We start from the raw sequence: 228,537 nt of genomic DNA on the forward strand, positions 1-228,537 counted from the left end.
TTACAATCTCGTCCAGACATGACGGTTTTTAATACAAGCTGCCCATCTGCCAGCTTAGCAACAACATCTTTCCCAAGCATTTTTAGAGAAATCTGTTCTTTTCCTGGAAGGTGAATCCCAACAATTTCCCCCGGCTTGTAGCGGGGCACCATTGATTCTCCATTCACGCGAAGAAGCTGACCGCCGTATCCAACGAAGGGTAATTCCACTTCGTGATCTTCGACGGGATCACCATCGGCATACATTATAACCCGATCCGCCCCTGAAACGTACCCAGAGACGAGGAAAACGCCTTTTTTTCGATCGGGTGTTTTGGCGGCTTTCATCGCTTCAATTGGCGAACCTAAATCTGGACCGCACAATTCTTCCAGATTGACGCCATATATTGAAGCTAGAGCGGGCAAGCGGTCTAATGAAGGCTTTGACCTCCCTATTTCCCACTGTGCTACCGATGCAGGTGCGATACCTAGTGCGCGTGCGACCTTAGCCTGCGACAAGCGCGTAGCCATGCGAAGGCGTTTAAGCCGGGATGCCCAATCTTCCATGGCCTCATTATGAATTAGGCAATAACTAATATCGCCTAGCATTTGCCTATTGTTTTATTGCTAGGCATTGCCTATCGTACTCCCATGACAACAGAGATTACATTGATGGCGATCCAAGCGGCCGGTGGTGCGACCGCTCTCGCCAGAGAATTGGGTATCAAGCCGCCTTCTGTGTATTCCTGGAGGCAGATTCCACCCAAGCGGGTTCAGGCAGTCTCGCGACTAACCGGCATCCCCCCAGAAAAATTGCGTCCTGATCTATTCGAGGTGGCAGCATGAAAATCGTCCATGCCGTAATCCGTAAATCGCGCCCGTGCGCCTGTCATCCGGATGGTGTCCGGAGATGAGTGTTCTAGCAATCAAGACCGCCACACAAGCCGCAATCCGTGAAGTCGGCAGCCTCGATGCTGCGGCATCTGTGACGCGGGTGGGCCGTTCGCAGCTTTCCGAATACCAGAGCCGCAATTATCCGGCTGTCGTGCCGGTGGATGTGGCGATCGTCCTGGATGAGTTTGCGCAAGCGCCGCTGATCCTGTCGGCCATGGCGCAGGCGGAGGGCTATTCCATCGCCCCGATCCACCTTGGAAAGGGCGACGTTGCCGAAATCATGGAAAGCGTCGCCACCAAATCCGGTTCGACTATGGCGACGACGGTTCGCGTGCTGGCAGACGGTATTGTGACGGTCGATGAGGCGCATGACCTGATCGCAGATCTGATCGACCTGCAACGTGTCGTGACGCACGCACTGTACATCGTCCAGGGACATGCAAAAGGGGGGATGAAGTAATGGCCCGCCCTGCTTTGGACTATGATCGCCTGGCTCCTGCTGTTCGTCGCCTGCATGCGGGTGGCTCTTCAGTGCGTGTGATCGCGGAATACGTAGGGATTTCACCGCGTAGCGTTTCCAGCATGATTGTCCGGCTGGGTCTTCCGCGTCGCCGTAAATCGACATCCGTGCGTCGGCGGGTTTCACGGCTAGCCCTGCCGGTCGGTGCTGGACTGGAGATTGCCCGTGTCTGACCTACTCGATCCCTTCCAGTTTTTTACAGAATTGAAAAAAGATATCGCCGCCGCTGGTAATCAGAGCCGATACGCTGCGAAAATCGGTGTCGCTCATACGACCGTTTCTGCGGTTCTGCATTCTGAGCGCAATCCATCACCGGAATTTCTGGCTGGTGCGGGTTTTGATCGCCTGGTGCGGTATCGCCGCCTGCGTGGTGGCATCCATGCGCCGCTGATCAACGGAATGGATTTTTTTACAGAAGTGAAAAAACAGATCCGCGAAGCCGGGTCTCTGACGTCCTTCTGTGTCCGCCATAAACTGCCGACCAGCAGCGTTTCCAATTATCTGAATGACAGCCGTCGTGCGCCCGACGCCCTTGTTGAGGCGGTCGGATATTCGCGCCTGACGCGGTACCGCAGACGGACTGTCCGGAGTGTCGCAGCGTGAGTGATGCCTTCAATCCCGGCCTTTTCGGCGGTGTGATGCGCTCTGTCCCGCACAATATGCCGTGCGAACATGCCCTTTTGGGCTCTGTCCTCATGCATTCCAAGAAGACTTTGGAATCTGTGGAAGAGATCCTGCGTCCAGAGCATTTCTATGACCGCCTGAATGGCGTTATCTATGAAAAGGCACTGATGATCTACAATGAAGGCCGCACCGTCGATCCCTTCACGATCATCCGTCATTTTGAACACCCGGATCAGGATCTCTGGGGTGACGTCGATCCCAAGGTCTATATCGCCAAACTCGCAACGGCCTATGTCAGTGACCGTGCGGCTTACGACTATGCACGGGAGATCCGCGAAACAGCGATGCGCCGTGATCTGATGGCGCTCTGCCAGCAGACGTCTGATGCCTGCTGCAAGCCGGAAGACCAGAAAGCCGAAGAGATCCTGGAGGGTCATGAAGCCGCCCTGATGCATCTGGCTTCTGGCAGCACGGAAACCCAGCCGAACGTCACGTTTCATGAGGCGATCTGCACTTCGGTAACGAAAGCCCGTGAGGCCGTGGCGCGTGGATCTGCACTGGCCGGTCTGTCCTGGGGATATAAGTCGCTGGATCGCCTGACGAACGGGCTCGTCGGCGGGAACATGTACGTTCTCGGTGCCCGTCCTGCGATGGGCAAGACATCCCTTGGTCTGGGCGTCGGCCTGCGGATCGCGTCCCATGGTGCCCGCGTTCTGTTCTGGTCTGGTGAAATGACGGCCGATCAGCTCGGTGCCCGTGGTGGTGCTGCCAGAAGTGGTCTGAACCTGCGGTCAGTGTTTTCCGGACGTCGTTGGGACGTGCCGGAAGAAGCCATGACAGGTGAACAACCGCCACTGGAAGACTGGCAGTGGATGGCGCTCAATAAAGCCTGTGATGAGGCGTTCCATCTCTCTCTGGAAACGGACACGCGCGGCGGTCTGTCAGTCGCCATGTTGCGGTCTCGTGCGCGGCGCATGAAGCGGTCCAAAAAAGGGTTGGATGCCATCGTTCTGGATTACGTCCAGCTGATGCGTGGATCGCCGCGTGTCCGTGGTCGCATGCGCTATGAAGAAATGACGGAAATCAGTAACGAACTGAAGGTTCTGGCCAAAGAACTGGACGTTCCGGTCATCGTCCTGGCGCAGCTCAACCGTGAGTCGGAAAAGCGGGAGAACAAGCGCCCGCAGATGTCTGATCTGCGTGACACTGGCGCCCTGGAGCAGGATGCCGACGTTATCGCTCTGATCCATCGTGAACATTACTATCTCAAGAAAGAAGCATCGTCCGGCGAGCTGACGCGACGCGATCGTGAGACGGCAGAGCAGTTCAGTCTGCGATGTCAGGAGTTCAACGATCGTCTCGACAAGGCGCGTGGCAAAGGTGACGTGCTTGTCGTCAAAAACCGGCATGGACCTGAAGGCCGGTGCCGGATGTTGTTTGATGATGAGACGACCTGGTTCCGTGATGCCGGTGAAGATCCGCGCAGCCCGGCCTGGGGTCGCGAACTGGCGGCTTCCTGATGAGTAGCCGTCAGCGTCCTGGAAAGCATGCGCGGTCGGTCATGTCTGATCGTCGCTGGCCGCTTCTGTCGCTGGCGGCGCGCGCCTTGTGGCTGGGCTGCACGGATGTCGGGGATGTTGTCCCTGCTGTTCGTGCGCCTGGTCGCACGGGTGTGTCTGTCGAAGACTATGCCCGCTATCTCGCCACAGATCAGGACGTCGTTCGATATGCCGTTGGCGAGCTGGTCCAGTGCGACGTGATGGAGCCTGTGGGCTCCGGTTTCCGTCTCAAATCCTACTGAGTTCTAGGTTTTCAATCCCGCCTCGATGCGGGTTCAGGAGTTTCTGACGTGACAGTCAGCGCAACACAACGCACGCAGCTTTCAGATGCCTTTCTGATGCAGCGGGACAATCTCACGCTTCAGGCTCTTGGCGCTGTCATGGTGCAGGTCTGGGCACAGCTCGTCATGCATCTGATCACCAATACGTCTGACGGTGTTCTTAACGTGTCTTTCCCTGGCACGCTGTCTGCGCTCGCTCGCACGCGGCTTTTCTGCGACGAAAACCTGATTGAAACCTACCTCAAAACCTACGCGGAAACCCAGCTGATAACCTGGGATGCCAAGACGGGTGTGATCGGCCTGCCATCAGAACTGAAGCCGTCACGCCGTGCGGAAGCGTCCCGTGCGAATGGCAGAAAGGGCGGAAGACCGCCGGGAAAGTCCAAAAAAGGAAAAGTGCAAGACAACCGGCAGGGATACATTCCGCTGCCCATTTCCGGAGGCAAAGACGTGACCCGCGAAAACCTAGCCAAAACCCCCCTTACGCGTGCGCCCGCGAAAGCTAAGCTTAGCTCTCTATCTTCTTCAGAAGATAAGCTTAGGCTTGATGCAGCATTCAATCGCATTGGCAAAAAGGCCTATGACGCCGCTGAACTCGATCCAGCGCGAGACATGGGAAATTACGGGCTGGCCCGTCAGTGGTGCGCGGATGGTCTGGCCAAGGGGCTGACGGAGGACGAGATCGAACGCCTGATCCTGTTCGTGGTCCGTGAGGTTTCGGCGCGTGAGAAAGCCAAGGGTAACGGCATCAGTTTCGGTTACTTCCACAAGGCTGTGACACAGGCGATCGCCCGTGGTGACGTCCCCGAAGCGCCAAAGACGCTGGATCAACTCAAGAGCGAACGTGCCTGGGAAGAAGCGATGGCGGACTACAATCAGCGCCGTGCCTGCGGTGAAATGAACCTTCGTCGTCCAGAGCTGTCCGACTTCGTGACGCAGGTGGCGGCATGAAGCGTCGGCATCGCATGGATTTGACGCGTGACGTTCCGAAGCAGGTTGCTGAATGGCTGGATGAGGCTGCGCTGACGTTGGCGGCTCTGCCTGCTCATGGTCTGCGTCCGTCTGGAGCGCGTGGCTTCTGGCCGGACATCGTGCCGGATGAAGAGGATCTGGAATGGGTGCGTGAGAGTGACATCCTTCCACCGCGTCCGACGCCTGACGATGTGTCGCGCATGGATCTCGTATTTTCCTGGCTTACCTTCCTCGGTGAAGGAAATGCGAATCGGGAGTTGCGGCTCGTGGTGCAGCTCTACATGCGCGTCCATCCAATCTCAGGAAAACACCTGCTCTCATGGGAAAAAATTGGCAGAAAACTGGGCATTGGACGCAATACAGCACAGCGGCGCTATCTGACGGCCTGCTGCCTGATTGCAGAAAAAATACGAACCGGACAAATTCCGGTTGACCGTTTGGACCAAAATGCGCAATTTTCAACGTCATGATTGCGAGACGTGCATCCGAAAGGGTTCGCGTCTTTTTTTATGCCTGTTTGAGAGGTCGAAATGCCACGTCTCAAGTGCGTTGGATCAAGCCTTCAGACGGTGGATACCCGCATCGCCAAGCCTCTCCCGAAACGGGCAGAGGCTTTTTATTTGTCCAGGCCGTGGCGCCAACTGATGCACCGGCTTCTGAAAGAACGGGGTCGGATCTGTCAGGAATGCAGTCGATCGGACTGCCGGATCTTCGGTGATCATCGACATGAGCTGAAGGACGGTGGTGCTGCCCTCGATCCAGCCAATATCGTCCTGCTCTGCGGCTCCTGCCACAGCAGGAAGACGGCCAAGGCCAGAGCAGATCGCAATCGGATGCGGTCAGGCTGATCCCGAGAAGGTCAAAAACCTTCGGAAAATGGCTAAAAACCGTCATTTTTCATGAAAATTCAGGTCAAATCATACTGAAACGGTCTGAATTGAAGGGGGGCGGGTCGAAAGTTCGGCCCCCTTGGGCGGCGCAACCGCGCCAGGCTCACGCGCAGATTTTTTGCTCATGTTTGAAAACAATCAAAGAAATCAAAGGGGAAAGGACCATGGCACGCGGTGGAGCACGTCCCGGTGCTGGCCGGAAAAAGAAGACGCAGACCACTGAGGATTGGGCAGGGCCAGTGATTGCTGACAGCAGCACTCTGAAGCCTCTCGATTTCTGGCTGGCCATCCTGCGTGATCCTGATGCGCCGTATGAAATGCGTGCCATGGCAGCCGACAAGGCCGGTCCCTTCATTCATGCCAAGCCTGCTCCGCGTCGTGATGATCAGGGTGATTTTGGCGACATGACATCTGCCGGCGATGACTGGTCTGGTCTCGTACCAAGCGCGCCTATGAGGAACTGAAACTACCATGCTGAACCTGAGCAGGCCTGACTGGGAGCCGCGTATCCGCGCTGGCCAGTCGCTGCTCCCGGACGTTCAGCCCCTGAACCCTGAGCTTGCAGCAAAGGCTGTCAGGATCTTTGACAAGTTCCGGATCCCGGATGTCATCGGCCAACCGACCTTCGGTGAGGCTGCGGGCGAGTGGTTCCGAGACATCGTCTCGCTCCTGCTCGGGTCTCTGGATCCGACCACGAAAGAGCGGCGGATCCGTGAGTTGTTTCTTCTGGTTCCCAAAAAGAACTCGAAGACTACGAACGGCGCAGCCCTGATGATGACGGCGGTCATGCTCAATGAGCGGCCCAATGCCGAGTTCCTGATCGTCGCACCAACCAAGGATATTGCGGACCTCGCCTTCAAACAGGCGTCCGGCATGGTCCGTGCTGACCGTGGGCTCCAGCGTCGGTTTCACATTCAGGATCACATCAAGTGCCTGACGTTCCGGCCTACTGGCGCAACCCTGCGGGTCAAGGCCTTCAGTCCGGACGTCATGACGGGTGTGAAGCCCGCTGGCGTGCTGGTCGATGAAGAGCATATCATTGCCCTGAAGTCGGACGCGGAAAGCGTCATGGGTCAGATCCGGGGTGGCATGATCAGCCAGCCGGAAGCGTTCCTGGCAATCATCACCACGCAAAGCGACAAGCCGCCGCGTGGCGTGTTCCGGGAAGATCTGCTTCAGGCACGGGCCATTCGTGATGGGAAGTCCCATCGTGAGGCAGATGACGGAACGCTGATCCCAGTCGGCAACGGCATCCTGCCGGTTCTCTATGAGCTTCCGGAAAAGATCCAGCAGCCCGCAAAGCTTCCGGGCGAGCGCGCGCCCTGGGAGGATGTTGGTCTCTGGCCAATGGTCCTTCCCAATGCCGGACGCTCCATTACGGTCAAGCGACTTGAAGAAGAATACGAAAACGCCCGGTCAAAAGGCATTCAGGAGCTGGCCCGGTGGGCGTCGCAGCATCTGAATGTCGAAATCGGTCTGGCGCTTCGTAGTGATCGCTGGGTCGGCGCAGACTTCTGGCAGAACGCCGGTGAACCCGACCTGACGCTCGATGCCCTGATCGACAGATCGGACGTGATTGTAGCGGGTATCGATGGCGGCGGTCTGGATGACCTTCTGGCGCTCGCCGTTCTTGGGCGTGACAGCGTGACCCAGCAGTGGCTGCATTGGGGAATGAACTGGGTCTTCGAAGGCATTCTTGAGCTTCGGAAGCGTGAAGCCTCCCAGCTGAAGGACTTCGAAGCCCAGAAAGACCTGGTCATCGTGAGCACGCCTGGGGATGACATCGAGCAGCTGGCGGATGCGCTGGAAACAGTGGATCTGTCCGGCAAGCTTGCCATGGTCGGCCTCGATCCGATGGGTGTGGGCTCCATCGTGGACGCCCTGGCGGTTCGTGAGATTGAAGCACCGCGTGTCGTGGGCGTTTCCCAGGGCTGGACATTGTCCGGCTCGATCAAGACCGCTGAACGCAAACTCGCGGATGGCAGCCTTGTGCATGGGGATCGTCCCATCATGGGGTGGGCCATCAGCAATGCGAAAATCGAGCCGCGCGGCAATGCCCAGATCATTACGAAACAGGCTGCCGGTTATCTGAAAATCGATCCGCTCATGGCGCTTCTGAACGCTGTGACTCTCATGTCCAAAAATCCAAGCCCTCCAGAAGGGGGGCGCATGGATGACTTCCTGAAAGGTGGAATGCTCAGCGCATGAAGTTGCGAACAGCCTTTAATGGTCTGCTGACCAAGGCAGCCAACGCCATGGCGCTGTCTGTCACGGGTGTCAGCCTGACGGATCTGCGGCTGGGCGCGTTTCTGGCGGGTGGTCCAACCAATTCCGGGCAGTTGGTCACGGTGGACACCGCCATCCAGCTGGACACGGTCTGGGCCTGTATCCGGCTTCTGTCGGAAACCATCTCTTCCCTCCCTCTCAAGCTTTACGAGAGACAGACGGAAAATACGTCCAGCGCCGCCCGTTCACATCCCCTGTTTGCGATCCTGTATGACCGACCGAACGCAGATATGACGGGCGTTGAGTTCTGGGGCTGCATGATTGCCTGCCTGATGGCCTGGGGAAACTGCTTTGCCCAGATCCAGCGAAATGGGGTGGGGCAGATCATCGCCCTGAACCCCTTGCGTCCGGATCGCATGACGGTGCGTCGAGATCCAAAGACTGGTGGGCTCGTCTATACCTACGCCTGGCAGCAACAATATCTGACGCTGACGGAAGACGAGATCTTTCATATCAAGGGCTTCTCGTTCGATGGTTTGATGGGTCTATCCCCCATCACCGTAGGACGGCAAAGCCTTGGATCTGCGATGGCAGCCGAAGAAACGGCTGGAAGAACCTTCAAAAACGGCCTTCTAACCCAGAATTACATCAAGGCTCCCGCCTATCTGGATAAGGATCAGCGGATCCTGGCGAAAGCTGCCCTGCAAGATTATGCCGGGGCAATCAATGCTGGGAAAACGCCGCTTCTTGAAGGTGGGTGGACCGTTGAGAGTATTGGTCTGAACCCGGAAGCGGCCCAGCTTCTCCAGACCCGTGCCTTCAATGTCCAGACCATCTGCCGCTGGTTTGGCGTCCAGCCGGTCATGATCGGCAGTATGGAGAAATCGACGGCATGGGGCTCTGGCCTGGAGCAGATGAACCTCTGGTTCCTGCAATATGGCCTCATGCCTTGGCTGAGACGAATTGAACAGGCAATTTCCCGCTGTCTTCTCAGTCCGGCTGATCGCCTGACCTACTTCGCCAAGCACAATGTGGACGCCCTCCTTCGGCCGGATACTGCGGGCCGAACGGCCTTTTACATTGCCGGACGGCAGAATGGTTGGTTTACGGCCAATGAGGTTCGGGAAAAGGAAGAAATGGCCCCACTGCCTGGCGGCGATGTGCTGACAGTTCAGGCGCAGATGATCCCGCTGGCGGATGTTGGAAAAAACGCCGTTCAGCCAACGCTAAAGCCTGTTCCGGGTGGTCAGCCTTCACCAGATCCGGCCTCGTCCGGCATTATAGGAGATCCAGATGTTTGATGGCGATTTCCTCGCCGCTCCCTTCGAGGTCAAATTTGCCTCAAACGGTGAGCCAGGGACATTCGAGGGATATGGCAGCGTCTTCGGGAATGTTGATTCCCATGGCGACGTCGTCATGCCGGGCGCATTCAGTCAGACACTGGCCGAGCGCAAGGCGCAGGGTCGGACGATTGCCATGCACGTCATGCACGGTCTGTTCGGTGGTGACGGCCTGCCTGCCGGTGTCTGGACTGATGCCTCCGAAGACAGCAAAGGCCTGCACCTCAAGGGCAAGCTCTCTGGAATGGACACGGATTACGGCAAGCGTCTGCACGGTCTGGTCAAAGACGGTGCGCTTGGCGGGCTGTCCATCGGCTTCAGCGTTCCGCAAGGTGGTGCCGTCAAAGCGGCGCAGGGCAGCGGGGCTTCTCGCCAGATTAACCGGGTCAACCTTCATGAGGTTAGCCTGGTGGACGACCCATCCAATGCCGCGTCTCGTGTCACAGATATGAAACGCCGCTTTGAACGATGGGGGCTGAAAACGGCCATGATCCCGGACAAGGCGACGGCTTCAGTCGCTGCTGCCATTGGCCTGCATCAGTCCAGCCTGAAAGGTGGTCATCCGCCTACGCAGGAAGAATGCGACGCCATGCTTCAGCATCTTCAGGCCGCGCATGAAGCTCTGACGGGAGCGCCGCTGGCGATCACAAAGAAGTCTTCATATGCGGATGATTTCCGTCGTGTGCTGGATACGCTTTCAGGTCTGGGGCGTCCGTCTTCGCCTCTGGCTGGCTTTTCTCTTCCTGATCTGGCTGGAGCGGCTGGTCTCTGACCGGGACAAACTGATCACACTCCAATGCAAGGCACCTCCGGGTGCCTTTTTTTATGGGCAAAACCGATGAACGAAAACGAATACAAGCAGGCTGTCTCTGATCTCACAAAGGCTACGGATCAGGTCAAGACGTTTGCCGAGACGGCCAAGACCGAACTGAAAAACCTTGGCGAAGTTACCAAGGAAACCAAGGCCAGTGCAGACAAGGCGCTGACGGAAATGAACGTCCTTGCTGCTCGCTTGACGGATCTGGAGCAGAAAGGTGCTCGTGGGCACGGGAATGAGCAGCAGGCCAATCTCTCGATTGGGCAGCGCTTTATCCAGTCTGATGAAGTCAAGTCTGCCATGGAGCGTGGTTCGAACTGGAAGGGTACGCTCCAGATCGAAGTCAAGAATATCACATCTGCCAGTTCAACCGGGGCTTCTGGAACAACCGGTCTGGTTGTTGCGGACCGTCAGCCTCAGATCATTCAGGTTCCCAATCGCCAGCTTGTCATTCGTGATCTTCTGATGCCGGGAACTACTTCGTCCGGCTCGATCGACTATGTTCAGGAAACCGGGTTTACGAATAATGCGGGCTTCGTGGCCGAAAATCCTTCCGCACCGAAACCTCAGTCCGACATCACGTTTGCTCTGCAGAATCTGCCAATCCGGACGGTTGCTCACTGGGTCATGGCCTCCAAGCAGATCCTGGCTGATGCTCCGATGCTTCAGAGCTACATTGATGGGCGTCTGCGGTACGGTCTCGCCTTCAAGGAGGATGACGCGCTCCTGAATGGAGACGGGACAGGCGTTAGCATTAAGGGGCTAATGGCGTCTTCGACTGCATACGCACAGCCCGCTGGCGTCCTGGTCAAGAATGAGACGATGATCGATCGTCTGCGTCTGGCCATGCTTCAGACCACGCTGGCCGAATATCCGGCTACGGGTCACATCCTGAACCCGACGGACTGGGCCAGCATCACGCTGACGAAGGACGCGCAGCTTCGTTATGTGTTCGCCAATCCTCTTGGTCTGAACGGCGCTGTTCTCTGGGGTCTGCCGGTCGCTGAAAGTCTTGCCATGGGTCAGGGCAAGTTCATGACTGGTGCGTTCCGTCTTGCGGCCCAGATCTTCGATCGTGAGGACGCAACAGTGACGATTTCCACGGAAGACCGGGATAACTTCGTCAAGAACATGGTCACGGTTCTGGCCGAAGAGCGTCTTGCGCTGGCCATCTACCGTCCGGAAGCCCTGATTAACGGCAGTTTTTCTGATCTGACCACGACCGCGTCCACAGGTGGCGATGGCGGCTGATCTGGTGACTGGAGACGATCATGACGACACTCCAGACCAGTGGGGCAGCGGATCCGCTGCCCTTCGTGGCGCTGTCTGACTTCAAGGCAGCGCTGTCGATCACAGACAGTGATACCTCTCAGGACGCAGTTCTGACCAATCTGCTCCTGGCCGCTTCCGCTGCGGTTCAGAGTTACATTGGCCGTCAGATCACTGTGGCTGACTGGTCTGATCGCATCCGGATCGCTCACGGTGACAGGCAGTTGTCTCTCATTCTGGGCGTTCATCCTGTGCTGTCCGTGGCAGACGTTTTTCTGGACGGGCAACCGCTGCCAGCCCCTGCTGACGGGTGGGATTTCGATCCGCTGTGTGGGATCCTGTATCCTCCGATCGGTCCGTGGTGGTGGCCTGGTCGTTATTCCGTTTCTTACCGGGCGGGCTGGGCTGTTTCAGGAATGGTAGACGACGACGGCAACGCGCTTGCTGTCACGATGCCAGCAGACATCAGGCAGGCGGTTCTGACAGCCGCACGCTCGTTTTATAGCGCGAAAGACCGTGATCCGCTTTTGAAATCCGAAAGTGAGCAAGGGGTGGGGTCCACGTCCTGGACAACGCCGGACGCGGCTTCGGGCGGCTTACCGGCTGACGCGGCTGCCATGCTTTCTCGGTATCTGCCTTCGGGGTTTTCGTAATGGGGTATCAGACAGAACGCCGGCGTCGTCAGATCCGACGTAAAGGTCGCATGATGGCGCTGTCCCGTGCGAATAATGGCAGCCTTCCTGCTCCCGTTGCCGTGAACCTGATCGCCTATTCCGCGCCGCCTGCTACGGCCGCGCTGGAAGCCGGCGTTTCGGTCATGCCGTTCGTGGCGGAAATCCTGAACGATGAGCTGCAAGCTGCTGGATATGGCCGCCCGCGCAACATGGATCAGCTGCAGGACGGCGAGCGGATTTACACGCTGACAGATGCGACAGCTGTTTATGACGGCGATCAGATCTGCGGCTGGAAACTCTTTGCAGCAGGTGGAACATGACGTCTCCCGTCGTCTGGATGGACGGTTTCCAGCGTGCGTCTGCAGCCATGGCACCTTTTGGCATTCCGGTTCTGGATGCGATGGCGCAGGCTACGGAGGATCAGCAGCACCCTTGGGTTCTGTTCGAAGTGGCTAGCGCGGACGGCGATCGTCTCGGCGTCGGTGAGATCGTTGATGAAGAAACTGGCCAGATCTGGCTGCACCTGTTCGTGCCACGCGGTTACGGAGCCTTGCCGGCGCTCGAACACCGCAAGGCCCTGTCAGTCGCATTCCGTGTCCCGGACGGCGCTGCCCCCGAAGGTCTTTATTACGACGGGAAGTCTTACGATCCGCCCGATAAAGACCAGACAGGTAACTGGGTTCGGTTCAGTCTGGCCGTCACCTATCGGTACCAGGACATCGTCCTGCCTCTGCCATCCCCCTGATTTTCTCTGACACAGCCACCCTCGCGGTGGCTTTATTTATGAGGTGAAACCATGGCCTTCACGGGCTCGACAGCAGGGTATCAGGCCGGTGCCCAGTCCAATGACACGGCCATTGCTTACGGTCTGGAACAGAACTACGGCGTCCAGGCGACCGGGACATTCCAGAGCACGCGGTTTACGGGCGAGAATTTCCGCCCGCAGGCGACAACGCAGCGTCCTGACGAAATCAACGCTGATATTGAAGCGTCTCAGGAAGTCGTCACGCAGACCACGACGTCCGGCACGCTGTCAGGCGCGCTGTCTTACGCGACTTACGACGACATGCTGGCTGCAGTTCTCGGGGCAGACTGGAACAGCAACACGGTCCAGAACGGTGCCGTCGTCAAAACCTGGACGCTGATCGAAAAGCTGGGTGGAAAATGGCTGGTTCGTCCCGGCTCTTTCTGCACTCAGGCACAACTCACCTTTGCCCAAGGCGGATTTTCGGCTGTCGCATTTGACTATACCTGTAAGGGGCAGTCGATTGCCGACGCAGATCCTGCCACGGCCTACACGGCCGCGCCAACTGGCCGGATTTTCGACACGGTCGGCAATTTCGTCGGCGTGACAATCCAGGGAAAAGCGCCAGCAGGCTGTGTCCGTCAGGTCCAGATCACGCTGAACCGGAACGGCTCCGGATCTGACTACGGAATGGGCCATGCGGACGCCTGCGGGATCCGCCCGGGCGAAATTCTGGCAACGGGCCAGCTCCAGTTCTTCTTCAAGACCTGGGATGAGTACCAGCTTTACGCTGCCGGCACGCAGGGGCCGATCGCGATCACGGTCAAAGACGCGGCTGGCAACAGCTACGTGTTCACGTTCCTGAACGCAGCCCTCCGTAACCCGCAGATCAATGCCGGCAGCAAGAACACCACGATCGTGGCCACGTTCGATATCTCCGGCAATCCTCTGGCAGCAGGCGGAACCTTCAAGATTGATCGTATCCCGGCCACGCCACCAGCGTCTGGCGGGAAATAAGGGAGTTTCACGCCATGCCTGACGATATTCAGTGCCCTGGCGTGACGGTGGCGACCGCCCGGACCCTGAGGCTTCTGGCGTCCAGCACGCCCCCGCTCTGGGGTGTCCGGCTTCCCTCGATCCGGCAAAGCTGGGCACCGAAAGCGCCGACTGACGTCCTGGAGTTCGCACTAGATCCGCACCGCTGGCTTGCGGATGCGGGTGACACGCTTATGTCCGTCTCTGCCACGGTTCCGGATCCTGTCACGTCCTCGGATCTGACAGCGCTCTGGTGCGGCAAGGTCAACGGCCTTGCCGTTGTCTGTCTGGCAGGTGGCCAACCAAACACACTGGTGCCGGTGAGCCTGACCCTGCACACCTTGCAGGGGCGTCGTCACACGGAAGCTGTGACTGTCCAGATCAATATGGACAGCGACCCGGACGACGTGCCGGACTGGCCCTCTCTGGACGATGGCACGCCCATTCTGCCGAATGCCCTGACGGATCCGGCTGGCCGGGTTCTCACGCTTGGACCCTCGCAGATCCAGAAAATTTCCGTGGCGCAGCTGCTGTCTCCGGACAGGGCCAGTCACCTCACATCCCCTGCCGGCGTCCCGTTGCTCAATCAGGTTTTCCGATCGGCAACAGACACGCTGCTGCTCGCATAGAGAGACAACATGGCAACAACCAATCAACCGGGGCAGCCGATTTCGGCTCTGCCTCTGGCGGATAGCGTGTCCCCAACGGATACGCTTCTGGGAATCATCACTAAAGCAGGTACCACAAGTGCCAATCAGGTTTCTGTCCAGATTCTGGCACAGGGTATCAGTGCGGAAATTGGTCTGGACGATGCTGTCAAAGCCGCAGAAACGGCCGCTGCAAGTTCTGCGGCCAAGGCTGAAGCCGCGGGGAACGCAGCTTCAGACGCGATATCGTCTCTACGCGGCAAAGCTGCTGGCGTGGCAGCTCTCGATCCTGTGGGGGCACTATTGCTCACAGACGGTAGCACGCTGATCTCGGCTTTGGAGGTCTCTCCGGCAACGCAGACTCAGAGTGCGTCGTTAAAAATGATCTTGCCACTAGACCGGGCGGCCTTGGTCAGAACGGATCAGGGCGACGTCCCAATCTCATCTCTCACAGACCGTATTTCGGCGTCCACAACATATGTGGATGAGACCGGCTTTTTGCGGCTGCTCCCGTCTGTGGTTGGGCCCCTCCCAGGCGACGTAACCACCAACGGGAATATCTACATGGCAGGAGCAACAGCCCTGCCAGAAGGACTGTCGAGCAATGGCGACGTCATCATGACGGACGGCTCTGTTTACTACCCGGGAACTTACAGCCTCAACGGCGTCCTCGCTGTTAATCCCAACGCAACTGGAGCGTAAATCATGTCTACAGCTAACGGTAATCCTGTCTTCGTCACTGTTGGTGGAGACGCCTCCGCAGCAACGGCCACTTATACCCCGTCCGGAGCAAAGGTCTCCCGGACCGACACTCTCGCTACCGTTGCGCTGAACGCGAATACGGCGGCGACAAATGCAGCAGATGCGAATGAGACTGCGAATGCCGCGAAAGACGCAGTATCGTCACTTGCGGCCAACACGTTGACAAGTTCCAGCATTAATGTGGCCAAGGGGGTGGTCGGCATCGCATCAGATGGAAGCGTTACTATTCCGACGCCAGCATCAAGCACGACGGCCAGTCTGAGTATTGGAGATGCTAAGACTGGAATCTCATACCTGTATTTTTTCAATGGGGGAACAAACGACGCTTATCTGTGCAACTGGAATGCCGGGAGTGTCGCGGTGAAGGCGACTGATTTGCATCCTAACGGAGCAGGTATATGCACACTCGGTGACGCCAACAACTCGTGGTCCGGCATCACGTCGCAAACAGCCGTTGACGTTGTTTCCGATCTCAACGACAAAACCATTGTTGGTCAGATTGGCGGAACCCCAGACGCCGTTGAGACCACAAAGCTTCTGGCTGTATGGGACGCCATTGAAGGCTACGTCTATACCCTGAAAGATGGGCAATCAGACGGCGCCAGGCAGCATGTCGGCGTGATCGCACAATATGTGGCCGCTGCCTTTACGGCGCAGGGACTCGATCCCGCGAAATACGCCATCTGGTGCTCTACGCCGAAGGCCGAAATCGTGAAAACGACGGATGCCGCAGGCGTCGTCACGTTTACCGAGCAGCCTGTTTATGAAGCCGACGGTAAGACGCAGGCAACGCAACAGACGATCCGTTATGCGGAGCTCCTTTGCTTCGGTCTGTTCTGCGAGAGGTTGCGCCGTCAGGCGATTGAAGCCCGCGTCACGGCTCTGGAAAATGCAAAGCCTACCGCTGCTACCGGCGCTGCGTGAGGTGAGACATGGCAAATGTTGCTGAAATAGACAATGCAATCTGGGGTCTACGGGCCTCAGAAACTTATATGCCACTGCCATTCCCCGACCGGGTGGTTATCGTGGCGTCGCAGGTGCCTACAGATGCGTCTGGTGCCGTGAACTGCAATTTTGCGCTGATGTCTGGCGACACTGTGCTGTATTCCAACGACAGCGGCAAAAGTACCGTCGGGATTCAGGGGCAGAGCAGCAAACTTTCCAATAAGGCAAACCTGAAAATTAAGGTAAAGAACGACGCAAAAAACAAAGTCTCTCTGCGTTTCGGGACTTGGGACGAAAGCACCTCAATTACGTTCAAAGGTTACGGGGATATACCCGTGTATACCTCGGCATTCGATCGATCTATGGTGCGCGAAGCCATTTCTCTGGAGCTTTGGCGAACAATCCGGCGCGCACATCCTGCGCCGCACAACCGGATTGGCCCATGGTATGCGTGGGATAACAAAACGCTGTCGCTTCTGACAGACGCCCAATTCTCATGCGACTGTCGGGCCGTTAGTATTTATTTCCAGCAGGCCGGAGACACTGTTCCGCAGTTTCACGGGGTGTTTATGATCCGCTCTGACAACACGAACGCGGAGTATCTGATAGACAGTGGGAACACGAAACACTATCTTCTCCAGCCTCAGCACGGCCCCGCTGACCTTTGGACGAATGACACCTACCTGTCATCAGGAACCTGGGAGTTTTCATCACCAGACACACCCGATACGAAAGCCCCGGCGCGGCTGATAAACTGGATCAAGGCTGTCATGGGCGGCAGCGCCAGTTGGAGCGATTATGCGGCGTACATCAATCTTCAGTCGTGGATAGATTACAAAGTATTCTGTGAAGCGACGGGCAGTTTTGATAGCATCACTAACAATCTCATGCTGGTTAGTTATACCGCTTCGGAGGCGCAGGGTATTTGGAGCATCTGCGCTTACGACCTTGATGAAACCTATGGAAGCCTGTCAGGGTACATAGCGGGGTGTCCTCCTGAACAGGCCGGCTATGTCACCGACCAAGAAGCTGTGTGGAAATCTTTTTCAGAATATTTTTCCAGTGAAATTACCGCACGTTATGCTGATCTGAGGCGCTCCGGCATCCTTAGTGTCGAGAAGCTGACCGACATTCTTGCGTTCTACGCATCCGGCTTCCGGCCGGCCGATGTCTTACAGGATCAGGCGCTGTACGGCACAAATCAAATCTCCAACTACCCCTATATCCTCAACTGGTACGGCGGCCGCCTTGCATGGCTCGACCAACAATGGGGCTATTCAGCCTGACGCAAACAGCCGCCCTCTGAGGCGGTTTTTTTATCCCTCAATTCAAACGGAAAAAATTAACATGGCAAAGCTGTCAGCCTTTTCGCGCGATCGTAACCGTGTGTCCCGGGGCGAAGAAATCGAAGTCGGCCCTGAAGGCAACACGTTCTTCATCACGACACGCGGTCTCACGCCCGCCTATCGTGACACGCTGTATGCGCTGCGTCTGGCAGAAGCGCGTGAGCTGAACCGCTCTGTTCGGGCTGGCGCGGGCTTTTACGCGCCTGACACGCTGCCGCCGTCCAACGAAGATCAGTGTCAGGGCAAGGCACTGGCACAGGAATGTGTGCTGGGCGTCAAGGGCCTGGAGGGCGACGACGGACAGGATCTGACGATCGATGCGTTCCGCGACATGCTGTCCAGCGGTGACTATCCGGTCCTTGTCACATTGTCCCTCATGGCGGCTGGCCGTGTCGGTGCCGAGCGGGAAGAACAGGCCAAGGCCTCCGAGGGAAACTGATTGCCTCACTCCAGTGGGAACTGGAGTGGGGCCAGTTCACGGGAGAGAACGAAATTCCAGAGATCCGCGAGGCGGCTCTGGAGCACCGTGTTCTCCCGGATCCCTGGAATGAGGTGCCCTGGCGTGCCTGGCACGATCTCCAGCACGACCGTCTCTGGATTACCGACGGTCTGGGTGCAGGCATGGGGGCGATCCGGATTATCTCCCGTCCCCAACCCATCGGCTGGGTGCCCGTGGATCGGTGGTGTGATGCCAACGGTGTCACGGCGGATGAACGCCCGCTTGTGTTCCGCCTGGTGCGGGCTCTGGACATCGTGTTCCTCACGCATCGGAACACTCAGATCACGCAGGATCTCCAGAACGCTCTGAGGAAATAATCATGGCCCGTCGTGGCGCAGAGTCATTTGTCGAGCAGATGAGCCGTTTCGTGACGGACGATATTTCCGTCGATGCCGCGCGAAACGGTCTGATCACAGATCTGACTACTGAGCGCGATCGTCTCATCTCTACTGGAGAAGCATCCTCTCACTGGTTTCGATCTGTGAACGGGGTTGAAGGTGCTCCCGAAACTGATCTCCAGGTTGGTGGAAGCATCGTCTACAATTTCGGTCTGATCTCTGATGCAGCGTCTTTTGCACTGGACCTTTGCCGGGCCAAATCTCCAGTCGCATCGGGCAGCTATCGCGATGCATGGGTTCTTCTGGTCGGGGATAAGATCTGGACGGGTGACATCGAGGATCTGCCGTTTGATGCAGAAGTCACGATCGTCAATCCCGCGCCTTACGCACGGAAAATCGACGTTGGTGCAATGCCGAAAATGTCTGTTTCCCCAGGTATTGTTGAAGCCGTGCGACAGGCTGTTTATCGCAAATATCCCGGCATCTCAGTTTGGCGAAAATTCATCAATCTGAGCGGATCTGTCGGCGGTTTCAAAGCACCGTACATTCTGAAAGATGGAGCCGCGCGCCGTCTTGCAAAGCACGACATGCGCTCGTCTGCCTTTCGTCGCGGTCAGGCCTATCTGGCAAGGCGAAAAGATCTCGCTCCTGGGCAGCCCATCACGTATCCCGCGCTCGTCATGAGCGATCCCGATTATTCCGGCTAGGATTTGTAAGCCATGGCGACACGCGTCTCGACACTGATTGCGACCCTTGAGAACCGGTATTCTCAGGAAGCCGCCCGGATTGCCCAGAGTTCGCGTGACATGGGGGCTTCGGTCGACAGCGCCTCGAAAAGCGTCGATGCGCAAAACGAGACCCTGCGAACAGTAACACAGACCAATGTTCAGTTCGTCAAAACCACGAATGGGGTTGAGCAGGCAGTCAACCGGACCGAAGCGGCTTTCTCACGTCTTGAGCAAAGGCTTGAAAGCGCTCGCGACAGACTAGAGAAAGGTGCGATCAGCCAGGAACAGTATAACGACATCGTCTCAACGCAGGTTGGGATTTACGAAAGAGTCGAGAAAAGTTCCACCAAGGCAGTCGAGACTATTCGTGAGCGAAGCAAGGCCCTGGCCGAGGATGCCAAGGCCTCGACAGATGCCAATAAAGCCATCGGGGACACGACCGACAAGGTCAAGCTGTCTGGCTATCAGTTCGGCATTGTCGCTGATGAAGCGCATAAATTTTTCGACCAGGTGATGTCTGGCGGCTCTGCCATGAAAGCCGCCTTCTATCAGGTGCCGAATATGGTGCAGGTGATGGGTGGCTTTGGCTCCGCCGTTAAGATCGTCGGCGGCTTCCTTGCTGGTCCGGGCGGTCTTGCTGTCGCCGCAGCTGGTGCTGGCGCGGCCATCTATGAAATGGCATCGTCCGCTGAAGCAGAACAGTCGCGGCTGGCCAAGCTCTCCACGCAGTTGAGGGCAACCCGGGAAGATGCCCTGCATATGGCGGGCGCTATCACCTCGGCTTCAGAAAGCCTGAAGGGAATGCCGGGTTGGGATGAGGCCTCCGCCCGATCAGCTGCCACGGCGATCGGAGGCACCTATAATTTCACCGGCTCCAGCACGGATATTTCTACCCTGTCCGGTATCGCACGAGATGCGGGAAGCATTTTCGGCAGTCTGGAAGATGGCCTCAAGGCTGTACAGACCGCCATGGTCGATCCGACGGCCGAAATCGAGGCGCTTTACAAGCAGCACCTTCCAGGCGTGGACGCTGCCCTGGTCGAACAGGTCAAGAATTTTCAGGCCAGTGGCGAGCAGGGTGAGGCCTATGCGCTTGTGATCGGCAAGATCAGGGATGCGTCCAAGGATGCCTATGATCAGGGCCTGACACCGTTCCAGCGCTCTCTTGAGGATCTGGAAAAAACAACCTCTCCAGTGACGAAAGCGATCAGTGATCTGGTCACGGGCATGGGTGCGCGTCTGCTGGAATGGCTGACGGATCTGATCAAGCTGATCCCAACAACGGGCAAGGTCAGCACTGACGGTCTGGCTGGCAGCACGGTGCTCGATAACTATGCCGGTGGGAATCATCACTACGGCCTTGGTCAGGTCGATCCCCGCTATGCTTCCGGCTACGATATCAGCACGCCACAGGGCAACATTGACGCAGCGATCAAGATTTTCCAGCAGGCCAATGCGCGTGCCGGCGGAAACTGGGACAACACGCTGGCCTACTACAGCGGCAACAAAGTCGGCAGTTTAGGCCAGAAATCCTACAATTCCGCCGTCTATGGCTACGACATCAACACCCTGCCGTCTGACACATCCAGCCTGATCGATACTGAAGCCTCACGGCTTGGGCTATCCTCCCGTCTGATCAATCTCTTCAAGGGCGTGATCGGACATGAAAGCGGTGGCCATCAGTATGTGGATCATACGGGCAGCACTTCCGGATCCGCAGCTGCGATCCAGCACGCAACGTCAGCTGGCGTCATCGACAACACGCGCTCCCTCACAGGTGGGGCTGCAGATGCAGCGGGAGGTTATTCTGCCAGCAGCTGGTCAGAACAGCGGGCCGGGATTGAAGCCTACATTGCGTCTCAGCAGAAACTCCTGGCGACACAGGATATTGGCTCTCAGAAGTGGAAGGAAACGCAGGAAAGCATCACGTCTGCCAGGATTGCGCTAGCCAACACCCTCAGCCCGCAGGAGAAAATCACTCAGGGACTGACGGACAGCCTGGAACCGCTTAAATCCCAGACTGGCTACTGGCGCAGCATGGCAGAAGTTGTGGCGCAGTTCGACCAGACCACGCGCGGAACCGGGACCGACCAGCAGGCTCTAACGGCAGCGATGGCAGCAAAACAGCAGCAGCTGGCGTCCGCCTATGATGACGGCACGGTTTCTGCCGAACGGCAGGCCCGATCACAGCAGGCCATTGCCGATGCAGCAGGTGGATCTGCAGTGGCACTTCAACATGCCACGAATTATCAGCAGGCCTACACAGAAGCACTGAACGATTTCGATGAAGGGTCTCCCAAGTTTCTGGCAGCGGTTCAGAAACGCACGGCGGCACTTGATGAATCGGCGGCTGCCCAACTCAAGGCGCAACAGGTTCAGCAGAATGCAGGGTTGTCTGACAATCTCGAAATGATTGCAGCCCAGACTGCCTCGATTGGTCAAAATGCACAGGCTCGTCAGGTTAACCTGACAGTCATGCAGGCTGAATTGGAGATGCACCGGAAGTATGGTGAAGTTCTTCCGCCGGAAGCTCAGGATTACATCGATCTGACAGGAAAGATGGCTGAAGCAACGGCAGAATATCAGCACCAGCAGGATGCCCTGAATGAGCTAACGTCTGATATTTCGTCCATGGCTGACACACTGTCGAACGACTTCACCCAGGCGTTCGTCAATGCAGCCAATGGGGGGGTGACCTTTAAGTCAGCCATGCAGGGGATAGAAAGCCAGATCGTCTCGATGATCGCCAAGCTGGCACTGATCAACCCATTGCTGAACGCAATTGATGGTCAGAGCCGCAATACACTGAGTGATATCGGTGGGATTCTTTCTGGTGGATCTTCTTCGAGTATCTTCGGAAGCGGCTCTGTTAGTAGCGATCCTTTCGGGGGGGTGGGTACAAGTATCGGAGCCTTCTCTTCTGGTGGAAGTTCAGCTGCCAGTTCACTTGGCGGAACCTCCTGGCTGTCCTCCGGCCTGAAAACCAATCTGTTCGGGACGGCGACAGTCGGCAATCTGCTCGGCGGCGTTGGAGCTGGGTTCGGTCTCGGATCTGCTCTCGGGGGTATCGGCGGTGGAACTAACGGCACACTGGGCAGCGGAATTGGCTCCGGCATTGGTGCGCTGGCCGGCTCGTTTATTCCAGGCGTTGGGACGCTGATCGGTGGCCTGGTGGGGGGTGGCCTGGGTGGTCTTCTTGGAGGCCTCTTCGGGCACAAGAAAAACCCGTACACGATCGACCAGGTGCAGACGATCGATGGCCAGCTGTCTCTGGGCCAGACCTGGAACCAGGCACAGACGGACACGATCACGGCCCAGCTGAAGACAGACATTTCCTCGATCAACAGCGTTCTGTCTGCAACCGGGGCTGACATCGGCGGTGGCTATCTGGGCACGGTCCGCAACGACAAAAACAACAAAAATGCGGCGATGCGGTCCGTGTCCCTGACGGATCTTCTGAAAAGCTCCACACTGACCAGCTCTGACGCCACGTTCAATCAGGCGCTGTCTCAGGGGATGCCCTCGGACATCACGGACGTCTCCACCTACACGGCGGCGATCCAGAGCCTGAAGACCATGGCCGATACCGTCGATCAGCTTGGTGTCTCGGTCTCGAAATTCAATTCGGACGGTACCGTCACGGTCCAGAATTTCACCGAAGCGACCGGGGATCTGAAAACCGCGCTCGATACGGCGCTGGATGGCAAGTCGCTGTCCACGTCCGATCTCCAGACGCAGATCTCCACGATCTCCACGTTCGTCAACACGACGATGCCGAGCCTGCTGTCTGCCACGGTTTCAGGGCAACAGTCCTGGGTGGACCAGATGGCGACGCTGAAACAGACCTATGACGCTGCGGCGTCGCAGGCGTCGGCCTATGGTCTGGATGGGTCTTCGATCACGTCCAAGTATCAGGCGCTGTATGCGCAGGGTTATGCGAACAACATGACCACGCTCAATCAGTCTGATGCGGGTGTCCGGGCGCGTTACCTGACAGCCACGGGTGATGATGAAGGCGCTGCCCTCCTGAATTTCGATACCAGTGCCGATCAGCAGCGACAGTCGCTGAAAGACACCTGGCGTTCGTTCCTGGGCGATGCGTATTCGTCCCAGCAGGCCTACGTAGATCAGTCGGCCGATCTGGAAAAAACACTGGCAGCTGAACGCCTCCAGATCCAGCAGCAGTACAACGGCACGTCCGTGGCACAGCTGAAGCAGTATCAGGACCAGGCGCAGCAGTCTGTCACGTCGGTGTTTTCCAGCCTGACGGATTATGCGCGGGGGCTGAATACGTCCGACGCATCGCCACTGTCTGCCCAGGCGCAGTACCAGAGCGCCAACGACAACCTGATGAGCGATTATCAGGCGGCCATGGGCGGGGATTACGATGCCCTGTCGCGGATCCAGTCCGACGCCAGCACTTTCCTGTCCACGTCGAAAACGTGGCAGGGCTCCGGCACCGGATACAGCACGGATTTCACGCAGGTTTCGAATATCCTCAAAGCGCTTGGTCAGTCGGATAGTGACAAGATCACGGCCAATCTGGTCCAGAAACTGGCCAACCAGCAGACGGATGCCACCAAAGCGGTATCGGATCAGATGGCAGCCCTCCTGAAAGTGGTGGAAGCAATGCAGAAACAGCAACAGCTTCAGGCCGTAACCGATGCCACACGGCCGAGGGTGGCATGAGGTTTCGCACAGTCGAACTGGAAATCGTTCTGCCGGCCGTCACGCAGCCGGCAGCGATACCGGGGTGGGGCAATGTCCCGTGGGGTGCTCTGACGCAGTATCCGGACAATCCGGAATCCGTCGAAACCCTGCGGTTCTCGGATGCGGGCTATGTGACGGAAACGCATATCCCCTATCCACCTTACGTCACCCAGGCTCTGGATCTGTCCCGGTCCCTGACCCTGTCAGCCGACGCGTTGGGCGGATCGTTCTCGATCGGGATCCTGACGCTGGCCAATCCGGACGGCGTACTGGATGGTCTGCTGCAAAGCCGTGTGAATGACCATCTTCCCGTTACGCTCCGGGAGGGCGAACGTCTCTGGGATACGGCACGGCAGATCTGGACGGATCCGGCCTCTGGCTCCCTCCGTCCCGTGTTCGCGGGCCTGGGGAAAAACTGGCAGCCGGGTCTGAACAGCGTCTCCATCACGCTGCTCGACGCGACCTACTGGCTGGACGGGACCGTTCCTGTCTCGGTCTATGGGGGCACCGGGCGTCTGGATGGAGACAGCAACGTGGTCGGCCGGGATGTGCCGCGCCTGCGGGGCACGGTCTGCAATGTCACGCCCGTCCTGATCGACAGCAGCAATTATGTCTATCAGCTGTCAGACGGTCCGGCGGATGTGGTGGCGCTGTACGAAGGCGGCTATGCCGGCATCGCTTCTGGCGGGACCGTCACTGATCTTTATGTCACGTCTCCGGATCCGGGCACGTACACGGTTCTCTCCAGCAGTGCGGGCACCTGGATCCGGCTGGGCACCAAACCCGTTTATGGAATCACCGTGGATGCGGTGGGACGCTTCCGGTCGGGGGCGGCTCCCGCCAACGTCCTGGACGTTCTGCGACAGTTCCTGATCGAAGACATGGTGATGCCCTCTGCCTATATCGATGCGGCCTGGACTGCGACATCCAGCCTGGCACCGTATGCGGGTGGATGGTTCTGGGACGGGTCCGGCAGTGTGACAGGCCGTCAGGCGGTCAGCACGCTGCTGTCGGGTCTTGGTATTTCCCTGGTCCCGACACGGACAGGCACCCTACGGCCGATCCGGTTGCAGGATCCTGCAGATGCGGGGGATCCGGTTCTGACCCTGACCACGGATGTGATCAGCGCGATTTCGCCCGTGGCCCTGGACAGTTCTCTGGATCCGCCCACCTGGCGCTGGCGCATCGGCTGGCAGCATAACTTCACGGTCCAGACGTCCGGTTCCGGTCTACACCCGCAGGCCTCGGCGGATCGTCAGTCCCTGATTGCCGAAAGCGATCGCGGTGCTGTGTGGTTTGATACGACCGTCAAAGCTCAGTGGCGCGTTCCAAACGATCCCGCGCTCATTTCCACGGCCCTGGCCAATCAGGCTGATGCTGTAGGGATTGCGCACTGGTACGGATCGGTCTGGGGCAAGCGCCGCCATCTCTGGGCGGTGGACGTGCCGCAATCCGTGGCTCTGGCCGTGGATCTCGGGGATCCGGTGTCGCTTCAGGCACCTGTGCCGGGTGCGAAATCCGCTGTTCCGGGAATTGTGGTCAGCGAACACGTCACCAGCTCCGGCAATACGACAACCCTCACAATACTGGTCTGAGTTATGCAAAACTGCGGCATTGGCTGGCAGAATGTACTGCTGCCGGCTGCATTGTCCGGCAATGGCGTTTCTGGCCTGCCCGTTACCAATCTGCAAAACCAGCAGGGCGCGGCAAGCCTCGCCTGGCGCGTGGCAGCCGGGGGCACCGGATGGAGCGCTGACGTCAAGGCAGCCCTTGGCTCTGTCCAGTCGATCCGGGCGATCAGTCTGCACCGGACCAACCTGACAACGGCGGCGACCTGGCGCATCCAGATCTGGAACGGTACGGCCGTGACATTCGACTGGCACGCATCTACCAACGTCCAGAATGGGCAGTGCGTACAGATTTTGAGCACGCCAGTGTTGGGTGATTCTCTTGAAATCACGGTCTGGGATGCCAGCAATCCGGACGGCTTCATTTCGATCCCGCTGGCCTATGCCGGGCCGCTCTGGCAGCCAGCGCGAAACTATTCTTCCGAAAGCACCGAAAGTCTGACGGTGGGGCAACAGAGCACCACGACGCTGTCTGGTGGCGAGTTTGTAGATGCGCGGTATGTCCAGCGTGGCCTCTCGATCGCGCATCAGTCCTACGGCGATGCGGATGCGGTCGTGTTGCGGCAAATCCAGCGTGTGGCAGCCACCGGGCAAAATATCCTGTTCGTGCCGGACCCGTCTGCCACTCCGGCTGCGCTGGCCCAGACAGCGCTGTTCGGGCGTCTGTCTGGCGGTGATCTCTCCAACCCCTTTGGGCCAGCCGATCGGCATGCCCAGACGCTCACACTGACGGAAAGGCTCTGACGTGGCAGCACCGCTTCTTCTTGATCTGGTCCTGGAGACAGCCACCAATCCGGGTACGGGGTCGTTCACGCTCAACGGTTCCGTCCAGGGCCGACGCTCTTTTGCCTCGGCGGCTCCGGGTGGTGGGCAGGTGTTCTATTTTGCCGATGACGGAACGCAGGCCGAATGGGGTGTTGGCGTCCTGACGGTGGGGACGCCGAATACCCTTAGCCGGCAAACCGTGACGGGGACGACGCAGAATACGGCGCAGGCGCTGAATTTTACCGGGACAGTCCGGGTCTATTCCTGGGTGCCGGCGTCCTACACGCCTGTCCTTGATGGGAATGGGTCTCTGGCGCTGCGGGGTGATCTCTCGGCGCAGAACGGAACACTGAAAACGCTGACGGTGACAGCCACCTGCACCGTGCCGGGTGTCACCGACTGGGGGTCGCATCAGGCTGCGTCGGCTCTCGACGTTCAAAGCCGCTTCATCAATCGGGACGTGGGCGGCGGGAACCTGCCGGTCCTGAATATTCAGTTGGTCAATGCGCCTACGGCAGACAATTCCCTGGCGTATTTCCAGTTTCTGACGAGCTGGGGGGCGCTCGCTGTCCCCACAAATGGGAACGTCTCGTATCAGATCCGCAGCTACGCCCAGCCGATTGGGGACTATGCGACCAATGGCAGCCTTAACACGGCCGTTGGCAATCTGAACGCCTCGATTGCCACGAAACAACCCGTCGGCACTTACGTCACGACGCAGACGGCAACCTCCGGATCCAGCGGGGATCTGAAGATCGAAGCTGCCAATTTCAGCAACAGCGTCAATGCGCCGTATCTGAGTGGCTACAAACCTGACGGATCTCTCACGGCGTATATCCTGGCGCAGCTGGGCGATCTGCCACTTGATCGAACGAAGAAGATCCACGTTTTTCAGGTCACGGCCCGCGATAAAGACCGGGTCACATTCCCCACGGCGTTTGGGGGGAACCCTGACGGGATCGCGTTAACGGGAATGGTGAACAAAATTTACCATTATAATTCGTATGATAGCGGCGGATTTTCCATGGGCGTGTCGGACTCTGGCGACCCCCAGAGCGTTACAGTCATCGCAATAGGACCAAAATAAATGACGACAGCACTCGATGCGATCAAGGCCGCCTACCCGGATCGTTATTATGCGACGACGGACGGAGCAGTGGTTACGGGCGTTCTTGACGTCTGGGATGGTACGACAAATAATGCTCAGGAACAGATCAATGTTCTGGCGTTACCTGCTGTCTCGGATCTGATTGTCCTGACGTCCGATCAGTTTGCTGAGTCCGTCAACGCCACGAATATTCCGGTCGCTGACGGTGCCCTGGTCTATTCCAGGCGCTACGCAGCGGAATTCGATCACACGGCTGCGCAACCTACAGGCGTGTTGAGCTGGTTCGATCTCTGGGCGCTCGGATCTCACAAAAACCTCCCGGATCAGGCTGATCTCCTGCTGCTGACGGCTGCTGACTGGCAGGCTCTGGGCGGCGATTATGCCTACAAGGGTGGGAAAGGCGTCCAGGACGGGAAGCTGGTGGATTACACCCCGCCGCCTGTCCCCGTGCCGCTGTCTGACCAGGCAAAATCCGAACAGGCCTGGATCCAGTATCAGGTCAATCTGGCCGCCGCGATGGGCGAAGCTTTTACGGATCCGATGAAGGCCTATGTGAAGGCGATCGCTGCCATTGCGGATGGCACGGATACGACCAGCACGGCTTTGCCGGCGCGGCCTGATCCGATCATGGCCTGATCACTGGCCTTTCTTTTCTGACGTTCTCTGACAGCTGCCTGAGGGCGGCTTTTTTTATGGAAAAAACAATGCCTGATACACAGACCTCCGCTCCGACCCTCTCTGCACCTACAGGCAAGGATGAGGTGATCCGGGTTCTGGAAGACCGGGTGCTCAAGCTAGAAACTCTTGTCTCGGCGCTCGGCGACAATCAGTCTGATCTACGGGCAGAGATGCGCTCTGAGATTGCGTCCCTGCGCACCCAGATCAGCGATCTGAAGGAAGACTTGGAAGACGGCATCAAAGCGCTCGGATCCAAGGTTGACCGGGTCATGGGTGGCAAGGCTGTGGTCACAGCACTTGTCACCCTGGCGACTTCAATCCTTGGGTCTGGGGTTGTTCATTTTGTAGTGTCTATTGGAAAATAATATATTATACTCACCAAATAAAATAATCTGAATCCGAGAATAAAATGTCAAAAAATCACGATCTGGTTTTGCGTAAAATATCTGCAATTTATATAAGAAAAATTATTTTACGAGCATTCCATGAGGATATTCGTGACATTTTTCTTACTAAAATCAATCCAAATCATATACCAAGTACGCCGCTTGTGCGTAATTTAAATTACAAAGGTTTAGATATAGTAATATCAGTTGAGAGTGCTCACATGGGAATAAATGGGAATTACTGCGTTAATTTTGCATTTTATATATTAGAAAATAAATCACCAGCATGCTTATTTACTTGCGTTTCTGAAACTGCTTTTTTTTCAAGACGTGATTGGATTTACACAATTGGAATTAGATTGCTAGGAAAGAAATCTTTTAGAAATTTCTTTATTATACGCGATATCTTTTATAAGAAATTACCTTTCATACCATAAAATCTAATTTTGCCGTTGGAGAGCATCCAATATAAATATTATCAGAAATAATAATTAATGTAGCCGCCCAACTGGGCGGCTTTTTTTATGGAAAAATCCCATGAATGAAACTGCCGTCGTGCTGGCCACGACGCTCTTGAAGCTGCCCGGCTTCGAAGGATTCCGGTCGAAGCCCTATGTCTGCCCTGCCGGGTACTGGACAATCGGTTACGGCAGCCGCTGGCTGAAGGACGGCAAGCCCGTCACAGCCAAGACACAGCCCATCAGTGAGGCGGATGCTGCCAGTCTGCTGCTCCAATCGGTTACGACCTTGGACATTGCTCTGTCCCGCCTGGTCAAGGTGCCGCTTTCGGACGTCCAGCGGGCCGCTCTTCTGTCCTGGCAGTACAACGTCGGAACGCCGGCCGTGGAAAGCTCCACGCTGCTGCGCAAGCTCAATGCCGGCTGTTACGTCGGTGCGGCTAATGAACTGCCGCGGTGGAACAAGGCGACCGTAAAAGGGCATCTGGTCGAACTGGCTGGCCTGACCACGCGCCGCGGCTTTGAACGGGACGTGTTTCTGGGTAAGCAGACGATCGTGGGGGTAGGCCGTGCAGCTGTCTGACCTTCTCGGCTTCATCCCGCGTCAAGTCCTGCTCTGGGGTGGCATTTTTCTTGTTCTGACGTCGATGCTGCTGAATGTCTGCGGCTTTCTGCGCTCCAGACTTGCCCCACCGGATCCCGGATCGATCTGGGTCAGGCCCTATCAGCTTCTGAGCTTTCTGGCCTTCGAGCAGAAATATGCTGCCGCCATGTACAAGATCGGGCTCACGGCCGTCATGACGACACGGGCTGACGCACCGCTCTTGAAAAAGGCAGGCGCAGACAGTGGCGTGCCGATCCTGGACAGCAAGGGCAAGCCCAAAGCGCCTACCTGACTGAACCCGTCCGTCGGACCCGGTTCGATCATCCTCATTCCTCAGATCCCCGAAGGAGGCAGCAATCCTGCTGTCAGACCGTCGGATGCAACGCCGCCCATCGAGGTGGCTTTTTTTATGGAAGAAACAGTTATGGCTTTTAGTTCTGTGACGGCCCTTGAAGGTCTCGTAAACCAATCTCTCGGCAAGGCTGACACGCCTACGATCCAGCAGGGCATCAGCGTCGGTGGCCTCGTGCTTCAGGGCGTTCTGGCTGCCTCGATGTCCAAGCTGGCCGAGCATGTTGATATCACGGCGTTCGATGCTGCTCTGACAAAGACACTGGAAGGTGCCACGGATCTGGAGCGCGTCATCGCTGCTGGTCCCGTCACTCAGACGCTGGCTCAATGAATACCGCCAATCTGGCGATTGTCGGCGTCATGGTCCTTGTGGCCGTGGCGTCGGCCCTCGGGCTCTATCGAGCCGGGGGCAAATCGCAGAAGGCCGATACGGCTGATCAGGACGTCAAAGACGCACAGTCTCAGATGGCGCAACAGCAAGCCATGGAACAGCGCGGTGCAGATGCTCCGCAAACTGTGGATGAGTTGCTGGATGCCTTGGATAAGGGGAAAGCGTGATGCGGGCTATTCTATTGTGCCTAGTGCTGACTGGATGTGCCCAGCCGCGCATCAAGGTGGTGTGCCCTGCTCTGCATGCTTGGACCGCCAAATTCGAGAAGAGTATGGCGGCCGAGATCCGTGCGCACTGGTCGGAGTGCCCATCATTAGTTGATGGTATTACTCAGTTTGTTAAAGTCAGAAGCGAATGCAGCGCAATAAAATGAGACCAATCATATTAGGATTTAGGCGCTATGATGCTCAAAAACGCGTTGATGCGCTTGCTCAAAGCTTTCGTAATTTGTGGAATTATGGACCAGCTTTACTCGAGAGATTGGAAGACGTCGTTTTTTTGCAATTTCCTCAATAGAAATTTCTCCCTTGATTAGATCTTGATGATCTAGCCGAAGTTGAAATCTTGGATACAGAAACTCAGCAGCCGCGAAAAGTGCAAGGTGTTCCCAAACCATTCCTGCATCAGGTTCGTGTTTACCCTCTAGGAAAATTTCAAGCTCATTGTCCTGGACCAAGGTCTCAATCGTTCTGACACCATTAGTAGACCAGTCTTCTCTCTCATCAAGAAGAATATGACTTAGCTCCTTCGTACAGGCAAAACGAAAATCTGCATCAGGAAGAGAGCGGTTAACTATAATCTCGCAGTGTTTTTCATAGCGAAGCAAAAAACTATCTACATGCCGGACAGGCAAACCACGAATTTCCGAACGTGTGATAGGGCAGTCATACATGCGGGTTATTGCTGACGTTAAATCATCAATCGAGACGGTGTGAGAATCACCTGCAAGGCAATATAACCGTACTTCTTCCTGCACCTGGAAAACTTTACGAAACAGTGTGTCGAGGTGACCGTCATCAATACGCATTATGACATCGAGGCCTTTTGGGAGTTTAAAGTGGAAACCAGTACGCCATTAAGACTGTTTCTCACAAACAAAAAGAGCCCCTCTAGGGCTCTTTCCGTTGCAGATAAAGAAATGCGATCTTTATTGAGGCGTAGCGTCACCAAAGTCGAAAGCATGTGAACTTCCTTCTTGGTGCAAACGTAGCATTTCCTCAACTTCGGCAAAGACGGCAGGAGCGGTTGCATCGTCAAGGTCTCGAAGAAGGAACTTTACGTCAACTAGACCGGCCTGCTCCATAGACGTGAAGCGGGCGGATAGTGCGTCGCGAGCGCTTCTTGGCATGGTGGAATTCTCCGTTTGGTTCATGGGCATGACGCCTAACCTAATGTTACCCTAATGGGAAGCAAAAGATCGGGGTCAAGCTGTCAAAGACTATAAGCTGATTTGCGGCTAAAAAGTTAAGAGGGGAAAATCACTTTTTTTAGAGAATAGCAAAAAAAAACCTTCCAACCGACGAAAACCTCTGCCCGCCAATTTGAAAGATATTCTATCCCATCTCTTTGAATAACAACTTTTTACAAGGGAAGAGTGCTATTTTTTACCTAAAACCAGCATTATGCCTTAGACGGTAGAACATTGATAAGATTCGTGGCAAGAAAAATTTTTCTAGCTTTTTAGAAAAAAAGCTTAGCCGACCCCAATATCCTACTTGCTAGTCCCCTCCCCAAAGCTCTGAACATAACTAAACTGTCGATTCTTAAGCCAAAGACTCCAATTAGGGCTTTTTAGCTCTTGAATCGCAGAACGGTGTGCATGGCAATTTATGACGAGCATGATGCAATCTGTCTTTTCTAATCAATCGGGCCTGCATGGGAGAAGCTGATCAAGGGAGTCCACCCGAAGTGCAAGTGTCCGCCGAGAAACCTCCGACGGACGATATTCGCGATTTTCTAATGCCATCAGAACGGCGCGACGTAATGCGCCCGACCACCTGACTTTGGTCTCTCACAGAGAGCCGCACAGTTGTTCACGCGCAGGTCGAAGTTCGGTGCCTGGCTGCACCTGCTGGAAAAGATTAGAGGCACAGATCCGGCAGGGCCTCTGTTCTTCAACATTGCCACTCGGCCGAGCACATGAACTGCCGTCCGCTTATTCTCCGCTCGGTGACTTGCCTCACCCACGACCTATGGCGTCTATGATGGCGAATATGCCTCGCACAAATTCCGTCAATATCTCTGGGGCAGCGGATCTCGTCCTGTTATCCGCCAACGAAAAAAGGATTTAGAAGCTATCTGCTCCGGATGGGCTTACAGACACCAGCACCTGGTCGAAAATCTGTGGGCGAGACTCAAGGGATGGCGGGCTATTGCCACACGCCATAAAAAGACGACTGCCTCCTTCCTCTCCGTCATTCTCCTCGCTACTACTGCAGACTACATCAACGACTAACAGACCCTAATATTGAATTAATCAGGAATGAATAGATGCGTTCCTGCACATAAAGTTGCCCATCCATCAAACTTTGTATGCATATATATATCAAAATACTTATTTTCATCACTAGAATTTTCATCGACTTTATCCCACGGGAAATCTGAGAATATTCTATCAAAAACCGCGTCAGGCTCATCTCTAGAAAAAATAGCGACATTTTTTTTCAAATCGTATTCAATAATCCTATTCTCTTTTATTGCAAAACAGAAAAACTCTTTAAATAAATTGAACTTCTCTTTTAACGAAAGTTCATCATGATCGCTAAGACCAAGCGACCACCAAATTCCTATGGGGTTATTTCCATTCACACCAATCATGAATTCGTCAAAGTCTTCCTTGTAGTTCTTCATTTTACATTTCCTAGAATAAACTTTTCCATAGCTACTGCTTTACGGATAGTGCCCGCGATCCCAAAAATAGGTTTGACACAACGTCGATTTGCGCGTGGACTTTCCGTTGTGGGAATTTGATGGTTTGACGTGATAAGCTACTGTTTTGAATAGATTTATCTAGTTGCGTCGGGTCCACCACCAATCTCAAAAATCGCTATTTTTCGGTAGGCTTGACATTGCTTTCATCCGAAATTCGGAAACGGCCTACCCAGCATGGCTCAGGGCAGGCCGTACCCCATCAGGTGGCAGTACGCGCCGTCACACCCAGACGGAAGCCTTCTTTCTTAAGCACCTGAATGGAGGCTTCAGAATACTTGGCAACCAGCGGCGTTACATTACCCGGCGCACACCAGAAGCCCAGCGTTACGGCAATATTAGCTGGCTTAGGCAGGAACGATACGGACGGAGCCGGTGCTTTGAGAACAAGAGCATCGTTCTGAAACAGGTCCAGAAGCAGCGCGCGGGCCTTGTCGATATCGTCATTGTAATCAATCAGCAGACTGACCGATGCGAGCAGCCGCTCAGACTGGGAGCTGTTAATGACAACATTGTTCGAGAGCGTACCGTTTGGCACGTAAACGATGTCGTTTGTGGAATCCTGGAGCACGGTCCGGAACATCTCGATCGAAACAACCGTTCCCGTATTACCGGCAGCTGTAATGGAATCCCCGACCTTGAACGGACGGAACAGCAGGATCAGCACGCCACCCGCAAAATTGGCGAGACTGCCCTGAAGCGCCATGCCAACAGCCAGACCAGCCGCACCAAGAACAGCGACGAAGGACGTCGTTGCAATCCCAACCATGGAGGCAACACTGATTAGCAGAAGCGCCTTCAGCAGCAGTCCGACAACACTGAGCAGAAAGCCCCGGAGGGTTGGCTCGATATTGCTGGCAGCCATCATGCGGCCCATGCCGCGCGTCACCATATTGATGATGGCCCAGCCGACCAGCAGCACCACAATCGCCAGAACAAGTTGTCCCGCGTAACTCAGAAGTGTTGGTAGCCAGCCGTAAAACTGGCCCCACAACGTATTGACGTGATTTTCCATGAACCCCTCTGCTGTTCGTTAAGTTGGCACCATGATGCCGACCAATGAACCGCAAGGTAACGGGCTTGCAAGGTTGCCTTCAAGTCTGCCCCGGAAAACCTGACAGTCTCCGGGACTGACATGACTCTCAGAAAGACGCGGTCAGGCTCAGGTTGAAAGAACGCCCGAGCCCCAGCAACGGACCAAGATAGCCGGTCGCCTGATAGTCCCCGAGAGACATCCCCCCAAGCGGCAGGTAATATTTCTGATCCAGAACATTATCGATACTGCCATCCAGCGTAAAATACCGCCAGTGATAGCTGCCCCCCAACCCGAGCAACGCATAACCGGGCGTCCGTGGTTCCTGACGCAGTCGATCCACGCTCTCTTTGGATTTGACGAGTGTGACATCCACATGCCCGCTCCAGTTCTGGAATGTTTCCCGCAGCGTTATCACGCCATTCGTTGGCATCTGGTGATAGAGCCCGGCGTGAGACACAAGATCCTGCCCGCGAACCCAGTTCAGATTGGCCTGAACCTCACCCTGACCATACACCGTGCTATTCCAAAGCCGGGCGAACATCGAACTGTTGATGCCATAACTCTGCGCGTTGTGGTTGGCGAACTGAAGCATGGACCGCCCACTGGAGAGCGTCCCTATATTCACAACATTTATGTAGTGATGCGTGTAGGTATAATAGGGCTGAACCTTGATTTCCCAACCATGCCCATACGGATCGTGCAGCGTAACCGTCGTGCTGACTGTATTGGCAATTTCAGGCGTCAGATTGAGATTGCCAACATATCCGTTCCCATCCCCGAACCAGCCGATCATTGTGGACGCCATGGCACCTCGCCCCCAGGCATACCGCTCATAAAGGTTGGGGGAACGGGTCTTGCGTGCATAACCACCTTCAATGGTCAGACTATCAAGCGCCTGCCATCGTCCCGTCGCCGTGACGTCGAAATTGGTATCGGTCCGCCCCCGGGATGCCGCGTTGAAGGCCTTTGCAGCGGCGGCATCCGCCATACTCATCATGCTGGTCCAGGAATAAGGCGCTACCTTTCCCGTATTCATCATGACCAGGTCATTACGCAGACCAAGTTCTGTGGAGAAACGAGATGTCCACTGGGCTTTCCATTCAATATAATGCCCCAGCCGGTCCCGATGCCCGTTATTCACATTGTGGAAGGTGTCCGGCCCCATCATCATGCTGTTCAAAAGCGGCGGCCACCAGTCATTCAGGCCGTTATGATCGAATGAACTGCCAATTCCCAGCGTATGTCCCGGCCCCAGCAGGATCGTAGCCTTGATGGAATAACCGGCAGTCCGGGTGTCCGTATTCATCGGCATCCCGGTCGAGGCCGTATGCCCTCCCTTGTCGGAGAGCATGTTCATCGCGTGATCCACACGCTGCCAGAACCCGCGCGCTTCGAGCGTTCCCCAGTTGAAATCGCCCGTATATTTTCCGTTCACAAACGTGGACCGATTGTTGGTCATGTCCATGTACTGGTTCGGAAACCCTTCGTACGGAATATCCTGCTGCCCGACCGTCAGGGCCAGCAAATGGTTTTCCTTGCGAACCCCCAGCGTGACAGCATGATTGAAGCTCAGATAGTTCGTGGACAAAACACGTCGTCCGCCACCTCCAGCATGGTAGTCGCTCGCATGACTGTAAGATTCCGTGTACCGCAAACTGAGCCAGTCATTAGCAACTGTCACCGACCCGGAAGCGCCGGAACCACCGCCATTACTGCGGTATTCTCCCTTCGCATGACCGGTCACGAGGATCTTCGAACTCTTTGAAAAGATCGGATCCTTGCGATTGACCTCAATCGTCCCGCCTGTGCTGTCCCCGCCCTGACTGACTGACGTAATCCCCGCAATGGCCACAGCGGACGACACCATATCCGGATCAATATAAGACATGGCCGGGTTCATGTGATTGGGGCACGCGGCCTGCATGCGCATCCCATCCACAAATGTCGCCACCCTGTCATCGGCCATCCCGTTAAGCACTGGAAGCGCCGATACACCGCCCGCGGAATAGGCGCTAAACCCTAAACTGCGCTTGAACAGGCTTGTCACATCCGGGTCCGTTGTTGCGGTGTGCCGCACCCCATTGACGGTAATGAATTCTGTGGAAGGAGACTTCCGGGTCTGCGCGTTATCCGTATCGTCCGCAAAAGCCGGGTTCAGGAAAAAGACAAGCGCGCAGCCACACAGCAACAGTCCCGGACGTGACACACGCCGAGCATTCGGAAAAAACATGGTCCATAACCTTCGATGAAACACAGAGAGCCGGCCATATTCCTCCCAGGCTTGGAGAAAGATGCGGTCGGCAGTGACGTGGTTTCAGACGAAGCACGGAGGCCCGGTGGCTGGTGGCAGATGCGCAACCCGCCCGAGCGGAGGCGCACGAACAGCATGGCTCCGATAGCGCCAGCGGGACCAGCGGATAAGCGTAAGCAGAACAAGAACCGTTGCCAGCAGAACAACGGCCGGAAGGTGCAGCAAGGGGCATAGCGGGCAAGCTGCATCATGATGATGGTGATGCCCGGAATGATGCGCCATTCCCGACATCCCCGTGTGCCCCATTGGCATCATCATCACTTCTGATGGGACTGGAGGTGTATCCGGTCCGATGCTCAGTCCCGTCAGGCGCTCAAATGTGGCACGCGGGGTTTCATCGGGCATGGACTGGCTCTGAAGAGCAAGCTGTCCAAACAGCCCCAACAAAACGCAGATCACCAGCAGCCAACGACCTGTCGTGGCAGAAAAATCCCGACCGTTCCTGAACTGCCCTGAAACCAGCGTCCGCAACCTTGTTCAAATCTTCTGGCGCAGAAAAGATTACTCGCTTTGCATTGTAAATACCCAGAGAGACATCAAAATCTCAAATAAACCCCCATCAGGTATAAAGTAATGAATCGCCCCATACCCTATGGGGTATCCTGATTTTATTTTAAATATGAAACAATACCAAAATCTGTTTGCCTGCAAAGCATGCGTTCCAGAGAACGTGCCTGACATTTTCATACAAAGTCGTCCAGATTTCGCCACATAAGGCGAGCAGCTTTCGATAAGATCGAGCTACGCCCGTTCAACGGACATCGTGAGAGTGCCATGCGACTTGTCAGTGCGATCAACAGATTCGGCTGGGGCCAGCGGGACAGTAAAGCCTCGGACATGCCTCTCCGGGAATGGCTTTCGCAGCAGCTCAATGAGCCTGATGCAGCCATTTTCAGGAACGTCAGATCATGCCCGGATGGGCTGATCGCCCTGCGGGAACAGCGCAAAACCAAAATACAGGGCGATCCTCTGGTCAAGCCGATCTTTCAAGCAGAAGTCGCAACCCAGCTCGACAATCTGCTTGTGACGGACCAGCCATTCCGAGAGCGGCTTGCGTGGTTCTGGTTCAATCACTTCACGGTCAGCCTGCGTCAGGGCGGAACAAGAGCAGTCATCGGCGCCTATATGCGTGAGGCCATTCGCCCGCATGTAACAGGACGATTCTCGGATATGCTCCTCGCCGTGATGCGTCACCCGGCCATGCTGATGTATCTGGACAACACATCGTCCATCGGCCCCACCAGCCCGGCAGGACGCAAAAGCCATCACGGGCTAAACGAAAATCTGGCCCGTGAATGTCTGGAACTGCACACGGTCTCGCCAGCCTCTGGCTACACCCAAACAGACGTCACGTCCTTCGCAGCCGTCCTGACAGGCTGGAGCATCGACATGAAGGCCGAACAGCCCGGCTTCGTGTTTCGGGAAAAAGCTCATGAACCAGGCGAAAAAACCGTCATGGGTCAGACCTTCCCGGAAGGTGAAGACGGCGGCATACAGGCCCTGCACTTCCTCGGCACGCACCCTGCAACGTACCGCCACATCGCAACCCAGATGGTCGGGCATTTCATTTCTGACACACCTTCACCGCAGGACATCACCCATATTGCGTCTGTCCTTCGGGACAGTGAAGGAGACCTGCGGGAAGCCTCTCTTGCTTTGGCAGACCTTCACGATACGAACCGCTCTGGCAGCAAGTTCCGCTCCCCCATGGACTATGCCACCGCCGTCATGCGAGCCCTGTCTTTAGGGGGCGAACCCAGCCAGCCAGACGATCCACATTCCCCCCCTCATCAGCTTTACGCAGCCTTCGCTTCACTGGGACAACCGTTATGGACGGCCCCGTTGCCAAACGGCTGGAGTGACACTGCGGCAGACTGGAGCGCACCTGCGGATATGCTGGCCCGCACGGACTGGGCATGGCGAATGGCAGCTCATGTGCGGGCCGGAGATCCGATGGAGATCGCCCATATCGCCCTAGGCCCGGCACTCCGACCCCAGACACAACTCGCCATGCATCATGCCGGCTCCCGTCAGGATGCGCTGGCCCTGCTTTTCTCTTCACCCGAATTCCAGAGGCGTTGACCCATGATGATCCATCGTCGCACTGCCCTGCTGGGTCTGGCTGCAAGCTGGACACTCGGGCGTTCCTCTCTCGCGCTTGCCGGTTCACCCGGCGGGCCAGATGATCCACGCTTTGTGGTCATCATCCTTCGGGGCGCACTGGATGGCCTGTCGGCTGTCACCCCATACGGAGATGCCGATCTCAGAACACATCGCCGGGACCTTGTTCTTCCGGAACCCGGACAGGGCGACGGCCTCCTTGATCTGGGCGGCTTCTACGGGCTGCACCCCTCCCTTCAGACACTTCACCGCCTTTATGGCGAAGGCCAGATGCTGCCTATTCATGCCGTGGCAGGCCATTACCGCAGCCGCTCCCACTTTGAAGCGCAGGATTATCTGGAAAGTGGCGCGGACGACCGTCTGAGCAGCGGCTGGCTGAACCGGGCTGTGTCCGTCCTGCAAGGGAAGACCAACAGACCGGATGGGTACGGGCTGGCCATGGGGCTGACGGTTCCCCTTCTGCTCCGCGGATCTGCCAAGGTCGGAAGCTATGCGCCCGCTGGAAGCCAGCACCCGGACGAGGATCTTTATAACCAGATCATTGCCCTGAACGCATCCGACCCCATCACAGGACCAGCCTTCCGAAACGGCCTGAAAGCCAGAGGCTTCTCGGACGCGGCCATGACGGACATGAAGGCACCAGCCGCCACAGGAAAACCTCACAAAATCGACGCCTTCACACAGCTTTCAACCGCCGCAGGGCAAATGCTGGCCACATCCCATGGTCCCCGGATCGCCGCACTGGAAATCGGAGGATGGGACACCCATGCCGCTCAGCTTGGGCGACTGGGAAGCCCCCTCGCCCAGCTTGATCGCGGGATTGGGGCCTTGCGTGAAAGTCTGGGCGAAAGCTGGAAGCGCACAGTCGTCCTTGCCCTGACGGAGTTTGGCAGAACCGTCCGCATGAACGGAACAGGCGGAACGGACCACGGCACCGGCACTGTCACGTTCCTTGCCGGAGGCGCCGTTGCAGGAGGAAAAGTCGGGGGCACATGGCCCGGCCTTCGCCCCAGCCAGCTCTTTGAAAACCGGGATCTCGCTCCCACAACAGATCTGCGTGGCGTAGCCGCAGGTGTGCTGTGTGATCATCTTCATTTGCCAGCGCAGGCGCTTCCAACGGTCTTTCCCGGCCCCAGAACAGACCCCCTCAAAGGTCTGATTGTTTCAGCCTGACAGGAAGAGGACTTTTCGACGTCCAGCGAGGCCGTTTTCAGGACGTGCCCATCACAATCGAGCGATCATATGGCTGTATTTCTATGTCACGGTTGCCGTTGAACGCGACAGACGTTGAGGCCAGTGTACGACAACATTTCGTCGTGCCGGGCGACCCCGGCCGCAAGAGATGGCCGCTGCCCGAACCTGGAGAGAAGCCATGTCTGACGAAAACAGAGGGGTCGTTTATCTCGGCCCCAATCATGTTGAAGTCCAGCGGATCGACGACCCCAGAATGGAAACACCCGATGGCCGGAAGATTGACCACGGCGTCATTCTCAAGGTCGTCTCCACCAATATCTGCGGCTCCGACCAGCATATGGTCCGAGGCCGTACAACAGCGCCATCCGGGCTGGTCCTCGGCCACGAAATTACCGGCGAAGTCATTGAAACAGGCTCTGATGTCGAGATGGTCCGCAAGGGCGATCTGGTCTCCGTACCCTTCAACGTCGCCTGTGGGCGCTGCCGATGCTGCCGCGAACAACATACGGGCGTGTGCCTGACAGTGAATGCCAGCCGCGCGGGGGGTGCCTATGGCTATGTGGATATGGGCGGATGGATCGGCGGACAGGCCCGCTACGTCATGGTCCCTTATGCAGATTTCAATCTGCTGCGCTTCCCTGACAAGGCTCAGGCACTTGAGCGCATCAGAGACCTCACAATGCTGACCGATATTCTCCCCACCGGCTTTCATGGTGCCATCAATGCCAAGGTCGGTGTGGGCTCAACGGTCTATATCGCGGGCGCCGGGCCAGTAGGTATGGCAGCGGCCGCGTCGGCGCGCATTCTAGGGGCCGCCGTCGTCATGATCGGCGATTTCAATCCTGAACGTCTCGCCCACGCGAAGGCAGTCGGGTTTGAACCCATCAACCTCCAGAACCATGACAGACTTGGAGACCTCATCGAACAGGTCATCGGAACGCCGGAGGTCGACAGCTTCATTGATGCCGTCGGTTTCGAAGCAAGGGGATATGACGGAAAGGAACAGCCAGCCGTCATCCTCAACCAGGCCATGGACGTCACCCGCCCAGCCGGAGCCATCGGTATTCCAGGCCTGTATGTGACGGAAGATCCGGGCGCCCATGAAACTGCGGCACAGAAAGGCAATCTGACACTCCGGCTGGGTCAGGGCTGGGCCAAAAGCCAGTCGTTCCATACCGGCCAGACCCCCGTTCTGCGGTATAACCGCCAACTGATGCAGGCCATTCTGCATGAACGCCTGCCCATCGCCGACATCGTCAACGCAACCGTGATTTCACTCGAAGACGCGCCACGCGGCTACCACGACTTCGACAACGGCGCGCCACGCAAATTCGTTCTCGATCCTCACGGAATGCTGAAAAACGCAGCCTGATGCCTGCTTTGTGTCATGATCCGGTTTCCTTCGGGTCATGACAACAGAAAACCCGCCTCTTTGACGGAGACCAGCCCATGCCTAACGACACGCCCCTGCATTTTGTCACCCTGCTCGGAAGTCTCCGCAAGGCCTCTTTCAACGCGTCGGTTGCGCGGGCTTTGCCTGAACTTGCACCGAAAGAGGTTTCCATTACACCGCTCGGATCAATCGGGGACTTTCCTCACTACAACGCAGATGTTCAGGACGCAGGCTTTCCACCCCCCGTTCTGGCCATGGCAGAACAGATCCAGGCCGCAGACGGCGTCATCATCGTGACCCCGGAATACAATTATTCCATTCCCGGCGTCTTGAAGAACGCCATCGACTGGCTCTCCCGCGTCTCGCCACAGCCTTTCAGCGGCAAACCTGTCGCCATCCAGACGGCGTCCCCCGGCATGATCGGAGGGGCCAGAGCGCAATACAACCTTCGACAGAATATGGTGTTTCTGGACGCCTTTGTTCTGAACCGCCCTGAGGTGATGATTGGCATGGTCGCAGGGAAAGTAGACCCGGAAACGCTGAAATTCATAGACGAACCCACCTGCAAGTTCATTGCCGGTCAGCTCGTTGCGCTCGCCGCGCTGGCCAGAAAAATTCAGAATTAAGCCGCGAAAGACAAAAAAGCCCCGCACCAGAAATCTGATGCAGGGCTTTTTAGACTTAATCGATCAAATCAGTCAGGCTGACAGCTTGGTCAGATCTTCCTGCACATAGCCAATGACCTTGGCATATTCGCGGGGAACGATGTGCCAGAACTGCTCCAGCGTGTGCTCCCAGCAATGCAGCAGGTCAGCAGCGTAAGTGCTGCCCGTTTCTTCCACATGCTGTTCGACCAGCGTGCGCAGTTCCACATCCCAGCGGCTACCTGGCTGCACACGGTTCCACATCACCGTGTCCGGATTGATGCGGGATTCAAAACGGTCCTTTGGATCAAGCACATAGGCCATGCCGCCCGTGAAGCCTGCACCAAAGTTGTCGCCCGTCTCGCCGAGGATCACGACCTTACCGCCGGTCATGTACTCGCAACCGTTCGAGCCACAGCCTTCAACAACAGCCGTTGCACCGGAGTTACGAACCGCAAACCGCTCACCAGCCTGACCGGCTGCAAAGAGCTTGCCGCTCGTTGCACCGTACAGAACCGTGTTGCCAATGATCGCGTTCTCTTCCGAACGCCACGTGGACGCCGGAGACTGACGCACAACGATCGTCGCACCGGATAGGCCCTTGCCGACGTAATCGTTGGAATCGCCTTCCACGATCATCTTCAGACCCTGCACCGCGAAGGCACCAAGGGACTGACCCGCCGACCCGCGAAGCGACAGCGTAAGCTGGCCTTCAGGCAGTTCGTGCATCCCGAACTGACGGGTGATCATGCCGGAAATACGCGTCCCGATCGCGCGATGCGTGTTCTGCACGTTGTAATGCAGATGCAGCTTCTCACGACGCTCGAACAGCGGGATCGCATCGGCCACGATCTGTGCGTCCAGCGTTTCCGGAACCTCGTTGCGGCCCTCACGGGTGCAGTAACGCGCATGCTCACCCGGATCGGCCTGCACCAGCAGGGAGTTCAGATCCAGATCGTCCAGATAGTCCGCGCCGCGAGAGACCTGACGCAGCATGTCCGTCCGTCCGATGACCTCCTCGAGGGAGCGAACGCCCAGATCGGCAAGGATATGACGAATATCTTCGGCAATCAGCGTGAAGAGGTTGATGACCTTCTCCGGGGAGCCCTCGAACTTCGCACGCAGCTTTTCGTCCTGAACGCAGACGCCGACCGGGCAGGTGTTGGAATGGCACTGACGCACCATGATGCAGCCCATGGCCACCAGCGCGGCCGTACCAATGCCGAACTCTTCCGCACCCAGCATCGCCGCCATGACAACATCACGGCCCGTCTTGATACCGCCATCCGTCCGCAGCACCAGACGATGACGCAGACGGTTGAGCATCAGAACCTGATGCGCTTCGGACAGACCCATTTCCCACGGCAGACCCGCGTAATGGATCGAAGACTGCGGGCTGGCACCCGTACCACCGGAATGACCGGAGATCAGGATGGCATCTGCCTTCGCCTTCGCCACACCCGCCGCAATCGTGCCGATACCCGTCCGGGCCACCAGCTTCACGGTGACGGTTGCCGTCGGGTTGACCTGCTTCAGATCATAAATGAGCTGGGCCAGATCCTCGATCGAATAAATGTCATGATGCGGCGGCGGAGAAATCAGCGTCACACCCGGCGTCGCATGACGCAGACGGCCAATCAGTTCCGTGACCTTGAAGCCCGGAAGCTGTCCACCCTCACCCGGCTTCGCGCCCTGGGCCATCTTGATTTCGATCTCGCGGCAGTCATTCAGATACTGCGCGGTCACACCGAAACGGCCAGACGCCACCTGCTTGATCGCGGAGGACGCGTTGTCCCCGTTCGGGCGCGGCCTGGAACGCTCGGCGTCCTCGCCACCCTCACCGGAGTCAGACTTCGCACCAATCCGGTTCATGGCAATCGCCAGCGTCTCATGCGCTTCCGGGCTCAGAGCACCCAGCGAGATGCCTGGCGCGACAAGGCGACGACGGATCTGCGTGATGCTCTCAACCTCGTCCACCGGGATCGGTGCATGAGGGGCCTTGAAGTCCAGCAGGTCACGCAGCGCAACCGGCGGCATCTGACGCACGGCATCCGCGTAACGGCGATACAGCGTATAGCTGTTGGCCGAAACAGCGCTTTGCAGCATGTGCACAAGCTGGCCAGAGAACGCATGCGTCTCGCCCTGACGGCGCAGCTTGTAGCGCCCCCCGACCGGAAGCGCTTCAACCTTCTGATCCCACGCAGCCGCATGAGCCTTCAGAATGTTGCGGGCGATACCCGGCAGACCAATGCCGGAAATACGCGATGGCATCCCCGGGAAGAACTCGGCCACCAGCGCACGGGACAGACCAATGGCTTCAAAGTTGTAGCCACCGCGATACGCCGAGATGATGGAAATCCCGAACTTGGACATGATCTTGAGCAGACCCTTGTCCACCGCCTTGCGGTAACGCTCCATCGCCTCACGCATTGTCATCTGGCCGAACAGGCCACGACGCAGACGGTCCGCGATGCTGTGCTGGGCCAGTGCCGGGTTCACGGTCGTCGCACCAACACCGATCGTCACGGCAATGGCGTGAACGTCGATAGCGCTGGACGTCCGAACGTTCAGGGACGTGAATGTCCGCAGGGAATGACGCACCAGATGAACATGCACGGCAGCCGTCGCAAGGATCATCGGCACAGCCACGCGATCCGGACCGGTGTTCTCATCCGTCAGGAACAGATGGGTGCAACCGCCACGAACATGATCTTCCGCCTGAACCCGGATGGAGGCGATCGCCGCACGCAGACCTTCTTCGCCATCCTCAACCGGGAAAGTACAGTCGATCAGGGCCGCATTCTCACCGCAGACTTTCCGCAGTTCATCAAACTCACCAACCGTCAGAACCGGGCTGGGAAGCTGAAGCAGATCGCACTGTTCCGGGCGCTCATCGAGGATATTCCCCAGATTGCCCAGACGCGTGATCAGGCTCATCACCCGCGTTTCACGCAGAGAGTCGATCGGCGGGTTCGTAACCTGGCTGAAGCCCTGACGGAAATAGTGCGACAGCCCACGATAGATCTTGGACAGAACTTGAAGCGGCGTGTCGTCACCCATGGAGCCAAGGGCTTCGGCGGCCGTCTCAACCATCGGATGAAGGATGGTTTCCAGCTCTTCATGCGTCAGGCTGACGGCCATCTGCTGGCGACGCAGCACGTCTGCGGCCATACCGTCCGGCTCGACCACATCCCGCACGATCGGCTCGATATTACGGATGCGCTTGACCCAGGACTGGAAATCCTGACGGGAGGCCAGCATTTCAAGCAGTTCATCCGGCTGATAGAGACGACCTTCCTTGAGGTCGAGCGCTAGTGTCTGCCCCGGACCAAGGCGCCCGCGACGCTGAATCCGCGCTTCCGGCACACGGACCATGCCCGCTTCCGACCCCACGATCAGCAGGTTGTCATTCGTGATGGAATACCGCAGCGGACGCAGACCCGCACGGTCCAGCCCGGCGATGACCCAGCGACCATCCGTTGCACAGACCGCAGCCGGGCCGTCCCACGGTTCGATGACCGCATTGCAGTAACGGAACATGGCACGCGCGGCTGGAGAAATCGCGGAGTTCGCACCGCTGGAGGCCGGAATGAGCATCATCTTGGCCATCGGCGCGCTGCGGCCACCGAAGGTCATGAGCTCGAAGACATTATCCAGCGCCGCCGTATCCGAGCCGGCAGCCTGCACGACCGGCTTCAGATCCTCCATGTAAGGATCGAGCGCCGCATGTGACAGGCGCGTTTCATGCGACCGCATCCAGTTGGTGTTGCCGGAGATCGTGTTGATCTCACCGTTATGCGCCACCTTGCGGAACGGCTGGGCCAGCTTCCAGGTCGGGAACGTGTTGGTCGAATAACGCTGATGGTAGATCGCAAAACGCGAAACGAAACGCGCGTCCAGCAGATCCGGATAGAAGTCCGTCAGGTTCTCGGCTAGGAACATACCCTTGTAGATGACGGAACGGCAGGACAGCGAACAGATATACAGATCCACCTGCTGGCGGGTCGCCTGCTTCTCAATGCGGCGACGCAGCACATACAGATCACGCTCGAACTCATCCTCCGAACGACCCAGCGTATTGCGGATCATGATCTGTTCGATCTCAGGGCGCGTCTGATTGGCCTTTTCGCCAATGCAGGCCGTATCGATCGGCACCTGACGCCAGCCATAGATCCCGTAGCCGAAGTTCAGAACCTCGGTTTCGATGATCTGACGACCAGCTTCCTGCGACGCCAGATCCGTCTTCGGCAGGAACACCATACCAACGGCAATACGACCGTCGATCGTATCATCGCTGGAGCTGTTATGAATGGCTTCGGCAAAGAAATCCTGCGGGATTTCGACATGGATACCCGCACCATCGCCCGTCTTGCCATCGGCATCGACAGCCCCACGGTGCCAGATGTTCCCCAGCGCTTCGATACCAGCCTTCACGACCGCTCTGGACGGCTTGCCATCCAGCGCCGCGACAAGGCCCACGCCGCAGGAATCGCGCTCCTGCGTCGGGTCATAAAGACCTTTCAGGCGCTCGACGTTCTCAGCGTATTCGCGGATGAAATCGGTGTTCTGTGTCATTCCACGGCCTCCAGCGCCAGGGTCTTGGTCAGAGAAAGATGTATTGCGTCAGCCGCATCACGGCCGTCCTTGATGGCCCAGACAACGAGGCTGGCACCGCGTACAATATCGCCGCCAGCGAACACGCCCGGCAGGCTCGTCTGGAAACCACCCGGCGGAACCGTCAGCGTGCCCCAGCGCGTCACGGCAAGCTCCGGCTGCTGCCACTGGCCAGGCAGGTCTTCCGGATCGAAGCCCAGCGCGCGGATCACAAGGTCGCCTTCAATAATGGCATGCTGGCCCGTGCCTTCGATAGAGCGGCGGCCCGTAGCATCCGGTGCGCCAAGACGCATTTTCAGAACCTTCACACCCTCAACGGTGCTCTCGCCCAGAAATTCTTCCGGTGCAGCAAGCCACTCGAAGTTCGCGCCTTCTTCCTCGGCGTTGTAAACTTCCTGACGGGAGCCCGGCATGTTCGCCCGGTCACGACGATAGACGCAGGTCACCTTCTCCGCGCCCTGACGGATGGACGTGCGAACACAGTCCATGGCCGTATCACCACCGCCAATGACCACAACACGACGGCCCTTGGCATGAAGGCCAACATCTTCGCCGGGATCTTCATCATATCCACGACGGTTTGACGCGGTCAGGAAGTCAATCGCATCCACAACGCCGTTCAGGTCAGCACCCGGAACATCCACGGAGCGTGAGCGATAGACGCCCGTTCCAAGGAACACCGCATTATGACGCGTCCGCAGATCATCCAGTGACGTCTCCCCCTCGCCCGCACTGATCGGCGTGGAAAGGTGGAAGATGATACCCTGCTCTTCCAGCAGCTTGTGACGACGGGCCACGACATGCTTTTCCAGCTTGAAGCTGGGAATACCGTAAGTCAGCAGGCCGCCCACCCGGTCCTGACGCTCATAAACATGAACCTCATACCCGCGTGCCCGCAGACGCTCTGCGCAGGCCAGACCAGCCGGCCCAGATCCCACGATGCCGACACTAAGGCCCAGTTCACGATCTGGCAGACGCGGCTGCACCCACCCCTGCTCGAAGGCATTTTCCGTAATAAAGCGTTCGACAGCACCAATCGTGACGCTCTCGAACCCCTTCTGGATGACGCAATTGCCTTCGCACAGACGATCCTGCGGACAGATGCGGCCACAGATTTCCGGAAAGGTGTTGGTTGCCGAAGACATCTCATAAGCTTCCTGCAGACGGTCTTCCGCCGTCAGCTTCAGCCAGTCCGGGATGTTATTGCCCAGCGGGCAATGCACGGAGCAGAACGGAATACCGCATTGAGAGCAGCGGGAGGCCTGCTCTTCAGCACGGCTCGTCGCAAACCCACGATAAATCTCTCCAAAATCCGCACGACGCTCAGCAGCATCGCGCTTCTCCGGAAGGATCTGTGGGTGATTGACGAACTGCAACATCCGTTCGGCCATGCGCCGTGTCTCCTAAACAAACCATATGTTCCGTGGAACACACGAAATCGGTGGAGTACCAGCTATTCCGTCACTTTACGTGATAACAGTCAGTGATACTTACCTATAACAAAAAACCATGTTTGGATCGCCGCTTTCATTGCAGAAATCCCACATTATTTAGGTCCGATATGGACCAATCAGGATTTGAGCTGTCGATAGAGCTTGAAAACTCCCGTCTTCAGATACTCCGGCACCACCATCCACATGGACACCGGATGGATATCCAGCGTCTGCAAATTGTCCGGCCCCGAATGCACCACATTATCAACAGACATCATTGCCACCTGATCCCGCGTCAGCAGATGGCCCGGCAGCTTCTCCAGCACAGAGGCTTCAAGACGGGCAAGCGCCGTCGGGATCGGTAACAGAAACCTGTGACGACCAGACGCCTCCAGAACAAAGGCCATCATCTCCCGCATACTGAGAATGTCTGGGCCGCCAGCCTCGACGATACGTCCCGCATATTCAGGCTGCAGCAGGCGCAGCAAAGCTTCCGCAACGTCTTCGACAAAAACCGGCTGATAACGTGTGTGCTGAGCAAAAACCGGCAGAACAGGCGAGACTGCGGCGATCAGAGCAAACAGATTGAAGAAACTGTCCTCAGGGCCAAACACAACCGAAGGACGCAACAATCCAGCATCCGGAAACACACGCCTGACAACCTGCTCAGCCGCCCCTTTACTCCGGCCGTAAGCCCCCGGCGATGTGAGCGAAGCCCCGATTGCAGACATGTGAACATAACTCTTCACCCCTGCACGCTGCGCCCGGACTGCCGCCAGATGAGCGCCCTCCACATTGATCCTGTGAAGAACCTGCACATCCGGCGTCATGACCGAGACCAGATTAACCGCCGCATCCGCTCCATCAAACAGCCGGTCCAGTTGCTCCGCATCATTGACAGAGACTTTAAGGAACTCGACACGCCCCGTTCCTCTTGCCGCTCCAAGCCCCTGAATCGCCTCAGGATTTTGACTACCAACACGAACGACATGTCCTGTCGCCACCAGTTTCCTGACAAAACTGCGGCCAATAAAGCCACCGCCGCCAAGGACCGCCACCTTGTGTGGCGACGTCCCGGAAAAAAGTTTCTCCATTTTCTTCTTTTCTTTCATACAGACAGTTGACGCGTCCCTACAGTCGGGCTAAACGCCTCTTCACCAACCCGGGATGCCTCAGGAAACTGAAAAACCCGGTGCTTTCTGAGCCCAGATGGCGGAATTGGTAGACGCGCAGGTTTCAGGTACCTGTGTCCGAAAGGACGTGGAAGTTCGAGTCTTCTTCTGGGCACCACAGACGGTCAGGCTTTATAAGTCTCCCCTCTGAGCTTCTAAAAAAATTGGTGACAATAACATGAGCCAGCAGAACGCCATCCATCTTCATGACGGCGACCTGCCGGACGATTTTGATATTGGCCCTGTTGTCGCCATCGATACCGAGACTATGGGTCTCAATCCCCACAGAGATCGTCTCTGCCTCGTGCAGCTTTCCGCCGGTGACGGTGAAGCGCACCTTGTGCAGATCAAACCCGTTTCCATGGGTGGGCGCGGCTATGACTGCCCTAATCTCAAGGCTCTTCTGTCAGATGACTCCCTCATCAAGCTGATGCACTTCGCACGCTTTGATGTGGCCGTTCTCCAGCACGCTCTGGATATCACCATTTCTTCCGTCATCTGCACCAAGATTGCCGCGCGTCTGGTCTATACCTTCACGGACCGCCATGGCCTCGCCTATCTGTGCCGCGATCTGCTGGGTGTCGAGATGAGCAAGCACCAGCAGAGTTCTGACTGGGGCGCAGACGTCCTCACGGACGACCAGATGCGCTATGCTGCATCTGACGTGCTCCATCTGCACGCTTTGTGGGAGAAACTGGAAGCCATGCTGATCCGTGAAAATCGCCGTGAACTGGCACAGTCCTGCTTTGATTTTCTATCAGCCCGCGCCCGTCTGGACCTTCTGGGATACGAAGATCCCGATATTTTCGCGCACCGCGCCTAATCACAATCCGGCTCCGAAATCATGACCTGCCACGCTGTCTCGCCGCTTCCCTCAGCCCTGCACACTCTTGCAGCGGAACGTCAGGGCCTTGAGGCGCTGGAAGCGGCCTTTCAGTCCTCGCTCGGATCTGCCTTCACACAGGCTGTGGACCGTATTCTGAACTGCGCTGGTCGTCTGATTGTCACGGGTATTGGCAAATCCGGGCATATAGGGCGCAAGATCCAAGCCACTCTGGCCTCCACCGGCACCCCCTCCCTTTTTGTGCATCCTGCCGAAGCCTCTCATGGTGATCTGGGCATGGTGGCGCCGGGCGACCTGATTCTGGCCCTGTCCAATTCTGGAGAAACTGCCGAGCTTGCCGCAATTCTGGCATACGCTGCCCATAAAAAGCTGGGCGTGATTGCGATAACCTCCGTTGAAACATCTGCGCTCGCCCGTGCGTCAGAAATTGCGCTCGTGCTTCCAAAAGCCAGAGAAGCCTGCCCCATGGGGTTGGCCCCAACGACCAGCACACTTCTCCAGCTTGCTCTGGGCGACGCTCTGGCCATTGCGCTCCTTGAAAAACGCGGCTTTACCGCCAATGATTTTCAGACCTTCCATCCCGGTGGTCGCCTGGGCGCCAGGCTACGGCCAGTGCGGGAACTGATGCACACCGGCGCCTCTTTGCCTCTCGGGAAGACCAGCCTCTCACTTCGGTCGGTTATTCTGGAGATGACACGCAAGGCTTTCGGGTGCATGGGTGTTACAGACGACGCAGGTGTCCTCTGCGGCCTCATCACGGATGCGGATCTTCGCCGTGCTCTACACCGTGATCTCGATGCGACAACGGCTGAAGAAGTGATGAACCGGTCACCGATCACGACCACCCCCGCGACTCTGGCACAGGACGTCCTGCTTCTTATGAATGCACGCTCCAAACCCGTCACAAGTCTTTTTGTCGTTGGTGATGATGGGCAACCGCAGGGCATCATTCACCTGCATGACCTTTTACGGGCGGGCCTGTCATGAGCACGCCCCAGGACGACAAACGTCCCCGGCGTGATGATTTCGCCGAGAACCGCAGCGAGAGCCTTGCCAAACTCGATGCCCTTCGCCGCGCGGCTTTTGACCGGGTGCGTACCGCCCCCAATGCTGAGCAGCTCGCCCGCAGACGGTCCCTGCTGGGGTTTGCCAAATGGGCCCTTCCCGGCCTGGCACTGGTTCTGCTCAGTTCGATCGCGGCATGGCCTGAGATTTCCCATCTCGTGAATCAGAACCGTGCGGCCCTGAAAGAAATGGCCCGTCTGCGGGTCGAAAGCGGCAACATGGAAAATGCCGTCTATCGTGGTCTGGACGCGCATAACCATCTCTACATGATCACGGCCCGCACAACCCACCAGCAGGGGCCGGACCGCGTGGATCTGGTCGATCCCGTGGCGGATATCGAACTTTCAGGCAATTCCTGGGCTCATATCAAGGCCGATCGCGGCGTTTACATGCAGCACGAGCAGACCCTGAACCTTGATGATCACGTCGTCCTGTATCGCGATGACGGCACACTCATGAACGGTCCATCCGCGGATATGGACCTGAAACAGGACGTGATTGCATCGCGGGACTGGGTCCATGCCGAAGGACCATTTGGCACGCAGGATGCTCAGGGCTATTTCCTGGACCAGCATGCGGGTATCATGCAGTTTACAGGACCGGGTCTGACGGTCCGCAATGATGATAACGGTCCCCCTTCCCCGGCGGCCCGCCTCCGCCAGGAAGGAGCCAAGACAGAGAAATGATGAGCCGCATCAGCCAACTGCTTTCCATTGCAGGACTTCTTCTCGCGACCGCAGCCACTCCCGCCGCCTATGCGGACGGGCTGGACATGTCGCATGGCGAGGCCGTCAAACTGTTCTGGAAAAACGAAGAAATCTACGATCGCAACGCCCAGACCGTCACCCTGACAGGAGGCGCCCGCGCTGTCCGTGGTGATGTGACGGTCGATGCCGACACCCTCATCGGATATCTCCGCAAAAAGACAGCGCCCGACGGCCAGCCAACACCGCCGCCGCCAGCAAATGGCCAGAGCGGCGAAGCAGACCCGATGGGCGGCTCGCTTGAACTGTACCGCATCGAGGCACGCGGGAACGTCCATATCTATAACCAGACGGATCAGGGCTGGGGCGATCATGCCCTGTACGACATGGATCAGGCCGTCATGGTCATGACGGGCAAACACCTGAAGCTTACGACGCCACAGGATGTTCTGACTGCACGGGACGTCATGGAATATCATTCCAAGACCCGCATGTCCGTCGGCCGCGGGGATGCAACCGTCACGACCAATGATGGCAAGCAGGTCAAGGCAGACGTTCTGGTCTCCTTCAGTGCCCCGGATTCGCCAGCCCCCGCTGGCCAGCCACAGCCCGCCAATACAGGCAGTAATCCCCTTGGTGGCGGATCGTCCAAGCTGGATCGCGCCTATGGCTGGGGCCATGTCGTCCTGCGCACACAGACACAGACCGCGACCGGCGACCGTGGCGTCTATGTTTTCGCGACGCAGATTGCCCGCCTGATCGGCCATGTTCACGTGACACAGGGCCAGAACCAGAACAACGGCTCGCAGGCCATCGTGAACATGAAAACCGGGATTGCCACGATGCTGCCAGGATCGGACTCTCCTATTCAGGGACTTGTCGTTCCCAACGAAGCCAACAGCAGCCAGGCCCCAAAGTGACCGAGACATCTTCCACAGCTTCCGTGCTTCAAACGGGCCTTGTCGCCAGCGGTATTGGCAAGACCTATAAGAAGCGCGCCGTCGTCAAGAATGTCTCGCTTCAGGTTCAGCGTGGCGAAGCCGTGGGTCTGCTCGGGCCGAACGGCGCAGGCAAAACCACCAGCTTCTACATGATCGTGGGACTGGTGCAGCCTGACACGGGGTCCATCACGCTGGATGGTGCAGACATCACGCAGCTTCCGATGTATCGCCGCGCCCGACTTGGCGTCGGCTACCTGCCGCAGGAAGCCAGCATTTTCCGCGGGCTGAACGTCGAACAGAACATCATGGCCGCGCTGGAAGTGATCGAGACCGATCCCGAGAAGCGCGAAACCATGCTGAACGGCCTTCTGGCCGAGTTCGGCATCACCCATCTGCGTCGCTCTCCGTCGCTGGCCCTGTCTGGTGGCGAGCGTCGTCGTCTGGAAATTGCCCGCGCTCTGGCCAGTCAGCCCAACTACATCCTGCTCGATGAGCCTCTGGCCGGTATTGACCCAATCGCCGTGGGTGAAATTCGCGATCTTGTGTCCCACCTCAAGGATCGTGGCATCGGCGTGCTGATTACGGACCATAACGTCCGCGAAACGCTTGAAGTCATTGACCGCGCCTACATCATGCATGGCGGTCAGGTTCTGATGGAAGGCACACCGGAAGCCATCGTCGCCAACGAAGATGTGCGCCGGGTCTATCTTGGAGAGAACTTCTCGCTCTAATCTGACGGGATGCTCAGTCCCGGTCTGATACAGCGCCAGTCGCAGTCGCTCGTCATGACGCCACAGTTGCGTCAGGCGATTGCCATGCTGCAACTCGGCCATCAGGAACTGACGCAATCCCTCCAGCAAATTGCAGAACTCAACCCCCTGCTCGTTCTTGAGCCAACCGACACGGTCGCGCTGCCGGAACCCGGTGAAACGCCCGATTACCATGACGACGATCCGGATCGTTTCACGTCAGGGGCGGAACAACCTGAAGCAGCAACCCCCGGCCCTTCCCTCCATGACGATCTAAGCAGCCAGATCCACCTGACCTTTCCTGAACACCAGGATCGTGCCGCCGCACTCTATCTTCTGGCCAGCCTCGACGACGCAGGACGCCTTCCTGAACCCGTTTCCGACATCGCCTGTGCTCTCAGCATGGAAACAACCGATCTGGAATCCATTCGACACATTCTGATGCGACTGGCCCCTGCCGGCCTGTTCTGCCGCTCTCTGGAAGAATGTCTGGCCGTACAGCTTGAACAGCGTGGTCGGCTCGACCCCGCCATGAAAATCCTGCTGGTCAATCTGGACCTTCTGGCGAGGCGTGACTGGCGGCTTTTGCGTCAGAAATGCCAGCTTGAGCAGGATGATCTGCTCGATATGCTGGCAGAAATTCAGACCCTCAATCCCCGTCCAGGTTTCGACCCGCGTCATCCCGTTACCCCGATCCAGCCCGACCTAACCGTCCGCAGGAACGGAGACGGTTTTCGCCTGACATTCAACCAGCGCGCCCTGCCTCGTTGCCATGTGGACACAGATATTCAACGGCACATCGACAGCAACTCAGAGGCAGGACGGCAACTCCAGACCTATGCCAGTGAAGCAAGCGCCGTCATCCGGGCGCTGGAGATGCGTCGCCAGACCATTCTGAAAGTCGGAGCAGAAATCATCCGCCAGCAGGCCGCTTTCTTTGAAGACGGAATCTCTGCCCTCCGCCCCCTCACCATGCGTGAGCTCGCGACAACAACAGACGTGCACGAAAGCACGATCAGCCGTGTTGTAAACGGCAAATACATGGATACGCCACGCGGCATCGTGCCACTTCGTATGTTCTTCTCAACAGCCCTTCAGGCCAGTGACGGCTCTGTTCAAAGCGCCAGCGCCATTCAGCACCGTCTGCGCGCGCTCGTTGCCGCAGAAGGAGACGACATTTTATCAGACGATGCCCTGACAGCCCTGCTTCAAAAAGAGGGCTTTGCCATTCAGCGCCGGACCGTTGCGAAATACCGGGAAGGTCTGGGCATCGCGAAATCAAGCCAGAGACGGCGCCTGAAGAAAACGTCCTGACGACTTCTCGCTCTATCATGCTCCAGCTTATTTGCTGATTGCACGATCAGCCCATGCCGTTAGGGTCTGTTCCATGCTGCATCTCGCCATAAAAGCCCTGATTTCTGGAATACTGATCGTGATCGCGTCCACGCTAGCCCGACGTTATCCAGGCTTTGGCGCACTTATCGCCTCTCTGCCGCTCGTTTCGGTGCTAGGCATGATCTGGCTGTGGAACGACAAACCAGACCCCGCAAACATGGCCGCCCATGCCGAGGCGACATTCTGGTACGTCATCCCCTCACTACCGATGTTCCTGCTGATCCCGGTCCTGCTACGCCATGGGTGTGATTTCTGGATCTCCCTCGCCCTCGGCTGCTGCCTGACGATTGCCTTGTATGGCGCAATGACGTGGATCGGACCACGCTTCGGACTGCATCTCTGACGCTGTCAGACAGGTGGAATGAGCCCATCTGTCCAGCATTTTAACAAGGCGCTGTGACAGAACGCTTCGATCAGAAAGTACTTTTCCCGGTCTGCCACTTTTAAGTACCGCCCTTAGTGAAGCCCCGGAGCTTCCTGCCCAGTCCGCGCGACATACTCCGAATATCCACCGCCATACTGGTGAATACCCTCAGGCGTCAGTTCCAACACACGATTGGACAGGGCTGCCAAGAAGTGTCGATCATGGGAAACGAACAGCATCGTGCCATCATAATCCGCAAGAGCCGTAATCAGCATTTCCTTGGTGGCCATGTCCAGATGGTTGGTCGGTTCGTCGAGCACGAGGAAATTCGGCGGATCGAACAGCATCAGCGCCATCACCAGACGCGCCTTTTCGCCACCAGATAGAACCCGACAGCTCTTTTCCACTTCATCGCCCGAAAAACCAAAGCCACCCGCCAGCGAGCGCAACGCTCCCTGATTAGCCTGTGGGAAGGCATATTCCAGCGTCTCGAAGATGGTCTTGTCACCATCCAGAAGATCCATGGCATGCTGGGCGAAGTAACCAACCTTGACGTTGCTTCCGATCGTGACCGTTCCAGCATCCGGCTCAGTCGTCCCCGTCACCAGCTTCAACAACGTGGACTTGCCCGCACCGTTCACCCCCATGATGCAGCAGCGTTCCCGACGGCGGATCATCAGATCCAGTCCATCATAGATCGTGCGGCTTCCGTAGCGCTTGTCCACACCCTGAATGTTGACCACCACATCTCCAGACCGTGGTGCAGGCGCGAATTCAAAGCTCATGGCCTGACGACGCTTCGGCGGCTCGACACGGTCGATCTTGTCCAGCTTCTTCACACGGCTCTGAACCTGTGCGGCATGAGACGCACGGGCCTTGAAGCGTTCGATGAAGTTGATTTCCTTCGCTAGCATGGCCTGCTGACGTTCGAACTGCGCCTGCTGGTGCTTCTCGTTCAGGGCGCGCTGTTCTTCATAGAACTCATAGTCGCCGGAATAGGTTGTGAGGTTTCCGCCATCAATCTCGATCACCTTGTTGATGATGCGGTTCATGAAGGCACGGTCATGAGACGTCATGAGCAGAGCGCCGTCATAACCGGACAGGAACTGCTCCAGCCAGATCAGACTTTCCAGATCAAGATGGTTGCTCGGCTCATCAAGCAGCATCACATCAGGCTTCATCAGAAGAATGCGGGCCAGAGCCACACGCATTTTCCAACCACCAGACAGGCGCCCAACATCGCCATCCATCATTTCCTGGCTGAAGCCAAGACCATGCAGAACCTCACGGGCCTTCCCGTCCAGCGCGTATCCGCCAAGATCCTCAAACCGGCTCTGCACTTCACCGAAGCGCTCGATGATGCTGTCCAGCTCATCCATGCGCTCCGGGTCCGCCATGGCCGCTTCCAGTTCGGCCAGCTCTGACGCAACTTCCGAAACGGCCCCCGCACCATTCATGACTTCAGCCACGGCACTATGGCCGGACATCTCACCCACATCCTGACTGAAAAACCCGATGGTCACACCACGATCCGTCAGGACATTGCCCTCATCAGGCTCTTCCTGCTTCGTGATAAGACGAAACAGCGTGGACTTGCCCGCACCGTTCGGCCCCACCAACCCCACCTTTTCGCCTTTCAGCAGAGCGGCCGAAGCCTCAATGAAGATGACGCGCTGGCCGTTATGCTTGCTGATGTTATCGAGACGAATCATGGGTCCTCGGAGGCACTGGGAGCTGGGAATAAATGGCTGTCGGGACTTACCCTTATCCCCGCATGGGCGGAACCCCAGAAAATCTTACTCAGGTACACCTTCGTTCATGGCGTCATAGGCCTGAGACGTCAGATCATGTGCGGAATTGTCCCGAATGACGGGAATAACCTTTTTCAGCCAGTCGGCATCCCGAATGACAAAATGCTGGAGCGAACGGTTGCTCCCAATGTTCCACGGGGCCCAGACATCCGACACCCCAAGCATCTGGACATCGTTCGCATCTGTATCAAAAAAATATGTCACTTCCTCCCAGGCTTTACCCATCGCCCGGAAATAAGTCGCGCCAACAATTGTGGACGGAAAATGATCCTTGTTCTGACTGATGGCTCTTTTCCCAATCAGCAAAGGCAGCGGAGCTTTGTCCAGATCCCATTCCGAATAGGCAAAAGCGACCCTGTTGATGAACCAGCACTCCTCCTGCCCATCCTGCGGCTTTTGCAAGACACCCCGTGCATAACGCCGCACATAGGCACAGTTCGAATTGGGCTGAAGAGGCGTCAAACTTTCCCCTGACCGTACCAGCACATAGCCGGTCGGCTCATGGCCATCCATACGCGCGAGAAAAGCCCCGCGCCTCACCGTTCCGTCCGCAGCAGGCCTCTCCAGAACCGTTGAAAGCGTCGTCCAGTCCCCCGGCGGTAACGGGATGGAGTACGCTCCAAAGTTCAGATCATGCCGAAAAACACGCCGCCTGTGGTTCTGTTCAGCCGCCGCGGCCTCAAGACCATTCAGAGAAATATCATTGTAACCAATGGCATAATAAGGAACTTCCGAGGCGTAAAACTCATCACTCCTCAACTCCACGGACATCCGTTTGGGAGGCTTCGGAGGAACAGGATAAGGGAAAACTTCCAGATCTTTCCGCAGAGCCTGCTCATCCTGCTTTACATCAGAACCCGTCTCTACCTCAGGCCGACCGGGTACATTCAACCCGTTGTCAAGAATGGAAGGCGTGTTGGCCGCTTGAGATCTTCCGAAAAGCCCTGACCTCTGAAGGGTTGGCGTTATCAGCACACCGCCCAAAGCGCCGAGAGAAGCCATCAGCAGCAGACTCAGAACTTTTTCCCGACGTGTCATCAGCCACTCTTTCACGTTACTTTTTGAAACAAAGAGTGCCGCGATAGAATGAAAGTGTAAAGACCAGGAAAAGGCCACAAGTCTGCCTCCTCCAATCAATGTGATATTTTACCCCTTAAAGAACATTGAAAATGATATAAATATCGATATATGATGTTATTTATGTGATATGCGGGACAATGAAGCTCCTCTGACCCACCTCAGAAAACATCAATCCTCTTTTATCTTTAGCGCTCAATTTACTTCCATGAGGCAATCCGTGGCCAAGCCTGATCCTATCGTCCAGCTTCCGGACGGCTTTTACCTGAACCGCACACCATTGCTGGCCTTTGGGCTGCTCTGTTGTCTGTTCTCTCTTTGGGGCTGTGCAATGAGCCTCAATGACGTGCTGATCGGGCAGTTCCGTAAAGCCTTCATGCTGTCGGATTTCCAGTCCGCCCTCGTGCAGTTCTCATTCTACATTAGCTATTTCGTGCTCGGCATTCCAGCAGGCATGATCATCAAGCGTTTCAGCTACAAATGGTCCATCCAGTTGGGGTTGTTCCTATACCTGATCGGCTGCTGCCTGTTCTTCCCCGCTGCTCACTTCGCGACATACCAGATCTTTTTCATCGCTCTTTTTGTCGTCGCAGCGGGACTGGTTTTCATTGAGACTGCCGCCGATACCTATTGCACCCTGCTCGGCCCTCCGGGACGCGGCACACACCGCCTGAACTTTGCCAGCGCATTTCAACCGATTGGCGCTATTCTCGGGTCCAGCATGGGCGCCTATCTGATTTTCAAGGATGGCGATCTGTCTCGTGAGCAGCTTTCCGCCATGCCAGCCGCTCAGGCCTGGCAGCATCAGCTTGGCATGATCCACGCCACTCTTGAGCCGTACATCTATATCCTCGGGGTACTGCTGGTCGTCATGATCGCCATCGGCGTGACACGTTATCCAGCCTGCAAAGGACGCGACCAGCAACGTAGCCACGAACTGGATACGACCGGTGCCCTCAAACGGCTGTTCGCTAACAAGCGCTTCGTCCTCGGTATCCTGACACAGTTTCTGTATGTCGGCGCTCAGGTTGGAGTGTGGAGCTTCATCATCCGCCTCTCCATGCGTCTGGGGCATATCAATGAACGACAGGCCTCCGTGTACCTGATCGCCTCATTCTGTGCGTTCTTTATTGGCAAGCTGGTCGCCAACTTCTTCATGCGGCACGCCAGGCCGGCGCGGGTTCTGTTTGTGTACAGCCTGCTCTGCATCGTTGCGCTGGGCTATGCCGTCATGGTGCATGACTTCACGGCTGTGTACGCCGCCATCCTCGTCAGTGGACTGCTAGGCCCGTGCTGGCCAACCATCTATGGCCTGACCGTCGATGAACTCGGCCATGACCGCGCATATGGCGGCTCAATTCTGGTCATGAGCATCAGTGGCGGCGGCATTCTCCCGCTTCTGCAAGGCTACATCTCGGACGCGACCGGCGGTAACATGCAGCTTGCCTATATTGTGCCGATGGGATGCTTCGTCGTGATTGCAATGTTCGCGGCGTACTGCATGAAAAGCGGCGACGAAACGGCAGAACACGTCGTGTTCGACGCCACACTCTGATCTACAAAAAAGAGCGAGCATCTGCTCGCCCTTCATAACCTAAGAGCCTGAAAAATTCAGTCCTTAATCAATGCGCCGTCATGACAGTCCTTGGGCGCATTGACCGGATTGCACCGAGCAACCGCCTGATTGGCAAACTGCACCTTGTAATCATGCCACTGCGCAGGCTCGATAGCCGGATAATCGGTGCTGATGATCTGGGCACCGCTCTTGAAAGAGACCTCACGGCGGCTCAGATCATTCTGGCGTGCCTCAATCGTGTTGGCATCTGCTCGTGTCCGTACGAGATAACCCTGTCGCACCAGTTCCGGGATTTTCCGGGCAGCCTCAGCGTTATCAAAAGACGCGCCTTTCTGGCCAGCAAACCCTTCATTGACCTCCGTATAAGCCGCATCCGGATCACCCGGTCGGCCATTCGTGAACAAGACGCGCCCTTTCAGACCCGAGTGGTTCAACACATAACGGGCCGTATCCTGAGGACGATCCAGCACGAAGATGATCTTGCCGCGCGCAGACGCCAGTGTCGGCCAGCCTTTCGTTCGGATCGCCTCATTGACCGAAGAAGCCGTTCCCCGAACATCATCAGGAATCAGAAGATGATCACGACCGATAATATCCGTGATTTCCCTGTCCAGACGATCATAGGTTGCAGGCGTAAATGTCTCAGGAACCGTAAAAGTCAGCTTGTCACTTTTAAACGGAATGTCCTGTTTTGTTTCAATATCAATAAAGACCGGGAAATGCTCAGGATGATCGTCTGACCACTTCCGAATGATCTGAAGACATTTGCTGAAGGGCTCGCAGTTCGAGTGCTGATCAATGTCCACAATATGCATGACCTTGAAATCGGTACCTTGCATGGCGGCAGCAGACGCCGGATCAGTATCGGGAGTAATGCCGCTTTTACGTTCCCACTCTGGTCCCTTCGGATGACTGTACTGGCCGCCCTGAGTATCGGCATAAATATCGATTTCGAGTTGACGAACACCCCCATCAAGCTGTCGATCTAATGTTGTGTGCTTGTAATCCAGCGCTTCTGCGGCTTTCGGGGACACAGCCTGGAGCCATTTCAACGTAGCAGGCGAAATATCCGTCCGATAACTGTTGTGGGTTCCAATAATCTGAACCTGATTCAGGTGTAAATCATTCGGAATCCCCTCGGCAAAAGCAGTAGATGAAAGGCCAAGAAAAGAAAAAAACAGTCCGTACGCGAAGCGGTTCATGTGACGTCATCCATTTGTCAGAAGCGGCGCGATGACAGGGCACTCCAGGACATATGACAACCGTAATATTTTGAACGTTTTATGATGATGACTTATTTTTTTCATTCCACAGTCATAAAAACATCCTTTGAAATGATCCGGAAGCGTCCGTAGTTCCACCCGTGCCTTCTTCCGGGAGGCGGCCCCAGGCCAAACGTGCCGTGTGATGGAATAACGATGCCTTCCTGCAAAAGACGTTCTTTTTATCTGCTTTGTGCCTCAGCACTCGTTCCAGCATTGGTCTGCAGCACCGGTCCGGCTCAAGCCCGCGTCCATCACACCGGAAAAAATCAGATCAAACAGACGCCTGTTGCCCCCGCTCCAAAAGCCGCACCGAAAGCTCCCCATCCCCATGATCTGGAAGGCCATTCAGCAGAGAGCATGAGCATCCATGCCAGCCGCCGGGTATTGGGCGGTGGAATGATGGTGCATCATACGGAAGCCAAAACCATCAGCGCCGTCACTCAGGAGTATATTTCCAAACAGGCCCCGACCGTTACGCCCGGCGTTCTGGCATCCAGCCTCCCCGGCGTGCAGGCCACTAACGAAGGACCGTTGAGCACAACGGCAGAGACCATTCATATCCGCGGTCTGGATCAGACGCAGATCGGCATGGTGTATGAAGGCATTCCTCTCGCCGATCCATTCACCTATGGCGCTTATACGTCCGCCATGGTCGATAACGAGAACCTGGGATCTGTCTCGGTTAGCCAAGGATCATCAGATCTCACAGCGCCAGTTTATAACGCCGATGGCGCTCAGATGACACTGTCCCTTCGCCACCCCGCAGACAAAATGACAGCCTATGCCGAAGCCTCTGGCGGCACACACAGCACAAACAAAGAGTTCGTCCGCTTCGATACGGGTGAAATCGGGCATAGTGGCGTTCGGGCTTTTGCATCCGGCTCTTATTCCAGCGCCAACCTCTGGCGCGGTCCGGGCCAAATGGATCGCTGGCATGTGGACGCCGCCATCGAAAAGCGCTGGGCTCCCAAAAGCAGTTCCGAACTGATTTTTGGATATAACAAAGCCAACCAGACCGAATGGCTCTACCCGACGCTGGCACAGTGGAAAACATACGGCACTGGCTACAACACGCACGCAACATATACGAAGGGCGACACGCTCTATTACAAGCTCAACACCAAGGCAACGAATGCCGTGGTAGGGGCGCTGAAAAACCATTTCGATTTCGGACATGGCCTGACGCTTGATGCAGAACCCTATGCCATCGAGACATTTGGTCCCAATAATTACGGCGTCAATATTCCGGCATCCAACGGCTATGTTGGCACCCAGCAGTATTCATCCCTGAACGGGTATGAAGGCCAGACAGGGAATGTTACGGCCATCAGTATTCACCCATGGGTCCAGACGTCCAGCGGCATCAATCTGGTGGGGGCATGGCATCGCGGCTTCAACACGCTGAAGCTCTCCTACTGGTATTCCTATGCGGTTCATACCGAATATCAGAACCATTATCCGGTCAACGCATCCGGTCAGTACACGGAAAATAACGGCTACCTGACGGCCTTCAACAACGTGTCTGTCAGTCAGTACAACATCAATGGCTTCCAGCAACTGAACGCCATCGGCCTGGAAGACCAGGTCAAACTCTTCCATGACCGCCTGACCATCGACGCAGGCCTGCGTGCCAACATGATCTCCCGCAGCTTCAGTCAGGATCTGCCAGGAGCCAATTTCAAGTCCGTGGAGAACATGTTTGTTCCCATCCCTCAGGTCCTGATCAGCTACCAGTTTGATCCGAAAAACCAGATTTACGTGAACGGCACGACCGGCTACCGCGCACCGTCTTCCTTCCAAGCACAGGTTCCGGTTTACAGCTTCACAAGCGCGAATGCTGTTTCACTTCCGCTGGCTAATTTTCAGCCGGAATACATGATCGGCGAGGAAATCGGGTACCGCCATTCGGGCGATATCATGCTGAACGTGGCGCTGTTCAATTACAACCTGACGCATCACCAGATCACCAGCGTCTCGTATCTCCCCAACTCCACCATCATGATCAGCCAGCCGATCGACGCGGGTGGCGAAAGTGCACAAGGCGTGCAGGCTGAAATTTCAACGCGTCCCTGGCACCATATCAGCGCCTATGCGTCCGGGCAGTTCATGCATACGCGTGTCGGCAACAACATCGCCTATCAGGGCGACTATCTCCGCACGAAGGGCAAGCAGGAAGTCGCATCCCCAAAATTCACCGGCGCTCTGGGCCTAACCTACGACGACGGTACTAATTTCGCGAACGTCAACCTGCGCTATACGGACTCCCAGTACGCAACGCTGATGAACGACCAATCCATTCCATCCTACATCACGTCCGATATTTCACTGGGTCGCTACCTTCCGAAAATTGGTCGGGTCCGCCCGAAAGCCATGCTGAGCCTCATGAATGTCGGGGACAGTCACTATCTGGCACAGGTCAACGGCTTCTCTGGCAACGCCACAACAACACGCGGCGTCTATGGCAAAACACTCTCCGCGTCCCAGCCAACCTATAGCGTCGGCACAGGCTTCGCTGCAGTTGTCTCCGTCTCTGGGACGTTTGAATAACGCTTAGGTTGGGATCTGAATGGTCCCGGAGAAACAAAAAAAAGCGGTACAGCCCTCGTCGGCCGTACCGCATTTTTATTGAGAGGCGCTGCTTTCTGTTCAGCGCAGGGCAGCAATCGCCGTAATTTCCACCCGCCATTCCGGATCAGCCAGCTTGGCTTCGACGGTAGCACGGGCAGGCTTGTGCCCCTTATCCAGCCACACATCCCAGGCCTTGTTCATATTCCCGATCTCGTTGATATCGGTCAGGAAGATCTGAACAGACAGGATACGCGTCTTGTCCGTACCCAGATCCGCCAGAAGTGCATCGATCTGGCGCAGAATGTCAGCTGTCTGGCCTTCCGTATCCAGCGTGGCGTCATCCGCGACCTGCCCGGCCAGATAAGCCAGACCGTTATGGGTCACGACACCGGCCAGACGGTTTTCTTCAAGATGACGGGTAATGTCGGGATTGGTGCTCACGCCTAAACCTTACTGAAGAAGAGTAGGAATCATTTCATGTTCGAGGATCGCGTCCATGGCGCTCTCCTCGTCATCTGCCACGGCCATGGGTGTGCCATCGGCAGCATGGATTGCCACCATCAGCTCACCGTCATGCATGACGGATCTCACATAGGCGAGCTGGGACATGCCCAGCGTACGAAGCTGTGGTCCCGTGATCCGCCTCAGATCTGCCGGGAGCGCCTCTTCGTGCCCATCACTGTTTTCGAACGGATTGTTCAATTCCTGATCCTTACTGAAACCTGTGGGCTTCTCTGGCGCCAGTCAGGTTGAAACATACACACTGTCAAAAAACGGCTTATTCGTCGTCAAGATCGCGCACCGGTCGTGTCCGGCGTGGCTTGACCACGGGTGGAACGACTTCGTGCTGCACGGTCTGAGGCGTGCCTGCCGTCCGGCGGCCCTGCGTGATGGCAATCCGCTTTACCCGAACTTCCGGCTCGGGACGCAGAAGATCGATATGCAGCAGGCCGTTATCAAGCCAAGCCCCACCAATTTCGATGCCTTCCGCCAAAACGAACGCCTTGTGGAACTGCCGTGCAGCAATCCCACGATGGAGGAACACGCGGCCCTGACTGTCATCTGTCTGGCGACCACGGATCACAAGCTGGTTGTCTTCCTGCGTGATCTGAAGATCGTCCATCACGAACCCCGCCACAGCCAGCGTGATCCGCAGGGCTGTCTGGCTCAGCTGTTCGATGTTGTAGGGCGGATAACCGTCGGACGTAGATTTGGACGCGCGCTCAAGCATCTGCTCAAGATGATCGAAACCAAGAAACATGGGTGACGTAAACAGACGACCGGACATAGGGCTTGAGCCTCCTCCATGAGCGAGACAATGGGCATCAGACCCTCCATGAGGCACCTGACATCAGCACAGGATATGGTGGAGCACCCCAAAGATGCAAGTTCTGCCTTGGGAAATGCCCCTCAGGACTGGCACAAAAGCCTCACCCTCGCTACATCGCAGAGCATGAGCGAATTCGATTTCCTGTCCGGCATCGATGCGGTGCCCCCGACCCCGATCCTGATTGCCCCGGCCCCCGTGCTGCGTCAGGTCGCCCGCGAAGTGCGCGCGGAAGACATGGCGTTCCTGCGTGAGCAGCTTCCAGGCATGTTTTCCGCCATGTACAAGGCCCCCGGCATCGGCCTCGCCGCGCCGCAGGTCGGCCTTGGCATGCGCTTTGCCCTCGTGGATGTCGCCGAGGAAGATGCGCCCCGCGAGCCGATGGTTCTGATCAATCCGGAAATCGTCACGGATTCCGAGCAGATGGCCGTCCGGGAAGAAGGCTGCCTCTCCCTGCCGAACCAGTATGCCGAAGTGATCCGCCCCGAATCGATCCGTGTTCGTTACCGGGACCTTGCCGGCGAGATCATCGAGCGGGATGCGGATGGTCTTCTGGCAACTTGCATCCAGCATGAAATGGATCATCTGGATGGCGTCCTGTTCGTGGATCATCTGTCCACGCTCAAGCGCAACATGATCATGCGCCGCCTCGCCAAAGAGCAGAAGCTGGGAAGGCGTTAATCACCGATGCGTCTGATCTTCATGGGTACGCCGGATTTCGCGGTCCCGGCCCTGCATGCCCTCATGGCCGCAGGACACGAGATCGTTGCGGTCTATACACAGCCTCCCCGCCCGGCAGGGCGCGGCAAGGCCGTGCGCCGCTCGCCTGTCCATGAAGCGGCGGAAGCTGCCGGAATTGAAGTTCGTACGCCTGCACGCGTCCGCAAGGACGTGGCAGAGCACGAAGCTTTTGCCGCGCTCAATGCCGATGCTGCGGTCGTCGCGGCTTACGGACTGATCCTGCCCAAGGCCATGCTCGATGCGCCCCGTCTCGGCTGCCTGAACATCCATGCCAGCCTTCTTCCCCGCTGGCGTGGTGCCTCACCAATCCAGTCTTCCATCGTTGCGGGAGACAGCCAGAGCGGCGTCTCGATCATGCAAATGGATGAGGGCCTCGACACCGGTGCCGTGCTGCTTGAAGAAGCCACACCCATCAGCGCATCCGACACAGCCAGCACGCTCCATGACCGTCTGTCGGAAATCGGTGGCCGACTGATCGTTCGCGCCTTGCAGGAACAGCCTGTTGCCGTCCCCCAGCCTGAAGAGGGCGTGACCTACGCGCACATGCTCAAACGCGAGGACGGGCGGATCGACTGGTCCCGCAGTTGCGAGGACATCGACCGTCAAATCCGTGGCCTGACCCCATGGCCCGGCGCATTCACGACATTGGATGATGTGGTGCTCAAGATTGGCGCCGCAACACCGCTGCCTGAACAGTCCGGCTCCGACGCGGGTACGGCCATTGACGACGCCCTGATTATTGCCTGTGGCACCGGTGCGCTCCGCATCGAGCGTATTCAGAAACCCGGACGCAGCATGATGAACGCCAGCGATTTCGTACGAGGACAAGCCGTCCCGAAGGGGACCCGCCTTGGCTGAGGACGACATCGCGCGCTGGGCACTGAAGATTGAATATGACGGCACAAATTACGTCGGCTGGCAGCGTCAGAAAGACGGCCTCTCTATTCAGACCCTGATTGAGGCTGCTGCCTCGAAACTGGTCGGCGGCCGTGCCGTCTCCAGCATTACAGCGGGGCGCACGGATGCAGGCGTCCACGCCTCCGGCATGGTGATCCATCTCGATTTCCCGGCGGATGCGCCGATCAATGGCCGTCAGATCCGCGATGGCATGGGGTATTACCTCAAGCCCCACCCCGTTGTCGTGCTTCAGGCCGCGCCCGTCACTCTGGACTGGAGCGCCCGCTTCTCCGCGACGTGGCGAAGCTACCGGTTTACCATCCTCAACCGTCAGGCACGCCCCGCCTTGCAGGAAAACCATGTCTGGCACGTCAAACGGTCTCTGGACGTGGATCTCATGCAGGACGGTGCGAACTTCCTGCTCGGAACGCACGATTTCACATCCTTCCGGGCCATAGCCTGTCAGGCCAAAAGCGCGGTCCGTACTCTGGATGTCTTAAAAATCCACCGTGAGGGAGACCTCGTCCTTGTCGATACACAAGCCCGATCCTTCCTGCACCACCAGGTCCGGAATATGGTGGGATCGCTTGTCATGGTGGGATCGCGTCAGTGGCCAGCAGAAAAAATGCGGGACATTCTCGAAGCGAAAAACCGCTGCGCCGCAGGACCGACATCCCCGCCAGACGGCTTATGCCTCACAGGCGTCGGTTACCCTGAAGACCCGTTCGCGTAAGGCTCAAACGCCCCCGAACAGGTCGCCCAGAGCATTGTAATGCGGTGGCAACAGCCAGAGCAGACCGAACAGCGCAACTGCACTCAGTGTCTGCAAGACCGTCATGATGACAGCCTGCAACGCTGTCATCATCAGACCAACGCGTGTGACATACCAGGTCAGCCAGAGGCTATAGAGCTGCACACCCGCAGCTACCCCTGCCGTGGCAGCGGGTGACGAGGCATTCCCCGGAATCACCATCCGCATGACACCTTCCGCCATGATCATCATGATTAGCGGCAGCCAGGCACACCAGAGCGACGCCGTCGCATAACGAGACCATAGCCCTTTACGCCCCGCGTAAGCGGCATAACGCTCAGACACCACAAGCTGAAGAAGCGTGCAGACCAGTTGCACCAACGCCTGTGTCAGCCGCAACCCGCGTTGCTCTGCGGGCATAAAAAAGGCACCAAAAATTCCGATCAGCGCAATCGCTACAGTCGGCGCCAGCGCCGCCATAAGCGGCTGCATCCCTGGCGCGAAACAGTTGATCCCGATGCCACGGCCGCGCCCCAGAAGCCACACGCCAAGCGGAACATTCATTCCCCCTGCTGGAGGCATACCATTCGGGCGGTCTGGGGTCACAGGCCAAATCTTTCCATGAACGTCAGGTAAATGCGGGTCAGGTCTTCAAGGGTCGAAACGTCAACATGCTCGTCCCGCTTGTGCATGGTGGCACCCACAAGACCGAACTCTGCAACAGCACAGTGCTGCGAAATGAAGCGGGCATCGGATGTTCCGCCCCCCGTATCGAGCTTCGGGCGACGTCCCGTCACATCCTGAACAGCCTGTTCCAGACAGTTCACAGCCGGTCCCGGCTGAGTCAGGAATGCCTCGCCGCTAATCGCGATCTTCACATCGCTGTCCGGCGCATGACGGCTTACAACGTCCCGGATCCATTCCGCCAGACCATCTCCCGTATGGCTGTCATTGAATCGAATGTTCAAGCGAGCCCGCGCATCAGCCGGAATAATATTCGTCGCCGGGTTCCCGACATCAACACTCGTGACCTGAAGCGACGACGGAGAAAACCACTCCGTCCCCTCATCGAGACAACGTCCGGTCAACTCCGTCAGAGCGGCAAGTAGCCGATGAACAGGATTATCCGCCAGATGAGGATAGGCCACATGCCCCTGCACACCACGCACAGTAATCTCGGCATTCATGCTGCCGCGACGGCCAATCTTGATGGTATCACCAAGAACGGAAGGATTTGTTGGCTCACCCAGCAGGCAGAAATCCGGCACTTCACCCCGCGCCGCCAGCCATTCGATGACGGGCTTCGTGCCAAAATGCGCCGGACCTTCCTCATCCCCTGTAATAAGAAGAGAAATCGATCCCTTGAGCGGACGGCTCTGCAGAAAGCGGGCAATAGCTGCAACGGAACAGGCCACGCCCCCCTTCATGTCCGCAATGCCACGCCCATAGAGGCGGCCATCATGGATTTCGGCAGAAAACGGATCATGCGCCCAGCCCTCACCGGGGGGAACAACATCCGTATGCCCTGCAAAACAGAGAGACGGACGTCCCGTCCCGATCCGGGCATAAAAATTCGGGGTCGGCGCATCCTCTGGTCCAAAAGGAAGATGCGTGACCTCAAACCCCATCCCTTCCAGAACCGATGCCAGAAGAGCCTGCGCTCCATCATCGGCAGGCGTGACGGACTGGCAACGGATCAGATCCTGCGCAAGAGCAACAGGATCGCTTGGGAAAGATGGGGTCGGCATGAATCAGTCGCGCAGGAGTTCGTTGATGGACGTCTTGGAGCGCGTACGCTCGTCAACGCGCTTGACAATCACAGCACAGGCGAGAGACGGCTGACCCGGCTCCTTCGGCGGCAGCGTACCTGGAATGACAACGGAGTAGGCCGGAACGCGGCCCATGAAGATCTCACCCGTTGCACGATCCACAATCTTCGTGGACGCACCGATGAACACGCCCATGGACAGGACAGAGCCCTTCTCCACGATCACGCCTTCAGCAACTTCCGAACGTGCACCGATGAAGCAGTCATCTTCAATGATGACCGGAGCAGCCTGCAGCGGCTCCAGCACGCCACCAATGCCAGCGCCACCACTGATATGGCAATTCTTGCCAATCTGGGCGCAGGACCCGACAGTCGCCCAGGTGTCAATCATGGTGCCACTGTCAACGCGCGCGCCGACGTTCACGAAGCTCGGCATCAGAACCACGTTCGGAGCGATGAACGCCGAACGACGAACGATTGCCCCCGGAACGGCACGGAAACCGGCTTCCGCAAAACGGAACTGATCCCAGCCTTCGAACTTCAGAGGCACCTTGTCAAAAGCCGGCTGGCCACCGCAACCACCAACCATGACGCGGCTGTCATTCAGACGGAAAGACAGCAGAACAGCCTTCTTCAGCCATTCATGCACAACCCAGCTATCTTCGCTCGGCTCAGCCACACGCAGCGTACCGGCATCAAGACCTTTAAGCGCGGTTTCAATAACCTCGCGATCTTCCCCCTCTGTCTGTGCGTTCAGAGTGGTACGACGCTCCCAAAGAGCGTCAATGGCGGTGCGAAGCGTATCGTGAGGCATCAGAACCATCCGGAAAAGGAGCAGAAAACCGCCGGACCATGCGTTCCCCGGCTTTACCTGTCAACGGCTCTTTCCCCTTTCAGCCAGATCACCTCATCCATTAAGCTTCCGTTAACCTATTAAGCCTATGAAAAAACACCGGGACATCCTGCTCCAGAAACCGGCAAAGAACGTTTCTGATCCATTCAAAGCCGCTCCATGGAATGATTAACCCGTTGCGCCCTAAGCTGCAGGGCTGATTTTTGCCTCATCACCAGCCTGGAGCCTCCATGGCACACCCTGATACCGGACTGCGTCTTTCCGATCCTCTCATGCAACAGGAGTCTACATCCACGCCGCTGCATGTAATCCGGAAGGTACTGACGGCAATGCGCCAGGCCATTCTACCGCGTCTGGGCATCGCTGCTGCCCTCACAGTTCTTCAGGAGGAGTTGCAGGCTGACACTCTTCTCTTCAGCTCCTTTATGCCGCCAACAGACGACAGTATTCTTCATAAGTCAGCCCCATTTCCGCAGGGTCTGCAGGAATGCTTGCAGGAAAATACTTTCGTCCCAAGCCTGGCTGCTGTCCGGTTTTCAGCGGATGCGGAGTATGCGGTTCTGATTTGCGAAGCCATTCGCAGCCAGTCTCCGCTCGGCTTGATCTGCTGGAAAAAGACACTCTGGTCTCAAGAAGGCATTGAACTTCTCCAGACTGTCATGTCTCTCATCGCCGCCACACAGGAGCATGACGCTCTCCATCGACGCGTCCTGGAAGAGTGCCATTACGATCTCGCTTCCAATCTTCTGAATTGGGATGGCCTGAAAGATGAAATGAAAAGGCGTACTCCCCGTCTGGACCGGGAATGTCTACCCGCAACACTGATGGTCGCATACGTTCCCGGCCTGACAGACATTACCCAAAATATCGTCTTTCAGGCTGGAGAAGAGGCACTGATCCAATGCATCGCGCTGCTACGCAAAGCCGTCCGTCCGACTGACGCCATCGCGCGTCTCAGCGGGAATACCTTCGCACTCTGGATGGACGGCGGCGATCGTTTTGCCATGGCCGAACGCGCAGAACGCATGACAGCACACGGGATTCCCTTACTGATAGACCCGCCGATGCATTTACCTTTGTATATCGGCCTGATCAGCCGGGAGCCAAACGATCACGACTCTTCGCCGGAACTCCTGCTTGAACGAGCAACCCAAGCCCTTCATGACGCGCTGGATGAGCAAAAAAAATGGCGCTTCTCTTACGAAGCGCCATAATCCGGTTCAGGCTTTGATGAGGGTTCCCGGCCCTGCCCGTGTAAAAAGTTCCAGCAGGCAGGTATGGGGCACACGACCATCCAGAATGACTGCCGCTTTGGCACCACTCTGAACAGCATCCAGACAAGTCTCAACCTTCGGGATCATGCCTCCCGAGATTGTACCATCCTTGATAAGGTTGCGCGCTTCTTCAGCACTCAGTTCCTCGATCAGCTTGCCATTGCGATCCAGAACACCCGGAACATCCGTCAGCATCAGCAGACGTGAAGCATGCACGGCACCAGCAATCGCACCCGCTGCCGTATCAGCATTGATGTTGTACGTCTCACCGTTCTCGCCCGCACCAACCGGAGCAATCACAGGGATCAGCCCGGACCCCAGAAGAGCGTAAAGGACACGCGGATCAATTTTTTCAGGTTGACCAACAAACCCAAGATCAATGACGCTTTCGATCTGGCTGTCAGGATCACGACGCGTGCGGGTCAGCTTGCGCGCTTTAATCAGGCTTCCATCCTTGCCTGAAATCCCCACAGCCATGGCGCCAGCCTGATTGATCAGTTCAGCCACCTGCTTGTTCACGCTGCCGGCCAGAACCATTTCAATGACGTCCACCATCGCAGCATCTGTCACGCGAAGGCCATCAATGAACTGGGAACGGATCTGCAAACGATCCAGCATGGAACTGATCTGCGGACCACCACCATGCACAACAATCGGGTTGATCCCGACCAGCTTGAGCAGGGCGATATCGTAGCCAAAAGCGCTGGCCAGCTTTCCCTCACCCATCGCATGACCACCATACTTCACGACGATGGTGTCACCGGCATAACGCCGCAGATAGGGGAGAGCACTGGCAAGGATAGCCGCCTGCTGCTGGGCGTCATCCATGTTCACGGCTGGCGGGATTTCCGGCAGCTTTTCACTGTGGGTCTTTTTGCTCACGGCCGGACTTATCCTTCCACTGAGGTCTTGGCAGGATCTGCGAAACGGGCGATTTCCGCACGCAGATCTTCGATACCTTCGCCGGTCTGGCTGCTGGTGCACACAATGCGCGGATAAGCCGCAGCGTGCTTCAGCGCCAGGGCCTCCACATCTGCTATCTTGGCTTTCAGAGCATTAGGCCGTACCTGGTCGCACTTGGTCAGAACAATCTGAAAAACAACCGCGGCCCGGTCCAGAAGCTCCATGACATCTTTATCAGAGGCCTTGAGTTCGATCCGCGCATCAAGAAGCAGAATGACGCGAGCCAGCGTCGTCCGTCCACGGAGATAAGCGAACATCATGTTCTGCCAATCTTCTTTGACGGACTTTGCAGCTTTCGCAAATCCGTAGCCCGGCATGTCCACAAGGGAAATACGGTCTGACAGATTAAAGAAGTTAAGCTGCTTGGTACGACCGGGCTCTGAAGATGCACGGGCCAGTGCCTTGCGCCCTGTCAGAGCATTGATGATGCTGGACTTACCAACATTCGATCGCCCCGCAAACGCAACTTCTGGCCGCCCAACCGGAGGCAACTGGTCGATCTTCTGCGATCCGAAGAAAAACTCACACTCTCCGGCAAAAAGAAGACGCCCGTCTTCAATCTGCTCAGGAGTAGGAGGGCCTGCGACCTCTTTCATGATGTCTCAGCGTCCGTTCTTGGTAACAGGAACCGGCAACTTGGCACGGCTCTGGATAAAGGTCTGCTGCGCGAAGGTCAGCAGGTTGTTCCAGGTGTAATAGACCAGAAGACTGGCCGGGAACCCGGACATCACGAACACATAAACCAGCGGCATGAACTGCATGATGCGCGCCTGCGCCGGATCCATGCTCACCATCGTCTGGCGCTGAAGCAGCCAGAACGTGACACCCAAAGCAGCCCCCCAAACACTGATGTGCAAAAAGGAAAAGTAAACCGTCGGGTCAAAAGGGATCAGACCGAACAGATTGAAGATGTTCGTCGGGTCCGGGACGGAAAGATCACGGATCCAGCCGAAGAACGGTGCATGACGCTCGTCAATGCTGATGTTCAGCATTTTATAGAGGCAGAAGAAGATCGGGGCCTGGATCAGAACCGGCAGACAGCCACTGGCCGGGTTCACGCCCTCTTCGCGATACAGGGCCATAACCTTCTGGTTCATCACCATCGGGTCGTCCTTGTTCTTCTCGCGGATCTCCTTGATCTTCGGAGCCAGAAGACGCATCCGCGCAGAAGACGTGGCAGCCTTGGACGCCAGCGGGAACAGTACAATTTTGACGATCAGCGTCAGCGCCATCAGCGCCAGTCCGAAGTTACCCAGATGCAGATACAGCCAGTGCAGCAAATACAGGATCGGGCGCGTCAGGAAGCTGAACCAGCCAAAATCAATGGCCTTATCGAAATCCGTGATATGTAGATCGCGGCTGTAGGCCTGAAGCAGGCTTGGAACCTTTGCTCCGGCGAAGAGGTGGCTCGCCTGTGTGATCGTGCCATTTGGCATGACCTGCTGAGGAGCCTGCGGAGCAAAACCAATCTGGTACGATCCCGGATTGCCCGGAACATACGCAAAACTGGCCGTCACGGCAGCGGTCGCTTCTGGAGCAACAGCCGTCAGCCAGTACTTGTCGCTGATGCCGCCCCAGCCGCCGGTACCAGCCTTGGCCCAGAACGTATGATCCGGATGCTCGGCCCCCTTGCGGACATTCTTGTAGGTCTCGTCATTCAGACGACCATCCATGACAGCGATCGGGCCTTCATGGGCGGTCCAGAACCCTTCTGCAGCCTGATAATCACGCTGGACACGCTGGAACGGAATAAGAGCGACCGGCTGCGCAGAATGGTTTTCCACGGACTGCACGACCGAGAACATGTAATGCTCATCAATCGAGATCTGGATCGTAAAGATCAGCCCTTCGCCATTATCCCACTTGAGCGTTACCGGATGACCTGGTGACAGGGCCTCGTCTGCACTGCTCCAGACCGTATTCAGATCAGGAACCTTCGCATTCGAGCCTGGAGCGTTGTTCCAGCCAATGACAAAGAAATTTGGATGCTCGCTGCCAGACTTGTCCAGCAGACGAACCAGCGGACTGTCCTTCGCGAGTGTGGCGCGATACTTCGTCAGCACCGCATCATCCAGAAGCGCACCCTTGAGGTTCAGGGAGCCCTGTACGTCTTCGCTTGTGATTGCGATACGTCGCGCCGTTACCGTCTGTTCGGGAGCAGCCTCTGAAGGCGCCGCCTGAGCCGGAGTTGACGGGGACTGTGTTGCAGCAGTCTGCGTGACAGCGGGATGATTGTCCTGATGGGGTTTCGGCATGAAATAGTCGAAACCGATCAGGATGAGGGCCGAGAGGATAGTGGCCGCAATGATGCGCTTGATTTCCATCGGGCGGATGCCGGTCTTTCGTCTCTACGGAGGAATGCTGAGCCTCAAGTGGCCGAAAACCGCGATCAAAACAATAGCTAGCGGTATTTTTTAATGCTGATGGCGTTCAGGAGGAAGGTCACAGCCCCCTTTTGACCAGGGATGACAGCGCAAGAGTCTCCTGAGTGCCAGCCATCCTCCACGCAAGGGACCATGCGATTTAATCACCATGATGGCGTAAGTGCTACACCCCGGCTCAAACCGGCAATTTCGTCCCAGATATGGGCTAACAAAAAGTTTGTAGGAATCAATCAGTGCAAGCAGGAAGAGGGTGACAGGCTTACTAAAAAAGCCAGTCATTTTTCCGCACCCTTACGAAGGGCTTTGCGGAGATCTTCCTGAAGCAGAGAAAAATCGCGTCGACGTGTACCGTCTCGACCGATCAGGACAAAGTCTCCCATCGGGAGACCGTCCTCACGCGCCACAAGACGCAACGCCTCTCTGAGGCGGCGTTTTGTGCGGTTTCGGATGACCGAATTCCCGACCTTTTTCGTGACCGTAAACCCGACACGACTTTCAGGCTGGGCATCATCCTGCAGAATCTGCACAACCATTCCCGGAGTAGCGACTTTACGCCCTTTCCCGGCAACACGCAGAAACTGCGGCCGCTTTTTCAGGCGGCCAACTGTAGAGTTCGCGCTCAGGCGGAAAGCTTCGAGCGACCCTTGGTGCGGCGGTTTGCCAGCACGCGACGGCCGCCGACGGTAGCAGAACGTGCACGGAAACCGTGACGACGCTTACGAACCAGCTTGGAGGGTTGATACGTGCGCTTCATGACATCGATCCTTCAAAACCATGCAGACGCCCCTCTGGACATCCGCGTCGATCGGGCGCACGAAACGCCCGGTGAATGAGACCCGGGCTTGTACTCACCGGGTCCCCGCCTGTCAATGCCAGACCACCAGGAAGCTGAGGATATGAGCCAAAAACCGACTTCAACACCGTCTCAGACGGTCGAATCCAGCGCATTCCGCCACGATTTACGAAATGCCCTGTCCCCTGCCCTGCTCTGCGCCGACATTCTGTCATCCCACGCAGACGATTCTGTACGCCAAAACGCCGAGACGATCATTCAGTCCCTGGAAAAAGCTCTCAGTCTTCTGAAGACGTCGGCTTCTTCTCGATAAGCTCAATCTTGTACCCATCCGGGTCCTGCACGAAGGCAATAATGATCGTTCCGAACTTCAGCGGCCCTGCCTCGCGCGTTACAGTGCCACCACCGGAGCGGACAGTTTCAACCAACGCCGCCACGTCGGGCACGCCAATCGCAAAGTGCCCGAACCCTGTACCGACTTCATAGTCGGCGTCCTGATCCCAGTTATAGGTCAGTTCGATTTCGGCCTGTCCGTGCTCGTTATCCGCGAATCCGATAAAGACCAGCGTATAACGCCCTTCGCGAACCTCTTTGCGACGCAGTTCCTTCATTCCCAGAAGGCTGTAGAACGCCAGACTGCGATCAATGTCCCGGATGCGGACCATCGTGTGCAGGAATGTGCTCATTTTTCTTCCTTAAGATCTTCGGTCGTCAGCCCATAAAGAAACAGCCCGTACCGGTCAGCCAAAGCCACGCAGCGATCCGGGTCTGTCAGAAGGGTTACACCAGGCTGAAACGCCACCCCACGCAATCCGTTCCGGGCAGCATTTTCAAGAGTTTCCGGACCAATCGTGGGCATATCCGCCCTCAGATCCTGTCCACTTTTAGGCATCTTGATAAGAACACCTCCGCTGCCAGCCTGCATCAACTTGCCGCAACGACCCAGCATGGCATCCGTACCTTCAAGGGCTTCAACAGCAAGCACCAGGCCGCTCTGCACCACACATCCCTGCCCGATGTCCAGCGCTGCCATCGCACGCAGAACCTGTACACCTCGCGCGATATCCTGACGGGCCTGTTCATCAGGAAGAACACGTCCAAGCGTTCCGCTCCGGCCCGTAGCATGATCCAGAAATTCATGCGCTCCGCGGACAATGAAGCCTTCTTCCCCCAGAACCCGGACAACCGCGCCCAAGAGGCCATCATCTCCCAGGAAAATGGCACGCCCCAGACGCGCAAGAATGCGAGCACCCTCTGCATCAGGTCGAAGGTCGCGCCAGGCAGGGCGCCTTACAGGACCAATCAGAACCAGTTCACGGCAACCATGTTTTTTAAGCGCCGCCAGGGTCTCGCCAACGGCTGCAAGACGAATGATCTCATGTGGATAAGGGGCCAAAAGAGCCGTATCTGCAAAATCCCGGAAGCCGACGACAAAAACCGACTTCCCTTTTTCCAGAGCAGCCGCAGCCACCTGTGCAGGCAAGGGGCCTGCCCCGGCCAGAATACCGACGCACCTTCCCCCTGGCATACTCAGGCTCCTTCGGTTTCGGACAGCCCCTCATTCCGGGCTACGCGCGTTAGTCCACGGCGGCTCGGCGCTTCCATAAAATCAAGCATTTCTGCGATGCGCTGCAAATGCCCATATTCACGGCGAACTTCTGCGATCCGGGCTTCCAGAACAACATCCGTGCTCCCGTGACGGGGATACAATGTCCGGAAAGCCCGACGCATGGCCTGCATCTCATCCGGCCCAACACCGGATCGCTTCAACCCGATCCAGTTCAAACCAACAAGACGGGCGCGGTTTCCGAGAACGCTACCATAGGGAATGACATCCATCTCGACCCCACAGACCCCACCGACAACCGCGCCACGACCGATGCGAACGAACTGATGAAGCGCAGCTGACCCCATGACCTTGGCGTCATCAGCAATTTCAACATGCCCTCCCATGACGACATTGTTCACGATGATCACGCGATCACCCAGAACACAGTCATGCGCCACATGGGCATTGGCCATGATCAGACAGGATGCACCGATCTTGGTCAGAGCGTGCCCCTGTGCCGTTCCACGATGGATCGTCACGTTTTCACGAATGACCGTGTTCGCCCCAATCTCACAAAGCGTTGGTTCGCCGGCATATTTGAGATCCTGCGGCGCCATCCCGATCGTGACGAAAGGATAAACCTCCACTCCTTCGCGAAGGGTGGTATGACCATCGACGATAACCGAAGCATGCAGGTGCACACCGTCGCCAAGCGTCACATGAGGTCCAACCATACACCACGGACCAATACGGACGTTATCTCCAATCCGCGCACGCTCATCGACAAGAGCGGTCGCATGGATCTCGGCACTCTCGGATCGTTTTCCTGCAATCTGCATCAGTTCAGCCCATGATCATGGCACTGAAGGTTGCCTCTGCAACGGCAACGCCGTCAACACGGGCAATACCCTTGAACTTCCAGACATTCGCCCTGGAACGCTCCTTGACCACCTCAATGCGAAGCTGATCACCTGGCCCCACAGGACGGCGGAACTTAGCCCCCTCAATGGTCATGAAATACACCAGCTTGCCTTCAAAAGCCTTGCCGAGCGTCAAAACAACCAGCGTTGCTGCCGTTTGGGCCATGGCTTCGATGATCAGAACGCCTGGCATCACCGGATGGGAGGGGAAATGTCCTTGAAAGAAAGGTTCATTCACCGTGACATTCTTGATGCCAACCGCAGATTCACCTGCCTTGATTTCCTGCATCTTGTCGATCAGGAGGAAAGGATAGCGATGAGGGATCGCCTGCATGATCTGCAGAATGTCGATGCTCTCGGGAACCTGATGTGTTCCTGATGCCCCTTCTGCCGGGGTCGTCTTTTCAGCCGGAGCGTCCACTCGATGCATCTTCTTCACCATAACCCTTTCGGGGGAAATCTTGTCAGTTTTCTGCTCTCCGAGCAGTACGATGGGCCTCCCTTAGCAAAACTGGCCAAAGGATACCATCCATCGCCCGTTCAGGTCAGTCAGAGCTCTTCTTGGAGAGCTTCCGCAACGTCGCCACGTTCCGGAAAAACTCACGGAACGGCATGGCCGGACTGCCAATGACATCCGCCCCTGCATCAACATCGGACATAACGCCGCACTGCGCGCCGACGCGGGCCTTATCCCCAATCTTGATATGACCAATCAGGCCCGCCTGGGCAGCAATCGTCACAAAATCACCAAGCTCGGTGGAACCGGAAATACCAGCCTGTGAAACCACAATACAGCATCGACCCAACTGGGCATTGTGACCAATCTGCACCAGATTATCGATCCGCGTCCCTGCTCCAATAACCGTGTCCCGCATGGACCCCCGGTCAATGGTGGAGTTGGCACCGATTTCGACATCGTCTCCGATCACGACCAACCCAAGCTGAGGAACAGTTTCGAAGCCTTCCGGACCGACAGCGAAGCCAAAACCGTCCTGCCCAATACGGGCACCTGGATACAACGTCACCCGATGACCAACACGCGCATGTGTCAAACTGACATGACTGCCAATCCTGCAGCGCTCACCAACCTCAACGCTTCGTCCAATCAGAGTATGCGCCCCGATCAGACTTCCACTGCCAATCTTAGCGCCATCTTCAACAACGGCAAACGGCCCGATCTCAACATTATCGCCGATCTCAGCCTTCTCGCTCACATAAGCCGAAGGATGCCGAACACCGGTCGAAGACGGGGCTGGATGAAACGCTGCTGCAATTCGCGCCCAGGCAAGATAAGGCGTCTTGCAGACCAAACCAGCGGTCCGGGCTGGCAGCTTGTCAGCAAAAGCCGGAGCAAGAATAACTGCACCAGCCTTCGTATTTTCCAGTAACGGCAAATAACGCCGGTTATCCAGAAAACTGACATCTTCAGGCCCTGCAACATGCAGAGGGGCGACACCACGAAACAATGTGGTCTCATCCTGTCCTTCTGCAGCGGGACGCACATCGCTTCCAGACACTTCCGCCAGACGGGCGAGCCCAAAAGGCCCGGCCCTCAGGAAAAAGCGCTCGTCGCCCGGACGGGTCTCGGTAGACATCGTATCACCCACAGGCTCAAACCTCAGTGATGTTGACGCAGAACAGACTCAGGCTGCGCCGGTGCTGCAGCAGCTGGAGCCTGCTCAGGCCCTTGCGGACTACGCTGCTCGTCAGCCGTGGTGGGCATCTTGCCAGACTTTGCAAGCTGCTCCGGATCAACGCCCTCACCCGGAATAAAGACATGCGGCAGCGTTTTATTCAGCTGGTTCGCAACTTCTTCCGTGATGTCCTGCTCGCCAACATGCAACACAACCTGTTCTGCATGCAGAACAAGATTCATGTTATGCGCACCAGCAACAGCCGCAATAATGCCATTGCCCTGCTCAAGCTCGCGCTCGATCTGGTGGAAAGCGACCTGGGCGGCTTCCTGAATAATGCGGGCCTGATTGCCGAAATCGCGCTGATCCTTGGCGCGACGCTCCTGCAAGTGACGCTCCCGAAGCTGGATCTGATCCGCCGTCAGGGTACGGGCCTCGGACTGCAGCTTCTGCTGCTCTCCACGCCAGGCCCCTTCTTCGCGCTGCACAGCCTGAGCCAGCTTGTCACGACGTGTACCCAGAACCTGCTGGATTTCCTGTGCCGCAGAGGACATCTGCATGACAGCCTGAACATTGATCACACCAATAATCGCTGCTGGCGGCGGAGCAGCCTTGGCAACTGTCGGCGGATTCGGAATCGGCGGCAGAGGCAGAACCGGCGGCGCCTGCTGCGCATTCGGAGCCCCCTGGTCTTCTTCAGCCGGGGCTTCTGCTGCAACTGGTACGCTGCGACGAGGCGCAGGCCGCGCAGCCGGAGCAGAAGCCTCCGGATGAGCAGCCTTCGGAACAAACCAGCCACCATTATTGGCAGACTGAGCGTGAGCGGACGGAGCAACGGCAAGGATCGTCGCCGCCAGAAGCGCACCGGCTGAAACCGGGCGCATCAGGGAATGAAGGGTCATGACCACCTCTGGAGAAGGGGATAGAATTGCGTGAGTCTTGAAATCAGGCACGCAGTCTTAGAACTGCTGCCCGAAGCCAAAGCGCAGCGGGTAAAGGCGATCGCCCTTTTCCTTACGCAGCGGAATAGCACCGTCGATGTTCACGAGACCGAATGGACTTTTCCAGGAAATACCAAGACCCGTAGAAACACGCGGGATCATGGTGTCGCCCGTAATCGGGGTATATTCATACCCAGCCTGATTTCTACGTGAATAATCCGTATATTTATTTTTCACTCGAATACTCGAGAGACTGCCAGCATCAACAAAATAACGCCCGGAAATACCTAAATCGTCTCCCATTGGCATTGGGAAATTCAACTGTGCAGACGCCGTGTACATAAAGCGACCGCCCAATAGATCTTCCTGTCCGGCGGTCGGAAGATAGGTGGCACACTTACCGTCCGCCTTGGCTACGCAGATATGACCTGATCTGGGACCGACACCACCCTGCAAGAAGCCTCTCAGATTTTCACCGCCCAAGTAGAAGTTATCGATGATGTTGCGACTACCGGTGTCGCTCCAGTCTCCCATGTAACCAACACCTCCCTTGAACTGAAGGGTCCAGTCATGGCTCCCCGTCAAACGATCAAGAGGCAGATAGTAGGCACCATCAGCTTTGAAACGATAATATTTGGCATTTCCGCCCAGGCCAGCGAAATCTCCTCCAACCTTCATCATGTACCCTTCATGCGGGTTCATGCGACGGTCACGTCGGTCATAAGTCAACGACGTGCTGATCTGCGAAAGCACAGACCATCCGGCTGACTGCTGGACATAGATAGACGGGACGTAAGCCCATAGCTGCGAGTCTGCAGCGACGGACGCAGCATCATAGAAGTTACCAACCTGACGATCAACCAGTGTGTAGCTGAAAGACTGCGAAAGATAGCGGTTATACGCATATCCAAGACGCAGACTCATACCATACTGAGACTCTTTATAGCTCTGATATGTCTGGTAATTGTTCTGGATGAAGTAGAAGTCAGCACCAGCAACAAGGTTACGGTTCAGGAAGTACGGGTCCGTAATGGAGATGTCAGCCTGCTTCTCGTAATAGGCAACCGTTCCGGAAATACCGGCGTCTATACCCGTTCCCAGCATGTTATGCTGCTTGATCGAGGCATTACCCAGCACACCAACGTCCGTTGAGTAACCGCCGCCCAGCGAGAATTCGCCCGTCGGCTTTTCAACCACATTCGCTGCAACGTTGACGCGATCAGGCGCAGAACCCTGCGTCTGATCCACTGAGACCGTGCTGAAATACCCAAGATCCTGCAAAGCCAGTTTGGAGTACTTCTTGTCAAACGGGGTGTACGGGTCGCCCTCAGCCATCGGCAGGTTACGGCGAATCACGTTATCACGCGTGATGGTATTGCCGTTGATGTCGATGCGCTCGACATACACATGCGGGCCTTCAGTCACGTCAAAGAGCAGATCCACAATCCGTTTCTCAGGATTACGGGCAATTTCAGAACGCACCATGGCGAAGGGATGCCCCTGCGCCTGCAGCCATTCCTGCATGTCTGTCGTGTTGTGCTGGATCGCAGTGCCATCATAAATCTGATGCTTGAACAACTGGATCTTGGGTCGCACCATTTCAGGCGTCACATGACGTACGTTGGAGCGAACATCCATCTTGCCGATACGGTACTGATCGCCTTCATGGATGGTGAACGTCACATAGAAAGACTTGTGATCAGGAGAAAGCTCTCCCGTCGCGTCCACCATATGGAAATCAACATATCCATTATGCAGATAGAAGCGGCGCAGCAACTCAGCATCGTACTTGATGCGTTCAGGATTATATTCATCCGAAGAGGAGAAGAACCGGTACCAGGCATTTTCCTTGGAGGAAATCACCTGTGCCAGACGCGCTTCACTGAACGCATGGTTGCCCACAAACACAATTTTGTGGATCAGCGTCTGCTGGGCCTCATTAATTTTGAAGACCACATCCACACGGTTGTGTGACAGCTTGATGATCTGTGGCGTAACCGTCGCACCGAAGCGCGCTTTTCCAGCATACTGGTTCAGGATCTTCTGACGGTCGGCAGCTGTGGTCTGGGACGAGAAAACAGCGCGGGGACGAAGGCTGATTTCTTTGCGGAGATCTTCGTCCTTCAGCGCATGATTACCCTCAAAGACAATCCGGTTGACGATAGGATTCTCAACCAGATTGACCAGAAGCGTGTTGCCATCACGATGAAGCGTGACGTCCTTGAACAGGCCGGTCGCATAAAGCGACTTCAGAGACCGGTCGAGATCATCCTGGTTAAAAGAATCCCCCGGCTGGGCGACCATGTAAGACAGGACCGTGCTGGTTTCGATACGCGTGTTGCCAGAGACCGTAATGGCCTGGATCACGTTGTTGCCTGAGGCTGCACCGGATGTCTGGTGCTGACGTACAGAGCGGGCCTCCGCCACGCCGAGGGCGGTCGGGAGAAGACATGCAGATGCAAGCAGCATCAGACGCATGTTCGGGGACCGGGAACCTCTTGACCGTGATCCTGACAAACCGGTTTTCCTTGTAAACAGATTTTTCGCATGCGCGTGAGACGATACGCCATTGGCGGAGGTATCCGAAAATCCCCCCACCATGCAAGATCTCCCTTCACTCACGAAGAGTTACGGGTCGTATCCCAACCTAGCTTCCCGTGTGAAACATCCAGTGGAACAACCCGATATTTGTCAGGTCATTCACCGTGGAAAAGAGGAAAAGTGCGCCGATAAGTGCCATTCCGACCTGCATGCTGACCTCTTGTACCCGCCGTGAAACAGGCCGTCCCTTGATAGCCTCAACGGCATAAAAGATCAGTCGTCCGCCATCCAAAACCGGGATTGGAAACAGGTTGATAAGGCCCAGATTGATAGACAGGAGCGCCATAAACGACACGATGCTCGCCATGCCGTAGCTGGCAACCTGACCAGACATCTGTGCGATTCGAATCGTTCCACCAAGTTCTTTCGGACTGCGCTGCCCGGAAAGGATCTGCCACACACCCTGCAACGTGCGCACAGACATCGTCCATGTTTCCTGCACGCCCATCACAACCGCCTTGACCGGTGAAACAGGATGCCCAGGAGAAGCAGCAAAACCCACGCCCAGCACGCCAGTGGCATGGGAGCCACCTTTCACGGCACCGATCGTGACCGGCAACGTCAGATCTACCCCATTACGACGAATTCCAAGAGTTGTCGTATCGTTTGGATGAGACGCGACAGTCCCCATCACATCTTCCGGACCAGCAATGGAAAGCGAGCCGATACGCGTGATCACATCACCCGTTTTTACCCCAGCCTTTTCCGCGGCACTCCCAGCAACGACCTGAGAAATATCATTCCGAAGTTCGGGCTTTCCAACCGTTGCAAACAGAAGCGTGAAGGCAACAATCGCAAACAGAAAATTGAAAACCGGCCCCATGACAATCACCAGAGCCCGTGAGCCCACGGGTTTATCGTGGAATGTCCGCCCCGGAATCCAGGCTGCTTTCTGCTCGTCTGTCGCGTCGTCCGGCCCTTCAAACCCATGCGGTTTGACATATCCTCCCAGCGGAATAGCGCTCAAACGCCATTCCGTTCCAGACTTGTCATACCAACGCCGCAGAGCTGGCCCGAAACCGATAGAAAACGTCTCGACCTTCACACCCCGCCAGCGTGCAGCGAGGTAGTGTCCCAACTCGTGAATGAAAACCAGAATGCCCAGGATCAGAACATAGGCAATAATGGTGCGCAGAAGATCATGCATGCAGGGCGTTCTCGCTCACTGTATTCCGCAGACGACCGCTCTCCCGAAGGATATGCTCCTCGGCAAGCGCACGCCCGCGAGCGTCCCATTCCAGAACTTCGTCCAGCGTCGTCAACTCAGGGTTTTCGGTCATGGCCTGAAGGGCACTGTCGATCGTCTCACCAATACCAAGAAATCCGATCCGACGGTTCAAAAAAGCATCAACGGCAATTTCATTCGCCGCTGAGAAAACAGCCGGAGCCGCCCCTCCTGCCCGCAGAACCTGTCGTGCCAGCCGGAGTGGAACAAACCGAACTTCATCCGGGGCTTCGAAATCAAGACGCCCGAACGCCGCCAGATCCAACCTCTGACACGGCGTTTCCATACGCTGCGGCCACGCAAGAGTGTGCGCGATGGGAATACGCATATCGGCGGAGCCCATCTGGGCCACCAGACTGCCATCCCGGAACTGTACCAGCCCATGCACCACTGACTGCGGGTGCACCAGCACATCAATCCGGTCTTCCGTCAGGCCAAACAGACGGGCAGCCTCAATGACTTCAAGGCCCTTGTTCGCCATTGACGCAGAATCAATCGTGATCTTGGCACCCATTGTCCAGGTCGGGTGCTTCAGCGCCTTCTCCGGGGTCGCGGCGCGCATGTCTTCAAGGGAAGACTGACGGAACGGGCCACCAGAAGCCGTCAGAACAATTTTCTCGACGGTGCTCATGTCACATCCGCCGAGCGCCTGAGCAATCGCATTATGCTCGGAATCGACTGGCAGCAGCGTCGCGCCAGCCTCACCGACAGCGCGAAGCATGACATCACCAGCGCAGACAAGTGCCTCCTTGTTCGCCAGTGCAATCGCATGACCATTGCGGGCGGCAGCAAGCGTGGGCTCAAGTCCGGCGGCACCGGTAATTGCGGCCATGGTCCAGTCCGCTTCCATGGCACCTGCTTCAATAACCGCCTGACGGCCAGCAGCCGTCCGGATACCACTTCCAGCAAGCCGGGACTTCAATTCCTCATGCAGACCTTCATCATGAATGACGGCAATCTCCGCACGCAGTTCGCGTGCCTGCTCCGCTAGAAGCGCAACATTGCGACCACCAACCAGCGCACGAACCTCGATATCTCCAGCCATGCGCTTCAGCAGATCAACCGTTGACGTGCCGATACTGCCCGTACTGCCAAGAACACTGATCCGGCGAGGCTTGGCCACAGAACCGTCAGTCATGAGAAGAGCTCCCCTGAGGAATGGTATGATGTGCAGACCCGCCAACCAGATCCGCAGGAGTGACAGACCAGAACACCTGTCCAAAGGCTGCCAGAGACAAGAGAGCGGCTAACGGAGCCGCAGCGAGAAGGCCGTCAAACCGGTCCAGCAAACCGCCATGACCTGGAATGAGTACGCCGGAATCCTTGACGCCAAGACGACGCTTGGCCGCACTTTCGATCAAATCGCCGCCTTGGGAGAAAACACCCAAAACAGCGCCCCAAACCAGACCACCAGCAACAAATCCCAGATCCGACAGCCACGCCACAACGCCGCCCGCCAGAGAAGCTCCCACGAGCCCCCCGATTGCCCCTGAACGTGTTTTCCCCGGTGAGATGGAAGGGGCCAGCTTGGGGCCACCAAAAATACGACCCGACAGATAAGCGAAACTATCACTGGCGATCACAACGCACAGCACGAACAGAACGCTCTCGAAACCGGCTGGAAGGTGCCGCAGCCAAAGCAATGAAAGACCACCCAGAATGGACACAATGACCGGGATGCAGGCAGGCACACCAAATATAAGGCTTGGCCAGACCATCCAGAACGCACCACTCCATTCCCCTCGCAGGGCAGCAACACCTGAAACAAGCGGCCAGCACAGAAGAAGTATCCCTCGCCAGGTCGGCAATGGCTGACGGATCAGGGTTTCCCCTTCCCACACCAACCCGAACATCGCGAGCAAGATAAGAGCATTGTAAATTATGCCGCCCTGCCAGAGACAGATCCCCGCGACAGCAATCAGAACAACAGCTGACGATAGCCGCAGCTTCAGATCAGACCAGCGCGACGAAGCACTCATGCCGGACGACCACCAAAGCGCCTTTTACGGCCAGCAAAATGAGACAAGGCTTGCACAAACTCAGCTTCACCAAAATCAGGCCACAGAACATCCATGAAAACTAATTCAGCGTAAGCACTCTGCCAGAGGAGGAAATTGGAGAGCCGACATTCCCCACTCGTTCTGATCACCAGATCAGGATCCGGCATGTCTGACGTTTGCAGAACACCAGCCAATCGCTCTTCCGTAATATCCGAAGGCGACAACTCGCCTTTTGCGACTTGCTCGGCAAGCCTTCTGGCCGCCTGCGCAATATCCGCGCGACCGCCATAGGAAAGCGCCAGCGTCAGCGTCAGCGTCTTGTTATTGATTGTCTTGGCTTCAGCCCTTTGCAGTTCTTCGCGCAGAGCTCCTTCAAAACGCTCCGGCTCGCCAATCACTTTCAGACGCACTCCCTGCTCGTGGAGTTCGTTGAGCTTGTGGCGAAGATAAAAGCGCAGAAGGGACGTCAGGTCACCAATCTCTTCTGCAGACCGACGCCAGTTCTCCGAAGAGAATGCATAAAGCGTTAGATAACGCACACCTTGACGGATAGCGGATTTGACACAGCCCTGCACGGACTCCGCCCCTTTCCGGTGCCCGGCCAAAACCGGCAGACTGCGCGAACGCGCCCACCGGCCATTACCGTCCATGATCATGGCGACATGCACAGGGATTGTCCCCCTCTCTCCATGAGAGGACAAAGGGGCAACCATACTGGATTTAGGTACGGATCCGATCGTCAAGAGAAAGGTCAGACCTGCTTGATCTCACGCTCTTTGTCCGCGAGCGTGTCATCGACTTTCTTGACGTACTGATCCGTCAGCTTCTGAATGGAGTCAGACCAGGTCTTCAGATCATCCTGGCTGATTTCACCTTTCTTTTCGAGCGCTTTTGTCTGCTCCATTCCATCACGGCGCACGCCACGAATGGCAATCTTGCCATTTTCCGCATAGCGGTTGGCCGCACGAGCCAGTTCGTTACGACGCTCTTCTGTCAGCACGGGGATGGGCACACGAATGGTCTGCCCATCCGCAGACGGATTAAGACCAAGGCCGCTATCACGGATCGCGCGCTCAACGGCGCCCACAACCGTGCGATCCCAAACGGAAACCGTCAGCATCCGTGCTTCAGGGACCGCAATGGAACCAACCTGGGACAGCGGAACTTCCGAACCATAAGCCTCAACACGCACCGGCTCCAGCAGGTTCGGGCTCGCCCGCCCCGAACGCAGGCCGGAGAGGTCACGACGCAGACTCTCGATCGCACCGTCCATACGGCGCGTAAGATCATCCAACAGGTCTTTCAGGTCAGCAGGCATAAGCTGTTCCTTTGCAAAATCGACGTAAGGTTCAGGAGACTATCCTGAAAGGTTCGTTGAAAATGAGGCTTTCAGCCAGCCTCAATGACTCGCGTAAAGCGGCCTTCACCACGCACAACGGTGGCAAATGCGCCCGGAGCATGCATGTTAAAGACCACAATCGGCAATTTATTTTCACGGGCAAGGCTGATGGCCGCCGCATCCATGACATTCAGCTGCCGGGCCAGCACGTCCATGTAGGTCAACTGATCATAACGCACGGCATCCGGATTGCGACGCGGATCATCGGAATAAATTCCGTCCACCTGCGTTCCCTTGAACAGCGCGTCACATTCCATTTCGTTGGCGCGGAGAGCAGCAGCCGTATCGGTCGTGAAGAACGGATTGCCCGTTCCCGCAGCGAAAATGACGACACGCCCCTTTTCCATGTGACGGACCGCACGGCGACGGATGTAAGGCTCGGCAATCGCCGCCATCTGAATCGCCGTCATGACGCGCGTTTCAAGACCCTGACGCTCCAGACCATTCTGAAGCATCAGTGCATTGATGACTGTCGCCAGCATACCGGCATAATCACCCTGCGCACGGTCCATGCCGCGCGCCGCTGCGGACAGGCCGCGGAAAATGTTACCACCACCGACAACCAGACACACCTGCACGCCGGATGCCACAACGGCAGCAATGTCGGCAGCAACCATATCCACCATTTCCGGGTCCACTCCACCGGAGCCCTTGCCCATCAGTGCCTCACCGGACACCTTGAGCAGGACGCGCTTGTAGGAGGGGCTTTCTTCTCGTTTGTCGGTCATCGTGCCCGTCTCTTGCTGGATTGTGGTAACTTTGCGCCTGTTCATACAGGCGCATACGGCTGGGAACAAGCGATGTCAGAAGCGGAGATGTCACAAGGCATCCTCCGCCCTCAGACAGACACCTGTTTTTATTCTTCCAGACCGATCGCTCTCAGGCGGGCCTTTTCTTCATCCCACCCTGCACGCTCCTTCACGTTCAGGAAAAGATGACAGGTCCGCTCCAGAAGACCCTGGAGCTCCTGACGCGCGCGCGCACCGATCGACTTGATCTTGTGGCCGCCCTCTCCGATCAGAATGGCTTTATGGCCCGGACGGGACACATAGATCGTCACTTCAATACGAACCGAACCATCGGGCCGCTCTTTGAAGCTCTCGGTCTCCACCGTCGCCTGATAGGGAATTTCCTCATGCGTCTGCATGAAAATCTGTTCCCGCACCAGCTCTGCGGCTAACAGGCGGTCTGGCAGATCCGTCAGATCGTCTTCCGGGTAAAGATAAGGCCCTTCCGGCAACTCACGCGCCAGATGGTTCATCAGATCTTCAACACCATCGCCGGAACGCGCGCTCAGCATGAACACATGCTCAACAGTCAGCAAACCGCTGACCTCCTGCGTGAGAGGCAGAAGCTCTTCTGCACTCACCAGATCTGTCTTGTTCAAAACAAGCCAGATCTTCTTATTACCCTCAGCCAGCTTGGCGATGATCTCCCGGACGTCTTCGCGCAGACCCGCTTTCGCATCGATCAGCAGAAGCGTGAGATCAGCATCCTGCGACCCCGTCCAGGCGGCGTTCACCATCGCCCGATCCAGACGACGACGCGGCTTGAAGATGCCCGGCAGATCAACGAGAATAATCTGCGCATCCTGATGAACCACAATTCCCAGCGTCCGAAAGCGCGTTGTCTGCGCCTTGGGGCTGACAATGGAGAGCTTCGCTCCGGCAATCCGATTCAGCAGAGTGGATTTTCCAGCATTCGGCGCCCCGACAAGGGCAACGAAACCGCAGCGTGTGGTCATGTTCCTATCCTTTTCCACATGCGTCTCACGACGCTACGTCTTGGCCAAGAAGTCTCAGAAGATCAATTGCAGCGGCACTTTCCGCCACGCGCTTGCTTCCTGCCTCACCGTGTCCCGTCAGACCGCGGGCCTGAACAGCAACACGAAAGACCGGCGCATGAGACGGCCCTTCAGCAGCAAGAAGCTCATATTTCGGGAGCGGCAACCCTTGCGACAGAAGGTATTCCTGCAGCAGGGTCTTCGGCTCCTTGTGAGGACGGGCCTGATTGTCAATCCGGCTTCCCCACTGCTTGCGAACAACCTGCCGTGCAGGCTCCAGCCCGGCATCCAGATAGAGCGCCCCCAGAAGAGCTTCCATGGCGTCCGCGCGAATACTGGACAGACGCCGAATGCCCGCTGCCTCTTCATGAGGGGAAATTCTCAATGCCGAGGACAGTCTGATATCGTCAGCAATCTCAGCCAGAACAGGGCGCGACACCAGATGCGCGTGCCTCGGACCAAGCGCCCCTTCCTGCTCCATCGGGTATTGCTCAAAAAGCCATTCCGCCATCAGAAGACCCAGAACACGATCCCCGATAAATTCAAGCCGCTCGTTCGAACCCGTTCCTTTAGGCCCTTGAGCACGTTTCCCCCTGCGAGGATCACGCCCACTCACAGCCGACCGATGCGTCAAAGCCTCCAGAAGCAGATCCCGGTTTTCAAACTGATGACCAAGCGCCTGCTCCATGGCCTCCATGGCCTCTTCCTGTGACAGCTTCATGTGACAGGATGCAGAAAGCGATTCCAGCGGATCTCGACCGGCCAGTACCAGAACTGCCATGCCGGATGCTTCAGATCGATCGAGAACAGGACCATGGGCGCACGACCGACGAGGTTCTGCATCGGAACATAGCCAAGGTCGTCCGGTCCATCGCCCTGAAAACGGCTGTCAGCACTATCATCCCGGTCATCACCCATCGCAAAGAAATATCCCTGCGGCACAACGTATTCAGGCGTATCGTTGGCAAAACCTTCATCGGTCAGCTTCAGGATCTCATGATCGACAGCCGGGCGACCCGCACTCCCTGGCAAACTCTCACGATATCGCTCTCCGCTCAGCAGACGGTTGTTCTCGTCCAGAACTTCATAATGCCCTAGAGACGTGCGGGGCACCTCAATTCCGTTCAGGAAGAGTTTGCCGCCCGTCATCTGGATATGATCGCCCGGCAGACCAACAATCCGCTTGATGTAATCAATGGACGTGTTCTGCGTGTAGCGGAAGACAGCCACATCCCCGCGATGCGGCTCCGATCCCATCACCCGACCATTGAACAGGTTCGGCGAAAACGGGAATGAAAACCGGGAATAGCCGTAACTGAACTTCGAGACGTAAACGAAGTCCCCGATTTGCAAAGTCGGGATCATGGAACCAGACGGAATATTGAATGGTTCGAACACCAGAGAACGCACAGCCACCACTGTCAGCACCATCAGGGCGAGCCAGCGCACGCTTTCTCCCAGAGATTCTTCACGGGCTACTGGCTTCGCGCCAGCCTTCTCTGAACCCTTCACGGGGCTTTTCTCCTGAGTCATGAGACGCTCTTAACGCAGCTTGCCCGCAATGGCGAGCGCTTCAAACCTTAACAGACTGAATGAGCACCTGCGCCAGCGCAAAGGGAGGATCATCCGTCAGGCTGACAAGCACATCTGCCCGACAGCCTTCCGGCGTCAAACGCTCCAGCGCAGAGCGGGCACCACCCGACAAAACAAGCCTTGGCGCTCCCTTGTCATCATTCAGCACGCCAATATCCTGAAGCTGCACGCCGTCAGCAACACCCGTCCCCAACGCCTTGACGCAAGCTTCCTTTGCCGCCCAGCGCTTTGCATAACTTCCCATTCGCGCCGCGCCTGACAAACGCTCTGCATGAGCACGTTCAGCTTCCGTGAAGACCCGGGCCAGAAAACGGGCACCAAACCTGTCAATGCTCCGTTCGATCCGGGAAATCATGCACAGGTCCGTCCCCATGCCCAAAATCACGCCTTCACCCCTTCGCGCGCTCGACCTGCATAACTCCCACCGCCGTCCGGAAAGCCGCAATAAGCGAGGAGAGATGCCTCAGATCACGCACCTCAAGATCAACCAGAATTTCCATGAAATCGAGCTGGCGGTTAACGATCTTCAAATTGACGACGCTGCCATTATGCTTGGCTGCCGTATTGGTCAGCGTTGCGAGAACCTCTGGCTCATTGGCGGCAATTACGGAGAGCCGCGCGGTATAAGGGACTGCGTCCTTACGGCGACTCAGAGCCTCATAATCCCAATCAACCTCAATGAAGCGTTCTGGCGTATCCGCAAAACTTGAAAGGTTCTGACAGCCACGACGATGGATGGTCACCCCTTTGCTCTGGGCAATGATCCCAACAATCGGATCTCCCGGCAACGGACGGCAGCATCCGGCAAAACTGGTGGCGATTCCTGTTCCGATCCCAGTAAGGATATTGGTGGACTGTACTGGCGCCGGCTTTGCCGACCCATGCCCTGCCCCCAGCAGAAGTGACTGACCAAAACGCGGAGACAGCCCAGGCACCATCCGTGGCGCACGACTGGTCTGCCTCAGATCAGGATAGGCCGTGTTGACCACGTCTTTCGGCCCGATCTGACCATTGCCAACAGCAACATACAGATCTTCAACAGACGCCTGCCGCAGCTCCTTCAGGATGCCATCCAGCACCTTTTCGGAACCGTCCACACCTTCCTGACGGAACGCCTTGGCGATAGCCGCACGTCCATTGTCCACATGAACCTGACGCTGCTGGGCGGCAACAAAACGCCGCACGCGCGCACGCGCCTTGCCCGTGACAACAAACCGCTCCCAGGAAGGAGACGGCGTGCCACCACGAGCCGTCATGATCTCAACCTGATCGCCGTTCTGAAGCTCGTGGCGCAGCGGCATCAGCCGCCCGTTCACCTTCGCCCCAACACAGGTGTCACCAACCTGGCTATGGACCGCGTAAGCAAAATCGACGGGCGTTGCCCCACGCGGCAGGGAAATCAGCTGCCCCTTCGGCGTGAAGCAGAAAACCTGATCCTGATAGAGTTCAAGCTTGGTATTTTCGAGAAATTCGTCCGGAGCCTGACTGTCTTCCAGAATCTCCAGAAGATCCTGAACCCAGCGCAACTTGCGGCTACCAGCCCCAAAAGCAGACGACAACGCAGCGGCTTCACGCTCACTGGGTGTAGCATTTTCCTTGTAAGCCCAATGCGACGCCACGCCGTTTTCGGCAAGGTCATGCATTTCCGCTGTACGAATCTGGACTTCAATTTTCTGGTTACGGGGATGCCGCAGCGTTACCCCCGTATGAAGGCTCTGATAACCGTTGGCCTTCGGGGTAGAAATGTAATCCTTGAAACGCCCGGCGATCATTGGATAGGCACCATGAATCGCCCCAAGCGCCATATAACAGGCGTCCCGGGTCGGAACGAGCAGACGGAACGCCATGATGTCCGAAAGCTGCTCGAACGCCACATTCCGGCGCTGCATTTTTTCCCAGATGGAAAAAGGTGACTTTTCGCGGCCGGTGACTTCCACCTTGTCGAGACCGGCTTCCGCACACAGGCCAATCAGCTCTTTGCGGATATGCTCGATGATATCGGCACCCTGCCCGCGAAGGAAGTTCAGTCGCGCCCGAATGGTCGCGTCAGCTTCCGGCTCAAGCTGGGCAAAGGAAAGATTCTGAAGCTCTGTCTTAACCCGATCCATACCAATGCGCTCTGCCAGAGGCGCATAGATATCCATGGTCTCACGGGCAATACGCTGTCGCCGGTCCAGTCTCTGGACATAATGCAACGTACGCATGTTGTGCAGACGATCGGCAAGCTTGACGATCAGGACGCGGATATCCCGCGACATGGCCAGCACGAGCTTGCGGAAGTTTTCTGCCTGCTTCGTCCGATCTGACTGAAGCTCAAGCCGCGTAAGCTTGGTCACGCCATCAACCAGAGACGCAACATCCTCGCCAAAACGGTTCTTCAAAGATGCACAGGAAACCCCTGTGTCTTCCACGGTGTCATGCAGCAGCCCGACAATTATGGACGTCGTATCCATCCGAAAGCCGGCAAGGATGTTGGCTACCGCAATAGGGTGAGTGATGTAGGCGTCGCCATTATCCCGGCGCTGCTCATTGTGAGCATCGGCTGCCAGATCATAGGCGGCCTCAACACGGGAAAGATCAGCGGTCGGATCGTAACTTTCGATCCGACGGAGCAGTCCACTGATGGAAGGTTTGAAATCTCCCGTTGCGACAGCGGTCCGCTCAACAGGAGGAGATGCGTCAGGCATGATGCACGCTCCTCTTTGTCAGGATAGCAGGAAAATCAGCGACGACCCCGGCCACCCAGCTCTGCTTCGATGGCAGCAGCTTCGTCAGAAGACATATGCTCGGCCATGTGAGCATGCTCTTCTTCAGAAGACACGTCCTGCAGACCAAAAATATTCTGGTCGGTCGGGATGATGTCCATGACCTCTTCGTCTACTGGCTCCGGCTCAGGCGCACGAGCCAGCGAGCGGATGATTCCATCGCGCAGACCTGTAAGGCTCAGCTTGTCTTCAGCAATTTCACGCAGCGCGACAACGGGGTTCTTGTCGTTGTCACGGTCAAGCAGCATTTCCTCGCCACGAGACAGAGCACGAGCACGCTGGGCAGCCAGCAGAACCAGCTCGAAACGGTTTGGAACCTTTTCGATGCAATCTTCGACGGTTACACGCGCCATACGACTGGCCCCCTTCGGGTAAAACTACAAAAAATGGATACAAGAAGAAACTGGCATTAGCACGCTGATCGTGGCAATGCAACGCGTGCCCGCTTTTCTGCCATAATCACAATGAAAACTTAAGTGTCTCCCAGATCGTTTGACCTGTTCATGGCAGGGCCATCGCACCTCCCCGTGAGGAAGATCATTTTACAATCAGGAATATCATAATGCTTCTGCGTCAGAACGAACGCACCGCTCTCTTCATTGATGGCGCCAGCCTTCATCATGCTGCACGCAACCTCGGATTTGAAGTCGACTTTCGCAGCCTTCGCTCCCTGTTTGAAAGCCAGTGCCAGTTTCAGCGTGCTTTCTATTATGCAGCCATGCCTGAAACGGACGACTACTCCCCCCTCCGCCCCCTGACCGACTGGCTCGCCTATAATGGCTTCCATCTCATTCTAAAAAATGCCCGCGAGTTTACGGATCCTTCAGGAAGACGTCGTATCAAGGGGAATATGGATGTCGAACTCACCGTTGATCTGCTCGAACAGTCATCAAGGCTGGATCATGCCGTCATCATCAGCGGTGATTCCGACCTGCGTCGCGCCGTCGAAGCTGCGCAAAGTCGCGGTGTACGCGTAACCGTCATTTCCTCGATGCGGTCAACGCCCCCCATGATCGGGGACGATCTGCGCAGACAGGCTGACCGCTTTGTGGAACTGGCCGATATCGCCCCGTCCTTCACGCGCCGCCAGTCGGAGCAACGGACACGTCAGGCTCCCGTTCGTCATCCAGCAGACCTCAACAGTGACGAGACCAGCGATACATGACTCCCCAGGCTTCTACCGGATCAACCGCACAACTAGGTGCACACCTCCTTCCGGAAACAGAGGCAGATCCGCGCGGCCTCGGCCCCCTGTCTGCCGAGCTCCTGATCATCTGCCTTGATCCGACAGAAGCCACCCAGACACTTGCCCCGCTCCTGGAGCAACATGCCATCGTCTTTACCCCGGATGAGAACGCTCTCCTCATCCGGGGGCGCATTACCGGCGTGACAGCATCACTGCCAACAGATGGCATCCCCCAGCCAGATGAGCTTGAAGCCTGTAGCGCAGCACTCTGCCGCGAACTGCAGACCATGACGCAACTCCGCCTGGTTCTGGTTCTGGGCGTCAGCGCCCACATCACAGCCCTCGGAGCCTGCGGCATCCCCCTGACCCGCCTGGACTTCAGACCCGGCGACATCACGCGCCTTCCTGACGGCCTCCTGCTGGCAGATGCCTGCCACCTTCCGTCAGATCCCCTCAGCAGCGACCTTCTTGCTCAACGCAAACAGACCCTCCTGTCACTGATCCCGAAGATCAAGGCCGCCCTGCGACCCTCTGTCTGATGCTACTCCAGACCAAAGGCCCTCTTGCGACCAGCACGAGACCGAGCAAACCCAGATAAAGTGCGCTTGTCCTGTTCAGTGTCTTGAACGACAGGAAAAAATGAATGCCGGCCAGAACGGCTGCACCGTAAACAAGACGGTGTAGTCGCTTCCAGCCGCGCTTCAGGCGCACCATCGACCAGCGGTTGGACGTCAGCGCCAAAGGAAGCAGCAATGCCAGTGCTGCCATCCCAAGAATAATAAAGGGACGATGCGTCAGGTCCCGCCCGAAAATCCTGATATCGAACTGAAGATCCAGCGCCACATAAGCAGCCAGATGCAAGACGGCATAGAAAAAAGCCAGCAAACCTGTCAGCCGACGAAACCGCAAAAGATTGAAGCGGACCATCCGCTGAAGAGGAGCCAATGCCAGACAGATCAGCAGAAAACGAAAGGCCCACAGACCAAGTGAGCGCTCAAAGACATTGACCGGATCTGCCCCCAGCCCTCCGTTCTGCCCCTGCCAAACCAGCCATAGCGCCGGAAGCAGGCCAAGCGGATAGAGAATGACAGCCCACTGTCGGCGGACAAATCCATACATTCCACCTCTAGAAATTGTCATGCAGGTTCATGCCCCGATACAGGTCTGCCACCTGCTCCTCATATCCATTAAACATCAGAGTGGGCTGACGCTTCGTGCCAAAAAGCGTTTTGGAACCGATGACACGCTCACTGGCCTGGCTCCATCGCGGATGATCCACCTGCGGATTCACATTGGCATAAAACCCATACTCCTCTGGCGCGAGGCGGTTCCATGTTGTCGGAGGCTGCTTATCCGTCAGCCGAATACGCTGAATGGACTTGATACCCTTGAACCCATATTTCCACGGGACAACCAGCCGGATCGGCGCCCCATTCTGGTTGGGCAGGCTTTCTCCATAAATCCCGACTGCAAGAAGCGTCAGCGGATTCATGGCTTCATCCAGCCGAAGCCCCTCCACATAAGGCCACGAGATCCCGGAAAACGCACTGCTCTGTCCCGGCATTTCAGACGGACGCACAACACTTTCAAACGCCACATATTTCGCAGCGCTGTCCGGCTCCGCAGCTTGAAGGAGCTTGGCAAGTGGTATCCCGTCCCACGGAATAACCATGGACCAAGCCTCGACACAGCGCATCCGGTAAATCCGCTCTTCAATATCAGGGGACTTCAACAGGGCCTCCACATCCAGACGCTGCGGCTTTTTCACCATCCCGCCAATTTCAAGCGTCCACGGTAACGGGTGAAAGTCGCTGGAATGGGAGACCGGATCATCCTTCTCCATCCCGAATTCGTAGAAGTTATTATAGCCTGTCACGAATTCTTCAGGCGTCGGGGTTAACCCGCCGGAATATGGACCCGGATGCGTTTTCAGAGCTTCTGCACGCGCAGAACCAGTCAGTGCAGCCGTCAGACCCAGAGCCCCAGCCCCGAGGAGTCCCCGACGTGAAAGATAAACATCTTTCGGTGTGATGTCCGACGGCATCGGACGTGGATAGCGGAAAATCGCCATGATCAATTTCCGATCTGGATGAAACTCTGGCAGCCATAGTGCGTGAGTTTGTTCAACGCATAGTAAGGAGCCTGTTTGCATGTCCGATATGAAAATCGGTTTTATTGGCTATGGCGCAATGGCGCGCCTCATGGGCGCCAACCTGAGACGCGCCGGATACTCCGTCGTGGCCTTCGCTCCCTCAGGCGGCAAAGATGAGACCGAAATGCTCCCTACTCCGCGCGCCATCGCCGAAGCCGCGGATGTCATTATCCTCTGCGTCCCGAACGACGCTGCTGAAAACCAGTCCCTGAATGGCGAAAACGGAATGTTGGCCGGGATCTCGGCTGGAAAGCTTGTTCTGGACACATCCACCGTTTCGCCCGAACAAGCCCTCGCACTGGCCAAAACAGGCGCCGAACACGGCTTCATCGTGCTGGAAGCCCCAATGTCCGGCAGCACACCAGAGGCTGAAAAAGGCGAACTGGTCATGCTGGCCGGTGGAGACGCCGAAACCCTCGAACGCGCAAAACCGATTCTCGACGTCATCGGAAAGCTGACGATTCACGCCGGGCCAATAGGTTCAGCAGCGCGCCTCAAGCTCGTCATCAACGGCATCATGGGCGCAACCCTGAATGTTGTGGCGGAAGGCGTCAGCTTCGGTCTTTCTGCTGGCCTGGACCGAGAGGTTCTGTTTGATGCCCTTCAGCAGGTTGCGGTCATCAGCCCCCATCACAAGCGCAAACTGAAAATGGCGCAGGACAAGTCTTTCCCGTCCCAGTTCCCAACGCGCCTGATGTCCAAGGACATGGGGCTGCTGATGGATGCAGGACGGAAAGCCGGAGCTTTCATGCCCGCCATGGCGATAGCAGATCAGGCTCTGGCTCTTTCGAACCGTCGTCATGCCGATGAGGATTACTCAGCCCTGCTCGGCGCGATGGAACACAGCGTTGCCAACACGCCTCATAAATGAGATCGGTTGTGTCAGCGGTCGGTCTTCGTTCCTGAAAAACCGACCCCTTCATTTTTGCCAAGGAGTAACATCATGGCCTTCGAACTGCCTTCACTGCCCTACGCCGCCAACGCGCTCGCAGGCGCTGGCATGTGCCAGGAGACCCTGGAACTTCACCACGGCAAGCATCATCAGGCCTATGTCACAGCTCTGAACGGCTTCGTCGAAAGCAAGCCGGAACTGGCTGGCAAGTCTCTTGAAGAGATCATCGCATTCTCTCATGGCAAGCCTGACATTGCTCCGGTCTTCAACAATGCCGGCCAGCACTGGAACCATATCCTGTTCTGGAAGAACCTGTCCCCGACAGGCGGCAAGCTGCCAACAGCACTTGAAAAGAAGATCGCGGAAGACTTCGGTTCCGTTGATGCTTTCAAGACCGCCTTCAAGCAGGCTGCCACAACGCAGTTCGGTTCCGGCTGGGCCTGGCTCGTGCTCGACAAGTCCGGCAAGCTTGCCGTGACGAAGACGGCCAACGGCTCCAACCCGCTCGCCGAAGGCCAGGGCAAGGCCCTTCTCGGCCTCGACGTCTGGGAGCACGCCTACTACCTCGACTTCCGCAACCGTCGTCCGGACTACATCACGAACTATCTGGACAAGCTGGCGAACTATGAGTTTGCAGAAGCTGAACTGAAGTCTGCCTGAGTTTTTAAGGCCGTAATTTTTCAGACAGCCTGAAAACGGATAACGCCCCGACCGGTCTCCCGGCGGGGCGTTTTTCTTTGTACCCTACGGCCCAATCAGGAGTCGTTTGCCGCCTTGTCGCGAGACACGATGTTCGTGATCGTGCTGCGAACGATCTTCACGCGAACGCCCTGAGCAATTTCAACATCAACTTCATCGCTCCCTTCGCGGGTTGCCTGCACGACACCAACGATACCGCCAGCCGTCACGATCTTGTCACCACGACGCAAACCGCCCTGCTCTTCACGGAGCTTGCGCTGACGCTGCTGCTGCGGACGGATCAGCAGAAAATAGAAAACCACGAAGATGAAGATCATCGGGGCGAACTGAAGCACCGTCGGGTTCGCGAGGAGCCCGCCGCCATCGGCGGCCTGTGCGGAAGAAATGAACAGACTGCTCATGGAATATTGGTCCAGTCTTGAGTGAAACGTGCGGGGACCATATCGTCCGGAGTTTCCCCGTCAAGGACGGGCGTTTCCTTCATTCCTGACACAAAGCGAATTCCATGACCGATCACGCCCTGCTCAGCGTCCTTGAACGTATTGCAGACAGCCTTGAGCGCATGAGCCCCAAGCCGCCGAGTGCCGATATCCTAAAACATCATGATGCGTTCATCTGGCAGGCCGCGATGGGAACGCTGGCTCCTGTCGCGAAAGTTTCCGGCGTGTCGCTCTCCCTACTTCGGGGCATTGAACGGCAGATCTCTCAGGTCATGACGAATACACGTCATTTCGCAGAGGGCTTCACGGCCAACAACGTGATGCTCTGGGGCGCACGCGGTATGGGCAAATCGTCGTTGGTCAAAGCCTCGATTGCCACGGTAAACGCCGAGCAGCGCGCCAAGGGAAAGCCCACGCTTGCGCTCATCGAAATCCAGCGTGACGAACTTTCCACCCTGCCAAAACTTCTGGCCGTTCTGCGCACGACGGATCGTCGTTGCATTCTTTTCTGCGACGACCTCTCCTTCGAAAGCCAGGACGCTGACTACAAATCCCTCAAATCCGTTCTGGATGGCGGCATCGGCGGCCGCCCGGACAATGTTCTTGTCTATGCAACCTCGAACCGTCGCCACCTCATGCCGCGCGACATGATCGAGAACGAAACCGGGAGCGCCATCAACCCCTCCGAAGCCATTGAGGAAAAAGTCTCTCTTTCAGACCGTTTTGGCCTCTGGATCGGCCTCTATGGTGCCAGCCAGGACGAGTATCTGGATATCGTTCAGACCTACGCCACTGTTCGGAAACTTCCCATTTCCCCGGAAGATCTGCGCAGGAAAGCCCTTCAGTGGGCTCTCACACGAGGAAGCCGCTCCGGCCGTGTCGCGGCCCAGTTCATCGACGATCTTAGCGCAGAACTCGGCACCCATTTCTGAACCAGATTTCACGCCCGACAACCACAGAAGATCGAACCCGATTGGCGGTATAAAAAGGTTATTTTGGAAACACCGCCAATTATTTGTTTCTTTATTCCTGTCACCATTTTATAGGTTAGCATAATACGAACATTTCAAAGGATGACTGACATGGCACCCCGTCAGGTCATAAAGAACGGAACCTATACCCTGACCCTTGCTGACCTAAGCAGCAGCGGTCAGGTTTCTAACGTTTTTTCAGATGTTACAGTTACAGTAAGCGGAATGACCCTGTCCTTTACGACTAACGGGACATCTTATTCTTATACTTACGACTATTCCTGGGGATCAACGTCCCTGAACGAAATCATCGCAGGAAATGGGCATGGCGGTTATTACATAATAACCACATCCAAGAGCAATATTGGAACATCTTACAGCTACAGCTATAGTTCCAACACATCAAAAAATCAGTGGAATGTAACGAACAACGGAAAGAAATACACTCTCAATCAGGACTCCACGATGTCCTCTTCAGGAAGCTTCGATCCATGCTTCTTGGCCGGAACTCTCATTCAGACCCCCAACGGCCTGGTAGCAGTTGAAGATCTGAAAATTGGAGATGTTCTTTCCATCACCCTCCCGAACGGTACGGCAGCAACCCGGAAAGTCATCTGGGCCGGATCAAACCGGAAGCAGACTTTCCCGTGGCAGCATGATGATGAAGCTGGCTATCCCGTCCGGATCCTGAAAAACGCAATTTCTGAAGGCGTTCCGTTTAAGGACCTTCTGGTAACCGCCGAGCACTGCCTCTTCCTGAACGGGCATTTCATCCCGGCACGCATGCTGGTGAACGGTCGTTCCATTTCCTACGACCGCTCGATTACCTCTTATGACTATTACCATGTCGAAACTGAGGATCACGCGATCATCACGGCTGACGGCGTACAGACAGAGACATACCTCAACACCGGTAACCGCAGCATGTTCAGCCAAAGCGGCACAGTGGTCAGCCTGACGAGTCCAGCCAAAAGCTGGGAAGCAGATGCGGCGGTTCCTCTCACGACAGACCGCGCCATTGTCGAGCCCATCTTCCGGGAGATCGAAGCCCGGGCTGAGCACGTTGCCCCTCACACAGAAGCCCCACAGACTGTTCTGACATCCGATTCAGACCTGCACCTTCTGTGCGACAACGGGTGCACGCTCCGCCCGGTAAAGACTGAAATGGGCAAGGTTGAGTTCCTGCTTCCAGCAGGGGTTCGAGCCATTCAGATCATGTCTCGTGCCAGCCGCCCTTCAGACGTGGTGGGGCCCTTCCTGGATGATCGCCGTACACTTGGCGTGCCTGTTGGAAACGTCACGATCTCAAATGCCAAAGGCACACAACAGATCACATCCCACCAGACTGCTGTACCGCTCGCCGGTTGGTATCCTACAGATGCGTCCCGCTACCGCTGGACGGCAGGAAGCGCCTGGCTTTCCCTTGACGAACGCACCGAGGACGGCATGGCCGTGCTGAGCATGGAAATCGCTGGCTCAGGTCCGTATGTCGTATCCGTAGAGGAAGCTCAGACCGCACTCCGCGCCTGACCGGCCCAGAACTCACAAAAAAAGCCGCCCAGCAAATGTTGGGCGGCTTTTTTTTAATACTCTATCTGATCTCCTTAGAACGACGCGCTGACCGTTCCGAAGAACTCACGAACCGCACCCCGCTCCATGGACTGATAATCGCCCGTCGCAGGATTATCATTCTGGCCCATCATGGCGATGTATTTCGTGTTGAACAGATTATAGACGTTGAAGCTCGCCGTAACATCCTTCAGCACACTCAGCCTGCCGAAACGATACTGCATGCCAGCATTTGCCAGCCAGTACCCACCAACAGATGTGTCATTCATGAAGCTGTAGTAGCGGCGGCTATAGTAGTTGGCATCAAAATGCGCCGTCGCCCCCTTCCATGTGTAGGAGACGGACGTCTTGTACATCCAGGCGGGGTAATTGACGATATTCTTGCCTGCCAATGCATAGAAACCACCCGCCGTATCGACGTCCCGATCGTAGGTTCCCTTGTTGTAGCTGACGTTATTGCTAATGCTCAGCCCTTCAACGGGTGTCAGTGTAATATCGCCATTGGCACCCGTCATGGAAATGTGCCCGAAATCAATGACCTGAGACACCGGGTTCGTCAAAGACCCGACAGCCGCCGCAAGGATCGGATGGATCAGGCTGGCATGATAGACGGTTGCATTCGCCTGAAGATACTTGGACGTATAACGATATCCGCCAAGATAGACCCACGCCTTGGACGGCTCGAGAGACTTCTTCTGCGCCTGGAAAGTCGCCTGATCTTCAACCGAGTAAACAGAGTTCGCCACGCCATAGGCCGAAACCTCATAAGCGCGCATGTTCTCCGCCACATCCACATACAGTTCGTGGTGGTTGTTGATGTGCCAGTCCAGATTGAGATGCGGCAGGAAGGCCTGTGAAGCCGTTAGCGACCCATTCGGCAGTTCATCTGAGCCGGTCCAGTCCGCGTTATTATAGTTCGCGCCCCCAGCCGTCGTCGCAACCATGGACTTGAACCCGGCATGGAGCGTCAGACCCTCCGTCAGACGGATGCTGTCCTGCAGATGGAATTGCATGACATTGGTCGTCCAATCGAAATTATAGCCCTGAAGGAAGGCCCGTCCGTAAACATTGTACGGACCAACCGCCTTGAGTGGAGCGCCCTCACCCAGCACCGGCTGCTGATAATTGAACAGGCCAGCCTGCTGGGTGTTGTTCTCGTACCAGACACCGCCTTCGATCGTGTGGCGCCCCCACTTGTAGCGCAGGCTCGTGTCTATGCCGTAGCGCTCCTGACGGTTCTGCCAGACCTCCTCGGAGAACGGAGCACCATTCGGGGATGGATCTTCAGAATCCGTATAGCTGTAATAGCCGGTCTGACTATGCCCATAGACCGTGGTGTTCCAGGTCAGACGATCAGTCAGGGCAAGATCGAAATGCAGACCGCCCATGTAATTGGTTTCAGCCTGACCACCATCATACATGGCAATTTCAGAACCATTGATGCCCGGAACGCCACCATAGCCTGCCGGCAGCGCCGCTTCCCCATTGGCAATCCGGTATGCCAGACCATAATTCGGATAAAGATGTGGCGTCCGCCAGCCGAGATTCTTCAAAATTCCGATGGATGTGTCAGGATAGTTCCACTGCGCCAGACTGGACCAGTTAAAGAACGCGGACATACGGCTGCGCTGCCCGATCGGCTGCACAAGCTTGGCATCAACCTGCTGCATGAACTGGTCGCCACTTCCCATCCACATGCCTTCATCTGTCCGGGCGTAGGATGTGTAGAACTTCGTGCCAGAGCTGTTCAGCTTGCCAGAGTCCAGTCGAACATAGGTGCGATAGGAGTTGTAACTTCCGAAAGACTGACTGACCTTGCCACCCCGCGTGTCGTTGGGATCAGACGACCCGATCTGAATCGTCCCTCCCAGCGTGTTGGTGGAAGGCAGTTCCACGGACCCGGCACCCTGCGACATCCGCATGGACTGGATGTCATCCGGAATGATCGCAGAGGCAAGGCTCATGCCGCTCACAGACTGGTAGGTCTGATCGTTCAGCGGGACGCCATCAACCGTCACACCCATCTGGTTCATGAAGAACCCGCGGACGTAAAGATTCGCGCCGAAACTATCAATTCCGAACGGATCGGTAGACGTAAAACTGACGCCCGGCGTCCGGTCCAGCATGCGATACGGACTGGTGCCCGGCACAAACTGCCGCATGACAGCCTTGGACACAGCCTGCTCGGCATCACGTCCCGTCAACTGACGGGCCGTCACGGACACGCTCTCGGTCGAACGGGATTCCACATTGGTGCGACGAACGCGCTTCGCCGGCACTACGGGCGCAGCAGGCGCAACCGCAACGGCAGCAGGAGCCACATTATGACGGGCCGGCACATGCCGATGCTTCGGAGCGACCGTCCGGATCGCCTCAGCGGCATGGGCCTGAGAGTGAAGGGCCAACAGTGCAATAGACGACAGAAGCAGGGGTTTGGTGCGCACTGAGGCCAATACTCCAGAAATATGGGGGGATTACGAAATTAGGGAAGCGGTGTCCTAGCCAAGCATCCTTATTAGGCAAAGCCTTTGACGCCGTGGATGATGTTTCAATGACATCTGATTTGTGCTTTTCCTGCCTCATGTTGCCCAAATGACGCGATTTACCGCGATACGGCCTTCCCCCTTCCGGTATGGACCTTTTGCCTGTTAGGCTCGTTTCAAGACTATGCCTTTCAAAGGCCCGGCTTCATGAAGGATCGGGATATCAATGTCGCAGAGTACCGTAGATGCCGACGCCATCATCAGCAGCATCTCCCCAAACGAGCCTCCAGCCCGCAATACAGACCTGCGTCGCATCCGCTCCAACCCAGATTACTGGTACCCTGTCGCCTGGTCCCATGAACTCCAGCGCGGCAAGACCATCGGCACGCGTTATGCCGGACATCCGATTGCCCTTGTCCGCCCTCTGGATGGCACCGTCTTCGCACTCGAAGACCGCTGCGCTCACCGGCAGGTTCCCCTGAGCCTTGGCCGCGTCAGCGGTGAAGCGGTGCAGTGCTGCTACCACGGCTGGGCTTACGGCCGCTCAGGCCGCTGCATTGATGTCCCCTATCTGGGCAAAAACAAACTTCCGAATGGCGTCCGCACCTATCCGTGCCGCGAAGAAGGCGGCCTGATCTTCATTTTCCCCGGAGATCCGGCAAAAGCCGACACCACCCCCTTCCCGTCTCTCGGCTCCGTTCGTGACCCGGCCTACAAGACGCGTCGTTTCGGCAAGAAAGTCGCCTGCCACTACAGCTTCATGCATGAAAACCTGATGGATATGAATCATCAGTTCATGCACATGAAGCAGATGGGCCAGATGAAACCCCGCTTTCTGGGCGGGAAGGACGAGCCAACACTGGTCGAAGCCCGATACAGCTTCGCCCGGACAAGCGGCAAGCAGCCTTGGGGTGAAGCCCTGATCTTTGGCGAGCGCCGGGACGCCAGCGAGCGCTACGCCCATCGCGACGTCATGACGATCCGGACGGAATATCCCTACCAGACCCTGAGGATCGCCACAGGTGACGAACCGCCGGTCATGGATCTGTGGATCGTCTATGTCCCGCAGGATGCCGACGAAAAAACCTGTCGTGTTTTCGGCCTTCTGTCAGTCCGCAAACCGAAAGTCCGCGTTATTCTGGATCTGGCATGGCCGTTCCTTGTCGCCTTCACGGAACGGATTTTTAAGGAAGACCGTGATATCGTAGAACTCGAACAGGCCGCCTGGAACGAGCTGGGCGGCGATCACAATCAGGAAGTCTTCCCCGTCATCAACACGCTGCGCCGTCTGCTGGCCCGTTGCGGCGTCCCTGAGGAGCAGGATTCAACAAGCCCGACATGACACCCGAACTGAAAGCGGGGGATTTTCTTTTACGTCCCCTCCGCCCGGAAGACGCACCAGCCGTCCATCGCCTCGTGAACGACTGGAGCGTGGTCCGCATGCTCAGCCGCCTCCCTTTCCCTTACCCACGCGATCTTGCCGAAAAATGGATCGCCTCCACGCTGGAAGACAGTGCACGCGGGGAGGCCCACCACTTCGCCGTAACGCGCGATGGAACCCTTCTGGGAGCGGTCGGTCTTGTCCTGTCAGACGACAGACGCTCCGCCTCTCTTGGGTACTGGGCGTCTCCGGCGGTCTGGGGCCAGGGCATGACAACGGCTGCGGCAAAGCGCGTCGTGGAATGGGCCTTGCAGGTTCTTAAGATCGAGAAACTGACGGCCGATGTTGCGGTCGATAATCCTGGCTCCTCTGCTGTCCTGCACAAGCTGGGTTTTCAGGAGACAGGCCGCGCCACCCGACGCTTCGTGTCTCGTGGGGCCGAATGTCCCATTATTGTACATGAATTAACCCGCTCAGGGTTTCTGCAGCAGGATGCTACCATTCAGGACGTCACCGCCCTGCCACCTGTGCAGGAAAAAGCCCCGATACCTCCTGCCGTGCAATCACCCAAACCCCGAACCCTTCTGGTCGTGGCTGCAGCCCTTCTGGACGCACAGGGACGCATCCTCTTGGCCCGTCGCCCGGAAGGAAAACGACTGGCCGGTCTCTGGGAGTTTCCAGGGGGAAAGGTTGAACGGGAGGAGACGCCAGAACAGGCTCTCATCCGCGAAATGAAGGAAGAACTGGACGTGGACCTGACAGGCTCATGTCTCGCACCGTTTACGTTCGTCAGCGAAAATGCCGGACCGTTCCACCTTCTGATGCCACTCTATGTTGTGCGCCGCTGGCGGGGTGTTCCCGCACCGCGTGAAGGGCAGGAACTGGCATGGGTCAACGCAGCAGATCTGGCGAAATACCCCATGCCGGACCCGGATCTGCCGCTCATTCCACTTTTGCAGGAACTTCTGGGTTAAACCCTCAAGGGGACTGCTTTCCCGAAAGCAGCCCCCTTTTGGTTCAGTCGTTCAACTGAAATTCAGCCTGTCGATTACCAGGCATATCCGTTCGGAACGCAAACAGCGAGCCAGCCTGAGGCTCCTGAGCCAACGTGGCTTCATCCAGCCCCTTACGCGCCGTCGTGACGAATACGGTTTTCAGATCGTCGCCCCCAAAAGCGACCTTCGTCACATTGCTCACAGGCATGGGAATGGAAGGAAGCTCCGTTCCATCCGGGCGGAAACGAACCACACGACCGCCCAGCCATGCTCCGCACCACAAATTGCCTTCACTGTCCGTCACAATTCCGTCCGGATAGCCATGCGTCAGTGTGGCGAAAACCCGTTCGTTGGAGAGATTGCCCTTCTCATCCACATCGAATGCATAAATCGTCTGCTTCGGGCTGTGACAGACATACAGCACACGCCCGCACGGTGAGACCGCCGGACCGTTCGAGACGATATAACCTTCGTTATGATGCGTAATGTCCAGACCATCTTCCGTATGCACGACGCGATAGATTGAACCCGTCGGCTCTTCTTCCCCATCATCCATTGTGCCGAACCAGACGCGACCCAACGGATCCACGCAACCGTCATTCAGACGATTACCCGGCTTCTCAGGCTCAATCTCCGGCCCGGCTTCAAAATCACCGCTTTCCGGATCAAAGCCATGCAGCCCATCTCGCAGACCAGCGAGGAAAGTTCCGTTTGCCACAGGCAGCAGAAACCCCAGGCGGTCCGGCGCATCCCACGTCTTGTGCGCGCCCGTTTCCGGCGTGAACCGGTGCACCTTGGCCGCAATAATATCCACGAAATAAAGCGACTTTTCAGCCTCACTCCAAACAGGGCCCTCGCCCAGCGTTGCACGCAGATCGAGAATACATTCAGGGAGATGGTGCTTCAGAGTGCTCATGAGTGTCCTGTTTGAAATTGCGCAGGGCCAGACGTCCACCCCTGCTCGACAACGCGGCACAACGCGCTACGTTTGATCCACCAGACTATCAGGACGAGACTCATGCTTCAAAAAAACGCCTGCCTGCTCGTCATAGGCAACGAAATACTCTCCGGCCGTACCCAGGACGCCAATACACAGGTTCTGGCCCGCGCACTGAATGCCCAAGGCATCCGGCTGCTCGAAGTGCGCGTCATTCCGGACATTGAAAATCACATCGTCCAGACCGTCACCGAATGTCGGGCCCGATTCGATATTCTCTTCACATGCGGTGGCATTGGCCCCACCCATGATGACATCACGGCAGAATGCATCGCCAAGGCCATGGGCGTTCCCCTGCTCCGCCATGAGCCCACGTTTCAGAAGCTTGAAGCTCTTATGGGGAAAGAGAAGTTCAATACCGCGCGACAGCGGATGGCCATGTTTCCGGAGGGTTCAGTTCCCATCGAAAATGCGATTTCTGCGGCTCCCGGCTTCAGCATAGGAAATGTGCATGTGATGGCCGGCGTTCCGTCCATCTTCGCGTCCATGGTGGACGCTCTGGTCCCTCAACTGGAAAAAGGCCCTCCTCTAACATCCGTCAGTTGGCACGCCGCAGGCTTGAAGGAAGGCGATTTCGCAGATGATCTGCGCCGATTGCAGGACAGGTTTCCGGGAATTGACCTCGGCTCTTATCCCTACGGTCTGACAGATGGCACGAAAGGCACAGCTCTCGTCGCCAAAGGCTATGACGCAGAAGCCGTTACAACAGTGGGACCACTTCTTCGCGACCTCATCATGGCCCATGGCCGTGAGCCAGTCAGTGGCGACCCTCCGCACAAAGCGTAAGGTCAAAAAAAACCGCTGCCCTTTGGAGCAGCGGTTTTTTTGTATCAGTTCAGAGACCCACGGGTCATGGCCAGGAACTTGTCCCGGCGCTTCTGGAGAAGAGCTGGCCCTGTCAACTTCTGAAGCTCTGCCAGTTCCTCGGCAATCGCATTGCCAACCGCATGAACCGCATCGTCCGGAGAGCGCTGCGCCCCCCCGATCGGCTCCGCAACAATCCGGTCAATCAAACCAAGCCCCTGCAGATCCTGTGCCGTCAGCTTCAGGGCCTCGGCGGCGGCAGGCGCCAGCTTTGGATCGCGCCACAGGATGGAGGCAGCGGCTTCCGGAGAAATGACGGAATAGATCGAATGCTCAAGCATCAGCACACGGTCACCGGCACCAATCGCAATTGCACCGCCGGAGCCACCTTCACCAATCACGGTCGCGATCAGAGGGACAGGAGCCTTGAGGCAAATATCGATGGACTTCGCAATGGCCTGAGCCTGCCCACGGGCTTCTGCGTCAATTCCCGGCCACGCACCGGCCGTATCAATGAAGCTCAGAATCGGCAGACCGAAACGACCCGCCATCTCCACGAGACGTTGCGCCTTCCGGTACCCTTCCGGACGGGCCATGCCAAAATTGTGGCGCAAACGCGTTTCCGTATCGTGACCGCGCTCCGTCCCGATCACCACAACGGGCTCGCCACGGAAACGGGCCAGACCACCGATCATGGCTTCATCATCACCAAAGGCGCGGTCACCGGCCAGAGGCGTGAAATCTGTGGTCAGGAGACGAACATAGTCCAGAGCCTTGGGACGCTGGGCGTGACGGGCAACCTGCACCTTCTGCAATGGCGTAAGCTTTGCATAGGTCGCACGAAGCTGTTTGTCCGCCTTGTCTGAAAGACGGGCAACCTCGTCATCGATATTGATGCCGCTGGTGCCGGAGTCCTTCTCCTGGCTGCCCATCTGGCGGAGTTCGTCGATCTTGGTCTCGAGTTCGGCGACCGACTTCTCGAAATCTAGGAATTGGCGCATGGCCAGCCGGATAGCACGCCAGCGCATCTGGAAACAGCCCCCTCTGATTTTACGAGTCAGCAGGGTCCACAAGCGTGACTTTCGCCAAAGGATGATGCGCTGTCACAAGCTGCCTCAGACGTTCCGCCATCACCTGCGTATAGATCTGGGTGGTCGCGATATCAGCATGGCCCAAAAGCATCTGAAGCGCCCGCAGATCTGCCCCATGCGCCAGAAGATGACTGGCAAAGGAATGTCTGAGCACATGCGGGCTGACACGTTCCGGATCAATCCCGGCTTTCAAAGCACAGGCCAGCAAAATCTTGTCGAACCCCTGACGTGTCAGAGGCTTGTCAGGATTACGGCCCGGAAAGAGATAAGGGCTCCCCAGATCCCGATCAAAATAGACAAGAGCCTCGGCTGCTTCCCGGGCGCTGCGGGACAATGGCACCAGACGTTCCCTGCCCCCCTTGCCGCGCACGAGAAGCGTCGCGCCTTTTGCTTTCACACAATTGGCGGGTAACGACAGCAGTTCGGAAATACGCAGGCCAGTTGTGTAGAGAAGTTCCAGAGCAGCCTGGGACAGAATATCTCGCCGCTCGTTCTCGTGTCCTTTCGTTCCCTCTTCCAGAAGAAGGCGGATTTCTTTCTCGTCCAACGGACGCGGAAGCGAAGCAGAGATTTTGGGAGCCTGCTGGCGATCGGTCGGATCATCGGACCGAATCGATTCCAGCATGAGAAAGCGATAAAACTGCTTCAGGCAGGAGAGACGCCGGGCCGCCGTCCGGGCCGCCATTCCAGCCTGCGACAGAGACGCCAGATAACCCCGAACCTGCTCACCCGTCGCCTGCGCCAATGACACGGGCGCACAATGACGGGCAAAGTCAGACAGGTCAGACGCATAGGCCTGCCGGGTTTTCAGTGCCGCACCACGCTCCGCCGCCAGCATTTCCAGAAATGCCTCGACGTGACGATCCGTGACCTCTGTCATCCGGCAGACAGTATCCTTCAGTGTGCTGGTGCGGCCTGTGCAGGCGCCACCGCCGCGCCCTGAGACGGTGCAGGCTTGGGGGCTGGCATTGTCGGCAGCGGTGTAGATGGCGTCAGCACAGGGGCGCTTGACGCAGCCGGAGCGGGCGCAGGAACCGTACCAGCAACAGGGGCCGGAGCCGCAGGTGTCGGGGCCACCGGCGCAGCAACCGGCTGGGCAGTTCCCGGAACAGGAGCGACTGGAACAGGCGGCATGGCAGGCAGCGCAGCCGGAGCGGCACTCGTCGTCGCAAACGTGGACGCCGGAATTTCCTTATGAACCTGCGTCTGCTCAGGCGGAACAGCATTCATGCCCAGACGCAGGAAACCGCCACCCAGCACAACAGCGAGAATGACAAGGCCTCCCCCGGCAATCATGGGAAGACGGGAAGACGAACGATCAGATTGGGCCATTATGTTCAGGTCTCAAAGTGCAGGCAGGACGTGATGCCCTCTCCTATGATAGGTAGCAGAGCATGTCACCTCTGCCACCCTCACTTTCCGCCGATTGGGCGGTCACTCACCCTACACCGACAAGCACAGTTGTTCTCGTCGGCATGATGGGAGCCGGAAAAACCACTGTCGGCCGTCGCCTGGCACAGGTTTATGGCCTGCCGTTCGTCGATGCCGATGCTGAGATCGAACGCGCCGCCGGTTGCACGATTCCCGAAATTTTCGCCCGTCACGGAGAAGCCTATTTCCGAGCAGGTGAACGCCGGGTCATCCAGCGCCTCATCAAGGGACCACCCTGCATCCTGGCAACAGGCGGCGGTGCATGGATGGACGCGCAGACGCGCCAGCTTGTGCGGAAGCATGCCGTTTCGGTCTGGCTGAGAGCGCCAGTCCACGTCCTTCTGCGGCGCGTACATGGTCGAGGGGGCAGGCCACTTCTGGCTCAGGGCAGTCCGGAAGACATCATGACCCGTCTGGTTGGGGTCCGTTACCCCGTCTATGCGGAAGCTGACATCATCATAGATTGTGGAGATGAAACCGTGGAACAGGGCGTCCAACGTGTTTGCGAAAGCCTTTCGGAGCATACACATCCTCAGAAAGTCCATGTCGCACTGGCGCAGCACAGCTACGACGTTCTGATTGGCTCAGACCTAATTTCACGCGCGGGCGCCCGAATTGCTCCCCTCCTGCGCCAGAAGCGGGTCGTCATTATTACAGATGACACGGTCGCTGCCCTGCACCTTCCACGCCTGCTGGCATCCTTCGCAGAAACCGGGATTGAAACCGAAGTTATTTCGGTCATCGGTGGCGAAGAGAGCAAATCCCTCTCCTGCTACGGAGAGGTCATGACGCGCCTTCTATCTTTGGGAATCGAACGCGGTACCACCATCGTTACTTTGGGAGGGGGTGTCATTGGTGATCTCGCAGGCTTCGTCGCAGCTACGGCACTGCGCGGCATTCCCTTCGTCCAGATTCCAACGACTCTTCTCGCACAGGTCGATAGTTCCGTCGGTGGCAAAACCGGCATCAATTCTCCCTCCGGGAAAAACCTGATCGGCGCATTCCATCAGCCCATCATCGTGCTGGCCGACAACTCAGCCCTCGCGACTCTACCCCGTCGACAGCGGGTTGCCGGTTATGCCGAAATTGTGAAGTCCGGTCTGATCGCAGATCCAGACCTTTTTGCCTGGTGTGAAGACAACGGCGGCGATGTCCTGAGCGGAGACCCGGCCGCACTCGCCGAGGCGGTTCGCCGTGCCTGTGTTTTCAAAGCCGCCGTTGTGGCCGCTGATGAAAAAGAACAAGCCAAACAGAACGGACGCGCACTCCTCAATCTTGGTCACACCTTTGGCCATGCCATTGAGGCTGAACTCGGTTACGACGGTCGTATCCTTCATGGGGAAGCCGTTTCCATCGGGTTGCATCTGGCGATGGCTCTTTCTGTAAAGCTTGGCCACGCGCCAGAAGAAGATCTCGCTCGCCTCGACAGTCACCTTCGCTCCCTTGAGATGCCCACCAGTTTTGACTGGTTTAGAGAATCGTTCTCAGCACAAACACTTCTCGACCACATGACTCGGGACAAGAAGATGCAGAATGGACGCATTTCTTTTGTTCTGCTTCACGGTATTGGAAAGGCTTTTACAAGTCGTGACGTTCCGATGGAAAGTGTGCGTAACTTGCTGATAAATGAAGGCTGCCAGCCATGAGGACTGTTACAGTCCTTTATGAAAGAGCCTAACTTTCTGTTTTTTCACTGCATTTGATTTTCACAAATCCAGCGGATGCTCTGGCATCCGCAGAAACGTTCAGCTATGGCAACAGGGACGCGAGGCGTAGATCGTAAACCGGGCGGAATGGAATGTGACTTTTTTGTCACTCCCTCCACCCCGAGTGGATCTGGGATGCTCTGTCTGGCTTTGTCCGAGGGAACTACCCGATCTATATGCGCTTATGCATCGCGCTGGGTCCGTTGGTCGAAGCAGTTCTGCCAATGGCTCGAAACGTTAGTCACTAAGAGGACGAAAACATGCGTCTCCGCACGGCACTCCTTGCCATGACGTCGATGGTCGCCGCACCGTCGCTCGCCATGGCCAGCACGGTCACTGGCCCGTACGTCAACATTGGCGGTGGTTACAACCTGGTCCAGAACCAGCACGCCAGCTTCTCGCCAACCACGCAGGCTGATGGCTCCACCAGCAATGCTGGCAGCAGCTCCCAGTTCCGTCACAAGGACGGCTTCACGGGCTTCGGCGCTTTCGGCTGGGGCTTCGGCAACGGTCTGCGCGTTGAAGTTGAGGGCGTATACAACTACTCCCAGATCAACCACCGCAACAAGACGGCTGCTACGGGCTCCACGAAGGGTTCCGATCAGGCATATGGCGGCTTCGTCAACGTCCTGTATGACATCGATCTGGCCCACTTCGGCCTGAACGTTCCTGTCACGCCGTTCGTTGGTGTTGGCGCTGGCTACCTGTGGCAGCACTACAACCCGATCACGACGAACTACTCCAACGGTGCGGTTAACCGCGTCGGTGGTACGCAGGGCAGCTTCGCGTATCAGGGTATCGTCGGTGCAGCTTACGACATTCCGGGCGTTCCGGGCCTTGCTGTCACGACCGAATACCGCTTCATCGGTCAGCAGTTTGCTGATGGCGCTTACCGTTCCACCTCTTGGAACCGTAACGGCAGCGGCCTGCACAAGGGCAACGTGAACTTCGATCCGCGCTTCTCGCACCAGTTCATCCTGGGTCTGCGTTATGCGTTCGACACGGCTCCGCCACCGCCGCCGCCGGCTCCGGTTGTTGTTCCGCCAGCTCCGACCCCAGCTCGCACGTACCTCGTGTTCTTCGACTGGGATAAGTCTGACCTGACGGGCCGCGCTCGTGAGATCGTTGCTCAGGCAGCTCAGGCTTCCACGCACGTCCAGACGACGCGCATCGAAGTCAACGGCTACACCGACAACTCCGCAGCCCACCCGGGCCCGCGTGGTGAGCGTTACAACATGGGTCTGTCCCTCCGTCGCGCCCAGAGCGTGAAGGCTGAACTGATCCGTGACGGCGTTCCGGCAGCTGCTGTCGACATCCACGGCTATGGCGAAAGCAAGCCGCTGGTTCCGACAGGCCCGAACACCCGCGAGCCGCAGAACCGTCGCGTCGAAATCATCCTGAAGTAATTCAGTTTGATAAGGCGCCGGGGCCCTCGGGCTCCGGGTTTTCTGAAAAAGGCGTCCTTCGGGACGCCTTTTTTGGTTTCAGGGCATTTGCAGCTCCTCCCACTTCACGTTAGAGCAGCCCTCCCCTGTCACGGAGACGCCTCTTTGCGACGCAGCCGTATCTTTTATCCCCGCTCCCGTCCCGAAATTATCGACCAGTTCCTGCGCTTTGGCGTTGTCGGCGCGCTTGGTTTCTTCGTGGACTGGGCGAGCGTTGATATTCTCCGCCCCGAGATCGGACTCGTCGCAGCCACAATCAGCGCCTATTTTACTGCGGCTACCTTCAACTGGGTTCTGAACCGGCTCTGGACGTTCCGTTCCACTGGAGCAGACAACCAGCATCTAATCCTGCAATGGTTGCGTTTTCTGCTCGCGAATGCCTTCGGTTTTCTTCTCAACCGGGGCGCCGTTTTCATGTTGTACGCCGTAGTGCCCTTGACGGTCACATACCCTGTCATCGCCCTGGCAATCGGTGCAGGCTGCGGCATGCTTGCAAATTTCAATCTTTCCAGACGACTGGTTTTTCGCGCCAAGATTCCTGAGACCCCTCTGGAACTCGTGCAGATGGCCGTAGAAATTCCTGCAGCAGGCCTGACTTCCCCTGAACCTGAACCACAAATACCGTTGCCTCAAGAAAATTCAGAAGTCTTTCAGCAGAAAGCTCCCTGACCCGTACATTTCCAAGCGGCTCACAATGGTCTAGGAGTAAGGCTAGTTTTCCCCGCCTTCTCCGGAACCTGACGCTTCAGCTCATGACCAGCACAAACGACATCCGCTCAGCCTTCCTCGACTATTTCGGGTCGAACGGCCATCGCATTGTTCCCTCGGCTTCCCTCGTGCCGCAGAACGATCCAACGCTGCTGTTTACGAACGCTGGCATGGTGCCGTTCAAGAACGTCTTTACGGGCCAGGAAACACGCCCCTACAACCGTGCGACCACGGCTCAGAAAGTCGTACGCGCAGGCGGCAAGCACAACGACCTCGATAACGTCGGCTATACAGCCCGTCATCACACATTCTTCGAAATGATGGGCAATTTCAGCTTTGGAGATTACTTCAAGGCTGATGCCATTGATTTCGCATGGACGCTGCTGACTCGCGATTTCGGCCTTCCGAAAGAGAAACTCCTCGCTACGGTTTACGCCGACGATGAAGAAGCTGCCGATCTCTGGAAAAAAGTGGCCGGCCTGAGCGATGATCGCATCATCCGCATCGCCACATCCGACAACTTCTGGCGTATGGGCGACACGGGACCATGTGGTCCATGTTCAGAAATCTTCTATGATCACGGTGAGAGCGTCTTCGGTGGCCCTCCGGGCAGCCCGGATGAAGATGGTGATCGCTTTGTCGAGATCTGGAACCTCGTGTTCATGCAGTTCCTCGATCAGGCCGATGGCTCCCGCGACAATCTGCCACGCCCATCGATCGATACAGGCATGGGTCTGGAACGCTTTGCCGCCATCATGCAGGGCAAGCGCGACAACTACGACACTGACACGATGCGTGCGCTCATCGAGTCCTCCGCCGATATCATGAACCAGGACGCAGACGGCCCGTTCAAGTCCAGCCATCGCGTTGTTGCGGATCACCTGCGCTCCACGGCGTTCCTGATTGCTGACGGCGTTCTGCCATCCAAGGAAGGTCGCGGCTACGTCCTGCGCCGCATCATGCGTCGCGCCATGCGCCACCTGCACATCATGGGCGCCAAGGATCCGGTGTTCTACCGTCTGCTCCCTGCCCTGATCCAGCAGATGGGTGCAGCCTATCCGGAACTCGTGCAGCATCAGGCTCTCATCACTGAAACCATGAAGGGCGAAGAAGAACGCTTCACAGCCCTACTGGAACGCGGCCTGACCCTTCTGTCCGATGAAGTCAGCCGCCTCGGCGACAAGCAGGCCCTTCCCGGCGATGTCGCCTTCAAACTTTATGACACGTTTGGCTTCCCGCTGGATCTGACGCAGGACGCCCTGCGTGAGCAGGGGCGCACTGTTGATGAAGCAGGCTTTGAAAGCGCCATGACCGAACAGCGCCAGCGTGCCCGTGCTGCCTGGGTCGGCTCCGGTGATACTGCTGCCGAAACCGTATGGTTCGATGCGCGTGACAAGCATGGCGCAAGTGAGTTCCTCGGATATGTTTCTGAAAAGGCTGATGCCGAAGTTCAGGGCATTTTCCGTGTCAATGACGAGTTGGCCGAAGCCCCCACGGGTGACGACACCATCGCCATCCTGCTGAACCAGACACCGTTCTACGGTGAAAGTGGCGGTCAGGTTGGCGATCACGGTACGCTCACGGCTGATGGCGTAAGGGTCGAAATCACGGATACCCAGAAGCGCAATGGCGATCTGATCGTTCATTACGGCAAAGTCGTTGAAGGCACACTGAAGCCCGGCATGGCCGTTCATGCCGAGATCGACCATGAGCGCCGCACCGCTATTCGTGGCCATCACTCGGCCACCCATCTGCTGCATGAAGCTCTGCGTCGCCAGATCGGCACGCATGTCACGCAGAAGGGCAGCCTGAATGCACCGGAACGTCTGCGCTTCGACATCAGCCAGCCCCGCCCACTGACGGACGAAGAGCTTCTGGCTGTCGAAGCCGAAGTGAATGCCCGCATTCGCGAAAACGCACCTGTAGAAACGCGCCTGATGACGCAGGAACAGGCTGTGGCAGAAGGCGCTATGGCGCTTTTCGGTGAGAAATATGGCGACGAAGTTCGCGTGGTTTCCATGGGCAAGGGTGAAGAAGGCCGCCCGGCCTACTCCATCGAGCTTTGCGGCGGCACTCATGTTGGACGCGTTGGTGAAATCGGTCCGTTCCGCATCGTCTCTGAAAGTGGTGTTTCTGCTGGCGTTCGTCGTATCGAAGCCGTCTGCGGTGTTGCCGCCGAGACGTTGGCTCTGGAGACCGAAAGCCGTCTCAAGCAGATCGCCGAACTACTGAAGGTTCCGGTGTCTGACACCATCGCTCGCGTTACCGCCCTGCTGGAAGAACGGAAGTCTCTGAACAGCCAGATTTCCGATCTTCAGCGCAAGCTGGCAACGGGTGAAGGCACCAGTGCCACAGAAACCGTTAATGGGATTACTCTCTCTGCCCGCAATCTTGGCGATGTCAGCCCCAAGGAACTCAAAGGCCTTGCAGACAGCATTTCCAAGCAGATCGGCTCCGGTGTTGTAGCACTCATTTCCGAAGCCGATGGTCGTGGCAGCATTGTCATTTCCGTGACAGCCGATCTGAAAGATCGCCTGGATGCCGTAACACTGGTGCGTGCAGCGTCGGAAGTCATGGGCGGTAAAGGCGGCGGTGGACGGCCAGATATGGCTCAGGCTGGCGGTCCAAATGCAAATGCTGAAGAAGTCTTTGCAATGCTGCGCGAGCGTCTGGCTACGTCGTAAAGCGTAACGACAAGGTATGTCAGGGCAGTAACAAATGATGAAGCCGTTCTTTTACTGCTTTACCTGTCCTGACAAAGCCTCCTAACTGCTCATTAGTTTATAGAAAGGAGAACACCATGGCCTGTGGTCGTGATACTCTGGCGAAACTGCTGAGCGGTGTCCGTACATTCGAGACGGACGTCTATCCGGAGAGTGCGGAGCTGTTTGAAAGTCTGGCCACCAGCCAGTCCCCCTCCACACTGTTCATTACCTGCGCCGACAGCCGGATCAGCCCGAGCCTCGTTACCCAGACCGAACCGGGCGAGCTTTTCATCGTCCGTAACGTCGGCAACATCGTTCCGGCCTACGGCGAAATGCTTGGTGGCGTGTCTTCCGCCATTGAGTACGCTGTTGCGGCTCTCAAGGTGAAGAATGTCGTTGTGTGCGGTCATTCCAACTGCGGCGCCATGAACGCCCTGCTGGACCTGAACGCCCCGAAACTGGATGGCCTCCCCACCGTCCGGAGCTGGCTGCGCAACGCTGAAGCCGCCCGCGCCGCCATGGGTGACCTGAAGGCGGAAGATGCCGGCCCGGCCGATATCCGCCAGCTTGCAGAATACAACGTCCTGCTTCAGCTTGCTCATCTTCGCACGCATCCTGCTGTTGTCCGCGCCCTGTCGCAGGGTGAACTGACGCTGCAAGGCTGGTTCTACGACATCCCGAATGGTGAAATTCTCGTTCTCGACGAGAAAACACGCACCACACGGTCCGTCGAAAGTGTCCTCACCGAGATGGGCGCAACTGAGAAAGAAGCCGTCTGAGGTTTTTTTCTCTACTTCTCCTCGCCGCACTGATGTGTGGCGAGGCTATTCCAGCTCAGGCCAGAGATATCAAACTCTCAACCTGGAATCTGGACTGGCTCTCCCTGAAACAGACGGGAGACCCTGCTCTTCCCGATGATGTCCATGGCCGCCAGCCAAATGACTTCATCCGGCTGCATCACTACGCAACCCACCTGAACGCCGATATCATCGCTTTTCAGGAAGTGGACGGCCCGGAATCCGCTGCACGGGTCTTCGATCCACAAACCTATCAGATCATTCTTTCCCAAGCGCCCGTTATCCAGCGCGTCGGCCTCGCCGTGAAACGACCGCTTAATGTGACGGTCAACGAAGAGCTGTCTGCTCTGGATGTGACCGGCCCAAAGGCATCCCATCATCTAAGAACAGGCCTGGACGTCACAGTCTCTGACGGGACAAGCCATTTCCGCATTCTGGTCGTTCATCTGAAAACCGGGTGCTGGGATCAGCCTCTCACTCAACGCAAACATTCCTGCCCGACGCTGTATCAACAGTTCCAGATTCTTGAAGACTGGATTGCCGAACGTCAGGATGAAGGCGAACCCTACGCTGTTCTCGGAGATTTCAATCGCCGGCTGACGCTCCATGATCCCCTCATACAGCAAATCGAGCATGATGCCCCGGTCCTGCTCGCAACAGCCGGAAAAGCCAGCCCTTGCTGGGGCGGCGAATACTTCATCGACCACATCATGCTCGGTAATGAAGCACGCTCCTGGCTCATCCCGGACAGCCTGCGGGTCATGACGTACCGGAACGACACCCTGCCAGATGGCCTCTCGGATCACTGTCCTGTTTCCGTGCGGCTTCATCTTCCCTGAGCTGAGACGTATTTGCCTCTCCAGACTTTTGCCGCATGAAGGATTGTACAGTTTTCAACCCAGCCAAGGTCCGTCATGTCACACCCTGCTTCCTGGCCCATTATATCCCTTCAGCCAGATGTGCATGTTCTGGCCGACCGCCCTCTTCCGGCCCTTACAGACGCACAGGAAGCAGCCGTTTCGCGTATCTGGGACGAGGCATTGAAATCTTATCCCACGCTTTATAACGGCCGTGTTTTCTGTGCAGACGACATTACACCCTCCCATATTCACGGCCACTGGTCTGAATATCGTCGTGTCCTTGCACAAATGAAGCAGCCCGGCATTTACGGAGACACAGTACTCAAACCACTGGCTGTCGTGGGGCTGATGTTTGCGCAGGATGGCGTCGTGATCGGCCGACGCGCGGAGACTTCCATCTACCTGCCCGGCTACTGGCAAGGCGCGCCAGCAGGCAACGTGGAAAGCCGCGCACAGGAAAACATCGTAAACCTAGCGACCCAGCTTCTTGCGGAATGTGAGGAAGAGCTGGGCCTGACGCCTGCAGAATGTCGTGTCGGGCCATGCCTGCTTGCCTGCGAACATCCCTCCACGCACATCGTCGACATCGGGATGCGCATTGACGTAGCCCTGAGTTTTTCCGACCTTCAGAAGCGATGCCGCGAGCAGGGAAATGCCGAATATGGCGCATTGCACCTGATCCGCCCTGACCACACACCCGAAGGCCCTGTCGTCCCCACACTGGCCGCCCTGCTGGAACTTTCCTGATGCCGTACTTTACTCTTGATGCGTCCAGCCTTCAGCACTGGCTCACAAACCACACTGACCTTGCCTCCCGCCTCGGCGGCTCTCCCGCAGACTGGACCATCCGCGAAGTCAGTGACGGCAATCTGAATACCGTTTTCCTTGTGGAGGGTTCGGGCGGCTCTCTGTGCTGCAAACAGGCCCTCCCCCATGTCCGCGTTGCACCGGACTGGCCCATGCCTTTGGAGCGCGCCCTGTACGAAGCCCGCTATATGCGGGCAACTGCGGATGCCGTCCGCCCAGCCGCACCCGAATTGTATTTCTACGATGACGAGATGTTCCTTCTCGTTATGGAATGCCTGACCCCACATGAGGTTCTGCGCACCGCCCTGATCCGCGATGAAGCACAGCCGGGATTTTCCGCCATTATCGGCCAGTACGTGGCCCGCAGCGTTCACGCTACAAGCTGGATCAGCCAACCCTTTGAACACGGCTCGAAACTACTGGCCGACTTCGCTGGCAACACCGCGCTCACCCGCATCACGGTCGATCTGATCCTGACCGATCCGTTCCGCCCCTGCTCGCGCAACCCTTCCCCCGAAACAGGCCTCCTTCCCGACGTGGAAGCCCTACAGGCGGACAAGCTACTCCACCGCGCCGTCGGCAGCCTTCAGGAGCGCTTCCTGACCGCACGACAGGCGCTTCTGCATGGAGACCTGCATACAGGGTCCATCATGCTGCATAAGGACGATGTCCGGGTCATTGATGGTGAATTCGCCACGATGGGACCAATCGGGTTTGATTGCGGCCTTTATCTGGGCAATCTGGCACTCCATGCCTGCGCCGCCCCACACAAAAACGCTCTGATTACGTCTGAAATCACAGCCTTCTGGAACAGCTTCACGACAGAACTCCGCACCCTTCTGAAAACAGGTGGCGGCGACGTCTGGGCGCTCTCCGATGAAACGCAACGCAGAGACCTGCTGGACAATTTTCTGCTCGACGTTTTGCGGGACACAGCCGGCTTCTGCGGTCTTGAAATAATCCGGCGCACAATTGGTTTCGCCCAGGTCGCGGATTATACGCTCTGCGCCACACCAGAAAGCCGCACGGCAGCACGCCGAAAAGCCCTTCAGACAGGGCGCGCACTTATTCTAAAAGCACCGTCTCTCCACACTCTGGAAGACCTGCTGAGCGTACTGATACTTCAGTAAGAACTGCCGGAAAGCCGTAAACAGCAGACATAAAAAAAGCCTCGCTCCCGAATACAGGAGCGAGGCTTGAAAGATCAGACCGAAGCCAGACCAATCTGTTTGATGTCGTGGAACGCCAGATCGGGGTTCATCTCGATGGTGCGGCGCATCATGAAGGACGAACTGGCGAGGAAGACCGGATCTCCATCCAGATCATCCGCCATGGATGAGCGGTTCGTCATCATGAACATCTCGATCTTTTCACGATCCCCGGTAATCCAGCGGGCCAGTGTAAATGGCGTGCTTTCAAAACCGATGGACACGCCATATTCCCCCTTCAAGCGTGACTGAAGAACGTCAAGCTGAAGTGTTCCCACAACACCCACGATCGGCGGCAGACCATCCTGCGGGCGGAAAAGCTGCACGACACCCTCTTCCGCCAGTTCTACCAGAGCCTGACGCAGCTTCTTGGCCTTCATGGCATCATCAAGACGGACACGACGCAGGATTTCCGGAGCAAAGTGCGGGACACCCGTGAAGCGCAGTTCCTCGTTCTCGCTCAGCGTATCACCAATACGGAGTGTGCCATGGTTTGGAATCCCCACCACATCTCCGCCAAAAGCTTCCTCAGCCAACTGGCGATCACGTGCAAAGAAGAACTGTGGCGTATGCAGAGCAAACTGCTTGCCGGTCCGCACATGCTTGAGACGCATCCCGCGCGTCAGACGTCCCGAACATACACGGGCGAAAGCCATGCGGTCCCGATGATTCGGGTCCATGTTCGCTTGGATCTTGAAGATCAGAGCCGTGACCTGCTCTTCATCCGCCTTGACCTCACGGCTTTCCGTCGGCTGGGCGCGTGGCGCAGGACCGTAAGCGACCAGTGCATCCAGAAGATCGGTCACACCGATTTCCTTCATGGCCGACCCGAAGAACACGGGAGACAGATGCCCCGCGTCAAAAGACTCACGATCGAACTCGGGAAGCGCGGCCTCCACCAGTTCCAGATCTTCCCGAAGCTGCACCATCCGCGGATCAGCTTCGTCCACCGGATCCTTGGTATGCACTTCACGGGTGCGGATATCGAACGTGCCAATAAACGTCGCAGCACGCCCGATCGGCCATGTCGCAGGCGAGACATCCAGCGCCAGAGAATTGGAAATTTCATCCAGAAGGGCGAAGCAGTCCTGCGCCTCACGGTCCATCTTGTTGATGAACGTAATGATCGGAATATCGCGCAGACGGCAGATCTCGAACAGCTTGCGCGTCCGGTCCTCGATGCCCTTTGCCGCATCAATCACCATGACGGCACAGTCCACAGCCGTCAGGGTACGATAGGTATCTTCAGAGAAGTCTTCATGGCCCGGAGTATCAAGCAGGTTGAAGACGCAGTTGCCGTATTCGAACGTCATGACGGAGGTCACAACGGAAATGCCACGGTCCCGCTCAATGCCCATCCAGTCAGATTTGGTCCGGCGGCGCTCACCCTTGGCACGCACGTTCCCAGCAAGCTGGATGGCACCACCTGCGCGCAGGATACGTTCCGTCAGGGTCGTCTTACCGGCGTCTGGATGGGAAATGATGGCAAACGTACGCCGACGAGCGATCTCGCGGGTAATTTCAGCGCTCAGCGCCTCTGACATGATGCCTCCGGCAACGTAGAAAAAATCCGGGACTGGAGCTTTCGCGACGTCCAGACAGGCACATAGCCTGTTAGCAAATACAGAGGACAGCCCTCATGGAAGCCTTACCCATCGGGAGGCGCAATGTGCAGAAGACCGCTTTTGCCGTCAAGCATTCCCTCGCTTAACGGGCCTTTTCCGCGAACTTTCGCTTCTACAAAGGAGATATCAGTTCACAGTATTCCCATGTGGCGCAATCCCCGTCATCCCCATCGGGCTAGCTTGAGCATACGCTTCCCCAAACTGCCCGATCGCACTCCCGGAAACGGGATCATGCACCGCAGGGACCCCGCCCACGCCCACACGATCTGAACCATTTCCGGAAAATTGACGCCGCAGAAACTGAAACACCTTATCACTGGCCGTCCAGGTCAGAGCGGGTGGCACAATCATTCGAGGTTGAGGCGCTTCTATATACGCGCCCGGCATGAGTTGCCGTGATGTTACATCATAGCGCCCTGAAGCTGGAGGCACGGCAAAAGACGGAGGCACAAAGGTGTTGATCCCCTTTGCTTCAGAAGCGTGCATCGTGCAGCCAAATACTGCCAGCCAGAAACTTTTCAGCATCCATGACCGCATCTGTCCGCCCCTGAAGCTCTACTTATTACCTACCATCTGAAACCCAAATTATGGCCAGTCACACTTCGAACAACACCCGTCACTGTGTCTACGGCCTTTCCCGCCGCAGTTCGCTCCATAACAGGAGGCCTGATCGGACACCTTTGGGATGAAACAATCACGGTTCCATCTCTGTAGTGAACAAGATGTAAATGGGGCGGTGGCGGGGGATGATAATGTGTATCGGGAGCTACGAAGGTGTTGATCCCGCGAGCATTAGCTGACGCGCAGGCCGCAGCACAGATAAGAACCACACCCAGCCCAAAGCGCATCTTTCGCCGCCGCTCTTTGATATAAAATATAAAGCATCATTCAGAGATGAATTGATACAATCAAAGAGTTAGAACATAAAACCCTGCACGGTTCTTCGCATTTTTTTGCAAGCACAAACAAAAAACGCCGGATGGGAAACCCATCCGACGTTTTCTGATCGCGTTCTGATCCGGGCCCGAAAGCCCGGGACCTGAATTAGCGGGAGTAGAACTCGACAACCAGGTTCGGTTCCATCTGCACCGGATACGGCACATCGGAGAGAACCGGCGTACGCAGGAACGTACCCTTCATCTGGCGGTGATCGACTTCAACGTATTCCGGCGTGTCGCGCTCGCCCGTCTGCACGGAGTCGAGAACGATGGCGAGGTGCTTGGACTTCTCGCGCACTTCGATGACGTCGCCTTCCTTCACGAGGTAGGACGGGATGTTCACCTTCTTGCCGTTGACCGTAACATGGCCATGACTGACGAACTGACGTGCTGCGAACGGCGTGATCGCAAACTTCAGACGGTACACAACGGCGTCCAGACGACGCTCCAGCAGACCGATCAGGTTCTCGGAGGTATCACCCTTACGACGGACGGCTTCGTCGTAGTACTTGCGGAACTGCTTCTCGCTGATGTTGCCGTAGTAGCCCTTGAGCTTCTGCTTGGCCATCAGCTGGATGGAGAAGTCAGAAGGCTTCTGCTTACGACGCTGACCATGCTGACCCGGACCGTATTCACGACGGTTCACAGGGGACTTTGCACGGCCCCAAAGGTTTACGCCGAGACGGCGATTGATCTTGTACTTGCTCTCAAGACGCTTTGACATGGGTTAACCCCTGTTCATACATCAGGCTCGCCCCATGCTGCATGACGAGCCGTTTTGTTGCGCCGGTAGGCCCTTCCCCGAATTGGAAAGGACGGGCGCGCACCCAAAAACCGGAGCCTGCGGGGTACAGAAACCCACAATAATGGCCCGGCCGGTACGTCCTCGTTTCCGGCAGTGGACCCGCGCCTAACAGGTCTCATGCTCTTCTGTCAATCAAAGGCCGATTCTGGCCCCTGTTATTTTCTCGCAGCAGATGCTTATAAAGCGCGCAACCCCTCCCGGGGGGTTTGCGCTAACGGTCTGGTCCTCCCCTCTGATCGGGGAGCCATGCCTTTTTGAGTTTGCCCATGAAAATCTATCGCTTCAATCCCAAGGCTGGTCGTATTGCCGAAGGGTCCTTCGAAGGACTGATCCAGTCCCTTGATGCACCAGCGCCGCCCAAGCCGGGTGAAAGCGCCATCAAGCGTGCCTTCAAGAAGTTCGGCCTCGCACAGATGCACATGTCGCATCTCGTAATTGATGACCGCACAATCTATCTGCGCGGCAAGGCGGAAACCGCAAAGGCGCGTGACCAGATGATCCTTACGGCAGGCAACGTCGCTGGCGTGGCCGCTGTCGAGGCCGAAATTCAGGTCCCCCCCGGAACCCCCGATCCAAAGTTCCTGGAAATCAAGACCAGCCAGAACCTCGATGAGGTGGCTGAAAAGCTGCCGGAAGATATTTCGGGCGATGAGCTTCTTGATGCAAATCAACCGCTTGTCACAAGCAAGGATGACATTTATCCGGGACAGACAATCCGTCTGCCAACGGAGAATTGAACTGACCAGCCAGAACACTTCCCCGTGAACGTGTCCGGCTAGCATTTCAGGGTCCGGATGGTGGACAGATTTCCCCCTCTTCCGGACCTTTTCCATATGGAATTAATCGAACCAGTCGATGTCGAGCGGGTGCGTCCACCTCACGGCGTCGAACCAGCCATGTTCGCCCTCATGCTGGCAACATTTACAATCGGGACTGGCGAATTCGCCATGATGGGCCTACTGCCCGAGCTCTCCCACTCCTTGGGAATTTCCATTTCCCGCGCCAGCTCCGTCATCTCAGCTTATGCGCTCGGCGTCGTGGTTGGAGCACCTCTCATTGCGGTTGCAGGTGCGAAGCTCCCTCGCCGTACACTTCTGCTTGCCATGCTCGTACTTTTCCTCGTGGGAAATACCGGCACGATCCTGATGCCGAACCTGCTCGACATTGAAGTCATGCGCTTCATCACCGGGCTTCCACACGGGGCCTTTTTCGGTGTTTCAGCACTCGTCGGCGCATCCATAGTCGAACGTGCAAGACGTGGCCGCACGGTTGGACGTGTTCTGTCCGGCATCATGTTCTCTACCGTCGTAGGTTCCCCCCTCTCCACTTACGCCGCCAATCACCTCGGATGGCGCGCCGCTTACGCTGCAATTTCGCTCCTCGGACTGCTGTGTTTTCTGGCGATCTGGTACTTCGCCCCACGTGACAAACCCCATCCGAATGCCAATGCCCTGGCCGAACTCGGGGCCTTCAAACGCCCTCAGGTTCTGCTGACGCTCCTGACAAGCGCCATCGGCTTCGGCGGTCTGTTCGCGATCTACACCTTTCTCACCACGGCCCTGTCAGACGTCACACATTTGCCAGACTGGGCTGTCGCGCTCTACCAGATCGTGTGGGGCCTCGGCATGCTCGCAGGCAATGCATTCGGAGGCGCCATGGCGGACCGAAACATCAACCGAACGATCCTGGCCTCCTTCGCCGCAAGCTGTGTGTTCATGCTGGGTTTCTGGCTCCTGCTGCCCTTGCCGGTCGCCATGCTTCCCATCACGTTCCTGATCCCGGCCACACTGATCGGCATTTCTCCGGCCATCCAGAGCCATCTTATGGAAGTCGCGGGAGATGCACAGACACTGGCCGCGTCCTTGAACAACTCGGCTTTCAACATCGCCAACGCCGCAGGCACATGGCTGGGCGCTTTCCTGGTCAGTTCAGGGCTTGGACTTGCTTCTATTGGCTGGGGATCTGCCCTGCTTTCCGCAGGTGGCTTCTTCGTCTACCTGATTACGATGGCACAGGCTCGACTCTCCGCATCACGCTGAAAAGCCGGAAACCAAGAGCGACAGAACTGACTGTCAGGGCTGTCGCCATGCCAATCCACAGGCCTTCCGCCCCCCAGTGCTGCTGGAAGGCCAACCACCCACCAAAAACAAGCCCGATCAGGCCGTAATTTGAAACGGCAATCACCATCGGCCAGACCGTGTCGCCACAGCCTCTCAAAGCGCCACTGAAGACAACCTGAAGCCCGTCCACAATCTGGTAAATCCCGGCAATCTTCATCAGGGTAATAACAAGCGCCGCCGTTGCCGGATCAGGAGCATGCCCCGTGAAATACAGACTGACGATCTTTTCTGGCCAGATCAGCAGCAGCGCAGAAGACAGCACGGACCAGACCAGCACAATCCAGATCCCGGTCCAGGCCGCACGGCGGCTCTGATCCATCCGTCCCGCCCCACGCCAGTACGCCACACGAACATTCGTTGACTGACCAATGGCCAGACACACCATGAACAGAAGCGCACTGACATTCACCGCAACCTGATGGGCTGCGAGGCTCTGCGTGCCGAGCTCTCCCGCACGAAGACTGGTGATCTGGAACATGAGAATTTCAGCAGCGGCCCCCAGCATCATTGGCAGGCCGAGCTTCAAAAGCTCTTTCATGACAGGCCAGTGTACGGCGGCTGGCTTCATGACAGCCCGTACACGTGGATGCATCAGGCACAGACCCGTCAGGGCAAAACTGATTGCCCAGCCCGTCAGCGTCGTGGCCGTCGCGGACCCAAACAGCCCCATGGCTGGCAAACCAAACCAGCCATGGATCAGCGCCGCATTGGTGATGCCATTGCAGATCGCCATGGCCGGCATGATCCACAACAGAAGCGTCTCCGCCCCAAGCGAAGGCAGCGCCACACGCAGAACACCAATGACAGCAAGATCAGGCAGCAGTGAATACAGCAGGATGCGGATGAAGTGACTTCCCTGCGTCACCACATCGCTCGGCTCAGACAGCCACGCAAACAGCGGCTGGACGTTCCAGAGCAGCAAAGCGCAGGGAACGAAAATCAGAAGCGCCAGAAGAAACGTCGCGCTCATCACGCTCCGGCCATCATGAGCCTCACGCCCATGATCTTCCGCACCTCGTCCATGCGACAGAAGCACGCCCGCGCCACCAAGAATGGTCTGACACGTCACCATAGTGGTAAAGAAGAAGGTATTGACCAGACCGCCAACAGCCACTTCCGCAACGCCCAGACCGCCCAGCAGAATGGTGTCCGTCACGCCCATCGACATTTCGGAGAGCTGTGACAGGGCCAGGGGCAGAGCGACCCTCAGAAGGGCAAGAGCATGTCCGCGGGGAGAAGTAGGATCTTTGAAGGTGCTACGCATAAGTCTCCCTATCGCAGGCCAGATCATACGCACAAGGGTAACAAACCCTGTTGCACCAAACCGGCGGCTGGCGCATTGATCGCCTCTATGGCCGATCCCGTCCCTCACGTGCTCCGTCTGCACGATACCCACGCGCGCGAAAAGCGACAGTTCACACCACTCGATCCGCAGAACGTCCGGGTCTATTTCTGTGGTCCCACCGTCTATGACCGCGCCCATCTGGGCAATCTGCGCGCCATGATGTGCGCGGATATCCTCGTGCGGCTGCTGCGCGTCCTGTATCCGCAGGTCACCTATGCACGCAACGTCACGGATGTGGACGACAAGATCACCGCGCGCGCCAAAGAGAACGGCGAAGATATTTCTGCCCTGACCGCCCGAACGACCGAAGCCTTTCATGAAGATTTGGCGTCACTGGGGATTCTGCCGCCGGATATCGAACCACGCGCCACACATCATATTCCTGAAATGCTGGATATGATCGGCCGCCTGATCGAGAACGGTCATGCCTACGAGGCCGAAGGGCACGTCCTGTTCGCCGTCCGGAACTTCCCGTCTTATGGCGAACTCTCCGGCCGCTCGCTGGATGACATGATCGCTGGCGCCCGCGTCGAGGTTGCGCCCTACAAGCGTGATCCGGGCGATTTCGTACTCTGGAAGCCGTCCACACCGGACCAGCCCGGGTGGGACAGCCCCTATGGCCGCGGTCGCCCCGGCTGGCACATCGAATGCTCCGCCATGTCACACCGGTATCTGGGTGAGAGCTTCGATATCCATGGCGGCGGCGATGACCTGCTGTTCCCGCATCATGAAAACGAGCGTGCGCAGTCTCTGTGCTGCTATCCGGGCAGCAAGTTTGCCACGCACTGGCTCCATAACGGCATGCTGCTCTCCAATGGAGAGAAAATGTCCAAGTCTCTGGGCAATTTCTTCACCATCCGGGAAGTCTTGGAAAAGTCTCCGGCGGAACCCCTGCGCTTCCTGTATCTAGGCGCGCACTACCGTTCGACGCTGGATTTCACGTGGGACAAGCTGGAAGAAGCACGCCGTATTCTGGATCGCCTCTATCGCGCCCTTGAGCGTGGAGACGCGCAGCAGGGTGCAGACGTTCCGGCAACGGTGCTGGATGCCCTGTGCGACGATCTGAACACACCGCTCGCCATCGCAGCCCTGCACCCGCTTGCAGACGCCGCCATGCAGGGCGATCAGGAAGCCGCATCCGGTCTTCTGGCTGCTGGAAAGCAGCTTGGTCTGTTTCAGGTTTCCCCGGCTGAGTGGTTCCGCTCAGGCGTTGACGCGTCCGCCATCGAAGCCCTGATCGAGGAACGTCTGGCAGCCCGCAAGGCCCGCGACTTTGCCCGTGCGGACGAAATCCGGAACCAGCTTGCCGCAGACGGCATCACGCTGGAAGACGGCCCCGGTGGCACAACATGGCGGAAGGCATAATCCCATGACCGGACGTGATGGTGGTGCCGATCTGGAACCGATCGGCGAATTTGATCCCGTTGTCATTCTCGTGCGCCCGCAGTTGGCCGAAAATATCGGCACGACTGCCCGCGCCATGGCGAATGGCGGTCTGTTCCATCTGCGTATTGTCGCACCGCGGGACGGCTGGCCGCAGGAGCGCGCCTGGCCAGCGTCTTCCGGTGCCCATCGCATCCTCGACAACGCGCAGGTTTTCGAAACGGTCGATGACGCCGTGGCCGACCTGCATCGTGTTTTTGCAACCTGCCCCCGCCCCCGCCATGTCGTGAAGCCTGTCATGACAGCGCGCGGCGCTGCGGCGGAACTCCGCGTGGCTTCCACGCGGGGCCTGCGCACCGGTATCCTGTTCGGGCCGGAACGCGCTGGCCTCGACGTCGAAGACATGGCGCGCGCCGATACGCTGGTGCGTTACCCGCTCAATCCGAAGTTCATGTCTCTTAACCTCGCACAGGCCGTGCTCGTCATGGCTTATGAGTGGTATCTGACCGAAGACATGACGCCCCCACGTGACCTCATGACCAATGAGACGCATGTGGCCACCAAGGGCGAGCTGGAAAACTTCATGTCCCATCTGCTGCGGGAACTTGATGACTGTGGCTTCCTGCGTAATGAGCAGAAGAAGCCGGGCATGATCCGCAATCTGCGGCATTTCTTCACACGCGGCGAAGTTACTGAGCAGGAACTTCGCACGCTCCATGGCGTGGTCAGCGAACTGGTCAGCGCCAGAAAGGCAAGACGGTAAGACCATGATCCACTGGCGACACAGGCAACGGATGCATCCACGGCCTGAGGCGCTGGTGGTCGAAACGGCCAACCGCATCCGGGCCCATGTTCTGGAAGAAAACGGCCGGGGCGACATTATTCGCACCGGTCTGAAAGAGGGCTCCTTCGGAGACCTCTACCACCACCTGATGACCATGACATGGGGGACATTCTTCTGGGCGTCCCTCCTTTTGTATCTAGTCATCAATATCGGTTTTGCCGCTCTTTATTACATCATCCCCAACAGCGTCAGCGGCGTCCCGCATGGGGATTTCCTCGATGACGTGTTCTTCAGCGTCCAGACGATTTCAACCGTCGGATACGGTACGATGGCGCCAGTCGGACGGCTGACCAACACCATTGTGTCTTTCGAAGTGCTCGCCGGGATGATGCTCAACGCGCTTGCCACCGGGCTGGTGTTCGCACGTTTTTCCCGGCCCCGCGCCCGCATCCTGTTCAGCCATGTCGCCGTCGTGTCCTACGATGATCTGATCCCGACACTCACCATCCGCATCGCCAATCGTCGTCGCACGCTGATCCTGTCCGCTAATGTTGAAATGACCCTGACGCGCCTGATGCCGGACGACCATGGCCGACTGGTGCGCCGTTTCGACAGACTCACGCTGATCCAGTCGCATGTGCCCATCTTCCGGATCAGCCTGAACGCCACACACATGATTGATGAGACCAGCCCGCTTTATGGCCTGTCCGCAGACACGCTCATTGACCAGAATGCAGAGATCATCATCACGATGGATGGGACAGACGAAATCTCCTCCCAGACACTCTTCGCACGACATGCCTACGAGATCGGCCATGTGAAACACGGATACCGTTTCTCGGACATGATCCATCACCGCCCGGACGGCAGGGTCGAGGTCGACTTCACCCGGTTCCACACAACCGAACACGGGGACCACGAACCGATTGATCCGTCCACAGCGCATGAAAGGCACCATCACCATGTCTGACACTCAGCACAGCTTTGGAAAAAATGGCCTGACGGCAACGGTTTCCGCTCATGGCGCCGAGTTGACCTCCCTCCGCACGGCTTCTGGCCAGGACCTCCTCTGGAATGCTGGCCCCGCATGGGAACGCCATTCTCCGGTCCTGTTTCCGATCGTCGGCAAACCTCCTGAAAACACCACCTTCAACGGACAGCCCGTAACGCTGAAACAGCACGGCTTCGCCCGTGACATGACCTTCCGCTGGCTGGAGCGCACGGAAAGCGGCTGTGTTCTGGAACTGGAAGACACTCCTGAAACACAGACGCTGTTTCCCGCTGCATTCCGCCTGCATCTCATCTACCGGATGGAGGAAACCGGCCTGCATGTCGGCTATGTTCTGACCAATCCTTCTGAAGACACCACCCTTCATGCCTCGCTTGGCGTGCATCCGGCGTTCATGTGGCCACTCAAGCCTGACGCCGAACGCGCCGGACATCGACTGACTTTCGAGAAGGCCGAAACCGCTCAGATCCGGCGCATCAGTCCGGACGGTCTGCTACCAGAGGGCGTCCCTTCCCCAATTACGGATCGTATTCTTCCGCTGACAGACACCCTGTTCAAAGCTGATGCCATCATCATGCTGGATGCCCACAGCAAGGCCGTCGATTTCACAGGCCCGGACGGCAGCGGCCTCCGCGTCCGCTGGGACGGGTTCAAGGATCTTGGCATCTGGACCAAGCCGGGCGCAGATTTCCTGTGCATCGAACCTTGGTACGGCTACGCCACACCCGTTGGCTTCACCGGAGATTTTTCAGAAAAGCCGGGTCTGCTTCATCTCCAGCCCGGCGAAAGCTGGGAAGCTTTCTGGAGCGTCGAGCCAATCTAAAGCTCGATATTGGGAATGCCCCCAATCAAAGGGCATTCCCACCCTAAATCACGCACCAATAGCATCCTGAAGACGAGACACTGTCCGCGCATGGCCCATCAGGCCCAGCAAAACATGCAGTTCCGGCCCGTTGTCCTCCCCCGTCAGCGCCAGACGGAGCGGCATGAACAGGGCTTTACCCTTTCGGCCTGACTTGTCCTTCAGAGCTGTCGTCCAGTCCTTCCAGGTGTCTTCACCCCAAGGCTCAGCGGGAAGAGTCTCGAGCGCCTGTTGCAGGAACTCACGGTCTTCCGGCTGTGATGGCGGGACAATCGTGCCCTGCGTCACATCCCACCAATGCGGGATTTCTGCCGTCAGATCGACATTGCCACGCACTGCATTCCAGAACTCTTCCGTCGCCTCGGCTGGAAGATGAGCCTTGGCGACCGAGAACGGCAGGCTGTGCAGAGCCTTGCGGTTCAGAGCAAGCAGTTGGCGCATATCGAACCGCGCGGCAGACTTGGAGACATGGGAGATTTCGTAGGCCGCAATGGCCTCTTCCATCGTCATGACTTCCGGATCATCAGACGTACCGACGCGCGCCAGATACGCCACGATGGACATCGGCTCGATCCCATCCTGACGCAACGATTTCAGGCCCAGCGCATCGAAACGCTTGGACAGCTTTCCACCATCAGAATCCAGCAGGAGCGGCAGATGCGCAAAGGTGAAGCGATCCGACTTTGCACCCAGAGCTTCAGCAATGTCGATCTGGACACCCGTATTCGTCAGGTGATCTTCGCCACGGACGATATGCGTGATGCCCATTTCCAGATCATCAACAACTGAGGCGAGCGTATAGAGGATCGTGCCATCTGCGCGGATCAAGACTGGATCGGAGATTGCCGTCAGCTTGACGGAGCAATCGTCCATGACGAGATCCTGCCACTTGCGACTCCCATCCGTCAGCTTGAAGCGCCAGTGCGGCGTCTTGCCATTGGCTTCCGCACGCGCCCGCTGGTCAGGCGTCAGCTTCAGCATGGCGCGATCATAGATCGGGGCCTTGCCAGCCCGAATGCGCATCTCGCGCTTCGCATTCAGCTCGTATTCCGTCTCGAAGCACGGATACAGCCGACCAGAGGCTTTCAGCTTGTCGATCGCCGCTGCATACCGCTCCATCCGCGAGGACTGACGGGCCTCTTCATCCCAGTCCAGGCCAAGCCACGCAAGATCCTTGCGGATGGCCTCCTCATACTCAGGCTTGCTCCGTGCGACGTCCGTATCGTCGATCCGCAGCAGGAACTTGCCGCCATGACGACGGGCAAACAGGAAGTTGGCCACAGCCTGACGGGCATTGCCAACATGAAGATAGCCCGTAGGCGAAGGGGCGAAGCGCAGTTTCATGCCGCCTTAATGCCGCATGATTGCGCGTGATACCAGATGCTTGAAATCCCTTCCCCATAACAGGCTCCTGGCCCCGCAAAAGACTGCCAGAACTTCAAATAAAACCAGAGCCTCACCATGATATAACGTAGCAAACGGGCCCAATACTTCGGATTTCATCGCACACGAAAAAGAAACGTTTTTTCGTTCAGTCCGATCTGTTGTAAAGATCTCAGGAACAGACCCTCACGACTGGCCCTTTCTTCTACCGTCAGAGTGATGATCCGATTTTTGATTTCAGAGGACTCTTGATGAAAAAACTTCTCATTCCGGCGATTCTGGTCATCGGGCTCATCATCCTGATGGGATCGAACTACAATCGCTTTATGGGTGCAGATCAGCGCGTTCAGGAACAGATGGGCCAGCTTCAGAACGAAGTGCAACGCCAGTCAGACCTGATTCCCAACCTGGTCAACACAGTCAAGGGCTATGCCACACACGAGCATGACACCCTGACCGACTACGCCGCTGCCCGCTCCGGTGAAACACCGCTGAATCGTATTGATCCCCGTTCGGTCAGTGACGAAACTCTTCAGAAAAAAATCCTGGATGCCCAGACGCGCAACGCTCAGGAGATCAAGGCCATCACCGCCGTTGCCGAGCAGTCCCCGCAGCTTCAGGCCAACCAGAACTTCTCAAGCCTGATGGTGCAGCTTGAAGGCACACAGAACCGCATTACCGTGGCTCGTCAGCGTCTTCAGCAGGCCATTCTGTCCTATAATCAGACGGTCATGCACTTTCCCGGCAACCTTCTGGCCGGCGTGATGGGCTATCATCAGCGTGTCTATTACGAAGCCTCACCGGCTGCCCAGACGCCGCCCGTCGTCGACTTTTCAAAACACTGACCTGATAGAACACCATGCAGACTGTGCTGACCCTGACCCGTTCCCTGCTCACGCGCAGTCTACATCCTGTGTTCTGTGCACTCGCCCTGCTGTGCCTTCCCTTGGCTGGCACAGCAGAAGCAGCCCCGCTCACTCAGCTTGTCACTGACCCGCACAATACCCTGTCAGACGCGGAACGGGACCAACTGGTCGACAAACTCACAACCCTCCGCGAAACGCTCCCGAACCACCCGCATATCCTGATCGATCTTCCCGGCCATGTTGAGGACATCGACCAGTATGCCAATGAGACTTTCCATGCTTCGGGCATCGGCCAAAAGGGGCAGGACAACGGTCTGCTGATCGTTCTGGATATTCCAGATACACAGTCCCGCATTGAAGTCGGGTATGGCTTTGAAGGCGATCTGACAGATCTTCAGACACACACCATTCTCGTTGCGGCGCGACCCGACCTGAAAGCCGGGCACTATGCCGCCGCACTGAACGGCATGGTCGATACGATCGGCGAAACCCTGCGCAAGAGCGATACCACAGTGCAGGAAACCGCAGCACCTGACGAAGCCATCACGTTTTCCAACACAGACATGCTTCTTGGCGTGGGTGGACTGCTACTGTTGCTTGTCGGAACCGTCTTCACGATGCGGGCGCAACGCCGAGCGAGCCGAGGCGAGCCTCTGTCCGGACTGGATCGCTTTCTTATCAGTGTTCCATGGGATGTTTTTTTGAACCTCCTTATCAACATTCTCTCCGCCGCCGCCCGCAATAACTCTCGCGGAAGCGGCACCTCCGGGAACAGGAACAGCTACAGATCCGGTGGCGGAGATTCCGGCGGTGGCGGCTCGAAGGACAAGTGGTAACAGTCATTCCAGCATAGGATCTTGCCCGTCAGAACCTTGCCTTAATCCGTTTCCCTCCTATGGTGATCTCAGAACGCTTCAACACTTTGTAAAGAAGATCTGAGAGCCTTGCAGAATCCTCAACCTGTCGCAGCAACACTGACCAGTGCCTCTGTTTTCCTTGTCGCGACACTGGATGAAACTCTTTCCGACGGCACGCAGATCCGCGAGTTGCTCGGAGACATGTCCTCTCTGGTTCGCGGCGTCGGCTTTCGTATTCCCGATGGGCGCCTCTCCTGCGTAACGGGCATTGGCGCAGACGCATGGACGCGGCTTTTCGGCGCTCCCATGCCCAAGGATCTTCACCCGTTCGAAGCTATCAGTGGCGTTCATGACGCCCCCTCCACGCCCGGTGACATGCTGTTTCATATCCGTGCTGCGCGCATGGATCTGTGCTTTGAAATGGCCGCCACAATCGCGTCCAGATTAGAGGGTGCAGGCAAGATCATCGATGAAGTTCATGGCTTCAAATATTTCGATGAACGTGACCTGCTAGGCTTTGTGGACGGAACGGAAAACCCGTCCGGTCAGGCGGCGCTAGACTGCACACTGATTGGCGACGAAGATCCGGATTTTGCGGGTGGTAGCTACGTCATCATCCAGAAATACCTGCATGACCTGAAGAAATGGAATGCTATTCCGACGGAAGTGCAGGAACATATCATTGGTCGAAAGAAGCTTTCGGACATTGAACTCCGTGAAGCCGACAAGCCCAGCTACGCTCATAATGTTCTGACCAACATCGAAGAAAACGGCGAGCAGCTTCAGATCGTGCGGGACAACATGCCGTTCGGTGAAGTCGGCAAAGGTGAATACGGCACGTATTTCATCGGGTACGCCAAATCCCCGTCCCGTATCGAACAGATGCTCCGCAACATGTTCATCGGAAAGCCGGTCGGTAATTACGATCGCATTCTGGACGTCAGCCGCGCCGTTACTGGCAATCTCTTCTTCATTCCCACGGCGGACTTTCTGGATAACGCTCCGGACATGCCTGCCCCTACGGCTGAACAGTCCCCTGCTCCCGCGCAAGCCGCCACAGCTTCAAAACTATCCGGCTCACTAGGTATCGGTTCGTTGAAAAAGGATCACTGACATGAACAATCTCCACCGTCATCTCGCCCCGATTTCAACAGCCGCATGGGCGCAGATCGAGGATGAAGCCTCCCGCACGCTGCGCCGTCATCTGGCGGGTCGCCGCATCGTGGACACATCCGAGCCCAAGGGCGAAAAGTTCTCGGCCGTTGAAACGGGACGCATCATCGCCATCGACGCTCCAAACGACGGGGTCAGTGCGTCCCTGCGTCAGGTTCTTCCCGTTGTCGAACTGCGCGTCCCTTTCACGCTTTCGCGGGCTGAAATCGATGCTGTGGACAGAGGATCAGAAGATTCCGACTGGCAGCCCGTCAAAGACGCAGCCCAGAAAATCGCCTTCGCCGAAGACCGCGCCATTTTCAACGGCTACGCCCCGGCTGGCATCAAGGGTATCCGCAAAGCAACATCCAACACGCCTCTCACACTTCCAGCAAGTATTCAGGACTATTCCCACGTCATCGCTGATGCTCTGAACGAGTTGCGTCTGGCTGGCGTCAACGGACCCTATTCCATCGTTCTCGGTGCCAAAGCCTATCAGGCTGTCAGCGGTGGCGATGATGATGGGTATCCGGTCCGCAGGCATCTTGAGAGCATGATCGACGGCAAGATCATCTGGGCACCTGCCATTGAAGGCGCATTTGTTGTCACAACACGTGGCGGTGATCTGGCACTCGATATCGGGCAGGATTTCTCGATTGGCTATCTGGGTCATACTGCCGAGACGGTTGAACTTTACATTCAGGAAAGCTTCATTTTCCGCGTTCTGACCAGTGAAGCCACGGTTGCCATCAACCCGGCCTGAGCGGTCCGAAAACTACCTGCTACAAAAAAGGCCTCTCCGGATTGGAGAGGCCTTTTTCATACGAAGTCCGGAAAGCTTTACCGCCCGATATCCCGCAGGCGGTAGCCATTGTTAAGACGACTTTCGATCGTCTCCAGAGAAACACCCTTCGTTTCAGGGACAAACAGCAGCGTCACGATGATGAACAGGGCGTTCAGACCGGCATAGAGCCAGAAGGTGTTTGAAGAGCCGAGCGTGCTCAACAGGCCAAGGAATGTCGCACCGACGATAATGTTCGTTCCCCAGTTGGTCACGGTTGAGCAGGTAATCCCGAAATCACGACCCTGAAGAGGCTGCACTTCGGCGCACAGGATCCAGATCAGTGGGCCAGCAGAGAAGGCAAAGCCCGCGATGAAGCAAAGAAGAACCGAAATGGCGAGGTAATGCGTCAGGGAGCTTGCATGATCGCCCATTCCCATCAGCATGGCCAGAATACCTAGTCCGGCAGCCATAATGGCAAATCCGGCGATCAGCATCGGGCGGCGGCCCCAACGGTCAGCAAAAGCAATGGCAATGAAAGTCGCAAGGCAGTTCACCAGACCAACCGTTGCCGTTCCCCACATCTGTCCATCCTGGCCGAACCCGACTTCTGCGAAAATTCGTGGGGCATAGTACATGACCACGTTGATGCCCGTGAATTGCTGCACGACCTGCAGGCCAATCCCCAGCATGACAGACCGGCGGAAGTTCGGGTTTTCAAGGAACATGGCCAGACCGCGCTGCTTGGCCTGCGAGTTCAACTGGTCCCGAATATTCTGGATTTCCGCATGAGCATGCTGATGCGTATGGCGCAGCGTGCTGAGCGTTTTCAAGGCTTCCTCATCCCGACCGCGCAGCATGAGCCAGCGTGGGCTGTCCGGCAGGAACAGGGAGCCGATCAGGAACAGCGCTCCCGGAACACCGACAATGCCCAGCATCCAGCGCCATGAGCCGCTGTAAGACAGGACGGCATTGGATACGAAGGCCAGGAGAATGCCGGTGGTGATCATAAGCTGATACATTGAAATCAGACTGCCGCGACGGCTCTCATCCGCGATTTCGGAAATGTAGAGCGGAGCGACAAAACTGGCGATACCGATTGCCAGGCCAAGAATGGCGCGTCCGATGATCAGAATGGCCACCGAGTGCGCAACAGCGCAGAGGATCGCCCCGATGACGAACATGGCCGCGCTGTAGGTCAGGGACTTGCGACGCCCCAATGCATAGGACATGCGGCCTGCGAGCAGGGCGCCAACCGTCGCGCCAACCATCATGGACGACACAATCCAGGACAGTTCGAAATCGGACGCCTGAAACTCGGTCTTGATGAAGCCCAGAGCACCGGAAATCACACCGATATCCAAGCCGAACATCAGTCCCGCAATGGCCGCCAACGCGACAGCCAGCATCATACGTCCGACCATGGGAGGACGTACCGCAACGGGTTGAGCGTGAAATGTTGCATCACTCATGGAAAGGAACTCCGGCACCCGCGCAGGACATGCCGCTGAAAGGAAGGAATTACCCCTTCGTCATACGACGACTGGTTCATTCGCCCCCTATATAACATTAAATTAGTTACATCATCATAATTTTATGTGATTTGTGAGATTTTCATAACTGGAAATCAGTGTGCCCACCATAACGCATCACAGACATCCCATTTTCCGAACATCGGGGAAAAAGAAAAACGCAACTTTCGGGCAAGACAGGCAGTTATGTCTGAACTGAAACATTCAGAAGAAGGACATGCCAGCATGACCAACAACCGCAAATCCACGTTCGCCCGCCTGATGCTCGTTTCTGCTCTGCTGACGGGAACGGCTGTTTCCCTGTCCGCCTGCAACACGACGCGTGGCGCGGGTCAGGACGTTAGCGCCGTGGGTCATGCAACGTCCAACGCAGCAACGAGCGCCCAGCAGGGCATCGCGAATGCGACTGGTGCATCCACGCACTGAAGACGTCCTTCAGGATTGTCGAAAAAACCCGCCTCTCTGCAGAGAGGCGGGTTTTTTTATGCGTTATACGAATTCCATGGTCCGAACATCGATCATACCAAGATCCGTGATCTTGAGATGAGGAATGACCGGCAAAGGCAAGAAAGCCAGTTGCAAGAACGGCTCCTCCAAAGACACCCCCATTTCCTTTGAGGCCTTGCGCAGAACAATCAGATCGTCCCGAACCTGCTCGAACGGCGCATCACTCATCAGACCCGCGACAGGCAGTCGCAGTTCAGCCAGAACCTGACCATCACGCACCGCGATAAAACCTCCCCCCGTTTCTTCCAGCCGGTTTACGGCAACCGCCATATCGGCATCATTGGTGCCCACAACACAAATATTGTGACTGTCATGTCCGACAGACGACGCCAGCGCGCCGTGTCTGAGGCCAAACCCCTTCACGAAGCCTCGCCCGATATTGTCGTTATGTCCGTGACGCGCAACGACGCAGACTTTTGTAACATCCGCTTTCAGATCAGGCAGCACCTGCCCCCCCACTTCCGGCAGAGTAAGACGCAGATACTCTGTAATGATTTGCCCCGGAATAATTCCCATCACTGGGCGATCCACGCCAGATCCATGAATTTCCATATCCGCAGCCGTCACAGCTCCCGGAAGCTTTACGCTGCCAAGCCCAACAGACGGTATAATGTCACGTTGGGCGAACAGGCCGTCGCTGACCAACCGCCCCGCAGAGATCACATCTGAAACCAGACATTTCTCCAGATCATCCAACAGCACGATATCCGCCCGCTTGCCTGGCGCGATCTGCCCGCGATCCCGCAGACCAAATGCATTGGCAGCAGACAGCGACGCAGCACGATAGGCGGCCAGAGGCTCAACACCCAGTTCGATTGCCCGGCGGATCAGGAAATCCAGATGGCCTTCATGCGCGATTTCGAGTGGGTTCCGGTCGTCTGTGCAGAACGCGAAGAACGGAGATGTCGCCACATTAAGGAGGGGAACCAGAGCTTCCAGATCCTTGCAGACCGACCCTTCACGGATCAGAACTGTCATGCCTTTCCGGACTTTTTCCAAAGCTTCCGCAGCAGTCGTCGCTTCATGATCCGTGGAAATGCCTGCCGCAAGATATCCGTTCAGAGCCTTGCCGCGCATCAACGGTGCATGACCATCAATATGACCACCAGCAAAAGCCGCCAGCTTGTCCAGACATCCCTGATCACCATTCAGAACACCCGGGATGTTCATGAACTCCGCAAGCCCGACGACCTTTGGATGATCGCGATAGGCTACGAGGTCGTCTGCATTCAGCGTTGCACCAGATGTTTCCATCGGGGTTGCAGGAACACAGCTCGACAGATTGACCCGCAGGTCTATCACTGTCCGTTCTGCGGCTGCCAGAAAGTAGTCAAAAGCGGCACGACCCAGCACATTCGCCATTTCGTGCGGATCACAGATGGCTGTCGTTACACCATGGGGAAGCACACAGCGGTCAAACTCAAACGGTGTGACGAGCGATGATTCAACATGCAGATGCGTGTCGATAAAACCGGGGACAGCAATGCGCCCGTTGCCCTCAATCGTGATGCAGCCCTCATAATCTCCGTAAGTGCCAACAATCCGGTCTCCGCAGAGTGCGATGTCCGTCGGTACAAGCTCGCCCGTTACAAAATCGAACAGGCGGACATTCCGGATCACCAGATCGGCTGGTTCACGCCCCTGTCCCTGAGCGACCCGGCGCTGGATTGCGTTCTGCATTTTCTAAATCTCCGAACGTCAGCAGTGACCATTTATAGCGCCTGAAGCCGCCCGCACCAAAAAAATGATACCAAGTCAAATAATAAGAGGGCGCCGCCCTTGCCGACGCCATCATACACCCTTTCTTTGCGACCAGTTTCCTCAGAACCGGGTTCCAGAACATTCTCTCTTCAGGCGCGACTGCCTGACAAACAGACAAACCCGTGGCAATCAGGCAGTCATGAGCCGTTTCCTTACGTCCCCTTTCGTTGCCATCATCGGCGCAGGTCCTGCCGGACTGTTCGCTGCCGAATACCTTTCAGCCCACGGATGCCAGGTTGAAGTTTTCGAACAGATGCCGAGCGTCGGGCGGAAATTGCTTATGGCGGGTAGAAGCGGCCTGAATCTGACCCATTCCGAACCCCTGGATCACTTTCTGGCGCGCTATGGCGCGGCACAGGGCTGGCTGTCTCCTGCGATACACGCTTTCCCGCCGAATCAATTGCACGAATGGGCAGAAGGGTTAGGGCAGCCTTGTTTCAGCGGCAGTTCAGGGCGCGTCTTTCCCAAAAGCATGAAAGCCTCCCCGCTCCTGCGCGCATGGCTGGCACGTCTCGCAAAACAGGGCGTCATCCTCAGGACCCGCCATCGCTTTACGGGTTGGGAGGGCAAACACATCTGTTTTGAAACTACAGAAGGCTCTGTCACTGTCAGCCCAGACGCCATTATTCTGGCCATGGGTGGTGCAAGCTGGTCCCGTTTGGGATCAGACGGAAAATGGGCTGACCTGTTTGCCGCCGAAACAGCTCCCTTCGCCCCCGCCAACTGCGGATTTACGCCCGACTGGTCAGAGGACTTTTTGAGCAGACACGAAGGCAACATTCTTCATTCCGTCGGCCTGTCCTTCGAGAACCAGAAAAGCCGTGGAGACCTGACAATCACTGCGCGTGGCCTCGAAGGATCTGCTCTTTACGCGCTCTCCGCACGCTTGCGGGAAGCGATTGCCAGAGACGGCAGCGTAACCATTCTGCTGGACCTGCGCCCTACCCTTTCGGAAGACGCGGTCCTGAAACGATTGCAGGCCCAGCGCCCACGGGAAAGCCTCTCCAACCGTCTGCGAAAGGCATTCGCGCTGGATAGCACAGCACGCGAACTCCTGCGCAATGCAACACCCAAAGACGCCACGCCGCATCAACTGACACAGATCCTCAAGGCACTTCCAATCACCCTGACGGGAACAGACACTCTGGATCGCGCCATCTCTACAGCGGGCGGATTACGGCAGGATGCGCTGGACGAGCATTTTATGATCCGCTCCAGACCTGGCGTTTTCGCTGCCGGAGAAATGCTGAACTGGGAGGCTCCGACCGGGGGCTATCTCCTGCAGGGATGTTTTTCCACCGGTCTTGCTGCCGCAAAGGGCGTCCTTGGGTGGCTAGAATCGTCAGTTTCGGGTATCCGCTGACGCTATGACATCCATCGTTCTCGGACAGGGCCGCGACGGCTCAGACACCTGCATTGATTTGCCGGAACTGCTGGCTACGCGCCTGCTGGTTCAGGGCAACTCCGGCTCGGGCAAATCCCATCTTCTGCGCCGACTGCTGGAACAGACCGCAACACTCGTCCAGCAGATTATGATCGACCCGGAAGGCGACTTCGTCACTCTGGCGGAGCGCTATGGCCATCTGGTGATCGACGTTGAAGATCAGTCTGAAGCCAGCCTTCGTGCCGCTGGAGAACGTGTCAGAGCCCACCGTGCATCGGTTGTCCTCAATCTGGAGCAGGTGGAAGCCGAGATGCAGCTTCGTGCGGCCGGAGCGTTCCTCAACGGTATGTTCGAGGCGCCGCGTGCGCACTGGTATCCGGCCCTCGTTGTCGTAGATGAAGCCCAGCTTTTTGCACCTGTCGCCGGGGGGGACACCTCCGATGAGGCTCGCCGTCTCTCGCTGGGGGCCATGACAAACCTCATGTGCCGTGGCCGTAAACGCGGTCTGGCAGGCGTCATCGCTACCCAGCGTCTCGCCAAGCTGGCCAAGAACGTGGCGGCCGAAGCCTCGAACTTCCTGATGGGCCGGACCTTCCTGGATATCGACATGGCCCGCGCCGCCGATCTTCTGGGCATGGAACGCCGTGCCGCAGAGTCTTTCCGTGATCTAGCACGAGGACAGTTCATGGCGCTTGGCCCGGCGCTATCGCGTCGGCCAAAACTTCTGACCATCGGGCCTGTAGAAACAGCAAGCCACAATACCGGGCCAGTGCTTGTTCCTCTGGAACCCGTGATGGCCGAAGATCTGCGGGACATTATTCTCGAACCCGTTCATGAGTTCTCGCCCCGCCCTCGCCGGGAAACACGACCACCTCCGCCAGACCTGCTCGCACAGCTTGATGCCTATGGAGCAACCCGCGAGGCAGAGGAGCCTGTTGCTACGGCAGACATTACGGAAGTCGATATTACCCAACTCTGGGACATGGTTGCTGGCGTCGCATCTGAAGACGGCGCGGACTACAAGCCGCTTGCCACATTATATCAGGACTTCCAGTTGCGCGCCCGTATTCAGGGCCTGTCACGCAACATTCTGGATCTCGGACGCTTCCAGCGTATCCTCGCCACCATCCGCGCAGGTCTGGATCAGGAAAGAGCAGAAAGCGAAGACTGGCAGAAAGCCGAAGCTATTGCGGCAACGCTTCCTGAAGATGTTCAGGGCGTCTTCCTGTTGTTGGCCCGCACCGCGCTCGATTCGGAAACCTGCCCGGACGATGATGCTTTGGCCCGTGCCTATGGCACCCATTCTCTGGGTCGTGCCCGCCGCCAACTGGCTTATCTTGAAGAAAGAGAAGTCATAGTATTGCAAGAGACCCCGTTTGGACGTCGCGTCGCAATCGTGGGCCTAGGCTGGCAAACGGCGTCATAAAACTGTCACGCCACCTTCACATGAGGTTCACACACATCTCGAAGTATTGCGCTTAGCTTCCGCCCGTTTCGATTCTGGCTCGTTACGGGAAAATTTCCATGCTTTCAAAGTCCAAGCGCAACAAAGGGTTGCTCTTTCTGTTCTGCTCGCCGCTGGCTGTGTGCATGGCACTGCCGTCCGCTCATGCCGCTGATGCGGCCAAAACAGGCCGGAAGCATGCAGCATCCCATAAAGCCGCAGACGTAGCGGGCGGTTCCGAACAGCTTGTCATCACCGCCAAGCGCACCCGTTCCGAGCAGACACTGGGACGCGTTCAGATGCAGCGCATCCTGCCAGGTATTAACCCCATCAAGGCCCTCCAGATCCTGCCAGGTGTTGTGTTCAACAACGCTGACCCATGGGGCAACAACGAGCAGAACTCTTCCCTTTACGTGCATGGTTTTGCCAAGGAACAGCTTGGTTACACGCTGGATGGTATCCCCCTCGGCGATCAGGCTTACGGCAACTACAACGGCCTGTCTCCGCAGCGCGCCTCCATTAGCGAAAACATCGGATCGGCCTCTATCGCCACAGGTGCTGGTGGTCTTGGCACAGCCTCGACGTCGAACCTCGGCGGCACCATGGAATTCACGACGCAGGACCCGCTTCACAAGCGTGGCGCCCAGATCGAACAGGTTTTCGGAAGCTGGTCCACATTCCGCACATTCGCCCGTCTCGATACGGGTGAGTTTGGCAACGGCAACTCAGCTTACGTTTCCTTCGCTCGCCAGGACGCCCGCGCATGGGACTTTGCCGGCCATCAGGGCGGCTATCAGGTCAACGCCAAGTTCGTTCATCACGGCGCGCACGATCATTTCTCTGCATTCTTCGACTGGTCCCAGAAGGTTGAGCCGAACGAAGACAGCGTGACCCTGCCGCAGGGTTACGGCACATATGTGCGTCCGTTCACATATCCCAACTTCAATTACGCAAAATCCTATATCAACTCGGCAGCGTACAAGAATGCGGGCCTGAACTATCGTAACTACTACTCCGCTGCCCAGCGCGAAGATTTTCTCGCCTATGCCAAATGGACGCATGATTTCAGTGCAAACCTGCACTGGGACAACTCGATCTATTATCATCATGATCTGGGTGAAGGCGTCGTCGCAGGTCCGATCACCGCAGCGGGCCTGCCGACGCTATTCGCAGCCTATTTCCCTGGTCAGGATCTCAGCTCTGTTTTCGGTGGCTCTGGCTACGCAACCCGTACAACGGAATACTGGGACAATCGTGGCGGCCTGATCTCCACGCTGCGCTACCATCTCGGCAAGCATTCCATCGAAGTGGGCGGATGGTATGAGCGCAACAACAACACGCAGGCCCGTCGCTGGTATCCGCTGGACGCCAACAACCCAACCACGCCTTATGAGCGTCAGCAGAACGCCCTGATCGACCAGTACACGAACAATTTCTACACCAATACGTTCGTGACGCATCTTCAGGACAACTGGCAGATTTCCAAGAACTTCTCGCTGGCTGCCGGCTTCAAGTCCGAACTGGTCTACACAAACGGCACCCTGCCTGTTGCTGCAAAAGCCGGCTCCCTGTCTCCGTCCTATGCCGTCACTGCTCCGGGTGGCACGATTGCAGCCGAGCGCCCGTTCCTGCCGTCCTTCGGTGCCGTGTGGAACATTACGCCGAACGAGCAGTGGTTCGCCAACATTCAGGAGAACATGCGCTCCTTCCAGGACGCAGGTTACGGCAACGCCACCCCATGGGGCGCCACCAGTCAGGCTGCTTTCGAGGACTTCAAAAAGAACGGCAAGCCGGAAACCTCATGGACTTACGAAACCGGTCTGCGTGAACACCGCCAGATTCATCTTGGCCCGCTAACGTCCATCGAAGGCCAGGTTTCCTACTACCACGTTCACTTCTCGAACCGTCTGCTGGCCGTCGCCACCACACAGACCCTGTCCTCCATCATTGGTTCCGCCACCACACTGGCAAACGTCGGCTCCGTCACGACCGATGGTATGGACTTCTCCTTCACATCCCACTTCGGCGACCATTTCTCGCTCTACAACGGCCTATCCTACAACAAGTCCACCTATAACGACGACTACAAGACCGGCACGACGACAATCCGCACGGCTGGCAAGAACGTGGTCGGCATGCCGGCATGGTCCGAGAAGTTCGTGTTCAGCACCAACTGGGGCAACGCTTACGGCCAGTTCATCGGCGTCGTGACCGGCAAGCGCTACGCGACCTACACGAACGACATGTACGCTGCTCCTTTCGCGCAGTTTGACATGAACGCTGGCTACACATTCCATGGCATTCCACACATTGCAGCTCTGCGTGTTCAGGGTAACATCACGAACCTGACCAACACACGTGCCTGGTCTACCATCAACGCGACCCAGACCTCCGGTCAGTTCAGTGCCTTCCCGGTTGCACCCCGCAGCTTCTTCCTGACACTGAACGCCACGCTGTAAGGACTGCTCCATGCTGACGCGCCGCCGCACTCTGGGGCTGCTTTCCGCAGCCCTCCCTGCCCTTCACCTGAGCCGCTCCGCAAAAGCGGCTCCTTCCCTGGCTCCAAAGCCACTGGTGTTTGCCCATCGCGGCGCGTCCGCCCTTCGTCCTGAACACACCCTTGGCGCCTATGCCAAGGCCATGCTGGACGGCGCCGATTTCATCGAACCCGATCTGGTCATGACTAAGGACGGCCATCTGGTCGTCCGCCATGAAAGCAACATTGCCGATACGACGGATGTGTCAGACCATCCGGAATTTGCCGATCGGAAAAAGACCGTCACCATCGACGGCCAGAAGCAGACCGGCTGGTTCACCACGGATTTCACTCTCGCAGAACTCAAGACCCTGCGTGCCCGTGAACGTCTGGCAACGCTACGTGTCCATAACACCCGCTACAACGACCGCTTCGAAATCCCGACCTTTGAGGAAGTCATTGAGATTGTCGCTGCACAGGCTGCGGCTACCGGCAAGACCTTCGGGTTGATCCCGGAACTCAAGCACTCGACCCATTTTCACAGCCTAGGTCATGATCCTGAAGCGATCTTTCTGAAGACCATTGCTGCGCACGAATACACCCGTCAGGCACCGCTCGAAATCCAGTCTTTTGAGACGGCCAATCTCGCCCGTATCCGCGATCAGGCCCTCGCGATCAATCCTCAGACCCGCCTGATGCTTCTGATGGGTGAGCGCAAACAAACCCCGCCCGATCTCGCCGCAGCAGGCAAAACGATCACTTTTGGTGATCTGATGACGCCGGATGGACTGAAAGACGTGCGCCGTTACGCAGACGTCATCGGCCCTTCCAACACGGATCTGATCCCGCGCGACGCCAAGGGTGCATGGCTCGAACCGAGCACGCTCGTTGATGACGCTCACCGGGCGGGACTGCTCGTTCATTCCTATACGGCTCGTCCAGAAAACTATTTTCTTCCAGCCCAACTTCGCAGTGACGCGGGCCCGGCAGCCCGTAATCCAGCCGGTATGATTGCAGAAGTCCGCCGGTATCTGGACCTGGGCATCGACGGCTTCTTCACAGACGATCCGGCACTAGGCCGTCAACTTGTTGATATGACCTTTTAACCCACTCTTTTCCGCGCCCTGAACAAGCGGTGTCTGATCAGCCCCTCACCAACCGGCGGATCAGACACCGCTTTTTTTATTCTGACCCAGATCCTGTCGACAAAGACGGATGACGTTTCAATTTTGTCGGTTTATGTCTTTTTGTATGAAATTATTTCATTTTAAGCCTTTGAATGGTGCAATCCTTTCCAGCCGTACAGCCATAAGGCTGGCAGGACGAGTTTCCGCAGTATCGGCCCTTATCACTGCAATAGTGCTTGGAATAACGCCCGCCCGTGCCGCATCTATAGATGCCTTTACACCAGATATGATTGAACAGGTGCCAGGTGCCCCCCCGACTCTTCACGTCGAAGACAATTACGGAATTTTCGAAGCACTGGCTCACGGGGATGAAACCCGCCTCCAGTTTATCCAGACTGAACTGGCACATCTGATCCAAAGAGAGCCAACATTCTCCCATAAGACCATGCTGGGCTTCTGCCTGAGTGCCATTGCCCGCCTGCACGGGGACTATGACACCAGCAATCTGATTCTGAAGACCATGGCCAGCAAACTGGGACCGATTGGTGACCCTGAGAAAACCGTTAATCCGCTCGATTTCATGATTGAGCAGACTCTGAGCGGAAACCTGCTTTTGCAGGGCCACATCCGCGCATGGGCACTTTCACAGGAACAGATCGAACGTCAGTATTTCAAGCCTCTCCGTGCATATTACCATATGCCCAGCCTTGAGTTCAGCAATGCACAACCCATGACACTCAGCGTCTCTGCTGAGAGCATTCCAAACCAGGTTGTACGGTTGCCATTTCTGGATACGGTCAATTTCAATACAGCCCGTTCCAGTTTCACTCAGCAGGGTGTCAAAGCAGCGTCTACAAATATCACCCTAGATGGAGAGACTGTTCCGGCGCTGATTGGCACCGGTACACTGACAGGTCTTCTCCCGGAAAAATTTGCTCGTGCACATAAACTACGGATCATCGGTCACTCCGATGCCATATCGGACGGGTCAGGCCGCCGATACTCCGGAAACTTCGTTGTTGTGCCTTCACTCGTCATTGGCAAAACCGTTTTCCTGAACCAGCTTTTCGCTATCTCCCGAGACAACGAAATCGTTATCGGCCTGCAACAACTAAGCCAGCTTCGACACGTCACCATAACGCGCGCCGCCATGACCTATGGCCTGCATGCGCCATTCCAGTGCACGGCCGATCTTGTGACGGCCTCCATAAGAGCAGGATATGCAAGCCAATGGCTTCTCCCTCTTCAGCGGGGAACACTGTCTGAATGGGCCATGGTCGATACTGGGGATAACAACGAAACGGTTCTGCATATCCGGACATCACATTTGCCCACTGACGCGTCCAATGCAGTCAACCATGAGTTTTACGACAGCGCTGCCGGGCGTCAGTCCGGCCAGATGGTGACAGTTCCGACGACCTTTTCGATAGGTTCTGTCTCCATTGTCGATCAGGCCCGATACACTCTTGGCTCCACAGGGAGCATTCCTCCTGCCCTCACTTACGGCCTGCTCAAATACGGATCGCTTCAATTCGATTGGCCAGGACACAAGGCCTGTTTCAATTAAAACATGTCTGGAATGATGAAAGCCTCCCATGATCGGCTTTCTTTCCGCTACTTCTCCAGAAACAGTTTCTCTGAAGGAAGCAGCATGGCTTATCGAATTCTTGCTTTTTTCGTCCTGATCCTTGCCTGTCCAACCGTTGCATCAGCAGCCTGCACGAGAGATGCCCTTCCCATGTTGCTCCCCGTTCAGCGCATGGACGAGCGCCTGCAGGATCTGGCTCACAAAACGGGATGTTTTATTCAGGTAGATCTCGCCTCTCTTGAGAGACTGAAGGCGCCAGCTCTATCAGGCACCCTGACAGCCAGACAGGCGTTACGGCAGTCGCTCAAGGGAAGTCGCCTGAAGTCTCGGTTTGTGAAGGATCATTGGCAAATTACATCAACACGCAGGTTGGACGATCACACCATTCATGATTCTTTCGTCCAACCCTGGTAGCTTCAGTCTCTAGCTGAGTTTAAAATGCTCGATGATTGCCTTGTTGAAGGCAGGGAGGTCATCCGGGCAACGGGAGAATACATAGGGTCCGTCTGTCACGACTTCCGTGTCCACCCAGTGCGCGCCAGCATTCTGAAAATCGGTTTTGATCGCCGGCCATGACGTCACGGTTCGACCGCGCAGTTCATTAACTTCAATCAGCGTCTGCGCGCCATGGCAGATCGCAGCAATCGGCTTATTGGCTTTTACGAACTCCTTCACAAACGCCACAACATCTTTGTTCATGCGCAGGGCATCCGGAGACGCCAGGCCGCCCGGAAGTAGAAGGGCATCGAAATCCGAAGCCCTCGCATCTGCAACGGCCAGATCTGCATGGATTTTGTTCGACGGATAAATATCCTTATTCACAGCCTGAAAGTCACCCGCTTTCAAGGAAATGACCGTGACGGTCGCACCTGCTTTTTCCAAAGCTTCCTTCGGGGATGTCAGTTCGATTTCTTCTAGGCCATCCGTGGCCAGCGCAGCAACTTTAACCATGTTTCCGGTCCTTTTATGAAAAAAGGCAGCCCCATCCGGGACTGCCTCCAGAAAAATCAGGCGTTGAGATAAACCGTCTTGGTCTGCACATAGGCTTCCAGACCGTGCTGTCCATCTTCACCACCAAGGCCACTTTCCTTGTAGCCATGGTGGAAGCCCTGCGGCGCTTCACCGCCCGGACGGTTCACATAGACCTCACCGAACTCCAGTTCGCGGGTCATGCGCAGAATGCGGCCCAGATCTTTCGTGAAAAGATAGGCCGACAGCCCGTAACGGCAATCATTGGCCCAGGCGAGCGACTGATCGAAGTCCTTCACCTTGATGAGAGACATGACCGGGCCGAAGACCTCGTTATGGACGATATCCATATCCTGCGAGACATTCGTCAGCAGTGTCGGTGCATAGAAATAGCCTTTGTCGTACACGCCACCCGTCAGACGCTTGCCGCCGGTTTCCAGCTTTGCACCCTGCCTGACGGCCTTTTCCACCATTTCATGAACTTTCTTCAGTTCATCTTCGCTGACCTTTGGCCCCATATCCGTTTCCGGATCTGTCGGTAGCCCGACCTTCAGGTCAGCGATCTTCTGACGAACCTTCTGAACAAACTCGTCATAGACCGCTTCATGAATGTAAGTCCGCTCATTGCAGGTGCAGACCTGCCCCGTGTTCATGAAACGGGACTGCACGGCGGCCTCGGCCGCTTTTTCCAGATCAGCATCTTCCATGACGAGGAAAGGCGCCTTACCGCCCAGTTCCAGTCGGACTTCCTTCAGCGTCTCCGCCGCCGCTGCCATGATCTTCTTACCCGCAGGCGTAGAACCCGTCATGGTAATGAGCTTGACGTCCGGATGTGCCACTAGTGGAACACCAACTTCCGGCCCGTCGCCCGTGACAATATTCACCACGCCCTTGGGAATTTTCGCTTCCTCAACCAGCTTCGCCAAATGGAGCGATGCGAGAGGTGTCAACTCGTGGGGCTTCACGACGATCGTGTTGCCAGCGGCGATGGCAGGACCAATCTTGCGCGCACAAAGCGCCAGCGGGAAATTCCATGCCGTGATGGCACCAATGACGCCCAAGGGAACACGGTCAATCAGGATCTTCTCATCCGGCGTGCTGCCGGGAATGATTTCGCCCTGAAGCCGCAACGTATTTTCGGCGGCAAACCTTAAAAGCCCGATCGCAAAATCAACCTCAACACGAGCCTCCTTGAGCGGCTTGCCCATTTCAGACGTGATGATTTCAGCCAGCTTCTCTTTGTCCCGCTTCACGAGATCCTTGAGAACATGGACGTAGTCCGCACGCTCGGTCGCGGTTTTACGGCTCCATGCAGGGAATGCGGCCTTGGCTGCTGCTACCGCCCGGTCGAGGTCTGCTTCTCCACCCCGAGCAGCCTGTCCTACCGTTTCTTTGGTTGCAGGGTTCTCGACGGAAATCCATTCACCGGTTTCCGGTGCAACCCATTCATTATTGATAAAAAGATCGTATTTCGGTGCCATTGACTGCTCCTGTATTCAGGGCGACGCGTCTTGCGCTGTATTGTATCAGACGCATGAGACCGCCACCGGTTCAGTCGATGACCGAAGACTGACAAAGAGCGTTGATTATTAAAAGTGATGATAAATCAGCTTATCATTCACTTTATGTGAGCTTCAGACCAAAGCTTGCAGACTCTTCACAAACATCTGACCAAGCGGTCCCAGACCAGGCTCCCGCCAGACGGCATAAATGTCGCTGCCTTGCATATCGTCTGGATACAGCACGTTGACTTGCTCACACCGCTTTGCCTGCAACGTTGAAAGGACACTTTGAGGAATGCAGGAAATCCCTAATCCAGCTTCCACACAGGCCAGAATGACATCATAGGATTCGATGGTATGAATAAGCCCTCCACCAACGCCCCCCTGCTCCAGCCATGCCTCGAAATACCGCCGGTACAGACAGTCCGTATTGAAAAGGAAAACTGCCTGACCAGACCGTAAAATGTCCTGATTTTTTGGCAAAACAATCGCCAGACGCTCGCGAAAAGCAAAAGCACTGCTCATCATCGGATGTTCGATCGGCCCATCTGTCAAAGCCAGATCGATGTCCCCATCCATCAGCATCCGTTCAAGCGTATCCGTTGGACGGATCAGCATCCTGATTTCCACACCCGGCGCTGACACCAGAAACCGGGGAACGCGGTCCGGCAGATAGGTCTTCAGCGCCACATCCAGCGCCCCGACGGTCAAAACACCCTTGGGCGACCCCTCGGAAAACAGATCCGTCAAGCCTCGAGCCTGATCCACAACTGCCTTCGCTCGCTGATGAAACAATCGTCCTTCCGGCGTCAGAAACAATCGGTTCTTTTCGCGGGTAAACAGGTCCTGCCCCAGCAGCTGTTCCAGTTCCCGCAGCCGCGCTGTTACGTTGGACGCCACACAGTTCAGCATGCGTGAGGCTGCCACCACCGTCCCCGTTTCAACGACCGCGCAGAACATTTCAAGCTGGGCAAGACGCAACGGATTCATGGGTGGTTTTTCCTCAGCGTCGGACTCTTATCCCCAGATTCATGGAACATCTCCGGGGACGTCCCTGTGGATCATTTATGAAGAACTGGGGACCACTTTGGAAAGGGCAGCTTTCCTGCGGAGTCGCACGATGAGCGTATCGAGAGCGGAAAGAAACCGGCTTCGATCCGCTTTTCCGAAAGAGGGATTGTAGGTGTTCACGGTGCCGGTTTCGCGCAGATCATGCATCAGATCCCGCATGGCCGAGACCATTCCAGCCGAGCGTTCATCAATCTCTTCGCCATTGGGTCGAAGCACTGCCGCGCTCTTGTCCAGACACCGGACGGCAAGCGGCACATCATTGGTCACGATGATATCGAACGCCATCGCCTGTTCCGCAATCCAGTCATCCGCAACGTCGGGACCTTCCGGCACCACAACGCGTTCGATCAAAGGAGACTGTGGAATATTGATCCAGCGATTGGCAACAACCAGCGTCTGGAGGCCATAACGGCCTGCCACACGGTAGATTTCATCTTTTACAGGGCAGGCATCTGCGTCAACCAGTAGCCGCATGAACTTCCTTCTGGTTTTCTTCGTCCCGAAACTGGCGGATTAACCGTTCAAGAATAACATCCGGATGGTCTTCACCGCAAACATGAATGACCGGTTCATCATCTCCCGGCTCTTCCAGCGTCGCCAGTTGGCTTGGCAGGAGGCTGGGCGGCATGAAATGCCCGGTGCGATGCGCCATACGATCTTCAAGCGTGTCCGGCTTCACGCGAACATGCACGAACTCCACCGGCAAGCCACGACGCAACTGTTCCCGATACACGCGCTTCAGTGCAGAACAAGTCAGCACGGCACCATGCCCCAGTGCAACTTCGTGCTTTAGCCATTCATGACAGACTTCAAGCCACGGCTTGCGATCTTCGTCCGTCAGCGGCTGCCCGGCACTCATCTTGTCGACATTGCTCTGGGGATGAAGGGAATCCCCCTCTTGAAAATGCCAGCCGAGACGGGTGGCAAGGCCGGTGGCAATCGTTGTCTTGCCCGTCCCCGAAACCCCCATAACAACCAGAAACCGCGGCCTGACTCCCATGGCTCCAACAGACTGAACAGTCCCTATGGTTCCCATCGCTCCACTCCCTGTTCTGTCGCAACCAGAACTTCAGACGCCATGTTCAGGAACATGCCGTGTTCCACCACGCCTACGATCGCGTCTATCTGGCGCGCCAGTTCTTCCGGGTCCTCGATCGGACCGAACGTGCAATCCAGAATCATGTTGCCGTTGTCACTGACAAACAGGTTTCCGTCACGGTCGGTCCGCGGCTTAACGCCCTTGGCACCGCAGGCTGACAACCGTTCTGCCGTGCATTCCCAACCGAAAGAAATCACTTCCACGGGAACCGGAGCACGCTCGCCAAGGTGATCGACCGGCTTGCTGCCATCCACGATGACGACGAATTTCTTCGCGGCCTGTGCAACAATCTTTTCCCGCAGAAGTGCTCCGCCAAGGCCTTTGATCAGGTGCAACGGCCCACGCTGGACTTCATCTGCCCCATCAATGGCAATGTCGAGCCGACAATGAGCCGCAAAATCCGTTAGTGAAATACCGGCTTTCTTCGCCTTGCGGGCACTGTCTTCGGACGTTGGAATCCCCACAATGTGAAGACCTTCCGTGATCCGCTCACCCAGTCGCTCGATCATGTAAGTCGCAGTGCTGCCCGTTCCGAGGCCGACAACCATCCCGCTTTTGACCATATCTGCTGCTTGCCGAGCTGCGGTACGCTTATGGATTTCCATATCCGAACTCATGCCGCGTCTCCCGTTGCGGCACGGTCAGCCAGAATGACAATACGACCTTCACTGGTCACATTCGCGGACGGGAGGCTCTTATCCCCGTCCCGCAGACGCTTCAACATCTCAACCTTGGAGGCCCCAGTCACAAGGAAAACCACCAGAGCGCTGGAAGCGATCGCCGGATATGTCAGTGTAATGCGTTCATGCGGTGCAGTCTTCGGAGCCGCCGTTCCCACCCATGCCGTCTTTTCCTGCAGCACAGGCTCACCTGGAAACAGCGAGGCGGTATGACCATCTGTTCCCAGACCCAGCATCACGAGATCAAAAAGCGGACGAGCCGGATCAAGTCTGGTCGCGCCATAGGCCGTCTCAAGCGTCTTCTGGTAGGCCTTCGCATCGGTTTCGACAGTTGAACCTGTCGGCATTGGATGAACATTGCCTGCCGGAACCGGCACGCGGCTGATCAGCACAGACTGCCCAACTGCATGATTGCTGTCAGGGTGCCCCTCGGGAACATGCCGCTCATCTCCGTAGAAAATCTCGACGCGCTCCCAGGGAATACGCTTTGCAAGTTCCGGTTCGGCCAGGAGTTCAAACAGGCGCTTGGGCGTTGATCCACCAGACAGGGCAACACGGAATTTTCCGTCCGTCTTGGCGAGAATACCTTCTACCAGAAGATCCGCCATTCGAAGGGCGACTGCTTCTGAATCAGGCAGTGTTTCCAGCGTTGCTGTACGGATATCGCTCGTCATGTGTTGCGGACCCTTGGCAGAATGTAACGCTCGACAGCTTTGGCCCAGCCATCGCGTTCATTGGTGTCTGTAAAAACCTGGGCAGCGGCTCTTACGTCTTCTTCAGCCTGCCCCATCGCAATACCCAACCCTGCGACGGCAAACATCGGCAGGTCGTTATGGGCATCACCCAGACAGGCCACTTCATGGGGCTCCACGCCATGGGCGCGGGCCAGTTCACGCACGGCTTCGCCCTTGTTGGCTAGCGCAGGCGTAATGTCGAGCAGCATTTCTGAGGAACGCCGCACACTTGCCTCACCCCGGAGCATGGCCGCCAGTTCAGTTTCGACACGCTGAAGCAGATCGTAGTCGTTGCTAACGCCCATGACTTTGCCGATCCCGTCGAATTCATGACGCAGATCCGGCACCTGATGTGGCGTCAAACCGGTAATGCGGCGTTCATGCTCCACAAACGGTGTCGCGACGTCACTGACCATCCAGTAGGACTGCCGCAAAAGCCAGGTCTCGATCCCATGGACATGCAGCATGTCATGCACCACGGAGAGAACATCGCGGGAAAGGACACGGCTGACCGTTGGTGTTCCATCCGGCGCAAAAATAATGCCACCGTTGAAACCAGCGTTTTGACCGCTCAAGCCGAGTTGTGAAATGTATTTTGTCATCGCAGCCGGTGGCCGCGCACTTGCCAGACAGAGCGGAATACCGCGCTTCTGAAGCTCCTTTACCATCGCCATCGTAGAGGGAGCGATTGTCTTTTCCGGTGTCAGGAGCGTTCCATCCATATCGGAAACAACCATCCGGATCGTATCCGGCATTGGGGGAAGTTCCGCGTGAATGGTATCGAGATCAATGGACATGCAAGCCCCTGTCGGTCGGCCATATTGAATGGGGGAATGAGCATACTGCGCTCACTCCCCCTTGCCCATCCGTCAGAAGGGCTTATTTCGGCTCGACGTGACCGCCAAAGCCGAAACGCTGCGCCGAGAGGATCTTCTCAGCGAAGTTGTTGCCCGACCGCGAACGGAAACGGGTGAAGAGAGCCGCCGTCATGACAGGCGCCGGCACGTCTTCCTCAATAGCTGCTTCGATCGTCCAGCGACCTTCACCAGAGTCAGCCACTTCACCGGAGAACTCGGAAAGTTCACCCGACTTAGCGAGGGCTTCTGCCGTCAGATCCAGCAGCCAGGACGACACGACACTGCCGCGACGCCAGACTTCGGCAATATCCGCCATGTTCAGATCGAAGCGATCGCCTTCGGCCAGAACAGGAGAGTTTTTGCTCTTCATGATATCAAAGCCTTCCGCGAAGGCCTGCATCATACCGTATTCGATGCCGTTGTGAATCATCTTCACAAAATGACCTGAACCGGACGGACCACAGTGCAGATAGCCCTGCTCAGCCCGCGGATCGAGACCCGGAGCATCACGGTTCGGCGTAACGGGAACATCGCCCTTGCCTGGAGCCAGAGCAGCCAGAATTGGATCGATATAATCCGCAGCCTCCTTAGGCCCGCCATACATCATGCAGTACCCGCGTTCGAGGCCCCACACGCCGCCGGACGTCCCGACATCAACGTAGGAAATACCCTTTGCAGACAGTTCTTCTGCACGTCGGACGTCATCCTTGTAGTAGCTGTTGCCACCGTCGATGATGACGTCACCCTTGCCCAGTAGCGTGCCAAGCTGTTGCACGCAGGCTTCGGTAATCTTGCCAGCAGGCAGCATGACCCAGACGACACGATGCGTGTCCCCTTCGAGGCCCTTCACAAGGGCCTCGACACTGTCCACACCCGTAGCGCGTCCACCTTCGGCACGCTGCACGATGGAGTCCGTAACGGACGCCGTGCGGTCATGCACAACAACATCATGTCCATGACGGGTCAGGCGGACGGCAATATTGCCGCCCATACGACCCAGACCAATGATACCGATACGCATGCCTTATGCTCCTGCAATCGCTTTATGAATGGCCGCAGCAAGGGTCTTCAGGCCCTCTTCCAGCGATCCATCGATATGCACCCGCAGGGCACGACGCCCACGGGCTGAAAGAACCTCAAAATCACCGCGAGCCTGTGCCGCCTTGACGACACCAAAGCTGAAGCCATGTCCCGGAACCGGAACATCAGCCGCGTCCTTCGCAGTCACCTGAAGGAAAACACCACTGTCCGGTCCACCCTTGTAGGCCTGCCCCGTCGAGTGAAGGAACCGGGGACCAAACTCGGCTGCCGTAGCAACCTTGAGTGCGTTCCGCAGATCCATACGGACGTCCTGCGCCCAATCACGTGTCTCCCGGTTACGCTCGATGTAAGCCAGAAGGCCCACATAGTCGCCCGGTCCAACACGCTCAAAGTGCTTCTTCAGAATGGAGACCGTATCGCCTGCCCCAAGAGCCGCAGCATTCTTCTCATCCGCGTAGAAGGAGAAGTTTCCATCAACGGCAAACGGTGCCTCAGCCGGGAGCGAGCCGGTTTCAGCATAGGCCGTGGTCAGCTTGCGGGTTTCCACCTTGCTGAACTCGACATCCGGCTGATCGAACGGATCAATGCCCAGAACCGCACCGGCAACAGCCGTGGCGAATTCAAAGACAAAGAAAGCCTGACCAATCTCATTCTTGTCCGACAGACGGACCGTCACGACCGGAGCTCCCGCTTCGCGCAGTGCACCCAGACGACTGTCAGGCGTGTCACCTTCAAGCAGCAGGTCCACGAAAACACGGTCCTTGCCGTAGACGTCAGGCGTACCGAGTTCTTCCTCGTCGATCGGAACGAGACCCGTGCCCTTCTTGCCGGTACTTTCGGCAATGAGCTGCTCGAGCCATGCCCCGAAGGACGCGATGCCCTTGGAGGCCAGGATCGTCACCTTGTCACGGCCAAAGCACTTGGCCGAATGACCAAGGATCAGACCCAGCGTCACACCCGGATTGACGTGTGCCGGCGCACTTGGACCACAGCTCTCGACCATCAGGTTCGTGATCGTCAGGAACTTACGAACGTCCAGACCGCTGACAGCGGCAGGCACCAGACCGAAGTTGGACAGCACGGAGAACCGGCCACCAATCTTCGGATCACCGTAGAAAATCCGCCAGAAGCCGTTTTCTTCGGCGACTTTCTGCATGTGGGAGTCAGGGTCCGTAATGGCGATGAAGTTATCGCCCGGAGCCTTGCCCAGAGCCTGACCGGCAACCGTCCAGAAATGCGCGAACAGAATGTTCGGCTCCAACGTGCCGCCAGACTTGCTAGCCACGATGAACAGGGTCTTCTTGAGATCGACTGCCTTCTCGTATGTCCGGACCTGCTGAGGGTCCGTGCTGTCGAGAACATGCAGCTTCGGCCATCCTTCCTGCTGCCCGAACGTCTCGGCCAGCACTTCCGGGCCAAGACTCGAACCACCCATACCCAAAAGAAGAATGTCAGTGAACCCACGGCTGCGGACATCACGAGCCAGAAGTTCCAGCTCTTCGATGTGCCACAGACGGTCCTGAACGATGGTCAGCCAGTTCAGCCAACCGGCTTCCGGGCCATTCGTCCAGACAGAGGCGTCCTTCGCCCAAATGCGACGGACCAGACCTTCCTTGCTCCACGCCTTCTCGGATTCCGCAACATCGTCGCGGATATCAGAGGGAAGGTCAGCTGTGACGTGGAGCAACCGTTTTCCCAGCACGGACTCCCGCTTTTCAGCGACCGCACCAAGAAGGGTATCGAAGGATTCAGAGAAGGACGCACAGCCATCCTTCACCAGCTTTGCCGTCACACCGGCCAGATCCAGACCAAGGCGCTCGGCCTCAGCAAGAACGTGACGGGCTTCTTCAACGTTTTCCGTCAGGCTCTCACGAAGCTTGCCGTGATCGCGGAACGCATCGAACGTTGCGGGCGGAATGGTGTTGACCGTCTCCGGACCAATCAGCTCTTCGACGTACAGGACGTCAGAGTAAGCCTTGTCCTTCGTGCCGGTGCTGGCCCAGAGCAGACGCTGCGGGTTGGCACCCTTGGCAGCGAGTGCCTGCCAGCGTGCGCTCTTCTTGACGTCCAGATAATACTGGTAAGCGATCTTGGCGTTTGCGATGGCAACCTTGCCGCGCAGAGCCTTGAGCGCTTCCGCATCCTTGTCGCCAGCAGCGACGCGGCGGTCGATCTCGCCATCGATCTTCGCGTCAATACGGCTGACGAAGAAGGAGGCCACGCTGGAGATGTGGGAAATGTCTTCCCCACGGGCTGCGCGGGCTTCAAGACCGGAAATATACGCTTCCAGAACGGCCTTGTAGGCTTCCAGAGAGAACAGCAGCGTCACGTTGATGTTGATGCCGTCCGCAATCGCTTCGCGGATCGCACCCGTGCCTTCTGCCGTGCCCGGAATCTTGACCATCAGGTTCTTGCGACCGACAGCCTTCCACAGACGGCGGGCTTCCGTGATGGTACCCGCAGCATCAAATGCGAGATACGGAGAAACTTCGAGGCTGACGTATCCGTCCAGGCCTTTGGTCTTTTCAAACACCGGATAGAGAACACCGCAGGCAGCGCGGATGTCATCAATCGCGAGGTGTTCGTAAAGGTCTCCGGCAGAAAGACCTTCCCCTTCGAGAAGCTTGCGGATCTGGGGATCGTATTCCGTCCCCTTACCGATGGCCTTCTCGAAAATGGCCGGGTTGGAGGTCACCCCGCGCAGCCCGTCTTCCTCGACGAGCTTCTTGAGGCTACCATCTTCCGTAAAGCTGCGCTGGATGAAGTCCAGCCAAGGGGACTGGCCATGCTTTTCCAGATCCCGCAGGACACTGCCTACTTTATCTAGGCCGGTATTAGAGATTGTGTCTGCCACAGGCTCTCTCCTTACTTGCTACGGGCAGCCTGACGCTTTGCGGCGTCAAAGACTGCTTCCGGCGTAAACCCGAACTTGGTCAGAAGTGCAGAGGCCGGAGCCGATGCACCAAACGTATTCATGGCGATAATCGCGCCACCAAGACCGACGTAACGGTCCCAGCCAAAGGCTGCTGCCTGCTCGACGGCCACGCGGCCAATCACATCAGGCGGCAGGACAGAGTCGCGGTATTCCTGAGGCTGCTCTTCGAAAAGATCGAAACTTGGGAACGATACCACGCGAGCCTTCACACCTTCTGCCGTAAGCTTTTCATAAGCTTCGACAACCAGCGATACTTCAGAACCCGACGCCATCAGAATCACATCCGGCTTACCGTCACAGGAGGCCAGAACATATGCGCCCTTCGCCAGACCGGAAGCCGCTGCGTACTTGCTACGGTCGATTGTTGGCAGATTCTGGCGGCTCAGAGCCAGAACAGCAGGCTTGTGCGTCAGCGGGATCAGCGTGCGCCAGGCTTCTGCAACCTCGTTGGCGTCAGACGGACGGATCGTCATGATGCCTGGGGTCGCGCGAAGTTGAGCGAGTTGCTCAATCGGCTGGTGGGTTGGACCATCTTCACCGACGCCAATGGAGTCATGCGTGAAGATGTACGTCACCGGCAGTTCCATGATGGCCGACAGACGGATCGGAGCCTTCATGTAATCAGAGAAGATCAGGAAGCCGGAGCCATAAGCCCGGATACCGGACAGAGCGATACCGTTGCAGATGGAACCCATCGCGTGCTCACGCACACCGAAGTGCAGGTTGCGGCCACCATAAGTACCACCCCACTGCGGCGGCTGGAACGATCCACCACCCTTGATGTCCGTCTTCGTGGATGGCGTCAGGTCAGCGGAGCCACCGATCATCCAGGGCAGGTTCTTGGCAACGGCATTCAGCACCTGGCCAGAGCTTGCACGGGAAGCGACGCCCTTTGCATCAGCTTCGAAAACCGGGATGTCCTTGTCCCAGCCTTCTGGCAGACGGTGCTCGAAGATCGCTTCAAGCTCGGCAGCTTCCTTGGGATGCGCTTCCTTGTAAGCCGAGAACAGTTCACGCCACTGGGCATTGGAAGCCGCACCGCGCTTGCCAAGACCTTCTGCGAAGTGCTCCTTCACACCGTCCGGCACATAGAAGTCACCAGCCCCTTCCGGCCAGCCATAAGCGGCCTTCGCGCCCTTGATCTCGTCCGCACCCAGCGGTTCACCATGAGCCGAAGCCGTACCGGCCTTCTTGGGAGCACCATACCCGATGACCGTCTTGAGAACGATCAGGCTCGGACGGTCCGTTACCTTCTTGGCTTCCTGAAGCGCCTTCAGGATGGCATCGACGTCGTTGCCGTCCGTCAGCGTCTGAACGTGCCACTTGTAGGCCTCGAAGCGCTTGCCAACGTCTTCCGTCAGAGCAAGGTCCGTCGAACCTTCAATGGAAATCTGGTTGGAATCGTAAACCCAGGTCAGGTTACCAAGACCAAGATGCCCAGCCGTGGAAGCTGCTTCCGAAGCCACGCCTTCCATCATGTCGCCATCGCCACAGAACACCGTGACATGGTAATCGAACAGCTTGAAGCCGGGACGGTTATACGTCTCAGCCAGCCACTTTTCGGCAATCGCCATACCGACCGAGTTGCCACAGCCCTGACCCAGAGGGCCGGTTGTGGTTTCAACACCAGACGTGAAACGATATTCCGGATGGCCCGGCGTGCGGGAGTTCAACTGACGGAACTGCTTCAGATCCTCGATCGTCAGAGCCGGGCTCTCGACAACCTTGCCGTCCTGAATGTCGCAAACGCCTGTCAGGAACAGCGTCGAGTACAGCAGCATGGACGCATGCCCGACGGACAGGACGAAACGGTCACGGGCTGGCCATAGCGGATCAGCCGGATCGTAGTTCAGATCATGCTGCCACAGCGCATACATTGCAGGAGCGAGAGCCATTGCCGTTCCGGGATGACCGGAATTCGCGCGCTCGACGCCGTCCATGGAAAGTGTGCGGATGGTATTGATACCGAGTTCAGGAAGGGTACTCATCGGTATAGGGTCTCCGGCTTGTGACGAGCGGGGGAAAGATCAATGATGCCCCCGCACCTTCTGCAGCCACGGCATGACGCGATATCACGTCTGACGCAATGCTTGATGGGTAAACCATATTGTGAAACACGCTCTTGTGCTCGACGACAACCCACTACACTTCGACGGAACACGTTATTTCAACCCACCTTCATGGCGCCCGGATAGCACTGCCCCCGCGCGAACACCGGGTCAGCGTTTCCGGAATATCCTGAAATGGCAGCTCAGCCTGCGTCCCCGCTGGCCCGATGCCCTGCCCCCTCAGACACCCCACACCCTGACTGCTCCCGCGCCCGGTGAATGCCTCGCAACCTTCATCGGCCATGCCACCGTTCTGCTTCAGTTCGGACGGCAGGGGCGTGAACCATTACGCATCATCACGGACCCGGTGTTTTCAGAACGCTGTTCCCCCCTCCGCAGTTTCGGCCCCAAACGCGTCCGCCCACCCGGCATTCCTCTGGAAGCCCTTCCACCCATCGACATGATCCTGGTGTCGCACTGCCACTACGATCATATGGATCTGCCAACCCTACGGGTTCTGGCGGCAAAGAACGACGCAGTGTGCATTTCCCTGTCAGGCAATCGTAGACATCTGGAAAAGGCCGGACTTCCCCGCATCGTCGAACTCGACTGGTGGGAAGGCACACAGGCTGAAGGTGCGCGAATCACGGCAACCCCAGCCCTGCATGGGAGCGCCCGCACACCGTTCGACCAGAACATGGCGCTTTGGGGCGGCTTTATGATCGAAGCCGAAGGTAAAAATGCCTTCTTCGCTGGCGATACTGCCTGGGGCAGACATTTCGACGCCATCCATCGGCGCTGGAACACCATCGACCTCGCCATCCTCCCCATTGGCGCTTACGAACCGCGCAATTTCATGCGCCGTGTTCATATGAACCCGGAAGAAGCCATGATGGCATTCGACACCCTCACGCCGGATCAGGCCATCGCTATCCATTTCGGAACCTTTCAGCTCACGGATGAGGCCATTCTGGAACCTGCTGCCCGGCTGGAAATCGCTTCCCAAGATCACCCAAGACGCTTCAAAGCGCTGGAAAATGGCGAGACCCTTACCCTTCCGTCATCAAGCCGCTAACCTAGGGCCACATTGTCCCCTCTGGTGGAAACCGTCATGAACGCACAGACCGTCAACTTCACCCCCGAACAGATTACCGCCCTGTTCATTGACGCCGCCCGTGAGGGTGACACAGACCTGCTGACCCAGTTCCTTGATGCGGGAATGGCCATCGACACGCCTGACAGCCGCGGTTACACGGCCCTCATCGTGTCCACCTATAACGGACATATGGAAGCGGCCCGACTGCTGCTTCAGCGAAATGCCAACACGGAAGCCACCGACCTGAAAGGCGCGACGGCCCTTTCAGGCGTTGCTTTCAAGGGGCTGACGGATATCGCCAAAATTCTGATCGATCACGGAGCGCAGGTCGATCATGCCAATTTCTCAGGCCGTACCCCGCTCATGTTTGCCATCATGTTCGGCAGGGAAGACATGGCGCGCCTTCTTCTCAACGCGGGCGCCAACCCCGATCATCGCGATGTGGACGGCGTCTCTGCGCGTGATCTGGCCGAACGCCAAAACCTGACAGGTCTTTTCACTGAAAGAACAGGCGCATGAGCCGTTTCTGGAACCGTCGCGTCCACGATCTTGATCCCTACGTTCCCGGCGAACAGCCGAAACTTACGAATCTGCTCAAACTCAACACCAACGAGTCCCCCTATGGACCCAGCCCGAAAGTGCTGGAGGCGATCCGCGCCTCAGCGACAGACACGCTGCGCCTGTATCCGGACCCTACGGCAACCGCCCTGCGCGAAAGCATTGCCGAACGTTTTGATGTATCGCCAGAGTGTGTTTTCGTCGGCAACGGCTCGGACGAAGTGCTGGCTCACGCCTTCCGTGCCCTGTTCCACGACGACGCGCCTCTCTATTTCTCAGACGTCACATACGGGTTCTACCCCGTCTATTGCGGCCTGTTCGAACAGCCTTTCAAACAGTTCCCGCTAAATGACGACTATGAGATCAACATTGACGCCTATGACGGTCCATGTGGCGGCGTGGTTGTTGCGAACCCCAATGCCAATACGGGTCTGGCCCTCACGCTCGAGCAGATCGAAACACTGGCTCTTCGCCATCCGGACCGAACCGTCATCATCGACGAGGCCTATGTTGACTTCGGCGCCGAGTCGGCCATCCCCCTCACAAAGCGCCATGACAACCTTCTGGTGGTGCAAACGCTGTCCAAATCCTACGCACTGGCAGGGCTGCGGGTTGGCTTTGCCATTGGCTCCCCGGAACTGATCGAAGGACTGATCCGGGTTAAGGACAGCTTCAACTCATACCCCCTGTCCCGCCCGGCGCAGGAAGGTGCAATCGCCGCCATCAGGGATACGGACTGGCTGGCGGACATTACACGCAGGGTCATGGCCAGCCGCGCAACCCTAGTTCCGGAACTCGAAAATCTCGGCTTCCAAGTCCTGCCATCCTGTGCCAACTTCGTTCTCATGCGTCATCCGGCGCATCCGGCCGGTTCGGTCGCCTCCGCCCTGCGCGAGCGCTCGATCCTGGTGCGGCATCTTTCAACCCCGCGTATCCAGAACTGGCTACGCGTCACGATCGGAACTGACGAGGCCTGCACACGCCTGATTGACGCCCTTCGGGCCATCATTCTGAGCAACCGATCCTGAACCAAGCCTGGGCGGACTGATCCGCCCTCACGATCATGACCTCCCAGAGGCCAACCGGTGCACCCTCGTGCGCCGTTCTGCATTTCTGACAAATGCGGAGGCTTCTGGCATTTCGTGCTGAAAGACCAAGACATGCGCGCATTCCACGGACAAATGTCCGACAACCAGCCTATCCGCCGCAATCAGGCCGAAAAGGAAAAGCAGCTTCGGGACCTCAAGGAGACGCTTGCGTCCATGAAGTCCCATACCTCCCCGGCGCTCAAGGAGAGCGTCCAGCGCCGCATCAAGGAACTGGAAACGGAACTCCGTGCCGCTGCCCGCGAAAAAGCGACCCGTGACGCCAATCGGAGCGAGCAGCCGCAGGATCAGCAGCGCCAGCGCCGTGCGCCGCGCCGGAACACCATCCGCTCCATGTGAGGATGATTGGAGCCGGGCTTGTGTCGATTACTGACCCGCCCGGTTCCACGCCTCGCCCATGCAGCGAAGCCGGATTGGGTGCATGCCATCCGTTTCCGTCAGAACATAAAACGCCGAATAGTTTCCACTGGGACGTCCCGGACGGGACTTGAGAAAATTGAAAACACTTCGATCAGCCGTCATCCGTGTCTGATCTCCAGCCAAAGGCTGATTCCAGAGGTCGAGAACCTCCGGCACCCGGGTTCGATCAATCATCAGACAGTTCGGATCAACAAACCCCCCATACGCCTCACGAAACAGACCGCCACCCAACCCAATGGATTCCCATTGGTCTTCACAGACGGCTTTCAGCGTTCGGGGGTGAACGAACCATCTCCCGGACCATGCCCAGTCCTGCCCTTCAATCGCATCAAGCAGTGAGTGAAGATGGTCAGGAGCCCACCAGTTATCATCGTCCAGATAGGCAATACGGGGTGCATTGGAGAGTTGGCTCAGCACACTGCGCAAGACGCCGCCGTCCCACGCCTTCCCGAACCCACCATGCCGTTCGGATGTAGAATACCCCGGCCATAAAACCTGCACGGACCACCCGTCCGGTCTACCCTGACAGACCTGCTCCAGCATGCCCTGCGCCCCGCCTGGAGGAGCAACATCCACCCCAATCAGGATCTGAACACGCAGATGCCCCATCTGGGCAAATACTGAGTCCAACGCATGTTTCAAGGTGGGTCTCAGCAAACTGGGAATGACCACCGCGACATCAAAAGGACGCTGATCGGGCTGACCATCGTCAGCAAAAATGTGAAGTCCAGGACGCATGTCTCAAGATTACGAGACGTCAGGCCATCCGTCCACGGCGCGGCCCTCGCTTGGAAGCGGCTCGTCGTGTGGAAGCATGAAAATCAGCCGGTTTCCGACGTATCCATGACAGAAATGGTGCAAGCACCGCCTCCTGACGCAGGGCTTCAGGCTCTTTCAGACGAACGGCCAGTTCCACTTCGCTAAAATGCGCGTGAATAGCATTGTGACAGACCTGATGCAGTCGAACCGTCTCCGCCTGAGCGCCGCCCTTCAGCTTTGGTATGAGATGATGACGTGAAGACCGCGACGTCGACGGAATGGGTCTCCCACACAGCCCACAGCAGACGCCATCATACGCGCCCGGCGGCTCCAACAGTTTTTCAAATGCTCGGTTTCGTCCCATGGGCTTTGAGAGTGGGTCCATAGAGAACGAAGCGCAAGTCTTGGCGCCACTCTTGCACTTCCTCCCTTCAACCCCCACCATGACAGACAGATTTTCCATTGCGAAAGAGCAAGACGTGCCCGTTCCTTCCCCCTTTTCGCACGAACAGCTTCTGGACCGGCTCGGTGAAGTTGCTGTCCGCGTTGGCCTGAATATCAAGCCCGGGCAGCAGCTTCTCATTACGGCCCCACTCGACGCCGTGCCACTGGTCCGCCGCGTCACGGAACACGCCTACAAGGCTGGCGCTTCCCTCGTCACCACATTGTACGCTGACGATGAAGCTACTTTGGCCCGTTACATCCACGCTTCCGACGATGCTTTCGACACGGCTCCCACCTGGCTCGCCAACGGGATCGCTCAGGCGTTCCGGGACGGCGCGGCCCGCATGGCCATCACCGGCGCCAACCCGACCCTTCTCGCCGGACAGGACCCGGAGCGCATTTCCCGGGCCAACCGCGCCAATTCAGCCGCCAATCGTCCGGCCATGGAAATCATCACCCAGTTTGCTGTAAACTGGAACATCATTGCCTGCGCCACCCCCGCCTGGGCTGCTCAGGTATTCCCCGACCTGCCCGCAGATGAGGCGCTGACCGCCCTATGGAACGGCATCTTCAAATCATCCCGCGTTGACGTCCCAGATCCGGTTGCAGACTGGAAGGCCCATAATGCGCGCCTCCATGCCCGCGCCAAATACATGAATGACACGCGGTTTGACGCGCTGCACTTCTCCGGTCCCGGCACAGACCTGACGGTAGGTCTGGCAGACGGCCACGCATGGGCCGGCGGCTCGGAAGAGGCACTGAATGGTGTCGTGTGCAACCCGAACATCCCTACAGAAGAGATTTTCACGACGCCACATCGCTCCCGCGTCAATGGAACGGTGTGCAGCACCAAACCTCTTTTCCATCAGGGCACCCTGATTGACGATATTTCCGTCCGCTTCGAAGACGGCCGCATTGTCGAGGCTCACGCCAGCAAGGGCGAGAACGTTCTGCATCGTATTCTGGACACGGATGAAGGTGCCCGTCGCATTGGAGAAGTAGCCCTCGTGCCGCATTCTTCCCCAATTTCCGCCAGCGGCATTCTCTACAAGAACACCCTGTTTGATGAAAATGCGTCCAGCCATATCGCGCTTGGGCAGGCTTATACCAAGTGCATGGTCGACATTGAGGGCCTGACGCCGGAACAGCTGCTGGAACGCGGCGTTAATGATTCCCTGATCCATATCGACTGGATGATCGGGTCGGACAAGATTGATCTTGATGGCCTCAAGGACGGAACACGCACGCCTCTCATGCGTGCTGGTGAATGGGTGATTTCATGATTTTTCGACGCAGCTTTCTTGCTGTCTTCGCCTTGGCAACGGGGGCTATCACGCCCCTGACCGCCTTGGCTCAGGGCGCTCCAAGCCAGACACAGATCGACGGTCAATCAGGTCAGCAGTCCGCACAGATCCCACCGCAGTTCCGTGCGGACGCGGAACGCGCCATGCGTTATGTATTGCCGGCAGACTTTATGCCCCGCGCGGTTTCTGCAATCAGCGAGCTTCAGGGACGCAACATTCAACCCCCGAATTCGCAGGGTCTTGGACTTCAGGACATGATCGCCCGCGCAAGCCAGGTGCCCGGTTTCCCGGATGTCTTACGGTCACACGGCTTCACGCCTGAAACATTCATTATTGGCATGACAACCTTCGGTATGACGCTGGCCGCCAGCAACGGTCAGGTTCCCGCCGGAATGCCGTCTCCCAACCCGTCCAATGTTGCGCTGTTCAAAGCCCATCCAGATCAGGTCAATGCCCTGATGCAGGCTATGGGAAACCCACCGCACTGATATTTGCGGGCATATCCTTTGCAAGGGTATGCCTTCTTTTCCAGACAGAGCCCTGATAAAACAGCGCCATGTCCGTGATGCTCGATCCCTCCACACTTCCATCCGTCAATATTCTTGGCCTGGCCCAGTCTGGAGCCATTCTACGCGCCGAACGCGAAACCGCGCCCGACGGAATACCAGCGTTCATCACGAAAGAAGGCTGGAACGAGCTGATTGCGGCCCATGCTGACGATCATACGGCGCCTCATACAGTCGTGCTTCCTGCGCTTGAAAAAGCCGTTGCCCGTATTCTGTCCCACGCCGCCGAATCAGCTCAGAGTGAAGGGAAGACTGCTCCTGTCATCAGTCTGGAAAGCGACCTTTTCCAGAGCGATTCCACCCTTATTCTGGCTTTTGTCCGAGATGAAACCCACCCTGTTGCCTGCGCTTTGATAGGTACTGCAGGCCACCTGGTTGATATGCTTCGGGGCGACGGATCAATTTAAAGTTCTCTGCCGTAGCGCCAACTCATCCAGAACGGCCTGTTCTTTACGAAGATGCTGCTGCTGAATTTCGACCTGCTGCTTCTCTTCCAGCTTTTCCACGGCCTTCAGGGCTGCCTGTGCCATCAGAAGAGCTGACCGGATGCAATCCCTGTCCATGGCAGCCTGCCGACATTTTTCCTGAGCATCAGAAATGGCCTGCTGCCCGACAGGGAGCCAACGACTGAATGCTTCCACTGCCCCATCGTCAGCCGCTGGATCAGAAGCCAGCTTTTGCTCCGTCAGAAGGTGCTGGTGCCTCTGTCCCAGAAGCATTTCTGCGGCTGCCTCGCGGGCAACAGCCTCTCCAAAAGCCTTTTCCACATCTGCCAGTTCATGGCGTCTCAGGCGACGAAGAGCCTCAAGCGGCATCTGCCTCATTATCTTTTCTCCGATAGCGGTCAGGCTGCGGAAGCCATGATGGTTCCAAGCTGCTCAAAGGCCTCCAGGCACCTTGAGCGTTCATTTTTTCCCTGAGACAGAAACGCATCCAGTTGAGGCATCAGGCGAATAGCCTCATCCACGTCTTTCTCTGTCCCGGATTTGTAAGCACCCAGCCGGATCATATCGGCCATGCGTTCATAGGTTGCCATGATCGCCCGCGCCTGGCGGGTTAATCGGTTTTCTTCCGCCGAATTACATCCGGGAACAGCTCGGGACAGGGAGCGAAGTACGTCGATTGCCGGATACCGCCCCTGCTCTCCGATCTTCCGATCAAGAATGATATGACCATCGAGAATGCCGCGCACAGCATCAGCAACCGGCTCGTTATGGTCATCCCCCTCCACCAGGACCGTGAACAGAGCCGTAATCATGCCCTGCCCGGGATAGCCCGGCCCCGCCCGCTCCAGCAACTTCGGCAATTCGGCAAAAACAGAAGGTGGGTAACCCCGTGTGGCGGGGGGTTCTCCGGCTGACAAACCGATTTCGCGCAAAGCCATGCAATAACGGGTTACGCTGTCCATCAGAAGCAGAACCGATTTGCCCTGATCACGAAAATACTCGGCGATGGCCATGGCAGAAACAGCTGCATCCCGGCGCATCAAGGGAGGCGTGTCCGATGTCGCAATGACAACGACGCTCCGTGCAAGCCCTTCCGGACCAAGGTCGTCTTCGATGAATTCCCGGACTTCCCGGCCTCGCTCCCCCACGAGTGCAATGACCGCAACATCAAAATCCGCGCCTCGGGCCAACATAGACAGCAGCGTTGATTTACCAACACCAGATCCTGCAAACAGGCCTAACCTTTGCCCGCGCCGGCAGGTTGTAAATGCATCAAGCGCCCTGACCCCCAGATCAATTCTGTCTCCAAGTCTGGCGCGTGTCGCAGCATTTGGAGGCGAACTGAGGACAGGCTGGCGAGTCAGAGCAGGAGTCAGGGGCCCCTTGCCGTCCATCGGTACACCAAGCGGATCAATAACACGCCCCAACCAGCTCTCATTCACGCCAAGAGAGGCACAGGACTGTCGACTTAGAGGAATTCGTGCCTGACAACCGGGGCCAATACCTTCAAGGCTTCCAAACGCCATCACTCTGGCTTGCGCATCATGAAACCCTACAACCTCTGACTGTATGGTGCTTCCAGAACGTGCATGAATTGAGATTCGATCCCCGATTGAAACGAGTCCTTCCAGACCACGGATTGTTACACACAACCCTGTCACGTCCTGAACGGTTCCCACTGCACCGTCAGGTTGCAAATTAGCCATCTTCTCCAAAAGCTTCTCAAGGAAACTTGGAGACGGGTGTTTCTTCTGCTTTTCCGTGGCTTCTGGCATCTTTAGAACGCTAAGCTGAAAGGGTTAAAAAAAGCTGAAGCCGCATCGCCACATGACGGAATAATGAAAAATTTACGATTTTCCGTTTCTATCTATCGACATTCACAACCTTGGGTAGTAACCATTGCTTTACCAATCCTGGAGTTGAAAACATGCGTATCCTTCTTGTTGAGAGTGATCTTCAAGCCGCAGCGACCCTGTCCCAGATCCTGCGGACTGCGGCTTTCACCGTAGATCACACAGCCTCCGGCGAAGAAGCCATCGAGATGCTTCGTCATTACGATTACGATGTGATGGTTCTCGAGCTGCTGCTGAACGACATTGAAGGATATGACGTCATTCGCCGGGTACGCTCATCCCGGATCACGACCCCCATTCTCGTTCTTTCTGCCCTGCTGCGCCCCCAGGCCAAGATCCGTGCATTCTCAATGGGTGCAGATGATTATATGGCCAAGCCCTACGACCCCGGTGAACTCATCGCTCGCCTTCAGGCTGTCATGCGTCGGTCCCGCGGGTTTGCTGAACCCTGTCTGCGAGTTGGAAATCTGGAACTCGATCTGAATGGCAAGAACGTCACCGTCGACGGAACGGCCCTGCATCTTACAGGCAAGGAATATGCCATTCTGGAACTTCTGATCATCCGCAAAGGGTCAGTACTGACGAAAGACGCCTTCCTGAACCACCTCTATGGCGGCATCGACGAGCCGGAAATGAAGATCATTGACGTCTTCATCTGCAAACTTCGCCGCAAACTGCAGAAAGCCGGGGCAGAAAACCTGATCGCAACCGTATGGGGGCGCGGCTACATTCTGCGTGACGAACCAGCGACCGAAACCAGCTCTGCCGTACCGGATCATCATACCCGTACGCCTCAGCCCGTCACAACATTCGCCTGAAAACAGCTTTCAGGATTGGTGCCATTCAGGCCGGATCGTTACCCCATGATCGACCGGCCCGTGCCCCTGCCCCAATCCGGGAGCATGTGACAGCGCCAGTCTGAGATATTGGCTTCCCCGCCGAACGGCAGCGTCCAAATCCATGCCTTGTGCAATCCCAGTCGCAATTGCACTGGCCAGAGTACATCCCGTTCCATGCGTATGGAGGGTTTTTAGCCTCTCGCCACGAAGAACAACTTCGCTTCCATCAGAAAAAACCAGCAAATCCTCAAGGTCATCGCTCCGCAGATGCCCTCCTTTCAGGAGAACGGCCTGCGCACCCTGCTTCTGCAACTGATGCGCTGCAACACGCATTTCCTCCAGATCCGTAATGACCAGTCCGGTCATGACTTCAGCTTCCGGAATATTGGGTGTCACAACCAGAGCGCGAGGAAGCAGGCGGCTCATCACTGCATCCACTGCTTCCGCGTCCAGCAGAACCGAGCCGCTCGTGGACACCATGACAGGATCCAGAACCAGCGGCAGTTCTGAGCGAAGCGACAATTCGTCTGCTACCGCATGAACGATTGCGGCATTGGCCAACATGCCTGTTTTGCAGCAATCCGCTCCCAGATCATCCAGAACAACCTGCATCTGCTGACGAACAAAGGCAGGCGAGACAGCCTCGACCCCGAACACACCTAACGTGTTCTGAGCAGTCAAAGCTGTAATGGCACTCATGCCAAACCCACCCAGCGCCAGGATAGTTTTGAGATCGGCCTGGATTCCGGCTCCCCCGCCCGAATCACTCCCAGCAACGGTCAGAACCCGCCCGATCATCGTTTAATGTCCCGTAATGGCGCGGATCGCATCGCAAACATGATCCACGACTTCTACCACAAGAGTTTCCTCTTCCGCTTCCGCCATGACGCGGATCAAAGGCTCAGTTCCACTCGCGCGCAGAACCAGACGCCCCCGACCGGCAAGGCGTTCTTCGGCCCAGGATTTTGCAGCAGCCAATTCTGGACTACTTAAAGGGCTGACACCCGAATAACGCACATTCTTCAGAAGCTGGGGGAAAGGCTCGAAAACCTTACAGATTTCACTGGCGGGCTTCTTGGTTTCGACCGACACAGCCAGAACCTGCAATGCAGCAATCAGGCCATCGCCTGTCGTGGCATAGTCGGACAGCACCATATGCCCGGACTGCTCACCACCGAGATTTCCACCAATTTCGCGCATCCGCTCAACAACATAGCGGTCACCAACGGCGGTCCGCTGGAGTTCCAGCCCTACTTCTGAAAGTGCCTTCTCCAGGCCCATGTTGGACATGACGGTCGCCACAACAGTCGTGCTGCGGAGGCGATCATGCTGCTTCCAGAATTTGGCAATCAGACCGAGGATCTGGTCTCCATCGACCAGGGTACCGTTCTCATCGGCGATCAGTACGCGGTCGGCATCACCATCCAGGGCAATTCCGAAGTCTGCCTTGTGCTCCTTTACGGCCGTACAAAGCTTCTCTGGATGGGTTGACCCCACACCGTCATTGATGTTCAGGCCGTCTGGAGAACATCCAATCTTGATGACTTCCGCTCCCAGCTCCCACAGAGCCGTCGGCGCTACACGATAAGCCGAGCCATTCGCACAATCGAGAACGATCTTCAGGCCATCCAACCGCAATCCGCGAGGGAAAGAGGCCTTGGCATTCTCAATGTAACGTCCCGCTGCATCATTCAGACGTGAGGCCCGACCGATCTGCTCCGGAGACGCCAGACGCCCTGACAGGTCCTCACCCATCAGCGTCTCGATCTCACCTTCAACGTCATCGGATAGCTTGAAGCCATCCGGCCCGAACAGCTTGATACCGTTGTCTGTGAAAGGGTTATGGGAGGCTGAAATCATGACACCGAGATCAGCCCGGAGGGAACGTGTCAGCATAGCGATGGCAGGTGTCGGCAGCGGACCAACAAGAATGACATCCATGCCCGCAGACAGGAAACCCGCCACAAGCGCACATTCAATCATGTAACCCGACAGACGTGTGTCCTTGCCCAGCACGACACTATGCCGACGGCTTGGATTGCGCATGAAGTACAGCCCGGCTGCCTGTCCGAGTTTCTGGGCAACTTCTACCGTCATCGGCGCGGTATTGGCTGTTCCCCTGATCCCGTCCGTCCCGAACAGTGCCCTCTTGCTGGCCATGGTCATGAAATCCTGCGTGTCTCGATAGATAAGAAAAAGGCGCGACACCGAAGGGAAAGCCCCCTCAATGACGCGCCTGATGGTGCGATTAACGGTCTGATTAGCCTGCCTGCGGGGCCGGATCAAACGCGCCTGGACGCGTTGTTGGCACAGAAGCACGGCGATTATCGGGCAACTGCTCATCATCCGAAGCGCGCTCGATGGCTTCCCCGCGCATAATGCGACCAACATCATCACCAGTCAGCGTCTCATACTCAAGAAGCGCTGCCGTCAGACGATGCAGATCATCAATATGCGTCAGCAGAAGCTCGCGCGCCTGCTGATAAGCCGTGTCGATAAGTACCTTGATCTCCGTGTCGATCTCACGAGCCGTCTGCTCGGACAGGTTCTTGTTCTGCGTCACGGAATGACCCAGGAACACTTCCTGACCGTTATCGCCGTAAGAGATCATACCGAGCTTATCGCTCATTCCCCATTCGGTCACCATCCGGCGTGCCAGATCAGTGGCACTCTTGATGTCACCAGACGCACCGGCACTGACTTCTTCGGGGCCAAAGATGATTTCTTCCGCCACACGACCACCCATGGCGATCACTAAGCGGGCAAGGCACCATTTCCGGCTATAGGAAATATTATCCTTCTCCGGCAACGTCATAACCAGACCCAGAGCACGCCCACGCGGCACAATCGTTGCCTTGTGAATCGGATCGCTACCCGGCGTAAAGATGGCGCAGATGGCGTGACCGGACTCATGATAAGCCGTGGAACGCTTTTCATCCTCGGTCATGACCATGGAGCGGCGTTCCGCCCCCATCATCACCTTGTCCTTGGCTTCCTCGAACTGAGCCATACCAACCGTCCGACGTCCCTGCCGGGCCGACATCAATGCGGCTTCATTCACAAGGTTGGACAGATCCGCACCTGAGAAACCTGGCGTTCCGCGAGCAATGACCTTCGGGTCCACGTCAGAAGACAGCGGCACCTTTTTCATGTGAACACGCAGGATCTTCTCACGCCCCGCCACATCGGGGTTCGGCACCACAACCTGACGGTCAAAGCGACCTGGACGCAGCAGAGCCGGGTCCAGAACGTCCGGGCGGTTTGTCGCGGCAATGAGGATCACGCCCTCGTTGCTTTCAAAACCATCCATCTCAACCAGCATCTGGTTCAGCGTCTGCTCGCGCTCATCATTGCCACCGCCGAGGCCAGCGCCACGATGGCGACCCACCGCGTCGATTTCATCAATGAAGATGATGCACGGTGCAGCCTTCTTGCCCTGCTCGAACATGTCACGCACACGGGATGCACCGACACCCACGAACATCTCCACAAAATCCGAACCGGAAATCGTGAAGAACGGAACATTGGCCTCACCAGCAATCGCGCGGGCCAGAAGCGTCTTACCCGTACCCGGAGGTCCAACGAGCAGAGCGCCTTTGGGGATTTTGCCGCCCAGACGCGTGAACTTCTGCGGGTCTTTGAGGAACTCTACGATTTCCTCAAGTTCAGCCTTGGCTTCGTCGATACCCGCAACATCCTCGAACGTCACACGACCGGTTTTTTCCGTTAGCAGACGGGCCTTGGACTTACCAAAGCCCATGGCACGACCACCACCAGCCTGCATCTGGCGAAACACCATGAAGCAAAGACCAACCAGCAGCAGAACCGGCAGGTAAGCCCCCACATAGCGCAGGATCGGACTTTCGCCGCTATCCATTGGCTTGGCGGTGACTTCCACACCCGCACTCGTCAGACGCGCCGGAAGACCCGGATCAATCGGCGCATACGTCTCGAAAGACGTGCCGTTCGTCAGTGTACCAGAAACATTCTGTTCCTGGATCACGACTGAGCGAACCTGGTGTTCATCCACATCATGGATAAAATCGGAATAAGCGATCTGCTGGGCAGCGTGCTGGCTTCCACCGGGCTGGAAGGCGGTCAGCACTGCCATTCCGACCATGATGATGACCACCCAGATCGCAACGTTACGGCCTAAATTGTTCATCTCGTTCTCTGTCGTCCTTCAGACTGTCTAACCGATGCAGCGTGGCTTCACCGTCTCAAACAGACCGACGTCATAGTCTGCGTTGACTTCATAACATAGGCGGTCCTGCCCGTGTTCCTACCCCATAGGGGAAAGGAAAACGCATTTCAGGGCATTTTGGTGCGCTTTTCATGTCACTGACCCCCTTTCTCCCGTCACAGGCACTCCTCCTGCCCAGACAAAAGGGACTGCCCCAATGCCCTCCAGGACATCAGGCAAACCGATAACCTGTCCATTCCGCCACAGAGCCGGGAGCGTTCTCAAAGCCGAAACAGGCAAACCCACACGTCTGGCATCCAGCTTCAGGGCTCCATCTCCCAAAGTGCCGATCAGTCCGTCAACGGGAAGAGCGTTTGCAGTACAACGCCATCGACCATCCCATATCGCTCCGGCTTTTGCCGCAACCAAGCCTTCGACTGCCCGCTCCTCACGGACGAGCATCACACCGTCTCCGAAACGCCCTGCCGGACGCACCATGACGCCTCCCAGCGTCCCCTGCCCACGCGACACAAGAGCCTGAACCTGCTCCCGAGACGGACGATATCTCCGCCCGGACACCAGGCGGATCAACGCTGCAATCGTGCTGTCCTTTATCCCGTCAGGCCTTAGATGAACCCAGCCTGCCGAATGCCAGACTGCACTTTCCGCCAACACGCGCGCCAGTTTCCTGTCTTCGGAACACCGCAACATCTGTGCCGCGACCTGCCATTCCCGCGCTTGATTCCGCTGAGCCGGTGACAGATCCTGTCGCCAGCGAACACGCTCAAAGCGCCTGTTCTGATTGGAAGGATCTTCAATCCATGCAAGACCGGCCGCACGCAATGTCGTGCGTAGCCGCTCTGGCGCCAGCATGAGGCAAGGTCGGACAATTCTGATCCGCCCCCGAAGAGCCACAGCCCCCATCCCGGCCAACCCGCTCGGACCACTGCCAGCATTCTGGCGCATCCAGACTGTCTCATCCTGATCATGCAGATGGTGGGCAACCAGCAGATCAAGACACCCCGCCTCAACGCAGGCCTCTTCCAAAGCTTCAAAACGCGCATCCCGCGCACGCTCCTGAAGCCGCCCTTCAGGAAAAGGCGCCAGCTTTAAAACATGCGCGTCAATGCCCATCACCTGGAGGCGGCTGGCTGTCAGGCGTGCCTCAGCAGCAGATTCGACGCGTAAAGCATGATCTACAACAAAAGCCACAACATGGTGTCGCCACCGTTTTGCCAACCACGCCAAGGCGAGGGAATCGCCCCCACCGGAAACAGCCAGCCCGACAGGAGCCTCTGCAACGTCGGGCAACCAAGGCCCGACTTTTTCCATAAAGGCGGAAAACTCGTCCGCCCCGACGGGACTGTTCAGATCAGTGACAGGCAGCACGTCCACGGAACGTCGCAGCGGCAGACTTCACTCGAGGAGTTGGAGTTGGAAACTCGTCCTTCAGCTTGTCGAGCGCCTGACAAGCGGAATTTTTGTCGCCCATTGCCAGAAGAGAGGCTGCAACACCCAACAAAGAGTCCTGAGCCTTGGGGGACTTCGGAGCTTTGTTATAGGCATCGTAGTAAGCAACAGCCGACTCACGATACTGCTTCTGCCCAGCAAGAGACTGGGCTAGCAGAAACTGGGAATCCATTTTCCCGGAAGCGCTTTTGGCCGTCTTGATAGCAAAGCGCGCATTCGTTTCAGCGTCGTCGTATTTGCCAGCCTTCAGTGCGGCGTTCCCGAGCTTCAGAGCTTCAAGAGCAGTCTTCGGTGCGGCATCCCCGGTAGCAGGCACGTCAGATTCAGCGGCTTTTGCACTCGGCGCAGCAGATGCTGCGGCCGCGGGTGCCCCGCCCCCGCCGTTCTGAGACGCAAACTGCATGTCTGAAATCTGTTTGGACAGATTAGCCTGCGTTTCCTTCTGCGCGTTGGTCAACTGATCCAGTTCTCCACGCATCTGGCGGTTCTGTTCTTCAAGAGCCGAAACACGCTCCAGAAGCTGAGCCACCATATTCCCGTCTGCACTGTTTCCAGACGATCCTCGTGATGCTGAAGAACTCGGCGCAGGCAAAGGCCCACTGTTCTGGATCTGCGAAACCTGCTGCCGCAAAGAGGCAATTTCATCCTGAAGAGCAATCGCCTCACGGGAAGAAATGCCCCCGCCATCCGATGCGTCCTGCGCCAGAGCCGGCAGGACAGGGCAAAGCACAGAAAACGCCGTTCCGAGCATCAGTGCGCGGAGGGGACGGGACAGGGCCATGCAAGATCTCCTGAAACAGTTCAGCGCCCGGCCAGGGCGCCCTCTCGCAGTCGCCGGCGAGCACGGCAGTAGAGACAGTCATAAAACAGAAACGGCCGGGGGATAAGCTCCCCCGGCCGTTCAAACTGTCAGTCCGTCAGACGGATGACCCGGGTTCAGCGAACCGAGGTGATCGCGTTACGGTTCTGAGCCCATGAGGCTTCGTCATCACCATCAGCGGTCGGACGATCCTTACCGTAGGAGATCGTCGTGATGCGGGAAGCGCTCACGCCCTTGGCGACCAGATAGTCGCGAGCAGCGTTTGCACGACGCTGACCCAGAGCAATGTTGTACTCTTCCGTGCCGCGGTCATCGCAGTTACCAGCAATCTGGATGCTGACCTGCGGATACTTCGCGAGCCATGCAGCCTGCTTGTCCAGCGTAGCGCGAGCTTCTTCGGAGAGCTGGGAAACATTCAGCTCATAGAAGATACGATCGCCAACATTGGCAACCAGATCAGCTTCGCTGCCTGGCGTCGGGCCAGCTTCCTGCGTAGCTGCGCCAGCACCGGTGCTGTTGCCCGTATCGGTTTTGCCATCGGAGCAGGCTGCGAGAACGAGCGCCAGACCAAGCGCACCAAACACCTTGAACTTCATGTGTCTCAACCCTGAGAACGGTTCCGTATCAGGAACCGAAATGCGGCATAACGCCGCGTTGTTCCGGACCCATGCCTTTCATTCGGAACCGCTCAAGAGTCGCATTGCAACTCCCAGCGTGCCCCCTGAAAAACACTGGCCACTAGCGCCCATACTCATGACTTAAATCCGGGGTCAAGCATCCTGTGAGGCACACCCCAGACGCCAGAGAACGATTCTGATTCGAAACCAGAAAACGCAACATAAATGTCACAGCTCTTAAATACGAATGTGGCGGAATTCTGCCAGTTGCTTTGCTGGACATCCTTTAAGCTCTTTATCACCATGCAGATGACGCAAATCAGCCCAGCGCCGAATGCGGGACAGAATTTTCCCATCTTCTGGTGTGGCTTCTTCGATTTACAGAACATGCGATGGAACCATGTTGCCCGTGACAAGCGATCCCGGCTCAATCGACTCCATTTGACGGTCTGTCATCCGTCTTGATCAGGTCTGTAAACCTGCTCTTCATGCCGAGCTTCTGCTCAAGGCATTCGCAAGGGAAAAGCCTCCATGTCAGAAACCTGTCTGACATGGAGGAAGCCTGTTCAGCCGTTCAGCGGAGACCAGGCCGGATCGGACGCGCCAGTCGCCGTCCGGATCGGGCGTTCATTGAAGCCCGTGATGTCGATGGTCCCAATCCCGGAAGAGAAGCCTGCGCCACCCGCGCTGGAAGCACTCTGACGGCAGAAGGCCAGGACACGACCATTCGGACAGAACGTCGGGGACTCAACCGTGAAGCCCTGTGTCAGGATACGTTCGCCCGTTCCGTCCGGATTCATAACCCCCAGCGAGAAGCCACCGTGACCAATGCGGGTGAACGCAATCAGATCCCCACGCGGCGACCAGACCGGCGACCCATACTGGCCCGAACCATAAGAGATCCGGCGTGCCCCGCCACCTGATGCGCTCATGATATAGAGCTGCGGACTACCGCCACGATCGGAGTTGAACACGATCTGGCTGCCATCCGGGCTAAAGCACGGGCTGGTATCAATCGCGCCACCAGAGCTGGTGATCTGATGTTTGCTGCGAGATCCAAGATCGACAACGAAGATGTCTGACCCACCACCACGCGTGGCAGACAGAACAACACGGCTGCCGTCAGGCGAGAAACGCGGCGCGAATGAAATGCCATCGAACTCACCCAGCATCTGCTGCCGACCAGAGCCAAGGTCGAACAGATACACACGCGGGCGGTTGTTCGCGTAAGACATGAACGCGACCTGATCGCGTGCCGGGTTGAAGCGCGGCGTCAGCGTCAGCCACTGGCCACCAGTCAGCATACGGGAGTTGAACCCGTCCTGATCCATCAGCGCCAGACGCGTAATCTGATGACGACGTGGGCCTGTCCGGGCGATGTAAGCGATACGGGTATCGAAATACCCCTTCTCCCCCAGCATCCGCTCATAAATGACGTCAGCAATAATGTGAGCGATACGACGCCAGTTAGACGGAGACGCCGTATAAGCCGTGCCCTGAAGCTGCTCACCAGCCACAACGTTCCACAGCCGCATCTCAACACGAACACTGCCTGAACCGACTGCGCGCCCGGCTACAGCAGCACGGGCACCCTGCGCTTTGAGGGCACTGAAGTCGGGCGTGGAACCCGGAGGTACATCACCGCTCATGACCTTGAAGAGACCCGTGCTCTCCAGATCAGAAGAAATGACGCCAGAGATCTGCTCGCCCATCCCCGCGCCAAAGCTCGGGATCACGATGGGGATCGGCGCCTGACGGGCCTGATCCACGGTAATTTCCGCCTCACCGCCACCAGATGCCGCGGCACCCTGAGCAAAAGCAGACAATGGCGTTGCCAGAAGGCCACCAGCTGCAGCCGTGGCACCAAGAACAGAACGGCGCGACAGCAGCGCGCTGAGAGCATCAGCTTCGGAATCGGAAATGAAGGTCATGATGATTCCTCTAGGGTTACGGCCTGAAGACAAAACGCAGCTGATGCGTCTGGCCTAGCAGGTTGGAAGGAATGGGCAGATGGGCACAGGTCGGGCTCAGCACTGCATCGCGCGCACGCTCCGCCAGCACACGATAGGATGGGTCTGACGCCATCTTCGCTGCTGTGTCTGGAGCATACTTCACAAGACGTGCCTCACCCGTTGCATCCACCGTCACAATCAGATGCGCAACAAAGCTCGCATAGTTCCGCGCTTCCGTGTCTTCCGTGTAGCAACGACGCACGGAACCACCGATCGCTTTCTGATCGGCCATGGACAGGGACTTGGTAATATCCCCGTTGGGAACACCACCGCCATCCGGCGCACCACCCTGCGGCGGATTGGCTTTCGCCTTGGGCGCATGCGTCTGCTTCTGGTCAGACCGGAAGCTGTCCAGCGTTGCCAGCAGGGAATGACTGTCCGCCTGCGTATTCTTGGACGCATTCGGCTGGGTCATATGCGAGAACTTCGGCGTATCCGGAAGCTTGTCAGCCTTCTGCGTCTGCGGGCTCGGCGGGGCTACCATCGTCGACTTGGTCGGCGGAGATGGCTTCGGCGGAGACGCGGGTACAGGCTCTGGCGACGGCTCCGTGATCTTGGGCGGAAGCTTCGTCGGCGGCAGAGGCTGAGGCTTGGTCTCAGGCGCTGGCGGAACCGGCTGCGGCGGTGGTGGAGGCGGAGGTGGTTCTTCTGTCGGCGCCTTCAGAGGAGGCGTCGGGGACGGAGGAGCCTCGTTCTTCACGGGCGCAGGCGCAGGCGCCGGCTTGGGAGCCGGATGGTCAGCCTTGATAGGATGAGTGGGAGGACCAGCCTCCTCGAACTCCATCTGCACCGCCGGAGGTTCCGGCGGCTCAGGAGGTTTCTCGAACGGGATCCGCACCACCAGGTACAGGATCAGTGCCGCATGGACACCAACCGAACCCAGCAGCGCGTTGCGAAAGCGACGCCTGTCCGAACGACGTGGACGCACCACTGGCGAAGTCCTTTACTGGCCGCTCTGAGGCTGCTGAGCGAGCAGCGCCACATGCGTAAAGCCGCCAGACGTGATCTGACCCATGACCTGCATCACGCGGCCATAGTCGATATGCGCATCGGCACGAACGAAGATCCGATGGTTCGGATCATTCTGGGACTGGACCTTGAGCTGGTCCACAAGCTGTTCCGGCGTGATCGGGTCTTCGCCCAGATACAGCGAACCGTCATTGCGCAGCGAAACCGTGATCGGCTTCGTATCCGCATTGACCGGGCTGGCATCCGTTTTGGGCAGATCGACATTGACGCCACTGGTCATCATCGGCGCCGTCACCATAAAAATGATGAGCAGCACCAGCATGACGTCCACCAGCGGTGTGACGTTGATCTCGGATGCCGGACGCCGACGACGGCCCCCTGCGCGCCCTCCTCCTCCAGCGGACATCCCCATGGATCAGGCCTTCCCGCTGGTCGTCTCGTCCGCACGCTCTTCGGACTGGCGGGACAGGATGGCGGCGAATTCGGTTCCGAAAGCCTCCATACGGTCCGCGAATTTGTCTACGGAGTTGCTGAGAACGTTATAGGCAACATAGGCGGGAATAGCCGTCACAAGGCCGATGGCCGTTGCGAACAGAGCTTCGGAAATACCCGGAGCCACGACGGAAAGATTGGTGTTGTGCATGGCAGCGATCGAGCCGAACGCATGCATGATACCCCAGACCGTACCGAATAGACCCACAAACGGGGCTACCGGGCCAATCGTTGCCAGAAAGATCAGGCGACGACCAAGACGGTCATTCTCACGGGAAACGGTAATATTGATGGCACGGTCGATACGGTCCCGCACGCCACCGCGCGCCAGATCAATCCCAACGATCCGTGCTGAACGACGCCATTCGCCCATGGCAGCCCCAAACACGGCGGCCATCGGGTGCGTCGGGCGGGCACCATCGGATTCGTAGAGGTCGTCCAGCGAACCGCCGGACCAGAAACGGTCTTCAAATTCCGTTGCTTCACGATTCACGCGACGCATCAGAATGATTTTTTCCGCGATGATCGCCCACACGCCTGCACTGCACAGGACGAGCCCGATCATGACCAGCTTTACGACGATGGACGCGTGCAGGAACAGGTCCAGAGGCGACAGACCGGCCGCACCGACCGCCCCAAGCGCACTCGAACTTACCTCATGATCCACTGTTCTCTCCTGTCCAGATCCTGTCCCTTACGGGTCAGGTCTCTCCATTGCACTTCGTGAGGAAACAGGAAAGTGGGTCAGACCTCTCCAGCCTCGAGTTTTCGAACAGCATCACACCAGCGAGGCGGAATTTTGGCAGGTTTCATTGTTTCTGCAGAAAGGCACGCCAGTTCCACATCAATGACAACGGCGGTTTCGTTACCCTTTGAGAAATTCCGCACCGTCTGCTGAAGTTTCAGCCGTGTCGGCGTCATGGCCTCCAGCGCAGTCTCGATTTCCATTTCATCATCGAGTCGCAACGGGGAGCGATACCGGATGCTGGCCTGTCGGACGACGAAGGCCAGACCGAAATCATTCAGAAGTTCCGTGACGGACGCATCCGCATCCCGCATGGCCTCGCTGCGTGCACGTTCGGCAAAGCCGAGATAGCGCGCGTGATAGACAATCCCCCCGGCATCCGTGTCTTCATAATAAACCCGGAACCGGATTTTATGCGTTGCCATCAGATCCTCCGCTCATGTGCCCGGCTTCAGGCCGTCGTATCGTCATCGAGCGCAGAAAGGAGATCTACCTGGCTCGCTGGCGGGTTCAGCCCCAGATGGCGCCACCCCGCTTCACCCAGCATGCGACCGCGTGCCGTCCGAAGCACCATGCCTTCCTGGATCAGGTAAGGCTCAATGACATCTTCCAGCGTATCACGAGCTTCCGCCAGACCGGCTGCGAGCGTTTCAACACCCACCGGGCCGCCATGATGGTGTTCCGCAATCCGCAGCAGATAGCGCCGGTCCATCGCATCCAGACCGCGCTCATCAACCTCAAGACGCGACAGCGCCGCATCCGCCGTGGCACGATCAATGATCGGTTTCTTCGCCACCAGTGCAAAATCGCGCACCCGGCGCAGAAGACGCCCGGCAATACGCGGCGTTCCACGGGAACGACGTGCGATTTCTTCCGCACCATCGTCATTTAGATGCACGCCAAGCTTGGTCGCTCCACGGGACACAATGGCCCGCAATTCATCCGGCGTATAAAAAACAAGCCGCAGGGGAATGCCGAAACGATCCCGCAAAGGCGTGGCCAACAGACCGGCACGCGTCGTCGCTGCAACAAGCGTGAACGGCGCAAGATCAATCCGGACAGATCGAGCCGCTGGCCCTTCCCCGATAATCAGATCAAGCTGGAAATCCTCCATCGCGGGATAGAGAATTTCCTCAATCGCAGGCTGAAGACGGTGAATTTCGTCAATGAACAGCACATCGCGTGGCTGAAGATTCGTCAGGATCGCCGCCAGATCCCCTGCCCGCTGAATGACCGGCCCGGACGTTGCCCGGAAACCGACACCCAACTCACGGGACACAATCTGTGCCAGCGTTGTCTTACCCAGACCCGGAGGGCCATGCAGCAGGACATGATCCAGAGCTTCGCCACGAGCCTTCGCGGCCTCGATAAAGATGGCAAGATTTTCGCGGCTGGCTTTCTGCCCCGTAAAATCGGCAAGGCTCTCCGGCCTGAGGCCACTTTCCGCAATGTCTTCCGGCAGACGAGCCGGGTCCGTTTCCCGAAATTCGCTCATCGGGCCAGTTCCTTCAGGCAAAGACGGATAGCCAGATCAAGGCTGGCATTCTCGTTTTCAGCCAGAACACGACTCAGCACCGGCCACGCTTCTGCCCGACGGAAGCCGAGACCCGCCAGCGCCAGAAGTGCATCATTTTCAACGCTTGGTCCGGTCACGATCCCTGGCATCGGGGCAGTAGCCCCGCCACCCGGCATCTTGGCAACCTTGTTGCGCAGTTCACTCAGAATACGGTCTGCAAGGCGCGGGCCGACACCAGCTGCCCGCGTCAAAGCCCCCCGGTCTCCAGCATTGATGGCCAGCAGAATTTCACCCGGCGAGTTGGCCGACAAAATGGCCAAGGCAACCTTGGCGCCCACGCCCTGAACCGTCGTCAGCAGACGGAACCACTCGCGCTCATCAGCGGTCCCAAACCCGTACAGCAGAATCGCATCTTCCCGAACGACTGTTTCAATCAGAAGACGTGCAACTTCCGGTGGATGCGGAACATTTCCCAACGTGCGCGTCGAGGCCGACACCACATAGCCGACGCCATTGACGTCCACGATGCAGCGCTCGCCTTCAATCTGCCCGACAAGACCCGTCAATTGTCCGATCATGCCATTCGCTTCCCAAGAGCCACATGCGCCGCACTGGCTCGATGATGCGCGTGGCAGATCGCCACGGCCAGAGCATCGGAGGCATCTGCTTTATGAATAGCCACGCCGGGTAGCAGACGCTTCACCATCATCGTGACCTGCTCTTTCGTCGCCGCCCCGGTGCCGACCACGGATTTCTTGACCATCATGGCCCCGTATTCCGCGACGGGCAGCCCTTCATATGCAGGTGTTAGAAGCGCCACACCCCGAGCATAACCAAGCTTGAGCGTGGAGGAGCCGTTGCGGTTCACGTAAGTTTCCTCAACCGCAGCTTCGGCGGGAGCATACTCACGGATCAGAGTCTGGAGCTTCCCATGCAGCTCACAGAGCCGCAGGGGAACCGATTCCTGGCCATCCGTTGCGATTACACCGGAAGCCACATGCTTCAGGCGGTTGCCATCCACATCAATAATCCCCCAGCCCATGAAACGCAGGCCGGGGTCTATGCCCATCAGACGGATCAAGCGGCGAGCGCCTGAGCCACGTCATCCGGAAGGTCGAAGTTGGCATAAACAGCCTGAATATCGTCGTTGTCTTCCAGAACGTCGATCAGCTTCAGAACCGTCCGGGCCTTTTCCTCATCCAGCGAAACGCTGTTTTCCGGGCGCCAGTCCAGCTTTGCGGACTGCGGCTCGCCAAAGCGGCTTTCAAGGGCGTCACGAACCGCGAAGAAATTTTCCATCTCGCAGGTGATCTCGTGACCTTCCTCAGTCAGCACAGCATTGTCAGCACCAGCTTCAATGGCGGCTTCGAGCATCTCGTCTTCGGACGCAGCATCGACCGGATAGGTCACGACACCCAGACGCTGGAACATGAAGGACACCGAGTTCGATTCACCCAGTGAGCCGCCATGCTTGGAAAATGCAGCGCGGACTTCACCAGCCGTACGGTTCCGGTTGTCGGTCAGGCCTTCGACAATGATTGCCACGCCAGCCGGGCCGTAGCCCTCATAGCGGACTTCCACATAGTCTTCCCCGCCAGCAGCACCGGAGGCCTTCTTGATGGCGCGCTCGACGTTGTCCTTAGGCATGTTTGCTTCACGCGCTGCCGTAATAGCAGCACGCAGGCGCGGGTTCGATGCCGGATCGGGAAGACCGGACCGCGCAGCAACCGTGATTTCGCGCAGGATCTTGGCAAACTGCTTGGCGCGTTTGGCGTCCTGCGCGCCCTTGCGATGCATGATGTTCTTAAATTGCGAATGACCGGCCATCGGTCGCTCCTTCCTCTACGGGTGTCAGAGGCTCAGGCGAGCCTGCCATGACAGTGTTTGAACTTCTGGCCCGATCCACACGGGCAAAGCGCATTGCGCGGCGTCTCTTCATACCACCGCTGAAGCGTGGCTGCATCTGGCTCTTCTACTGAACCCTGCGCTGCAAACTGCGGCTGAGGCGCGGCAAAGCTCATAACCGGCTGCGAAGCCTGTTCGAGCGCGGGAGCCATCGGAGGAGCCTCGAACGTCTCATGCTGGGCGGATGTATCCACAACCGGATAAGGCGGCGGCTCACTCACAGCCTGAATGCGGCACATGGTCTGCGTCACGCGCATCCGCATGTCATCCAGCATAGCCGTAAACATCTGGAAGGCTTCCTGCTTGTACTCGTTCAGCGGATCACGCTGACCATAAGCACGCAGGCCAATGCCCTGACGAAGCTGGTCCAGTCCATGCAGATGCTCTTTCCACACGGCATCGAACGTCGTGAGCACAACCTGTTTCTCAATCATGCGCATGAGTTCAGGACCCATGTTCGCCGTGCGGGCTGCCTGAGCCTTCTGGGCTTCAGCTTCCACACGCTCGATCACGCCTTCTGCATCCATGCCATCTTCCTTTGCCCATTCGGCAATCGGAAGATCGAGGTTCAGAATATCAGTCACGCTCTTGGAAAGGCCCGCTGTATCCCACGCTTCGGCAAAAGATTTCTCGGGGATATGGGCATGAACCAGATCCTCAATGGTGTGCAAACGCAGCTCCGCGATCACACCAGACAGATCTTCAGACGACATGTATTCCTTGCGCTGGGAATAAACTTCCTTGCGCTGGTCATTCATGACGTCGTCGTATTTCAGCGTGTTCTTACGCATGTCGAAGTTGCGGGCTTCAACGCGCTTCTGAGCCTTCTCGACGGCCTTGTTCAGCCACGGGTGAACAATCGCCTCCCCTTCTTTCAGACCCATCTTCTGCATCATCGCGCCCATACGGTCGCCAGAGAAAATGCGGATCAGGTCGTCTTCAAGTGACAGGAAGAAACGGGAATTACCCGGATCGCCTTGACGTCCCGAACGGCCACGCAGCTGGTTATCAACACGACGGCTCTCATGACGCTCCGTCCCGATGACATACAGACCACCGGATTCATGAACCGCGCCATGGTTGACTTCAACCGTCTTGCGGATTTCTTCGGCAATACGCTCGCGCTCGGCTTCATCCTCGATACCATCCGTATAGGCATGGATGAGCATCTCGATATTGCCACCGAGTTTGATGTCCGTACCGCGACCAGCCATGTTCGTGGCGATCGTGATGGCACCCGGGGCACCAGCCTGCGCAATGATGCTGGCTTCTTTTTCATGATGCCGGGCATTGAGCACGTTATGCTTGATGCCGCGTCCGGTCAGGATGCTGGAAAGGTATTCACTCTTCTCGATGGACGTCGTGCCCACCAGGATCGGCTGTCCCTTCGCACTGACTTCCTGAATCAGATCGGCAACGGCATTGAACTTCTCGCCAGCCGTCAAATAAACTTCATCATCCGTGTCGATCCGCTTCACCTGACGGTTCGTCGGGATTTCCACAACCGTCAGATTGTAGATTTCCGCAAACTCATCAGCCTCGGTCATGGCCGTACCGGTCATACCGGACAGCTTCGGATACAGACGGAAGTAGTTTTGGAACGTGATGGATGCGAGCGTCTGGTTTTCCTGCTGGATCTCGACGTGCTCTTTCGCTTCCAGTGCCTGATGCAGACCATCCGAATAACGACGGCCATCCATCATACGGCCAGTGAATTCATCAATGATGATCACCTTGCCATCACGGACGATGTAATCAACGTCCCGCGTGAACAGCGTATAAGCTCGCAGGGATTGCTGAACGTGATGCACTACAGCCACGTTATGGATGTCGTACAGACCGCCTTCCTGCAGAACCCCGGCTTCATTCAGAAGCTCTTCAATCCGGTGCGAGCCAGCCTCGGTCAGCGTCACGCTGCGCTGCTTCTCGTCCTTGTCGAAGGTCTCGGGTTCCAGCACCAGCTTCGCCACGACCGCGTCAACCGTCCGGTAAAGCTCTGAACTGTCGTCGGCGGGGCCGGAAATGATCAGCGGTGTCCGGGCTTCGTCGATCAGGATGCTGTCCACTTCATCCACGATTGCGTGGTTGAACGGACGCTGCACCATGTCGGCGAGCGAATATTTCATATTGTCGCGCAGATAGTCGAAGCCGAACTCGTTGTTCGTTCCATAGGTAATATCTGAGGCATAGGCTTCACGACGCTCTTCATCCGCCAGATTGGGGATAATCACGCCTGTCGTCAGACCAAGAAAGCTGTAAAGGACCGACATTTCCTCAGCATCACGACGGGCCAGGTAGTCGTTCACCGTCACGACATGCACGCCCTTGCCGGACAGCGCGTTCAGGTAAACGGCCAGCGTGGCGACAAGGGTTTTACCCTCGCCAGTCCGCATTTCAGCAATCCGACCGTCATGCAGAACCATTGCACCGATCAGCTGCACATCGAAATGGCGCTTACCCAGCACACGCTTCGACGCTTCACGGCAGACAGCAAAAGCTTCCGGCAGCATCGCATCCAGAGTTTCGCCTTTGGCGACGCGTTCTTTGAACTCTACCGTCTTATGCTGAAGCTGCTCGTCACTGAGCGCCTGAACTGTGGGCTCCAGAGCGTTGATCTCGGGCACACGGCGCTGATACGCCTTGAGCGAACGATCATTGGCGGAACCGAAGAGGGCGCGTGCGAGGCGTGCGAACATGCTGAACCTTGAGATGCCGAGCACCCGATCAGAAGCTCTTTCCACCAGCGGAAAGACCTCCCAAACCGGGCAATCACGATTTTCACGTCACGTGGAGATAGGACCCGCGTGCCCACGGGTCAATGGAGAGGCACCCGGGAGGTCCACTAAAATGCCCATTTCCGGAGTGTGACGGAATGGTAAGGGGCCGTGCTCTTGCAGGGTTGAGCGCGCTTTGTCATGGTGCTGCCCATTCGTTTTCCTCCTTCTTTATGGTCCGAGGTATTTTCATGCGGCTTTCCCGCTCCACTCTCGCCTGTGCAGCACTTCTGGCTGGCACGTCGGTTTCAGCTCCTCTCGCTTTCGCGGCTCCTGCTGCCCCGGCTGCTGCTCCAGCACCGGCCGCTGCACCTGCTCCGAAGCCAGACATGGTGATCGCGACCGTCAATGGCGAAAAGATTACCCTCGGTGATGTTCAGCAGGCTGCTGGCAACCTGCCGCCGCAGGCCCGTCAGCTTCAGCCGTCCATGCTGATCCCGCTGCTGGTCAACCAGCTCGTCGATCAGAAGGCGATCCAGATCGCTGCTGGCAAGGAAGGTCTGACCAACAAGCCGGAAGTCAAGGCTGCCATGCAGAACGCTGCCAACAGCGCCCTGCAGAATGCCTATCTGGAAGAGAAGGTCGCTCCACTCGTGACCGATGCGGCTCTGCACGACTACTACCAGACGCACTACGCCAACCAGAAGCCTGAGCAGGAAGTTCATGCTCGCCACATCCTCGTGGAGACGGAAGCACAGGCCAAGGACATCATTGCCCAGCTCAACAAGGGTGCTGACTTCGCGAAGCTTGCTGGCCAGTTGTCCAAGGACAAGGGTTCCGCTGGTGCAAACGGTGGCGATCTTGGCTGGTTCAAGAAGGGTGACATGCTGCCGGCTTTCTCTGAGGCCGCGTTCGCCATGAAGCCGAACACGATCTCCCAGACGCCGGTGCACACGCAGTACGGCTACCATGTGATCCAGGTTCTGGGCACGCGGACCGCTCCGATCCCGAGCTTCGACCAGATCCACGATCAGGTTCGTCAGGAACTGATCCGTGACAAGGTTCGCCAGATCGTTCAGCAGGCTGAATCTCAGGTGAAGGTTGTTCACTTCGACGCACAGGGCAAGCCGGTCGCTGATGCCCCGGCTGCAGTTCCAGCCAAGAAGTAAGACCATGGGAAAGCCGATCGCTGTGTCTCCGCTGTCCCGTCCCCTTCCGGACCTTTCAACGGTTGCCGGCGTACGGCTTTCCGCCGTTGCCGCGGGCGTCCGCTATCAGGGCCGAACGGACCTGATGCTGGCGGAATTTGCCCCCGGCACAGTTGTCGCAGGTGTTTACACACGTAACGCCTGCCCTGGCGCCCCCATCCTGTGGTGCCGTCAGGCCCAGACAACCCCCTACGCCCGCGCTCTTCTGGTCAACGCCGGAAACGCCAATGTCTTCACCGGGCGTGCAGGCATTCAGGCCTGCGAAGACTGCGCTGATGCTGTCAGCGCCATGTTCGACTGCCCGCCGCAGGACGTGTTCCTCGCCTCAACAGGCGTTATTGGCGAGAAACTTCCCCAGCAGCGCATTATTGACGCCCTTCCCGCCGCTCAGGCTGGACTGGACGAGAACAACTGGGAACAGGCTGCCCGCGCCATCATGACGACGGACACCTTCCCGAAGGCTGCCCGCCGTGACGTGACCATCAACGGAACACCCGTTCGCCTTCAGGGCATCGCCAAGGGCTCCGGCATGGTCGCCCCAGACATGGCCACGATGCTGGCTTACGTCGCGACCGACGCCAAAATTCCGCAGAACATTCTCCAATCCCTGCTGTCAGCCGGTTGCGCCAAGAGCTTCAACGCCATCACGGTCGATTCGGATACGTCCACATCCGACATGCTGGTGTTGTTCGCTACGGGTCTTGCAGACAACGAACCTGTGACCGGCCCACACGATCCCGCTCTCGCCGAATTTACCGAAGCCCTGAACGACCTGCTTCTGGAGCTTGCCATTCTCGTCGTCCGTGACGGCGAAGGCGCAACGAAGCAGATCCGCGTGGATGTCACAGGGGCTGATTCCGATGTGTCCGCCCACCGCATCGCCCTCTCGATTGCTAACTCGCCTCTGGTCAAAACGGCTATCGCTGGCGAAGACGCAAACTGGGGCCGCGTGGTGATGGCTGTAGGCAAAAGCGGCGAACCAGCAGACCGGGACCGCCTCTCTGTCGCCATGGGCAGCACCTGGATCGCGCGTGAAGGTGGCGTTGTCGAAAACTACGACGAAGCCCCTGTTGTGGCCCACATGAAGGGTCAGGACATCGAAATCACTGTCGATCTCGGACTGGGTGACGGACAGGCCCGCGTGTGGACCTGTGACCTCACGCATGGCTACATCGACATCAACGGGTCCTATCGCAGCTAAAACGCTCAACACGAGAGCGGGAGCAGGGCTTGTGCAGCCCTTCCGCTCCCGTTAGCACAGTGATCGGCCCAATTGGCGGGCGCCCGGTAAGAGGAAACTGTCCATGTCTGCTGCAACTCGTGTCGTTGTTCTCGGTGGCGGAGTCGGAGGTCTGGAGGCCGCGACGGCCCTTGGTCGCCGCGGCAACATTTCCCTGACACTCGTTGATCGCAGCCCGGTCCATTACTGGAAGCCATCCCTGCATGAATTCGCAGCTGGCACGATGCAGCATGACGGCAACTGCATTCCCTTTACGGAAACTGCCGCAAAATTCGGTTTCAACTTCATTCAGAGCGTTCCCACAGCCGTTGATCGCACAGCCCAAACGGTCACGCTCGAGAACGGCTCGACTCTCCCATACGATTATCTTGTCGTAGCCCTTGGATCGCGCGCCAACGATTTTGGTATTCCCGGAATTGTCGAGCATTGCCGTTTCATCGACAGCCTCAATGACGCGGACACGCTGTATTCCGAGTTCCGCAAGGCGCTTCAGACGGCACGCGCAGCCGGTCAGAAACTGAGCCTCGGTATTGTCGGTGGTGGCGCTACAGGCGTGCAGCTTGCTGCTGAGCTCTGCAAGGCCATTGATGAAGCCCCTGGTTTGGGCGTCTCTGTTCGCAAGAACGGACTGGATGCGGTTCTGATCGAAACCGGCCCGCGTATTCTTCCCGCATTTCCTGAAGCCGTCTCCGAAGCCGCTGCGGCACAACTGGAAAAGCTGGGCATTTCCGTTCGCACGGGAGCGATGGTCGTTGGAGCCGATGAAAACGGCTTTAATCTGAAATCGGGCGAGCAGATTCCTGCAACGCTCCGCATCTGGGCAGCCGGTGTTCGTGCTTCTGATGCAACAACACTGTTCGATGGACTTGAGCGTGGTCGTGCAGGACAGCTTGGCGTGACCCAGACCCTACAGACCACCGAAGACCCCAAGATTTTTGCTATTGGGGACTGTGCCCGCATCGATGCGGCTCCTGTCGCTCCTACAGCACAGGCAGCCCGTCAGCAGGGTCAGTATATCGGTCGTGTACTGCCACAGGTTATTGCCGGACAGACGCCTGCTCCGTTCGTTTACAATGATCGCGGCGCTGTCGTGGCACTTGGTGATTACAATGGCTGGGGTATGCTGGATGCCAACCGCAGCTTTGGCGGTGGCTTGCTCTCCGGTCTTTTTGCCCGTCTGATCCATGAAGGACTGTACCGCCAGCATCAGGCTGGTATCGTAGGCTTGGCAAAAACAGCGTCCACGACGGTTCGGGAACATCTCTCGCCCGTCAAACCAGACCTCGGAGCCTGAACTGCCCGACAGATGTGAGCGTCGGGCATGGCATCACCAAGTGAGCAGACATGACCGACACACCTCTGCCTTCAGCCTTCGACCAGACCGTGCAGCGGGTCGAGACCATTCTTTCTGAAAAAGGTTTCAAGTTCCTGCAAGCGGACACAATGCGTCCGCTGCTTGAACATGAGGGTCTGACGGACTGGGATACGTTTGCCTCAAGCTGGAACGATCTTGGCCTTGATCTCTACATGGCCGATGGCGGTCGATACCGGCGGCGGCGTTATGCGACATTCTCAGTCAACGATGGGTTGATTACCCGCAAGCCTCACCAGCCTCACTATCAGAGTCGGGATCATAACCTGCTGAATGGCGGGATTGAACGCTGGTTTGGCGCCATTGAAGATAGCATTGCCACCCATCCCGCAATGTTGGCGGCCATCCGGACCATCAGCCGACTCGCAGATGCTCTGACACCGCCGGAAGAAAAACCAGAAACCTGGCATACGGAGGTTCATCAGTTCCGCATTGAGGCCAATCCTGACAGCGAAGGCCGACCGACACCAGAAGGTATGCACCGTGACGGCGTTGACTGGGTTCTCGTTCTGATGATCGGACGGCACAATGTCGAGCAGGGCGTCACGACCATTCATGACAACCAGAAAGACCTTCTGGGGTCTTTCACCCTAACCAAACCGCTCGACGCCGCCATTGTGGATGATCATCGCGTTTATCACGGCGTCACGGCTGTCACACCACAAAACCCTGACGAACCAGCCTATCGGGACGTTCTGGTCATCACGCTTCGGCACGAATAACGTTCGAATCTTCCAAAGCTGGGAATCTGTCATGGATCGTCCGGCGTAATTCCGTGTTAAGAATCATATTATGACGATCCAGCAGATTCTTTCCCGCACCCGGCCTCGCCATCTGGCGCTGCTGGCAGTCTCCTCCCTCGCGATTGCCGCCACGGTAAGCGCCGCGACAACGCATCATCGGGCAAAGCACCATACGCAGCATTCTTCTGCTGCGGCAGCGGGTCCAGCCCCCGTCATTCTGTCCGCCCACCCTGGCACACAGCTTGATATCGATGCCCGCAAGCTGAATTCCGATGATTTGGAAGATGCCGCCAAGCATCACGACCACCCGGTTGTGCTGGTCGGCTCTGCGCCCCTGTCGTCTGGCAAAAATGACGAAGCCCTGTTCGTACAGCTTCAGTCCGCCCGTCTCTGCGGCTCTGCAGGCTGCACGACGTCTGTCTATCTGCGCCATAACGATAGCTGGAACACCGTTCTGGATTCAGTGAACGGTGATATTTCCGTTCTCCCGACGCGCCATAAAGGCATGCATGACCTGCTGGTCGGCAAAAATGACAAGTGGATCTGGGACGGCAACGAATATCAGGACACGCTGAGTGCACCACCCATGCCCAAGATGAACGGACCGAACTGACAATTTTTCAGGGAAATCTGGAGCGGGTGAAGGGAATCGAACCCTCGTATGCAGCTTGGGAAGCTGCCGTTCTACCATTGAACTACACCCGCAATGTCGTCGCTTATATCCTCCCCTCCGCCCCTCTGCAATCCATGCCGAGGGGTGTTGACGCAAAACCACTCCTCGTTTCATAGTCTTGCCCGTCAGGCGGCCCTAAAGACCGTTTGGCCCTCGTGATTTGAGCGGCCGGCTTGCGGCGAGGATAAATAATTGCGCTAAAGAGGCCCTGCGGTTTTCCACCTACGGTTTCCCCAGGACTTCCACGGCCCGCCACATGCTTTTCACCTAAGCGGTGAAAACCTTTGGAGGGACTGATCTTATGTCTTCAGAAAACTGGCGCACAGCCACGCGTCTCCTGCACGACGCCCCGAACCGCACTGAATTCGGTGAAACGTCCGAAGCGCTCTTTCTGACATCCGGCTTCGTTTATGACAGCGCCGAACAGGCTGCCGCCACTTTCACGGGCGATGTCGAGCATTTCCAGTATTCGCGTTTCGGCAATCCGACGGTGGACACACTTCAGGAACGCCTTGCGCTTCTGGAAGGTGCAGACGCCTGTATCGCCACGTCTACAGGCATGGGTGCCGTCTCTTCAGCTCTGCTGGCGCATGTCAAAACCGGTGAGCGCGTCGTTGCCTCTCGCGCGATCTTTGGCTCCTGCTACTGGATCGTCACGGTACTTCTGCCGCGCTACGGCATCGAGACCGAACTGGTCGACGGCGACGATTACGACGCCTGGGAAAAGGCACTTTCGCGCCCAACCGCCGCCGTTCTGATCGAAAGCCCGTCCAACCCGATGCTGGATGTTCTCGATATCCAGCGTATTGCGGACCTTGCCCACAAGGCGGGTGCCCTGCTGATGGTGGACAACGTTTTCGCCTCCCCGATCGGTCAGTCCCCGCTCAAGCTGGGAGCAGATGTTGTACTGTATTCCTGTACCAAGCATATTGACGGTCAGGGACGTGTTCTGGGCGGTGCGGTTCTGGGCAACGACACATGGATCAAGGAGACGCTCCAGCCGTTCACCCGCAACACAGGTAACGCCCTGTCTCCGTTTAATGCCTGGGTGCTTCTCAAGGGCCTCGAAACCCTCAAACTTCGGACCGAAGCCATGGCGCGCAATGCGGCTGCCGTTGCCGATGCGCTGGCAGCACTTCCGGGCGTCGTAAACGTCCGTTATCCGGGTCGTACCGACCATCCGCAGCATGACCTTGCCCAAAAGCAGATGAACAATGGTGGCTCTCTGGTTGCCTTTGAAGTCGAGAACGGCAAGGCCGGGGCCTTTGCCTGCCTCAATGCTTTCGGTCTGATTGCAATTTCCAACAACCTTGGTGATGCCCGCAGCCTCGCGACGCATCCGGCCACGACGACCCATATGCGCGTCAGTGAAGAAGAACGGGCACGTCTGGGCATTACGGATGGCGTGATCCGTCTGTCCGTCGGGCTTGAAGACGCAGCCGACCTGATTGCAGACGTCACGGCCGGTGCTGCCGCGGCTCACGCTGCAAAATAAGTTTCCTGACAAAAATGCGGGATGACATTAGAATGGCCGCATGCCTGACAAGTCATCCCACCCTCACCTCCTGTCGGACCCGGAAACGGCGCTGGCCGAAGCCATGGATAATGCGCCCCGTTTCAGCCAGATAACAGACGACGTGACCGTCACGGTCCGGACGTTCTGGCTGGACGACCAATCCCATCCGGAAGACCACCGCTTTGCGTGGGCCTACCATATTTGCATCGAAAATGGCCGGAAGGAGACCTTCCAACTCATTTCCCGCAGTTGGGAAATCGTGGATGGCCTTGGGCGTATTGAACACGTTCATGGCGATGGAGTGGTGGGAGAACAGCCTATCATTCCGGCGAAAGACCAGTTCGACTACACGTCAGGCGCCATGCTCACGACGCCGGGTGGCTTCATGCGGGGCACGTATCATATGCTTGAACCCGTCTCCGGGCAGCGTTTCGACGTGCAGATTCCCACATTCAGCCTCGACAGCCCCCATGGCGAGGGACTTCTGCACTGATGCGGCCTGACGCGCGGGCTTGACGTTCAGCCCCCCACGGCCCATTCCTGCGCCCATGCGTATCGCCGCCCTTCTTCTCGCCGCCGGTCGTGGTCGGCGATTTGCCGCCGCTTCACCCGAGGGTGAAGGTTCCAGCAAGCAGTTCCGGATGCTACGGGGCAAACCCGTCATCCGCCGCGCTGCAGAAGCTCTCCTGCCACATGTGGATGTGCTTCTGCCGGTTGGAGACGACCCCCTGCTGGCTGAGAGCCTTGCCGGGCTGAATGTTCTGTCCCCCGTTTCTGGCGGAGCGGAACGTCACGACAGCGTGCGGAATGGGCTGGAAACACTCGCCAACTTGCCGGAACCACCGGATCTTGTGCTGGTTCATGATGGCGCCCGTCCCTGCGTCCCGGCAGAAGTGGTTCAGAACGTCATTGAGGCGCTGAAGACCCATGCAGGCGTCATTCCCGCCGTTGCGGTCAGCGATACCATCAAAAAAGTCCGGGACGGCATCATTATCGATACGGTCCCGCGCGAAAACCTGTGGCGCGCACAGACGCCGCAGGGCTTCCATTTCCCGACCCTGCTCGATCTGCATCGCACCCAGCGCGATGCCCGCACCGACGATGCCGCCCTGCTGGAGCAGGGCGGCCATCCGGTCGCGATCGTTCAGGGATCGGACAACAATATCAAACTGACAGTTGCGGAGGATCTGATGCGTCTTGAAGGTGTAATCGACGGCAACCTGCTGCCCCGCGTCGGGCTTGGCTACGACGTTCACGCATTCGAGGAAGGCCGCAAGCTGATCCTCTGCGGGATTGAAATTCCGCACACAAAGGGCCTCGCTGGTCATTCGGACGCCGATGTCGGCATCCACACGCTGTGTGATGCTATTTATGGCGCACTGGCTGAGGGTGACATTGGCCGTCACTTCCCGCCGACCGACAACGAGTGGAAGGACATGGATTCGGCCCGCTTCCTGATCCATGCTGGCGAGCGCATCCGCGCCCGTGGTGGCTTCCTCGTGAACGCAGACATTACGCTGATCTGCGAGCGCCCCAAGATCGGCCCGCATGCCCAGGCCATGCAGGAGCGTCTGGCAGAACTGCTTCAGGTCAATGTCAGCCGCATTTCCGTGAAGGCCACGACATCCGAGCGTCTGGGCTTCACGGGCCGTGAAGAAGGAATTGCGGCCACGGCTGCTGTCAGCATCATGGTACCGGACAACGGAGACGCCTGAGCGTCTTCAGCTATTTCTGTTTTTAGAGAGAGCCCGCTTCTCCGTGGAAGTGGGCTTTTTTCATGCCTTCACACTCAGGAGGACATGTCAGGCAAATAAACTGCGAGGCGACGGGCGCCTCAGCCGTGAATAGCGCAGACAACAACAATAATCGGCGTTGCTGCCAGAAGTAGCCATGCTCCCATGGAACACTTCGCTACAAGGCGTGTACCCATGTGGCGCATGGGGCGACTGACGGATACCGACATATCTTCCTCGACTCTGACGTTACAGGACAGATCGGAAATTGCGTCATAACTTCCCTCAGAAGCCAGTCACTAATCATCTCGTTCTGTCACAGCGCCAGATGCGCCCCGAATATGGCAACATCATGCCTCACACGGAAAATTCAGCCCTCTCGCGCAAAACCAAGAAATGTCAGGGCCTCAGCCGTGTCCTGCTCCCGTGTCATCATGACGCGGAACAACTCATCGTCCCGGCCCCAGACTTCAAGCTGGCGGCGCTCATCGGCGTTGGCAACGGAGATGGCATCCTCTTTGCTGATCGTCCCGGAAACAAGGGCCAAAGCAAGAAGAAGGCTTCCAAAACTCTGCGTCAGGACGCCCAGCACTGCCAGTTCGGCCTCATTCTGTTGAGCCAGAAGGCGCTCCAGCCCCGTAATGTAATCACCTGATTGCGTGATCGGCATAAGACCGTCTGTAACAATTGGTCGGATGCCTTCGTTGGCGAGCCATTCCAAAACACGCTCTACGGTCGAGTCGGGCTTCTCTTTGCGATAGCAGAGGCCATCATCGAGTCCATGCCGGAGCAGCGTTTCCCGGGCATCGACCAGATCGGGGCGAATCCGTTCGATCATGGTGCCTGCGATGCGGGTCAGAGGCAGTTGCTCTGGCGTGAATGCCTCATTGTCCGGGATACGACTCCATTCGGCGACCAGCGCCTGCCCCAATGACCGTGAAGGAACAGCCAGTACGGTGCCTTTCGGCAACCGGATTGGACGACCGTCCAGTTCCGGCCCGAACAGGCCGTCCTGCTCCCCGAGTGTCACGCTTTTCCAGAAACGCTTGCGACTGCTCAATGGAGAACTCCCAATGCACGCAGGATGTCGCCTGCCTTGTTATGATGATGAGGCTGTTCGGAAACAGGTGGTCCCGCCTGCCCTTCGCGGGCAGCAGCCAGCGCGGATGTGCAGGGATCCGCGACCGGGCCATCCCCGATCGACAGCTGGAACCGCCCGTTTCCATCCCGATCCTGCTGGGCCTGAGGCTCAGAAATGGTTCCCGTGACGATCACCGGCGTTGAGGCTCCAGCGCCTTCGAAATCAAGGCTTGGAACCAGATGCAGCGTCATCTCCTGCGATCCGAGATGAACTTCGCCATGCCCCTGTGTCGAAAAGCGCCCCGATTGCAGACCAATCGTGTCCAACGTGGCGACATCTTCCGCAAACGTCATGTGCAGCCCCAGACAGCGGAGCGGGCGCGCACCGCTGCCCAGCAGAGAACCTGCGCCTGACCCGGCAATCCGTCCCAGAATCTGGCTGTCCACCTTTCCGTCCACCATGGAAACTCCCAGATGGCCGGTCAGGGACTGACGGAGTGTCTCCAGCGTTTCACCCTGCCCCCTGACATCCCCTGCGACCTGAACCGGTCCCTGAAGCAGCAGAGGCAGCTTCAGGCTGTCCTCCAGCAATCCGACGGGCAGCACCAGAGGTTGGAACGTGAAATGTGCCGTAACCGGCAGCGTCGAGGCATCAAGGTCAACCTGACCGGACAAGGTCAGTCCCTGTCCCTGCCCCGAAATCGGGTCAAGACGCAGATGGCCGTCGGACACTGTCAGGTGGGTCGCAAGATTGGTGTAATCGTGGCTGTAGAAGACGACTCGGTCCAGCGTCAGGTGCAGGTCAAGATCCTGCGCCCGCAAACGCTTGACCCATGCTGGCACCACAGCCTCCGGGCCAGCGGACGCCTCCGGCGCAGCAGGCACGGCAGATTGATCCTGTGTCTGTACAGGATGGGTGGCGACAGTCTTTGCTGCCTCTGTCGGTAACGGGACGGCAGGAGATTGCGGAGACACAGGAACAGATTTTCGGTTCTGCTCTGCCTGGGTCTGGGCAATCCAGAGACCACGGATGGCATCCAGATCAAGCTGCGTGGCATGGAGATGGCCATTCAGCAGGGGCGTTGTATCGTCCCCTGTCAGAAGATGCAGCGTGCCATCCACATCCACTTCGTGGCTTTTGAACGCAAATCCATCCAGCGTTGCTTCGCTCAGGCCCTTGCTGTCCAGCGTCCCCTGAAGAGACACATCATGCAGCACTGCCTTGGGCAGATGCAGGGTCCGGGCACCACCTTGCACGCCAAAATGGCTTGCCTCGGCACCAAGCGTTCCGGAGATCGTAACCCGGGCTTCATCCTGCGCGTTAACCGGCGGCGCCTTTTCAGTCCCACTGACAGCCGCAGTCAGAGATAGCGGAAGCGAGCGCAGTTCAGCCTCAACGGGAACTGTGGTCTGCCCATGATCGCGCCAGGCATGAACCGCCTGTTCCAGCGTTCCGGCCTTCCCCGCCAGACGCCAGCCCATGTCGCGCCAGACCACATCTGCGGCGACTGAAAGCGGCGCTGTGGGTGCGTCAGCATCAAGGCGGAGGTTGCTGACTGTTGCGCCTCGGACAGTCAGCCCTGCGGCATGAAGGTGCATCCGCCCTGGAACAAGGCTCTGGAGCAGAGCCTGCCCCTTATCCGCCCAGTCCGCATCCGTCAGTTCTCCGGCATCGCCCTGAACCGACAATTCGCCTCCCAGACCGCGAACATCCGGCAGATTGGCATGTGGGAACAGGCGATGCGCGTCCTGCAGGTTTGGCCACTCGCCCTGAGCGGTCAATGCCAGACCGCGCAGATGGGGAACGTCATGAATCTGGCCATCCACGTTCAGCCAGTCCCGCTTTGCATCCGTGCCGAGCGTCGACCCAAGACTGAACGTCCATGGCTTTGACGCGGAGCGCAGCAGCGACAGATCACCTACATGGCCCTGAATCGTGAAGGGTGTTGGACCATGGCTTCCTTGCAGATTAATCCATGGGCTGGGACTACGAAGCCCGGCGAGATCCATCGTTCCGATCAGGAAAGATCCGCTCATGCCTTTCAGGTCGTCCCGCCATTGGACGCTACTGTTCGTCAGATGCAGGGCATCCAGCGACAGGTTCCAGTGAACCTGAACGCGCTCTCCAATATGCCTGCGAACAGGAATCGGAGCATTTTCATCGCTACTGTCAGTCTGGACAGTTCGGTTGAGAGACCAGTTGGCCCTCCCGTCCCGATCACGCTCCAGCGAAAGCGTGGCGCCATCAACGACAAAGTCCTGAAAACGGACCTCCCGATGCAGAAGCGCCAGAACCGACAGACCCGCATGAACGGTTCTGGCCTGAAAAACAGGCTTCTGCCCCGGCCGCTGCAGAACAAGGTTCCGGGCTTCAAAGGACGGCCATGGCAGGATCTGGATGGATGATCCTTCAACGGCCATGGACAGGCCCGTCTCTTTCTTCAGGGCGTCAGCCACACGCTGGCGCAGCACATCCTGGTCGATCAGTTCATGTGCGGCAATGCTGGCGCCCACAAAGGCAACGATGACCCCGATGAGCGCGCCAGTGAGTTTCCTCATTATTTTGCAGGCCCTTTGTTTCCCTTGATTCGCTTGGGCGCCGGTGTTTCCCCGGGCACAAACCCAAGCGAACGGAACGTCTCACGCATATGCGGCGGCAACGGGGCCGTGACGATCAGGCGCCCTCCGGCCGGATGCGGAATATCGAGCTGGCGGGCATGGAGATGCAGCCGGTCGATGAACCCTTCCGGATGGGCGGCCTTCCCGCCATAGCGCGGATCACCCACGATGGGCGTGCCAAGGGATTCGCAATGAACGCGAAGCTGATGCGTCCGGCCCGTCAGCGGAGACAGGGCCAGCCAGGAAAACTTCTTTCCAGCCGCATCAATCGTCTCGTATTCGCTCTTGGCCGACACGGCATCTTCTTCCCCACGGGATGCAGCGACCACGAGAGCCGCTCCCCCTGCGCCGATCTTGGCGAGCGGCTGGTCAATGATCCCGGAAGCCTGCGCCGGACGGCCCACAACGATCGCCCAGTACGTTTTGCCGACATCACGCCCACGGAATGCGGCTGCCAGCTTGGCGGCAACGCCCGGCGTGCGGGCAATCAGAAGGATACCGGACGTGTCACGGTCGATACGATGCACAAGACGCGGACGGTCTCCGTCTTCCTTGCGCAGACCGTCGAGCATCATGTCCACATGTTTGGTGATGCCGGGGCCACCCTGCGTGGCGAGACCGGATGGCTTGTCCAGAACCAGCAGGTGATCGTCCTGATAGATCACCATCTTTTCGATTTCGCGCACCAGCATCGGATCTGGCGGGGGAAGCGGTGCGGGCTGGCTGACATCAGGCAATGGCGGAATGCGGACGCTCTGCCCCGGTGCGAGACGGGAGTTGGTCTGCACACGTCCCCCGTCGACGCGGACTTGCCCTGTCCGGCACAGCTTCTGAAGCGCGCCCTGCGTGAGATTGGGGTAGTGACGACGGAACCAGCGGTCGAGGCGCAGATCGGCTTCGTCTTCGGTGACAATACGGTTGGAAACTTTCATGGCTCGCGGGATGCCCTTTTGGCGGCCCGTATGTCCAGAAGTTTTCTGATACGGCCCTCGTAACCCCGGTCTGTCGGCTGATAGAGCGAGACCCGCTCCATGCCCTCCGGGAAATAGTTTTGACCCGAAAAGGCGTCTTCGGAGTCATGATCGTATTCATAGCCCTTGCCGTACCCGATGTCTTTCATCAGGGCCGTCGGGGCGTTGAGAATATGGGACGGCGGCATCAGGCTTCCGGTTTCCCGAGCCAGCTTTCTCGCCGCCTTATAGGCCATGTAAACGGCATTGGACTTCGGGGCCGTCGCCAGATGAACGACGACCTGCGCCAGAGCCAATTCTCCTTCCGGAGAGCCAAGCCGTTCGTAAGTCTGCCATGCCGCAACGGCCATTGGCAGGGCATTCGGGTCCGCCTGTCCCACGTCTTCCGCCGCAAAGCGCGTCAGACGGCGGGCGATATAGCGTGGATCTTCGCCTCCTTCGAGCATACGGGCGAACCAGTACAGCCCCGCATCCGGGTCACTGCCACGTAGGGATTTATGCAGTGCGGAAATGAGATTGTAGTGCTCTTCACGATCCCGGTCGTACAGCACCGCCCGGCGGGACAGAAGCGCTGCCAGATCCTTCGGCGTGAGCGCCTGGTTCGGGTCGAGCACGACGAGTTGTTCCACCATATTCAGAAGATAGCGCCCGTCCCCGTCCGCCATGGCTCGCAGGCTGGCACGCGCTTCACGATCCAATGGCAGGCGATGACCGACTTCTTCTTCCGCCCGGCGCAGAAGGGCTTCCAGGCTGGCGTCGTCCAAGCGGTTCAGCACCAGAACCTGACATCGGGACAGAAGAGCCGCATTCAGGGCGAAAGACGGGTTCTCCGTTGTTGCACCGACAAGCACGACCGTGCCGCGCTCGACATAGGGCAGGAATCCATCCTGCTGAGCGCGGTTGAAACGATGGATTTCATCTACGAACAGCAGAGTGCCGCGACCCGTTGCTTCCTGCCTTTTATCCGCCTCATCAAAGGCCTTCCGTAACTCTGCCACGCCAGAGAAGACAGCAGAAATCTGGGAGTAGAAAAGATTGGCCTTCCCGGCCAGCAGACGCGCAATCGTTGTCTTGCCGCATCCCGGCCCTCCCCAGAGGATCAGGCTGGAGAGCGTGCCTCGTGCGAGCATCCGTGTCAGGGTGCCTTCGGGGCCGAGAAGATGATCCTGCCCCCGCACTTCTTCGAGTATTTTTGGACGCAGACGGTCCGCCAGAGGCTGTGTCCGCGATGGCGCGCGGGCTGGCATTCTGGGAGCTTCGATTGGACGAGACGGCTGGACAGGGCGCGAGGGTTGCGCCTCACGTCGTGGGGACGTTTCCCTGCCGCTGGGGCCGGGCGTCGTCCCGAACAGATCCGTCATGTCCGTCATGGCTGCCTCCTGATACGGGAACGATCATAGAACTCCCGTCCCTATTTCGGAACCACCGCGCCCCGAAGGAAGAGGCTTATTCCATAATCTTCCGCAGAACGCCCGGAAGCAGCATGGACAGCGGATTGACCGTCATCTGAGGCTGACCAACGGTACCCTTGACGTCAAAGGTCGCCGCAAGCAGGCCGCCACCCTTTTCAGGCGCCAGAATATGCCCGACCCCCGGCAGCTTGCCCGGAAGCGCATTCAGGCCGAACAGCGGCACAATGGTGCCGTGCAGATCCACAACAGACGTATCGAGATCAACCGGCCCTTCGACCGTTGCGCCAAGAGCCTGATTGCCGATTGTCCCGTCATGCAGGGTCAGTTTCCGCCCTTCAAGACTGAGTTTCGTTGAGACACGCTTCACCTGGAACCGATCCATATGGCTCTGACTCCAGTGAAGCGGGGACAGATCCGAAATAGCCGTCAGTGTGAACGGGGGCTGGAGGAACTCGAAGGGACCAATATCCAGATGCCCGCGGAATGGCGGAAGGCCGAGACCAAGCCCCGATGAGCCAGCTTTGCCGCGCAGGAAATTTCCATCCAGATGCGCGACGCCGCCACCGATCCGGTCATACAGACCCAGTTCTTTCAGCAGAATACCAAGATTGTCCACATCCAGCACGAATGGCTGCTGCTGCCCGGTATCCGCCAGCACAGCCCGCACACGAGAAGGCGCATCAAGAGCAAACCGGCCTGAAACAAGCGCGCCGTGACGGAGCTCCAGATGGGACACAACACCGCCGACCATACCTTTCGGCCCGAAATAGACACGAGGCGCCCGAACATCGATAGACCAGCCCTGATCAGCATTGTCAGGCGTGCTGGGGCTTCCGGCTTCCCGTGTTGCGGCTTCTCTTGCGTCGTGCACGGCCTTGCGGGTCGCGGGATCAAACAACGGTGCCAGATCCAGCGGGTCCGCATCCAGAGCAATATGCACCGGGTCAGACGGTTGGTCGGGCAGCATGATACGGGCACTTCCGGCGCTCCGGCCCAGCCGGAAGCCTTCAATGACAATACCGTTCAGCTTGCCGTTCTGCGTCACGCCCCGACCGGCAATGTCCAGCGTTTTGCCATGAGCCTGCAAACCGTCCAGGGCCACCATATCGTGGCCCTGCAACGCAATATGCCCTGTTGCAACAGCCGCTTCACCTACCGGTTTGGTCCAGACCGGCACTGTAATTCCCGCCTGCTCCATATCAAGAGACAGGGCAAGGTCAGCGAGAGAGCTGGCATGTTCGATGTAATGCGCGGACAGCGTGGCATGTCCGGTGAAAAGCCCTGCCGGAACCAGATGCGCTTTTACGGCAGACAGCGGATCGAGGAACGCTTTTGCCTGAATGTCCTGTAAAACCCGTTCCGGAGCGCCTTTCCGGAAATTCTCATTCACAACGACATGAACGGGAATCCCCCTCAGACGCCCATCTCCAGTAAGAGCCAGTCCACTTTCGGTTGCGGAAAGCGTGCCAGACGCCTCATCAACGGCATGCCCCATCAACACGTTCCCCAGATGCACACTGGCAAAGGACGCCTTGGCCTGGACGTGCATGTCCTGATCCTGAACATGCGCTGTCAGCGGCAATGTCAGCCGCGCAGACGCATCGACAGATCCGGAGGGGTCCGTAAATGGTAACGGGTGCCTGGAGAGCAGGTGCAATCTCGGGTGTGACAGAATATCTCTGAACGCTGGCAGGGAGCCTTTCAGATGGGCTCTGATATCCCCCGTCGTCGGGCCTTTTTCGTAAAGATTTCCCAGCCGGACTTCCCCATCCGCAACCTGGATCGGCCCGCTTTCGGTCGCTTGTGTTCCATGCTGGAAACGCACAACCAGGGTATCGAATCCGTCAAATCCCAGCGTAGCGTCCAGCCCCGTCGCTGGAGCAATCGGACGGAGCCAATGAACTGTCAGACCATCGCCCAGCAGTTGCCCGTCCATACTGGTGGGCAGGACATGCTTGAAGCCGTTATTCGAATGAATATGCGTGCGAACCTGAAGATCATGCCCGCGACCGTGCGTAATATTGGCGACGATCCATTTCCGGCCACCTTTAATCAGACCGGTAGGCCAGACATTTCCAAGAGTGGCAAAATCAAAACCATCCAGGGCAGCCGTAGCATCACCGTCCAGCACCTGTGGATGTTTGAGGTCATCCACTGTCAGAGCTGCCGTCGCCTGGAGATGCGCCAGTGCTCCATGAGTATCGGCAAGCATCAGCTTCAGGGTTGGGACAGCAAAAGAGGCGGGTCCCTGTGTCCCCGGCGATGTCATGTGAAGATTGATCTGAGCCTCACCACCACGCAGATCAATCGGCTCATCATTGCCCTGCCGGACATGTCCATTTCCAAGCACCAGGTGCAGCGCAAGACTGGATGGAAGCTCGCCCATCCCATGGGGCACCACCTGCATGTCAGCAGCAAGAGTGAGCGGAACGTCCCAGTTCGCCAACCCTTTGCTGAAAACGCTCAATCCCTCTGGACGGAAAGCCGTGGATGTCAGGTGCCATTCGCCCATCCGGGGGGATGTTTGGCCGCCTTTCGCCGTCAGAACCGTCTGGAACGATCCCACGCGCACGGAACTGGTCCACCAGCCGTTCCAGAGATAATCTTTAGATGAACGGGTGACTTTCAGGCGCTGGCCGTGCGCTTCAATCGGTCCCAGCAGCAGGGACTGACCATCCGGCAAACCTAAAAGCGTTATCGACACATTCCGCAGATCAACTGCGGCCAGACGGTCCATCTGGGTCGGAACACCCCTTCCGCCATGTTTTTGAGATGGCAGATCAAGGTCAATGTCCCCATTGGCTTGTCGGCGCAGCACGAGGGAAACATCCTGAAGCCGCAGCCGACGCGGGGCAATAATACCGTGAAGCAAAGGCGCAAGCGCCAGGACGGTATCGGCTTCTCCGGCTGTTTCAGCAATCGTGCCATCCAGGCGCGTCACCGTGAGACCGCGCGCCTCCAGCATCAGCCCTGCAGAGATCCCACCAGAACTTGGCTGCCACTGAACACGAAGTCTGGACCATGCCAGACGTCCCGCAGGGTGACCGGGCTTCTTGCCTGCCACCACGGGAATTGGCTCGATCAGGCGGGAAATGGGGGTAACGTCTACGGGGCCGTGCGCCAGCTTCCACAACAGCAGGGTCCCAGCCGCTCCGGCAACTGCGACAGGAGCGGTCAGCACAAGGCAGACCCAACGTGCAACGCTCAGGTGTCGCGGAAGGCAGAACGGTCCAGGTGAATAAGGATCAGGCAGGGCCATGTCTGTATGCCGGCGGACGTCCGGCGTTCTCCCTGTCTGTGGAAAGGATGGCGGAAGGGCCGCTCAGGCCCCGCTGGTCATATCCCGGAAAGCCTCAGCCACCAGCGCGGTATGATCGGCAGGTTTCACTTTGCGCCAGATATGGCGGATGACACCGTTCCCATCCACAAGAAAGGAACTGCGCTCCATGCCCATATAGGTCCGCCCGTACATGGATTTCTCAACCCATGTTCCATAAGCCTCGGCGACAGCATGGTCCTCATCGGAGGCAAGCGGAAATGTGAGAACATATTTTTTGGCGAAACGGTCGATTTTCGCAACCGGGTCCGGGCTGACGCCAATGATTGTCAGCCCCTCGCTGTCGAAGGACGACAGGTTTTCCTGAAGGGAACAGGCCTGCGTTGTGCAGCCGGGCGTATCTGCCTTCGGGTAGAAATATAGCAGATACGGTTTGCCCTTCAGCGTTTTGCTGCTGACGGCACCGCCCCCCGAAACGGGAAGCGAAAACGCTGGAGCACGGTCACCCGGCTGAAGAGCATGATCTGTCATAGGCACCATGATTGCCTGACACCCTTCGCCCGATCAAGGCGGACGAAGGGCAATAATGCCTCAGTATTGCGGATAAACCACAACTGGTGGCGGCGGTGGAGCATAAATAACGGGCGGGGGCGGCGCATAAACGACACGCGGCGGCGGAGCATAGACAACCGGCGGCGGTGGCGGACCATAGGACTGACCCAGCATCGCCCCACCAACAGCGCCGATTGCAAGGCCGCCAAGAATTCCACCAATCACGGCACCGCTGTTTCCGTGATGACCACCGTGATGCCAGCCCGGTCCAGGACCATAATAGCCACGTCCTGGGCCACCATATCCGGGACCGCCATAACCACCATGCCAATGGGCTTCAGCAGTGGGAACAACGGCATTCGGGGCAACTACTGCCGTGCCGATCAGCAGGGGTGCAGCCAGAAGAACTGCACGGGTGATGCGACGCATGGCAAATCTCCTCATTACGTCAGACGGGGCAGACCCGAAGAATGGTTCCACCCGTCCTGTGAGAAGAAATCTGCCATAGGAAAATGGCAGGAAAAGGCAACAATCATGGCAGATTTTTCTCAAATCATGACGGCCATGGCGGGTATTTTTCAGTGTTTGGGATCAATCCGGTGATAGCCTTCAGGAGGATCAAACAGATCATCCGCCTGCCCCGCCCGACTGACAGAAGCTGCCTGCACAACAAGCCGTCCGCCTTGGGTTGCGCCCAATAACAGACCATCCGTCGTATAGCAGAAATCCGTGGGGAGTTTGTTCGTATCGACGCTTTCCCAGATCATGCAGGCCTCGCCCGCAATTGTGGCAGGACCAACCTGTTTCCACGTTCCGGGAGCAGGCGTACCAGGAGCGGAAAACGAATCGCCGGGCGCTTCAGTCACGGTCGCGCTTTTTGCCGTCGTATCCAGCACCATCAGCCGATGGGTCCGGTAATCCGTCAGCATGACCGTTGCCGCCCCTTCGGGGTCCACACGTTGTCGCCAGAACTTTGCGCTCCAACGCATCCGCTGATGAAGATGCTGCCCGTTCGGGCCCACTATGACATAATCAATATCCGCATCATGCATTGGTGTGACGTAAGGCGCTGTATCCGCGGCATACGTCGTCTGAGCGCCAAGAAGCAGCCCTGCCAGTACAGCGAGCCCCCGAAAACCGCACCGCATCAGTTCTGGCCACCATTGGATGGGCCACTTGGAGGCTGATCAGGGGTCGAGACCGTTCCATCGCCTGCCGAATCATTGGAGACAGACGGCTGACTTGCGTCTTCAGGAGACACTGGTGGAACAACGGGAGCCGACGTCTCGGCAGGTGTGCCCTGTGCGGCAATATGGCCGGGCGCCTGCACAGCCGAATCGCCTGCCGCACCACCTTCAGGAACAGGGGCAGGCGTAGGGGACGTGGACTGGCTGCCACCAGCGGAAGAATGATGGGGGGACGTACGAGGCGTGATTTCTTGGAACCCCGCCGGTGGCTCGAATGTCGATGTCGGCAGATCTCCGTAAGCGACGTTCGTGGCCTGAATGGAGCCTTCTGCTCCATCCGCATCCACACCGTTCTCGGACAGGATCACGCCATCCTCCGTCACGCAGGCACTGGCCTTGCCGTGGGCCGTCTGGATATCCCATCGTCCACACGGGACGCCGGCAATCGTGGCCTGCCCTGCCTTGGTGTATTTCATTCCGAGATCCAGCATGAACGGATTATGCAATCCGTGCTGGGGCCGGATATGGGCATAGAGCTTCCGCTCCAGCATGACGAGCGTCACAACCTGCTTGGGGCGATCAAGAATCGTAATGCCGCGCCCATCTGCGGAATCAATGCGCAGCAGATCTCCCGAACCGGAAAAATAGACCTTCACATCCCCGCCAGCCCCCTGCATCCCCGGAGCGGACAGATGATATGTGACAGTGACATCCCGCGCCGGAGACAGTCTCGGATGGTCATCGGCGTAGGCTGCTGTGCCGCTGCCTGCACAAAAAAGCAGACTTGCGAGAAAAGCAGACCGATGCCGCCGAAAGAGTGAAATCATCAGGACTCTCCTGGATGTGGGCGTAAAGACGCGATGTCATCGCGCAGGGCGTGCAGACTGAAATCGTCAGGCCAGACGGCGCGGACAGTCAAAGCCTGGTTGAGCAGAACCAGATAGTCCGCAGCAGGAATACCAATACCGCCCAATGTTGTCAGATGAGGTGTCGTGTACTGCGTATCCAGAAGGCGATAGCCTCCCTGACGCAATCCTGCAACGAGATGGACCAGCGCAATCTTGGAAACATCCCGTTGACGGGAGAACATGCTTTCCCCGAAAAATACGCCCCCCAGCGCCACACCGTACAACCCGCCGACAAGCCTCTCGCCGTCCCAGACCTCAATGGAATGAGCATGGTTTCGCTGATGCAGGACGCCATAGAGCGCGCAGATGCGAGGACTGATCCAGGTCTCTTCCCGGCCAGGCGCCGGTTCGGCACAGGCCAGCATGACGTCTCCAAAAGCCCGGTCTGCCGTGACCTGAAACTTGCCGGACCGGATGGTTCGCATCAGCTTGCGCGGCACAACCATGCCATCCAGTGGAAGAATTCCGCGTTCCTCCGGAAAGTACCAGTTCAGTTCATCACTATCCCGGTCAGGAGCCATCGGGAAAATACCGGACGCATAGGCATCAAGCAGGCTTTCCGGTGTGACATCAGACATGCCGTCGGTGCTCTCGATCCTGCATAAGGGAAATATTGGCCTCTCTGTCTGTCGGCATGATACACAGATCCTCGACCTTCATGGAGAGCCGTCTTGCCACTCGCCTTTGTCTACATGATCTTTCTCATACCGCTGGCGCTCCTGCGCCTGCTGCTTCCTGAAGCACATGGCCTGCTGATGGCGCTTATCAAAATCTGCCTTGCAGGAATTGTCTTCTGGGGACTTCTGGACTTCTGGCGCCTGCGTCCCAGCAAGGGCTAGGCCTTAAATCAGACCCAGAAGAACCAGGAACAATCCGACCATTGATCCACCCCAGATGAGACTGCGCACGGCTCCCCAGCCAAACGCATAGGCTGGGACGTAGAGCAGACGCCCGAAGAAATAGAGCCCTGCACCCCAGACAACCAGAGCGCCATCCTTTCCGGCAACATGGGCCAGAAGAACTGCCCCAATGAAAATCGGGAGTGTTTCCTGAAGGTTGGCCTGCGCGCGGCGCATCCGGGCAGCGAGGCCGGTATAATGTGGTGTCTCACCATCCCGGTTTCCGGTGGCCCACTGAACGCCGTCCTGACGCCGACAGGCGGCCGAGGTGAGAAACAGGTGCGCAACGGCCAGAACGAGCGTCCAGCCCAGCCAGACAAGACTCATCGACATACTGTTTCTCCGGTTTCAGCCTCCTGCAAACTCAGGAGAAGGACTCAGACGTTGCTCCGGATCGCAGATCCATGGCTGCTTCATGAACGGCTCGACCATGCGTCCGTTCCAGGCGACGGATCGTAAAATGTGCCCGGGCAAGCGCACGGTAATGGGCAAGGAACGCCGAATTGAGCGACGCACCACAGAGCGCACCGGCAACCGGCACCATCTGAAGGGCAAACTTCCGCGACAGGCCGATGCCATAATGAGACGCCACTTCGGAAATCAGCATCACGACCGGGCGTCCTCGTAACAGAGCGCGGGCCGAGAAGAATCCGAGTTCGCCATCCTCGTCTTCCTGACGGGCCGGAAAGGTCTTGAGCGCGAAGACTTCCAGACAGGCCCGGCGCGTCTCTTCATCACGCAGGTCCTCGCCCTCCTCGCGGGCAATGCGGCCAATCTCACGCATGATGGTCAACGTCGTGAACCCGACATCCGGGGCCAGCCCGAACACTCCGCCGAAACCACCGACAGCGCCCGAGATGGCTACAGCCGCCTGTCCGGCATTCTCCCGCCACATATCGCGCTTGAGCGGAACGTCGTTTTTAATCCCGACGATCGCAACATTGAACGCCTGTTCAATGGCGACTTCCGCGGTCTTCTGCATTTTTTCCTGAAGACCCGGTGCAAGACCAAGTCCCTTCATCCCGAGTCGCGCAGCCTGTCCGACAGCACCACCCATCAGATCAGCCAGACGGACGAGGACGCCGCGCCCCTGCTCGACGCGTGCCAGCACGGACTGAAGCTGGGCCAGGGACTCCCCGTCCAGCGCCAGTGATGCAAATTCGCTGGTCGGAAGCTGCGAGCCATTCTCTACGGTCATGACGATCAAAACTCCTGTTCGTAAGACCCGAAACCGTTTACCCGATAGCAGGTTTCATATCGCATCACGAAAGCCCCCTGCTTGACGGGTGCCACGGCCGGGTGTGGAGAAGGACATATGATGAAAACATTTTCCCGCTGGATCCTGTCTGCCCCACTGGCGGTCAGTCTCCTCGCGACAGTCGCCACGCCGGCGCTGTCCGCTCCACATCATGCCCATCGTAGCCACAGTACGGCCGATCTGCCACAGATCCCCCCCTCGACGGCCCATCAGTTGAATAATCAGCCTGACAAGGTTCTGACGCCCGCACAGCAGGTTGCCCTTCCGGACGGCGGTGCACCGCCCCCGCCCCATGGCTACACGACAGTCGAGGACTCGGAAGAGAGACTCGCGAATTACAGCGGGGAAGTGAGAACTCATCTGCCGGTCGGGATGCCGGGCACCAATGCTGAACAGAAAACCAACGGCGCAAACAATTTGCCGTCCCATTTCAGCATTTTCGGGATGCCGGTGAAGTTCAATGCTCCCGTTACAGCCCCTTATCATAGCGAAGACCTGCCGCTGACCTATGCCGGACATCCGTCCAACGGGCAGACGAATATTCTGGTCAACGGCGACGCCTCAGATATTCACTGAGGTCAGCGCCCTTTTACCCAGTCTCCGATTTTCGTCAGGTAGCGGAACTCCGGTTCCGTGACCGGCGCAACGGAGAGGCGGGGCTGCTTCAGCAACGCCATGTTCTCCAATTCAGGATCAGCCTTGATCTGCGCGAGCGTAATGGGCTTTGCAAAAGCGCCATTTGCTTTCACATCCACGCAGACCCAGCGCGGATCCTCCGCCGTCGTGTCCGGATACGCTTCCTTCACGACTTCTACGACACCGACAATCTGCTTTTCACTCACGGAATGGTAGAAAAGCGCCAGATCACCGATCTTCATGGCGGCCAGATTGTTGCGGGCCTGATAGTTGCGAACGCCTGTCCAGGGTTCCACCCCGTTGTGAACCTGTTCGCTCCATGAAAAGGCTTCGGGTTCGGATTTTATCAGCCAGTACGCCACGTCATTCTCCTGCGAAAAGTTCCCCTTTCGCGCTCATTTCCGTGAAACGTGATAACAGTCATAGGAACAATGGGACAATGCACCTCTTCCGATTGTGAGGGGTTCGGACTATTTCATGTAGAAATATTTCGCGGAGTTTGAGAGTTCCCGTGCGCCCTACGCCTAATCTGCTCCATCGTTATGCCAATCCGGGGCAGTTCCTGCGTCTGGCCCGTGCGCTTCAGCCATGGCTGTCCACCGGCGCGATCATCTTCCTGACGGTCGGGATCGTGTGGGGTCTGTTCTTCGCCCCTGCGGACTGGCAACAGGGCGAGACGGTCCGGATCATGTATGTGCATGTTCCCATGGCCTGGCTAGCCTCGTCCTGCTACCTCGGCCTGGCCATCTGCGGCCTGCTGTCGCTGGTCTGGCGCCATCCCCTGGCCGATCTGGCCGCTATCGAGATTGGCCCGGTCGGAGCCTGCGCTGCTGCACTGTGTCTCATTACCGGCTCCCTCTGGGGTCAGCCGATGTGGGGCACATGGTGGGTCTGGGATGCCCGCCTGACCTCCGTTCTGGTGCTGTTTTTCCTGTATCTGGGCCATATCGCCCTGATCCGCGCTTTCGATGAGCCTGCCCGTGGACAACGTGCCGCTGCCATTCTGGCGCTCGCCGGGGCGATTGACCTGCCCATCATCAAATTCAGCGTGCAATGGTGGAATACCCTGCACCAGCCGGACAGCATCACGCTGACAGGGGCTCCCACCATGTCCATGACGATGCTCTGGCCCCTCCTCATCACGACCATCGGCTTCACGCTTGGTGTTGCCGCAGTCATTTTCGCCCGGCTGAGTGCCGCAATCCACGAGAGCCGGACCCGCCAGCTTATGGCCCGGTCCCGGCTCAACCGTTCGGACAGGTCCGCAGCATGATGCACCTTCCCAATCACTGGCCCTATATTGCCGCCGCTTATGGTCTGACCATTGGCTGTTCGCTGGTTCTCGGCATCGGAGCGGCCCTGCGTCTGCGTCGTGCCAAAACCCGGCTGGCCGCTGTCGAAAGCCAGCTCCGCCACCGTGAAAGCTCCGCATCATGACCCGCAAGACACGCCGTCTCTGGATTGTCATCGCCTGCCTCGCCTGCATCAGTTCTGCTGCGGCTCTTACGCTGCGGGCATTCTCATCCAACATCGTGTTCTTCATGGCCCCTTCGCAGGTCAAAGCGAACCCACCATCTCCGGACCGGACCATCCGTCTGGGCGGCATGGTGATGGCAGGCTCCCTGCATCGCATTACGGAAAATGGGGCTCCGGTGAACTCCTTTAACGTCACCGATGGCCAGGCTGCCGTGGAAGTGCATTACACGGGCATTCTTCCGGACCTGTTCCGCGAAGGTCAGAGCGTCGTTGCTCTTGGAACCGTCCAGAAAGACGGTGGCTTCACAGCCAGCGAAGTTCTCGCCAAGCATGATGAAACCTACATGCCCAAGGAAGTGGCCGAAGAACTGAAACGCACGGGCAAATGGGACCCGCGCTTCGGCAAGGCTCCTGACGCTGCCAGTTGGGACACCATGACCGCCAAGAAAGCCGGAGGCTGAACACCATAATGTTCGGACCAGAACAGGGCCATTTCGCCCTGGCCCTCGCCTGTGTTCTCGCACTCATCCAGTTTGTTGTTCCCCTTTGGGGCGCTCACAAGCGCAATGCCCGCCTCGTGGCGCTGGCTCCGTTTCTGGCGGTGTCACAGCTTCTCGCTCTGGCGATCTCATTCTTCAGCCTGATCATGTGCGCCGTGCATGATGACTTCTCGGTTCAGAACGTCGCCGCAAACTCCGCTGCGTCCAAGCCATTGCTTTATAAAATCACGGGCGTCTGGGGAAATCACGAAGGGTCAGTTCTGCTCTGGACCCTGATCCTCGGCGTCTGCGGCGCGGCCGTCGCCGCATTCGGGCGAAATCTTCCGGATATCCTGCGTGGGCGCGTTCTTGCGGTCCTCGGCGGTGTTTCAGCCGGTTTCCAGCTTTTCTGCCTTCTGACGTCCAATCCGTTCGACCGCGTTTTTCCGGCTCCAATGGATGGTCAGGGCATGAACCCCCTGCTTCAGGACCCCGGCCTCGCATTCCATCCCCCCATTCTCTACACCGGCTATGTCGGCTTTGCCGTCCCATTCGCATTTGCCGTCGCAGCTCTTCTTGAAGGGCGTGTCGATGCCGCATGGGGTCGCTGGGTGCGCCCATGGGCCGTCGCAGCCTGGTGCTTCCTGACCTGCGGTATCGCGCTGGGCTCCTGGTGGTCTTATTATGTGCTGGGCTGGGGCGGTTACTGGTTCTGGGATCCGGTTGAAAACGCGTCTCTTATCCCATGGCTAACGGGCACCGCACTCGTGCACTCCGCCATCGTGGTGGAGAAGCGCGAGGGTCTGAAGATCTGGACCGTTCTGCTGGCGATTGCGACGTTCTCGTTCTCGCTCTCCGGCACCTTCCTCGTCCGTTCAGGCATCCTGAACTCCGTTCATGCCTTCGCGAATGATCCGGCCCGTGGTGTGTTCATTCTCGGCCTTCTGGCGTTGGTTATCGGCGGCTCGCTGGCCCTGTTCGCCTGGCGTGCACCGTCCCTGACATCAGGCGGCCTGTTCTCACCCGTGTCCCGTGAAGGCTCGCTGGTGCTGAACAACATTCTGCTGTGTTCCATCTGCGCCGTTGTTGTGACGGGCACGATGTACCCGCCCTTCATGCAGCTTCTGGCAGGCCGTACCATTTCTGTCGGCAAGCCGTTTTTTGATGCCGCCACCATCCCCCTGACGATCCCGCTCCTTCTGGCCATGGGCGTCGGCACGGCTCTGCCCTGGAAGCGCGCCCAACTGGCGCGCACGTTCTCGCACCTGTTCGTGGCGGCCATTATTGCTGCTGTCGGACTCGTGCTGTGTTTCTGGAAATTCTCTGGTGCACTCCCGATCGCCTGTGGTGCATTGGCCATCTGGGTCATGGCAGCGTCCGTCACGGATATCCTGCGCCGCGTCGGACTAGGTCATTCCAGCATGGGCGAGATGCTCGCCCGCGCCCGGAACCTCCCGCGCTCCAGTTGGGGTGCGGCTCTGGCTCATATTGGTGCGGGCATTACCGTTCTGGGTCTGTGCGGCATGTCCGGTGCCCAGCATGCGATTGTGGAAATCCATGTTGGTGAGACCCGGAGCCTTGCGGGAGATGACTGGACGCTTCTAAACGTGCACGATTATGCAGGCCCGAATTATCGCGCCATGCAGGCCGATATCGCCATCCGTCACAACGGCAAGCTGATTACGACGCTGCATCCGGAAAAACGCGATTTTACCACGCAGAACCAGACCACAACGGAAGTCGCCATTCATACGAACTTCATTACGGACCTCTATGGTGTGGTGGGCGACCGACACGGAACGGGCGCGGATGCGACCTATGTGCTACGTCTGCACCGTAACCCGCTGGCTCCATGGATGTGGCTTGGCGGGCTGGTCATGGCGATTGGTGGGGCCTTCTCCCTATCAGACCGTCGCCTGCGGGTCGGCGCTCCGAAAAGGGCGGCCACACGGAACATGGCCCAGGCCTGAGGAGAGACACGCATGAACTCAACACGACGGGGCTTGTTGACGGCCCTTCCGATTGTGGGTGCCGGCGTTCTGGGTGTCGGCTTCTGGAAAATGCTTCAAGGTATGGAAAGTGGCGGCTTTGACCCTCGGGCTGTGAAAAACCCGAATGTCGGACGCCCCATTCCGCAGTTTGCCATGCCGGGTCTTCCTGGTCTGGGAGACGGCTTTACGGACAAGGAACTTAGGGCGGAGACACGCCCGGTTCTGGTCAATTTCTTTGCGTCCTGGTGCATTCCGTGTGTTCAGGAAATGCCCGGCCTCCGCTCCATTTCACGGAACATGCCCATCTGGGGCATCGCTTATGAAGACAAGCCAGAAAATGCGAGTGCCTTCGTTCAGCGCGACGGAACGCCTTATGCCCGCGTTGCCTCGGACCGGCATGGCCGCGTTGCCATCGACTGGGGTGTGACAGGCGTTCCAGAGAGTTTTCTCGTCGCGCCGGGGGGCCGAATCCTCTGGCATGGAAGCGCCGCGCTCGATCCGCAGATTTATGAAGCGGAAATCCGCCCGCGACTGGCAGGCCTGTGATGAAACGTCTTTCTGCGCTGCTTCTGGCCACAACACTTGTTGGGGGTGGCATTGCCTTTGCCGTCGATGATCCGGCGGAAATGCTTCCCAATCCCGTACAGGAAAAGCGGGCCGAAGCGATTGGCGCTCATCTCCGTTGTCTTGTCTGCCAGAACGAAAGCATTGAAGACAGCAGCGCGCCTTTGGCTCGTGATCTTCGGAAAGTGGTGCGAGAGCAGGTCGCGTCCGGCAAGTCGGATCAGCAGATTATGGACTGGATGACGGAGCGCTACGGCGAGTTCATCCGGCTGGCCCCTCAGTTTTCATGGTCAACCGCCCTGCTCTGGCTGATGCCGGCACTGGCGCTGGTGGCCGGTCTTGTTATTGCGTGGCGTGCGACGAGACGCCGCATCGTCACGCCTGCGCCGCTCACGGATGAAGAGCGCGCGCGTCTGGATGCCCTGTCGGGCCGGGAGTAAGTCTTGTTCTGGTTGGGAATCCTGATTGTTGCAGGCGTTGCCCTGTTACCGGCCCTCTATGGCCTGCGCCGTCTCCGCCGTCGGGTGGATGCGCGTGACTCTGCCCTCACACTCTATCGTGGTCAGCTTGCGGAACTCGACCGGGACCGGGACCTTGGTCTCGTCAGTGGCGATGAATATGGCGCCGCGCGGATTGAAATCCAGCGCAGACTGCTCGCCGCCGATGAGTCATCTGCCGCCCCGGACCTGAATGAGGGAGCCTCCCGCTCCAAGCGGTTCCTGCCCGTACTGGCTGTTGGTTTCGGCATACCACTCGCTGCATTCTGCCTTTATATCGTGAACGGCCATCCTTCCCTGCCCCCGCAGCCTCTGAGTGCGCGGCAGGTCAAGCCGGATGCGAAGGCCATGGCAATGATCCAGAAGCTTCAGGCGCAGGTTTCCACGATTCCGAAGGATAATCCGACCTACGAGACCGGTCATGTCCTGCTCGGTCAGATCGAGGCACGCGCTGGTCTGACTTCTGAAGCGATTGCCGACTGGAAGGTCGCGCTGGATACTCATTTCACGCCAGAGCTTGCAATCCAGCTCGCAGAACTCCAGACCCAGAAGGACGGACACATTTCTGCGAACAGCCTTGATCTGTATCGCCGTGCCCTGGCGGCGGCCCCGGCTGATGCGCAATGGCGCATGGCTGTGGAAGCACGGATCGCCGTGGGTGAACATGAGGAGAATAACGGCCAATGATGGAACCAGCGTCCAGCGCCGTCACAATCTGCCCGGTCTGCCGGGAAAAGATCCGCTCGACTGCGGAGCGTTGCCCGAACTGCGGGGCCGAGCGGCATTTCGGCCCACGCCTGATTGAGTCTGGCATCTGCGCCTTTGCGGGCATGGTGATTCTGGCAGCCATTTCCAGACTGCTGATCCCCATGTCTTTGTGGACGATCATTTTTGCCGTCGCAGGCCTCTGCGCGGGGTTCCTGTTTTCGCACAACCGCTTCGGCGGTGATCGCTGGCTGGGCCAATAAGAACCTGACCTGCGCGTTTCAGGCGAGCAGGTCATGACTTTTCATACGCACCATCCCTGAACATTCCCGGTTCGATCCAAACCGGTTTTCCCGTTTCTTCTCTTGAGGTAGGGTCCGCGCAGGCATGAACCCCCGTCCTGCAGGAAAGCGCCAGACCGCATGAGCCGTATTGAAACCGATGGCATGGGCCAGATCGAGGTTGCTGATGATGTTCTTTGGGGCGCTCAGACGCAGCGCTCCCTGAAATATTTCAGCATCGGACGCGAGCTGATGCCGCGCGAAATGATCGAAGCCTATGCGATCATGAAGCGGGCCTGCGCCACAGCCAATGCGGCCAGTGGACGACTTTCGCAGGATCGGGCGGCCCTGATCCACACGGTCTGTGATGAAATCATGAGCGGCCAGCATGACCGCATGTTCCCGCTCCATGTGTGGATGACGGGCTCTGGCACGCAGTTCAACATGAACGTCAATGAAGTCATTGCGAACCGAGCCAGCCAGCTGACGGGAAATGCACTTGGCAGCAAAACACCGCTGCATCCGAACGATCATGTGAACATGGCGCAGTCCACCAACTGCAACTTCCCGACCGCCATGCATGTCGCGGCGGCGCTGGGCGTTGAGCGCCGCCTGATTCCGGCTTTGACCAAACTGCGGGATGCCATCGCTGCCAAAGCTGAAGAATGGAAGGATCTGGTCAAGGTTGGCCGGACCCATCTTCAGGATGCCGTTCCCATCACACTGGGTCAGGAATGGCACGGTTACGCCGGGATGCTGACAGACAATATTGCGCGGCTTGAGGCTGCCCGGGATGGTCTTTTCCCGCTCGCTCTGGGCGGCACGGCATTGGGCACCGGCGTCAATACCGATCCCGGATTCGATACCCGCGCCTGCACCGAGATCGCACGCCTCACTGGTCTTGGCTTTACGGCTGGCGAGAACAAATTCGCCTTGCAGGGTGCGCATGATGCGTTGGTGCATCTGTCTGGCTGTCTGCGGACAACCGCTGGCAGCCTGTTCAAGATCGCCAATGACATCCGCCTGCTCGCCTGTGGGCCACGCGCGGGCTTTGGTGAACTGCTCTTGCCTGAAAATGAGCCAGGCTCTTCCATCATGCCGGGCAAGATCAACCCGACGCAGGCGGAAGCACTCTCCATGTTGGCGCTTCAGGTGATGAGCAATGATGTTGCCGTTGGCCTTGGCGGGGCGTCCGGCATGATCGACATGAATGTGTACAAGCCATTGATGATCCACAACATCATGCAGGGCATTACACTTCTCCATGATGGCTCCGAGAACTTCCGTCAGCATCTTGTGGAGGGCACCCGAGCCAATGAAGCCCGCATCAAGCAGGCCCTGGATCAATCCCTTGTTCTGGTGACAGCCCTGTCCCCCGCCATCGGTTATGACAAAGCCGCGCAGGTGGCGCATCATGCGATGGAGAAGGATCTCAGTCCGAAGGACGCCGCACTGGAACTCGGGTTCATGACGGCGGAAGACTATGATCGTGTTGCTGATCCGCGCCTGATGCTATCTCCCAACATCAAACCAACCCGCTCCTGACCTGCTGATCTGATCCTGCATGACGAAAACTTCATGCAGGATCGGTAGCCGTAACGAAACGGGACTGGTAGCGACAGTCTGATCCTGTAATCCTTCTTTCGGAGATGACAGACAGATGATGTCCCGTCGTGCGCTGCTGCTCGCCCTGTCCCTTCTTTCCCCCGTATCCGCCCTGCCTGCCATGGCAGACGATGCCGCCAAGACGCCCACGCCCAAAACGGACGCAGCCAAGACCACGGATAACTTTACCGGTGAAGCCGCCCTGCTCCCGACTGATTCCGTGACGAAACACCATCTGAATGGCATCGCCTACACAGCCCATGCTGGCACACTGACGCTGCGCGGCCCGGACGGAAAACCCACCGCCCGCATGTTCTATGTGGCTTACACCAAAGACGGTGCGACGGATGCCAAGCGCCCGGTCTCCTACTTCTTCAACGGTGGCCCTGGTGCTGCAACGGCCTATCTGAATCTGGGCGCTGCGGGACCGGTTGCCCTGACGATGCCCACCAAGGACGCAACGGACGGCACCCATGCGACGCTGGGCGATAATCCGGATAGCTGGCTTCCGTTCACGGACATGGTGTTCTTTGACGCCGTCGGCACGGGCTATTCCCGCCCGCTCGACACGGCGAAGGCTGGCGACCAGTTCTATGGCGTGAAGCAGGATGCCAGCACGTTTGCGAAGGCGATCCAGCTCTGGACCGCCAAGAACAGCCGTCAGGCCTCCCCTCATTATCTGGTGGGTGAAAGCTATGGCGGTATCCGGTCCATTCAGGTCGCCAATGCCCTTCAGATGGAACAGGGTATTCTGCTGAATGGTGTGGTCATGCTGTCTCCAGCGATCGAAATGCCTTTGCTGGATACAGACGAAAACCCGCTGTCCGCTGCCCTCATGATCCCCAGCCTTATTGCGGCGCATGAAAGCCCGAATGTCACACCGCAGTCTGCGGATGCGGCTTACGAATGGGCCATGGGTACTTATCTGAGCAAGGTCGCGGGCAAGCTGCCAAGTGGTGATGAGGGCAAGGCGTTCTACGCGGAAATATCCCGCCGCACCGGTCTGCCGGAAGACGTCGTGACCCGCCAGCATGGTGTTCCGGCGATCGGCTCGCATGACGTCATGTCCCGCGATGGCAAGCTGCATGGTCTTTACGACTACACCCAGACGATTGCCGACCCCTCCGCTGATGGGCTGGACGAGAGCCCCGATCCGACGCTGTTCGGCTTTGGCCGCGCTTACGGTAATGCGTTCTCGGGTTATGCAGCCAATGATCTTGGGTTCCAGACGCCGCTGACCTACGATCTGCTGTCCTTCAAGGTGAACAGCAGTTGGAAGTGGAGTGAAGGCGGTCCTGCACCGGTTCATCAGATTCCGGTTCTGAACCGTCTTCTGGCGCTCGATCCGGGGCTGCGGGTGTTCGTCGCCAACGGTTATTATGACCTCGCCTGCCCGTTCGGAACGGCCCGTTGGATGAAGGATCATCTGACGGTGGGTGCAGATCGCGTGTCCCTGCATCTCTATCAGGGCGGACACATGCTCTACACGCGCCCGGCAAGCCGTCATGCACTGTCTCTGGATGTTGCATCCTGGATGCAGCAGGACGCTCTTCAACACTGAGTTAAATTGACAAGCGGCAGGGGAAAACCCTAAGGTTCACGATATATTCCTTCCAGTTTTCTCAGCCTGGAAGCAGGATCGTGACATGTCTTTTCTTCTGCCGATCCTCATGGGTGGGCTGCCCGTCAGGGCGATTGTTGCATCACCGCTGAGAGGACTGTTCAGACTTTGACTTCGTCTTCAAAAACTTCTCAGTTGGGGCAGCCTCTCTCGGAAGCATTGCTAACGGCCTGCGACCGTGAACCGATTCATCGTCCGGACGCCATCCAGTCTTATGGACTTCTCCTGATTGCAGATGCCAGTACCCTGACTGTTCTGGGAGGGGCAGGCGATCTTGAAGGACGTCTGTCGGCAGAGTGGCTGGGCCGCTCTTTGCCAGAACTCCTGGGTTTGCCGCCTGAAGGCTTTCAGGATTTCACACCCGCATCCTTCAGCGATGCCCGGATTTCAGGACTGCAGGGGGAGACATTCAGTCTTCTGATCCATCCTACGGATGGAAAACTTCTGGTAGAGCTTGAACCCATTCAGGAAGCCCGCCTCCTGACATGGGAAATCTTTGGCCGTATTGATGCCACTGCCGACCGCTTCGAGCGGTGTCCGGATGTTGCGGAAGTCTGCCGCCAGGGCGCCAAGGTCTTTAGAAAACTGACCGGCTTTGACCGGGTCATGGTCTATCGTTTTCAGGAAGATGGTTCCGGATGTGTCGTCGGGGAGCATCGCAACGAGATTTTCCCATCGCTACTGAACCATCACTTTCCAGCAAGTGATATTCCCCGTCAGGCGCGGGCGCTCTATCTGCGCAACCGTATCCGCGTCATCCCGAATGTCCATTACGAGGCAGCCGTCATCCGACCTGCTGAAGCCGGTCTTTCAGGGATTGATCTGAGCGATGTGCAGCTTCGGAGCATTTCGCCCGTTCACCTGCAATACATGGCCAATATGGGCGTGGCAGCGTCAGCCTCCATCTCGCTTGTTGTAGATGGCGTGCTGTGGGGCATGATCACCTGTCACAACGCAACGCCCCGGATCCTTTCCGAAGACATTCGGGCCGCCTGCCGCACACTGGCTGGCGTCATGTCCCGGCAGTTACGCAACAAGGAAGAACTGGTCACCTACCAGGAACGCCTGCGCCTCCGGAACGCGACGGAATTTGCCACCTCACATTTTGATGCCGCTGCATCCGTTGAGACCAATCTGCGCCACTTTGCATCCGAGCTTCGAAGTCTGTTCCCCTGCGATGGCTTTGCGGTCATTGGAACGCAGGATGTAACAGCATGTGGAGTGACACCCGCCAAGGCTGACCTGCTCGCCATCCGCGACTGGCTCAGACTGGGCAGCAATGGAGGGATTTTCTGCAGTTCTTCCTTGGGCAAAGACTATCCTCCGGCAGAAAACTGGCCAACTCTTTCGGCTGGCATTATCGCCATTGCTCTGCCTTTCCGCTCTCCCCTGACGTTAATCTGGAGCCGCGTGGAAATTGTTCAGGTCATTGAGTGGGCAGGGAATCCTCATAAAGGCACACCAGACCAGGACGGCATTCTGCACCCTCGCAAGTCCTTTGACTCATGGCAGCAGACTGTCTGTGGCCAGTCCCAACGCTGGAATACCGAACAAAAACAGGCGGCACGCCGTCTGCGCAGGATCCTGATTGCCGATTACCAGACCCATCAGCTTCGTGAACTGAACGCCACGTTGACCGCAACGGTGCAAGAGCGGGAAAGCCTCTTACAACAGAAGGATTTCCTGATCCGCGAGGTCAACCACCGCGTACAGAATTCGCTTCAGATGGTCGCATCCTTTCTGAAGCTACAGGCCCGTACCTCGACGAACGAGGAAACCACCCAGGCTCTGTCTGAAGCCCAGCACCGGATTGCCGCCATCGGCTTGGTTCACAGGCGTCTGTATCGGGGCGATCATGTCGGTGTGGTTGATCTAAGCCGCTATCTTGAAGAACTGATACAGGAACTCTGCTCCTCCCTAGGCGCAGCATGGGAAAGGCATCTGCGCATTTTTCTTGTTCCTGTCACACTGTCGGCTGATCGCGCGATCAATGTTGGCCTTGTGCTGACGGAACTGGTCATTAACGCCAGCAAATATGCTTATCGTGGCGACGCAGGCCCGCTGCACATCACCCTTTCGGAAACAGGCGATCGGCTGATCCTGACAGTGTCCGATCAGGGGTGTCACGACATTGATATGAATGGAAACGGCTTTGGTACGCGTATGATGAAAGCCGTTGTCAGCAGCCTGTCCGGCACTCTGACCTACACGCTTCTTCATCCGGGCCTGGAAGCTGTCATGTCCGTACCACTTGATACACATTCAACCGGGAGTCATAGCGAAACCCCGGACGAACTGTATTCGTGAGACGCAACATCCCATGAACAGGAAGATCAACGATGCGGATTAATGGAATTGCGCTCTTCCTGTCATGAGGCCGGACCCAACCACGCTGCTCGCATACAGCACGGTTCTTTTCCTTATCTTTGGCCTTTATTTCACTGCGGCTGAACTGGCCCATGGCAAAACCAGAAAAGCATTCTGGTATTCCAGCCCTTTTCTGGCAGCGTCAGTTTCAGGATTTTTCTTTACCAGTCCCTTTCTCATCCCCGGCCTGTGGGGCCTCCGTATTGGCGCAGTTTTCATGACATTAGCGTATGGTCTCGGCTGGCAGGCCATACGCACCATGCTGGGTCGTCGGACGTGCCTGAAAGCAGTCTTGATTGTTTGTCTCGTGTCTTTGGCCATTTCCGCCAGCGCTGCATCAAGCGGAACCCGACACGTTGTCAGTTCAATTGTCCGCATGCTTTTCATCACAGGGTTTCATTTTCAGGCAGCCCGGGATCTTCTTTGCTCTACGGAAAAGCAGACATCAGCCGAACGGCTCTTATGCAGAATCATTGCCTTTTACACGCTCGTTTACGGCGCACTTACCCTTTCAACACCTTTTCTTCCCGAGCCCCTCGGTAGCCAGCCTTCAACGGTCTGGGCCATTATCCTGTATAATTTTCTGGTCATCATTGAGGGTATTGTCATCGCTCTGGCAATGATTGCCATTCCCAGGGAACGATTAGCCGCAGAGCACCATCTTCTGACACTTCAGGACCCACTGACACACGCAGGCAACCGCCGGGCCATGGACGTGTGGATGGAGCAGAACACAGACTCTTCTCATCCCTGTGTGCTGTTTCTCATGGACATTGACCATTTCAAAGCCATTAACGACCACCATGGCCATGCGGCAGGGGATCAGGTCATTATTGCAGCCGTCAGGGCCAGTCAGAAGGTTTTACCCCAGGAGGCCAAGTTTTTCCGTATTGGCGGAGAGGAGTTCGCTGCTCTCTTTCCCTTCACCAGCATCTCCCATGCCTTGGAGCTTGCTCACCACCTGAAGAAAACTTTCACACAGGATGTCAAAAACATTGGAGAGAGGGGTATTGAAGCCACGCTGAGTATTGGCGCAGATATTCGATATTCGTCAAAAACGCTTTGGTCAGATGTCTGGCAGAAAGCAGATGCCGCACTCTACGCTGCGAAGGGGACTGGCCGAGATGCCGTTGTTCTGAGAGCGAACGATACAATCACGTCACCGCCCTTTGCAGTGGAAACAAAAAAAGCGTCGCCCCATAACAGGTAGACGCTTTTTTTAATGTACCCGGAGGCAGGCTTGGTCAGGAGACCAGATTGCCTTCCTTGTCCACCAACTGAATGGGGTAATCGCCTGTAAAGCAGGCATCGCAATAACGCCCTGCCCCTTCAGCACGGCTTTCATGCCCCAACGCACGGTACAACCCGTCAAAACTGATGAAAGCGAGGCTGTCGACACCGATGGCGGCCGCCATTTCTTCCATTGTGTGAGTTGCCGCCATCAGCTTGCTCTCTTCCGGTGTATCAATCCCGTAGAAGCAGGCATGACGTGTCGGCGGGGACGTAATGCGCATATGCACTTCGGTCGCCCCTGCCGCACGGACCATATCCACGATCTTGCGGGACGTGGTGCCACGAACGATCGAATCATCCACCAGAATAACGCGACGACCAGCCAGAACAGGGCGATTGGCGGAGTGCTTCATCTTCACCCCGAGATTACGGATCTGATCCGTCGGCTCGATGAAGGTTCGACCTACATAATGATTGCGGATAATGCCCAGTTCGAATGGAATACCGCTCTCAGCCGCATATCCAATCGCGGAAGGCACCCCGGAGTCCGGCACCGGAACCACAACATCTGCTTCAACCGCAGTCTCACGCGCTAGCTCTGCCCCGATGCGCTTACGCGCCTCGTAAACAGGCTGTCCCTCAAGCACGGAATCCGGACGAGCAAAGTAGATGTATTCGAAGACGCAGAAGCGCCCACCCTGATCCCCGAAAGGCCTTAGGGACCGCAGCCCATCAGAATTGATGACCACGATTTCACCCGGCTCGATGTCGCGGACGTAATCTGCTCCAATAATATCGAGGGCACAGGTCTCACTGGACAGAACCCAGCCGCCATTCCCGCCCTCATGACCAGGAATACGCCCCAGGACCAGCGGACGCACACCCAACGGGTCACGCATACCAATCAGGCCATCATCCGGCGTCAGCGTGATGAGGGAGTAAGCCCCCTTCACCTGCTTGACGGCATCGATGAAGCGATCGAGCACGGTGGAATAGAGGGAAATGGCGATCAGATGGATGAAGACTTCCGTATCCGTCAGGGAATGGAAGATACAACCCCGCTTGACCAGTGCCTGCTTCAGCGTAGCGGAATTGGTCAGGTTGCCGTTATGGGCAACTGCCAGACCGCCGAATTCATAGTCCGCATAGAGCGGCTGCACGTTCCGCACATGCGTTCCGCCTGTTGTCGCATAGCGGTTGTGCCCGATAGCGACGCTACCCGGAAGGGTCGCCATAACACGGCTGTCACCAAACACATCCCCAACAAGACCAAGGCCTTTATGCTGATGAAACCGTTCGCCATCGAAACTGACGATACCGGCAGCTTCCTGCCCACGGTGCTGAAGAGCATGGAGGCCGAGAGCCGTTAGGGCAGACGCATCAGGAACGCCCCAGACGCCGAAAACGCCACATTCCTCGTAAGGACGGTTAAGAGTATCGGAGGCAGTCATGCAGTTCGGCCTTTCCGGACTGGGTTCACAACGACGCGTCATGGCCGCTTGCGGGCGGAGATGCAAGATGTGGTTGCAAGGAATGTGGCAGATAACCTGCCAGCCGTGCGGCTCCGGCCACAATATAAGGCCCGGAAACGCTTCCCTGCATCAGGTAAGAGGTCCATGAGCCAAAAAAAGACCCTGCCAGTAGATAAAGTGCAATCAGCATCACATATCCGCGCAGAATGCCGAAAATAGCGCCCAGTATGCGGTCTACGCCCCCAAAAAGAGTGCCCCTCACCGCAGCACCTACCCGACCTGCCACTGTCGTCAGCAGGAGAAGAATGACAATAAACAGAACAGCCGCGCTTACGCTTTCGGCCAGCCAGCTTTCATGCAGGTAGGGGGAAATCCATGGTACCAGAGCAGCATGGAAACGATAGGTCAGAACAACAGCAGACGCCCATGCCACCAGCCCTGAGAGTTCCGTGGTGAAACCACGCGTTAGCCCCCAGAGAGCCGACAGGCCGATGATAACCAGAACACCGATGTCCAGCCGGCTCAGATCATCTGGAGAAACATGAGACAGGTCTGGGAACGCAGGCATCACTCAAAACAGTTTATCAGGGCAGTTTGGTAGAACGGTACTGACCGCCTTTGCGCGGACGGATGCCTTTAGCACGAAGTTCATCTGCAAGGCGGATTCTTTCTCCGATTTCTGCCCAGACCTGCTCACTGTTCAGGCCCCGCGCCTTCCAGATCTTTTCCAACACGAGAAGGAAGGATGCGCTTTCACGAACAAAACCGTGACGATCGTTGATCATGACATGCATGACGCAGTTGGCCGTTGAAGTTCCGAGCCGGTTTGCAAGTTTCGTGACCTTGCGGGTCTTTCGGAACGGGACGAGGTCTTCCTTGAACGGCATCGCAACATGATGAGGGGGATGGCCCGCAGACGCAAGGCCATCCCCCAAATCATTTCGGCTATCGGGTTATTCCGAGACCGTTTCTACTTCCTTTTCGGGAACATAAAGCTTGGCGCCATGCTCCTGAAACACTTCGCTCATCTGCGCCATGCCGTCCTGACGTTCCGCTTCGCGGCGAATATCATGACTGATCTTCATGGAGCAGAACTTCGGACCGCACATGGAACAGAAATGTGCGGTCTTATGCGCTTCCTTGGGTAAGGTCTCATCATGGAAACTCCGTGCCGTGTCCGGATCAAGCGCCAGATTAAACTGGTCTTCCCACCGGAACTCGAACCGTGCCCGTGACAACGCATCGTCCCGCAACTGTGCTGCGGGATGCCCTTTCGCCAGATCGGCAGCGTGCGCCGCAATACGGTACGTAATCACGCCCGTTTTGACATCAGAACGGTCTGGGAGGCCCAGATGCTCCTTTGGTGTGACGTAACAGAGCATCGCTGTGCCGAACCAGCCGATCATCGCCGCACCAATACCGGACGTGATGTGATCGTAGCCCGGCGCAATATCGGTCGTTAGCGGGCCAAGCGTATAGAACGGCGCTTCCCCACATTCCCGAAGCTGCTTGGTCATATTGACCTTGATCTTGTGCATCGGCACATGACCTGGCCCTTCGATCATGACCTGACAGCCTTTGTTCCAAGCGATCTTCGTCAGTTCACCCAGCGTTTCCAGCTCGGCAAACTGTGCAGCATCATTGGCGTCGGCGATTGATCCCGGACGCAGACCATCCCCCAATGAGAAGGTGATGTCATAGCGGCGCATGATGTCGCAGATGTCTTCGAAGTGCTCGTACAGGAAGCTCTCACGATGATGGGCCAGACACCAGGACGCCATGATGGAGCCACCACGCGAGACAATGCCCGTCGTACGCTTTGCTGTTAGCGGAATATGCTGAAGGCGGACACCGGCATGGATCGTGAAGTAATCGACGCCCTGTTCAGCCTGCTCGATCAGCGTATCCCGGAAGATTTCCCAGGTCAGCTTCTCGGGAACGCCATTCACCTTCTCCAGCGCCTGATAAAGCGGTACCGTCCCGATCGGGACCGGGGAGTTCCGCATGATCCAGTCACGGATGTTATGAATATTCCGCCCCGTGGACAGATCCATCACCGTGTCCGCACCCCAGCGGATGGACCAGACCAGCTTCTCGACTTCCTCCGCAGCAGAGGACGTCACCGCCGAATTTCCGATATTGGCATTCACTTTCACAAGGAAATTTCGGCCAATAATGACTGGTTCAAGTTCCGGGTGATTGATGTTCGCCGGAATCACGGCCCGTCCGCGTGCGACTTCTTCCCGTACAAATTCCGGCGTGATGAACGCCGGGATTTCCGCACCGAAATCCTCGCCATCCGCCCGGCGCTCTTCAGCCCCGGCCACCATTTCGGCACGGCAGACGTTTTCGCGGTGGGCAATGTAGATCATCTCTTCTGTGACGATCCCGGCCCGTGCGTATTCATACTGTGTGACGTACTGAGCACCATCGCCGGAATAGACGTCATGAGGCGCCGGACACGCTGGAACAGCTTGGGTCTCGCTGGCAAAGCCATTATCTTCCGGCTTGACGGCCCGAGCCTCGACGTTTTGGAAGCCACGCTTTGCCAGCCATGCCGCACGCGGCGTCGAAAGACCCTTCTCCACATCGATGCTGACGG

The 228,537-nt window shown here is 57.4% G+C and carries 225 protein-coding genes, 2 tRNA genes, 1 pseudogene and 1 riboswitch (2 of these 229 only partly in view); of the genes and pseudogenes, 118 read left to right on the plus strand and 110 right to left on the minus strand.

The features are described from left to right. A protein-coding gene (locus AC3B6F_RS13675) for an XRE family transcriptional regulator (protein WP_489824775.1) crosses the window boundary here: on the minus strand, positions 1-587 show its 5' portion. It extends 97 nt beyond the left edge of the window; the window shows 587 of its 684 coding nt (coding positions 1-587); it begins with the start codon at positions 585-587; the stop codon falls past the left edge of the window. A 63-nt stretch (positions 588-650) separates the two neighbouring features. Between AC3B6F_RS13675 and AC3B6F_RS13680 the strand changes: the two genes are divergently transcribed. The 23 genes from AC3B6F_RS13680 to AC3B6F_RS13790 all read left to right on the plus strand — a co-directional run bounded on the left by AC3B6F_RS13680 (position 651) and on the right by AC3B6F_RS13790 (position 17,963). After that, the gene (locus AC3B6F_RS13680; RefSeq protein WP_489824776.1) at positions 651-824 is read left to right on the plus strand and encodes a transcriptional regulator; all 174 of its coding nucleotides are present in this window, start codon (positions 651-653) and stop codon (positions 822-824) included. A gap of 64 nt (positions 825-888) precedes the next feature. Then, positions 889-1,332 (plus strand): hypothetical protein, encoded by a 444-nt coding sequence (locus AC3B6F_RS13685; RefSeq protein WP_489824777.1) that lies wholly within the window; start codon positions 889-891, stop codon positions 1,330-1,332. Next, the gene (locus tag AC3B6F_RS13690) at positions 1,332-1,565 is read left to right on the plus strand and encodes a hypothetical protein (protein ID WP_474513991.1); all 234 of its coding nucleotides are present in this window, start codon (positions 1,332-1,334) and stop codon (positions 1,563-1,565) included. Before AC3B6F_RS13685 ends, AC3B6F_RS13690 begins: the two co-directional genes overlap by 1 nt. Further along, on the plus strand, positions 1,558-1,995 hold the full coding sequence (locus AC3B6F_RS13695; RefSeq protein WP_489824778.1) for a hypothetical protein: 438 nt from the start codon (positions 1,558-1,560) through the stop codon (positions 1,993-1,995). Before AC3B6F_RS13690 ends, AC3B6F_RS13695 begins: the two co-directional genes overlap by 8 nt. Further along, entirely contained in the window at positions 1,992-3,536 is a 1,545-nt protein-coding gene (locus tag AC3B6F_RS13700) for a DnaB-like helicase C-terminal domain-containing protein (RefSeq protein ID WP_474514376.1), read from the plus strand. The genes AC3B6F_RS13695 and AC3B6F_RS13700 overlap by 4 nt, the downstream gene beginning before the upstream one ends. Then, positions 3,536-3,817 carry a hypothetical protein gene (locus AC3B6F_RS13705; RefSeq protein WP_489824779.1) on the plus strand — a complete coding sequence of 94 codons (282 nt, stop codon included), beginning with the start codon at positions 3,536-3,538 and terminating at the stop codon, positions 3,815-3,817. Before AC3B6F_RS13700 ends, AC3B6F_RS13705 begins: the two co-directional genes overlap by 1 nt. Before the next feature lie 48 nt (positions 3,818-3,865). Next, on the plus strand, positions 3,866-4,807 hold the full coding sequence (locus AC3B6F_RS13710) for a hypothetical protein (protein WP_489824780.1): 942 nt from the start codon (positions 3,866-3,868) through the stop codon (positions 4,805-4,807). Next, positions 4,804-5,298: a DUF6362 family protein gene (locus AC3B6F_RS13715; protein ID WP_489824781.1), complete on the plus strand. Its 495-nt coding sequence runs from the start codon at positions 4,804-4,806 to the stop codon at positions 5,296-5,298. Before AC3B6F_RS13710 ends, AC3B6F_RS13715 begins: the two co-directional genes overlap by 4 nt. A gap of 60 nt (positions 5,299-5,358) precedes the next feature. Next, positions 5,359-5,676 (plus strand): HNH endonuclease signature motif containing protein, encoded by a 318-nt coding sequence (locus AC3B6F_RS13720; RefSeq protein WP_489824782.1) that lies wholly within the window; start codon positions 5,359-5,361, stop codon positions 5,674-5,676. A 206-nt stretch (positions 5,677-5,882) separates the two neighbouring features. After that, positions 5,883-6,182: a hypothetical protein gene (locus AC3B6F_RS13725; protein WP_489824783.1), complete on the plus strand. Its 300-nt coding sequence runs from the start codon at positions 5,883-5,885 to the stop codon at positions 6,180-6,182. 7 nt (positions 6,183-6,189) lie between these two features. Then, entirely contained in the window at positions 6,190-7,926 is a 1,737-nt protein-coding gene (locus tag AC3B6F_RS13730; protein ID WP_489824784.1) for a terminase large subunit, read from the plus strand. Beyond that, on the plus strand, positions 7,923-9,245 hold the full coding sequence (locus tag AC3B6F_RS13735; RefSeq protein ID WP_489824785.1) for a phage portal protein: 1,323 nt from the start codon (positions 7,923-7,925) through the stop codon (positions 9,243-9,245). Before AC3B6F_RS13730 ends, AC3B6F_RS13735 begins: the two co-directional genes overlap by 4 nt. After that, on the plus strand, positions 9,238-10,056 hold the full coding sequence (locus AC3B6F_RS13740; RefSeq protein ID WP_489824786.1) for an HK97 family phage prohead protease: 819 nt from the start codon (positions 9,238-9,240) through the stop codon (positions 10,054-10,056). Before AC3B6F_RS13735 ends, AC3B6F_RS13740 begins: the two co-directional genes overlap by 8 nt. A 66-nt stretch (positions 10,057-10,122) precedes the next feature. Next, positions 10,123-11,352, plus strand: coding sequence for a phage major capsid protein (locus AC3B6F_RS13745; RefSeq protein ID WP_489824787.1), 1,230 nt, complete (start codon positions 10,123-10,125; stop codon positions 11,350-11,352). Positions 11,353-11,372: 20 nt separating this feature from the next. Beyond that, positions 11,373-12,023, plus strand: coding sequence for a head-tail connector protein (locus AC3B6F_RS13750; protein WP_489824788.1), 651 nt, complete (start codon positions 11,373-11,375; stop codon positions 12,021-12,023). Continuing rightward, positions 12,023-12,364 (plus strand): hypothetical protein, encoded by a 342-nt coding sequence (locus AC3B6F_RS13755; RefSeq protein WP_489824789.1) that lies wholly within the window; start codon positions 12,023-12,025, stop codon positions 12,362-12,364. The genes AC3B6F_RS13750 and AC3B6F_RS13755 overlap by 1 nt, the downstream gene beginning before the upstream one ends. After that, positions 12,361-12,789 (plus strand): hypothetical protein, encoded by a 429-nt coding sequence (locus tag AC3B6F_RS13760; protein ID WP_489824790.1) that lies wholly within the window; start codon positions 12,361-12,363, stop codon positions 12,787-12,789. The genes AC3B6F_RS13755 and AC3B6F_RS13760 overlap by 4 nt, the downstream gene beginning before the upstream one ends. 51 nt (positions 12,790-12,840) lie before the next feature. After that, positions 12,841-13,806: a phage tail tube protein gene (locus AC3B6F_RS13765; RefSeq protein WP_489824791.1), complete on the plus strand. Its 966-nt coding sequence runs from the start codon at positions 12,841-12,843 to the stop codon at positions 13,804-13,806. 14 nt (positions 13,807-13,820) lie between these two features. Further along, complete coding sequence (locus tag AC3B6F_RS13770) at positions 13,821-14,453, plus strand: phage fiber-tail adaptor protein (protein ID WP_489824792.1); 633 nt, start codon at positions 13,821-13,823, stop codon at positions 14,451-14,453. 9 nt (positions 14,454-14,462) lie between these two features. After that, entirely contained in the window at positions 14,463-15,173 is a 711-nt protein-coding gene (locus AC3B6F_RS13775; RefSeq protein ID WP_489824793.1) for a hypothetical protein, read from the plus strand. A 3-nt stretch (positions 15,174-15,176) separates the two neighbouring features. Beyond that, positions 15,177-16,157 (plus strand): tail fiber domain-containing protein, encoded by a 981-nt coding sequence (locus AC3B6F_RS13780; RefSeq protein WP_489824794.1) that lies wholly within the window; start codon positions 15,177-15,179, stop codon positions 16,155-16,157. 8 nt (positions 16,158-16,165) lie between these two features. After that, entirely contained in the window at positions 16,166-17,464 is a 1,299-nt protein-coding gene (locus AC3B6F_RS13785; protein ID WP_489824795.1) for a CotH kinase family protein, read from the plus strand. Positions 17,465-17,525: 61 nt separating this feature from the next. Beyond that, on the plus strand, positions 17,526-17,963 hold the full coding sequence (locus AC3B6F_RS13790) for a hypothetical protein (RefSeq protein WP_489824796.1): 438 nt from the start codon (positions 17,526-17,528) through the stop codon (positions 17,961-17,963). Between the two features lie 5 nt (positions 17,964-17,968). Here AC3B6F_RS13790 and AC3B6F_RS13795 read toward each other — a convergent pair whose 3' ends face one another. Then, on the minus strand, positions 17,969-18,292 hold the full coding sequence (locus AC3B6F_RS13795; RefSeq protein ID WP_489824797.1) for a hypothetical protein: 324 nt from the start codon (positions 18,290-18,292) through the stop codon (positions 17,969-17,971). 50 nt (positions 18,293-18,342) lie between these two features. Between AC3B6F_RS13795 and AC3B6F_RS13800 the strand changes: the two genes are divergently transcribed. From AC3B6F_RS13800 to AC3B6F_RS13855, 12 genes are all read left to right on the plus strand, one after another. Continuing rightward, a complete protein-coding gene (locus AC3B6F_RS13800) occupies positions 18,343-19,068 on the plus strand; it encodes a hypothetical protein (RefSeq protein WP_489824798.1) in 726 nt (241 codons plus the stop codon). A 12-nt stretch (positions 19,069-19,080) separates the two neighbouring features. Then, positions 19,081-23,778 carry a phage tail protein gene (locus AC3B6F_RS13805; RefSeq protein WP_489824799.1) on the plus strand — a complete coding sequence of 1,566 codons (4,698 nt, stop codon included), beginning with the start codon at positions 19,081-19,083 and terminating at the stop codon, positions 23,776-23,778. Beyond that, positions 23,775-25,394, plus strand: coding sequence for a hypothetical protein (locus AC3B6F_RS13810; protein ID WP_489824800.1), 1,620 nt, complete (start codon positions 23,775-23,777; stop codon positions 25,392-25,394). The genes AC3B6F_RS13805 and AC3B6F_RS13810 overlap by 4 nt, the downstream gene beginning before the upstream one ends. 3 nt (positions 25,395-25,397) lie before the next feature. Next, complete coding sequence (locus AC3B6F_RS13815) at positions 25,398-26,171, plus strand: hypothetical protein (RefSeq protein ID WP_489824801.1); 774 nt, start codon at positions 25,398-25,400, stop codon at positions 26,169-26,171. Between the two features lies 1 nt (position 26,172). Continuing rightward, positions 26,173-27,279, plus strand: coding sequence for a hypothetical protein (locus AC3B6F_RS13820; RefSeq protein ID WP_489824802.1), 1,107 nt, complete (start codon positions 26,173-26,175; stop codon positions 27,277-27,279). Next, on the plus strand, positions 27,280-27,936 hold the full coding sequence (locus AC3B6F_RS13825) for a hypothetical protein (protein ID WP_489824803.1): 657 nt from the start codon (positions 27,280-27,282) through the stop codon (positions 27,934-27,936). A 68-nt stretch (positions 27,937-28,004) separates the two neighbouring features. Next, the gene (locus AC3B6F_RS13830) at positions 28,005-28,343 is read left to right on the plus strand and encodes a hypothetical protein (RefSeq protein ID WP_489824804.1); all 339 of its coding nucleotides are present in this window, start codon (positions 28,005-28,007) and stop codon (positions 28,341-28,343) included. Positions 28,344-28,387: 44 nt separating this feature from the next. Next, entirely contained in the window at positions 28,388-28,801 is a 414-nt protein-coding gene (locus AC3B6F_RS13835; protein WP_489824805.1) for a hypothetical protein, read from the plus strand. Positions 28,802-28,901: 100 nt separating this feature from the next. Beyond that, positions 28,902-29,405: a lysozyme gene (locus AC3B6F_RS13840; protein WP_489824806.1), complete on the plus strand. Its 504-nt coding sequence runs from the start codon at positions 28,902-28,904 to the stop codon at positions 29,403-29,405. After that, positions 29,392-29,718: a hypothetical protein gene (locus AC3B6F_RS13845; RefSeq protein ID WP_489824807.1), complete on the plus strand. Its 327-nt coding sequence runs from the start codon at positions 29,392-29,394 to the stop codon at positions 29,716-29,718. The genes AC3B6F_RS13840 and AC3B6F_RS13845 overlap by 14 nt, the downstream gene beginning before the upstream one ends. Positions 29,719-29,850: 132 nt before the next feature. Then, positions 29,851-30,108, plus strand: a complete 258-nt coding sequence (locus AC3B6F_RS13850) for a hypothetical protein (protein ID WP_489824808.1) — start codon at positions 29,851-29,853, stop codon at positions 30,106-30,108. After that, entirely contained in the window at positions 30,105-30,335 is a 231-nt protein-coding gene (locus AC3B6F_RS13855) for a hypothetical protein (protein WP_489824809.1), read from the plus strand. The genes AC3B6F_RS13850 and AC3B6F_RS13855 overlap by 4 nt, the downstream gene beginning before the upstream one ends. 224 nt (positions 30,336-30,559) lie before the next feature. Here the strand turns inward: AC3B6F_RS13855 and AC3B6F_RS13860 are convergent, their stop codons facing one another. Beyond that, the gene (locus AC3B6F_RS13860) at positions 30,560-31,195 is read right to left on the minus strand and encodes a hypothetical protein (protein ID WP_489824810.1); all 636 of its coding nucleotides are present in this window, start codon (positions 31,193-31,195) and stop codon (positions 30,560-30,562) included. Between the two features lie 120 nt (positions 31,196-31,315). After that, positions 31,316-31,516 (minus strand): hypothetical protein, encoded by a 201-nt coding sequence (locus AC3B6F_RS13865; protein ID WP_489824811.1) that lies wholly within the window; start codon positions 31,514-31,516, stop codon positions 31,316-31,318. An 867-nt stretch (positions 31,517-32,383) separates the two neighbouring features. Here AC3B6F_RS13865 and AC3B6F_RS13870 point away from each other — a divergent pair. Beyond that, positions 32,384-32,623 (plus strand): annotated as a pseudogene (locus AC3B6F_RS13870) (IS5-like element ISMex42 family transposase); the annotation flags it as partial. A 17-nt stretch (positions 32,624-32,640) separates the two neighbouring features. On the opposite strand, the gene AC3B6F_RS13875 reads toward AC3B6F_RS13870, so the two are convergent. The 4 genes from AC3B6F_RS13875 to AC3B6F_RS13890 form a co-directional block, all read right to left on the minus strand. Next, positions 32,641-33,018, minus strand: coding sequence for a hypothetical protein (locus tag AC3B6F_RS13875; protein WP_489824812.1), 378 nt, complete (start codon positions 33,016-33,018; stop codon positions 32,641-32,643). Between the two features lie 280 nt (positions 33,019-33,298). Then, entirely contained in the window at positions 33,299-34,111 is an 813-nt protein-coding gene (locus tag AC3B6F_RS13880) for a mechanosensitive ion channel family protein (protein WP_489824813.1), read from the minus strand. A 127-nt stretch (positions 34,112-34,238) separates the two neighbouring features. Further along, positions 34,239-36,362 (minus strand): TonB-dependent receptor, encoded by a 2,124-nt coding sequence (locus AC3B6F_RS13885; protein WP_489824814.1) that lies wholly within the window; start codon positions 36,360-36,362, stop codon positions 34,239-34,241. Between the two features lie 84 nt (positions 36,363-36,446). Next, positions 36,447-36,914, minus strand: coding sequence for a DUF2946 family protein (locus AC3B6F_RS13890; protein WP_426065885.1), 468 nt, complete (start codon positions 36,912-36,914; stop codon positions 36,447-36,449). A 303-nt stretch (positions 36,915-37,217) separates the two neighbouring features. Between AC3B6F_RS13890 and AC3B6F_RS13895 the strand changes: the two genes are divergently transcribed. The 4 genes from AC3B6F_RS13895 (at position 37,218) to AC3B6F_RS13910 (ending at position 41,777) form a co-directional block, all read left to right on the plus strand. Continuing rightward, on the plus strand, positions 37,218-38,525 hold the full coding sequence (locus AC3B6F_RS13895) for a DUF1800 domain-containing protein (protein WP_489824815.1): 1,308 nt from the start codon (positions 37,218-37,220) through the stop codon (positions 38,523-38,525). Between the two features lie 3 nt (positions 38,526-38,528). Continuing rightward, complete coding sequence (locus AC3B6F_RS13900; RefSeq protein ID WP_489824816.1) at positions 38,529-39,737, plus strand: DUF1501 domain-containing protein; 1,209 nt, start codon at positions 38,529-38,531, stop codon at positions 39,735-39,737. A gap of 199 nt (positions 39,738-39,936) precedes the next feature. Continuing rightward, on the plus strand, positions 39,937-41,130 hold the full coding sequence (gene fdhA, locus AC3B6F_RS13905; protein ID WP_489824817.1) for a formaldehyde dehydrogenase, glutathione-independent: 1,194 nt from the start codon (positions 39,937-39,939) through the stop codon (positions 41,128-41,130). A gap of 77 nt (positions 41,131-41,207) precedes the next feature. Next, positions 41,208-41,777: an NADPH-dependent FMN reductase gene (locus AC3B6F_RS13910; RefSeq protein ID WP_489824818.1), complete on the plus strand. Its 570-nt coding sequence runs from the start codon at positions 41,208-41,210 to the stop codon at positions 41,775-41,777. A 72-nt stretch (positions 41,778-41,849) separates the two neighbouring features. Here the strand turns inward: AC3B6F_RS13910 and gltB are convergent, their stop codons facing one another. The 3 genes from gltB to AC3B6F_RS13925 form a co-directional block, all read right to left on the minus strand. Further along, entirely contained in the window at positions 41,850-46,370 is a 4,521-nt protein-coding gene (gene gltB / locus AC3B6F_RS13915; protein WP_489824819.1) for a glutamate synthase large subunit, read from the minus strand. Next, positions 46,367-47,800, minus strand: coding sequence for an NAD(P)-dependent oxidoreductase (locus AC3B6F_RS13920; protein WP_489824820.1), 1,434 nt, complete (start codon positions 47,798-47,800; stop codon positions 46,367-46,369). Before AC3B6F_RS13920 ends, gltB begins: the two co-directional genes overlap by 4 nt. 179 nt (positions 47,801-47,979) lie before the next feature. Next, complete coding sequence (locus tag AC3B6F_RS13925; protein ID WP_489824821.1) at positions 47,980-48,936, minus strand: complex I NDUFA9 subunit family protein; 957 nt, start codon at positions 48,934-48,936, stop codon at positions 47,980-47,982. Between the two features lie 109 nt (positions 48,937-49,045). On the opposite strand from AC3B6F_RS13925, the gene AC3B6F_RS13930 reads away from it, so the two are divergent. The 8 genes from AC3B6F_RS13930 (at position 49,046) to AC3B6F_RS13965 (ending at position 55,055) form a co-directional block, all read left to right on the plus strand. Next, a tRNA-Leu gene (locus AC3B6F_RS13930) sits at positions 49,046-49,132 on the plus strand. A 60-nt stretch (positions 49,133-49,192) separates the two neighbouring features. Next, entirely contained in the window at positions 49,193-49,837 is a 645-nt protein-coding gene (locus AC3B6F_RS13935; RefSeq protein ID WP_489824822.1) for a ribonuclease D, read from the plus strand. Positions 49,838-49,858: 21 nt separating this feature from the next. Continuing rightward, a complete protein-coding gene (locus tag AC3B6F_RS13940) occupies positions 49,859-50,845 on the plus strand; it encodes a KpsF/GutQ family sugar-phosphate isomerase (RefSeq protein WP_489824823.1) in 987 nt (328 codons plus the stop codon). Then, positions 50,842-51,609 (plus strand): LPS export ABC transporter periplasmic protein LptC, encoded by a 768-nt coding sequence (gene lptC, locus AC3B6F_RS13945; RefSeq protein ID WP_023945057.1) that lies wholly within the window; start codon positions 50,842-50,844, stop codon positions 51,607-51,609. The genes AC3B6F_RS13940 and lptC overlap by 4 nt, the downstream gene beginning before the upstream one ends. Continuing rightward, positions 51,606-52,547, plus strand: coding sequence for an LptA/OstA family protein (locus tag AC3B6F_RS13950; protein WP_034881143.1), 942 nt, complete (start codon positions 51,606-51,608; stop codon positions 52,545-52,547). The genes lptC and AC3B6F_RS13950 overlap by 4 nt, the downstream gene beginning before the upstream one ends. After that, positions 52,544-53,299: an LPS export ABC transporter ATP-binding protein gene (gene lptB / locus AC3B6F_RS13955; RefSeq protein WP_023945055.1), complete on the plus strand. Its 756-nt coding sequence runs from the start codon at positions 52,544-52,546 to the stop codon at positions 53,297-53,299. The genes AC3B6F_RS13950 and lptB overlap by 4 nt, the downstream gene beginning before the upstream one ends. A gap of 9 nt (positions 53,300-53,308) precedes the next feature. Then, positions 53,309-54,631: an RNA polymerase factor sigma-54 gene (rpoN, locus tag AC3B6F_RS13960; protein WP_489824824.1), complete on the plus strand. Its 1,323-nt coding sequence runs from the start codon at positions 53,309-53,311 to the stop codon at positions 54,629-54,631. Between the two features lie 73 nt (positions 54,632-54,704). Further along, on the plus strand, positions 54,705-55,055 hold the full coding sequence (locus tag AC3B6F_RS13965; protein WP_211567480.1) for a DUF3147 family protein: 351 nt from the start codon (positions 54,705-54,707) through the stop codon (positions 55,053-55,055). Positions 55,056-55,168: 113 nt separating this feature from the next. On the opposite strand, the gene AC3B6F_RS13970 is transcribed toward AC3B6F_RS13965, so the two are convergent. Both AC3B6F_RS13970 and AC3B6F_RS13975 read right to left on the minus strand, forming a co-directional pair. Next, positions 55,169-56,788: an ABC-F family ATP-binding cassette domain-containing protein gene (locus tag AC3B6F_RS13970; RefSeq protein ID WP_010501311.1), complete on the minus strand. Its 1,620-nt coding sequence runs from the start codon at positions 56,786-56,788 to the stop codon at positions 55,169-55,171. 84 nt (positions 56,789-56,872) lie between these two features. Beyond that, positions 56,873-57,925, minus strand: coding sequence for a hypothetical protein (locus AC3B6F_RS13975; protein WP_489824825.1), 1,053 nt, complete (start codon positions 57,923-57,925; stop codon positions 56,873-56,875). Positions 57,926-58,184: 259 nt separating this feature from the next. Between AC3B6F_RS13975 and fucP the strand changes: the two genes are divergently transcribed. Beyond that, the gene (fucP, locus tag AC3B6F_RS13980) at positions 58,185-59,519 is read left to right on the plus strand and encodes an L-fucose:H+ symporter permease (protein ID WP_426065869.1); all 1,335 of its coding nucleotides are present in this window, start codon (positions 58,185-58,187) and stop codon (positions 59,517-59,519) included. Positions 59,520-59,575: 56 nt separating this feature from the next. Here fucP and AC3B6F_RS13985 read toward each other — a convergent pair whose 3' ends face one another. Further along, a complete protein-coding gene (locus tag AC3B6F_RS13985) occupies positions 59,576-60,742 on the minus strand; it encodes a phosphatidylinositol-specific phospholipase C1-like protein (protein ID WP_489824826.1) in 1,167 nt (388 codons plus the stop codon). A gap of 216 nt (positions 60,743-60,958) precedes the next feature. Here AC3B6F_RS13985 and AC3B6F_RS13990 point away from each other — a divergent pair, with 216 nt between their 5' ends. Then, on the plus strand, positions 60,959-63,352 hold the full coding sequence (locus AC3B6F_RS13990) for a TonB-dependent receptor (RefSeq protein WP_426065867.1): 2,394 nt from the start codon (positions 60,959-60,961) through the stop codon (positions 63,350-63,352). 99 nt (positions 63,353-63,451) lie between these two features. On the opposite strand, the gene AC3B6F_RS13995 is transcribed toward AC3B6F_RS13990, so the two are convergent. From AC3B6F_RS13995 to AC3B6F_RS14005, 3 genes are all read right to left on the minus strand, one after another. After that, the gene (locus AC3B6F_RS13995; protein WP_010501302.1) at positions 63,452-63,814 is read right to left on the minus strand and encodes a RidA family protein; all 363 of its coding nucleotides are present in this window, start codon (positions 63,812-63,814) and stop codon (positions 63,452-63,454) included. Between the two features lie 9 nt (positions 63,815-63,823). Further along, positions 63,824-64,075, minus strand: coding sequence for a DUF1150 family protein (locus AC3B6F_RS14000; RefSeq protein WP_010501299.1), 252 nt, complete (start codon positions 64,073-64,075; stop codon positions 63,824-63,826). Between the two features lie 76 nt (positions 64,076-64,151). Continuing rightward, entirely contained in the window at positions 64,152-64,661 is a 510-nt protein-coding gene (locus AC3B6F_RS14005; protein WP_211567484.1) for an Hsp20 family protein, read from the minus strand. 165 nt (positions 64,662-64,826) lie between these two features. Here AC3B6F_RS14005 and def point away from each other — a divergent pair, with 165 nt between their 5' ends. From def to truA, 3 genes are read left to right on the plus strand one after another with little or no spacing between them, the layout of a single operon-like run. Beyond that, a complete protein-coding gene (def, locus tag AC3B6F_RS14010) occupies positions 64,827-65,381 on the plus strand; it encodes a peptide deformylase (protein WP_039792136.1) in 555 nt (184 codons plus the stop codon). Between the two features lie 6 nt (positions 65,382-65,387). Further along, positions 65,388-66,299, plus strand: coding sequence for a methionyl-tRNA formyltransferase (gene fmt / locus AC3B6F_RS14015; RefSeq protein ID WP_489824827.1), 912 nt, complete (start codon positions 65,388-65,390; stop codon positions 66,297-66,299). After that, complete coding sequence (gene truA, locus AC3B6F_RS14020) at positions 66,292-67,071, plus strand: tRNA pseudouridine(38-40) synthase TruA (RefSeq protein ID WP_489824828.1); 780 nt, start codon at positions 66,292-66,294, stop codon at positions 67,069-67,071. The genes fmt and truA overlap by 8 nt, the downstream gene beginning before the upstream one ends. Before the next feature lie 3 nt (positions 67,072-67,074). On the opposite strand, the gene AC3B6F_RS14025 is transcribed toward truA, so the two are convergent. From AC3B6F_RS14025 to dapD, 3 genes are read right to left on the minus strand one after another with little or no spacing between them, the layout of a single operon-like run. After that, complete coding sequence (locus AC3B6F_RS14025) at positions 67,075-67,695, minus strand: hypothetical protein (protein WP_489824829.1); 621 nt, start codon at positions 67,693-67,695, stop codon at positions 67,075-67,077. Further along, a complete protein-coding gene (gene dapE, locus AC3B6F_RS14030; RefSeq protein ID WP_489824830.1) occupies positions 67,692-68,837 on the minus strand; it encodes a succinyl-diaminopimelate desuccinylase in 1,146 nt (381 codons plus the stop codon). Before dapE ends, AC3B6F_RS14025 begins: the two co-directional genes overlap by 4 nt. Positions 68,838-68,840: 3 nt before the next feature. Next, on the minus strand, positions 68,841-69,671 hold the full coding sequence (dapD, locus tag AC3B6F_RS14035; protein ID WP_489824831.1) for a 2,3,4,5-tetrahydropyridine-2,6-dicarboxylate N-succinyltransferase: 831 nt from the start codon (positions 69,669-69,671) through the stop codon (positions 68,841-68,843). 269 nt (positions 69,672-69,940) lie between these two features. Between dapD and AC3B6F_RS14040 the strand changes: the two genes are divergently transcribed. After that, positions 69,941-70,924 (plus strand): diguanylate cyclase domain-containing protein, encoded by a 984-nt coding sequence (locus AC3B6F_RS14040; protein ID WP_489824832.1) that lies wholly within the window; start codon positions 69,941-69,943, stop codon positions 70,922-70,924. Positions 70,925-70,930: 6 nt separating this feature from the next. Here AC3B6F_RS14040 and argB read toward each other — a convergent pair whose 3' ends face one another. From argB to rpoZ, 25 genes are all read right to left on the minus strand, one after another. Further along, a complete protein-coding gene (argB, locus tag AC3B6F_RS14045; RefSeq protein ID WP_194257535.1) occupies positions 70,931-71,812 on the minus strand; it encodes an acetylglutamate kinase in 882 nt (293 codons plus the stop codon). 62 nt (positions 71,813-71,874) lie between these two features. Beyond that, entirely contained in the window at positions 71,875-72,543 is a 669-nt protein-coding gene (yihA, locus tag AC3B6F_RS14050; RefSeq protein WP_489824833.1) for a ribosome biogenesis GTP-binding protein YihA/YsxC, read from the minus strand. 6 nt (positions 72,544-72,549) lie between these two features. After that, on the minus strand, positions 72,550-74,271 hold the full coding sequence (yidC, locus tag AC3B6F_RS14055; RefSeq protein ID WP_489824834.1) for a membrane protein insertase YidC: 1,722 nt from the start codon (positions 74,269-74,271) through the stop codon (positions 72,550-72,552). A gap of 90 nt (positions 74,272-74,361) precedes the next feature. After that, the gene (gene yidD, locus AC3B6F_RS14060; RefSeq protein WP_082785254.1) at positions 74,362-74,610 is read right to left on the minus strand and encodes a membrane protein insertion efficiency factor YidD; all 249 of its coding nucleotides are present in this window, start codon (positions 74,608-74,610) and stop codon (positions 74,362-74,364) included. Continuing rightward, entirely contained in the window at positions 74,607-74,954 is a 348-nt protein-coding gene (gene rnpA / locus AC3B6F_RS14065) for a ribonuclease P protein component (RefSeq protein ID WP_211567856.1), read from the minus strand. Before rnpA ends, yidD begins: the two co-directional genes overlap by 4 nt. Next, complete coding sequence (rpmH, locus tag AC3B6F_RS14070) at positions 74,951-75,085, minus strand: 50S ribosomal protein L34 (protein ID WP_010501271.1); 135 nt, start codon at positions 75,083-75,085, stop codon at positions 74,951-74,953. Before rpmH ends, rnpA begins: the two co-directional genes overlap by 4 nt. A 317-nt stretch (positions 75,086-75,402) precedes the next feature. Then, positions 75,403-75,810 carry a lactoylglutathione lyase gene (gene gloA / locus AC3B6F_RS14075; RefSeq protein WP_010501270.1) on the minus strand — a complete coding sequence of 136 codons (408 nt, stop codon included), beginning with the start codon at positions 75,808-75,810 and terminating at the stop codon, positions 75,403-75,405. Next, the gene (locus tag AC3B6F_RS14080) at positions 75,807-76,652 is read right to left on the minus strand and encodes an LpxI family protein (RefSeq protein ID WP_489824835.1); all 846 of its coding nucleotides are present in this window, start codon (positions 76,650-76,652) and stop codon (positions 75,807-75,809) included. Before AC3B6F_RS14080 ends, gloA begins: the two co-directional genes overlap by 4 nt. 2 nt (positions 76,653-76,654) lie before the next feature. Continuing rightward, a complete protein-coding gene (gene lpxA, locus AC3B6F_RS14085) occupies positions 76,655-77,512 on the minus strand; it encodes an acyl-ACP--UDP-N-acetylglucosamine O-acyltransferase (protein ID WP_023945016.1) in 858 nt (285 codons plus the stop codon). A 4-nt stretch (positions 77,513-77,516) separates the two neighbouring features. Continuing rightward, positions 77,517-78,035, minus strand: a complete 519-nt coding sequence (gene fabZ, locus AC3B6F_RS14090) for a 3-hydroxyacyl-ACP dehydratase FabZ (RefSeq protein ID WP_426065859.1) — start codon at positions 78,033-78,035, stop codon at positions 77,517-77,519. Between the two features lie 103 nt (positions 78,036-78,138). Next, a complete protein-coding gene (gene lpxD, locus AC3B6F_RS14095; protein WP_489824836.1) occupies positions 78,139-79,188 on the minus strand; it encodes a UDP-3-O-(3-hydroxymyristoyl)glucosamine N-acyltransferase in 1,050 nt (349 codons plus the stop codon). A gap of 23 nt (positions 79,189-79,211) precedes the next feature. Further along, entirely contained in the window at positions 79,212-80,129 is a 918-nt protein-coding gene (locus AC3B6F_RS14100; RefSeq protein WP_489824837.1) for an OmpH/Skp family outer membrane protein, read from the minus strand. 57 nt (positions 80,130-80,186) lie between these two features. After that, entirely contained in the window at positions 80,187-82,646 is a 2,460-nt protein-coding gene (bamA, locus tag AC3B6F_RS14105; protein WP_211567857.1) for an outer membrane protein assembly factor BamA, read from the minus strand. A 169-nt stretch (positions 82,647-82,815) separates the two neighbouring features. Continuing rightward, the gene (gene rseP / locus AC3B6F_RS14110) at positions 82,816-83,916 is read right to left on the minus strand and encodes an RIP metalloprotease RseP (RefSeq protein ID WP_489824838.1); all 1,101 of its coding nucleotides are present in this window, start codon (positions 83,914-83,916) and stop codon (positions 82,816-82,818) included. Further along, complete coding sequence (dxr, locus tag AC3B6F_RS14115; protein WP_211567495.1) at positions 83,909-85,132, minus strand: 1-deoxy-D-xylulose-5-phosphate reductoisomerase; 1,224 nt, start codon at positions 85,130-85,132, stop codon at positions 83,909-83,911. The genes rseP and dxr overlap by 8 nt, the downstream gene beginning before the upstream one ends. Next, on the minus strand, positions 85,125-85,973 hold the full coding sequence (locus AC3B6F_RS14120) for a phosphatidate cytidylyltransferase (protein ID WP_489824839.1): 849 nt from the start codon (positions 85,971-85,973) through the stop codon (positions 85,125-85,127). Before AC3B6F_RS14120 ends, dxr begins: the two co-directional genes overlap by 8 nt. Further along, positions 85,970-86,707 (minus strand): polyprenyl diphosphate synthase, encoded by a 738-nt coding sequence (gene uppS, locus AC3B6F_RS14125; RefSeq protein ID WP_489824977.1) that lies wholly within the window; start codon positions 86,705-86,707, stop codon positions 85,970-85,972. The genes AC3B6F_RS14120 and uppS overlap by 4 nt, the downstream gene beginning before the upstream one ends. 38 nt (positions 86,708-86,745) lie before the next feature. Continuing rightward, positions 86,746-87,312 carry a ribosome recycling factor gene (gene frr / locus AC3B6F_RS14130; protein ID WP_023945002.1) on the minus strand — a complete coding sequence of 189 codons (567 nt, stop codon included), beginning with the start codon at positions 87,310-87,312 and terminating at the stop codon, positions 86,746-86,748. A 71-nt stretch (positions 87,313-87,383) separates the two neighbouring features. Next, complete coding sequence (pyrH, locus tag AC3B6F_RS14135; protein WP_010501250.1) at positions 87,384-88,121, minus strand: UMP kinase; 738 nt, start codon at positions 88,119-88,121, stop codon at positions 87,384-87,386. A 128-nt stretch (positions 88,122-88,249) separates the two neighbouring features. Further along, on the minus strand, positions 88,250-89,137 hold the full coding sequence (era, locus tag AC3B6F_RS14140; protein WP_034881121.1) for a GTPase Era: 888 nt from the start codon (positions 89,135-89,137) through the stop codon (positions 88,250-88,252). Positions 89,138-89,162: 25 nt separating this feature from the next. Then, positions 89,163-89,897: a ribonuclease III gene (gene rnc / locus AC3B6F_RS14145; protein ID WP_489824840.1), complete on the minus strand. Its 735-nt coding sequence runs from the start codon at positions 89,895-89,897 to the stop codon at positions 89,163-89,165. After that, complete coding sequence (gene lepB / locus AC3B6F_RS14150; protein WP_489824841.1) at positions 89,894-90,709, minus strand: signal peptidase I; 816 nt, start codon at positions 90,707-90,709, stop codon at positions 89,894-89,896. Before lepB ends, rnc begins: the two co-directional genes overlap by 4 nt. A 40-nt stretch (positions 90,710-90,749) precedes the next feature. Then, positions 90,750-91,154 (minus strand): holo-ACP synthase, encoded by a 405-nt coding sequence (gene acpS / locus AC3B6F_RS14155; protein WP_489824842.1) that lies wholly within the window; start codon positions 91,152-91,154, stop codon positions 90,750-90,752. A 4-nt stretch (positions 91,155-91,158) separates the two neighbouring features. Further along, a complete protein-coding gene (locus AC3B6F_RS14160) occupies positions 91,159-93,456 on the minus strand; it encodes a RelA/SpoT family protein (protein WP_023944993.1) in 2,298 nt (765 codons plus the stop codon). A 35-nt stretch (positions 93,457-93,491) separates the two neighbouring features. Beyond that, the gene (gene rpoZ, locus AC3B6F_RS14165; protein WP_023944991.1) at positions 93,492-93,887 is read right to left on the minus strand and encodes a DNA-directed RNA polymerase subunit omega; all 396 of its coding nucleotides are present in this window, start codon (positions 93,885-93,887) and stop codon (positions 93,492-93,494) included. A 209-nt stretch (positions 93,888-94,096) separates the two neighbouring features. On the opposite strand from rpoZ, the gene AC3B6F_RS14170 reads away from it, so the two are divergent. Continuing rightward, positions 94,097-94,699, plus strand: coding sequence for a LabA-like NYN domain-containing protein (locus AC3B6F_RS14170; protein WP_426065852.1), 603 nt, complete (start codon positions 94,097-94,099; stop codon positions 94,697-94,699). Then, positions 94,696-95,259, plus strand: coding sequence for a uracil-DNA glycosylase family protein (locus AC3B6F_RS14175; protein ID WP_489824843.1), 564 nt, complete (start codon positions 94,696-94,698; stop codon positions 95,257-95,259). The genes AC3B6F_RS14170 and AC3B6F_RS14175 overlap by 4 nt, the downstream gene beginning before the upstream one ends. Here AC3B6F_RS14175 and msrQ read toward each other — a convergent pair. After that, the gene (msrQ, locus tag AC3B6F_RS14180; protein ID WP_489824978.1) at positions 95,231-95,839 is read right to left on the minus strand and encodes a protein-methionine-sulfoxide reductase heme-binding subunit MsrQ; all 609 of its coding nucleotides are present in this window, start codon (positions 95,837-95,839) and stop codon (positions 95,231-95,233) included. The genes AC3B6F_RS14175 and msrQ overlap by 29 nt on opposite strands. Before the next feature lie 7 nt (positions 95,840-95,846). Next, positions 95,847-96,791, minus strand: a complete 945-nt coding sequence (gene msrP, locus AC3B6F_RS14185) for a protein-methionine-sulfoxide reductase catalytic subunit MsrP (protein WP_489824844.1) — start codon at positions 96,789-96,791, stop codon at positions 95,847-95,849. A 79-nt stretch (positions 96,792-96,870) separates the two neighbouring features. Between msrP and AC3B6F_RS14190 the strand changes: the two genes are divergently transcribed. Further along, complete coding sequence (locus tag AC3B6F_RS14190; protein ID WP_061929180.1) at positions 96,871-97,743, plus strand: NAD(P)-dependent oxidoreductase; 873 nt, start codon at positions 96,871-96,873, stop codon at positions 97,741-97,743. Between the two features lie 72 nt (positions 97,744-97,815). After that, a complete protein-coding gene (locus AC3B6F_RS14195) occupies positions 97,816-98,424 on the plus strand; it encodes a superoxide dismutase (RefSeq protein ID WP_489824845.1) in 609 nt (202 codons plus the stop codon). 95 nt (positions 98,425-98,519) lie between these two features. Here AC3B6F_RS14195 and yajC read toward each other — a convergent pair whose 3' ends face one another. Then, entirely contained in the window at positions 98,520-98,864 is a 345-nt protein-coding gene (gene yajC / locus AC3B6F_RS14200) for a preprotein translocase subunit YajC (protein ID WP_062503609.1), read from the minus strand. 104 nt (positions 98,865-98,968) lie between these two features. Here yajC and AC3B6F_RS14205 point away from each other — a divergent pair, with 104 nt between their 5' ends. Together AC3B6F_RS14205 and AC3B6F_RS14210 are read left to right on the plus strand one after the other, a co-directional pair. Next, positions 98,969-99,835, plus strand: a complete 867-nt coding sequence (locus tag AC3B6F_RS14205; RefSeq protein WP_489824846.1) for an ATP-binding protein — start codon at positions 98,969-98,971, stop codon at positions 99,833-99,835. Between the two features lie 150 nt (positions 99,836-99,985). Continuing rightward, positions 99,986-101,404 (plus strand): Hint domain-containing protein, encoded by a 1,419-nt coding sequence (locus AC3B6F_RS14210; protein WP_489824847.1) that lies wholly within the window; start codon positions 99,986-99,988, stop codon positions 101,402-101,404. A 74-nt stretch (positions 101,405-101,478) separates the two neighbouring features. Here AC3B6F_RS14210 and AC3B6F_RS14215 read toward each other — a convergent pair whose 3' ends face one another. Further along, the gene (locus AC3B6F_RS14215) at positions 101,479-103,887 is read right to left on the minus strand and encodes a TonB-dependent receptor (RefSeq protein WP_489824848.1); all 2,409 of its coding nucleotides are present in this window, start codon (positions 103,885-103,887) and stop codon (positions 101,479-101,481) included. A gap of 265 nt (positions 103,888-104,152) precedes the next feature. Between AC3B6F_RS14215 and AC3B6F_RS14220 the strand changes: the two genes are divergently transcribed. Together AC3B6F_RS14220 and AC3B6F_RS14225 are read left to right on the plus strand one after the other, a co-directional pair. Beyond that, on the plus strand, positions 104,153-105,268 hold the full coding sequence (locus AC3B6F_RS14220) for a Rieske 2Fe-2S domain-containing protein (RefSeq protein ID WP_489824849.1): 1,116 nt from the start codon (positions 104,153-104,155) through the stop codon (positions 105,266-105,268). After that, the gene (locus AC3B6F_RS14225) at positions 105,265-106,281 is read left to right on the plus strand and encodes a bifunctional GNAT family N-acetyltransferase/(deoxy)nucleoside triphosphate pyrophosphohydrolase (protein WP_426065847.1); all 1,017 of its coding nucleotides are present in this window, start codon (positions 105,265-105,267) and stop codon (positions 106,279-106,281) included. The genes AC3B6F_RS14220 and AC3B6F_RS14225 overlap by 4 nt, the downstream gene beginning before the upstream one ends. 43 nt (positions 106,282-106,324) lie before the next feature. Here the strand turns inward: AC3B6F_RS14225 and AC3B6F_RS14230 are convergent, their stop codons facing one another. After that, positions 106,325-107,218 (minus strand): SMP-30/gluconolactonase/LRE family protein, encoded by an 894-nt coding sequence (locus tag AC3B6F_RS14230; RefSeq protein WP_489824850.1) that lies wholly within the window; start codon positions 107,216-107,218, stop codon positions 106,325-106,327. Between the two features lie 102 nt (positions 107,219-107,320). Here AC3B6F_RS14230 and AC3B6F_RS14235 point away from each other — a divergent pair, with 102 nt between their 5' ends. Continuing rightward, positions 107,321-108,085 carry a competence/damage-inducible protein A gene (locus tag AC3B6F_RS14235; protein WP_489824851.1) on the plus strand — a complete coding sequence of 255 codons (765 nt, stop codon included), beginning with the start codon at positions 107,321-107,323 and terminating at the stop codon, positions 108,083-108,085. Positions 108,086-108,129: 44 nt separating this feature from the next. Here AC3B6F_RS14235 and AC3B6F_RS14240 read toward each other — a convergent pair whose 3' ends face one another. The 3 genes from AC3B6F_RS14240 to AC3B6F_RS14250 are packed head-to-tail and all read right to left on the minus strand — an operon-like array spanning position 108,130 to position 110,526. Continuing rightward, entirely contained in the window at positions 108,130-109,104 is a 975-nt protein-coding gene (locus AC3B6F_RS14240; protein ID WP_010501206.1) for an acetyl-CoA carboxylase carboxyltransferase subunit alpha, read from the minus strand. A gap of 49 nt (positions 109,105-109,153) precedes the next feature. After that, entirely contained in the window at positions 109,154-110,074 is a 921-nt protein-coding gene (locus AC3B6F_RS14245; RefSeq protein WP_489824852.1) for a tyrosine recombinase, read from the minus strand. A 17-nt stretch (positions 110,075-110,091) separates the two neighbouring features. After that, positions 110,092-110,526 (minus strand): hypothetical protein, encoded by a 435-nt coding sequence (locus AC3B6F_RS14250; protein ID WP_489824853.1) that lies wholly within the window; start codon positions 110,524-110,526, stop codon positions 110,092-110,094. 62 nt (positions 110,527-110,588) lie between these two features. On the opposite strand from AC3B6F_RS14250, the gene aroB reads away from it, so the two are divergent. The 8 genes from aroB (at position 110,589) to mtnK (ending at position 120,783) form a co-directional block, all read left to right on the plus strand. Then, positions 110,589-112,271 (plus strand): 3-dehydroquinate synthase, encoded by a 1,683-nt coding sequence (gene aroB / locus AC3B6F_RS14255; RefSeq protein ID WP_489824854.1) that lies wholly within the window; start codon positions 110,589-110,591, stop codon positions 112,269-112,271. Between the two features lie 320 nt (positions 112,272-112,591). Further along, entirely contained in the window at positions 112,592-113,737 is a 1,146-nt protein-coding gene (locus AC3B6F_RS14260) for an OmpA family protein (RefSeq protein WP_010501197.1), read from the plus strand. A 144-nt stretch (positions 113,738-113,881) separates the two neighbouring features. Continuing rightward, entirely contained in the window at positions 113,882-114,445 is a 564-nt protein-coding gene (locus tag AC3B6F_RS14265) for a GtrA family protein (RefSeq protein WP_415514871.1), read from the plus strand. 83 nt (positions 114,446-114,528) lie between these two features. Continuing rightward, positions 114,529-117,168 carry an alanine--tRNA ligase gene (alaS, locus tag AC3B6F_RS14270; RefSeq protein WP_489824855.1) on the plus strand — a complete coding sequence of 880 codons (2,640 nt, stop codon included), beginning with the start codon at positions 114,529-114,531 and terminating at the stop codon, positions 117,166-117,168. Positions 117,169-117,284: 116 nt separating this feature from the next. Further along, the gene (locus AC3B6F_RS14275; RefSeq protein WP_489824856.1) at positions 117,285-117,968 is read left to right on the plus strand and encodes a carbonic anhydrase; all 684 of its coding nucleotides are present in this window, start codon (positions 117,285-117,287) and stop codon (positions 117,966-117,968) included. A gap of 32 nt (positions 117,969-118,000) precedes the next feature. Further along, positions 118,001-118,825: an endonuclease/exonuclease/phosphatase family protein gene (locus AC3B6F_RS14280; RefSeq protein ID WP_489824857.1), complete on the plus strand. Its 825-nt coding sequence runs from the start codon at positions 118,001-118,003 to the stop codon at positions 118,823-118,825. Positions 118,826-118,900: 75 nt separating this feature from the next. Then, a complete protein-coding gene (locus tag AC3B6F_RS14285; RefSeq protein ID WP_489824858.1) occupies positions 118,901-119,593 on the plus strand; it encodes a hypothetical protein in 693 nt (230 codons plus the stop codon). After that, positions 119,593-120,783 (plus strand): S-methyl-5-thioribose kinase, encoded by a 1,191-nt coding sequence (mtnK, locus tag AC3B6F_RS14290; protein ID WP_489824859.1) that lies wholly within the window; start codon positions 119,593-119,595, stop codon positions 120,781-120,783. Before AC3B6F_RS14285 ends, mtnK begins: the two co-directional genes overlap by 1 nt. Before the next feature lie 74 nt (positions 120,784-120,857). On the opposite strand, the gene AC3B6F_RS14295 is transcribed toward mtnK, so the two are convergent. The 3 genes from AC3B6F_RS14295 to rpsD all read right to left on the minus strand — a co-directional run bounded on the left by AC3B6F_RS14295 (position 120,858) and on the right by rpsD (position 124,148). After that, positions 120,858-122,405 carry a peptide chain release factor 3 gene (locus tag AC3B6F_RS14295; protein WP_010501183.1) on the minus strand — a complete coding sequence of 516 codons (1,548 nt, stop codon included), beginning with the start codon at positions 122,403-122,405 and terminating at the stop codon, positions 120,858-120,860. Positions 122,406-122,612: 207 nt separating this feature from the next. Beyond that, complete coding sequence (locus tag AC3B6F_RS14300; RefSeq protein WP_489824860.1) at positions 122,613-123,011, minus strand: hypothetical protein; 399 nt, start codon at positions 123,009-123,011, stop codon at positions 122,613-122,615. Positions 123,012-123,530: 519 nt separating this feature from the next. Beyond that, complete coding sequence (gene rpsD, locus AC3B6F_RS14305) at positions 123,531-124,148, minus strand: 30S ribosomal protein S4 (protein WP_010501177.1); 618 nt, start codon at positions 124,146-124,148, stop codon at positions 123,531-123,533. A gap of 347 nt (positions 124,149-124,495) precedes the next feature. On the opposite strand from rpsD, the gene AC3B6F_RS14310 reads away from it, so the two are divergent. After that, a complete protein-coding gene (locus tag AC3B6F_RS14310) occupies positions 124,496-124,966 on the plus strand; it encodes a BON domain-containing protein (RefSeq protein ID WP_489824861.1) in 471 nt (156 codons plus the stop codon). 57 nt (positions 124,967-125,023) lie between these two features. Continuing rightward, positions 125,024-126,268: an MFS transporter gene (locus AC3B6F_RS14315; RefSeq protein WP_489824862.1), complete on the plus strand. Its 1,245-nt coding sequence runs from the start codon at positions 125,024-125,026 to the stop codon at positions 126,266-126,268. Here AC3B6F_RS14315 and AC3B6F_RS14320 read toward each other — a convergent pair. Beyond that, positions 126,231-127,613 carry an MATE family efflux transporter gene (locus tag AC3B6F_RS14320; protein ID WP_489824863.1) on the minus strand — a complete coding sequence of 461 codons (1,383 nt, stop codon included), beginning with the start codon at positions 127,611-127,613 and terminating at the stop codon, positions 126,231-126,233. The two genes, AC3B6F_RS14315 and AC3B6F_RS14320, sit on opposite strands and share 38 nt — an antisense overlap. A gap of 87 nt (positions 127,614-127,700) precedes the next feature. On the opposite strand from AC3B6F_RS14320, the gene cysS reads away from it, so the two are divergent. From cysS to AC3B6F_RS14340, 4 genes are read left to right on the plus strand one after another with little or no spacing between them, the layout of a single operon-like run. Next, positions 127,701-129,059 carry a cysteine--tRNA ligase gene (gene cysS, locus AC3B6F_RS14325; protein WP_062022354.1) on the plus strand — a complete coding sequence of 453 codons (1,359 nt, stop codon included), beginning with the start codon at positions 127,701-127,703 and terminating at the stop codon, positions 129,057-129,059. A 4-nt stretch (positions 129,060-129,063) separates the two neighbouring features. Further along, positions 129,064-129,840, plus strand: a complete 777-nt coding sequence (locus AC3B6F_RS14330; protein ID WP_007282518.1) for an RNA methyltransferase — start codon at positions 129,064-129,066, stop codon at positions 129,838-129,840. A 31-nt stretch (positions 129,841-129,871) separates the two neighbouring features. Then, positions 129,872-130,831, plus strand: coding sequence for an ion channel (locus AC3B6F_RS14335; RefSeq protein WP_062022351.1), 960 nt, complete (start codon positions 129,872-129,874; stop codon positions 130,829-130,831). Further along, complete coding sequence (locus tag AC3B6F_RS14340; protein WP_489824864.1) at positions 130,824-131,693, plus strand: aldose 1-epimerase family protein; 870 nt, start codon at positions 130,824-130,826, stop codon at positions 131,691-131,693. The genes AC3B6F_RS14335 and AC3B6F_RS14340 overlap by 8 nt, the downstream gene beginning before the upstream one ends. A 48-nt stretch (positions 131,694-131,741) precedes the next feature. Here the strand turns inward: AC3B6F_RS14340 and gltX are convergent, their stop codons facing one another. Beyond that, positions 131,742-133,076, minus strand: a complete 1,335-nt coding sequence (gene gltX / locus AC3B6F_RS14345) for a glutamate--tRNA ligase (RefSeq protein WP_489824865.1) — start codon at positions 133,074-133,076, stop codon at positions 131,742-131,744. A 290-nt stretch (positions 133,077-133,366) separates the two neighbouring features. Between gltX and AC3B6F_RS14350 the strand changes: the two genes are divergently transcribed. The 4 genes from AC3B6F_RS14350 to AC3B6F_RS14365 all read left to right on the plus strand — a co-directional run bounded on the left by AC3B6F_RS14350 (position 133,367) and on the right by AC3B6F_RS14365 (position 136,753). Then, positions 133,367-133,960, plus strand: coding sequence for a LemA family protein (locus AC3B6F_RS14350; protein ID WP_489824866.1), 594 nt, complete (start codon positions 133,367-133,369; stop codon positions 133,958-133,960). Positions 133,961-133,974: 14 nt separating this feature from the next. After that, complete coding sequence (locus tag AC3B6F_RS14355; protein ID WP_489824867.1) at positions 133,975-134,817, plus strand: TPM domain-containing protein; 843 nt, start codon at positions 133,975-133,977, stop codon at positions 134,815-134,817. 108 nt (positions 134,818-134,925) lie between these two features. Beyond that, positions 134,926-135,951 carry a Dyp-type peroxidase gene (locus AC3B6F_RS14360; protein ID WP_489824868.1) on the plus strand — a complete coding sequence of 342 codons (1,026 nt, stop codon included), beginning with the start codon at positions 134,926-134,928 and terminating at the stop codon, positions 135,949-135,951. Position 135,952: 1 nt separating this feature from the next. Further along, the gene (locus tag AC3B6F_RS14365) at positions 135,953-136,753 is read left to right on the plus strand and encodes a family 1 encapsulin nanocompartment shell protein (protein ID WP_489824869.1); all 801 of its coding nucleotides are present in this window, start codon (positions 135,953-135,955) and stop codon (positions 136,751-136,753) included. A gap of 77 nt (positions 136,754-136,830) precedes the next feature. On the opposite strand, the gene AC3B6F_RS14370 is transcribed toward AC3B6F_RS14365, so the two are convergent. Continuing rightward, the gene (locus tag AC3B6F_RS14370; protein ID WP_010501158.1) at positions 136,831-138,243 is read right to left on the minus strand and encodes a sugar porter family MFS transporter; all 1,413 of its coding nucleotides are present in this window, start codon (positions 138,241-138,243) and stop codon (positions 136,831-136,833) included. Positions 138,244-138,489: 246 nt separating this feature from the next. Here AC3B6F_RS14370 and AC3B6F_RS14375 point away from each other — a divergent pair, with 246 nt between their 5' ends. Continuing rightward, positions 138,490-138,729, plus strand: coding sequence for an entericidin A/B family lipoprotein (locus AC3B6F_RS14375; RefSeq protein WP_010501157.1), 240 nt, complete (start codon positions 138,490-138,492; stop codon positions 138,727-138,729). Between the two features lie 63 nt (positions 138,730-138,792). Here AC3B6F_RS14375 and ade read toward each other — a convergent pair whose 3' ends face one another. After that, positions 138,793-140,490: an adenine deaminase gene (gene ade, locus AC3B6F_RS14380; RefSeq protein ID WP_489824870.1), complete on the minus strand. Its 1,698-nt coding sequence runs from the start codon at positions 140,488-140,490 to the stop codon at positions 138,793-138,795. A 220-nt stretch (positions 140,491-140,710) separates the two neighbouring features. On the opposite strand from ade, the gene AC3B6F_RS14385 reads away from it, so the two are divergent. The 6 genes from AC3B6F_RS14385 to AC3B6F_RS14410 all read left to right on the plus strand — a co-directional run bounded on the left by AC3B6F_RS14385 (position 140,711) and on the right by AC3B6F_RS14410 (position 149,004). Then, positions 140,711-141,934: a TIGR03862 family flavoprotein gene (locus tag AC3B6F_RS14385; protein WP_489824871.1), complete on the plus strand. Its 1,224-nt coding sequence runs from the start codon at positions 140,711-140,713 to the stop codon at positions 141,932-141,934. A 4-nt stretch (positions 141,935-141,938) separates the two neighbouring features. Beyond that, a complete protein-coding gene (locus AC3B6F_RS14390) occupies positions 141,939-143,381 on the plus strand; it encodes a helicase HerA domain-containing protein (RefSeq protein ID WP_489824872.1) in 1,443 nt (480 codons plus the stop codon). 98 nt (positions 143,382-143,479) lie between these two features. Continuing rightward, complete coding sequence (locus AC3B6F_RS14395) at positions 143,480-145,858, plus strand: TonB-dependent receptor (RefSeq protein ID WP_489824873.1); 2,379 nt, start codon at positions 143,480-143,482, stop codon at positions 145,856-145,858. A 10-nt stretch (positions 145,859-145,868) separates the two neighbouring features. Further along, positions 145,869-146,981 carry a glycerophosphodiester phosphodiesterase family protein gene (locus tag AC3B6F_RS14400; protein WP_489824874.1) on the plus strand — a complete coding sequence of 371 codons (1,113 nt, stop codon included), beginning with the start codon at positions 145,869-145,871 and terminating at the stop codon, positions 146,979-146,981. 145 nt (positions 146,982-147,126) lie between these two features. Then, entirely contained in the window at positions 147,127-148,569 is a 1,443-nt protein-coding gene (locus AC3B6F_RS14405) for a retropepsin-like aspartic protease (protein WP_489824875.1), read from the plus strand. 84 nt (positions 148,570-148,653) lie between these two features. Further along, positions 148,654-149,004, plus strand: a complete 351-nt coding sequence (locus tag AC3B6F_RS14410) for a hypothetical protein (RefSeq protein WP_489824876.1) — start codon at positions 148,654-148,656, stop codon at positions 149,002-149,004. A gap of 9 nt (positions 149,005-149,013) precedes the next feature. Here the strand turns inward: AC3B6F_RS14410 and AC3B6F_RS14415 are convergent, their stop codons facing one another. The 11 genes from AC3B6F_RS14415 to tkt form a co-directional block, all read right to left on the minus strand. Then, entirely contained in the window at positions 149,014-149,541 is a 528-nt protein-coding gene (locus AC3B6F_RS14415; protein ID WP_489824877.1) for a type 1 glutamine amidotransferase domain-containing protein, read from the minus strand. A gap of 56 nt (positions 149,542-149,597) precedes the next feature. Next, on the minus strand, positions 149,598-151,040 hold the full coding sequence (gene aldA, locus AC3B6F_RS14420) for an aldehyde dehydrogenase (RefSeq protein ID WP_023944929.1): 1,443 nt from the start codon (positions 151,038-151,040) through the stop codon (positions 149,598-149,600). A gap of 153 nt (positions 151,041-151,193) precedes the next feature. Continuing rightward, on the minus strand, positions 151,194-152,051 hold the full coding sequence (locus AC3B6F_RS14425; protein ID WP_489824878.1) for a LysR family transcriptional regulator: 858 nt from the start codon (positions 152,049-152,051) through the stop codon (positions 151,194-151,196). Positions 152,052-152,126: 75 nt separating this feature from the next. Then, complete coding sequence (locus AC3B6F_RS14430) at positions 152,127-152,606, minus strand: YaiI/YqxD family protein (RefSeq protein ID WP_489824879.1); 480 nt, start codon at positions 152,604-152,606, stop codon at positions 152,127-152,129. After that, positions 152,590-153,168, minus strand: a complete 579-nt coding sequence (locus tag AC3B6F_RS14435; protein WP_034881086.1) for a gluconokinase — start codon at positions 153,166-153,168, stop codon at positions 152,590-152,592. The genes AC3B6F_RS14430 and AC3B6F_RS14435 overlap by 17 nt, the downstream gene beginning before the upstream one ends. After that, positions 153,156-153,848: a ribose-5-phosphate isomerase RpiA gene (gene rpiA / locus AC3B6F_RS14440; protein ID WP_489824880.1), complete on the minus strand. Its 693-nt coding sequence runs from the start codon at positions 153,846-153,848 to the stop codon at positions 153,156-153,158. The genes AC3B6F_RS14435 and rpiA overlap by 13 nt, the downstream gene beginning before the upstream one ends. After that, positions 153,845-154,585 carry a 6-phosphogluconolactonase gene (pgl, locus tag AC3B6F_RS14445; RefSeq protein ID WP_489824881.1) on the minus strand — a complete coding sequence of 247 codons (741 nt, stop codon included), beginning with the start codon at positions 154,583-154,585 and terminating at the stop codon, positions 153,845-153,847. Before pgl ends, rpiA begins: the two co-directional genes overlap by 4 nt. Beyond that, the gene (locus tag AC3B6F_RS14450) at positions 154,582-155,442 is read right to left on the minus strand and encodes a Cof-type HAD-IIB family hydrolase (protein WP_489824882.1); all 861 of its coding nucleotides are present in this window, start codon (positions 155,440-155,442) and stop codon (positions 154,582-154,584) included. Before AC3B6F_RS14450 ends, pgl begins: the two co-directional genes overlap by 4 nt. Positions 155,443-155,524: 82 nt before the next feature. After that, positions 155,525-156,523, minus strand: a complete 999-nt coding sequence (gnd, locus tag AC3B6F_RS14455; RefSeq protein ID WP_061932568.1) for a phosphogluconate dehydrogenase (NAD(+)-dependent, decarboxylating) — start codon at positions 156,521-156,523, stop codon at positions 155,525-155,527. A 3-nt stretch (positions 156,524-156,526) separates the two neighbouring features. Then, positions 156,527-159,397 (minus strand): bifunctional transaldolase/phosoglucose isomerase, encoded by a 2,871-nt coding sequence (locus AC3B6F_RS14460; protein WP_426065815.1) that lies wholly within the window; start codon positions 159,395-159,397, stop codon positions 156,527-156,529. A gap of 11 nt (positions 159,398-159,408) precedes the next feature. Beyond that, complete coding sequence (gene tkt, locus AC3B6F_RS14465) at positions 159,409-161,466, minus strand: transketolase (protein WP_489824883.1); 2,058 nt, start codon at positions 161,464-161,466, stop codon at positions 159,409-159,411. Between the two features lie 121 nt (positions 161,467-161,587). Between tkt and AC3B6F_RS14470 the strand changes: the two genes are divergently transcribed. The 4 genes from AC3B6F_RS14470 to AC3B6F_RS14485 all read left to right on the plus strand — a co-directional run bounded on the left by AC3B6F_RS14470 (position 161,588) and on the right by AC3B6F_RS14485 (position 164,625). Continuing rightward, on the plus strand, positions 161,588-162,601 hold the full coding sequence (locus tag AC3B6F_RS14470) for an MBL fold metallo-hydrolase (protein WP_489824884.1): 1,014 nt from the start codon (positions 161,588-161,590) through the stop codon (positions 162,599-162,601). Between the two features lie 36 nt (positions 162,602-162,637). Then, a complete protein-coding gene (locus tag AC3B6F_RS14475; protein WP_010501114.1) occupies positions 162,638-163,141 on the plus strand; it encodes an ankyrin repeat domain-containing protein in 504 nt (167 codons plus the stop codon). Next, a complete protein-coding gene (gene hisC / locus AC3B6F_RS14480) occupies positions 163,138-164,208 on the plus strand; it encodes a histidinol-phosphate transaminase (RefSeq protein ID WP_489824885.1) in 1,071 nt (356 codons plus the stop codon). The genes AC3B6F_RS14475 and hisC overlap by 4 nt, the downstream gene beginning before the upstream one ends. Before the next feature lie 132 nt (positions 164,209-164,340). Further along, positions 164,341-164,625, plus strand: a complete 285-nt coding sequence (locus AC3B6F_RS14485) for a hypothetical protein (protein WP_026017382.1) — start codon at positions 164,341-164,343, stop codon at positions 164,623-164,625. Between the two features lie 27 nt (positions 164,626-164,652). On the opposite strand, the gene AC3B6F_RS14490 is transcribed toward AC3B6F_RS14485, so the two are convergent. Then, on the minus strand, positions 164,653-165,444 hold the full coding sequence (locus tag AC3B6F_RS14490) for a glycosyltransferase (RefSeq protein ID WP_489824886.1): 792 nt from the start codon (positions 165,442-165,444) through the stop codon (positions 164,653-164,655). Positions 165,445-165,463: 19 nt separating this feature from the next. Further along, complete coding sequence (locus tag AC3B6F_RS14495; protein WP_489824887.1) at positions 165,464-165,829, minus strand: HNH endonuclease; 366 nt, start codon at positions 165,827-165,829, stop codon at positions 165,464-165,466. A gap of 79 nt (positions 165,830-165,908) precedes the next feature. Between AC3B6F_RS14495 and AC3B6F_RS14500 the strand changes: the two genes are divergently transcribed. From AC3B6F_RS14500 to AC3B6F_RS14510, 3 genes are all read left to right on the plus strand, one after another. Beyond that, positions 165,909-167,192 carry an aminopeptidase gene (locus AC3B6F_RS14500; protein WP_062505388.1) on the plus strand — a complete coding sequence of 428 codons (1,284 nt, stop codon included), beginning with the start codon at positions 165,909-165,911 and terminating at the stop codon, positions 167,190-167,192. Beyond that, the gene (locus AC3B6F_RS14505) at positions 167,189-167,701 is read left to right on the plus strand and encodes a hypothetical protein (RefSeq protein WP_023944912.1); all 513 of its coding nucleotides are present in this window, start codon (positions 167,189-167,191) and stop codon (positions 167,699-167,701) included. The genes AC3B6F_RS14500 and AC3B6F_RS14505 overlap by 4 nt, the downstream gene beginning before the upstream one ends. A 68-nt stretch (positions 167,702-167,769) precedes the next feature. After that, on the plus strand, positions 167,770-168,186 hold the full coding sequence (locus AC3B6F_RS14510) for a hypothetical protein (RefSeq protein WP_010501097.1): 417 nt from the start codon (positions 167,770-167,772) through the stop codon (positions 168,184-168,186). Here AC3B6F_RS14510 and AC3B6F_RS14515 read toward each other — a convergent pair. Next, a complete protein-coding gene (locus tag AC3B6F_RS14515; protein WP_489824888.1) occupies positions 168,178-168,603 on the minus strand; it encodes a flagellar FliJ family protein in 426 nt (141 codons plus the stop codon). The two genes, AC3B6F_RS14510 and AC3B6F_RS14515, sit on opposite strands and share 9 nt — an antisense overlap. A gap of 20 nt (positions 168,604-168,623) precedes the next feature. Then, positions 168,624-170,000 (minus strand): flagellar protein export ATPase FliI, encoded by a 1,377-nt coding sequence (fliI, locus tag AC3B6F_RS14520; protein WP_489824889.1) that lies wholly within the window; start codon positions 169,998-170,000, stop codon positions 168,624-168,626. Positions 170,001-170,152: 152 nt separating this feature from the next. Here fliI and AC3B6F_RS14525 point away from each other — a divergent pair, with 152 nt between their 5' ends. Continuing rightward, positions 170,153-170,896 carry a response regulator transcription factor gene (locus AC3B6F_RS14525; RefSeq protein ID WP_489824890.1) on the plus strand — a complete coding sequence of 248 codons (744 nt, stop codon included), beginning with the start codon at positions 170,153-170,155 and terminating at the stop codon, positions 170,894-170,896. A 9-nt stretch (positions 170,897-170,905) separates the two neighbouring features. On the opposite strand, the gene thiD is transcribed toward AC3B6F_RS14525, so the two are convergent. The 16 genes from thiD to secA form a co-directional block, all read right to left on the minus strand. Beyond that, on the minus strand, positions 170,906-171,715 hold the full coding sequence (gene thiD / locus AC3B6F_RS14530; protein ID WP_489824891.1) for a bifunctional hydroxymethylpyrimidine kinase/phosphomethylpyrimidine kinase: 810 nt from the start codon (positions 171,713-171,715) through the stop codon (positions 170,906-170,908). A gap of 3 nt (positions 171,716-171,718) precedes the next feature. Then, positions 171,719-173,077: a phosphoglucosamine mutase gene (glmM, locus tag AC3B6F_RS14535; RefSeq protein WP_489824892.1), complete on the minus strand. Its 1,359-nt coding sequence runs from the start codon at positions 173,075-173,077 to the stop codon at positions 171,719-171,721. A gap of 100 nt (positions 173,078-173,177) precedes the next feature. Next, positions 173,178-175,082 (minus strand): ATP-dependent zinc metalloprotease FtsH, encoded by a 1,905-nt coding sequence (gene ftsH, locus AC3B6F_RS14540; protein WP_489824893.1) that lies wholly within the window; start codon positions 175,080-175,082, stop codon positions 173,178-173,180. A gap of 168 nt (positions 175,083-175,250) precedes the next feature. Continuing rightward, a complete protein-coding gene (tilS, locus tag AC3B6F_RS14545) occupies positions 175,251-176,495 on the minus strand; it encodes a tRNA lysidine(34) synthetase TilS (RefSeq protein ID WP_489824894.1) in 1,245 nt (414 codons plus the stop codon). Continuing rightward, positions 176,473-177,351 (minus strand): tetratricopeptide repeat protein, encoded by an 879-nt coding sequence (locus tag AC3B6F_RS14550; protein ID WP_489824895.1) that lies wholly within the window; start codon positions 177,349-177,351, stop codon positions 176,473-176,475. Before AC3B6F_RS14550 ends, tilS begins: the two co-directional genes overlap by 23 nt. A 155-nt stretch (positions 177,352-177,506) precedes the next feature. Then, complete coding sequence (pal, locus tag AC3B6F_RS14555; RefSeq protein WP_010501078.1) at positions 177,507-177,986, minus strand: peptidoglycan-associated lipoprotein Pal; 480 nt, start codon at positions 177,984-177,986, stop codon at positions 177,507-177,509. 587 nt (positions 177,987-178,573) lie between these two features. Then, positions 178,574-179,938 (minus strand): Tol-Pal system beta propeller repeat protein TolB, encoded by a 1,365-nt coding sequence (tolB, locus tag AC3B6F_RS14560; RefSeq protein WP_489824896.1) that lies wholly within the window; start codon positions 179,936-179,938, stop codon positions 178,574-178,576. A 16-nt stretch (positions 179,939-179,954) separates the two neighbouring features. Continuing rightward, positions 179,955-180,950: a hypothetical protein gene (locus AC3B6F_RS14565; protein WP_023944900.1), complete on the minus strand. Its 996-nt coding sequence runs from the start codon at positions 180,948-180,950 to the stop codon at positions 179,955-179,957. A 12-nt stretch (positions 180,951-180,962) separates the two neighbouring features. Next, the gene (tolR, locus tag AC3B6F_RS14570) at positions 180,963-181,400 is read right to left on the minus strand and encodes a protein TolR (protein WP_010501072.1); all 438 of its coding nucleotides are present in this window, start codon (positions 181,398-181,400) and stop codon (positions 180,963-180,965) included. Positions 181,401-181,403: 3 nt separating this feature from the next. Further along, positions 181,404-182,147 carry a protein TolQ gene (gene tolQ / locus AC3B6F_RS14575; protein WP_023944898.1) on the minus strand — a complete coding sequence of 248 codons (744 nt, stop codon included), beginning with the start codon at positions 182,145-182,147 and terminating at the stop codon, positions 181,404-181,406. A 77-nt stretch (positions 182,148-182,224) separates the two neighbouring features. Continuing rightward, positions 182,225-182,650, minus strand: coding sequence for a tol-pal system-associated acyl-CoA thioesterase (gene ybgC, locus AC3B6F_RS14580; RefSeq protein ID WP_007282571.1), 426 nt, complete (start codon positions 182,648-182,650; stop codon positions 182,225-182,227). A 26-nt stretch (positions 182,651-182,676) separates the two neighbouring features. Further along, entirely contained in the window at positions 182,677-183,720 is a 1,044-nt protein-coding gene (gene ruvB / locus AC3B6F_RS14585) for a Holliday junction branch migration DNA helicase RuvB (protein ID WP_489824897.1), read from the minus strand. After that, entirely contained in the window at positions 183,717-184,319 is a 603-nt protein-coding gene (gene ruvA, locus AC3B6F_RS14590; RefSeq protein WP_489824898.1) for a Holliday junction branch migration protein RuvA, read from the minus strand. The genes ruvB and ruvA overlap by 4 nt, the downstream gene beginning before the upstream one ends. Then, entirely contained in the window at positions 184,316-184,822 is a 507-nt protein-coding gene (ruvC, locus tag AC3B6F_RS14595) for a crossover junction endodeoxyribonuclease RuvC (RefSeq protein ID WP_426065798.1), read from the minus strand. The genes ruvA and ruvC overlap by 4 nt, the downstream gene beginning before the upstream one ends. After that, positions 184,819-185,568: a YebC/PmpR family DNA-binding transcriptional regulator gene (locus AC3B6F_RS14600; RefSeq protein WP_489824899.1), complete on the minus strand. Its 750-nt coding sequence runs from the start codon at positions 185,566-185,568 to the stop codon at positions 184,819-184,821. Before AC3B6F_RS14600 ends, ruvC begins: the two co-directional genes overlap by 4 nt. Positions 185,569-185,600: 32 nt before the next feature. Next, positions 185,601-188,342 carry a preprotein translocase subunit SecA gene (gene secA / locus AC3B6F_RS14605; RefSeq protein WP_489824900.1) on the minus strand — a complete coding sequence of 914 codons (2,742 nt, stop codon included), beginning with the start codon at positions 188,340-188,342 and terminating at the stop codon, positions 185,601-185,603. Positions 188,343-188,518: 176 nt separating this feature from the next. On the opposite strand from secA, the gene AC3B6F_RS14610 reads away from it, so the two are divergent. The 5 genes from AC3B6F_RS14610 (at position 188,519) to AC3B6F_RS14630 (ending at position 193,536) form a co-directional block, all read left to right on the plus strand. Continuing rightward, a complete protein-coding gene (locus AC3B6F_RS14610) occupies positions 188,519-189,529 on the plus strand; it encodes a peptidylprolyl isomerase (RefSeq protein ID WP_489824901.1) in 1,011 nt (336 codons plus the stop codon). Positions 189,530-189,533: 4 nt separating this feature from the next. Then, positions 189,534-190,769, plus strand: coding sequence for a bifunctional glutamate N-acetyltransferase/amino-acid acetyltransferase ArgJ (gene argJ / locus AC3B6F_RS14615; RefSeq protein WP_489824902.1), 1,236 nt, complete (start codon positions 189,534-189,536; stop codon positions 190,767-190,769). Between the two features lie 103 nt (positions 190,770-190,872). Continuing rightward, complete coding sequence (locus AC3B6F_RS14620) at positions 190,873-192,102, plus strand: NAD(P)/FAD-dependent oxidoreductase (RefSeq protein WP_489824903.1); 1,230 nt, start codon at positions 190,873-190,875, stop codon at positions 192,100-192,102. 50 nt (positions 192,103-192,152) lie between these two features. Further along, the gene (locus AC3B6F_RS14625) at positions 192,153-192,902 is read left to right on the plus strand and encodes a 2OG-Fe dioxygenase family protein (protein WP_489824904.1); all 750 of its coding nucleotides are present in this window, start codon (positions 192,153-192,155) and stop codon (positions 192,900-192,902) included. Between the two features lie 70 nt (positions 192,903-192,972). Next, positions 192,973-193,536, plus strand: a complete 564-nt coding sequence (locus tag AC3B6F_RS14630; protein WP_062024443.1) for a hypothetical protein — start codon at positions 192,973-192,975, stop codon at positions 193,534-193,536. Between the two features lie 18 nt (positions 193,537-193,554). Here AC3B6F_RS14630 and AC3B6F_RS14635 read toward each other — a convergent pair. Continuing rightward, a tRNA-Gly gene (locus AC3B6F_RS14635) sits at positions 193,555-193,628 on the minus strand. 110 nt (positions 193,629-193,738) lie between these two features. Continuing rightward, a riboswitch (SAM riboswitch) is annotated at positions 193,739-193,818 on the plus strand. A 79-nt stretch (positions 193,819-193,897) separates the two neighbouring features. On the opposite strand from AC3B6F_RS14635, the gene metZ reads away from it, so the two are divergent. The 3 genes from metZ to AC3B6F_RS14650 are packed head-to-tail and all read left to right on the plus strand — an operon-like array spanning position 193,898 to position 196,827. Next, positions 193,898-195,091 (plus strand): O-succinylhomoserine sulfhydrylase, encoded by a 1,194-nt coding sequence (metZ, locus tag AC3B6F_RS14640; RefSeq protein ID WP_489824905.1) that lies wholly within the window; start codon positions 193,898-193,900, stop codon positions 195,089-195,091. 40 nt (positions 195,092-195,131) lie between these two features. Then, positions 195,132-195,605: a Co2+/Mg2+ efflux protein ApaG gene (gene apaG / locus AC3B6F_RS14645; RefSeq protein ID WP_010501050.1), complete on the plus strand. Its 474-nt coding sequence runs from the start codon at positions 195,132-195,134 to the stop codon at positions 195,603-195,605. Between the two features lie 55 nt (positions 195,606-195,660). Beyond that, positions 195,661-196,827, plus strand: coding sequence for a bifunctional 2-C-methyl-D-erythritol 4-phosphate cytidylyltransferase/2-C-methyl-D-erythritol 2,4-cyclodiphosphate synthase (locus tag AC3B6F_RS14650; RefSeq protein ID WP_489824979.1), 1,167 nt, complete (start codon positions 195,661-195,663; stop codon positions 196,825-196,827). A 119-nt stretch (positions 196,828-196,946) separates the two neighbouring features. Here AC3B6F_RS14650 and AC3B6F_RS14655 read toward each other — a convergent pair whose 3' ends face one another. The 11 genes from AC3B6F_RS14655 to aat form a co-directional block, all read right to left on the minus strand. After that, positions 196,947-197,075 (minus strand): hypothetical protein, encoded by a 129-nt coding sequence (locus AC3B6F_RS14655; RefSeq protein ID WP_015072348.1) that lies wholly within the window; start codon positions 197,073-197,075, stop codon positions 196,947-196,949. A gap of 140 nt (positions 197,076-197,215) precedes the next feature. Further along, positions 197,216-197,905 (minus strand): ATP12 family protein, encoded by a 690-nt coding sequence (locus AC3B6F_RS14660; RefSeq protein WP_489824906.1) that lies wholly within the window; start codon positions 197,903-197,905, stop codon positions 197,216-197,218. After that, on the minus strand, positions 197,902-200,484 hold the full coding sequence (locus tag AC3B6F_RS14665; protein WP_489824907.1) for an AsmA family protein: 2,583 nt from the start codon (positions 200,482-200,484) through the stop codon (positions 197,902-197,904). The genes AC3B6F_RS14660 and AC3B6F_RS14665 overlap by 4 nt, the downstream gene beginning before the upstream one ends. Further along, positions 200,484-201,476: an RluA family pseudouridine synthase gene (locus AC3B6F_RS14670; RefSeq protein WP_489824908.1), complete on the minus strand. Its 993-nt coding sequence runs from the start codon at positions 201,474-201,476 to the stop codon at positions 200,484-200,486. The genes AC3B6F_RS14665 and AC3B6F_RS14670 overlap by 1 nt, the downstream gene beginning before the upstream one ends. Next, positions 201,473-202,885, minus strand: coding sequence for a replication-associated recombination protein A (locus tag AC3B6F_RS14675; protein WP_489824909.1), 1,413 nt, complete (start codon positions 202,883-202,885; stop codon positions 201,473-201,475). Before AC3B6F_RS14675 ends, AC3B6F_RS14670 begins: the two co-directional genes overlap by 4 nt. A 76-nt stretch (positions 202,886-202,961) precedes the next feature. After that, a complete protein-coding gene (locus AC3B6F_RS14680) occupies positions 202,962-206,186 on the minus strand; it encodes an AsmA-like C-terminal region-containing protein (protein WP_489824910.1) in 3,225 nt (1,074 codons plus the stop codon). Between the two features lie 63 nt (positions 206,187-206,249). Beyond that, positions 206,250-206,735, minus strand: a complete 486-nt coding sequence (bcp, locus tag AC3B6F_RS14685) for a thioredoxin-dependent thiol peroxidase (protein ID WP_489824911.1) — start codon at positions 206,733-206,735, stop codon at positions 206,250-206,252. 60 nt (positions 206,736-206,795) lie between these two features. Then, positions 206,796-207,185 carry a hypothetical protein gene (locus AC3B6F_RS14690; RefSeq protein ID WP_034881058.1) on the minus strand — a complete coding sequence of 130 codons (390 nt, stop codon included), beginning with the start codon at positions 207,183-207,185 and terminating at the stop codon, positions 206,796-206,798. 149 nt (positions 207,186-207,334) lie between these two features. Beyond that, positions 207,335-207,904: a hypothetical protein gene (locus tag AC3B6F_RS14695; protein ID WP_489824912.1), complete on the minus strand. Its 570-nt coding sequence runs from the start codon at positions 207,902-207,904 to the stop codon at positions 207,335-207,337. Beyond that, the gene (locus AC3B6F_RS14700) at positions 207,904-208,770 is read right to left on the minus strand and encodes a hypothetical protein (protein WP_489824913.1); all 867 of its coding nucleotides are present in this window, start codon (positions 208,768-208,770) and stop codon (positions 207,904-207,906) included. The genes AC3B6F_RS14695 and AC3B6F_RS14700 overlap by 1 nt, the downstream gene beginning before the upstream one ends. Then, positions 208,770-209,429 (minus strand): leucyl/phenylalanyl-tRNA--protein transferase, encoded by a 660-nt coding sequence (aat, locus tag AC3B6F_RS14705; protein WP_010501026.1) that lies wholly within the window; start codon positions 209,427-209,429, stop codon positions 208,770-208,772. Before aat ends, AC3B6F_RS14700 begins: the two co-directional genes overlap by 1 nt. 93 nt (positions 209,430-209,522) lie before the next feature. On the opposite strand from aat, the gene AC3B6F_RS14710 reads away from it, so the two are divergent. Further along, on the plus strand, positions 209,523-209,690 hold the full coding sequence (locus AC3B6F_RS14710; protein WP_489824914.1) for a hypothetical protein: 168 nt from the start codon (positions 209,523-209,525) through the stop codon (positions 209,688-209,690). Between the two features lie 3 nt (positions 209,691-209,693). On the opposite strand, the gene AC3B6F_RS14715 is transcribed toward AC3B6F_RS14710, so the two are convergent. Together AC3B6F_RS14715 and AC3B6F_RS14720 are read right to left on the minus strand one after the other, a co-directional pair. Further along, positions 209,694-210,083, minus strand: coding sequence for an MAPEG family protein (locus AC3B6F_RS14715; protein WP_489824915.1), 390 nt, complete (start codon positions 210,081-210,083; stop codon positions 209,694-209,696). Positions 210,084-210,114: 31 nt separating this feature from the next. After that, positions 210,115-210,948, minus strand: coding sequence for an EcsC family protein (locus AC3B6F_RS14720; protein ID WP_062024467.1), 834 nt, complete (start codon positions 210,946-210,948; stop codon positions 210,115-210,117). A gap of 117 nt (positions 210,949-211,065) precedes the next feature. Between AC3B6F_RS14720 and AC3B6F_RS14725 the strand changes: the two genes are divergently transcribed. Further along, positions 211,066-211,584, plus strand: coding sequence for a hypothetical protein (locus AC3B6F_RS14725; protein WP_010501020.1), 519 nt, complete (start codon positions 211,066-211,068; stop codon positions 211,582-211,584). A 2-nt stretch (positions 211,585-211,586) separates the two neighbouring features. Here AC3B6F_RS14725 and AC3B6F_RS14730 read toward each other — a convergent pair whose 3' ends face one another. Next, a complete protein-coding gene (locus AC3B6F_RS14730) occupies positions 211,587-212,006 on the minus strand; it encodes an EVE domain-containing protein (RefSeq protein ID WP_489824916.1) in 420 nt (139 codons plus the stop codon). A gap of 149 nt (positions 212,007-212,155) precedes the next feature. On the opposite strand from AC3B6F_RS14730, the gene ccmC reads away from it, so the two are divergent. From ccmC to AC3B6F_RS14790, 12 genes are all read left to right on the plus strand, one after another. Beyond that, complete coding sequence (ccmC, locus tag AC3B6F_RS14735; RefSeq protein ID WP_007282604.1) at positions 212,156-212,917, plus strand: heme ABC transporter permease CcmC; 762 nt, start codon at positions 212,156-212,158, stop codon at positions 212,915-212,917. After that, a complete protein-coding gene (locus AC3B6F_RS14740) occupies positions 212,914-213,081 on the plus strand; it encodes a hypothetical protein (RefSeq protein ID WP_007282605.1) in 168 nt (55 codons plus the stop codon). Before ccmC ends, AC3B6F_RS14740 begins: the two co-directional genes overlap by 4 nt. After that, positions 213,078-213,581, plus strand: a complete 504-nt coding sequence (gene ccmE / locus AC3B6F_RS14745) for a cytochrome c maturation protein CcmE (protein ID WP_489824917.1) — start codon at positions 213,078-213,080, stop codon at positions 213,579-213,581. The genes AC3B6F_RS14740 and ccmE overlap by 4 nt, the downstream gene beginning before the upstream one ends. 8 nt (positions 213,582-213,589) lie before the next feature. Continuing rightward, positions 213,590-215,569 (plus strand): heme lyase CcmF/NrfE family subunit, encoded by a 1,980-nt coding sequence (locus tag AC3B6F_RS14750; RefSeq protein WP_062017561.1) that lies wholly within the window; start codon positions 213,590-213,592, stop codon positions 215,567-215,569. A gap of 12 nt (positions 215,570-215,581) precedes the next feature. After that, positions 215,582-216,136 (plus strand): DsbE family thiol:disulfide interchange protein, encoded by a 555-nt coding sequence (locus AC3B6F_RS14755; protein WP_010501005.1) that lies wholly within the window; start codon positions 215,582-215,584, stop codon positions 216,134-216,136. Beyond that, positions 216,136-216,594: a cytochrome c-type biogenesis protein gene (locus tag AC3B6F_RS14760; protein ID WP_034881054.1), complete on the plus strand. Its 459-nt coding sequence runs from the start codon at positions 216,136-216,138 to the stop codon at positions 216,592-216,594. Before AC3B6F_RS14755 ends, AC3B6F_RS14760 begins: the two co-directional genes overlap by 1 nt. 3 nt (positions 216,595-216,597) lie before the next feature. Beyond that, a complete protein-coding gene (gene ccmI, locus AC3B6F_RS14765) occupies positions 216,598-217,338 on the plus strand; it encodes a c-type cytochrome biogenesis protein CcmI (protein WP_061932638.1) in 741 nt (246 codons plus the stop codon). Then, positions 217,335-217,619: a hypothetical protein gene (locus tag AC3B6F_RS14770; RefSeq protein WP_489824918.1), complete on the plus strand. Its 285-nt coding sequence runs from the start codon at positions 217,335-217,337 to the stop codon at positions 217,617-217,619. The genes ccmI and AC3B6F_RS14770 overlap by 4 nt, the downstream gene beginning before the upstream one ends. Positions 217,620-217,778: 159 nt before the next feature. Beyond that, positions 217,779-219,182 (plus strand): class II fumarate hydratase, encoded by a 1,404-nt coding sequence (locus AC3B6F_RS14775; RefSeq protein WP_489824919.1) that lies wholly within the window; start codon positions 217,779-217,781, stop codon positions 219,180-219,182. Positions 219,183-219,297: 115 nt separating this feature from the next. Next, on the plus strand, positions 219,298-220,803 hold the full coding sequence (locus tag AC3B6F_RS14780) for a S10 family peptidase (protein WP_489824920.1): 1,506 nt from the start codon (positions 219,298-219,300) through the stop codon (positions 220,801-220,803). 168 nt (positions 220,804-220,971) lie between these two features. Then, positions 220,972-223,170, plus strand: a complete 2,199-nt coding sequence (locus AC3B6F_RS14785; RefSeq protein ID WP_489824921.1) for a histidine kinase dimerization/phosphoacceptor domain -containing protein — start codon at positions 220,972-220,974, stop codon at positions 223,168-223,170. A gap of 277 nt (positions 223,171-223,447) precedes the next feature. Beyond that, the gene (locus AC3B6F_RS14790) at positions 223,448-224,440 is read left to right on the plus strand and encodes a GGDEF domain-containing protein (protein WP_489824922.1); all 993 of its coding nucleotides are present in this window, start codon (positions 223,448-223,450) and stop codon (positions 224,438-224,440) included. A 34-nt stretch (positions 224,441-224,474) separates the two neighbouring features. On the opposite strand, the gene purF is transcribed toward AC3B6F_RS14790, so the two are convergent. The 4 genes in view from purF to thiC are tightly spaced (at most 25 nt apart) and all read right to left on the minus strand, a layout consistent with a single transcriptional unit that may run on beyond the window. After that, positions 224,475-225,914 (minus strand): amidophosphoribosyltransferase, encoded by a 1,440-nt coding sequence (purF, locus tag AC3B6F_RS14795; protein ID WP_010500995.1) that lies wholly within the window; start codon positions 225,912-225,914, stop codon positions 224,475-224,477. Positions 225,915-225,939: 25 nt separating this feature from the next. Continuing rightward, positions 225,940-226,503 (minus strand): CvpA family protein, encoded by a 564-nt coding sequence (locus tag AC3B6F_RS14800; protein WP_426065780.1) that lies wholly within the window; start codon positions 226,501-226,503, stop codon positions 225,940-225,942. A gap of 16 nt (positions 226,504-226,519) precedes the next feature. Beyond that, the gene (locus AC3B6F_RS14805; protein WP_231875930.1) at positions 226,520-226,870 is read right to left on the minus strand and encodes a hypothetical protein; all 351 of its coding nucleotides are present in this window, start codon (positions 226,868-226,870) and stop codon (positions 226,520-226,522) included. 18 nt (positions 226,871-226,888) lie between these two features. Next, positions 226,889-228,537: the 3' portion of a phosphomethylpyrimidine synthase ThiC gene (gene thiC / locus AC3B6F_RS14810; RefSeq protein WP_489824923.1), read on the minus strand. The gene runs 205 nt beyond the window's last position; 1,649 of the gene's 1,854 nt are visible here — the last part of the coding sequence; its start codon lies off the right edge, out of view — the gene reads right to left on this strand; its stop codon occupies positions 226,889-226,891.

The sequence above is a fragment of the Gluconobacter sp. ESL1110 genome, from assembly GCF_058107395.1.

Coding starts and splice junctions, on each gene's coding strand:
- AC3B6F_RS13680 (WP_489824776.1), top strand. CDS start 651: ATGGCGATCCAAGCGGCCGGTGGTGCGACCGCTCTCGCCAGAGAATTG.
- AC3B6F_RS13685 (WP_489824777.1), top strand. CDS start 889: ATGAGTGTTCTAGCAATCAAGACCGCCACACAAGCCGCAATCCGTGAA.
- AC3B6F_RS13690 (WP_474513991.1), top strand. CDS start 1,332: ATGGCCCGCCCTGCTTTGGACTATGATCGCCTGGCTCCTGCTGTTCGT.
- AC3B6F_RS13705 (WP_489824779.1), top strand. CDS start 3,536: ATGAGTAGCCGTCAGCGTCCTGGAAAGCATGCGCGGTCGGTCATGTCT.
- AC3B6F_RS13715 (WP_489824781.1), top strand. CDS start 4,804: ATGAAGCGTCGGCATCGCATGGATTTGACGCGTGACGTTCCGAAGCAG.
- AC3B6F_RS13720 (WP_489824782.1), top strand. CDS start 5,359: ATGCCACGTCTCAAGTGCGTTGGATCAAGCCTTCAGACGGTGGATACC.
- AC3B6F_RS13725 (WP_489824783.1), top strand. CDS start 5,883: ATGGCACGCGGTGGAGCACGTCCCGGTGCTGGCCGGAAAAAGAAGACG.
- AC3B6F_RS13730 (WP_489824784.1), top strand. CDS start 6,190: ATGCTGAACCTGAGCAGGCCTGACTGGGAGCCGCGTATCCGCGCTGGC.
- AC3B6F_RS13735 (WP_489824785.1), top strand. CDS start 7,923: ATGAAGTTGCGAACAGCCTTTAATGGTCTGCTGACCAAGGCAGCCAAC.
- AC3B6F_RS13740 (WP_489824786.1), top strand. CDS start 9,238: ATGTTTGATGGCGATTTCCTCGCCGCTCCCTTCGAGGTCAAATTTGCC.
- AC3B6F_RS13745 (WP_489824787.1), top strand. CDS start 10,123: ATGAACGAAAACGAATACAAGCAGGCTGTCTCTGATCTCACAAAGGCT.
- AC3B6F_RS13750 (WP_489824788.1), top strand. CDS start 11,373: ATGACGACACTCCAGACCAGTGGGGCAGCGGATCCGCTGCCCTTCGTG.
- AC3B6F_RS13755 (WP_489824789.1), top strand. CDS start 12,023: ATGGGGTATCAGACAGAACGCCGGCGTCGTCAGATCCGACGTAAAGGT.
- AC3B6F_RS13760 (WP_489824790.1), top strand. CDS start 12,361: ATGACGTCTCCCGTCGTCTGGATGGACGGTTTCCAGCGTGCGTCTGCA.
- AC3B6F_RS13765 (WP_489824791.1), top strand. CDS start 12,841: ATGGCCTTCACGGGCTCGACAGCAGGGTATCAGGCCGGTGCCCAGTCC.
- AC3B6F_RS13770 (WP_489824792.1), top strand. CDS start 13,821: ATGCCTGACGATATTCAGTGCCCTGGCGTGACGGTGGCGACCGCCCGG.
- AC3B6F_RS13775 (WP_489824793.1), top strand. CDS start 14,463: ATGGCAACAACCAATCAACCGGGGCAGCCGATTTCGGCTCTGCCTCTG.
- AC3B6F_RS13780 (WP_489824794.1), top strand. CDS start 15,177: ATGTCTACAGCTAACGGTAATCCTGTCTTCGTCACTGTTGGTGGAGAC.
- AC3B6F_RS13785 (WP_489824795.1), top strand. CDS start 16,166: ATGGCAAATGTTGCTGAAATAGACAATGCAATCTGGGGTCTACGGGCC.
- AC3B6F_RS13790 (WP_489824796.1), top strand. CDS start 17,526: ATGGCAAAGCTGTCAGCCTTTTCGCGCGATCGTAACCGTGTGTCCCGG.
- AC3B6F_RS13795 (WP_489824797.1), bottom strand. CDS start 18,292: ATGCGTGAGGAACACGATGTCCAGAGCCCGCACCAGGCGGAACACAAG.
- AC3B6F_RS13800 (WP_489824798.1), top strand. CDS start 18,343: ATGGCCCGTCGTGGCGCAGAGTCATTTGTCGAGCAGATGAGCCGTTTC.
- AC3B6F_RS13805 (WP_489824799.1), top strand. CDS start 19,081: ATGGCGACACGCGTCTCGACACTGATTGCGACCCTTGAGAACCGGTAT.
- AC3B6F_RS13810 (WP_489824800.1), top strand. CDS start 23,775: ATGAGGTTTCGCACAGTCGAACTGGAAATCGTTCTGCCGGCCGTCACG.
- AC3B6F_RS13815 (WP_489824801.1), top strand. CDS start 25,398: ATGCAAAACTGCGGCATTGGCTGGCAGAATGTACTGCTGCCGGCTGCA.
- AC3B6F_RS13825 (WP_489824803.1), top strand. CDS start 27,280: ATGACGACAGCACTCGATGCGATCAAGGCCGCCTACCCGGATCGTTAT.
- AC3B6F_RS13830 (WP_489824804.1), top strand. CDS start 28,005: ATGCCTGATACACAGACCTCCGCTCCGACCCTCTCTGCACCTACAGGC.
- AC3B6F_RS13835 (WP_489824805.1), top strand. CDS start 28,388: ATGTCAAAAAATCACGATCTGGTTTTGCGTAAAATATCTGCAATTTAT.
- AC3B6F_RS13840 (WP_489824806.1), top strand. CDS start 28,902: ATGAATGAAACTGCCGTCGTGCTGGCCACGACGCTCTTGAAGCTGCCC.
- AC3B6F_RS13850 (WP_489824808.1), top strand. CDS start 29,851: ATGGCTTTTAGTTCTGTGACGGCCCTTGAAGGTCTCGTAAACCAATCT.
- AC3B6F_RS13855 (WP_489824809.1), top strand. CDS start 30,105: ATGAATACCGCCAATCTGGCGATTGTCGGCGTCATGGTCCTTGTGGCC.
- AC3B6F_RS13860 (WP_489824810.1), bottom strand. CDS start 31,195: ATGCGTATTGATGACGGTCACCTCGACACACTGTTTCGTAAAGTTTTC.
- AC3B6F_RS13865 (WP_489824811.1), bottom strand. CDS start 31,516: ATGCCAAGAAGCGCTCGCGACGCACTATCCGCCCGCTTCACGTCTATG.
- AC3B6F_RS13875 (WP_489824812.1), bottom strand. CDS start 33,018: ATGAAGAACTACAAGGAAGACTTTGACGAATTCATGATTGGTGTGAAT.
- AC3B6F_RS13880 (WP_489824813.1), bottom strand. CDS start 34,111: ATGGAAAATCACGTCAATACGTTGTGGGGCCAGTTTTACGGCTGGCTA.
- AC3B6F_RS13885 (WP_489824814.1), bottom strand. CDS start 36,362: ATGTTTTTTCCGAATGCTCGGCGTGTGTCACGTCCGGGACTGTTGCTG.
- AC3B6F_RS13895 (WP_489824815.1), top strand. CDS start 37,218: ATGCGACTTGTCAGTGCGATCAACAGATTCGGCTGGGGCCAGCGGGAC.
- AC3B6F_RS13900 (WP_489824816.1), top strand. CDS start 38,529: ATGATGATCCATCGTCGCACTGCCCTGCTGGGTCTGGCTGCAAGCTGG.
- fdhA (WP_489824817.1), top strand. CDS start 39,937: ATGTCTGACGAAAACAGAGGGGTCGTTTATCTCGGCCCCAATCATGTT.
- AC3B6F_RS13910 (WP_489824818.1), top strand. CDS start 41,208: ATGCCTAACGACACGCCCCTGCATTTTGTCACCCTGCTCGGAAGTCTC.
- gltB (WP_489824819.1), bottom strand. CDS start 46,370: ATGACACAGAACACCGATTTCATCCGCGAATACGCTGAGAACGTCGAG.
- AC3B6F_RS13920 (WP_489824820.1), bottom strand. CDS start 47,800: ATGGCCGAACGGATGTTGCAGTTCGTCAATCACCCACAGATCCTTCCG.
- AC3B6F_RS13925 (WP_489824821.1), bottom strand. CDS start 48,936: ATGGAGAAACTTTTTTCCGGGACGTCGCCACACAAGGTGGCGGTCCTT.
- AC3B6F_RS13935 (WP_489824822.1), top strand. CDS start 49,193: ATGAGCCAGCAGAACGCCATCCATCTTCATGACGGCGACCTGCCGGAC.
- AC3B6F_RS13940 (WP_489824823.1), top strand. CDS start 49,859: ATGACCTGCCACGCTGTCTCGCCGCTTCCCTCAGCCCTGCACACTCTT.
- lptC (WP_023945057.1), top strand. CDS start 50,842: ATGAGCACGCCCCAGGACGACAAACGTCCCCGGCGTGATGATTTCGCC.
- AC3B6F_RS13950 (WP_034881143.1), top strand. CDS start 51,606: ATGATGAGCCGCATCAGCCAACTGCTTTCCATTGCAGGACTTCTTCTC.
- rpoN (WP_489824824.1), top strand. CDS start 53,309: ATGCTCAGTCCCGGTCTGATACAGCGCCAGTCGCAGTCGCTCGTCATG.
- AC3B6F_RS13965 (WP_211567480.1), top strand. CDS start 54,705: ATGCTGCATCTCGCCATAAAAGCCCTGATTTCTGGAATACTGATCGTG.
- AC3B6F_RS13970 (WP_010501311.1), bottom strand. CDS start 56,788: ATGATTCGTCTCGATAACATCAGCAAGCATAACGGCCAGCGCGTCATC.
- AC3B6F_RS13975 (WP_489824825.1), bottom strand. CDS start 57,925: ATGACACGTCGGGAAAAAGTTCTGAGTCTGCTGCTGATGGCTTCTCTC.
- AC3B6F_RS13985 (WP_489824826.1), bottom strand. CDS start 60,742: ATGAACCGCTTCGCGTACGGACTGTTTTTTTCTTTTCTTGGCCTTTCA.
- AC3B6F_RS13990 (WP_426065867.1), top strand. CDS start 60,959: ATGCCTTCCTGCAAAAGACGTTCTTTTTATCTGCTTTGTGCCTCAGCA.
- AC3B6F_RS14005 (WP_211567484.1), bottom strand. CDS start 64,661: ATGTCCGGTCGTCTGTTTACGTCACCCATGTTTCTTGGTTTCGATCAT.
- def (WP_039792136.1), top strand. CDS start 64,827: ATGAGCGAATTCGATTTCCTGTCCGGCATCGATGCGGTGCCCCCGACC.
- fmt (WP_489824827.1), top strand. CDS start 65,388: ATGCGTCTGATCTTCATGGGTACGCCGGATTTCGCGGTCCCGGCCCTG.
- dapE (WP_489824830.1), bottom strand. CDS start 68,837: ATGCCGACCCCATCTTTCCCAAGCGATCCTGTTGCTCTTGCGCAGGAT.
- dapD (WP_489824831.1), bottom strand. CDS start 69,671: ATGCCTCACGATACGCTTCGCACCGCCATTGACGCTCTTTGGGAGCGT.
- AC3B6F_RS14040 (WP_489824832.1), top strand. CDS start 69,941: ATGGCACACCCTGATACCGGACTGCGTCTTTCCGATCCTCTCATGCAA.
- argB (WP_194257535.1), bottom strand. CDS start 71,812: ATGGATGACGCCCAGCAGCAGGCGGCTATCCTTGCCAGTGCTCTCCCC.
- yihA (WP_489824833.1), bottom strand. CDS start 72,543: ATGAAAGAGGTCGCAGGCCCTCCTACTCCTGAGCAGATTGAAGACGGG.
- yidC (WP_489824834.1), bottom strand. CDS start 74,271: ATGGAAATCAAGCGCATCATTGCGGCCACTATCCTCTCGGCCCTCATC.
- yidD (WP_082785254.1), bottom strand. CDS start 74,610: ATGACTGGCTTTTTTAGTAAGCCTGTCACCCTCTTCCTGCTTGCACTG.
- rpmH (WP_010501271.1), bottom strand. CDS start 75,085: ATGAAGCGCACGTATCAACCCTCCAAGCTGGTTCGTAAGCGTCGTCAC.
- gloA (WP_010501270.1), bottom strand. CDS start 75,810: ATGAGCACATTCCTGCACACGATGGTCCGCATCCGGGACATTGATCGC.
- AC3B6F_RS14080 (WP_489824835.1), bottom strand. CDS start 76,652: ATGCCAGGGGGAAGGTGCGTCGGTATTCTGGCCGGGGCAGGCCCCTTG.
- lpxA (WP_023945016.1), bottom strand. CDS start 77,512: ATGCAGATTGCAGGAAAACGATCCGAGAGTGCCGAGATCCATGCGACC.
- fabZ (WP_426065859.1), bottom strand. CDS start 78,035: ATGGTGAAGAAGATGCATCGAGTGGACGCTCCGGCTGAAAAGACGACC.
- lpxD (WP_489824836.1), bottom strand. CDS start 79,188: ATGTCTACCGAGACCCGTCCGGGCGACGAGCGCTTTTTCCTGAGGGCC.
- AC3B6F_RS14100 (WP_489824837.1), bottom strand. CDS start 80,129: ATGACCCTTCATTCCCTGATGCGCCCGGTTTCAGCCGGTGCGCTTCTG.
- bamA (WP_211567857.1), bottom strand. CDS start 82,646: ATGCGTCTGATGCTGCTTGCATCTGCATGTCTTCTCCCGACCGCCCTC.
- rseP (WP_489824838.1), bottom strand. CDS start 83,916: ATGCATGATCTTCTGCGCACCATTATTGCCTATGTTCTGATCCTGGGC.
- dxr (WP_211567495.1), bottom strand. CDS start 85,132: ATGACTGACGGTTCTGTGGCCAAGCCTCGCCGGATCAGTGTTCTTGGC.
- AC3B6F_RS14120 (WP_489824839.1), bottom strand. CDS start 85,973: ATGAGTGCTTCGTCGCGCTGGTCTGATCTGAAGCTGCGGCTATCGTCA.
- uppS (WP_489824977.1), bottom strand. CDS start 86,707: ATGGTTGCCCCTTTGTCCTCTCATGGAGAGAGGGGGACAATCCCTGTG.
- frr (WP_023945002.1), bottom strand. CDS start 87,312: ATGCCTGCTGACCTGAAAGACCTGTTGGATGATCTTACGCGCCGTATG.
- pyrH (WP_010501250.1), bottom strand. CDS start 88,121: ATGACCGACAAACGAGAAGAAAGCCCCTCCTACAAGCGCGTCCTGCTC.
- era (WP_034881121.1), bottom strand. CDS start 89,137: ATGACCACACGCTGCGGTTTCGTTGCCCTTGTCGGGGCGCCGAATGCT.
- rnc (WP_489824840.1), bottom strand. CDS start 89,897: ATGAAGCTGTCACAGGAAGAGGCCATGGAGGCCATGGAGCAGGCGCTT.
- lepB (WP_489824841.1), bottom strand. CDS start 90,709: ATGACTCAGGAGAAAAGCCCCGTGAAGGGTTCAGAGAAGGCTGGCGCG.
- AC3B6F_RS14160 (WP_023944993.1), bottom strand. CDS start 93,456: ATGCCTGACGCATCTCCTCCTGTTGAGCGGACCGCTGTCGCAACGGGA.
- rpoZ (WP_023944991.1), bottom strand. CDS start 93,887: ATGGCGCGTGTAACCGTCGAAGATTGCATCGAAAAGGTTCCAAACCGT.
- AC3B6F_RS14170 (WP_426065852.1), top strand. CDS start 94,097: ATGCTTCTGCGTCAGAACGAACGCACCGCTCTCTTCATTGATGGCGCC.
- AC3B6F_RS14175 (WP_489824843.1), top strand. CDS start 94,696: ATGACTCCCCAGGCTTCTACCGGATCAACCGCACAACTAGGTGCACAC.
- msrQ (WP_489824978.1), bottom strand. CDS start 95,839: ATGTATGGATTTGTCCGCCGACAGTGGGCTGTCATTCTCTATCCGCTT.
- msrP (WP_489824844.1), bottom strand. CDS start 96,791: ATGGCGATTTTCCGCTATCCACGTCCGATGCCGTCGGACATCACACCG.
- AC3B6F_RS14190 (WP_061929180.1), top strand. CDS start 96,871: ATGTCCGATATGAAAATCGGTTTTATTGGCTATGGCGCAATGGCGCGC.
- AC3B6F_RS14195 (WP_489824845.1), top strand. CDS start 97,816: ATGGCCTTCGAACTGCCTTCACTGCCCTACGCCGCCAACGCGCTCGCA.
- yajC (WP_062503609.1), bottom strand. CDS start 98,864: ATGAGCAGTCTGTTCATTTCTTCCGCACAGGCCGCCGATGGCGGCGGG.
- AC3B6F_RS14205 (WP_489824846.1), top strand. CDS start 98,969: ATGACCGATCACGCCCTGCTCAGCGTCCTTGAACGTATTGCAGACAGC.
- AC3B6F_RS14210 (WP_489824847.1), top strand. CDS start 99,986: ATGGCACCCCGTCAGGTCATAAAGAACGGAACCTATACCCTGACCCTT.
- AC3B6F_RS14220 (WP_489824849.1), top strand. CDS start 104,153: ATGTCGCAGAGTACCGTAGATGCCGACGCCATCATCAGCAGCATCTCC.
- AC3B6F_RS14225 (WP_426065847.1), top strand. CDS start 105,265: ATGACACCCGAACTGAAAGCGGGGGATTTTCTTTTACGTCCCCTCCGC.
- AC3B6F_RS14230 (WP_489824850.1), bottom strand. CDS start 107,218: ATGAGCACTCTGAAGCACCATCTCCCTGAATGTATTCTCGATCTGCGT.
- AC3B6F_RS14235 (WP_489824851.1), top strand. CDS start 107,321: ATGCTTCAAAAAAACGCCTGCCTGCTCGTCATAGGCAACGAAATACTC.
- AC3B6F_RS14240 (WP_010501206.1), bottom strand. CDS start 109,104: ATGCGCCAATTCCTAGATTTCGAGAAGTCGGTCGCCGAACTCGAGACC.
- AC3B6F_RS14245 (WP_489824852.1), bottom strand. CDS start 110,074: ATGACAGAGGTCACGGATCGTCACGTCGAGGCATTTCTGGAAATGCTG.
- AC3B6F_RS14250 (WP_489824853.1), bottom strand. CDS start 110,526: ATGGCCCAATCTGATCGTTCGTCTTCCCGTCTTCCCATGATTGCCGGG.
- aroB (WP_489824854.1), top strand. CDS start 110,589: ATGTCACCTCTGCCACCCTCACTTTCCGCCGATTGGGCGGTCACTCAC.
- AC3B6F_RS14260 (WP_010501197.1), top strand. CDS start 112,592: ATGCGTCTCCGCACGGCACTCCTTGCCATGACGTCGATGGTCGCCGCA.
- alaS (WP_489824855.1), top strand. CDS start 114,529: ATGACCAGCACAAACGACATCCGCTCAGCCTTCCTCGACTATTTCGGG.
- AC3B6F_RS14275 (WP_489824856.1), top strand. CDS start 117,285: ATGGCCTGTGGTCGTGATACTCTGGCGAAACTGCTGAGCGGTGTCCGT.
- AC3B6F_RS14280 (WP_489824857.1), top strand. CDS start 118,001: ATGTGTGGCGAGGCTATTCCAGCTCAGGCCAGAGATATCAAACTCTCA.
- AC3B6F_RS14285 (WP_489824858.1), top strand. CDS start 118,901: ATGTCACACCCTGCTTCCTGGCCCATTATATCCCTTCAGCCAGATGTG.
- mtnK (WP_489824859.1), top strand. CDS start 119,593: ATGCCGTACTTTACTCTTGATGCGTCCAGCCTTCAGCACTGGCTCACA.
- AC3B6F_RS14295 (WP_010501183.1), bottom strand. CDS start 122,405: ATGTCAGAGGCGCTGAGCGCTGAAATTACCCGCGAGATCGCTCGTCGG.
- AC3B6F_RS14300 (WP_489824860.1), bottom strand. CDS start 123,011: ATGCTGAAAAGTTTCTGGCTGGCAGTATTTGGCTGCACGATGCACGCT.
- rpsD (WP_010501177.1), bottom strand. CDS start 124,148: ATGTCAAAGCGTCTTGAGAGCAAGTACAAGATCAATCGCCGTCTCGGC.
- AC3B6F_RS14310 (WP_489824861.1), top strand. CDS start 124,496: ATGAAAATCTATCGCTTCAATCCCAAGGCTGGTCGTATTGCCGAAGGG.
- AC3B6F_RS14315 (WP_489824862.1), top strand. CDS start 125,024: ATGGTGGACAGATTTCCCCCTCTTCCGGACCTTTTCCATATGGAATTA.
- AC3B6F_RS14320 (WP_489824863.1), bottom strand. CDS start 127,613: ATGCGTAGCACCTTCAAAGATCCTACTTCTCCCCGCGGACATGCTCTT.
- cysS (WP_062022354.1), top strand. CDS start 127,701: ATGGCCGATCCCGTCCCTCACGTGCTCCGTCTGCACGATACCCACGCG.
- AC3B6F_RS14330 (WP_007282518.1), top strand. CDS start 129,064: ATGACCGGACGTGATGGTGGTGCCGATCTGGAACCGATCGGCGAATTT.
- AC3B6F_RS14335 (WP_062022351.1), top strand. CDS start 129,872: ATGCATCCACGGCCTGAGGCGCTGGTGGTCGAAACGGCCAACCGCATC.
- AC3B6F_RS14340 (WP_489824864.1), top strand. CDS start 130,824: ATGTCTGACACTCAGCACAGCTTTGGAAAAAATGGCCTGACGGCAACG.
- gltX (WP_489824865.1), bottom strand. CDS start 133,076: ATGAAACTGCGCTTCGCCCCTTCGCCTACGGGCTATCTTCATGTTGGC.
- AC3B6F_RS14350 (WP_489824866.1), top strand. CDS start 133,367: ATGAAAAAACTTCTCATTCCGGCGATTCTGGTCATCGGGCTCATCATC.
- AC3B6F_RS14355 (WP_489824867.1), top strand. CDS start 133,975: ATGCAGACTGTGCTGACCCTGACCCGTTCCCTGCTCACGCGCAGTCTA.
- AC3B6F_RS14365 (WP_489824869.1), top strand. CDS start 135,953: ATGAACAATCTCCACCGTCATCTCGCCCCGATTTCAACAGCCGCATGG.
- AC3B6F_RS14370 (WP_010501158.1), bottom strand. CDS start 138,243: ATGAGTGATGCAACATTTCACGCTCAACCCGTTGCGGTACGTCCTCCC.
- AC3B6F_RS14375 (WP_010501157.1), top strand. CDS start 138,490: ATGTCTGAACTGAAACATTCAGAAGAAGGACATGCCAGCATGACCAAC.
- ade (WP_489824870.1), bottom strand. CDS start 140,490: ATGCAGAACGCAATCCAGCGCCGGGTCGCTCAGGGACAGGGGCGTGAA.
- AC3B6F_RS14385 (WP_489824871.1), top strand. CDS start 140,711: ATGAGCCGTTTCCTTACGTCCCCTTTCGTTGCCATCATCGGCGCAGGT.
- AC3B6F_RS14390 (WP_489824872.1), top strand. CDS start 141,939: ATGACATCCATCGTTCTCGGACAGGGCCGCGACGGCTCAGACACCTGC.
- AC3B6F_RS14395 (WP_489824873.1), top strand. CDS start 143,480: ATGCTTTCAAAGTCCAAGCGCAACAAAGGGTTGCTCTTTCTGTTCTGC.
- AC3B6F_RS14400 (WP_489824874.1), top strand. CDS start 145,869: ATGCTGACGCGCCGCCGCACTCTGGGGCTGCTTTCCGCAGCCCTCCCT.
- AC3B6F_RS14405 (WP_489824875.1), top strand. CDS start 147,127: ATGAAATTATTTCATTTTAAGCCTTTGAATGGTGCAATCCTTTCCAGC.
- AC3B6F_RS14410 (WP_489824876.1), top strand. CDS start 148,654: ATGGCTTATCGAATTCTTGCTTTTTTCGTCCTGATCCTTGCCTGTCCA.
- AC3B6F_RS14415 (WP_489824877.1), bottom strand. CDS start 149,541: ATGGTTAAAGTTGCTGCGCTGGCCACGGATGGCCTAGAAGAAATCGAA.
- aldA (WP_023944929.1), bottom strand. CDS start 151,040: ATGGCACCGAAATACGATCTTTTTATCAATAATGAATGGGTTGCACCG.
- AC3B6F_RS14425 (WP_489824878.1), bottom strand. CDS start 152,051: ATGAATCCGTTGCGTCTTGCCCAGCTTGAAATGTTCTGCGCGGTCGTT.
- AC3B6F_RS14430 (WP_489824879.1), bottom strand. CDS start 152,606: ATGCGGCTACTGGTTGACGCAGATGCCTGCCCTGTAAAAGATGAAATC.
- AC3B6F_RS14435 (WP_034881086.1), bottom strand. CDS start 153,168: ATGGGAACCATAGGGACTGTTCAGTCTGTTGGAGCCATGGGAGTCAGG.
- rpiA (WP_489824880.1), bottom strand. CDS start 153,848: ATGAGTTCGGATATGGAAATCCATAAGCGTACCGCAGCTCGGCAAGCA.
- pgl (WP_489824881.1), bottom strand. CDS start 154,585: ATGACGAGCGATATCCGTACAGCAACGCTGGAAACACTGCCTGATTCA.
- AC3B6F_RS14450 (WP_489824882.1), bottom strand. CDS start 155,442: ATGTCCATTGATCTCGATACCATTCACGCGGAACTTCCCCCAATGCCG.
- gnd (WP_061932568.1), bottom strand. CDS start 156,523: ATGCGTATCGGTATCATTGGTCTGGGTCGTATGGGCGGCAATATTGCC.
- tkt (WP_489824883.1), bottom strand. CDS start 161,466: ATGAGTACCCTTCCTGAACTCGGTATCAATACCATCCGCACACTTTCC.
- AC3B6F_RS14475 (WP_010501114.1), top strand. CDS start 162,638: ATGAACGCACAGACCGTCAACTTCACCCCCGAACAGATTACCGCCCTG.
- hisC (WP_489824885.1), top strand. CDS start 163,138: ATGAGCCGTTTCTGGAACCGTCGCGTCCACGATCTTGATCCCTACGTT.
- AC3B6F_RS14485 (WP_026017382.1), top strand. CDS start 164,341: ATGCGCGCATTCCACGGACAAATGTCCGACAACCAGCCTATCCGCCGC.
- AC3B6F_RS14490 (WP_489824886.1), bottom strand. CDS start 165,444: ATGCGTCCTGGACTTCACATTTTTGCTGACGATGGTCAGCCCGATCAG.
- AC3B6F_RS14495 (WP_489824887.1), bottom strand. CDS start 165,829: ATGGGACGAAACCGAGCATTTGAAAAACTGTTGGAGCCGCCGGGCGCG.
- AC3B6F_RS14500 (WP_062505388.1), top strand. CDS start 165,909: ATGACAGACAGATTTTCCATTGCGAAAGAGCAAGACGTGCCCGTTCCT.
- AC3B6F_RS14505 (WP_023944912.1), top strand. CDS start 167,189: ATGATTTTTCGACGCAGCTTTCTTGCTGTCTTCGCCTTGGCAACGGGG.
- AC3B6F_RS14510 (WP_010501097.1), top strand. CDS start 167,770: ATGTCCGTGATGCTCGATCCCTCCACACTTCCATCCGTCAATATTCTT.
- AC3B6F_RS14515 (WP_489824888.1), bottom strand. CDS start 168,603: ATGAGGCAGATGCCGCTTGAGGCTCTTCGTCGCCTGAGACGCCATGAA.
- fliI (WP_489824889.1), bottom strand. CDS start 170,000: ATGCCAGAAGCCACGGAAAAGCAGAAGAAACACCCGTCTCCAAGTTTC.
- AC3B6F_RS14525 (WP_489824890.1), top strand. CDS start 170,153: ATGCGTATCCTTCTTGTTGAGAGTGATCTTCAAGCCGCAGCGACCCTG.
- thiD (WP_489824891.1), bottom strand. CDS start 171,715: ATGATCGGGCGGGTTCTGACCGTTGCTGGGAGTGATTCGGGCGGGGGA.
- glmM (WP_489824892.1), bottom strand. CDS start 173,077: ATGGCCAGCAAGAGGGCACTGTTCGGGACGGACGGGATCAGGGGAACA.
- ftsH (WP_489824893.1), bottom strand. CDS start 175,082: ATGAACAATTTAGGCCGTAACGTTGCGATCTGGGTGGTCATCATCATG.
- AC3B6F_RS14550 (WP_489824895.1), bottom strand. CDS start 177,351: ATGGCCCTGTCCCGTCCCCTCCGCGCACTGATGCTCGGAACGGCGTTT.
- pal (WP_010501078.1), bottom strand. CDS start 177,986: ATGAAGTTCAAGGTGTTTGGTGCGCTTGGTCTGGCGCTCGTTCTCGCA.
- tolB (WP_489824896.1), bottom strand. CDS start 179,938: ATGACCTTCATTTCCGATTCCGAAGCTGATGCTCTCAGCGCGCTGCTG.
- tolR (WP_010501072.1), bottom strand. CDS start 181,400: ATGGGGATGTCCGCTGGAGGAGGAGGGCGCGCAGGGGGCCGTCGTCGG.
- ybgC (WP_007282571.1), bottom strand. CDS start 182,650: ATGGCAACGCATAAAATCCGGTTCCGGGTTTATTATGAAGACACGGAT.
- ruvB (WP_489824897.1), bottom strand. CDS start 183,720: ATGAGCGAATTTCGGGAAACGGACCCGGCTCGTCTGCCGGAAGACATT.
- ruvA (WP_489824898.1), bottom strand. CDS start 184,319: ATGATCGGACAATTGACGGGTCTTGTCGGGCAGATTGAAGGCGAGCGC.
- AC3B6F_RS14600 (WP_489824899.1), bottom strand. CDS start 185,568: ATGGCCGGTCATTCGCAATTTAAGAACATCATGCATCGCAAGGGCGCG.
- secA (WP_489824900.1), bottom strand. CDS start 188,342: ATGTTCGCACGCCTCGCACGCGCCCTCTTCGGTTCCGCCAATGATCGT.
- AC3B6F_RS14610 (WP_489824901.1), top strand. CDS start 188,519: ATGGTAAGGGGCCGTGCTCTTGCAGGGTTGAGCGCGCTTTGTCATGGT.
- argJ (WP_489824902.1), top strand. CDS start 189,534: ATGGGAAAGCCGATCGCTGTGTCTCCGCTGTCCCGTCCCCTTCCGGAC.
- AC3B6F_RS14620 (WP_489824903.1), top strand. CDS start 190,873: ATGTCTGCTGCAACTCGTGTCGTTGTTCTCGGTGGCGGAGTCGGAGGT.
- AC3B6F_RS14625 (WP_489824904.1), top strand. CDS start 192,153: ATGACCGACACACCTCTGCCTTCAGCCTTCGACCAGACCGTGCAGCGG.
- AC3B6F_RS14630 (WP_062024443.1), top strand. CDS start 192,973: ATGACGATCCAGCAGATTCTTTCCCGCACCCGGCCTCGCCATCTGGCG.
- metZ (WP_489824905.1), top strand. CDS start 193,898: ATGTCTTCAGAAAACTGGCGCACAGCCACGCGTCTCCTGCACGACGCC.
- apaG (WP_010501050.1), top strand. CDS start 195,132: ATGCCTGACAAGTCATCCCACCCTCACCTCCTGTCGGACCCGGAAACG.
- AC3B6F_RS14650 (WP_489824979.1), top strand. CDS start 195,661: ATGCGTATCGCCGCCCTTCTTCTCGCCGCCGGTCGTGGTCGGCGATTT.
- AC3B6F_RS14655 (WP_015072348.1), bottom strand. CDS start 197,075: ATGTCGGTATCCGTCAGTCGCCCCATGCGCCACATGGGTACACGCCTT.
- AC3B6F_RS14665 (WP_489824907.1), bottom strand. CDS start 200,484: ATGAGGAAACTCACTGGCGCGCTCATCGGGGTCATCGTTGCCTTTGTG.
- AC3B6F_RS14670 (WP_489824908.1), bottom strand. CDS start 201,476: ATGAAAGTTTCCAACCGTATTGTCACCGAAGACGAAGCCGATCTGCGC.
- AC3B6F_RS14675 (WP_489824909.1), bottom strand. CDS start 202,885: ATGACGGACATGACGGATCTGTTCGGGACGACGCCCGGCCCCAGCGGC.
- AC3B6F_RS14680 (WP_489824910.1), bottom strand. CDS start 206,186: ATGGCCCTGCCTGATCCTTATTCACCTGGACCGTTCTGCCTTCCGCGA.
- bcp (WP_489824911.1), bottom strand. CDS start 206,735: ATGACAGATCATGCTCTTCAGCCGGGTGACCGTGCTCCAGCGTTTTCG.
- AC3B6F_RS14690 (WP_034881058.1), bottom strand. CDS start 207,185: ATGCGTCGCATCACCCGTGCAGTTCTTCTGGCTGCACCCCTGCTGATC.
- AC3B6F_RS14695 (WP_489824912.1), bottom strand. CDS start 207,904: ATGCGGTGCGGTTTTCGGGGGCTCGCTGTACTGGCAGGGCTGCTTCTT.
- AC3B6F_RS14700 (WP_489824913.1), bottom strand. CDS start 208,770: ATGATTTCACTCTTTCGGCGGCATCGGTCTGCTTTTCTCGCAAGTCTG.
- aat (WP_010501026.1), bottom strand. CDS start 209,429: ATGTCTGATGTCACACCGGAAAGCCTGCTTGATGCCTATGCGTCCGGT.
- AC3B6F_RS14715 (WP_489824915.1), bottom strand. CDS start 210,083: ATGTCGATGAGTCTTGTCTGGCTGGGCTGGACGCTCGTTCTGGCCGTT.
- AC3B6F_RS14720 (WP_062024467.1), bottom strand. CDS start 210,948: ATGACCGTAGAGAATGGCTCGCAGCTTCCGACCAGCGAATTTGCATCA.
- AC3B6F_RS14725 (WP_010501020.1), top strand. CDS start 211,066: ATGATGAAAACATTTTCCCGCTGGATCCTGTCTGCCCCACTGGCGGTC.
- AC3B6F_RS14740 (WP_007282605.1), top strand. CDS start 212,914: ATGATGCACCTTCCCAATCACTGGCCCTATATTGCCGCCGCTTATGGT.
- ccmE (WP_489824917.1), top strand. CDS start 213,078: ATGACCCGCAAGACACGCCGTCTCTGGATTGTCATCGCCTGCCTCGCC.
- AC3B6F_RS14750 (WP_062017561.1), top strand. CDS start 213,590: ATGTTCGGACCAGAACAGGGCCATTTCGCCCTGGCCCTCGCCTGTGTT.
- AC3B6F_RS14755 (WP_010501005.1), top strand. CDS start 215,582: ATGAACTCAACACGACGGGGCTTGTTGACGGCCCTTCCGATTGTGGGT.
- AC3B6F_RS14760 (WP_034881054.1), top strand. CDS start 216,136: ATGAAACGTCTTTCTGCGCTGCTTCTGGCCACAACACTTGTTGGGGGT.
- AC3B6F_RS14770 (WP_489824918.1), top strand. CDS start 217,335: ATGATGGAACCAGCGTCCAGCGCCGTCACAATCTGCCCGGTCTGCCGG.
- AC3B6F_RS14775 (WP_489824919.1), top strand. CDS start 217,779: ATGAGCCGTATTGAAACCGATGGCATGGGCCAGATCGAGGTTGCTGAT.
- AC3B6F_RS14780 (WP_489824920.1), top strand. CDS start 219,298: ATGATGTCCCGTCGTGCGCTGCTGCTCGCCCTGTCCCTTCTTTCCCCC.
- AC3B6F_RS14790 (WP_489824922.1), top strand. CDS start 223,448: ATGACATTAGCGTATGGTCTCGGCTGGCAGGCCATACGCACCATGCTG.
- purF (WP_010500995.1), bottom strand. CDS start 225,914: ATGACTGCCTCCGATACTCTTAACCGTCCTTACGAGGAATGTGGCGTT.
- AC3B6F_RS14800 (WP_426065780.1), bottom strand. CDS start 226,503: ATGCCTGCGTTCCCAGACCTGTCTCATGTTTCTCCAGATGATCTGAGC.